The 230,686-nt window shown below is 72.3% G+C and carries 160 protein-coding genes and 7 pseudogenes (2 of these 167 cut by a window edge); 82 read left to right on the top strand and 85 right to left on the bottom strand.

All coding sequences use genetic code 11. From position 1 onward, the window contains the following. The 4 genes in view from ACFY9I_RS19610 to ACFY9I_RS19595 are tightly spaced (at most 57 nt apart) and all read right to left on the bottom strand, a layout consistent with a single transcriptional unit that may run on beyond the window. Nucleotides 1-8,078: the 5' portion of a type I polyketide synthase gene (locus ACFY9I_RS19610; RefSeq protein ID WP_391003172.1), read on the bottom strand. 4,819 nt of this gene lie to the left of the window's left edge; the window shows 8,078 of its 12,897 coding nt (coding positions 1-8,078); its start codon is at nt 8,076-8,078; its stop codon lies off the left edge, out of view. Between the two features lie 36 nt (nt 8,079-8,114). Further along, a complete protein-coding gene (locus ACFY9I_RS19605) occupies nt 8,115-19,769 on the bottom strand; it encodes an SDR family NAD(P)-dependent oxidoreductase (RefSeq protein WP_391003218.1) in 11,655 nt (3,884 codons plus the stop codon). A gap of 29 nt (nt 19,770-19,798) precedes the next feature. Beyond that, nucleotides 19,799-29,287 (bottom strand): SDR family NAD(P)-dependent oxidoreductase, encoded by a 9,489-nt coding sequence (locus tag ACFY9I_RS19600; protein WP_391003170.1) that lies wholly within the window; start codon nt 29,285-29,287, stop codon nt 19,799-19,801. A gap of 57 nt (nt 29,288-29,344) precedes the next feature. Next, nucleotides 29,345-29,770 carry an NlmOI gene (locus ACFY9I_RS19595; protein ID WP_391003168.1) on the bottom strand — a complete coding sequence of 142 codons (426 nt, stop codon included), beginning with the start codon at nt 29,768-29,770 and terminating at the stop codon, nt 29,345-29,347. 321 nt (nt 29,771-30,091) lie between these two features. Between ACFY9I_RS19595 and ACFY9I_RS19590 the strand changes: the two genes are divergently transcribed. Beyond that, nucleotides 30,092-31,309: a cytochrome P450 gene (locus ACFY9I_RS19590; protein WP_391003166.1), complete on the top strand. Its 1,218-nt coding sequence runs from the start codon at nt 30,092-30,094 to the stop codon at nt 31,307-31,309. Nucleotides 31,310-31,434: 125 nt separating this feature from the next. Here ACFY9I_RS19590 and ACFY9I_RS19585 read toward each other — a convergent pair whose 3' ends face one another. From ACFY9I_RS19585 to ACFY9I_RS19555, 7 genes are all read right to left on the bottom strand, one after another. Then, nucleotides 31,435-32,646, bottom strand: a complete 1,212-nt coding sequence (locus ACFY9I_RS19585; RefSeq protein WP_391003164.1) for a cytochrome P450 — start codon at nt 32,644-32,646, stop codon at nt 31,435-31,437. Between the two features lie 45 nt (nt 32,647-32,691). Continuing rightward, the gene (locus ACFY9I_RS19580) at nt 32,692-33,684 is read right to left on the bottom strand and encodes a beta-ketoacyl-ACP synthase 3 (protein ID WP_391003162.1); all 993 of its coding nucleotides are present in this window, start codon (nt 33,682-33,684) and stop codon (nt 32,692-32,694) included. Beyond that, on the bottom strand, nt 33,681-35,048 hold the full coding sequence (gene ccrA, locus ACFY9I_RS19575) for a crotonyl-CoA carboxylase/reductase (RefSeq protein ID WP_391003160.1): 1,368 nt from the start codon (nt 35,046-35,048) through the stop codon (nt 33,681-33,683). The genes ACFY9I_RS19580 and ccrA overlap by 4 nt, the downstream gene beginning before the upstream one ends. 14 nt (nt 35,049-35,062) lie before the next feature. Further along, the gene (locus tag ACFY9I_RS19570) at nt 35,063-35,272 is read right to left on the bottom strand and encodes a DUF5988 family protein (RefSeq protein ID WP_391003158.1); all 210 of its coding nucleotides are present in this window, start codon (nt 35,270-35,272) and stop codon (nt 35,063-35,065) included. A 94-nt stretch (nt 35,273-35,366) separates the two neighbouring features. Beyond that, nucleotides 35,367-38,090 carry a LuxR C-terminal-related transcriptional regulator gene (locus ACFY9I_RS19565; RefSeq protein ID WP_391003156.1) on the bottom strand — a complete coding sequence of 908 codons (2,724 nt, stop codon included), beginning with the start codon at nt 38,088-38,090 and terminating at the stop codon, nt 35,367-35,369. Nucleotides 38,091-38,317: 227 nt separating this feature from the next. Further along, on the bottom strand, nt 38,318-45,274 hold the full coding sequence (locus ACFY9I_RS19560) for an SDR family NAD(P)-dependent oxidoreductase (protein WP_391003154.1): 6,957 nt from the start codon (nt 45,272-45,274) through the stop codon (nt 38,318-38,320). Nucleotides 45,275-45,356: 82 nt separating this feature from the next. Further along, nucleotides 45,357-52,031 (bottom strand): beta-ketoacyl synthase N-terminal-like domain-containing protein, encoded by a 6,675-nt coding sequence (locus tag ACFY9I_RS19555; RefSeq protein ID WP_391003152.1) that lies wholly within the window; start codon nt 52,029-52,031, stop codon nt 45,357-45,359. 248 nt (nt 52,032-52,279) lie between these two features. On the opposite strand from ACFY9I_RS19555, the gene ACFY9I_RS19550 reads away from it, so the two are divergent. Further along, nucleotides 52,280-53,038 (top strand): alpha/beta fold hydrolase, encoded by a 759-nt coding sequence (locus ACFY9I_RS19550; RefSeq protein WP_391003150.1) that lies wholly within the window; start codon nt 52,280-52,282, stop codon nt 53,036-53,038. A gap of 112 nt (nt 53,039-53,150) precedes the next feature. Here the strand turns inward: ACFY9I_RS19550 and ACFY9I_RS19545 are convergent, their stop codons facing one another. The 4 genes from ACFY9I_RS19545 to ACFY9I_RS19530 all read right to left on the bottom strand — a co-directional run bounded on the left by ACFY9I_RS19545 (nt 53,151) and on the right by ACFY9I_RS19530 (nt 56,223). Further along, complete coding sequence (locus ACFY9I_RS19545) at nt 53,151-54,323, bottom strand: restriction endonuclease (RefSeq protein ID WP_391003149.1); 1,173 nt, start codon at nt 54,321-54,323, stop codon at nt 53,151-53,153. Nucleotides 54,324-54,487: 164 nt separating this feature from the next. Further along, nucleotides 54,488-55,327: a methyltransferase domain-containing protein gene (locus ACFY9I_RS19540; protein ID WP_391003147.1), complete on the bottom strand. Its 840-nt coding sequence runs from the start codon at nt 55,325-55,327 to the stop codon at nt 54,488-54,490. A gap of 126 nt (nt 55,328-55,453) precedes the next feature. Continuing rightward, nucleotides 55,454-55,966, bottom strand: coding sequence for a hypothetical protein (locus ACFY9I_RS19535; RefSeq protein WP_391003145.1), 513 nt, complete (start codon nt 55,964-55,966; stop codon nt 55,454-55,456). 38 nt (nt 55,967-56,004) lie between these two features. Next, nucleotides 56,005-56,223 carry a hypothetical protein gene (locus tag ACFY9I_RS19530; RefSeq protein ID WP_391003143.1) on the bottom strand — a complete coding sequence of 73 codons (219 nt, stop codon included), beginning with the start codon at nt 56,221-56,223 and terminating at the stop codon, nt 56,005-56,007. Nucleotides 56,224-56,559: 336 nt separating this feature from the next. On the opposite strand from ACFY9I_RS19530, the gene ACFY9I_RS19525 reads away from it, so the two are divergent. The 3 genes from ACFY9I_RS19525 (at nt 56,560) to ACFY9I_RS19515 (ending at nt 61,263) form a co-directional block, all read left to right on the top strand. Beyond that, complete coding sequence (locus tag ACFY9I_RS19525) at nt 56,560-57,375, top strand: SAM-dependent methyltransferase (RefSeq protein WP_391003142.1); 816 nt, start codon at nt 56,560-56,562, stop codon at nt 57,373-57,375. A gap of 178 nt (nt 57,376-57,553) precedes the next feature. Continuing rightward, nucleotides 57,554-58,813, top strand: a complete 1,260-nt coding sequence (locus ACFY9I_RS19520; protein WP_391003140.1) for a hypothetical protein — start codon at nt 57,554-57,556, stop codon at nt 58,811-58,813. A 170-nt stretch (nt 58,814-58,983) separates the two neighbouring features. Continuing rightward, nucleotides 58,984-61,263, top strand: a complete 2,280-nt coding sequence (locus ACFY9I_RS19515; protein WP_391003139.1) for a M4 family metallopeptidase — start codon at nt 58,984-58,986, stop codon at nt 61,261-61,263. A gap of 32 nt (nt 61,264-61,295) precedes the next feature. Here the strand turns inward: ACFY9I_RS19515 and ACFY9I_RS19510 are convergent, their stop codons facing one another. Both ACFY9I_RS19510 and ACFY9I_RS19505 read right to left on the bottom strand, forming a co-directional pair. Continuing rightward, on the bottom strand, nt 61,296-61,430 hold the full coding sequence (locus ACFY9I_RS19510; protein ID WP_391003137.1) for a hypothetical protein: 135 nt from the start codon (nt 61,428-61,430) through the stop codon (nt 61,296-61,298). A 23-nt stretch (nt 61,431-61,453) separates the two neighbouring features. Beyond that, nucleotides 61,454-61,756 (bottom strand): annotated as a pseudogene (locus tag ACFY9I_RS19505) (MMPL family transporter); the annotation flags it as partial. A 146-nt stretch (nt 61,757-61,902) separates the two neighbouring features. Between ACFY9I_RS19505 and ACFY9I_RS19500 the strand changes: the two are divergent. Beyond that, nucleotides 61,903-62,268 carry a cupin domain-containing protein gene (locus tag ACFY9I_RS19500; protein WP_391003135.1) on the top strand — a complete coding sequence of 122 codons (366 nt, stop codon included), beginning with the start codon at nt 61,903-61,905 and terminating at the stop codon, nt 62,266-62,268. A 114-nt stretch (nt 62,269-62,382) separates the two neighbouring features. Here the strand turns inward: ACFY9I_RS19500 and ACFY9I_RS19495 are convergent, their stop codons facing one another. Then, nucleotides 62,383-63,396 (bottom strand): hypothetical protein, encoded by a 1,014-nt coding sequence (locus ACFY9I_RS19495; RefSeq protein ID WP_391003133.1) that lies wholly within the window; start codon nt 63,394-63,396, stop codon nt 62,383-62,385. A 321-nt stretch (nt 63,397-63,717) separates the two neighbouring features. On the opposite strand from ACFY9I_RS19495, the gene ACFY9I_RS19490 reads away from it, so the two are divergent. Further along, entirely contained in the window at nt 63,718-64,182 is a 465-nt protein-coding gene (locus tag ACFY9I_RS19490; RefSeq protein WP_391003131.1) for an SRPBCC family protein, read from the top strand. A gap of 41 nt (nt 64,183-64,223) precedes the next feature. Here the strand turns inward: ACFY9I_RS19490 and ACFY9I_RS19485 are convergent, their stop codons facing one another. Next, a complete protein-coding gene (locus ACFY9I_RS19485; RefSeq protein ID WP_391003216.1) occupies nt 64,224-65,738 on the bottom strand; it encodes a hypothetical protein in 1,515 nt (504 codons plus the stop codon). 650 nt (nt 65,739-66,388) lie between these two features. Between ACFY9I_RS19485 and ACFY9I_RS19480 the strand changes: the two genes are divergently transcribed. The 3 genes from ACFY9I_RS19480 to ACFY9I_RS19470 all read left to right on the top strand — a co-directional run bounded on the left by ACFY9I_RS19480 (nt 66,389) and on the right by ACFY9I_RS19470 (nt 71,020). Continuing rightward, on the top strand, nt 66,389-69,166 hold the full coding sequence (locus tag ACFY9I_RS19480) for a SpoIIE family protein phosphatase (RefSeq protein ID WP_391003129.1): 2,778 nt from the start codon (nt 66,389-66,391) through the stop codon (nt 69,164-69,166). Between the two features lie 67 nt (nt 69,167-69,233). Next, nucleotides 69,234-70,121 (top strand): Gfo/Idh/MocA family oxidoreductase, encoded by an 888-nt coding sequence (locus tag ACFY9I_RS19475; RefSeq protein WP_391003128.1) that lies wholly within the window; start codon nt 69,234-69,236, stop codon nt 70,119-70,121. A 107-nt stretch (nt 70,122-70,228) separates the two neighbouring features. Then, nucleotides 70,229-71,020, top strand: a complete 792-nt coding sequence (locus ACFY9I_RS19470; RefSeq protein ID WP_391003127.1) for a hypothetical protein — start codon at nt 70,229-70,231, stop codon at nt 71,018-71,020. Nucleotides 71,021-71,097: 77 nt separating this feature from the next. Here the strand turns inward: ACFY9I_RS19470 and ACFY9I_RS19465 are convergent, their stop codons facing one another. Then, entirely contained in the window at nt 71,098-71,886 is a 789-nt protein-coding gene (locus ACFY9I_RS19465; protein WP_391003125.1) for an alpha/beta fold hydrolase, read from the bottom strand. A gap of 166 nt (nt 71,887-72,052) precedes the next feature. On the opposite strand from ACFY9I_RS19465, the gene ACFY9I_RS19460 reads away from it, so the two are divergent. Next, nucleotides 72,053-73,018 carry a DUF1152 domain-containing protein gene (locus ACFY9I_RS19460; protein ID WP_391003123.1) on the top strand — a complete coding sequence of 322 codons (966 nt, stop codon included), beginning with the start codon at nt 72,053-72,055 and terminating at the stop codon, nt 73,016-73,018. A gap of 41 nt (nt 73,019-73,059) precedes the next feature. After that, nucleotides 73,060-74,043, top strand: coding sequence for an aldo/keto reductase (locus ACFY9I_RS19455; RefSeq protein ID WP_391003121.1), 984 nt, complete (start codon nt 73,060-73,062; stop codon nt 74,041-74,043). 69 nt (nt 74,044-74,112) lie between these two features. Here the strand turns inward: ACFY9I_RS19455 and ACFY9I_RS19450 are convergent, their stop codons facing one another. After that, complete coding sequence (locus ACFY9I_RS19450; RefSeq protein WP_391003214.1) at nt 74,113-74,598, bottom strand: hypothetical protein; 486 nt, start codon at nt 74,596-74,598, stop codon at nt 74,113-74,115. Between the two features lie 179 nt (nt 74,599-74,777). On the opposite strand from ACFY9I_RS19450, the gene ACFY9I_RS19445 reads away from it, so the two are divergent. Both ACFY9I_RS19445 and ACFY9I_RS19440 read left to right on the top strand, forming a co-directional pair. Continuing rightward, nucleotides 74,778-76,154, top strand: a complete 1,377-nt coding sequence (locus ACFY9I_RS19445) for an FAD-dependent oxidoreductase (RefSeq protein ID WP_391003119.1) — start codon at nt 74,778-74,780, stop codon at nt 76,152-76,154. Nucleotides 76,155-76,292: 138 nt separating this feature from the next. Continuing rightward, nucleotides 76,293-76,913, top strand: a complete 621-nt coding sequence (locus ACFY9I_RS19440; protein WP_391003117.1) for an L-threonylcarbamoyladenylate synthase — start codon at nt 76,293-76,295, stop codon at nt 76,911-76,913. Nucleotides 76,914-76,943: 30 nt separating this feature from the next. Here ACFY9I_RS19440 and ACFY9I_RS19435 read toward each other — a convergent pair whose 3' ends face one another. Both ACFY9I_RS19435 and ACFY9I_RS19430 read right to left on the bottom strand, forming a co-directional pair. After that, entirely contained in the window at nt 76,944-77,981 is a 1,038-nt protein-coding gene (locus tag ACFY9I_RS19435) for a DUF6745 domain-containing protein (RefSeq protein WP_391003115.1), read from the bottom strand. Between the two features lie 48 nt (nt 77,982-78,029). After that, entirely contained in the window at nt 78,030-78,356 is a 327-nt protein-coding gene (locus ACFY9I_RS19430) for a hypothetical protein (RefSeq protein WP_391003113.1), read from the bottom strand. Between the two features lie 237 nt (nt 78,357-78,593). On the opposite strand from ACFY9I_RS19430, the gene ACFY9I_RS19425 reads away from it, so the two are divergent. The 5 genes from ACFY9I_RS19425 (at nt 78,594) to ACFY9I_RS19405 (ending at nt 84,046) form a co-directional block, all read left to right on the top strand. Continuing rightward, a complete protein-coding gene (locus tag ACFY9I_RS19425) occupies nt 78,594-79,562 on the top strand; it encodes an STM4015 family protein (RefSeq protein WP_391003111.1) in 969 nt (322 codons plus the stop codon). A 42-nt stretch (nt 79,563-79,604) separates the two neighbouring features. After that, nucleotides 79,605-80,783, top strand: coding sequence for an STM4014 family protein (locus ACFY9I_RS19420; RefSeq protein ID WP_391003109.1), 1,179 nt, complete (start codon nt 79,605-79,607; stop codon nt 80,781-80,783). Between the two features lie 211 nt (nt 80,784-80,994). Then, the gene (locus ACFY9I_RS19415; RefSeq protein WP_391003212.1) at nt 80,995-81,801 is read left to right on the top strand and encodes an STM4013/SEN3800 family hydrolase; all 807 of its coding nucleotides are present in this window, start codon (nt 80,995-80,997) and stop codon (nt 81,799-81,801) included. Beyond that, entirely contained in the window at nt 81,798-83,159 is a 1,362-nt protein-coding gene (locus ACFY9I_RS19410) for an STM4012 family radical SAM protein (RefSeq protein ID WP_391003107.1), read from the top strand. The genes ACFY9I_RS19415 and ACFY9I_RS19410 overlap by 4 nt, the downstream gene beginning before the upstream one ends. Nucleotides 83,160-83,167: 8 nt before the next feature. Then, nucleotides 83,168-84,046, top strand: coding sequence for an STM4011 family radical SAM protein (locus tag ACFY9I_RS19405; RefSeq protein WP_391003105.1), 879 nt, complete (start codon nt 83,168-83,170; stop codon nt 84,044-84,046). A gap of 18 nt (nt 84,047-84,064) precedes the next feature. Here ACFY9I_RS19405 and ACFY9I_RS19400 read toward each other — a convergent pair whose 3' ends face one another. Both ACFY9I_RS19400 and ACFY9I_RS19395 read right to left on the bottom strand, forming a co-directional pair. After that, nucleotides 84,065-84,787: a response regulator gene (locus ACFY9I_RS19400; RefSeq protein WP_391003103.1), complete on the bottom strand. Its 723-nt coding sequence runs from the start codon at nt 84,785-84,787 to the stop codon at nt 84,065-84,067. Beyond that, entirely contained in the window at nt 84,784-86,430 is a 1,647-nt protein-coding gene (locus ACFY9I_RS19395) for an ATP-binding protein (protein ID WP_391003101.1), read from the bottom strand. The genes ACFY9I_RS19400 and ACFY9I_RS19395 overlap by 4 nt, the downstream gene beginning before the upstream one ends. A 300-nt stretch (nt 86,431-86,730) precedes the next feature. Between ACFY9I_RS19395 and ACFY9I_RS19390 the strand changes: the two genes are divergently transcribed. The 3 genes from ACFY9I_RS19390 to ACFY9I_RS19380 are packed head-to-tail and all read left to right on the top strand — an operon-like array spanning nt 86,731 to nt 89,766. Then, nucleotides 86,731-87,714 carry a tripartite tricarboxylate transporter substrate-binding protein gene (locus ACFY9I_RS19390; RefSeq protein ID WP_391003100.1) on the top strand — a complete coding sequence of 328 codons (984 nt, stop codon included), beginning with the start codon at nt 86,731-86,733 and terminating at the stop codon, nt 87,712-87,714. After that, complete coding sequence (locus ACFY9I_RS19385) at nt 87,711-88,256, top strand: tripartite tricarboxylate transporter TctB family protein (RefSeq protein WP_391003098.1); 546 nt, start codon at nt 87,711-87,713, stop codon at nt 88,254-88,256. The genes ACFY9I_RS19390 and ACFY9I_RS19385 overlap by 4 nt, the downstream gene beginning before the upstream one ends. A 1-nt stretch (nt 88,257) precedes the next feature. Continuing rightward, nucleotides 88,258-89,766, top strand: coding sequence for a tripartite tricarboxylate transporter permease (locus ACFY9I_RS19380; RefSeq protein WP_391003096.1), 1,509 nt, complete (start codon nt 88,258-88,260; stop codon nt 89,764-89,766). Between the two features lie 94 nt (nt 89,767-89,860). On the opposite strand, the gene ACFY9I_RS19375 is transcribed toward ACFY9I_RS19380, so the two are convergent. Then, complete coding sequence (locus tag ACFY9I_RS19375; protein ID WP_391003095.1) at nt 89,861-90,388, bottom strand: hypothetical protein; 528 nt, start codon at nt 90,386-90,388, stop codon at nt 89,861-89,863. Between the two features lie 364 nt (nt 90,389-90,752). Here ACFY9I_RS19375 and ACFY9I_RS19370 point away from each other — a divergent pair, with 364 nt between their 5' ends. The 3 genes from ACFY9I_RS19370 (at nt 90,753) to ACFY9I_RS19360 (ending at nt 94,648) form a co-directional block, all read left to right on the top strand. Beyond that, nucleotides 90,753-92,675: an AMP-binding protein gene (locus tag ACFY9I_RS19370; RefSeq protein WP_391003093.1), complete on the top strand. Its 1,923-nt coding sequence runs from the start codon at nt 90,753-90,755 to the stop codon at nt 92,673-92,675. An 87-nt stretch (nt 92,676-92,762) separates the two neighbouring features. Continuing rightward, a complete protein-coding gene (locus tag ACFY9I_RS19365; protein WP_391003091.1) occupies nt 92,763-93,188 on the top strand; it encodes a hypothetical protein in 426 nt (141 codons plus the stop codon). Nucleotides 93,189-93,361: 173 nt separating this feature from the next. Further along, nucleotides 93,362-94,648 carry a DUF4032 domain-containing protein gene (locus ACFY9I_RS19360; RefSeq protein ID WP_391003089.1) on the top strand — a complete coding sequence of 429 codons (1,287 nt, stop codon included), beginning with the start codon at nt 93,362-93,364 and terminating at the stop codon, nt 94,646-94,648. A 15-nt stretch (nt 94,649-94,663) separates the two neighbouring features. Here the strand turns inward: ACFY9I_RS19360 and ACFY9I_RS19355 are convergent, their stop codons facing one another. Further along, the gene (locus ACFY9I_RS19355; protein WP_391003087.1) at nt 94,664-95,536 is read right to left on the bottom strand and encodes a universal stress protein; all 873 of its coding nucleotides are present in this window, start codon (nt 95,534-95,536) and stop codon (nt 94,664-94,666) included. A 58-nt stretch (nt 95,537-95,594) separates the two neighbouring features. Here ACFY9I_RS19355 and ACFY9I_RS19350 point away from each other — a divergent pair, with 58 nt between their 5' ends. After that, nucleotides 95,595-95,948, top strand: coding sequence for a VOC family protein (locus tag ACFY9I_RS19350; RefSeq protein WP_391003085.1), 354 nt, complete (start codon nt 95,595-95,597; stop codon nt 95,946-95,948). Nucleotides 95,949-95,998: 50 nt separating this feature from the next. Here ACFY9I_RS19350 and ACFY9I_RS19345 read toward each other — a convergent pair whose 3' ends face one another. Further along, on the bottom strand, nt 95,999-97,216 hold the full coding sequence (locus ACFY9I_RS19345; protein ID WP_391003083.1) for a GntR family transcriptional regulator: 1,218 nt from the start codon (nt 97,214-97,216) through the stop codon (nt 95,999-96,001). Between the two features lie 175 nt (nt 97,217-97,391). On the opposite strand from ACFY9I_RS19345, the gene ACFY9I_RS19340 reads away from it, so the two are divergent. From ACFY9I_RS19340 to ACFY9I_RS19330, 3 genes are all read left to right on the top strand, one after another. Beyond that, a complete protein-coding gene (locus tag ACFY9I_RS19340) occupies nt 97,392-97,538 on the top strand; it encodes a hypothetical protein (protein ID WP_391003081.1) in 147 nt (48 codons plus the stop codon). A gap of 144 nt (nt 97,539-97,682) precedes the next feature. Beyond that, nucleotides 97,683-98,651, top strand: a complete 969-nt coding sequence (locus tag ACFY9I_RS19335) for a pyridoxal-phosphate dependent enzyme (protein WP_391003210.1) — start codon at nt 97,683-97,685, stop codon at nt 98,649-98,651. 133 nt (nt 98,652-98,784) lie between these two features. Further along, the gene (locus ACFY9I_RS19330; RefSeq protein WP_391003079.1) at nt 98,785-100,008 is read left to right on the top strand and encodes a 4-hydroxybenzoate 3-monooxygenase; all 1,224 of its coding nucleotides are present in this window, start codon (nt 98,785-98,787) and stop codon (nt 100,006-100,008) included. 22 nt (nt 100,009-100,030) lie between these two features. Here ACFY9I_RS19330 and ACFY9I_RS19325 read toward each other — a convergent pair whose 3' ends face one another. The 4 genes from ACFY9I_RS19325 to ACFY9I_RS19310 all read right to left on the bottom strand — a co-directional run bounded on the left by ACFY9I_RS19325 (nt 100,031) and on the right by ACFY9I_RS19310 (nt 105,228). Then, the gene (locus tag ACFY9I_RS19325) at nt 100,031-103,252 is read right to left on the bottom strand and encodes an amidohydrolase family protein (protein ID WP_391003077.1); all 3,222 of its coding nucleotides are present in this window, start codon (nt 103,250-103,252) and stop codon (nt 100,031-100,033) included. 92 nt (nt 103,253-103,344) lie between these two features. Further along, a complete protein-coding gene (locus ACFY9I_RS19320) occupies nt 103,345-103,836 on the bottom strand; it encodes a DUF6328 family protein (protein WP_391003075.1) in 492 nt (163 codons plus the stop codon). A gap of 175 nt (nt 103,837-104,011) precedes the next feature. Then, nucleotides 104,012-104,842 carry a DUF1206 domain-containing protein gene (locus ACFY9I_RS19315; RefSeq protein ID WP_391003073.1) on the bottom strand — a complete coding sequence of 277 codons (831 nt, stop codon included), beginning with the start codon at nt 104,840-104,842 and terminating at the stop codon, nt 104,012-104,014. Next, on the bottom strand, nt 104,839-105,228 hold the full coding sequence (locus ACFY9I_RS19310; protein WP_391003071.1) for a hypothetical protein: 390 nt from the start codon (nt 105,226-105,228) through the stop codon (nt 104,839-104,841). The genes ACFY9I_RS19315 and ACFY9I_RS19310 overlap by 4 nt, the downstream gene beginning before the upstream one ends. Before the next feature lie 211 nt (nt 105,229-105,439). Between ACFY9I_RS19310 and ACFY9I_RS19305 the strand changes: the two genes are divergently transcribed. From ACFY9I_RS19305 to ACFY9I_RS19285, 5 genes are all read left to right on the top strand, one after another. Continuing rightward, nucleotides 105,440-106,363, top strand: coding sequence for an SIS domain-containing protein (locus ACFY9I_RS19305; RefSeq protein WP_391003070.1), 924 nt, complete (start codon nt 105,440-105,442; stop codon nt 106,361-106,363). A gap of 276 nt (nt 106,364-106,639) precedes the next feature. Then, a complete protein-coding gene (locus ACFY9I_RS19300; protein ID WP_391003068.1) occupies nt 106,640-107,023 on the top strand; it encodes a hypothetical protein in 384 nt (127 codons plus the stop codon). A 106-nt stretch (nt 107,024-107,129) separates the two neighbouring features. Further along, a complete protein-coding gene (locus ACFY9I_RS19295) occupies nt 107,130-107,447 on the top strand; it encodes a DUF1232 domain-containing protein (protein WP_391003066.1) in 318 nt (105 codons plus the stop codon). A gap of 40 nt (nt 107,448-107,487) precedes the next feature. After that, complete coding sequence (locus ACFY9I_RS19290; RefSeq protein ID WP_391003065.1) at nt 107,488-108,858, top strand: CAP domain-containing protein; 1,371 nt, start codon at nt 107,488-107,490, stop codon at nt 108,856-108,858. 128 nt (nt 108,859-108,986) lie between these two features. Further along, the gene (locus ACFY9I_RS19285; protein ID WP_391003063.1) at nt 108,987-110,102 is read left to right on the top strand and encodes a serine hydrolase; all 1,116 of its coding nucleotides are present in this window, start codon (nt 108,987-108,989) and stop codon (nt 110,100-110,102) included. Between the two features lie 8 nt (nt 110,103-110,110). Here ACFY9I_RS19285 and ACFY9I_RS19280 read toward each other — a convergent pair whose 3' ends face one another. Then, a complete protein-coding gene (locus ACFY9I_RS19280; RefSeq protein WP_391003208.1) occupies nt 110,111-110,383 on the bottom strand; it encodes a glycosyl hydrolase family 65 protein in 273 nt (90 codons plus the stop codon). Next, nucleotides 110,380-110,610 carry a hypothetical protein gene (locus tag ACFY9I_RS19275; protein WP_391003219.1) on the bottom strand — a complete coding sequence of 77 codons (231 nt, stop codon included), beginning with the start codon at nt 110,608-110,610 and terminating at the stop codon, nt 110,380-110,382. Before ACFY9I_RS19275 ends, ACFY9I_RS19280 begins: the two co-directional genes overlap by 4 nt. 147 nt (nt 110,611-110,757) lie before the next feature. Here ACFY9I_RS19275 and ACFY9I_RS19270 point away from each other — a divergent pair, with 147 nt between their 5' ends. Next, nucleotides 110,758-111,417: a nucleoside/nucleotide kinase family protein gene (locus ACFY9I_RS19270; protein WP_391003061.1), complete on the top strand. Its 660-nt coding sequence runs from the start codon at nt 110,758-110,760 to the stop codon at nt 111,415-111,417. Nucleotides 111,418-111,599: 182 nt separating this feature from the next. On the opposite strand, the gene ACFY9I_RS19265 is transcribed toward ACFY9I_RS19270, so the two are convergent. From ACFY9I_RS19265 to ACFY9I_RS19245, 5 genes are all read right to left on the bottom strand, one after another. Further along, a complete protein-coding gene (locus tag ACFY9I_RS19265; protein WP_391003060.1) occupies nt 111,600-113,318 on the bottom strand; it encodes a hypothetical protein in 1,719 nt (572 codons plus the stop codon). Nucleotides 113,319-113,320: 2 nt separating this feature from the next. After that, nucleotides 113,321-114,223 (bottom strand): ABC transporter permease subunit, encoded by a 903-nt coding sequence (locus ACFY9I_RS19260; RefSeq protein WP_391003059.1) that lies wholly within the window; start codon nt 114,221-114,223, stop codon nt 113,321-113,323. Beyond that, the gene (locus ACFY9I_RS19255; protein WP_391003057.1) at nt 114,220-115,140 is read right to left on the bottom strand and encodes an ABC transporter permease subunit; all 921 of its coding nucleotides are present in this window, start codon (nt 115,138-115,140) and stop codon (nt 114,220-114,222) included. Before ACFY9I_RS19255 ends, ACFY9I_RS19260 begins: the two co-directional genes overlap by 4 nt. 127 nt (nt 115,141-115,267) lie before the next feature. Beyond that, nucleotides 115,268-116,590, bottom strand: a complete 1,323-nt coding sequence (locus ACFY9I_RS19250; protein ID WP_391003055.1) for an extracellular solute-binding protein — start codon at nt 116,588-116,590, stop codon at nt 115,268-115,270. A gap of 275 nt (nt 116,591-116,865) precedes the next feature. Then, nucleotides 116,866-117,981, bottom strand: coding sequence for an ROK family protein (locus ACFY9I_RS19245; RefSeq protein ID WP_391003053.1), 1,116 nt, complete (start codon nt 117,979-117,981; stop codon nt 116,866-116,868). A gap of 241 nt (nt 117,982-118,222) precedes the next feature. Between ACFY9I_RS19245 and ACFY9I_RS19240 the strand changes: the two genes are divergently transcribed. Both ACFY9I_RS19240 and ACFY9I_RS19235 read left to right on the top strand, forming a co-directional pair. Next, nucleotides 118,223-119,137, top strand: a complete 915-nt coding sequence (locus tag ACFY9I_RS19240) for a BadF/BadG/BcrA/BcrD ATPase family protein (RefSeq protein ID WP_391003051.1) — start codon at nt 118,223-118,225, stop codon at nt 119,135-119,137. Between the two features lie 95 nt (nt 119,138-119,232). Next, a complete protein-coding gene (locus tag ACFY9I_RS19235; RefSeq protein WP_391003049.1) occupies nt 119,233-121,143 on the top strand; it encodes a phosphatase PAP2 family protein in 1,911 nt (636 codons plus the stop codon). A 93-nt stretch (nt 121,144-121,236) separates the two neighbouring features. Here ACFY9I_RS19235 and ACFY9I_RS19230 read toward each other — a convergent pair whose 3' ends face one another. From ACFY9I_RS19230 to ACFY9I_RS19220, 3 genes are all read right to left on the bottom strand, one after another. Then, the gene (locus ACFY9I_RS19230) at nt 121,237-123,627 is read right to left on the bottom strand and encodes a SpoIIE family protein phosphatase (protein WP_391003047.1); all 2,391 of its coding nucleotides are present in this window, start codon (nt 123,625-123,627) and stop codon (nt 121,237-121,239) included. A 75-nt stretch (nt 123,628-123,702) separates the two neighbouring features. Then, complete coding sequence (locus ACFY9I_RS19225) at nt 123,703-124,530, bottom strand: peptidoglycan-binding protein (protein ID WP_391003045.1); 828 nt, start codon at nt 124,528-124,530, stop codon at nt 123,703-123,705. Nucleotides 124,531-124,606: 76 nt separating this feature from the next. Continuing rightward, nucleotides 124,607-125,896, bottom strand: a complete 1,290-nt coding sequence (locus ACFY9I_RS19220) for a histidine kinase (protein WP_391003043.1) — start codon at nt 125,894-125,896, stop codon at nt 124,607-124,609. A 160-nt stretch (nt 125,897-126,056) separates the two neighbouring features. Between ACFY9I_RS19220 and ACFY9I_RS19215 the strand changes: the two genes are divergently transcribed. From ACFY9I_RS19215 to ACFY9I_RS19200, 4 genes are all read left to right on the top strand, one after another. Further along, the gene (locus ACFY9I_RS19215; protein WP_391003041.1) at nt 126,057-126,425 is read left to right on the top strand and encodes a hypothetical protein; all 369 of its coding nucleotides are present in this window, start codon (nt 126,057-126,059) and stop codon (nt 126,423-126,425) included. Nucleotides 126,426-126,445: 20 nt separating this feature from the next. Beyond that, nucleotides 126,446-127,129 carry an ATP-binding cassette domain-containing protein gene (locus tag ACFY9I_RS19210; protein ID WP_391003039.1) on the top strand — a complete coding sequence of 228 codons (684 nt, stop codon included), beginning with the start codon at nt 126,446-126,448 and terminating at the stop codon, nt 127,127-127,129. 131 nt (nt 127,130-127,260) lie between these two features. Continuing rightward, nucleotides 127,261-129,264 carry an FtsX-like permease family protein gene (locus ACFY9I_RS19205; RefSeq protein WP_391003037.1) on the top strand — a complete coding sequence of 668 codons (2,004 nt, stop codon included), beginning with the start codon at nt 127,261-127,263 and terminating at the stop codon, nt 129,262-129,264. Between the two features lie 76 nt (nt 129,265-129,340). Beyond that, nucleotides 129,341-130,033: a response regulator gene (locus ACFY9I_RS19200; RefSeq protein WP_391003036.1), complete on the top strand. Its 693-nt coding sequence runs from the start codon at nt 129,341-129,343 to the stop codon at nt 130,031-130,033. A 7-nt stretch (nt 130,034-130,040) separates the two neighbouring features. Here ACFY9I_RS19200 and ACFY9I_RS19195 read toward each other — a convergent pair whose 3' ends face one another. Continuing rightward, nucleotides 130,041-130,430: a PPOX class F420-dependent oxidoreductase gene (locus tag ACFY9I_RS19195; RefSeq protein ID WP_391003034.1), complete on the bottom strand. Its 390-nt coding sequence runs from the start codon at nt 130,428-130,430 to the stop codon at nt 130,041-130,043. A gap of 139 nt (nt 130,431-130,569) precedes the next feature. Further along, the gene (locus tag ACFY9I_RS19190) at nt 130,570-131,205 is read right to left on the bottom strand and encodes an HAD family acid phosphatase (RefSeq protein ID WP_391003032.1); all 636 of its coding nucleotides are present in this window, start codon (nt 131,203-131,205) and stop codon (nt 130,570-130,572) included. A 230-nt stretch (nt 131,206-131,435) separates the two neighbouring features. Between ACFY9I_RS19190 and ACFY9I_RS19185 the strand changes: the two genes are divergently transcribed. Next, complete coding sequence (locus ACFY9I_RS19185; protein WP_391003030.1) at nt 131,436-132,278, top strand: SAM-dependent methyltransferase; 843 nt, start codon at nt 131,436-131,438, stop codon at nt 132,276-132,278. 351 nt (nt 132,279-132,629) lie between these two features. Then, nucleotides 132,630-134,009 carry an alpha-lytic protease prodomain-containing protein gene (locus tag ACFY9I_RS19180; RefSeq protein ID WP_391003029.1) on the top strand — a complete coding sequence of 460 codons (1,380 nt, stop codon included), beginning with the start codon at nt 132,630-132,632 and terminating at the stop codon, nt 134,007-134,009. A gap of 68 nt (nt 134,010-134,077) precedes the next feature. On the opposite strand, the gene ACFY9I_RS19175 is transcribed toward ACFY9I_RS19180, so the two are convergent. Both ACFY9I_RS19175 and ACFY9I_RS19170 read right to left on the bottom strand, forming a co-directional pair. Further along, nucleotides 134,078-134,266 (bottom strand): hypothetical protein, encoded by a 189-nt coding sequence (locus ACFY9I_RS19175; protein ID WP_391003028.1) that lies wholly within the window; start codon nt 134,264-134,266, stop codon nt 134,078-134,080. A gap of 78 nt (nt 134,267-134,344) precedes the next feature. Continuing rightward, complete coding sequence (locus ACFY9I_RS19170) at nt 134,345-135,505, bottom strand: ROK family protein (RefSeq protein WP_391003027.1); 1,161 nt, start codon at nt 135,503-135,505, stop codon at nt 134,345-134,347. A gap of 171 nt (nt 135,506-135,676) precedes the next feature. Between ACFY9I_RS19170 and ACFY9I_RS19165 the strand changes: the two genes are divergently transcribed. The 4 genes from ACFY9I_RS19165 to ACFY9I_RS19150 are packed head-to-tail and all read left to right on the top strand — an operon-like array spanning nt 135,677 to nt 140,125. Then, a complete protein-coding gene (locus tag ACFY9I_RS19165; RefSeq protein WP_391003025.1) occupies nt 135,677-136,576 on the top strand; it encodes an ABC transporter permease subunit in 900 nt (299 codons plus the stop codon). Nucleotides 136,577-136,594: 18 nt separating this feature from the next. Beyond that, entirely contained in the window at nt 136,595-137,542 is a 948-nt protein-coding gene (locus ACFY9I_RS19160; RefSeq protein ID WP_391003024.1) for an ABC transporter permease subunit, read from the top strand. 10 nt (nt 137,543-137,552) lie between these two features. Beyond that, nucleotides 137,553-138,896 (top strand): extracellular solute-binding protein, encoded by a 1,344-nt coding sequence (locus tag ACFY9I_RS19155; protein ID WP_391003022.1) that lies wholly within the window; start codon nt 137,553-137,555, stop codon nt 138,894-138,896. Nucleotides 138,897-138,925: 29 nt separating this feature from the next. Next, nucleotides 138,926-140,125: a Gfo/Idh/MocA family oxidoreductase gene (locus ACFY9I_RS19150; RefSeq protein WP_391003206.1), complete on the top strand. Its 1,200-nt coding sequence runs from the start codon at nt 138,926-138,928 to the stop codon at nt 140,123-140,125. Between the two features lie 27 nt (nt 140,126-140,152). On the opposite strand, the gene ACFY9I_RS19145 is transcribed toward ACFY9I_RS19150, so the two are convergent. After that, the gene (locus tag ACFY9I_RS19145) at nt 140,153-140,848 is read right to left on the bottom strand and encodes a L,D-transpeptidase family protein (RefSeq protein WP_391003020.1); all 696 of its coding nucleotides are present in this window, start codon (nt 140,846-140,848) and stop codon (nt 140,153-140,155) included. A gap of 135 nt (nt 140,849-140,983) precedes the next feature. Here ACFY9I_RS19145 and ACFY9I_RS19140 point away from each other — a divergent pair, with 135 nt between their 5' ends. Continuing rightward, on the top strand, nt 140,984-141,469 hold the full coding sequence (locus ACFY9I_RS19140) for a carboxymuconolactone decarboxylase family protein (RefSeq protein ID WP_391003019.1): 486 nt from the start codon (nt 140,984-140,986) through the stop codon (nt 141,467-141,469). 109 nt (nt 141,470-141,578) lie between these two features. Here ACFY9I_RS19140 and ACFY9I_RS19135 read toward each other — a convergent pair whose 3' ends face one another. The 9 genes from ACFY9I_RS19135 to ACFY9I_RS19095 all read right to left on the bottom strand — a co-directional run bounded on the left by ACFY9I_RS19135 (nt 141,579) and on the right by ACFY9I_RS19095 (nt 152,917). Then, entirely contained in the window at nt 141,579-142,373 is a 795-nt protein-coding gene (locus ACFY9I_RS19135) for an aminotransferase class IV (RefSeq protein ID WP_391003017.1), read from the bottom strand. A gap of 25 nt (nt 142,374-142,398) precedes the next feature. Beyond that, nucleotides 142,399-143,580, bottom strand: a complete 1,182-nt coding sequence (locus tag ACFY9I_RS19130) for an FAD-dependent monooxygenase (RefSeq protein ID WP_391003015.1) — start codon at nt 143,578-143,580, stop codon at nt 142,399-142,401. Continuing rightward, nucleotides 143,577-145,160, bottom strand: a complete 1,584-nt coding sequence (locus tag ACFY9I_RS19125; protein WP_391003014.1) for an AMP-binding protein — start codon at nt 145,158-145,160, stop codon at nt 143,577-143,579. The genes ACFY9I_RS19130 and ACFY9I_RS19125 overlap by 4 nt, the downstream gene beginning before the upstream one ends. A 39-nt stretch (nt 145,161-145,199) precedes the next feature. Continuing rightward, the gene (locus tag ACFY9I_RS19120) at nt 145,200-146,831 is read right to left on the bottom strand and encodes a benzoate-CoA ligase family protein (RefSeq protein ID WP_391003012.1); all 1,632 of its coding nucleotides are present in this window, start codon (nt 146,829-146,831) and stop codon (nt 145,200-145,202) included. Continuing rightward, nucleotides 146,828-149,014, bottom strand: coding sequence for an aminodeoxychorismate synthase component I (gene pabB, locus ACFY9I_RS19115; RefSeq protein ID WP_391003010.1), 2,187 nt, complete (start codon nt 149,012-149,014; stop codon nt 146,828-146,830). The genes ACFY9I_RS19120 and pabB overlap by 4 nt, the downstream gene beginning before the upstream one ends. Before the next feature lie 30 nt (nt 149,015-149,044). Beyond that, nucleotides 149,045-149,671, bottom strand: a complete 627-nt coding sequence (locus tag ACFY9I_RS19110; RefSeq protein ID WP_391003008.1) for an antibiotic biosynthesis monooxygenase — start codon at nt 149,669-149,671, stop codon at nt 149,045-149,047. Nucleotides 149,672-150,022: 351 nt separating this feature from the next. Then, nucleotides 150,023-150,955, bottom strand: a complete 933-nt coding sequence (locus ACFY9I_RS19105) for an SDR family oxidoreductase (protein WP_391003006.1) — start codon at nt 150,953-150,955, stop codon at nt 150,023-150,025. Nucleotides 150,956-151,199: 244 nt separating this feature from the next. Continuing rightward, on the bottom strand, nt 151,200-151,829 hold the full coding sequence (locus ACFY9I_RS19100; protein ID WP_391003004.1) for an MBL fold metallo-hydrolase: 630 nt from the start codon (nt 151,827-151,829) through the stop codon (nt 151,200-151,202). Next, nucleotides 151,829-152,917 (bottom strand): S-(hydroxymethyl)mycothiol dehydrogenase, encoded by a 1,089-nt coding sequence (locus tag ACFY9I_RS19095; RefSeq protein ID WP_391003002.1) that lies wholly within the window; start codon nt 152,915-152,917, stop codon nt 151,829-151,831. The genes ACFY9I_RS19100 and ACFY9I_RS19095 overlap by 1 nt, the downstream gene beginning before the upstream one ends. A gap of 116 nt (nt 152,918-153,033) precedes the next feature. Between ACFY9I_RS19095 and ACFY9I_RS19090 the strand changes: the two are divergent. Then, a pseudogene (locus tag ACFY9I_RS19090) lies at nt 153,034-153,174 on the top strand (MBL fold metallo-hydrolase); the annotation flags it as partial. Nucleotides 153,175-153,350: 176 nt separating this feature from the next. Next, a pseudogene (locus tag ACFY9I_RS19085) lies at nt 153,351-153,527 on the top strand (sulfite exporter TauE/SafE family protein); the annotation flags it as partial. A gap of 217 nt (nt 153,528-153,744) precedes the next feature. Here ACFY9I_RS19085 and ACFY9I_RS19080 read toward each other — a convergent pair. After that, on the bottom strand, nt 153,745-155,205 hold the full coding sequence (locus ACFY9I_RS19080; RefSeq protein WP_391003000.1) for an aldehyde dehydrogenase family protein: 1,461 nt from the start codon (nt 155,203-155,205) through the stop codon (nt 153,745-153,747). Nucleotides 155,206-155,390: 185 nt separating this feature from the next. Then, on the bottom strand, nt 155,391-155,690 hold the full coding sequence (locus ACFY9I_RS19075) for a hypothetical protein (RefSeq protein WP_391002998.1): 300 nt from the start codon (nt 155,688-155,690) through the stop codon (nt 155,391-155,393). A gap of 162 nt (nt 155,691-155,852) precedes the next feature. Here ACFY9I_RS19075 and ACFY9I_RS19070 point away from each other — a divergent pair, with 162 nt between their 5' ends. Beyond that, nucleotides 155,853-156,227 (top strand): nuclear transport factor 2 family protein, encoded by a 375-nt coding sequence (locus ACFY9I_RS19070; RefSeq protein WP_391002996.1) that lies wholly within the window; start codon nt 155,853-155,855, stop codon nt 156,225-156,227. Between the two features lie 116 nt (nt 156,228-156,343). Here ACFY9I_RS19070 and ACFY9I_RS19065 read toward each other — a convergent pair whose 3' ends face one another. Further along, complete coding sequence (locus tag ACFY9I_RS19065; protein ID WP_391002994.1) at nt 156,344-157,732, bottom strand: hypothetical protein; 1,389 nt, start codon at nt 157,730-157,732, stop codon at nt 156,344-156,346. A gap of 203 nt (nt 157,733-157,935) precedes the next feature. On the opposite strand from ACFY9I_RS19065, the gene ACFY9I_RS19060 reads away from it, so the two are divergent. Further along, the gene (locus ACFY9I_RS19060; RefSeq protein WP_391002993.1) at nt 157,936-159,180 is read left to right on the top strand and encodes a nucleotide disphospho-sugar-binding domain-containing protein; all 1,245 of its coding nucleotides are present in this window, start codon (nt 157,936-157,938) and stop codon (nt 159,178-159,180) included. Between the two features lie 419 nt (nt 159,181-159,599). Here ACFY9I_RS19060 and ACFY9I_RS19055 read toward each other — a convergent pair whose 3' ends face one another. Next, nucleotides 159,600-160,277, bottom strand: coding sequence for a TetR family transcriptional regulator (locus tag ACFY9I_RS19055; protein ID WP_391002991.1), 678 nt, complete (start codon nt 160,275-160,277; stop codon nt 159,600-159,602). A gap of 163 nt (nt 160,278-160,440) precedes the next feature. Between ACFY9I_RS19055 and ACFY9I_RS19050 the strand changes: the two genes are divergently transcribed. Next, entirely contained in the window at nt 160,441-161,706 is a 1,266-nt protein-coding gene (locus ACFY9I_RS19050; protein WP_391002989.1) for a YncE family protein, read from the top strand. On the opposite strand, the gene ACFY9I_RS19045 is transcribed toward ACFY9I_RS19050, so the two are convergent. Continuing rightward, nucleotides 161,699-163,564: a cellulase family glycosylhydrolase gene (locus tag ACFY9I_RS19045; protein WP_391002987.1), complete on the bottom strand. Its 1,866-nt coding sequence runs from the start codon at nt 163,562-163,564 to the stop codon at nt 161,699-161,701. The two genes, ACFY9I_RS19050 and ACFY9I_RS19045, sit on opposite strands and share 8 nt — an antisense overlap. 784 nt (nt 163,565-164,348) lie before the next feature. Here ACFY9I_RS19045 and ACFY9I_RS19040 point away from each other — a divergent pair. Further along, nucleotides 164,349-164,825 (top strand): hypothetical protein, encoded by a 477-nt coding sequence (locus tag ACFY9I_RS19040; RefSeq protein ID WP_391002985.1) that lies wholly within the window; start codon nt 164,349-164,351, stop codon nt 164,823-164,825. Nucleotides 164,826-164,891: 66 nt separating this feature from the next. On the opposite strand, the gene ACFY9I_RS19035 is transcribed toward ACFY9I_RS19040, so the two are convergent. Both ACFY9I_RS19035 and ACFY9I_RS19030 read right to left on the bottom strand, forming a co-directional pair. After that, a complete protein-coding gene (locus ACFY9I_RS19035) occupies nt 164,892-165,392 on the bottom strand; it encodes a hypothetical protein (protein ID WP_391002983.1) in 501 nt (166 codons plus the stop codon). Nucleotides 165,393-165,464: 72 nt separating this feature from the next. After that, complete coding sequence (locus tag ACFY9I_RS19030; protein WP_391002981.1) at nt 165,465-165,938, bottom strand: hypothetical protein; 474 nt, start codon at nt 165,936-165,938, stop codon at nt 165,465-165,467. Nucleotides 165,939-166,258: 320 nt separating this feature from the next. Between ACFY9I_RS19030 and ACFY9I_RS19025 the strand changes: the two are divergent. Together ACFY9I_RS19025 and ACFY9I_RS19020 are read left to right on the top strand one after the other, a co-directional pair. Continuing rightward, nucleotides 166,259-166,480: pseudogene (locus tag ACFY9I_RS19025) on the top strand (XdhC family protein); the annotation flags it as partial. A gap of 642 nt (nt 166,481-167,122) precedes the next feature. Further along, nucleotides 167,123-167,794 (top strand): annotated as a pseudogene (locus ACFY9I_RS19020) (XdhC family protein); the annotation flags it as partial. 5 nt (nt 167,795-167,799) lie between these two features. Here the strand turns inward: ACFY9I_RS19020 and ACFY9I_RS19015 are convergent. Both ACFY9I_RS19015 and ACFY9I_RS19010 read right to left on the bottom strand, forming a co-directional pair. Further along, nucleotides 167,800-168,303 carry a YfcE family phosphodiesterase gene (locus tag ACFY9I_RS19015; protein WP_391002979.1) on the bottom strand — a complete coding sequence of 168 codons (504 nt, stop codon included), beginning with the start codon at nt 168,301-168,303 and terminating at the stop codon, nt 167,800-167,802. Nucleotides 168,304-168,684: 381 nt separating this feature from the next. Next, nucleotides 168,685-171,114 (bottom strand): SpoIIE family protein phosphatase, encoded by a 2,430-nt coding sequence (locus ACFY9I_RS19010; protein WP_391002977.1) that lies wholly within the window; start codon nt 171,112-171,114, stop codon nt 168,685-168,687. Nucleotides 171,115-171,368: 254 nt separating this feature from the next. On the opposite strand from ACFY9I_RS19010, the gene lanKC reads away from it, so the two are divergent. The 4 genes from lanKC to ACFY9I_RS18990 all read left to right on the top strand — a co-directional run bounded on the left by lanKC (nt 171,369) and on the right by ACFY9I_RS18990 (nt 178,819). Further along, nucleotides 171,369-174,104, top strand: coding sequence for a class III lanthionine synthetase LanKC (gene lanKC / locus ACFY9I_RS19005; protein ID WP_391002975.1), 2,736 nt, complete (start codon nt 171,369-171,371; stop codon nt 174,102-174,104). Nucleotides 174,105-174,190: 86 nt separating this feature from the next. Further along, entirely contained in the window at nt 174,191-174,307 is a 117-nt protein-coding gene (locus ACFY9I_RS19000; protein WP_391002973.1) for a SapB/AmfS family lanthipeptide, read from the top strand. A 154-nt stretch (nt 174,308-174,461) separates the two neighbouring features. Continuing rightward, complete coding sequence (locus ACFY9I_RS18995; RefSeq protein ID WP_391002971.1) at nt 174,462-176,756, top strand: ATP-binding cassette domain-containing protein; 2,295 nt, start codon at nt 174,462-174,464, stop codon at nt 176,754-176,756. After that, nucleotides 176,753-178,819 carry an ATP-binding cassette domain-containing protein gene (locus tag ACFY9I_RS18990; protein WP_391002969.1) on the top strand — a complete coding sequence of 689 codons (2,067 nt, stop codon included), beginning with the start codon at nt 176,753-176,755 and terminating at the stop codon, nt 178,817-178,819. The genes ACFY9I_RS18995 and ACFY9I_RS18990 overlap by 4 nt, the downstream gene beginning before the upstream one ends. On the opposite strand, the pseudogene ACFY9I_RS18985 reads toward ACFY9I_RS18990, so the two are convergent. Continuing rightward, a pseudogene (locus ACFY9I_RS18985) lies at nt 178,742-179,215 on the bottom strand (LuxR C-terminal-related transcriptional regulator); the annotation flags it as partial. The gene ACFY9I_RS18990 and the pseudogene ACFY9I_RS18985 overlap by 78 nt on opposite strands. A gap of 328 nt (nt 179,216-179,543) precedes the next feature. Here ACFY9I_RS18985 and ACFY9I_RS18980 point away from each other — a divergent pair. Then, the gene (locus ACFY9I_RS18980) at nt 179,544-181,685 is read left to right on the top strand and encodes a SpoIIE family protein phosphatase (protein WP_391002967.1); all 2,142 of its coding nucleotides are present in this window, start codon (nt 179,544-179,546) and stop codon (nt 181,683-181,685) included. 383 nt (nt 181,686-182,068) lie between these two features. Here ACFY9I_RS18980 and ACFY9I_RS18975 read toward each other — a convergent pair whose 3' ends face one another. Further along, nucleotides 182,069-183,475, bottom strand: coding sequence for an alpha-lytic protease prodomain-containing protein (locus ACFY9I_RS18975; protein ID WP_391003204.1), 1,407 nt, complete (start codon nt 183,473-183,475; stop codon nt 182,069-182,071). 292 nt (nt 183,476-183,767) lie between these two features. Between ACFY9I_RS18975 and ACFY9I_RS18970 the strand changes: the two genes are divergently transcribed. From ACFY9I_RS18970 to ACFY9I_RS18950, 5 genes are all read left to right on the top strand, one after another. Next, nucleotides 183,768-184,184 (top strand): hotdog domain-containing protein, encoded by a 417-nt coding sequence (locus tag ACFY9I_RS18970; RefSeq protein WP_391002965.1) that lies wholly within the window; start codon nt 183,768-183,770, stop codon nt 184,182-184,184. A 500-nt stretch (nt 184,185-184,684) separates the two neighbouring features. After that, entirely contained in the window at nt 184,685-184,900 is a 216-nt protein-coding gene (locus ACFY9I_RS18965; RefSeq protein WP_391002963.1) for a type A2 lantipeptide, read from the top strand. 116 nt (nt 184,901-185,016) lie between these two features. Continuing rightward, the gene (locus ACFY9I_RS18960; protein ID WP_391002961.1) at nt 185,017-185,823 is read left to right on the top strand and encodes an HlyD family efflux transporter periplasmic adaptor subunit; all 807 of its coding nucleotides are present in this window, start codon (nt 185,017-185,019) and stop codon (nt 185,821-185,823) included. 25 nt (nt 185,824-185,848) lie between these two features. Further along, the gene (locus ACFY9I_RS18955; RefSeq protein WP_391002960.1) at nt 185,849-188,086 is read left to right on the top strand and encodes an NHLP family bacteriocin export ABC transporter peptidase/permease/ATPase subunit; all 2,238 of its coding nucleotides are present in this window, start codon (nt 185,849-185,851) and stop codon (nt 188,084-188,086) included. Between the two features lies 1 nt (nt 188,087). Continuing rightward, nucleotides 188,088-190,910 carry an NHLP bacteriocin export ABC transporter permease/ATPase subunit gene (locus tag ACFY9I_RS18950; RefSeq protein ID WP_391002958.1) on the top strand — a complete coding sequence of 941 codons (2,823 nt, stop codon included), beginning with the start codon at nt 188,088-188,090 and terminating at the stop codon, nt 190,908-190,910. Here ACFY9I_RS18950 and ACFY9I_RS18945 read toward each other — a convergent pair. Next, nucleotides 190,907-191,698 carry a MerR family DNA-binding transcriptional regulator gene (locus tag ACFY9I_RS18945; RefSeq protein WP_391002956.1) on the bottom strand — a complete coding sequence of 264 codons (792 nt, stop codon included), beginning with the start codon at nt 191,696-191,698 and terminating at the stop codon, nt 190,907-190,909. The two genes, ACFY9I_RS18950 and ACFY9I_RS18945, sit on opposite strands and share 4 nt — an antisense overlap. A 58-nt stretch (nt 191,699-191,756) precedes the next feature. On the opposite strand from ACFY9I_RS18945, the gene ACFY9I_RS18940 reads away from it, so the two are divergent. Next, nucleotides 191,757-192,974, top strand: a complete 1,218-nt coding sequence (locus ACFY9I_RS18940) for an erythromycin esterase family protein (RefSeq protein ID WP_391002954.1) — start codon at nt 191,757-191,759, stop codon at nt 192,972-192,974. 81 nt (nt 192,975-193,055) lie between these two features. Here ACFY9I_RS18940 and ACFY9I_RS18935 read toward each other — a convergent pair whose 3' ends face one another. The 4 genes from ACFY9I_RS18935 to ACFY9I_RS18920 form a co-directional block, all read right to left on the bottom strand. Beyond that, nucleotides 193,056-194,300 (bottom strand): MFS transporter, encoded by a 1,245-nt coding sequence (locus tag ACFY9I_RS18935; RefSeq protein ID WP_391003202.1) that lies wholly within the window; start codon nt 194,298-194,300, stop codon nt 193,056-193,058. A gap of 225 nt (nt 194,301-194,525) precedes the next feature. Further along, nucleotides 194,526-195,995, bottom strand: coding sequence for an ABC transporter permease subunit (locus ACFY9I_RS18930; RefSeq protein ID WP_391003200.1), 1,470 nt, complete (start codon nt 195,993-195,995; stop codon nt 194,526-194,528). A 299-nt stretch (nt 195,996-196,294) separates the two neighbouring features. Then, a complete protein-coding gene (locus ACFY9I_RS18925) occupies nt 196,295-197,788 on the bottom strand; it encodes an ABC transporter substrate-binding protein (protein ID WP_391002953.1) in 1,494 nt (497 codons plus the stop codon). A gap of 132 nt (nt 197,789-197,920) precedes the next feature. Then, nucleotides 197,921-198,472: a GNAT family N-acetyltransferase gene (locus tag ACFY9I_RS18920; RefSeq protein ID WP_391002951.1), complete on the bottom strand. Its 552-nt coding sequence runs from the start codon at nt 198,470-198,472 to the stop codon at nt 197,921-197,923. Nucleotides 198,473-198,635: 163 nt separating this feature from the next. On the opposite strand from ACFY9I_RS18920, the gene ACFY9I_RS18915 reads away from it, so the two are divergent. From ACFY9I_RS18915 to ACFY9I_RS18900, 4 genes are all read left to right on the top strand, one after another. Next, entirely contained in the window at nt 198,636-199,658 is a 1,023-nt protein-coding gene (locus tag ACFY9I_RS18915; RefSeq protein WP_391002949.1) for a Ppx/GppA family phosphatase, read from the top strand. Between the two features lie 20 nt (nt 199,659-199,678). Further along, nucleotides 199,679-199,873 (top strand): hypothetical protein, encoded by a 195-nt coding sequence (locus ACFY9I_RS18910; RefSeq protein ID WP_391002947.1) that lies wholly within the window; start codon nt 199,679-199,681, stop codon nt 199,871-199,873. A gap of 279 nt (nt 199,874-200,152) precedes the next feature. Then, nucleotides 200,153-200,641 carry an anti-sigma factor antagonist gene (locus tag ACFY9I_RS18905; RefSeq protein ID WP_391002945.1) on the top strand — a complete coding sequence of 163 codons (489 nt, stop codon included), beginning with the start codon at nt 200,153-200,155 and terminating at the stop codon, nt 200,639-200,641. A gap of 98 nt (nt 200,642-200,739) precedes the next feature. Next, complete coding sequence (locus ACFY9I_RS18900) at nt 200,740-200,931, top strand: hypothetical protein (protein ID WP_391002943.1); 192 nt, start codon at nt 200,740-200,742, stop codon at nt 200,929-200,931. A gap of 200 nt (nt 200,932-201,131) precedes the next feature. Here the strand turns inward: ACFY9I_RS18900 and ACFY9I_RS18895 are convergent, their stop codons facing one another. Next, nucleotides 201,132-201,566, bottom strand: coding sequence for a protease inhibitor (locus ACFY9I_RS18895; RefSeq protein WP_391002942.1), 435 nt, complete (start codon nt 201,564-201,566; stop codon nt 201,132-201,134). Nucleotides 201,567-201,971: 405 nt separating this feature from the next. Between ACFY9I_RS18895 and ACFY9I_RS18890 the strand changes: the two genes are divergently transcribed. After that, nucleotides 201,972-203,141 carry an alpha-hydroxy-acid oxidizing protein gene (locus ACFY9I_RS18890; protein WP_391003198.1) on the top strand — a complete coding sequence of 390 codons (1,170 nt, stop codon included), beginning with the start codon at nt 201,972-201,974 and terminating at the stop codon, nt 203,139-203,141. A 209-nt stretch (nt 203,142-203,350) separates the two neighbouring features. Here the strand turns inward: ACFY9I_RS18890 and ACFY9I_RS18885 are convergent, their stop codons facing one another. From ACFY9I_RS18885 to ACFY9I_RS18865, 5 genes are all read right to left on the bottom strand, one after another. Continuing rightward, nucleotides 203,351-205,207: a ricin-type beta-trefoil lectin domain protein gene (locus ACFY9I_RS18885; protein WP_391002941.1), complete on the bottom strand. Its 1,857-nt coding sequence runs from the start codon at nt 205,205-205,207 to the stop codon at nt 203,351-203,353. Between the two features lie 550 nt (nt 205,208-205,757). Beyond that, the gene (locus ACFY9I_RS18880; protein ID WP_391002940.1) at nt 205,758-206,135 is read right to left on the bottom strand and encodes a toxin Doc; all 378 of its coding nucleotides are present in this window, start codon (nt 206,133-206,135) and stop codon (nt 205,758-205,760) included. A gap of 3 nt (nt 206,136-206,138) precedes the next feature. Next, a complete protein-coding gene (locus tag ACFY9I_RS18875) occupies nt 206,139-206,384 on the bottom strand; it encodes a hypothetical protein (RefSeq protein WP_391002939.1) in 246 nt (81 codons plus the stop codon). 144 nt (nt 206,385-206,528) lie between these two features. Then, nucleotides 206,529-208,772 carry a glycoside hydrolase family 9 protein gene (locus ACFY9I_RS18870; RefSeq protein ID WP_391002938.1) on the bottom strand — a complete coding sequence of 748 codons (2,244 nt, stop codon included), beginning with the start codon at nt 208,770-208,772 and terminating at the stop codon, nt 206,529-206,531. 186 nt (nt 208,773-208,958) lie between these two features. Next, nucleotides 208,959-212,048, bottom strand: coding sequence for a glycoside hydrolase family 2 TIM barrel-domain containing protein (locus ACFY9I_RS18865; RefSeq protein WP_391002937.1), 3,090 nt, complete (start codon nt 212,046-212,048; stop codon nt 208,959-208,961). Between the two features lie 262 nt (nt 212,049-212,310). Here ACFY9I_RS18865 and ACFY9I_RS18860 point away from each other — a divergent pair, with 262 nt between their 5' ends. Next, complete coding sequence (locus ACFY9I_RS18860) at nt 212,311-214,725, top strand: SpoIIE family protein phosphatase (protein ID WP_391002935.1); 2,415 nt, start codon at nt 212,311-212,313, stop codon at nt 214,723-214,725. Nucleotides 214,726-214,860: 135 nt separating this feature from the next. Next, nucleotides 214,861-216,129 carry an SLC13 family permease gene (locus ACFY9I_RS18855; protein WP_391002933.1) on the top strand — a complete coding sequence of 423 codons (1,269 nt, stop codon included), beginning with the start codon at nt 214,861-214,863 and terminating at the stop codon, nt 216,127-216,129. A 116-nt stretch (nt 216,130-216,245) separates the two neighbouring features. Here the strand turns inward: ACFY9I_RS18855 and ACFY9I_RS18850 are convergent, their stop codons facing one another. Next, on the bottom strand, nt 216,246-217,256 hold the full coding sequence (locus tag ACFY9I_RS18850) for a helix-turn-helix domain-containing protein (protein WP_391002931.1): 1,011 nt from the start codon (nt 217,254-217,256) through the stop codon (nt 216,246-216,248). Nucleotides 217,257-217,329: 73 nt separating this feature from the next. Here ACFY9I_RS18850 and ACFY9I_RS18845 point away from each other — a divergent pair, with 73 nt between their 5' ends. Further along, nucleotides 217,330-218,124: a phytanoyl-CoA dioxygenase family protein gene (locus tag ACFY9I_RS18845; protein WP_391002929.1), complete on the top strand. Its 795-nt coding sequence runs from the start codon at nt 217,330-217,332 to the stop codon at nt 218,122-218,124. Nucleotides 218,125-218,135: 11 nt separating this feature from the next. Here the strand turns inward: ACFY9I_RS18845 and ACFY9I_RS18840 are convergent, their stop codons facing one another. From ACFY9I_RS18840 to ACFY9I_RS18820, 5 genes and pseudogenes are all read right to left on the bottom strand, one after another. After that, nucleotides 218,136-218,801, bottom strand: a complete 666-nt coding sequence (locus ACFY9I_RS18840; protein ID WP_391002927.1) for a response regulator — start codon at nt 218,799-218,801, stop codon at nt 218,136-218,138. Continuing rightward, the gene (locus tag ACFY9I_RS18835; RefSeq protein ID WP_391003196.1) at nt 218,798-219,415 is read right to left on the bottom strand and encodes an ATP-binding protein; all 618 of its coding nucleotides are present in this window, start codon (nt 219,413-219,415) and stop codon (nt 218,798-218,800) included. Before ACFY9I_RS18835 ends, ACFY9I_RS18840 begins: the two co-directional genes overlap by 4 nt. A gap of 64 nt (nt 219,416-219,479) precedes the next feature. Continuing rightward, nucleotides 219,480-220,091, bottom strand: a pseudogene (locus ACFY9I_RS18830) (ABC transporter substrate-binding protein); the annotation flags it as partial. 261 nt (nt 220,092-220,352) lie between these two features. After that, the gene (locus ACFY9I_RS18825; RefSeq protein WP_391002925.1) at nt 220,353-220,919 is read right to left on the bottom strand and encodes a flavoprotein; all 567 of its coding nucleotides are present in this window, start codon (nt 220,917-220,919) and stop codon (nt 220,353-220,355) included. A 214-nt stretch (nt 220,920-221,133) separates the two neighbouring features. Then, nucleotides 221,134-222,162, bottom strand: coding sequence for a LuxR C-terminal-related transcriptional regulator (locus ACFY9I_RS18820; RefSeq protein ID WP_391002923.1), 1,029 nt, complete (start codon nt 222,160-222,162; stop codon nt 221,134-221,136). 270 nt (nt 222,163-222,432) lie between these two features. On the opposite strand from ACFY9I_RS18820, the gene ACFY9I_RS18815 reads away from it, so the two are divergent. From ACFY9I_RS18815 to ACFY9I_RS18785, 7 genes are all read left to right on the top strand, one after another. Continuing rightward, nucleotides 222,433-223,470 carry a substrate-binding domain-containing protein gene (locus ACFY9I_RS18815; RefSeq protein WP_391002921.1) on the top strand — a complete coding sequence of 346 codons (1,038 nt, stop codon included), beginning with the start codon at nt 222,433-222,435 and terminating at the stop codon, nt 223,468-223,470. A 9-nt stretch (nt 223,471-223,479) separates the two neighbouring features. Beyond that, the gene (locus ACFY9I_RS18810) at nt 223,480-225,543 is read left to right on the top strand and encodes an ATP-binding cassette domain-containing protein (RefSeq protein ID WP_391002919.1); all 2,064 of its coding nucleotides are present in this window, start codon (nt 223,480-223,482) and stop codon (nt 225,541-225,543) included. Continuing rightward, nucleotides 225,540-226,532: an ABC transporter permease gene (locus ACFY9I_RS18805; RefSeq protein WP_391002917.1), complete on the top strand. Its 993-nt coding sequence runs from the start codon at nt 225,540-225,542 to the stop codon at nt 226,530-226,532. The genes ACFY9I_RS18810 and ACFY9I_RS18805 overlap by 4 nt, the downstream gene beginning before the upstream one ends. Nucleotides 226,533-226,653: 121 nt before the next feature. Continuing rightward, nucleotides 226,654-228,351, top strand: a complete 1,698-nt coding sequence (locus tag ACFY9I_RS18800) for an amidohydrolase family protein (protein ID WP_391002915.1) — start codon at nt 226,654-226,656, stop codon at nt 228,349-228,351. 178 nt (nt 228,352-228,529) lie between these two features. Beyond that, nucleotides 228,530-229,102, top strand: coding sequence for a MarR family transcriptional regulator (locus tag ACFY9I_RS18795; protein WP_391003194.1), 573 nt, complete (start codon nt 228,530-228,532; stop codon nt 229,100-229,102). 180 nt (nt 229,103-229,282) lie between these two features. Beyond that, nucleotides 229,283-229,936 carry a LysE family transporter gene (locus ACFY9I_RS18790; protein ID WP_391003192.1) on the top strand — a complete coding sequence of 218 codons (654 nt, stop codon included), beginning with the start codon at nt 229,283-229,285 and terminating at the stop codon, nt 229,934-229,936. A gap of 101 nt (nt 229,937-230,037) precedes the next feature. After that, a complete protein-coding gene (locus tag ACFY9I_RS18785; protein ID WP_391002913.1) occupies nt 230,038-230,484 on the top strand; it encodes a nitroreductase/quinone reductase family protein in 447 nt (148 codons plus the stop codon). A 120-nt stretch (nt 230,485-230,604) separates the two neighbouring features. Here the strand turns inward: ACFY9I_RS18785 and ACFY9I_RS18780 are convergent, their stop codons facing one another. Continuing rightward, nucleotides 230,605-230,686, bottom strand: the end of a protein-coding gene (locus ACFY9I_RS18780; RefSeq protein ID WP_391002911.1) for a cation diffusion facilitator family transporter. Its footprint extends 944 nt past the window's final position; only the last 82 of its 1,026 coding nucleotides appear in the window; the start codon falls outside the window, past its right edge; it ends in the stop codon at nt 230,605-230,607.

The raw sequence follows: 230,686 nt of genomic DNA, 5'->3' as shown, positions 1-230,686 counted from the left end.
CCGGGGAAGCGGCAGCCCATGGCGACGACGGCGACGGTGTCGTCGCGGTCTGCGGCTGTCCTGGCCACCACGGGCGCGGGGCGTTCCCGGCCGCCGAAGAGCTTCTCGCCGAGGAAGACCGCGAGTGCGGTGACGGTGGGGTGGTCGAAGACGAGGGTGCTGGGCAGCCGTACGCCGGTGGCGGCGGCCAGGCGGTTGCGCAGGTCGACGGCGGTGAGGGAGTCGAAGCCCAGTTCCTTCAGAGCCCGTCGCGGGTCCACGGCGTCGGGGTCGGGGTGGCCGAGGACGGCGGCGGCGTGCTCGCGCACCAGGTCGCGCAGGGCGCGGGTGCGGGCGGCTCCGTCGAGGTCGGCGAGGCGGCGGGCGAGGTCCGAGGCCGGGGCGGCGCCGCCGGCCGGTTCCTCGGGGGCGGCGGGCCGGGCCTCGGGGATGTCGTCCAGGAGGTGGCTGGGGCGGCCGGTGGTGAAGACCTCCGCGAACCGCTGCCAGTCGACGTCGGCCAGCACGACCGAGGTCTCGCCGTCGGCGAGGACGGTGCGCAGTGCGGTGATCGCCGTCTCGGGGTCGATGACGGGCAGGCCGGTGGCGCGGAGCTGGTCGTAGATGGTGTCGGAGACCATGCCGCCGCCGGACCAGGGCCCCCAGGCGACGGACAGGGTGGGGACACCGTCAGCGCTGCGCCGCTCGGCGCGCGCGTCGAGCACCGCGTTGCCCGCGGCGTAGACGGCGTGGTCGCCGGCTCCCCAGACGGCGGTGATGGAGGAGAAGTACACGACCGCCTCCAACTGGTCCGGATCCAGTACGGCTTCGAGGTTTGCGATGCCCGTGACCTTGGCGCCGAGGACGGTCACCAGGTCGTCGAACAAGGCCTCGGCGACGGGCCCGAGCACGCCCACGCCGGCGGCGTGCACGACGGCCCGGATCAGGTCGCCGTCGTGCTGGACGTCGGCGAGGGCGGCGGCCAGCGCGGCGCGGTCCTGCGTGTCGCAGGCCAGCACCGTGACCCGCACTCCCGCCTCCTCCAGTTCGGTCCGCAGTTCCTCGGCTCCGGGCGCGGCGGCGCCCCGCCTGCTGAGCAGGACGAGGTGCTCGGCTCCGTCACGTGCGAGCCAGCGGGCGACATGCGCGCCGAGAGCGCCGGTGCCGCCGGTGATCAGCACCGTGCCGCGCGGTGTCCAGCCGGTGTGGCCATGCGCCGAGGGGGCGGCGTGGACGAGTCGGCGGGCGAGGACTCCGGTGGGCCGCACCGCGATCTGGTCCTCGCCCTCGGTCCCCGCGAGCACGGCGAGGAGACGGTCGGTGGCGGCGCTGTCGACGGTGGCCGGGAGGTCGACCGTGCCGCCCCAGTGGTGCGGCAGTTCGACGGCCGCCGACCGGCCCAGCGCCCATACGGCGGCCTGGGCGGGGTCGGTGGGCCCGGCGTCGTCGGCGGTGCCCACGGCACCCCGGGTGAGGCACCACAGCGGGGCGGTCGTGCCCGTCGCGACGAGTGCCTGGAGGAGGGTGAGGGTCGTGGCGAGACCGGTCGGTACGACGGGACCGGACGGGTGTGGTGTGGTGTCGGCGCCGGTGAGGGTCACCGCGCCGGTCGGCTCGATCTCGCGGATCCTCGCCGCGAGGGTGTCGATGTCGTCCTGTGGCGTCACGGTCAGGGTCACGGCGTGCTCGGCACGTGCCCGTACCGCCTCGGCAGCCGCGACGAGAGCCGGATCGTCCCTCAGGGCCTCCGGGAGGGCGATCAGCCAGGTGCCCGGGAGGACGGCGGGCGCCGTCGGCAGGTCGAGCGGGCGCCAGTCGACGGCGTACCGCCAGGCGTCGACGGTGGTGCGCTCGCGCCGGTCGCGGCGCCAGGAGGAGAGCGCGGGCAGCACCGTGCGCAGCGCCGGTTCGTCGGCGGGCAGGTCCAGGGTGGCGGCGAGGGCGGTGAGATCCTGCTCCTCCACGGCCTGCCAGAACTCCTGGTGCGACGGGTCCGCGAGAGGCATTCGGGGGAGCGCCTGCGGCCAGTGCCTCCGGCGCTGGAAGGCGTAGGTCGGCAGCTCGACCGGGGCGACGGCGGAAGCCGGCCGATGAGTCCGTGCGGGTTCGTGAGCCGACGGGGGGTGGGGGGGCGATGCGGGCCCATGAGCCGACGGGGGCGCGTGATCGGCGTAGGCCGGTGCCCAGTCCACGCGTACGCCGGTGACGGCGACTTCGGCGAGCGAGGCGAACATGCGGGCGAGGCCACCCTCACCACGGCGCAACGTGCCCACGACCAGCGGCTCGGCCTCCGCCTGCTCGGCCGTCTCCGCGATGGGGGCGGTGAGCACCGGATGGGGGCTGATCTCGACGAAGACGGGGTGCCCTGACTCGACCAGGCCCCGCACCACGGGTTCGAGACGGACCGTGGAGCGCAGGTTGCGGTACCAGTACTCCGCGTCCAGCCCGGTCGTGTCGAGCCGGTCGGCGGTGACCGTGGAGAAGAACGGGAGGGTGGACTCCACGGGGCTCAAGTCGCTCAAGGAGGTGCGGAGTTCGTCGTGAAGTCGCTCGACGTGGATGGTGTGCGAAGCGTAGTCGACGTCGATACGCCGGGCGCGCGCTCCCCGCGCCTCCGCCTCGGCGACGACCTGGTCCAGACCGTCCGGAGTACCGGCGACCACGACGGAGGACGGCCCGTTGACCGCCGCCACCTCAACCCGGCCGTCGACCAACGGGGACAGGGTGCGTACCTCGTCGACCGGGAGCCGCACGGACGCCATGCCGCCACGGCCGGAGAGGGCGAGGATCGCCTTCGACCGGAGCGCCACCACCCGCGCCCCGTCCTCCAACGACAACGCCCCCGCCACCACAGCCGCCGCGATCTCACCCTGCGAATGCCCGACAACCGCCGCAGGCTCCACCCCGTACGACCGCCACACCTCCGCCAACGACACCATCACCGCCCACAACACCGGCTGCACCACATCCACCTGCACCAACTCGCCGCCCCCACGCAGCACTTCGACCAGCGACCAGTCGACGAACGACGACAACGCCTCCTCACACTCCGCCATCCGAGCCGCGAACACCGACGAGGACTCCAGCAGTTCCACCGCCATCCCCGCCCACTGCGACCCCTGCCCCGGAAACACGAACACCGGGCCGCGACCGACCGTGCGGGCTGCTCCGGTGATCACCGTGGGGGCGGTGGCCGTCCCGTCGGCGAGGGACCGTACGCCGGTCAGCAGGTCGGTGCGGTCGGCTCCGATGACGATCGCGCGGTGTTCGAAGAGGGACCGGTTGTGGAGCAGCGCGCTGCCTACGGCGGCCGGTGAGGCGTCGGTGTGGTGGTCGAGGTGAGCGGCGAGGCGAGCGGCCTGGGCGCGCAGGGCGTCGGGCGTACGTGCGGAGAGCAGCCAGGGCCGGACGACGGTGCCCTGGCTGCCGTCGCCCGCGGGAACCGGCTCGGCCGGGTCGTGTTCGAGTATGACGTGGGCGTTGGTGCCGCTCATGCCGAACGAGGACACGCCGGCTCGGCGCGGGCGGCCCGTCCGGGGCCAGGGCCGGTGGTCCGTCAGGAGCCGTACGGTGTCGGCGGACCAGTCGACCTGCCGTGTCGGTTCGTCCACGTGCAGGGTCTTGGGCAGCACGCCGTGGCGCAGCGCCAGCACCGTCTTGATCACACCGCCGACACCGGCGGCCGCCATGCTGTGACCGATGTTGGACTTCAACGAGCCCAGCCAGAGGGGGTGTTCGCGTTCCTGCCCGTATGTCGCCAGCACGGCCTGGGCCTCGATGGGGTCGCCCAGCCGGGTCCCGGTCCCATGGGCCTCCACCGCGTCCACGTCCGAAGGCGTCAGCCCCGCCCCGGCCAACGCGTCGCGGATGACACGCTGTTGGGACGGTCCGTTCGGGGCGGTGAGACCGTTCGAGGCACCGTCCTGGTTCACCGCCGAACCTCGCACCACGGCCAGGACCCGGCGTCCGTTGCGGCGGGCGTCCGACAGCCGCTCCAGGACCAGGACACCCACGCCCTCGGCCCAGCCCGTGCCGTCCGCCGACTCCGCGAACGCCTTGCAGCGACCGTCCCCGGCGAGACCGCCCTGACGGGCGAACTCCAGGAATCCGCCGACGGTGTTCATGACGGTGACACCGCCCGCGAGGGCGAGGTCGCATTCCCCCGCCCTCAGCGCCTGGCCGGCGAGGTGCAGCGCGACGAGGGAGGACGAGCAGGCCGTGTCGACGGTGACCGCGGGGCCCTCCAGACCGAGGACGTAGGACACCCGTCCGGAGACGACGCTGCCCGCCGTGCCCGTCATGATGTGGCCCTCGGTCTCGGGTGTGGCGGCGAGGACGTCTGCGTAGTCGGAGCCTGCGATGCCGGCGAAGACGCCGGTGCGGGTGCCGCGCAGCGAGAGGGGGTCGACACCGGCCCGTTCGATCGCCTCCCAGGAGGTCTCGAGGAGCAGACGCTGCTGCGGGTCCATCGCCAGCGCCTCGCGCGGTGAGATGCCGAAGAAGTCGGCGTCGAACTCGGCTGCGTCGTGCAGGAATCCGCCGGTGGTGGGGGTGGCGCCGCCGGTGCGGCGGAGCGCGGTCAGGTCCCAGCCCCGGTCCCGGGGGAAGGCGGTGACGGCGTCGCGGCCCTCGGCTACGAGCCGCCACAGCTCCTCGGGGGTGGTGACCCCGCCGGGGTAGCGGCAGGCCATGCCGACGACGGCGAGGGGTTCGTCCCTGGCACGCGTGCGGACGGCGGCGCGGTGGTCCGCGTGCTCGCCGTTGAGGAGGGCGGCGACCGCTTCCGGTGTCGGGTGGTCGAAGACCAGGGTCGCGGGCAGCGGCAGTCCGGTCTCCTCGGCGAGGCGGTCGCGGAACCGTACGGCGGACAGCGAGTCGAAGCCCAGATCCTTGAAGGGACGGTCCGGTGGGACGGCGTCGCAGGCGGAGTGGCCGAGCACGGCGGCGGCGACGGCACGGACCAGATCCACGTCGAAGCCGCGGCCCGGCGCGTCGGGGGCGGTCGCCGTGACGGCGGCCGGCGGGGCGGTCAGCAGCGGGGTGCCGGTTCCGGCGGTGGCCGGCAGCCAGAAGCGCGTGCGCTGGAAGGGGTACGTCGGCAGGTCCGCCGCGTGCATGGCGGCTCCGTCGGACGTCCCTAGGACGGCGGTCCAGTCGACGGTGACGCCTCGGACGTACAGGTCACCGAGGGCGGTCAGCAGGGCGGTGGGCTCGTGGTGGCCGTGCGGGAGGGAGGGGACGAAGGCCGGGGCGCCGTCGGGCAGGCAGTCGCGGGCGAGGACGCTCAGGGCGCCGCCGGGGCCGAGTTCCAGGCAGGCGGCGGTGCCGAGTTCACCGAGCAGGCGGACACCGTCGTGGAAACGGACGGCCTCACGGACGTGCCGCACCCAGTACTCGGGCGAACGGAGTTGCTCCTCCGTGGCCGGACGGCCCGTGACGTTGGAGATGACCGGGATGCGCGGGGCGTGGAAGGTGAGCCCTTCGGCGACCGTACGGAACCGGTCCAGCATGGGTTCCATCAGCGGGGAGTGGAAGGCGTGGCTGACCTTCAGGCGACGGGTACGCAGTCCGCGTTCGGCGCAGAGCGCGGCGGCGGTGTCCACCGCTTCGGCGGGGCCCGACAGCACGGTGGCGCGCGGGCCGTTGACGGCGGCGATGGCGAGGCGGCCCGCCGTGCCCGTCGCGTCCACCGCGTCGAGGAGCGCTGGGACGTCGTCCTCGGCGGCCTCGACGGCGAGCATGGCGCCGCCCTCGGGGATCGCCTGCATCAGGGTGGCGCGGGCCGCCACCAGGGTGCACGCGTCGTCGAGGGACAGCACTCCTGCGGCGTGCGCGGCGGCGAGTTCACCGATGGAGTGGCCGAGCAGGTGGTCGGGGGTCAGCCCCCAGTGTTCGAGGAGCCGGAAGAGGGCGGTCTCCACGGCGAACAGGGCGGTCTGGGTGTAGACGGTCTGCCCGAGCAGTTCCTCGGAGGCGAGGGCGTCGGTGAGCGGCCGGTCCAGATGCGGATCGAGCCGGGCGCGCACGGCGTCGAAGGCCTCGGCGAACACCGGGTGCGTGGCGTGGAGTTCGCGTCCCATGCCGACGCGTTGGGCGCCCTGGCCGGTGAAGAGGAAGGCCAGTGGTCCGGGTGCGGCAACGGTGCCGCGTACCACGCGGGCGTCCGGTAGACCGTGAGCCAGGGCGTCGAGCGCGGCGGGCACGTCGGTGCGGTCGGTGCCGACGACGACGGCGCGGTGCGTGAACCGGGTACGGCGGCCGGCCAGCACCCGGGCCAGCGCGCGCGGTGCGAGCGCGTCGCCGCGGGCGGTGTGGTCGATGCCGTCGGTGTGGTCGATGCCGTCGGTGTTCTCGGTGTCCCTGGGGCCATCGGTGCGCTCGGTGTCCCCGGGGCGAGCGGTTCCGTCGGAGCGAGGGGCAAGATCGGTGCGTCGGGCGTCGCCGAGGTGGCCCGTACGGCCGGTGTGGCCGAGGTGACGATTGCCCTGGCCCTTGTCGTGGCCATCGCCGTTGCCGTGGCCCTCGCCGTTGCCGTTGCCGTTGCCGTTGCCGTTGCCGTTGCCGTTGCCGTTGCCGTTGCCGTTGCCGTTGCCGTTGCCGCTGATGTGATCGCGTAGGCGTGCGGCCTGTGACCGCAGGGCGTCGGGCGTGCGCGCGGAGAGCAGCAGCGCCACGGGGGCGTCCTCGCCGGGTTCCCCGGCTCGGCCGCCCTCGTCGGTCGGCAGCTCCACAGGCGTCTCGGTGGGTGCCTGTTCCAGGACGACATGGGCATTGGTGCCGCTGATCCCGAACGAGGACACGGCGGCCCGGCGCGGCCGGCCGGTCCGCGGCCACGGCCTCGCCTCCGTCAGCAGTTCCACCGCGCCCGCCGACCAGTCCACCTCGGCCGTGGGCTCGTCCACGTGGAGGGTGCGCGGCAGCACGCCGTGCCGCAGCGCCAGCACCGTCTTGATGACTCCGCCGACGCCCGCCGCCGCCTGCGCGTGCCCGATGTTCGACTTCAACGAGCCGAGGTGGAGGGGCCGTTCGCGGTCCTGACCGTACGTCTCCAGCAGTGCCTGTGCCTCCACGGGGTCACCGAGGCGGGTGCCTGTGCCGTGGGCCTCGACGGCGTCGACCTGGGCGGGGCCGAGGCCGGCGTCGGCGAGGGCCGCGCGGATGACCCGCTGCTGGGAGGGGCCGTTGGGAGCGGTGAGGCCGTTGGAGGCACCGTCCTGGTTCACCGCCGAGCCCCGTACGACCGCCAGGACGCGGTGCCCGGCACGGCGGGCGTCCGACAGGCGCTCCAGGACCAGGACGCCCACGCCCTCGGCCCAGCCCGTGCCGTCCGCCGCACCGGAGAACGCCTTGCACCGGCCGTCCCCTGCGAGGCCCCCTTGCAGCAGGAACTCCTCGTACAGTCCGGGCCTGGCCATCACGGCGGCGCCGCCGACCAGGGCGAAGGAGCACTCGCCGGCGCGGAGGGCGCGTACCGCCAGGTGGAGGGCCACCAGGGAGGAGGAGCAGGCGGTGTCGACGGTGAGCGCGGGGCCCTCCAGTCCGTAGAAGTAGGCGAGGCGGCCGGAAGCGATGCTGCTGGTGGTGCCGGTGAGGATGTGGCCCTGGACCTCGCGGAGCGCTTCGTCGTCCTCGGGGCCGTACTTCTGGTCGGTCATGCCGACGAACACGCCCCCGTCGGTGCCCTTGAGGTCGGCGGGGTCGAGTCCGGAGCGTTCGACGGCCTCCCAGGAGGTCTCCAGGAGCAGCCGTTGCTGCGGGTCCATCGCCAGGGCCTCGCGAGGCGAGACACCGAAGAACTCCGCGTCGAAGTCGCCGGCTCCGTAGAGGAATCCGCCTTCGAGGCGGGCCCCGGCGTCGGTTAGGCCGTCGGTGCGCCAGCCCCGGTCGGCGGGGAAGGCGCCGATGGCGTCCCGGCCCTCGTGGACCAGGTCCCACAGTTTCTCGGGGGTGTCGGCCCCGCCGGGGAAGCGGCAGGCCATCGACACGATCGCCACGGGTTCCCGTCGGCCCTCCTCCAGTTCGCGGAGCCTGCCGCGGGTGCGCTGGAGGTCGGCGGTCACCCGCTTGAGGTAGTCAACAACCTTGTCGTCGTTCGCCACGGGTACTCCGATTCGGCCGTACGTACGGGAAGGGGGTCAGGTGAGGTCGCCGAACTCGCTGTCGATGAAGGCCAGCACCTCGTCGGCGGTGGCCGCGCGGAGTGCCTCGTCGGTCGTGGCCGCGCGTGGTGTCCCGTCGCCGTCGGGGGGACCGGCCGGGGCGGTCGTGGGGGCTTCCAGCCGGTGCAGGATCCGGCGGAGCCGTTCGGTCACCTCGGCACGGGCCGGAGCGTCGTCGGTCAGGGCCTCGGCGGTGGTCTCCAGCCGGTCGAGATCCCGGCGCAGCCGCTCCTTCGGGCTCGGCCCGGTCGGCACGAGCCGCCCCAGGAGGTGGTCGGCGAGCGCTGTGGGCGAGGGGTGGTCGAAGACGAGGGTGGCGGGGACGTCCAGGCCGGTGGCGGCCTTGAGCTGGTTACGCAGTTCGACACCGGTCAGGGAGTCGAAGCCCTGGTCCTTGAACGCCTGGTCGGGGTCGACCTCGTCGGAGCAGGTGTGTCCGAGGACCTGGGCGGTGCGCTCCACCACGAGGGCGAGGACGCGTGCGTGGCGTTCCTCGTCGGGCAGTGCGGTGAGCGTGGTCGTGAAGTCGTTGCCGGTCGCGGCCGGTCGGCGTGCGGCGGCGCGGCGCGAAGTCGGGCCCAGCAGGGTGGACAGCAGGGCGGGGGCGGGCCGGTCCCGGTGGGCGGCGCGCAGCCTGGCCAGGTCGAGCGGGGCCGCGGTCACGACCGGGACCGGGACGGCGAGCGCGGTGTCGTACAGGGCGAGCGCCCGTTCGGTGGGGAGTGTGGTGGTGCCGGTGCGCAGGAGCCGTTCGCGGTCCCGCCCGGCCAGTGCGGCCGTCATACCGCTGGACTCGGCCCACAGTCCCCAGGCGATGCAGGTGACCGGGAGCCCGTCGGCGGCGCGGCGCTCGGCGAGGGCGTCGAGGCAGGCGTTGGCAGCGCAGTAGTTGGCCTGGCCGGCGCTGCCGAAGGTGGCGGAGGCGGAGGAGAACAGGACGAAGGAGGACAGGTCCAGGTCGCGGGTGAGCTCGTGCAGATGGCGGGCGCCATGGGCCTTGGCGTGCAGGACGCGGGCGGTCCGCTCCGGGGTGAGGGAGGTCAGGACCCCGTCGTCGACGGTGCCGGCGCAGTGCACGACGCCGGTGAGGCGGTGGCCTTCGGCGGCGAGCCGGTCGAGGAGCGCGGCCACGTCCGCCCGGTCGCCGACGTCGCAGGCGGCGATGTGTGTCTCGGCTCCCAGCGCTTCGAGTTCGGCGCTCAGGACGGGCGCGCCGGGGGCCCGGTCACCCGAGCGCGAGGTGAGCACCAGGCGGCGCACGCCGTGCCGGGCGGCCAGGTGGCGGGCCACCCGCGCGCCCAGGGTGCCGGTGCCGCCGGTGACGAGGTACGTCCCCTCGGACGCGGGCACGGTGGGCACGGCGGGCACGGTGAGGACCGCCTTTCCGACGATCCGGGCCTGGGCGACGGCCCGGAACGCCTCGGGGGCCCGGTGGACGTCCCAGGCCGTCGCGGGCGGCGGGACGAGGGATCCGTCGGTGAAGAGCGCGGACAGTTCGGTGAGGATCTCCTGAATACGGTCGGGGCCCGCGTCGCCGAGGTCGAAGGCGCGGTAACGGACACCGGCGTGGTCGGCGGCGATCCGGTGGGGATCGCGGGGGTCGGTCTTGCCGATCTCCACGAACACACCGCCGCGCGGCAGCAGTTCGAGGGAGGCGTCGGTGAACTCACCGGCAAGGCAGTTCAGTACGACGTCCACACCGGCCCCGGCGGTGTGCGCGAGGAACCGCTCGCGGAAACCGGTGTCACGGGAGTCGGCGATGTGCGCGTCGTCGAGTCCGGCGGCGCGCAGCGCCTGCCACTTGGGGCGGGAGGCCGTCGCGTACACCTCGGCCCCCAGATGGCGGGCGAGCCGTACGGCGGCGGAACCCACTCCTCCCGCTCCCGCGTGCACGAGCACCCGGCTGCCGGGCCCCACCCCGGCGAGGTCGCGCAGCCCGTACCAGGCGGTCAGATACGCCACGGGCGCGGCGGCGGCTCGCAGGAACGTCCATCCGTCGGGCACGGGCGCGAGCAGCCGCTGGTCGGTGACGGCGACGGGTGCGAACGCGGCGTCGAGCATGCCCGCCACCCGGTCGCCGGGCGCGAACCGGGTGACCTCGGGGCCGGTCGCCAGCACCACGCCGGCGCCCTCGATGCCCAGGTCGGCCTCTCCGGGATACATGTCGAGAGCGATCATCGCGTCCCGGAAGTTCACCCCGGCGGCCCTTACGGCGACCCTCACCTCGCCCGGGGCCAACTCCCGCTCGGCGTCCGGGTGAGGCACCAGCGCCAGTCCGCTGATCGAGCCGCGGCGAACCGCGTCCAGCCGCCATGGACCCACCGGTGCCCGCAGCGACGCCCCGGTCTCCACCCGGACCAGCCGTCGGCCGTACACACGTCCGGCACGGACGGCCAGGTCGGGTTCGCCGCAGGCCAGAACCTCGGCGAGCGGCAGACCGGTCACGCCCCCGCCGCCCTGGGCCGTGACAGCGGCCGAGGCGCGATCCATCCCGCCGACCGCGACCGCCTCGCCGACCGCGACCGCCTCGCCGTCCGCGCCGTCCGCGTCGCCCTCGCCGACAGGACCGACGGGACCGACAGGGCCGACAGGGCCCACAGCGGCCGATTGGCCATCCGCACCGGCGAGCACCGCCGGGACCGGCTCGTCATCCGTGTCCACCAGTACGACGCGGCCCGGATGTTCGGCCTGGGCGGCGCGGATCAGGCCGGCGGCGGCGGCTTGGCCGAGGGTGGCGTCCATCGCCTCGTCGTGCCGGGAGGCCGACACCCGGGTGCCCGGCTCCGCCACGACGGCGGCCCGCCTGGTCACGACCACCAGCGGGACGGCCGTGTACCGCTCATCGGCCAGCCACTCCTGAAGCAGCCGCAGGACGCGGGCGGTGACGTCGTCGACGCCGCCGGACGGGCAGTGCGCCACCACGGCGTCCGGGAGGCCGTCGATCCGGGCGAGGTCGACGCTCCCCCCGTCGGTCATCGGCAGCACGACCGGCTCGACGGGGGTCACGTCCACCGGCACGGGCAGAGCCGTCCACTCGATACGGAACAGGGCGTCGCGGGCATCGCGGTCGGATGCCGGGCCACCCGGCAGCCGGTCGGCCGCCGCTTCCCGCAGCACGAGACCCTCGACGGTGACCACGGGGGCGCCGTCGACGTCCACCGCCGTCAGGGTCACGGCCCCGTCCGTGTCCCGGACCAGGCGCGCCCGCAGGGCATCGGCACCGGTCGCGTGGACGCGTACGCCGTTCCAGGCGAACGGCAGCCGGGCCGGGGCGTCGGGCGGCAGGTCCACACCCAGGGCGTGCAGGGCCGCGTCGAGCAGGGCGGGGTGCACGGCGAAGCGTGCGGCGGCGTCGCGGTCGTCCTCGGCCAGTTCGACCTCGGCGTACAGCGTGCCGTCGTCGGTCCGCAGCACCGAGCGCAGGCCCTGGAAGGAGGGCCCGTAGTCGAACCCGGCCTCGATCAGCCCCGGGTAGAAGTGGTCGAGCGCCACCGGTACGGCGGAGTCCGGGGGCCAGGAGAAACCGGTCGTGGCGGCGGTAGCGATGCCTCCGGCCGGGGCGACGGTGCCCTCGGCGTGCCGGGTCCAGGGCGGGTCGTCGCCGTCGCCGTCGGGGGCGGCCGGCCGGGAGTGGACGGCGACCGTACGACGGCCCTCCTCGTCCGGGGCGCCGACGACGAGTTGCAGATCGGCCGCCTCCTCGTCGGAGAGGGCCAGCGGGGTGGAGAGGGCCAGCTCGGACAACTCCGGGCAGCCGAGGCGCCGGCCGGCCCAGCACACCATGTCCACGAAGGCGGTTCCGGGCAGCAGGACGGTCCCGAGCACCCGGTGGTCCGCGAGCCAGGGCTGTGTCCGGGGCGTGATCCTTCCGGTGGCGACCACGCTTCCGTCGGAGGCCCGGACCAGCCAGGTGCGCAGCAGCGGATGGTCGGCCGTGCCCAGGCCGGCGGCCCGGAGTGCCTCGGCCGGGGCCGCGCCCACGGCGGTGTCGGGCCAGTAGCGGCGGTGCTGGAAGGCGTACGTCGGCAGGTCCACCCGTCGCGCCCCGGTCCCGGCGAACACCGCCGGCCAGTCCACGGCCGTACCGCGCACGTGCAGTTCGGTCAGCGCGGACAGCAGAGCCACGGCCTCGTCCCGGTCCCGGCGCAGCGCGGCGACTGCGGCCGTCCCGGGTGCGGTCTCCTCGACGAGGGCGACGAGCGAGCCGTCCGGGCCGACCTCCAGGACGGTGCCCACGTCCTGGGTGCGCAGCGCGCGCACGCCGTCGGCGAACCGTACGGTCGCCCGCACATGCCGCACCCAGTACTCCGGGGTGCACAGCTCTCCTCCCGCCACCTCGCCGGTCACGTTCGACACGACCGGGAGGGTCGGGCGGTGGAACGTCACCGAGGCCAGCACCTCGGCGAAGTCGTCCAACATGGGCTCCATCAGGGCGGAGTGGAAGGCGTGGCCGACCGCCAGCCGCTTGACCCGCCGCCCGTTCGCGGCGAAGCTGTCGGCGACCTCCCGCACCGCGTCCTCGGCACCCGAGATCACCAGCGAGGAGGGTCCGTTGAGCGCCGCCACGCAGACGTCTTGCGGCACCTCGGGCTCCCGCGCCTCCACGGCCCACATCGCGCCCCCCGTCGGCAGCGCCCGCATCAGCCGGCCACGCGCCGCGACCACCCGGCAGGCGTCCTCCAGCGACCACACCCCCGCCGCATGAGCCGCGACGAGTTCGCCCAGCGAGTGCCCCATCAGGACGTCCGGCCGCACGCCCCATGACTCCACCTGCCGCAGCAGCGCCAGTTCCAGCGCGAACAGGGCGGGTTGCGCCCATTCCGTGGACTCCAGCACCTCACCGGGGCCGTCGAGGACGACCTCCTTCAGCGACCCCGGCACCATTGCGTCGAAGGCCGCGCACACCTCGTCGAAGGCTCCCGCGAAGACGGGGAACGCCTCGTACAGCCCACGGCCCATCCCGACCCGTTGTGCTCCCTGGCCCGAGAAGACCACCGCGAGACCGCCGTTCGAGGCGCCACCCGTCCCCCGGACGAGGCCGGGGTGGGGGCGGTCCTCGGCCAGCGCGTCGAGCGCGGCGCGCAGGGTCTTCTCGTCGGTGGCCGGTACGGCGGCGCGCTGGTCGAGGGCGGCGCGGTGCGCGGCGAGGGTGAGGCAGACGTCGTGCGGGGCGGGCTTGTCCGTCCCGTCGTGCAGGAAGTCGCGCAGACGGGCGGCCTGGGCGCGGAGGGCGCCGGTTCCACGGGCCGAGAGCAGCAGGGGCAGGGCGGGAAGTGGGCGGCCTGGGACGCGGCCAAGGTCGGCGTCGGCCCCCGGCACTTCCTCGTCAGCGTGTTCGAGGATGAGGTGGGCGTTGGTGCCGCTGACACCGAAGGACGAGACGCCGGCACGACGGGGGCGGCCCGTGTCCGGCCAGGGCCTGTTCTCCGTGAGCAGTTCCACCGTTCCCGCCGACCAGTCGACCTGTCGGGTCGGCCGGTCCACGTGCAGGGTGCGCGGCAGCACTCCGTGCCTGAGCGCCATGACCGTCTTGATCACCCCCGCCACGCCGGCCGCCGCCTGGGCGTGTCCGATGTTCGACTTCAACGACCCGAGGTAGAGAGGCCGTTCACGGTCCTGGCCGTACGCCGCCAGCAGGGCCTGTGCCTCGATCGGGTCGCCGAGCCGGGTGCCGGTACCGTGCGCCTCGACCACGTCCACGTCCGACGGCGACAGCCGGGCACTCGCCAACGCGTCCCGGATCACCCGCTGCTGCGACGGCCCGTTCGGCGCCGTCAGACCGTTCGAGGCACCGTCCTGGTTCACCGCCGAACCCCGCACCACCGCCAGCACCGGATGACCGTTGCGCCGCGCGTCCGACAACCGCTCCACCACCAAAACCCCCACACCCTCCGACCATCCCGTTCCGTCGGCCGCGTCCGCGAACGCCTTGCAGCGGCCGTCGGCGGCGAGGCCGCCCTGACGGGCGAAGGCCTCGTAGGCGGCGGTGGTGGCCATGACGGCGGCGCCGCCGACGAGAGCGAGACGGCACTCGTCGTCGCGCAGGGCCCGCACGGCGTTGTGCAGGGCGACGAGGGAGGAGGAACAGGCCGTGTCGACGGTGACCGCCGGGCCCTCCAGGCCGAGGGTGTAGGCGATCCGGCCGGAGAGCACGCTGCCGGCCGAGCCCGTGAGGGCGTAGTCCCTGCCCTCCTCCGTGGTGAGGGCGAGGGTCGCGTAGTCGAAGTGCCCGGCTCCCACGAAGACGCCGGTGCGGCTGCCGCGCAGCGACAGCGGATCGATGCCGGCCCGTTCGACCGCCTCCCACGAGACCTCCAGCAGCAGCCGCTGCTGCGGGTCCATCGCCAGGGCCTCACGAGGCGAGATGCCGAAGAACGCGGCGTCGAAGCCGGCGAGGTCGTCCAGGAAACCGCCCTCGCCGGGGAGAGGGCGCCCGTCGCCGAGGCCCGCGGTGTGCCAGCCCCGGTCGGCCGGGAAGGCGGTGATGCCGTCGCGGCCTTCGACGACCAGTCGCCACAGGTCCTCGGGCGAGGCGACACCGCCGGGCAGTCGGCAGGACATGGCGACCACGGCGACGGGGTCGTCGACGGGTGCCGGGGCGGGGGGCGAAGGAGGTGTTCGGGTTGTTACGGCGCTTGCCGTGGGATCCGTCTCGTGACCTGTCTCGTGATCCGTCTCGTGATGCTGCGTGCGGCTCGCCGCGGGTTCGTGTGCCGGGTCCGCCTCGGCGGTGAGCAGGGTGCGGAGCCGGGCGGCCACGGCGGTGGGGGTGGGGTGGTCGAAGACCAGGGTGCCGGGCAGGGTCAGGCCCGTGGCGGTGGCGAGCCGGTTGCGCAGATCCACGGCGGTCACCGAGTCGAGGCCGAGGTCACGGAAGGTGGCGGTGGGGCCGATCTCGGTCGCGTCGGCGTGGCCGAGTGCCGTCGCGGCGGAGGTACGCACGAGGTCCAGGAGGCGCCGGTCGCGTTCGCGGTCGGTGAGACGGGTCAGGGCGTCCGCCAGGGCGGATGCCTCGGCCGTGCGTGGTCCGACGTGCGCGTCGGGTTCGGCGGACGGTGGTGTGTCGGCGGCCTCGGGGATGTCGTCGAGGAGCGTGCGGCGCCGGGAGAGACGGAAGCCGGTGGCGAAGGCCCGCCAGTCCATGTCGGTGACCGTCAGCCGGGTCTCGTCGTGGGCGACGGCGTCGAAGAGCGCGTCGACAGCGGTGTCCGGGTTCATGGCCCGTACGCCGATCCGCTCGAACACACGCTGGATCCGGGCGTCGACCATGCCGCCACCGCCCCAACTGCCCCACGCCACACAGGTGGCGGTCAGGCCACGGGCACGGCGGCGGGCCGCGAGGGCGTCGAGGTGGGCGTTGGCCGCGGCGTAGGCCGCCTGACGGGCGCCGCCCCATACGGCGGCGCCGGAGGAGAAGAGGACGAAGGCGTCGAGTTCGCGGTCGGCGAGGAGGTCGTCCAGGTGGACGGCGCCGCTCACCTTGCCGGCCGCCATCGTGGCGAGATCGGCGGGGGTGGCGGTGTCGAGCCGACCGAGCGCGCTGACACCGGCGGTGTGCACGACGGCGGTGAGGGGGTGCTCGGCGGGGATCGCGTCGAGCACGGCGGACAGCGCGTCGCGGTCGGCGGCGTCGCAGGCGGTGAGCGTCACCCGGGTGCCGAGCGCGCGGAGTTCCTCGGCCAGTTCGGCGGCTCCCGGCGCCTCGGCTCCCCGGCGGCCGGTCAGGACGAGGTGGTCCGCGCCTTCCCGGGCCAGCCGGCGGGCGACATGGCCGCCCAGGGCGCCCGTGCCGCCGGTGATCAGGACCGTGCCACGAGGCTTCCAGTCGCGGGCGGGGCCCGGGGGGGTCCGTGGCGCGCGGACGAGGCGGCGGACGCGGGGGCCCGTGGCGCGCAGCGCCCATTCCTGCTCGTCGCCGGGGGCGGCGAGGACCGCGCCGAGCACTCGGGCCGCGGAGTCGTCGAGCCGGACCGGCAGATCGACGAGCCCTCCCCAGACACCGGGCGTCTCCAGCCCCACTGCCCTGCCGAGCCCCCAGATCCGGGCCTGCTCGGCATCGGGCCCCTCGACGGCGTCACCGGCCTCGACGGCCGGGGGTCCGCCGTCCGCACCGGTGGTGACCGCGCCGTGGGTGAGGCACCACAGCGGACCGGCGACATCGGCGTCCAGGAGCGCCTGAACCGCCGTCAGGGTGGCCGCGGTACCGACCGGCACGGCCGGGTGGTCGGGATGAGGACGTACGTCGGTGCCGAGCAGTGATACGACACCGGCCGCGGAGGTGTGGGCGCGCAGCAGCCCGGCGAGCTCCTCACGCCCGGTCGCGGCGCCGACGGCGATCCGTTCGACCCGGGCGGCCCCGTGAGCGAGCAGCGCGCCGGCCGTCCAGTCGACCAGGGCGGGACCGCCCACCGAGCCGGTGGCGCCGATCGAGCCGGTGGCGCCGATCGAGCCGGTGCCGTCGGCCAGGGTCGAGCGATCGGCGAGGGGGGTGCCGTTCGTCGAGTCGGCACCGCCGTCCGGGTCGACGGCGTCCGGGAAGCCGGTGCGACCGGCCGCAGCGGTGTCCTGCGCGACGGACGCGGGATCGACCGGGGACGTGCCGTCGGCCGCACCGGTACCGGGCGAGCCCTCGAGCGAACCGATGACGGACGAGCCCTCGGCGGGGGTCAGCAGCACCCAGGTGCCGGTGAGCCGGCTGGTGCTCTCCGGGGCGGGGACGGGCTTCCAGGCGACCCGGTAGCGGCAGCGGTCGATCGCGGTGGTCCGACGGGAGTCGGCCCGCCAAGTGGCCAGCGCTCGCACGGTGTTCGCGAGGGCCTCGTCGGGCGGTACGCGCAACTGCCCGGCCACTCCGGGCACGTCGTCCCGGTCCACGGCCTCCCACAGCGCGGCCGTCGCGGGGTCGTCCGGGCCGGCCGTCGTGGGCCTGCTCAGCCAGTGCCGGGAGCGCTGGAAGGGGTAGGTGGGCAGGTCGACGCGGCGGGCGCCGGTGCCGGTGAGCAGTGCCGTCCAGTCGACGGCCGCTCCGTGCGCGTACGCCTCGGCGAGGGCCTGCACGAACCGCTCGGGCCGGCCGCCGGGCCCCCGGCGCAGGGTGCCGAAGACGGCGGCGGCCCTCTCGTCGGTGTCGAGGGTGCCCTGGACGGCGCCGACGAGGACGGGGTGTGGGCTGACCTCGATGAACACGGTGTGGCCGTCGTCGAGTGCGGCCCGGGTGGCCTCCTCGAACCGGACCGTGTGACGCAGGCTGCGGTACCAGTAGCCGGCGTCGAGCCCGGTGGTGTCCAGACGGCCGCCGGTGAGCGTGGAGTAGTAGGTGATACGGCCGGGGCGGGGGCGTACGGGGGCGAGGAGGCCGGTGATCCGGTCCTCCAGGGCGGCGATCCGTGAAGAGTGGGACGCGTAGTCGACGTTGACGCGGTGGGCGCGTACGCCGTCGCGGGCGCAGGTGGCCGCGAGGGCGTCCAGGTCCGTCTCGTCGCCGGTGACGACGGTCGACGACGGGCCGTTGACGGCGCCGATGTCCAGACGGCCGGAGAAGGGGGCCAGACGGGCGCGTACGGCCTCGGCCGGCTCGGTCACGGCGAGCATGCCGCCGCGGTCCGGCAGTTCGGTCAGGGCCCGGGAGCGCAGGGCGACGACGCGGGCGCCGTCGTCGAGGGTGAGCGCGCCGGCGACGACCGCGGCGGCGATCTCCCCCTGGGAGTGGCCGACGACCGCGTCGGGCCGTACCCCGCAGGCGGTCCACAGGTCGGCGAGGGACACGACGACCGCCCACAGCGCGGGCTGCACCACGTCCACACGGGTCAGCAGCCGGGCGGCGTCCGGGGCGCGCAGGACGTCGGTGAGCCGCCAGTCGGTGTGCGGGGCGAGGGCGGCCTCGCACTCCGCCATACGGCGGGCGAACAGCGGTGAGGCGTCCAGCAGTTCCACCGCCATTCCCGCCCACTGGGAGCCCTGGCCGGGGAAGACGAACACGGTGCGGACGGGTTCCGGGGCCGGATGCCGGCCGTGCACGAGGCCCTGCGGGGCGGCGCCCTCGGCGGCCCGCGCGAGCAGGGCGAGCAGACCGTCACGGTCGTGCGCGAGCGCGACCGTACGGTGCTCCATGGACGCCCGGGTGGTCGCCAGTGACCAGGCGACATCGGCCGCGGACGTGTCGGCGTCGTCCACCAGGCGCCGGTGCAGGGTGCGGGCCCGGTCCCGCAGCGCGGCCCGCGAGCGGGCGGTGAGCGGCCAGGGCAGCAGGGGTGGTGTGGCGAAGGGGGCGGCCTCCGTGGGTTCCGGGGCGGCTGCGGAGTCGGCGTCGTCGGGGGCCTGTTCGAGGATGACATGGGCGTTGGTGCCGCTGATCCCGAACGACGACACGCCCGCCCGGCGCGGCCGCCCCGTCCTCGGCCACGGCCGTGCCTCGCTCAGCAGGCGTACCGTTCCGTCGGACCAGTCCACCTCTCGGGTGGGCTCGTCGGCGTGCAAGGTGGGCGGCAGGAGGCCGTGCCGCATCGCCAGCAGGGTCTTGAGGACGCCTGCCGCTCCGGCGGCCGCCTGGGTGTGCCCGATGTTCGACTTCAGCGAACCCAGCCACAGCGGCCGGTCGGTGGGGCGCCCGGCGCCGTACACGGCGAGCAGCGCTTCGGCCTCGATGGGGTCGCCGAGCCGGGTTCCGGTGCCGTGCGCCTCGACGGCATCGATGTCGGCGGCGGTCAGTCCGGCGTCGGCGAGCGCGGCCCGGATGACGCGTTCCTGCGCGGGTCCGCTGGGCGCGGTGAGACCGTTGGAGGCGCCGTCCTGGTTCACCGCCGTTCCCCGGACGACCGCGAGGACCGGGTGGCCGTTGCGGCGGGCGTCGGAGAGTCGCTCGACGAGGAGCAGCACGGCGCCCTCGGACCAGCCGGTGCCGTCGGCGTCCGCGCCGAACGCCTTGCAGCGGCCGTCCGCCGCTAGGCCGCCCTGCCGTTCGAAGTTCAGGAACGTACCGGGTGTGGGCTGCACGCAGACGCCGCCGGCCAGGGCCAGGTCGCAGTCGCCGCGCCGCAGCGCCTGGGCGGCCAGGTGCAGGGCGACCAGGGAGGAGGAGCAGGCGGTGTCGACGGTGACCGCCGGGCCGTCGAAGTCGAAGGTGTAGGCGATCCGGCCGGAGGCGACGCTCGCGGTGGTGCCGGTCAGCACATGTCCGCCGGTGTCGTCGGACGCCTCGTCCAGGCGCGGGCCGTACTCCTGGGCGACCAGCCCGGCGAAGACTCCCGTCCGCCGGGACGCGGGCGAGCGGGGGGCGATCCCGGCGCGTTCGAAGGCCTCCCAGGCGGTCTCCAGCAGCAGGCGCTGCTGGGGGTCCATGGCAGCGGCCTCGCGCGGGGAGATACCGAAGAAGCCCGCGTCGAATCCGGCGACGTCCGGCAGGAAGCCGCCCGGGTACGCCACGTCCCAGCCCCGGTCGGCAGGGACCTCGCCGATGGCGTCCCGGCCCGCCGCCACCAACTCCCACAGCCGCTGCGGCGAGTCGGCCCCGCCCGGCAGTCGGCAGCCCACGCCGACGATCGCGAGCGGCTCGTGCGCGCTGTCCTCGGCCCTGCGCAACCGGCCCCGCGTCTCGTGCAGTTCGGCCGTGACACGCCTGAGGTACGCGACCAGCTTCTCGGATTCCGCTGCCGCCATGTCCGTCATTCGCCGCGCTCCTGCCGGTCAGTGCCGAGTTCCCGGTCGGTGCCGAGTTCCCGGTCGATGAAGGAGAAGATCTCGTCGACGCTGGCCGTGCCGAGTGCGGCCCGGATGCCCCCACCGTCGTCGCCACCGCCGCCCCCGTCGCCACCGTCGGCGGGTGCCGCCTCGTTCGGGCCGAGACGTGTACCGTTCGCGCCGGGACGGGCGCCGTTCTCCACGAGGTGCGCGCCGTTCCCGCCGTGACGGCGGCCGTCGCCGTCCGCCGGTGGTGTTCCGTCCGCAGGTGTTCCTCCGGTTTCGGCGGACCGGTCCGGCGGGGCGAGGCGGGTGCGCAGATAGCGGGCCACGGCGAGCGGGGTGGGCTGGTTGAACAGCAGCCCGGCGGGCATGCGGTGGCCGCTCGCGGCGGTCAGCCGGTTGCGCAGTTCGACGCCCATCAGGGAGTCGAAGCCCAGTTCCTTGAAGGTGCGGGCCGCGTCCACCCGTCGTCCGTCGCGATGGCCGAGCACCACCGCCGCATGTGCCCGGACCTGTTCGAGGAGGACGGCCTCCTGTTCCGGGGCGGAGCGCCCGGCCACGGTCGGGAGCCGTACCGGCGTGGCACCGGCGTGCGCGTCCTCGCCGGGCCGGGGGCGGGCCCCGGCGGGGTCGCGCCAGGCGCTGCCCGCCAGTTCACGGTAGAGCGGCAGCGCCTCGCCCTCGTGCGCCGCCCGTCGTACGACCGCCGAGGACAGGGCCAGCGGCAGCCGCAGCGCGGGGCCCGGCCGGCCCAGTGCGGCGTCGAGGAGGGCGAGAGCGTGCTCCGGTTCGAGCGGCAGCAGGCCGCTGCGGCGCATCCGGCGCAGATCGGTCTCGGTGAGTCCGCCGGTCATGCCGCCGGGGGAAGCCCATGGCCCCCACGCGAGGGAGACGGCGGGCAGCCCCCGCGCGCGGCGTGACTGGGCCAGCGCGTCCAGGAAGGCGTTTCCGGCCGCGTAACTGCCCTGCCCCGCCGCCCCGTTGATGCCGGAGACGGAGGAGAACAGCACGAACGCGGACAGGTCGGCCTCGGCGGTCAGCTCGTGCAGATGGCACGCCGCGTCGACCTTGGGCCGCAGTACACGGTCGAGATCGCCGGGGTCGATCGCCTCGACGACGGAGTCGTGGAGTACGCCCGCCGTGTGCACAACGCCGGTCAGCGGGTGCGCGTCCGGGATCCGTGCGAGCACGGCGGCGAGCGCGTCGCGGTCCGCCACGTCACAGGCGGCGACGGTGACCCGTACGTCCGCGACCGCGCCGAGCGCCGCGAGGGCTTCGCCGGCATCCGGGGCGTCGGCGCCCCGCCGGCTGACCAGCAGGAGGTTGCGGACGCCGTGCCGGGCGACCAGGTGCCGGGCGACGAGACGTCCCAGGGCGCCCGTGCCGCCGGTGACGAGGACGGTGCCGACGGGGTCGAAGACGGTCGGCGTCGCGCTCGGGTGGGGGGCGGCTCGACCGGAGGCGGAGGCGGCCGGGTGCGGGGCCGGGGCGGCGGCATGCGAGTCGGGGGCGGCGCGATGTGGTTCGGCGGTGGCTGCACGCGGTGTGGGGATGGCCCGCTGAGGGGCCACGGTGACCCCATCAGGTACGGCGATGGCCCGCTCCGGATCCACGGTGACCCCATCAGGTACGGCGATGGCCCGCTGCGGGTCCTGCACGGCCCCGTCGAATGCGGAGGCGTCCTGATGCGGGTCCAGAGTGCCGCCATCGCGTTCGAGGTCGGCCGGGAGCGCGTCCTGGGTGGCCCGCTTGTGGTGGGGGGTCGCCCTGTTCCGGCGCGGGGCAGGTGCGGGGGAGGCAGCGGGCCTGACGACGCGGGGGGCGTGCGGTCGGCCGGCACGTACCGCGATCTGGGGTTCACCGCAGGCAACCGCTGCGGGGAGGGCCGCGGAGGATGCCGGGTCGTCGTCCAGGTCCACCAGGAGGAAGCGCCCGGGATGCTCGGTCTGCGCCGTGCGCAACAGGCCCCAGACCGGAGCCTCGTCCGGCTCGCACGGCCCGTCGTCCACCGCGACCGCCCGTCGCGTGACGACGACCAGCCGGGTGTCGGCGAGACGGTCCTCGGCGAGCCAGGCTTGAACCAGCCGGATGGCCCGGTGCGCGGCGGCACGCGCGGCTGACGCCAGGCCGTCGGCGGGGGCGTCTGCCTCCACGTCACCGACAGGCTCGGCCACCGCCGCACCCCCGGCGGAGACGGCTGCCCCCGAGCCATCGACAGGCTCAACCGCCGCCGGGCCCCCGGCGGGAGCGGCTGCCGTCACTCCGCCCCGGGCACTCACGACGCTCCCCGACGCCATCACCTCCGACCCGCTCCGGCCGGTGCCGCCGTGGGTGACGACGACATCCGGGAGGGTTCCCGCGGCGGTGAGGGAGGCGAGGTCGGGATGCCGTTGCGCGCCCGGCAGCGCCGCCGCGAGGGCGCGGCGCGGCTCGCCGAGCAGTGCCCAGCGGGTGGGTGGCGCGCCGAGAGGCTGGTCGACGGGGCGCCAGGCCAGCTCGTACGGCGTGGCGTCGTCGTAGTACCCGGCAGCCTCGGTGGGGAGGGGCGGAGGACTGGGGGTAAGCGTGCCGACGGATGCCACCGCCCGTCCGGCGAGGTCGGTGATCCGGACGGTGAAGCCGTCGTCGGCAGCCGGGGTGATCCGGGCCCGCAGCCGTCCGGCCGCCGTGCCCGGCACGCTGACATCTCGGTACGTCGCCCCGTACCACCCCCCGTCACCGCCCGGCCGGACCAGCCGCAGGACGCGCGACACTCCCTCCAACAGCCCGGGGTGCAGCCCGAAGTCCCCGGCCGCGACGAGGTCGGCGTGCGGAGCCTCCAGTTCGACCCAGAGCTCCCTGCCGCGCCGCCACACCGCGTGCACACCGCCGAGGCCGGGACCGTACGCGACGCCGGCCCCCTGGTCGTACCCGTCCGCGAGCAGCCGCGCGTCCACGGCCTCGGTGCCGTCGGGCGGCCACTCCCCCGCTTCGGCGGCGGGGGCAGCCACGGGCGCCGCGGCGGCCAGCGCGCCCTCCGCGAGGCGGACCCACCCGAAGTCGCCGTGCTCGGGGCGGGCGTGCACGGTCACGGGGCGGTGTCCGTGCACGCCGTCCTGGGGGCCGACCGTGACCTGTAGCTCCAGCGCCCCGTGCGGGGGCGGCACCAGCGGTGCCGTGGGCCGCAGTTCGGCGACCTGTCCGGCACCGGTCTCGCGGGCGGCGGTGACGGCGAGGTCCAGAAGGACCGTGTCAGGGACGGAGACCCTGCCGTGGACCGTGCGGTCGGTGAGCCACGGCTGGTCGCTCGGAGAGACCCGGCCTGTCAGCAGGGTGTGCCCGAAATCCGCGAGGGTGACGGCCGAGGAGAGCAGGGGGTGGCCGAGCGGCGTCGCGCCCGGTGGGGTGGCGGCCGGGGACTTCGTGGGGGCCAGCCAGTAGCGGCGGCGCCGGAAGGCGTAGGTCGGCAGGGCCTCGGGAGGAGCGGGCGGGTGTCCCTCGAACACAGCACCCCAGTCGGGCGAGTGGCCGCTCACCTGCAACCGGGCCACGGCGGCCACCGCGCTGGACGCCTCCGGCCGGTCCCGGCGCAGCACGGGCACGACGAGCGGTTCGACCCGCCGCCCGGCCACACGGAACCCCTCACCCGTCGCGCCCGCGCCGGCGCCCGACATCTCGCCCTTCGCGTCCGCGCCCGGCCCCTCGCTCCCCGTACCCACACCCGTCCCCGGCCGGTCACCCCGCGCCGCCGCGCCGGCCCTTGCGCCCCTCTCTCCCGCGTCGCGCTCCTCCTCGGCCAGGGACTCCCTGACCAGGGCGCTGAGCACACCGTCGGGGCCCAGCTCCACGTACCGGGTCGTACCCAGGGCCCGCAGTCGGCGGACGCCGTCGTGGAAGCGGACGGTCTCGCGGACATGGCGGACCCAGTAACCGGGCGAGCACAGCTCGTCGTCCGTCGCGGGCTCGCCCGTGAGGTCGCTGATCATGGAGAGGGCCGGCCGGTGGAAGGTGACCGAGCGGGCGACCTCCGCGAAGTCGGTGAGCATCGCGTCCATGTGGGGCGAGTGGAACGCGTGCGAGACCCGCAGCAGCCGGGTACGGCGCCCACGGCGCTCCCAGTCGCTTGCGGTGCGGGCCACGGCCCCCGCGTCGCCGGAGACCACCACGGCTGTGGGGCCGTTGACGGCGGCGAGGCCGATCTCGTGTGCGTGTCCGTCGAGTTCGGCCAGGATCTCCGCCTCGGTCGCCTCCACCGCCGCCATGGCACCGGTCTCGGGCAGCGCCTGCATCAGCCGGCCACGGGCCGCGACGAGCCGGCAGGCGTCGGGCAGCGACAGCACCCCGGCGACCTGGGCCGCCGCGAGCGCGCCGACGGAGTGGCCGAGCAGGTGGTCCGGGGTGATCCCCCAGTGCTCCAACTGCCGGAAAAGGGCCACTTCGAGGGCGAACAGCGCGGGCTGGGCGAACTCGGTACGGTCGAGGAGACCGGTCTCCGCGACCAGCACCTTGGCCAGGGGATGCGCTAGATGGGTGTCGAGGTGGGCGGCCACGTCGTCGACAGCCCGCCGGAACACGGGCAGCGCGGTGTACAACTCCAGTCCCATACGTGCCCGTTGGCTCCCCTGGCCCGTGAAGAGGAACGCGGTCCGGCCCTCGGCGGCCACCGCGCGGAACGCCACGGGTGACTCGCTCCCCGCGGCCAACGCGTCCAGACCGGCCAATGCCTCCTCCCGGTCGGTGGCGAGGACGACGGCACGGTACGGCAGCGCGGCACGTGTCACCGCCAACGCGTGGCCGATCCCCCCGAGCACCTCGCGTCCCTCTGCGCCGGCAGAGGCAACCCGCGCCGAGGCGTCAGCAAGCCGTGTGCGCAGCCGCCCCGCCTGGGCCCGCAGCGCCTCCTCGGTCGCGGCGGACAGGACGAGCGGTACGGGGGCCGCGCCGGGCGAGGAGCCGGCGGGCCGGTCCGGCCCGGTGTCCGGTCGGGTGCCGACGTCCAGATCGGCGTCGGGGCCCAGGGCGGCACCGTTGTCGGCGGTGGCAGTGGCAGTGGCAGTGGCGGCCGTAGCGGCTGCGGAGTTCGAGGCGACGGCGACCGGGGCCTGTTCCAGGACGACATGGGCGTTCGTCCCGCTGATCCCGAACGACGACACCCCCGCCCGGCGCGGACGGCCCGTCTCCGGCCAGTCCCGGGCCTCCGTCAGCAACTCCACCGCCCCCGCCGACCAGTCCACCTCCGGCGACGGCTGGTCCACGTGCAGGGTGCGCGGCAGCACCCCGTGCCGCAGCGCCATGACCGTCTTGATGACACCGGCCACCCCGGCGGCGGCCTGGGCATGGCCGATGTTCGACTTCAACGAGCCGACGAGCAGGGGCCGTTCACGGTCCTGCCCATACGTGGCCAGCAGCGCGTGCGCCTCGATCGGGTCGCCGAGCCGCGTCCCGGTCCCGTGTGCCTCGACGGCGTCCACGTCCGCCGTGGACAGTCCGGCACCCGCGAGCGCGTCGCGGATCACCCCTTGCTGGGAGGGGCCGTTGGGGGCGGTGAGGCCGTTGGAGGCGCCGTCCTGGTTGACCGCCGAGCCCCGCAGGACGGCGAGGACGGGATGGCCGTCGCGTCGGGCGTCGGAGAGCCGCTCGACGAGGAGCACGCCCACGCCCTCCGACCAGCCGGTGCCGTCGGCCCCCGCCGCGAACGCCTTGCACCGCCCGTCCCCCGCCAGCCCGCCCTGGCGCGCGAACTCCGCGAACAGGCCGGGCGTGGCCATCACCGCCACCCCCGCGGCGAGCGCCATCGAGCACTCGCCGCGCCGCAGGGACTCGGCGGCCAGGTGCAGGGCGACCAACGAGGACGAACAGGCGGTGTCCACCGTGACGGCCGGGCCCTCGCAGCCGAAGACGTAGGAGAGCCGGCCGGACAGGACACCGGCCGTGTTACCGGTCAGGAGGTGGCCGCGCAGGTCGTCGGGGGCCTCGTGGAGGCGGGGGCCGTACTCCTGCGACATGGCGCCGACGTAGACGCCGGTCCGGGTGCCGCGCAGGGAGGAGGGGGCGATACCCGCCCGCTCCAGCGCCTCCCACGCGGTCTCCAGGAGCAGCCGCTGCTGGGGGTCCATCGCCAGGGCCTCGCGCGGCGCGATGCCGAAGAGGTCGGCGTCGAAGTCGGCGGCGTCGGCGAGGAAGCCGCCCCGACGGCCCTCGTCGTCCCAGCCGCGCTCGGCGGGCGGCGCGGAGATCGCGTCGATTCCGTCCAGGAGGCCCTGCCACAGCCCCTCGGGGTCGCGGATCCCACCGGGCAGTCGACAGGCCATGCCGACGATGGCGATCGGCTCGGCGACCGGCGCGGCTGCGAACCCGGACCAGGCCCCGGGCACCGGGGGTGTCCGCTCCGCCCCGGCCTCTTCACCGAGGTGCCGGGCGACCGCCGTGGGCGTGGGGTGGTCGAACAGCAGGGTGGTGGGCAGTCGCCGACCCGTCGCGGCGTTCAACCGGGTACGCAGTTCGAGCGCCAGATGGGAGTCGAAGCCGAGATCCTTGAAGGTCAGCCCCGGGTCGACGTCCGCCACCGCGTCATGCCCGAGGACGGCGGCGGCTTCGGCGCGGACGAGGTCGAGGAGTTCACGGGGGCCGCCGCGCGGGTACGACGCCTGTGCGTCGGCCGTGCCGGTCGCACGAGTCGCGCCAGTCACCCCGGCCGGATGTGTCACGTCGGGCGCCCCGGCGGTGGGCGTCACGCCAACCGCCCCACCCGCCCCAGCCGTCCCCCTCACCGCAGCCCCGTCGAGGGGTCCGAGACAGTGACGTCGTCGCTGGAAGGGGTAGGTCGGCAGTTCCAGGGGCGGGCCCGGGCGGTGTCCGGCGAGGGCGGCCGTCCAGTCCACCTCCGTTCCCGCGACGAAGGCCTGGGCCAGGCCGGCCGCGAACTGGGCGGGGCCTCCGTGGTTGCGGCGCAGCGTCGGGACGACCACCGGCGCGGCGCCGGTGTGTTCGACGGTCGCGGCCACGGCGGTGGTGAGCACCGGATGCGGGCTGATCTCGATGAACGTGTGGTGTCCAGCCTCGGCCAGGGCGACGACGGCGGAGGCGAAGGAGACCGGCTCGCGCAGGTTCCGGTACCAGTAGGCGCCGTCCAGCCGGGGCCCGCTGTCCCCGAGGACCACCTGCCCCCGGTCCACGGTGGAGTGCAGGGGCACACGGGCGGGCAGCGGGGTGATCTCCGCGAGGGTGTCGAGGAGTTCGGCCCGGATGACCTCCACGTGGGAGGAGTGGGAGGCGTAGTCCACGGCGACGCGGCGGGCACGGACGTCGTCGGCTCGGCAGGAGGCCAGCAGGTCCTCCAGCGCGTCGGTGGCGCCGGCCACCACGACCGCGCCCGGGCCGTTGACGGCGGAGAGCTCGACGCGTCCGCCGAGGGCCGTCAGCCGGGCGCGGGCGCACTCCTCGGACTCGGGTACGGCCACCATGCCGCCCCCGCCCGAGAGGCGACGCCCGATCAACTCGGCCCGGCGTACTGCGATCCGCGCGCCGTCCGCGAGGGTGAGCACGCCGGCCACGCAGGCGGCGGCGACCTCCCCCTGCGAGTGCCCGACGACCGCCGCGGGCTCGACACCGTGGGCACGCCACACCTCGGCGAGGCTGACCATGACGGCCCACAGGACCGGCTGGAGCACCTCGACGCGGTCGAGGGCGGGGGCGTCGTGTGCTGCCCGCAGCACGCCGGTCGGGGACCAGTCGACCTCGGCGGTGAGCGCCTGTTCGCAGCGGTCCCAGGCGGCGGCGAACGCGGGTTCGCCGTCGAGGAGTTCCACGGCCATGCCGGCCCACTGGGAGCCCTGGCCGGGGAACACGAAGACGGGGCCGGGCCCGGTCCGGGCGGGTTCCCGACCGGGTGAGGTGATGACGGTGGGCGTCCGTTCGCCCGCCGCGAGCGCGGCGAGGCCGCGAAGCCTGGCACCGTGGTCGGCGCCGAGCACCACCGCCCGGTGCGGGAAGAGAGTGCGGGTGGTCAGCAGGGCGTGACCGGTGTCGGCTGCGTCCGAGGCCTCGGGTGCGGCCTGGAGAAGCCTCCGCGCCTGGTCGGCCAGCGCCCGGGGGGTGCGCGCGGACAGTACCCAGGGCACCACGCCGGGCGCGTGCCCCTCCGTGGCCGGGACCGCGGCGGTCCGCGGGCCCCCGGCGGCGGAACCCGTGCCTCCGCTCGGGCCCGCGCCCGCGTTCTCCGTCCAACTCGTCATCACGACGTGGCAGTTGGTACCGCCCAAGCCGAAGGAGCTGACACCGGCGACCCGCTCCCCGTCGCCCTCCGGCCAGGGCTCGGCCGTGCGCTGGACGGTGAGCCCCAGGTCGGGCAGCGGTATGCGGGGGTGCGGGATCTCGTGGTGGAGGGTCGGCACGAGGCGGGCGTCGCGCAGGCAGAGCACCGTCTTCAGGAGTCCGGCGATTCCGGCGGCGCCCTCCAGGTGGCCGATGTTGGTCTTGACCGAGCCGACGCGCAGGGGCCGGTCGGCGGGGCGGTCGGCGCCGAGGGCGCGGCCGAGCGCGGTGGCCTCGGCGGGGTCGCCCTCCGGGGTGCCGGTGCCGTGGAGTTCGACGTACTGGAGATCGGCGGGGTCGGTGTCCGCCCGCTCGCAGGCGAGGAGGAGTACTTCGCGCTGTGCCTCGGGGTCGGGGACGGTCAGCGCGCTGCCGCCGCCGTCGTTGTTGACGGCGCTGCCACGGATCAGGCAGTGGACGCGGTCGCCGTCCGCGAGCGCCCGGGAGAGCGGCTTGAGGACGACGAGGCCACCGCCCTCGCCCCGGACGTATCCGTTGGCACGGGCGTCGAAGGTGTGGCAGCGGCCGTCCGGTGAGAGAGCGCCGAGGCGGGCGACGGCGAGGGTGCTCTCGGGCGACAGGATCAGGTGGACGCCGCCGGCGAGGGCGAGCGTGCACTCGCCGCTGCGCAGGCTCTCCACGGCCAGGTGGACGGCGACGAGGGAGGAGGACTGGCCGGTGTCGACCGTCAGGCTCGGACCGCGCAGACCGAGGGTGTACGAGACACGGTTGGCGAGCAGGGAACGCTGCGCCCCGGTGAAGGTGTGCGGGGTGAGGGCGTCGGGGCCGTGGTGTTGCAGGAGCCGGGCGTGGTCGTCGGCGAGGGCGCCGACGAAGACACCGGTGCGGGTGCCGGCGAGTCCGGCGGGGACGGTGCCGGCGTGTTCCAGCGCCTCCCAGCCGAGTTCCAGCAGCAGCCGCTGCTGCGGGTCCATGGCGGCGGCCTCGCGCGGGGAGACACCGAAGAAGGCGGCGTCGAACTCGTCCACGCGGGCCAGGAATCCGCCGCGGGCGGGGAGCCCGGGGAGGTCGGGGACGACGGAGCGGCGTTCGGCGGGTACCTCGGCGACGGCGTCGCCGCCTCGGGCGAGCAGTTCCGCGAACTCCGCCGGGTCGCCGGCCCCGGGCAGTCGGCATGCCATGCCGACGACGGCGATGGCCTCGGACGCACCCGTCATCCGTTTCCCTCCCTGTGGTCCAGAACGTACGGAGACGGCACGCTCGCCGTGGGCCGGTCAGACGCGGTGGAAGTGCAGGATGTCGCCGGGGACGAGGTCGTCGCCGACGACGACATAGCCGTGTTTGACGACGTGGTCGTCGTCGATCACCTCGAAGTCCTCGACGAACCCGTGGCGGGCGCCGAAGACGGCACTGTCGCCCGTGAGCCTGAAGTGGCCGTCGACCCAGCCGGGGCCGGCGAACACGCCGTGGTGGCCCCAGTCGTCGTAGTAGAAGCTGGCGAACGCCTTGTCCACGTCGCTCCAGCCGATGAGCCAGGTGGCGATGATGCCGGGCACGGGGATGCGCTGCGTCAGTTCGTAGAACCGGCCGTCGGCGAGCGGGCGGGTGGAGCAGGTCGCCTCACCGGTGGTGACATTTTCCGTGGTCAGGTTCGTGTATTCGATACGGAAATTCCCCAGCAGGAAATCAAGTTGCCGCATTTCTGGCGCCGGCTCACCGCGGCCGGGAAAGACGACTTCACCACTGTCGGCGGGAACGGAATCCCGAAGAGCGTCGTCCGAGGACTGAATGGGCTGTGCACTCATTGCCAACTCCGGGAGCTCGGGTGACCGTTGATACCGAGGGAATTTATGGACCCGGCATTGCGGCGCACAAGCCCGGACGGAACGGTTAGGGGGGTCGTCGTGAGGGTTCCGGGGGCGGGTCGGAGCGGCTAGGGGTGTTCGGTATTACGGGAGGTCATTAGGCTCCGCCGGACGGGACCGGCTCACCGTCCGGTTCCCTCCCGAAGGAGCGAGACGATGACCACCGATCAGCAGTCTCCGATGCCCGAAACACAGGACGACTTCCCGTCGCTGCTCGCCTGGTTGACGAAGAACAGGCGGGAGAGTCCGGTTCTTCCCGATGCCTTCCCGGGCCTCTGGCATGTTTTCCGCCATGCCGACGTCTCCCGGGTGCTGTCCGACACGGCGACATATTCCAGTGACATGTCCGCTGTCATTCCGACCCACCCGGACACGGGCTGGATCGCGAAAGGGAACGTCGTCGGAATGGATCCGCCGATGCACCGCAGGCTGCGTTCGCTGGTCAGCAAGGCGTTCACGCCACGGCTGGTGGCCGGTCTGGAGCCCAGGATCACCGAGCTGGCCTCCGGTCTGCTGGACGCGGTCGCCGGCCGCGACCGGTTCGATCTGGTGGAGGCGGTCACCCATCCCCTGCCGGTGTTCGTGATCGCGGAGATGCTCGGCATCCCCCTGACGGACCGGCCGCTCTTCGAGAAGTGGGGGCTCGCCTTCATCTCGGCGAACGGCGGTGGTGAGAGCGCCCTGCCGAGTGAGGAGAACATCCTCTCCTTCGTGCGGACGGCCACGGAGATGCGGGCGTACATGCTGGAGCAGATCGCCGTGCGCCGTGCGGCGCCCGGGGACGATCTGATCAGCCAGCTCGTCACGGCCCGTACGGAGGACGGCCGGTTGGAGGACGACGAGATCGTCGGCTTCGTCGGCACGCTGCTGCTGGCCGGTCACATCACCACGACGGCGGTGCTGGGCAGCACGGTGCTGTGCCTGGACGAGAACCCGAAGGCCCTGGCGGAGGTGCGCGAGGACCGGTCACTGGTGCCGGCGGCGGTCGAGGAGGCGGTGCGGCTGCGCCCGGCGTTCTCCCGGCTGGTGCGGATGACCACGAAGGAGTCGCTGGTGGGTGGTGTGTCCGTCCCCGCTGGTCAGGTGCTGACCCTGTGGACGGTGGCGGCCAACCGCGACCCGGAGCGGTTCGACGACCCGGACGCCTTCGATCTCCACCGCGACCAGGGCGGTCGTCACCTCGGCTTCGGCCAGGGCGTCCACTTCTGCATGGGCGCCCCGCTGGCCCGTCTGGAGGGGCGGATCGTGCTGAACCTGCTGCTCGACCGGTTCCCGCACCTGTCCGTGGTGGCGGAGGACGACGCGGTGGCGTACCACCACCCGAAGAACGTCGTCGGCCCGCGCCGGTTGCTGGTCGACGTGTCGGCGTCCTGACCGTCCTTCCCGTGCACGCGGGGTACCGAAGTGGCCGTCGATCCCGTGAAGGGTCGGCGGCCACTTCGTCGTACCGTGGCGGACCTCCGGTCACCCGGTGAGAGGCAGGCGCGCGGCGCCCTCGGTCACCAGGCGACCGGCAGGTGCGGGATGTCCGGGTGCCAGCTCGGCAGGGTGTAGGCCTCGTCGAGCGAGGTGGTGAGCCGCAGTTCCGGCAGGCGGCGGAAGAGAGTTCCGTACGCGACTTCGAGGGCGACACTCGTCAGGTTGGCGCCGAGGCAGTGGTGGATGCCGGAACCGAACGCGAGGTGCCCCCGGGCCGCACGGCGCACGTCGAACCGGTCGGGGACGGGGAACTCGGCCGGGTCCCGGTTGGCTCCGCCGCCCGCGACGATGACGCCCTCACCCGCGCGGATCAGTTGTCCGCCCACCTCGACGTCCTCCCGTGCGAACCGGGGCATCAGGTCCAGCGGGCTGACCATCCGTATCGTCTCGTCGACGGCGGCCGGCAGGACCTCCGGGTCCTGTCGGACAACGGCCAGTTGCTCGGGTCGTTCGAGGAGCAGCGCGACCCCGACGGTCAGCATCGTCTGGACCGGTTTCTGGCCCGCCGTGAAGATCACGAAGCAGAGGTTGGCGAGTTCGGCCTTGCTCAGTGCTCCGGTGACGACGTGCCGGCTGATCACACGGCTGATCGGATCGTCGCCGGGATCCTCGTCCTTGGCGTCGACGAAACGGGTGAAGTACTCCTGCAGCGCGAGGATCGCCTTGCCCGCCTCGGCGGCGGCCTCCTCGGGGTCCTTGGGCGGACCGCCGCCGGAGTCGGTGCTCGCGAGCCAGGCGCGCATGTCGGCGTACTCCATGCCGAGCGCCCAGCACGTGATGCTCGCCGAGAACGGTTCGGCGAACTGCCCGACCAGGTCGCCGGATTCGCCTCCGGCGACCATGGCGTCGATCAGTTCGTCGGCCTTGGCCCGCATCCGGGGGCGCAGGTCCTCCGCCCGTCGCAGCGTGAACTCCCGTACGAGGGCCTTGCGGTGCACGGTGTGCAGGGGCGGGTCGATCGTGTTGAGCAGGGGGAACGCCCTGAAGCCCTCGAACGCCCCGGCGTAGACGGGATAACCGGGGTGGGTGATGTCGGAGCTGAAGCGCTCGTCGTGGAGTACGGCGCGCGCCTGGTCGTAGCGGGTGACGAGCCAGACCCGTCGGCCGTTGTAGAGCCGTCCCGGGGTGGGGGCTTCACCGGCCCGGAAGGTGACGTACTGCTCGGGCGGCGCGTAGGGGCACTGGCGCGCCAGGGGGAGGTCGACGTCCTCGGGGGCGGGGGCTTCGGTCACTGCACGCGTTCCTTCTGTGAGGGGGTACGGGTTTGCCGGGGGTGGTCAGGCGGACCAGCGCAGCAGACAGAGTCCGGCCGCCATGCCCGCGCCGAACCCGGCGAGCAGCAGCAGGTCGCCGTCGCCCAGCAGCCGGGCGCGGGAGGCCTCGTCGAGGGCGACGGGCACCGAGGCGGCGCCCATGTTCCCGTACTTGACGAGCGGGGTGTGGGTGCGGGCGCCGGTGAGGCCGCAGCGTTCGACCAGTTCACCGAGGAGGACTCCGTTGGCCTGGTGGGGTACGAAGTGCGCGATCTCGCCCAGTGCGGTGCCCGTGCGCTCCAGCAGGGGCCGGATCATCGGGGGCACGTTCGTCATGACGAAGTCGGCGACACCGCGTCCGATCATCCGCAGGTGGTGGCCGCCGTTCGCGACGGTCTCCGCGGAGGCCGGGACGCGGCTGCCGCCTCCCTCGATCCAGATCAGTTCGTGGGCGTCGCCCCGGCCCGACAGTTCGACGTCGAGGATGCCGTACGGCTCGGGCACGGCGCCCACCACGGCGGCGCCGGCGGCGTCGCCGAGGAGGACCGCGGTGCCCCGGTCGGTGTAGTCGAGGAACCGTGAGTACAGGTCGGCGCCGATGACGAGGGCGAGGGTGCCGGGGCGCTGGGCGACCAGGGCGCGGGCGACATCGAGTGCGTAGACGAAGCCGGCACAGGCGATGTTGAGGTCGAAGCAGGCCGCGCGGTGGGCGCCGAGCGCGCTCTGCACCAGGGAGGAGGTGGGCGGCAGGGGTGCGTCGCCGGTGGAGGTGGCGACGATGAGGTGGTCGATCCGGTCCGCGGTGACGCCCGCGTCGCCGAGGGCTGCGGTGGCGGCGTGCCGGGCGAGGTCGGAGGTGGCCTCGTCCGGTGCGGCGTAGCGGCGTCCCGTGATCAGGGTGCGGCGGCCGATCCACTCGGCGGTGATACCGGGGACCCTGCGGGCGATCTCCTCGTTGGTGATCTCCTCCTTGGGCAGGTAGGAGCCGGTGCCGAGGATGCCGATGCGGGTGGTCATCGCGCCACCGCCAGGGCGCCGGGTGCGTCGGCGGCGAAGGGGCGCAGGGGGTTGAGGCGGTCCTCGCCGATGCGGGCGCGCCGTTCGGGGTCGGTGACGCCGAGTCCGGGTTCGGGGGCCAGGCACAGTACACCCACTTTGCCGATGTGATCGTTGCGCTGGACGAGCCGGGTTGCCTCGCCCACCTCGCTCAGGGGGAAGAGGGAGGACATCACGGGCATGATCCGGCCCTGGCCGAACAGCCGGGCGCACTCCCACTGTTCGTGGAGGTTGGCCACGTGGCTGCCGATGACCCGTTTCAGTTTCATCCACAGGTAGCGGTTGTCGTAGCGATGCCGGTATCCGGTGCTGGAGCCGCAGGTGACGACTGTTCCGCCGCGCCGCACCACGAACAGGGACATCCCGAAGGTGGCCTGCCCCACGTGCTCGAAGACGATGTGCGGGTCCTCGCCGGTCTCGCGGCGGATGGCCGAGCCGAGGCGTTTGCCGTCGGCGATGGCCTGTTCGAAGTCGTCGCCCTCGTGCTCGCCGAGACCGAGCTCGGAGCGGTCGATGACGATGTCGCAGCCCAGGGCGCGCAGGGCCCGCGCCTTGCGCGGTGAGCCGACGACACCGACCGGGATGCCGCCGCCGTTCTTGACGAACTGCACCGCGTAGGCGCCGACCCCGCCGGTGGCGCCCCAGATCAGCACGACGTCGCCCTGCTTCATCCGGGCTCCCCGGTCCGAGACCAGCATCCGGTAGGAGGTGCCGGCACACGCGGGTACGCACGCGGCCTCCTCCCAGGTGAGGTGGGCGGGCTTGGGGATGAGTTGGCTCGCGCGGGCCAGGCAGTAGTGGGCGAGGCCGCCGAAGTTGGTCTCGTAGCCCCAGGCGAGCTGGTGCTCACCGAGCATGCCGTCGCCCTGGGTGACGGCCTCCTGCTCGTCGACGCAGGCCGCGTTCACCAGCACGTGGTCTCCCACCCGCCAGCGCCGGACCGCCGAGCCGACCCGCACGATGACGCCGGCCGCGTCCGATCCGAGGACGTGGAAGGGCTGGTCGTGGCGGGCGGCCCAGCCCCCCTGCCGGCCGTAGGAGGCGAGGAAGCGGAAGGTCGGCAGGGGCTCGAAGGTGGCGGACCAGACGGTGTTGTAGTTGATGGAGCTGGCCATGACGGCGATCAGCACCTCGTCGGGGGCCGGCTCCGGCATCGGCACGGGACCGACCCGGAGCGTCTTGCGTACGTCCTTGTCGGCGACGCCCCGGAAGACGTCCACGTCCTCGATCCGCAGGTGTGCGGCGGTGAACTCCTCGGGCAGAGCCGCGTGTTCCAGCTCCTCGGGGGCCGCCTGCGCGAGCACCGCGTCAGTCACAGAACCCATGTCGGCCGTGCCCCTCATTCCGCGATGGCGGTCCGGGTCGTCCAGCGAAAGACGGCGACCTCTTCGCCGTCGATCGTGGTGAATTCCCCCTTGTGGACGAAGTGCTCGTATCCCGCGCCGAATCGATGCTTGATCTTCTCCGTGAGCGAAGTGGTGAACTGGACCCTTTCCTCATCCGGAAAGGAGGAGGGGCCGTCGGTCAGCAACACCTTGAAATTGACCATGCCGAAAACCTCTTATTCGTGGGTTCACCGTCTGAGGGAAATCTGGCATTGTCCGTTGCTCCCGACAACCCCTATCCGACCCCGGAACATCGGTTCAGGCGGTTTCCGGCAACCCCAGTTCTATGTGCAGCGGGAGTTCCTGTCGGGATGTGATGTCGAGTTTCTTGTAGACGCGGGTGAGGTGCTGCTCGACGGTGCTGACGGTGATGAAGAGTTCCGTGGAGATCTCCCGGTTGGTCATGCCCCGGGCCGCGAGCACGGCGACGCGCCTTTCCGATTCGCTGAGTTTCGCGGCGGGGTCCGGGACACGGACGGGCCCACGCGCGGACCGTAGGGCCTGCCGCTCGTCCGCGAGCCCGAGGAAGGCGATCCGCTCCCTCAGCGGGGCGGCCCCGCACTCCTCGGCGAGTTGCTGCGCCTTGCGGAGCGTCAGATCTGCGCGGGCGGACTGGTCGAGGTCCTGGTAGGCCTCCGCCAAGTCCACGAGGACACGTGCCAGTTCCCAGGAGCTGCCGGATGCCTGCAGTTGCTCGGCGGCCAGGGTGAGCAGTCCGGGCCGCTCGCACGCCTCTGCGACCTGGGCCCGGACCCGTAACCACAGCCCGGTGACCAGGGCGTCGTCGGCCCCGGCTTCGGCCTCGTGGGCGCAGAGCAGTTGTTCGGCCTCGCGGAGGTTGCCGAGCGCCAGCCAGGCCTCGGCCGCGTCGATCCGCCAGGTCGATTGGTGCCGCAGGGACAGCTCCCAGCGCTCGGTGTACCGGCCGACGGCCAGGAAGTCCGACAGCGCGAGATGCGGCCGGCCGACGGCGAGCAGGAACTGGCCTCGTGCCCTGAGGTAGTCCAGCCCGTAGACGCTGCGGAAGAAGCCGTCGGGGACGGGCCGGTCGAGCAGCCGTACGGCCTCCTCGTACTGGCCGGACGCGGTGCAGGCGGTGATCAGCGCCGTGAGGACCCCGCCGCACAGCCAGTGGCTCGCCGCGTCTCCGCCCAGTTCCATGACCTCCCGGGCGTATGTCTCCGCCTCCGTCAGCCTGCCCCGGGCGAGGGCGCTCTCGGCGCGCAGTGCCGTGAAGAGCTGACGCCAGCCCTCGACGCCGCGCTCGGCCGCCACGCGTCGGAAGTGCTCGCACCACGCGTCGGCCAGGTCGGGCCGGCCGGCGGCCGTGAGATGGCGCAGTTCGGGCACGATCAGCGCGAGGGTGGTGTCACCGAGGGTCCAGGCGCCCAGGTGCTCCTCGATCTCGTGCACGGCACGCGCCCGGACGTGGTGGCGGTTGACGCAGACGGTGAGCGTGACGCCGTCGGCCGAGATCCGGCCGCCGATGTCGTGCCCCTCTCCGCAGGCGGTCCGCTCGGACGACATCCGCAGGGACCAGGCGTCCGGTATGCCGGGGGTGAGACAGAAGAACCAGGGCCAGCCCTCGTGGAAGTGATCCCGCCGCGGCCCCTCCTCGCCCAGGTCCGAGACGGGCGGAGCCACGCCGCGCAGCAACGCCCGGCCGTCCTCCAGCCTGCCGCACCCGATCTGCAGCAGCGCGGTCAGCACCACCTGCGCGGGGCAGGCGCCCGCTCCGTGGTCGCAGTCCGGCCACCCCGACTTCTCCAGATACTGCTGCTCGACCCGCCACGGCTCGGTCCGCAGCAGTACCACGGAACGTTTCAGCGCGAGCCTGGCCCGTTCCCAGCAGTCGGTGGTGGAGTCGTGGGCGAGTTCCACGCAGGCCAGGGCGAAGGGGGTGTCGTCGGCTGCCAGGGCCTCGTCGGCGGCCCGTTGGAGGGTCGCCGCCTGCCACGACTCGGTGGCCTCGCCGATCTCCAGCAGGTAGCGAGCGGTCACCCGGGCGCCCGCGCCGCGCTCCCGCAGCCGTTCCGCGGCCCGCAGCAGGACCTCGGCCCGCCGGTCGGCCCCCGCCTGCTCCAGGACGGCGGCCTCCATCACCGGGTGCCGCAGCCGCCAGCCGTCGACGAGACCGGCCTCGCGCAGCAGGTTCACACCGCGCACGATCTCCGCGCTGTCCAGAGGCAGGACGGCCACCAGGCCGGGAAGGTCGGAGAACTCGCGCAGCACGGCCATCCCCAAGGCGACGGAGTCGGCCAACGGCCCGCTGCCCCGTACGCAGTCCACGGCCACCTGGGCGTACAGACCGCGGGGGTAGGGCCAGGGCGCTCCGGGCCCGGAGCGTGCCCGCATGTGCAGCTCCTCTGCGAGGGCGTGCACGAGCAGGGGGCTGCCGCCGCTGACCGCGTGCAGCTCCTCGCGGGCCTCGTCGTCCAGCGGGCCGCCGTGGAGTTTCTCGCAGAGTTCCACGGTCTTCTCCCGGTCCAGCATGCCGAGCCGGATCCGGTGGAGGTTGGGCTGTCGGAGCAGGTCGCAGTGCACGCCGCCCTCGCAGCCGCCGAACGGCAGGAGGGTGAGCACCAGCATGACGGGGCGTTTGCGCAGCCGGCGCCGGGTCGCTTCCAGCAGTCGGCGCCAGTGCGGCGCCTCGCGATCCTGTGGCTTGTCGAAGCAGACGACCACGGGGGAACTCTCGGCCAAGGTCGCTATCAGGTCGTCCAGGTCCGGCGCTTCCTTGCCCTCCGCCGCGCCCCCCGGGCCCGTGCACTCCGCCCATGCGGCGGTGAGACAGTCGATGTCGGCCGCGGCGAGAACGGTGGCTCCGGTTTCCGCGGCGTGGTGCGCGAAGCCGTCCATGAGGGCGGTTTTCCCGCTGCCGGCGCCGCCCTCTAATACCACGGTGGTGGCCGAGCCACGTTCACATTCTGCGAGGAGGGACTTCATGAGTTGCAGTTTGTCGTCTCTGCCAGAAAACAACATGTACCTAACCCCAATCACACCCCACCGTGTCCTGCGTGTTCTGTGGACCCAACCCAGAACGATCGCAGAGCGCGCCGGACGGTCTGTAGAACTGCCCGATACCTTCAGTGGCCCCCGTCAAAACGCGTCGGTAACGGACTCGGCAACCAACATAGCCAAGGCACAGCAGCCATGGAAGTGAGCATTCCGAAAACGCTCCTGATGCGACGTGTAAAGATTCTCAGAGTTCACTGAGAAGTATGATTACGCGTCAGTTCTCCGTCCACATCGCTTCCTGTGGAAAGGGATCTGGCCATTTCCACCAGAGCGGCCGCGTCCATGGATCGAATCTCGTCGCTCTGGTCGGGTGCCGCCCGTACGGCCGCTTGCGGCGGTGCCGTCCCGCCGCCGGCGAGGGCGAGCAACGGGTCCAGCAGGCCGCTCTCGCGCAGTCGCGCCAACGGTACGGACATGATGAGGCTGCGGATCTCCGCCTCCTGCTCGACGCCGGCCGTCGCGGTGGCCGTAGGGGTCCCGCCGGGTGCGAGTTCCGCCGACACATGGGCGGCGAGCGCGTCGAGTCGAGGGTGGTCGAAGACCAGGGTGGCCGGAAGTCGTAGCCCCGTGGCGGCGTTCAGCCGGTTCCGGAGTTCGACGGCCGTGAGGGAGTCGAAGCCCATCTCACGGAACGAACGGTCCGTGTCCACCAGTCCAGCGCCGGCGTGCCCGAGCACGGCGGCGACCTCGCCGCGCACCATGGCGAGCAGGGTGCTCGTGCGCCGTTCCTCCGGCATGGCGGCCAGGCGCCTGCGCAGCACCGCCCCCGGCTCGTGCGTCTCCTGGGCGGCGGTCCGGCGCCGGGTTCGGGTGGCGGACGGGCCGAGGAGGGGCTGGAACAGCGCCGGCAGCGGTTCGCGGGCGTGCCGCGCCCGCAGGGCGGCGCCGTCCACCGGCGCGGCCACCACAGCGGGGTCCGGGGTCCTGCCCGACAGCGTCTCGTCGAACAGGGCGAGCGCTTCTTCGGTGGGCAGGGCCCGGAAGCCGCCGGACCGCAGCCGCCGGTGATCGGTGGCGTCGAGATGGGCGGTGAGGGCGCTGCCGCGCTCCCACAGGCCCCACCCGATGGAGAGGGCGGGCAGGCCTCGCGCCCGCCGGTGGTGGGCGAGGGCGTCGAGGAAGGCGTTGGCGGCCGCGTAGTTCGCCTGGCCCGGTGAGCCGACGGTGGCGGCGGCCGAGGAGAACAGCACGAACTGCCTGATCTCAGGGTGGAGTTCGGTGAGCCGGTGCAGATTCCAGGCCCCGTGCGTCTTGGGCCGGAGCACCGGGGTGAGCCGGTCCGCCGTCAGGGAGCCGAGGGCACCGTCGTCGGTGGTGCCCGCGCAGTGCACGATGCCGCCCAGCCGTACCCGGAGGCGAGCGAGGACGTCGTGGAGCCGCTGCACCGCGTCGTCGTCCGCGATGTCACCGGCCACGATCTCGACGCGGGCGCCCGCCGTCACCAGTTCGTCGCGCAATGCCTGTGCCTCGGGCGTCCGGGGTCCCGAGCGGGACAGCAGGAGGAGGTGGCGGGCCGCGTGGTGGGTGACGAGGCGCCGGGCGACCAGGGCGCCCAGGGTGCCGGTGCCACCGGTGACGAGCACGGTCTCGTCCGGGGCGAACCCGGCGGGCGGCAGGGTCAGTACGGCCTTGCCGACGAGTGTGGCCTGCGCCAGCGCCCGGAAGGCGCGTGGGGCGTGGTGGACGTCCCAGGTGGTCGCCGGGGGCGGGGTGAGCGTGCCGTCGGCGAACAGGGTCGCCAGTTCGCGCAGGATCTCCTGGATCCGCTCCGGCCCCGCGTCGGCCAGGTCGAACGGCCGGTAACCGACCCCGGGATGTTCGGCGGCGACCCGCCGTGGGTCCCGTGGATCGGTCTTGCCCATCTCGACGAACCGTCCACCACGCGGCAGCAGGTGGAGGGAGGCGTCGGTGAACTCGCCCGCCAGACAGTTGAGGACGACGTCCATGCCCCGGCCGTCGGTGGCGGTGAGGAACGCGTCACGGAACTCCAGGGTCCGCGAGTCCGCGAGGTGCGCGTCGTCGAGTCCGGCCGCGCGCAGCGCGTCCCACTTGGGCCGGGAGGCCGTCGCGTACACCTCGGCCCCCAGCCGGCGGGCGAGCTGGACCGCGGCGGAGCCCACGCCGCCCGCCGCCGCGTGGATCAGGACCCGTTGGCCGGCGCGCAGCCCGCCCAGGTCCACCAGGCCGTAGTACGCGGTGAGGAAGGCGACGGTGGCCGACGCGCCCTGCGCGTCGGTCCATCCGACGGGCACCGGCGCGAGCAGCCGGGCGTCGGCCACGGACAGCGGCGCGAACGGGGTGTCGAGCGTGCCCATCACCCGATCACCGGGAGCGGGCCAGGTCACGCCCGGACCCACCTCGGTCACCACCCCGCACCCCTCGCTCCCCAGTCGGGCCCGGTCCGGATACATACCGAGCGCGATGAGGGTGTCCCGGAAATTCAGCCCGGCCGCCCGCACGGCCACCCGCACCTGCCCCTCGCCGAGTTCGGCGCTGCCGGCCTCGTCGGGCACGAGCGCGAGGTTCCCGAACGACCCGGGCTCGGTGACGTCCAGCCGCCACCCCGCGCCCCCGGCGGGCGGACGCAGCCCGTCGGACTCACCACCGCCCCGCACCAGCCGCCGCCCGTACACCCTGTCCCCACGCACCGCCACTTCGGCCTCTCCGGAGGCAAGGACCGCGTCGAGCCTGGCAGAGGTGAGGGCACAGCCGATGACCGACACCGGAACGGGAACGCCTCCGGCGGAAGAGACCGGGACGGATGCGCCCCCGGCCGACGCAACCGGGACGGCGACACCCCGAACCGACGGAACCGGAACGGATTCACCTCCGCTCGACGCAACCGGGACGGCGACACCCCCAGCCGACGGAACCGGAACGAAATCACCTCCGCTCGACGCAACCGGGACGGCGACACCCTCAACCGACGAGACCGCGGCGGGAGGGCCATCGGCCGACCGGACCGGGACGGGAAGACCCCCAACGGACTGCACCGGCACGGGAACGCCGTCAGTCGACGTAAGCGGAACGGTGAGGACCCCGGAGAGCGGGGATGGGGCGGGCCGGTCGTCCGGGGCCTCGTCCACGAGGATGATCCGGCCCGGCTCCTCCGTCTGGGCCGACCGTAGGAGGCCGACGAGGGCGGCGTGGGCGGTCCCCGTGGCGGTGGGAGGAGTGCCGGGCAGGGGTGCGGCGCCCCGGGTGACGATCACCAGGGGCGGCTCGGTGGGCCTGTCGGCGGCCAGCCAGTCCCGCAGGAGGTCCAGGCCCCAGATGGTGGCGCGTCCGGCGGCTTCGGCCGGCGCGTCGGCGGCGGTGACGGGGCAGCGGGCGACCACGGCCGACGGTTTCGGTCCATCCCCGGCGAGCGCGGCGTCCAACTCGGCCACATCGCCGAACCCCTGGTCCCCGAGTTGGACGTACGTCCCCGCGCTCGTGACGCGCACCGGCAGTTCCGGCCACTCGACACGCAACAGCCCGTCCGGCCTCGCGGGGGCCGCCGCTGCCAACCGGTCGGGGGAGACCGGGCGGAAGGCGAGTTCGTCCACGGCGAGGACGGGCGCGCCTAACGCGTCCACGGCGTACAGGGACAGCCCGTCGCCCCCGGTCGGCGCCAGCCGGACCCGCAGCGACGCGGCACCGGCCGCGTACGCCGTCACACCCGACCAGGAGAACGGCAGCCGGGCGCCACCGTCGAGCGTGCCCGAAAGCAGACTGACACCGTGCAGAGCCGCGTCCAGCAGCGCGGGGTGCGCCACGAACCCGTCGCCCCGGGTGTCCACGGGGTCCGTCCCGACCTCGGTGAACACCTCGTCGCCGCGCCGCCACGCGGCCCGCAGCCCTCGGAAGGCCGGCCCGTACCCGAACCCTGCGGTCGCCATCTTTTCGTAGAGACCGTCCAGTTCGACCGGTTCGGCCCCGGCCGGTGGCCACACGCCCAGCTCGAACTCCGGCTGCGGAGACCCGCCCAGGACGGCGCTGCCGTGCCGGGTCCACTCCTCGCCGCCCGACTCCGTACGGGAGAAGAAGCGCACCGCGTGCCGGCCGTCCTCGTCCGCGTCGTCCACGACGATCTGCAACCGCACCGGCTCCGACTCGCTGAGCAACAGCGGTGCCGCGAGGACGAGTTCGTCGACCCGGGGCGTCCCCATCCGCTCGCCCACCCACAACGCCAGCTCCAGGAAGGCCGTACCGGGCAGCATGACGGTGCCGTGCACCACGTGGTCGGCCGTCCAGGGATGCTCCCTCGGCGAGAGCCGCCCGGTGAACACCGTGCGGTCCCCGTCGGCCGGTTCCACGACGGCACCGAGCAAGGGGTGGTCGACCCGGCCCAGCCCGGCGAGGGCCGCGTCGCCGAACCGCGCCGCCGGCATCTCCGTCCAGTAGCGCCGGTGCTGGAAGGCGTACGTGGGCAGGTCCACCCGTCGCGCTCCGGTACCGGCGAAGCAGGCCTGCCAGTCCACCGGCGCCCCGTGTACGTACGCCTCCCCCAGCGACAGCAGCAACCGCTCCCGCCCGCCCTCGCCCCGCCGCAACGTGCCGGTCACCGCGACCTCACGCCCGACCTCCTCCGCCGTCTCCCGCACCGCTCCCGTCAGGACGGCGTGCGGGCTCACCTCCACGAACAGCCCGTGCCCCTGCTCCAGCAGGGCACGCGTCACCTGCTCGAACAGCACCGGCTGCCGCAGGTTCCGGAACCAGTACGCGCCGTCCAGCCCGGCCGTGTCGACAGGGCCGCCGGTGACGCATGAGTGGAAAGCCACCCGTGACGCGGCCGGCTCCACCGGCCTCAGCAGCCCGGCCAACTCATCCCGAATCTCCTCCACCTGAGCGGAGTGAGAGGCGTAGTCCACCGCGATACGCCGGGCGCGCGCTCCCCGCGCCTCCGCCTCGGCGACGACCTGGTCCAGACCGTCCGGAGTACCGGCGACCACGACGGAGGACGGCCCGTTGACCGCCGCCACCTCCACCCGGCCGTCGACCAACGGGGACAGGGTGCGTACCTCGTCGACCGGGAGCCGCACGGACGCCATGCCGCCACGGCCGGAGAGGGCGAGGATCGCCTTCGACCGGAGCGCCACCACCCGCGCCCCGTCCTCCAACGACAACGCCCCCGCCACCACAGCCGCCGCGATCTCACCCTGCGAATGCCCGACAACCGCCGCAGGCTCCACCCCGTACGACCGCCACACCTCCGCCAACGACACCATCACCGCCCACAACACCGGCTGCACCACATCCACCTGCACCAACTCGCCGCCCCCACACAGGACTTCGGCCAGCGACCAGTCGACGAACGAGGACAACGCCTCCTCACACTCCGCCATCCGAGCCGCGAACACCGGCGAGGACTCCAGCAGTTCCACCGCCATCCCCGCCCACTGCGACCCCTGCCCCGGAAACACGAACACCGGCCCCGGACCGCCGCCCGCACGCCCCCGCACCACCCCCGCGTCCGACCGCCCCGCCGCGACCGCGGCCACACCCCGCAGCAGTTCCTCACGGTCCGAACCCACCACCACGGCCCGGTGCTCCAGTGCCGCACGGGAGACCGCCGACGAGAAACCGACGTCCTGCGGGCGTACGTCGGGGTGGTTCTCCAGGCCGATGAGCAGCTTCGCCGCCTGGGACCGCAGCGCGGTCTCTCCGCGTGCGGAGAGCAGCCAGGGCACGGGCCCGGTGCTCTGGCTCCCGTCCGCGGTCGTGTCCACGGACGTGCCCACGGTCGTGCCCGGTGTCCCGTCGCCCTGTTCGAGGACGATGTGGGCGTTGGTGCCGCTGATCCCGAACGACGAGACGCCGGCGCGACGGGGACGCCCCGTCTCCGGCCACTGCCGGGCCTCCGTCAGCACCTCCACCGCGCCCGCCGACCAGTCCACCTGCCGCGTCGGCTTGGCCACGTGCAGGGTCCTGGGCAGCACCCCGTGCCGCAGCGCCATCACTGTCTTGATCACGCCGCCCACACCGGCGGCCGCCACGGTGTGGCCGATGTTGGACTTGACGGAGCCGACCCACAACGGCCTGTCCTGCGGCCTGCCCTGCCCGTACGTCGCCAGCAGTGCCTGCGCCTCGATGGGATCTCCCAGTTGGGTCCCGGTGCCGTGCGCCTCCACCGCGTCCACGTCCGTGGGCGACAGGCCCGCGTTCACCAGGGCGTCGCGGATCACCCGCTGCTGGGACGGACCGTTCGGCGCGGTCAGCCCGTTGGAGGCGCCGTCCTGGTTGACCGCCGAACCACGGATCACGGCCAGCACCGGCCGGCCGTGCCGGCGGGCGTCGGACAGACGCTCCACCATCAGCACACCCACACCCTCCCCCCAGCCGGTGCCGTCGGCCGAGTCGGCGAAGGCCTTGCAGCGGCCGTCGGAGGCGAGGCCGCCCTGACGGGCGAACTCGGGGAAGATGCCGGGGGTGGACATGACGGCCACACCACCCGCGAGTGCCAGGTCGCACTCCCCCGTCCGCAGCGCCTGCACGGCGAGGTGCAGGGTGACGAGGGAGGAGGAGCAGGCCGTGTCAACGGTCAGGGCCGGGCCCTCGAGACCGAGCGTGTAGGCCACCCGGCCGGACATCACGCTGCTGGTCGTGCCGGTCAGCGACGAGGTCTCCTCTGCGTCACGGCTCCTCGCGATCAGACCGGCGAAGTCCTCGGTTCCGCCGCCGAGGAAGACGCCGGTCCGGCTGCCGCGCAGCGAGTGGGGGTCGATTCCCGCCCGTTCCACGGCCTCCCAGGACACCTCCAGCAGCAGCCGCTGCTGCGGATCCATCGTCAGCGCCTCGCGCGGGGAGATCCCGAAGAACTCCGCGTCGAAGCCCGCGGGGTCATCGAGGAAGCCCCCCTCAAGGGTCACCGAGGAGGAGGCGCCGCCGGCCGCTTCGTACAGGTCCTCCAGCGGCCAGCCCCGGTCGCGGGGGAAGGGACCGATCGCGTCGACACCGTCGGCCACCATGCGCCACAGGTCGTCGGGGGTGGCGACCCCGCCGGGGAACCTGCAGGCCATGCCGGTGACGGCGATCGGCTCCCGTACCCGGTCCTCCGTCCGCCGCAGGCGCTCGCGGAGGTCACGGGCGTCGGCGATGGCCCGCCTGAGGTACTCGCGGAGCTTGTTCTCGGTGGCGCTGCCGGGTTCGGCGGATGTGCTGGGCATGCGTGCGTCACTTTCCTCGAGGTGGGGGTGTGGTGCCTGCTCCCGGCGGGGTGGGGGCCGTCGGGAGCGGATTCCGGCCGGGTCAGGCCGGCCGGGCTCCGTCGTCGACCATGGCGAAGAGGTCGTCGTCGGAGGCCGTGTCGAGGTCGTGGTCGTGGTCGTGGTCGGTGGGGGTACCGTCCGGTCGGCTCCAGGTCTCCAGTGCCCGGCGCAGCCGTTCGTCGAGGTGCCTGCGGTCCGGGTCGTCGTCGGAGACGTTCTCCAGGTGCCTGACGAGGCCGTCGAGGAGGGCCAGCGCCTCCTGCGCCGGTGACGCCTGGGGAGGGGCGAGTTCGGTGCGCAGCAGCTCCGCCAGCGCCTGGGGGGTCGGGTGGTCGAAGACGAGGGTCGCGGGCAGCCGCAGTCCGGTCGCCGCGCCGAGGCTGTTGCGCAGCTCCACGGCGGTCAGGGAGTCGAAGCCGAGTTCGCGGAAGGTCCGCTGGGAGCCCAGCGAGTCGGGTGAGCCGTGGCCGAGGACGGTGGCGGTGTGGGTGGTGATGAGGTCCAGCAGCAGCCGCTCGCGCTCGCGGTCGGAGAGTCCGGCCAGTCGTTCGGCCAGGTCGGGTTCCTTGGTGCCCGCGACGGCGGCGCGCCTGAGGACGGGGGCCTGGACCAGGGCGCGGAAGACGGCGGGCAGGGTGCCCGCCTCGGCCTGTCCGCGCAGGGCCGCGGTGTCCAGTGCCAGGGGTGCCACGGCGTCGGCGTCCACCCCCAGGGCGGCGTCGAACAGGGCGAGCCCCTGGTCGGGGGCGAGGGCGCGGAGCCCGGAGCGTGCCATACGCCGCTGGTCGGTGTCGCCGAGCTTGGCGGTCATACCGTCGCCGGCCTGCTCCCAGGCGCCCCAGAGCAGGGAGACACCCGCGAGTCCTCGGGCCCTGCGCTGTGCGGCGAGGGCGTCCAGGCAGACGTTGGCCGCCGCGTAGTTGGCCTGGCCGGGGTTGCCGGTGAAGCCGGAGGCGGAGGAGAACACGGCGAACACGGCCGGGTCGTGGCCGAGTTCACGGGTGACGGCGTCCAGGTGGGCGGCGGCGTCGGCCTTGGGCCGCAGGACGCGGTGGAGTTGCTCGTCGGTGAGTCCGGCGGCGATGCCGTCGTCGAGGACGCCGGCGGTGTGCACGATCGCCGTCGGCGGCCGGTCGGCCGGCAGCCCGGCCAGTGCGGTGTGCAGGGCGTCGCGGTCGGCCGTGTCGCAGGCCAGGGTCGTGACGTCGACAGCGCCGGCCGCCCGCAGCTCGGCCTCGGTCTCGGCGGCCCCGGGGGCGTCGGGGCCCCGGCGGCTGAGCAGCAGCAGATGCCGGGCGCCGTGGCGGTCGACCAGATGCCGGGCGACGAGACCGCCGAGGTGACCACCGGCGCCGGTGACGACGAAGGTGCCCGAGGGGTCGGTCCGGCGGGGCACGGTGAGGACGGCCTTGCCGACCAGTTTGGCCTGGCTGAGCGCGCGGAAGGCGTCGCGGGCCCGGCGGATGTCCCAGACCGTCAGCGGCGGCGCGGTGAGCGCTCCTGCGGCGAAGAGGTCGAGGACCGCCCGGAGCATCTCACGCATCCGGTCGGGGGCCGCCTCCTGGAGGTCGTACGCCTGGTAGGCGACGCCGGGGTGGGCGGCGGCCACGGCCCGCGGGTCGCGGATGTCGGTCTTGCCCATCTCCAGGAAGTGGCCGCCGCGCGGCAGCAGGCCGAGGCCCGCGTCGACGAACTCCCCGGCGAGGCAGTCCAGGACGACGTCCATGCCCTGCCCGCCGGTGCTCTCGCGGAAGTGGTCGGCGAAGTCGAGGCTGCGCGAGTCGGCGGTGTGGGCGTCGTCGAGCCCGGCGGCCCGGAGCACCTGCCGTTTTCCGGCGCTGCTGGTGGCGAACACCTCGGCGCCCAGGTGGCGGGCGAGCTGGACGGCGGCTGTGCCGACGCCTCCGGCGCCCGCGTGGACGAGGACCCGCTGTCCCGGGCGGACACCGGCGAGGTCCACCAGGCCGTAGTAGGCGGTGAGATAGGCGATCGGTACGGCGGCGGCCTGTTCGAAGGTCCAGCCGTCGGGCATCGGGGCCAGCCAGCGGTGGTCGGTGACGGCGACCGGCCCGAAGGTGGCGGGGCCCAGGCCGAGCACGCGGTCGCCGGGTCGGATGCCGGGCACGTCCGGGCCCACGGCGCTGACCACGCCGGCGAGTTCTCCGCCGAGGCCGCGCAGCCCGGGGACGAGGCCGAGGGCGACGACGACGTCCCGGAAGTTCACCCCGGAGGCGCGGACCTCCACCCGTACCCGGCCGGGTGCGAGCGGTGCGCCGAGGTCGTCGGGGGCCGGTACGAGCGCCAGGTCGTCGATGGTGGCGCCCTCGCCCGCCCGGTCCAGGACCCAGGGCGCGGGCCCGGACGGCGGCAGCAGCGCGGTGTCACGGGAGAGGGGCAGCAGCCGGGGCGCGTGGACGGTGCCCGCGCGCACGGCTAGCCGGGGTTCCGGGAACGCCACGGCGCGGGTGAGGACGGCGGCCGAGGCCTGGTCGCCGTCCCAGTCGACGACGCCGATCCGGTCGGGGTTCTCGTGCGCGGCGGAACTCAGCAGCCCCCACACGGCGGCGGCCACCGGATCGGGGGCGCCCTCTTCGGCGCCGACGCGTACGGCGCCGCGCAGCAGCACGGTCAGCCGGGCGGCGCCGTCGTCGGCGGGGTCGGCCAGCCACCCCCGCACGGTGTCGAGGGCCCGCGCGGTCGCGGTGTGGACGGCCGCCACGGCCGCGAGGTCGCCGGGTTCCGTGTCGGCGGGGAGGGCGGCGTCGAGCGCGAGGAGGACCTGGTCGGCCTTCCGCGCGGCGGTGCCGGCGTCGGGGTGGTGGACGGCCGCGTCCAGGGCGGGCAGTCGGCCCGGGTCTCCGACGAGGGCCCAGCGGTCGGCCGGGGCGGCGGGCTCGGCCGGCAGCGGCACCTCTTCCCAGCCGGGCAGGTGGAGGTCGTCCGTCGACGCGGTGGGTGCCGGGGCGGCGAGGTCGGGGGCGGCGCGGACGGTCAGCGAGCGGATCGTCGCCACGGGGGTGCCCGTCGGGTCCGCGAGCGCGAGGGCGAAGCCGTCCGGTCCGGTGGGGGTGATCCGGACGCGCAGCGCGGTGGCGCCGGTGGCGTGCAGGGTGACCCCGTCCCAGACGAACGGCAACCTGGCCTCGCCGGCCGCCTCGGCGAACGGGCCGCCCGCGAAGACGGCGGCGTGCAGGGCGGCGTCGGCGAGCGCGGGGTGGAGCGCGAAGTCGGCGGCGCCCGCGACCGATTCGGGCAGGGCGACCTCGGCGTACACCTCGTCGCCGTGCCGCCAGGCGCGCCGGACGCCCTGGAAGGCCGGGCCGTAGTCGAAGCCGCCGGCCGCGAAGTGGGCGTAGAGGGCGGTCGTGTCCACGGGGGTGGCGTCCGCCGGGGGCCAGGGGGTCGCCGTGCCCGGGTCGGTTTCCGGCTGTTCGGTGCCGAGGACGCCGTCGGCGTGGGTGGTCCAGTCGTCTCCGTCGGCGGTCTCCGGCTGGGAGACGACCCGGAAGGCGCGTCGTCCGTCCGCGTCGGGTTCGCGGACGACCACCTGGACGCGGACACCGCCGGTCGCGGGCAGGACCAGGGGGGCCTGGAGGACGAGTTCGCCGACGGCCAGGGCCGTACGGGTGGTGGCCTCCAGGCGTGCGGCGGCGTGCAGGGCGAGCTCCAGCAGGGCGGTGCCGGGGACGAGGACCGAGCCGCCCACCGCGTGGTCGGCGAGCCAGGGATGGGTGTCCAGGCCCAGGCGGCCGGTCAGCAGCAGGGTGCCGGTACCCGCGACGGTGACGGCGGCGCCCAGCAGGGGGTGCCCGGCGGTGGGCAGCCCGGCCGCGCCCGTGGTGGCGGACGCGCCCGGCTTGGGCCGCAGCCAGTAGTGCCGTCGCTGGAAGGCGTACGTCGGCAGCGGCACCCGTCGTGCGCCCCGGCCCGCGAAGAGGGCCGCCCAGTCGACAGGGACGCCACGGACGTGCAACTGGGCGAGCGCGGTGACGAGGGCGCGGGCCTCGGGCTGGTCGCGGCGCTGCGCCGCCACGGGTCGCGCCGTGTCCTCGTCGCCGTCCGCCATGGCGGTGAGCGCCGCGTCCGGGCCCAGTTCGAACAGGGTGGTGACACCCGCGTCCCGCAGCGCGCGGGTCACGTCGTGGAAGCGCACGGTGTCCCGGACCTGGCGGGCCCAGTACTCCGGCGAACTCCACTCGTCGTCGTCCTGGAGGGCGCCGGTGACGCTGGAGACGACGGGAACGACCGGCGGACGGAACTCAAGCTTCCGTACGACGTCACGGAAGTCGTCGAGCATGGGATCCATCAGCGGCGAGTGGAAGGCGTGGGAGACACGCAGGCGCCGGGTGCGGCGGCCGAGGCCGGCGAAGTGCGCGGCGATCGAGGCGACCGCCGCGGCCGTGCCGGAGGCCACCACGGAGCGCTCACCATTGACGGCGGCCAGCGCGACGGCGTCCTCCTGGCCCGCGAGCAGCGGAGCGACCTCCCCTTCGGTGGCCTCCAACGCCACCATGGCGCCGCCCTCCGGCAGGGCCTGCATGAGCCGGCCCCGGGCGGCGACCAGGACGCAGGCGTCGGGCAACGTCAGCATGCCGGAGACGTGGGCGGCGGCCAGTTCGCCGATGGAGTGCCCGGCCAGGTGGCGGGGCGTCACCCCGCAGCTCTCCACCAGACGGAAGAGCGCCACCTCCATCGCGAACGTCGCCGCCTGGGTGTACCGCGTCTCGTCCAGCAGCGCGGCCTCGTCGGTGCCGGGCTCGGCGAACATGAGGTCCCGCAAGGGCTGTTCGAGATGGTCGTCGAGTTCCGCGCAGACGGAGTCGAGGGTCTCGGCGTAGACCGGGAAGACGGCGTACAACTCCCGGCCCATGCCGGGGCGTTGGGCCCCCTGTCCCGTGAACAGGAAGGCACAGACCTGTTCGTCGGCCAGTCCCGTCACCAGGCCGGGGGCGGGTTCCCCGTTCGCCAGCCCGGTCAGGCCCCGGGCGAGGTCGTCGCCGTCCGCCACGACGACCACGGCCCGGTGTTCCAGCGCGGCACGGGTGGTGGCGGTGGCATGGCCAAGGTCCAGCGGACGGGGGCCGTCGGCGTCGGCGGCACGGGCCACGTACTCGTGCAACCTGGCGGCCTGCGCCCGCAGCGCTCCGGCGTCCCGGGCGGAGACGAGGACGGGTACGGCGGGGAGGGGCCGGGTGGCGGGGGTGGGGGTGGGGGTGGTGGGAGTGGTGGCGGGGGTGGCTCGCGGGGCCGCAGCGTCGACCGCTCCTCCGCCGTCTTCCGCACGGGACCGATCCGGCTCCCCCGGGGCGGTGACGTCCGACTCGCCGTCCGGCGGGGCCTGTTCGAGGATCACGTGGGCGTTGGTGCCGCCCACGCCGAACGAGGAGACGGCGGCCCGCCGGGGGCGGCCGAGGTCGGGCCAGTCGCGCGACTCCGTCAGCAGCTCGACGGCTCCGGCCGTCCAGTCCACCTGCGGTGTCGGCCGGTCGACGTGGAGCGTGCGCGGCAGCCGCCCGTGCCGCATCGCCATCACCATCTTGATGACACCGGCGGCTCCGGCGGCGGCCTGGGGGTGCGCCAGGTTGGACTTCACCGACCCCAGCCACAGCGGTTGTCCCTCGGGCCGCTCCGCGCCGTAGGTGGCCAGCAGTGCCTGTGCCTCCACGGGGTCGCCGAGCCGGGTGCCGGTGCCGTGCCCCTCGACGACGTCGACGTCGGCGGCGGTCAGCCGGGCGTTGGCCAACGCCTGGCGGATGACGCGCTGTTGGGAGGGGCCGTTGGGTGCGGTCAGCCCGTTGGACGCGCCGTCCTGGTTGACGGCGGTGCCCCGGATCACGGCGAGGACCTGATGCCCGTGGCGCCGCGCGTCCGACAGCCGCTCCACGACGAGTACGGCCGCGCCCTCGCCCCACGCGGTGCCGTCGGCGGCGTCCGCGAACGAACGGCAACGTCCGTAGGGGGCGACGTTCCCCTGCCGGGTGCTCTCGACGAAGGTGAAGGGGCTGGACATCACGGTGACACCGCCGGCCAGCGCCAGCTCGCACTCGCCGGTCCGTAGCGCCTGGGCCGCCAGGTGCAGGGTGACCAGGGAGGAGGAACAGGCCGTGTCGACGGTGAGGGCCGGGCCCTCAAGGCCGAGGGTGTAGGCGACCCGGCCGGAGACCACGCTGCCGGCGATTCCGGTGGACAGCAGTCCCTGCGCCTCGTCGGGGAGCGTGGACAACTCGCCGCCGTAGTCGTGGTACATGATCCCGGCGTAGACGCCGGTGCGGCTGCCGCCGAGGGTGGCGGGCACGATCTGGGCGTGCTCCAGCGCTTCCCAGCAGACCTCCAGCAGCAACCGTTGCTGCGGATCCATCGCGAGCGCCTCGCGCGGGGAGATCCCGAAGAACCCGGCGTCGAACTCGCCCGCGTCGTACAGGAAGGCGCCCTCCCGGGCGCGGCTGGTGCCGAGCCGGTCGTCACCGGGGGCGAACAGGGCGTCGAAGTCCCAGCCCCGGTCCCCGGGCATGGCCCCCACGGCGTCCCGGCCTTCCTCCACCAGCCGCCACAGCTCGTCGGGGCCGTTGACGCCGCCGGGGAAACGGCATCCGATACCGACGACGGCTATGGGTTCGCTGTCGGCGTCCTCCAGCCGTTTGAGCCGTCTGTGCGCCTTGCGGAGATCGCCCGTCATGGTACGGATGTACTCGACGAGCCGTGCTTCGTCCGTCACTGGAACCCCCTGGGGTCGGAGCCGTGCGGATGTTCACCAGGGAGCGGGCAGCGGCAGCCGCAGGACGGCGGGCCGAGCGGTCCTGGATATTTATAGATTCAAGTAGAGACGGTCACGGGTGCCCGGCAACACCCCTGACCTCCACCCCGGAGGTTAGGGGTGGGGTCAGGGGGCCGACCCGAGCCGACGGGTCGCCGGTGACTGTTAGCGTCCGAGGACCGCCAGCCCCGAACCCCCGGAGCCACCAGGTGACCGTGCAGACCGACGACAGGGATCTGTGGATCCGCCGCTACCACCCCGCTCCGGACAGTGCCGTGCGGCTGCTGTGCCTGCCGCACGCCGGAGGATCGGCGAGCTTCTACTTCCCCGTGTCCCAGGCCCTCTCCCCACGGATCGACGTGCTTGCGGTGCAGTACCCGGGACGTCAGGACCGCCGCCTGGAAGCCTGCGTCGAGACGATCCCCGAACTCGCCGACCGGCTGCTGCCGTTGGTCCTCCAGGAAGCGGACCGCCCGCTCGCCCTCTTCGGTCACAGCATGGGCGCCTCACTCGCCTTCGAACTCGCCGGCCTCCTGGAGCGACAGGCCGGCGTCGTACCCGCGATGCTGTTCGCCTCGGGCCGACGCGCCCCCTCCCGCTTCCGCGCCGAGGACGATGTGCACCGCCGTGGGGACGACGCCCTCCTCACCGAGATCAAACGGCTGGCCGGCACCGACACCCGCATCCTCGGCGACGACGAGATGCTCCGCATGATCCTCCCCGCTCTTCGCAGCGACTACCGCGCCGCCGAGCTGTACCGCCCCGACCGCTTCCACCGACTGTCGTGCCCGATCACGGCGTTGACCGGCGACACCGACCCCAAGGCACCCTCGGACGATGTGAGCGCCTGGCAGGACCACACGACCGGCCCCTTCGCCCTGCACACCTTCCCGGGCGGCCACTTCTACCTGGTCGACCAGGCCCCCCAGGTCATCAAGCTGATCACCGAAACGCTGACCTACCGCTGACGGACCGCTGACGGACCACCGGCAGTCCACCCGCGGACTGCCGACCGGCCACCGACCACCTACCGACGCGGCCACCTACCGACCCGACCCGACCGCCTACAGACCCGGCCACTTACCGACCCGCCTCCCGACCGCCTCGGGCATCGGCCTCGGCCAGGAGGTCGTGAGCGACGGAGTTGACCGCTTCCACCCCGCCCTGGCGGTCGAAGCGGAACAGGAGCGTCCCGCTGGTCCCGGCCCAGGTGCGGGCCTGGGGTGTGTAGCCCGCGGCGGAGAAGAAGACGCCCGTCTTTCCCTCGTGGGCGGCGACACCGTGCAGTTGCTGCACGGTCGGGCGACCCGTGGGCTTGCCCTCCAGCTTGACCTGGGCGACGGCACGGGCGCTGACGACGTCGATACCGCTGTCCGCACCGACGGGTGTCGCGACCGCGTCGGCGAAGCCCAGGTAGCGCATCCACTCGGCGGCGATGAGCTCGGCGTCGCGGGCCTCCCGGATCAACCGCTCGGGTGGCCTGCCGGAAGGGACGGTGGCCGTACGGCGGGACGAGGCGGCGAGTTCACGGGCGGCGACGGCCGTCTCCAGGCCGTGGTTGGTGGAGAAGGGGAAGGTGCGCGCGCCGGAGGCCAGGAAACCGTGGGCACCGGGCTGGATCTCCGGGGCGTCGTCGCGGTAGACGACGTCACGGTCCTTCACCACCAGCGCCCGGTCGGTGACGATCGCCAAGGACCGGCCGCTGTCGGAGGCATCCTGCCCCGGGCCGATGGCCAGGCCGAGGATCCATTCGTCTGCGGCGACATGGGCCCGGGCCAGTTTGGTGAACCGCACCGTGAGCGGCTGCGGGTCGAACGGGCCGAGCCGGGCCATACAGGCGGCGACGGCGTCCTCCACGGTCGAGCCGAACGGCGGCAACTCCTCCAACAGCCGCTCGGCGTCCTCCCCGACGTCCCGTACGGGCGGGGTCGCGTGCGCCGACGCGGCCCCATCGGCGACCACCCGGACCGCGTCCCTGTCCGCGGCGGCCACCCTGGCGGTGGTGCTGAAGTTCGCCCTCCAGACCACCACTCCCAGCGAGGCGAGCAGCCCCACCCACAGCACCGCCCACGACCCGGACACGACCGCCGCCACCACACTGGCGGCCACCGCGCCGCAGCCAAGAACGGGGGCACTGATCGCGCCACCGCCGTCCGGCGGACACGACGCACCGTCCGGCCGCTGATGCCGGGCCATCCCCTGCCGGGTCGCCGCCACCTGCTGACCACACAGCGGACACACCAGTCTGCTCATCCGCCCGCCCCCAGCGCCGCGCCTGTCGATCTCTCCCGGGCCGGAGACTAACAGCGGTCACCGACAGCACCGCTACCCACTGCCGCTCCGGCTGTCGTCGGCGTCGCCCTGGGCATCGACACGGGCACGGGCACAGGCTTTGACGGCGTCCAGGCAGGCATCGCTCAAGCGGGTGGCTTCCGCCAGATCCTGATCTCGGTCGCCGGAGGGCGTTCCGCGAACCGGTTGTCGGGTGCGGCCCGCCCCAGCACAACACGCAGATCCCGCTCGAAGTCCTCCAGCCGGTCGCCGAACAGGTGCGGCGCGGAGTCGGACCGGGAGAACGCCCACGCGACGATGTCGTCCGTGGTGCGGGTGACCACCTCACCTGCGGGTACGACATGCCGCTCGTACTCCTCGAACCCGGCACGCGCGATGACGAGGTCCTCGCCGCTCGGTGTGCCGTTGACGAGCTGTCCCTGCCCCGCCCGGCGCACCGGGCCCAGATACCGGCGTACGAGGTCTCCGACACGGTCGTACGGCGGCGCGGGCAACGGCAGGGGCGTCGGGTCGGGCGGCGGGTCCTTGAGTTCACTGATGTGGACGAACGCGCCGCCCGGCTCCAGCATCTCCCGCACGGTCGCCGCGACCCGGTCACGATCCGTCCAGTGGAAGGACTGGGCGAACACCACGGCCCGGAACTCGCCCAGTCCCGCGGGCAGATCCTCGGCGCGGGCGGCCACCCAGCGCACGTTGGTCACCCCGCGACGGGCGGCCCGTCGCTCGGCCTCGGCGAGCATGTCCTCGTCCGGGTCGACGCCGACCGCCTCCGAGAAGAACCTCGCCATCGGGAGCAGCACGACGCCTGGCCCGCAGCCGACGTCGAGGAGTCTGCCCCGGCCGTCCAGGGCGAGTGCGTCGGCGAGCGTCTCGGCGAAGCCCACCGCGTACGGGAGCCGGCCGCGTTCGTAGTAGGCGGCACTCCCCTGGAACAGCGTGCCGTCCCATTCCCATCCGTCAGGCATGTGTGTTCCACTCCACGGGTCGGCGAGGCGGTCGGCGGATGCGGACCCTCGGCGGTGTCGCGGTCATGCATACCAGCCGAACTCCGCAACGCGCTTCTCCATGAAACGGTCACCCGCGCCGGGCGATCAACCCGAGGGAGGCGGGACCGAGGCCGAGGGACGTACGGTGCTCGACCGGCTCGGCAGCCGGAGGGTCGCCGCGTTCCGCACGCGGCGGGTGCGTCCGTGTTCGGCGAGCAGGGTGAGGGCCTCGGGTAAGGCGGCGGCCCGTTCGGTCACCGCCGTGCGCTGGAACCAGTCGGACGCCGTGGTGATGTCCTCGGGAGCCCACGGTTCGCCCCGTGCGATCGCGCCGAGCAGGGCCCATTCCCGCAGCCGGCGGACGAGGAAGGCCCGCTCGGCCACCACACCGGTCATCGTGTGGACCCATGCCGTGAACCGGGAGTCGGGCAGCAGTCGGGCGGCCCGGCGGTCGAGATGGCGGACCACCGCGCTCTGGGCCATCGCCGCGTCCTCGTCGCGCAGGACGGCCGCCACCAGTTCGGCCTCGTCCGCCTCCGCGACGGCCTCCAGTGCCGTGAGATACCGGCGGAAGCGCAGGTGTTCGGCCGGTTCCTCCTCGATGCGAGGGTCGGTCACAGGGCCCGCCCTCCCGGTCGGTCGACGATCAGCGTGCCCTAGGCGCCCAGGCCGAGCAGGGCCACCTCCAGCGGAAGCACGGGGCGCTCGGGGAGTGCGGGGGGCTCCTCACCCCGGCCCGTGTGCGTGGGCGGGACTGGCTGGAGGGCCTTGATTCCGGCGGCGGCCCATCCCGCGTCCGTCGGAGGCAGCGACAGGGTCATACGTCGTCCGTCGGCCAGGGTGGTCTCGAGCTTGCCCGAGTCGTTCGTCGTCATGGCAACCCACTTCCGTCGCACACCAGATGTGTACAGCCTCCACCGGAAGGACGCCTGTTCGAGCCGAGAAGTTCCGCCCCGAGGGATCCTCCTCAGGCAACTCGCCTTCGTCACCGAGGCCCTGGCGTGAGATCGAGCCCGCAGCTCGGCCCTACGCCCCCCTCGCCCCGCGCCTCGCGCCCCGCGCCCCACACCGCTCGCCCTCTCCCCTCGCGCGGCCGCGCGACCTCCCCGACATCGACCCACCGGAAACGGGAACTGACGTACGGAACAAGGGCGTCGGGACGTAGGTTGTGTCTGGAACTCCTCGCTTCGGCTGAAAGACGAACGGTAGACATGACCGACCACGCGACCACGCCCGGACCGGCGGCGCATCAGAAGATCGACACCTCGGTGCCCCACTCGGCCCGTATCTGGAACTACTGGCTGGGCGGGAAGGACAACTACCCCGTCGACGAGCAGGCCGGCGACGCGTACACCGCCGTGTTCCCCGGCATCGTGACCATCGCCCGCAGCAGCCGCGCGTTCCTGCGGCGCAACATCACGTACCTGGTCGCCGAGGCGGGCATCCGGCAGTTCCTGGACGTCGGGACGGGCCTGCCGACCGCCGACAACACCCATGAGGTCGCCCAGCGGATCGCTCCCGAGACCCGGATCGTGTACGTCGACAACGACCCGATGGTCCTGGCGCACGCCCGCGCCCTGCTCTACTCCACGCCGGAGGGGGCGACCGCGTACGTCGACTCCAACGTCCACACCCCGGACCGCATCCTCGAGGCCGCCGCCGACACACTCGACCTCAGCCGGCCCACCGCTCTGATCCTCAGCAACATCCTGGGGCACATCGGCACCTACGACGAGGCACGCTCCATCGTGACCCGGTTGATGGGGGCGCTGCCGTCCGGCAGCTACCTTTCCATCAACGACGGTTCGCGCGGCGTCGACCCCGTTTTCGAAGCGGCCCAGGACGCGTACAACGAGAGCGGCGCGGTCCCGTACAACCTGCGCACCGCCGACGAGATCACCTCGTTCTTCGACGGCCTGGAACTCCTGGATCCCGGCGTGGTCTCCGTCCCCCTCTGGCGCCCCGACCCCACTGCCCCGGCCCCCCAGGTCATCGCCGAACACGGCGGCCTCGCCCGCAAGCCGTGACGCCGTCGCCCCGTGACGCCGTGATGTGAGCCGGTGCGTGGGCGTGGGGCGCCACCATCCCCCACGCCCACGCCCCTACTTGGCACCCGCCGTCGCCGGGGCGCCGGGCGGGCGAGTCAGCGAACCCGACGGAAAACGGCTGGCCGCCGGTGGGGCGTCTCGGGCAGGCTTCGCGGTGATGAGTGACCTCTCCACGGACGACCGGACCTATGCCTCCCCACGCTCGCTGGAGGGTCTGCTGCAACGAGGGCGAGGGCTGGGCGCGCTGCGAGCTCCGGGTGAGCTCGGGACTTCGGCCGAGCCCGTGGCCGAGGTCGTGCGGCAGGACTGGCGGTGGGACATGACCGTGGACGACCGCGACCTCTATCTCGCCCGGCTGGTACGGGAGTCGGGGCTCGGCCTTGAGCCGGTGTTCGCCCTCCTGGCGGGTGACGACGACGAGTGTGAGCGGGCCACCGGCATTCTGGAGCTGCTGGCACTGTCGGGGTCGGTCGAGGCTCGGGAAGGGCTGCGGAGGTATGTCCGTGAGGGCGAGCACTGGGCCGATGTGCTGGAGTCGGTGGCGCATGCCTGGCCCGTCGAGTGGTGGGACGACCTGGCCGGCGTCGCACGGGAGCGACTGGGTGGGGACCGGCCTCGGCTGTGGCGCTCCGAGCCCTGGGTGCGCTGGCGGGCGGGAGCCGGAGCGAACGCGCCGGTACCGGCGCACCGGACGCACACGATCGACATCGGGCCGAGCAGGAGCCGGCTGCTGGCCGTCCTCGCCGACGGTGGTTCGCCCCGGGGTGCCAAGAGGCAGGCGTTGTGGGCCCTGGCCGGGCGTCCGCCGGAGCCGGCGCTGATCCCGCTGGTACCCGACCTTGCGGAGGCGAACGGTGAACTGCCCCTGCCCGGGCTCGGGGCGGCGGTGCTGCGGCTCGGTCCGCTCGCCGTGCCCGAGGCACGGGCGTGGGCGGTGGACGGGCGGCCGACGCTGTCGTGGATCGGAGTACGGGTGCTGGCGCAGCACGGCACGGTCCAGGATCTGCCCGCGCTGATGGCGGAGCTGTCGGCGCACGAAGAGGCACGCCAGTGGTGCGGGCCCGACCAACTGGCCACGGGGATCGCCCGTTTCGGACCGGCGGGCGCGGAGGCCGCCCCGGTGCTGCGCCGGCTCTGGCTGCGTACCCCCCACTCGTACGAGCGTCCCGCCTATCTGAAGGCGCTGGCGGCCGTCGCACCCGCCGGACTCGACTTCGCGTTCACCGAGTCGCTGTGGGACTGCGAAGCGAACGCCCGTCTGCTGGGAATCGCGCACGCACCCGATCTCCCGCACGTGCGGGAGCGACTGACATGGCTGCGGGACGACCCTATGGAGGACGCCGAGGTGCGGGCCGCCGCCGGAAACCGCCTGGTCACCGGCGTTCGGCAGGCGCGCACTTTCCGGCCAAACACTTGATATGCCCCTGACATAGTGGGCTCAGTCTGTCACTCTGTGCTCATCCCGTCTCACGACGGCGCACGCGCACCCGCATCGCAGCACTCCCTGCTCCACCCGGTGCCTCGACCCGTGCACCGGGTCCTTCGTACGGCCGCTCGTCCAACGTCGGCCGCAGCAAAGGAGTTCGCGTGAGATCCACCCCCCACAGACGTACCTCGGCCATGGCCGCGCTCGTTGTCGCGGCGGCGGTAGTCGCCGTCGCCGCCCCGGGCGCCCCGGCGAACGCACGCGGTGACGGAGGAGAAGGCACCGTCCGTCCCGCCGCCGCGAAGCCGGACCGCGGGGCACTGCCCGCGCAGCTCACTCCCACTCAGCGCGAGAGCCTCATCCGCAAGGCCGAGAAGGCCACGGACCGGACCGCCGACCGCCTCGGGCTGGGCGGCAAGGAGGAGTTGCGCGTCCGCGATGTCGTCAAGGACGCCGACGGCTCCGTGCACACCCGCTACGAGCGCACCTACGCCGGTCTTCCCGTGCTCGGCGGCGACCTGGTCGTCCACGCCTCCAAGTCCGGTGCGGTGCGCGGCGTCACCCGGGCCCACAAGGCCGAACTGAAGGTTTCCGACCTCAGCGCCGAGGTCAGCAGGGCCGCCGCCGAGAAGCAGGCGCTGGCGGCGGCGAAGGAAGAGGGCTCCACCAAGACCGAGCCGGACAGCAGCCGCAAGGTCGTCTGGGCCGCGAAAGGCACCCCGACGCTCGCCTACGAGACCGTCGTGAGCGGTTTCCAGCACGACGACACCCCCAGCGAGTTGCATGTCATCACCGACGCGCAGACCGGGAAGAAGCTGTTCGAGTACGAGGCGGTGCACACCGGCACGGGCAACACCCGCTACAGCGGCACGGTCACGCTCGGCACGAGCCAGTCCGGCTCGTCGTACACGCTGACCGACGCCGACCGGGGCAACCACCGCACGTACAACCTGAACCGGGGCTCGTCCGGCACCGGCACCCTGTTCAGCGGCTCCGACGACATCTGGGGCGACGGGACCACCGCCAACCTGGAGACCGCCGGGGCGGACGCGCACTACGGGGCCGCGCTGACCTGGGACTACTACAAGAACGTGCACGGGCGCAACGGGCTGCGCAACGACGGTGTCGCCCCGTACAGCCGCGTCCACTACGGCAACAACTACGTCAACGCGTTCTGGCAGGACTCCTGCTTCTGCATGACGTACGGCGACGGGTCGGGCAACGCCAACCCGCTGACCTCGATCGACGTGGCCGCCCACGAGATGACCCACGGGCTCACCTCGGTCACCGCCAACCTCAACTACAGCGGTGAGTCGGGCGGGTTGAACGAGGCGACCTCCGACATCTTCGCCGCCGCCGTGGAGTTCGCCGCGGGCAACCCCGAGGACGTCGGGGACTACCTGGTCGGCGAGAAGATCGACATCAATGGCGACGGCACGCCGCTGCGCTACATGGACAAGCCCAGCAAGGACGGCTCGTCGCGAGACTACTGGTCCTCCTCGCTCGGCTCCGTCGACGTGCACTACTCCTCCGGTCCGGCCAACCACTGGTACTACCTGGCCTCCGAGGGCAGCGGCGCCAAGGTCGTCAACGGGGTCTCCTACGACTCCCCCACGTACGACGGGCTGCCGGTGACGCCGATAGGCCGGGAGGCGGCCGAGAAGATCTGGTTCCGGGCGCTCACCACGTACATGACGTCCACGACCAACTACGCGGGCGCCCGCACCGCCACCCTGCAGGCCGCCGCCGACCTGTACGGGCTCGGCTCGGTGACCTACAACAACACCGCCAACGCCTGGGCCGCGATCAACGTCGGCCCCAGGATCCTCGACGGGGTGACGGTGGTCCCGCCGGCCGCCCAGTACTCCCTGGTCGGCCAGACGGTCACGCTGGACGTCCAGGCGTCCTCCACCAACGCCGGCGCCCTGTCTTACGCGGCCACCGGTCTGCCGGACGGTCTGTCCATCGACGCCGCCACGGGCCGCGTCTCGGGTACGCCGACCACGGCCGGGAACTGGACGCCGACGGTCACCGTGACGGACGCGGCCGACGAGACCGGGACGGCGAGCTTCGCCTGGCGGGTGGACGAGGAGGGCAACCAGTCGGTCTTCGAGAACACAGCCGACTACCAGATCCCCGACAACTCCACCGTGGAGTCCCCGATCAACGTCAACCGGGCCGGAGCGGCGTCCAGCACGCTCTCGGTGGATGTGAACATCGTCCACACCTGGCGCGGTGACCTGGTCGTCGACCTCGTGGCCCCCGACGGCACGGCGTACCGGCTCAAGAACTCCTCGTCGTCCGACTCGGCCGACAACGTGGAGGCGACATACACGGTGGACGCCTCCTCCGAGACCGCCGCGGGCACCTGGAAGCTGCGGGTCCAGGACGTGGCCAGCCTGGACACCGGCTACGTCAACAGTTGGAAGCTGACCTTCTGACGTACCGTCGATCACCTGTGCGGTGAGGCGAGTCAGTCGCTGAGCGGTCGGTCCCGCCCTGTCGGGACCGACCGCTCGGTCGTGTCCCCCTCCGCGTCGATGTGCGGCAGTACGCGGTCCAGCCAGTGCGGGGTCCACCAGCCGTGACGGCCGAGGAGGGTCATCACCGCCGGGACGAGGAGCAGCCGTACGAGCCGAGGGAGGTCAGGGCCTTGTCCCCGTCGTGCAGGACGATTCGACTGCTGTAGCCGCCGACCGCCGGATCGTGCTTCTTCAGCACGTCCAGACCCTCCGGGGACTGCACACCGGGGAGGGAGAAGTCGTCGGAGTAGTCCCCGCCGTGGAGGTGGTTCAGCACCTGCAGGGCCGCGAGCGCCACCAGCCAGGCGATTATGACGACCACGAAATGCCGGGCGCACCACCGGCCGATCCGCCGCAGCCGTCCCCCCGCGGCCTTCTCCCCACGCTTCCCACCGGAACGACTCGCTCGCATCGCCTCTCCAGCGGGAGCGATCTCCCGCCTCCCCATTACACGACGCTCCCCCCACCCCGGCACCTCCGGCGACGCCGCTCCCCGGTTGGCGGCCCCGGCTTGACAGGCGGACGATGGTGGGGTGGGACGGAACGGAAGGAGCCGTCATGCTGGAGATCAAGACGGTCGAGAAACCGGACGAGCGGCGCGATTTCCCACGGGGTCACCTCGAGGCCGTCCATCTGACGGGGCTCGACTTCGCCGTGGCCACCTTCGAACCGGGCTGGCGCTGGACCGAGTCCGTCGCCCCCATCGCGGGCACGGAGAGCTGCCAGGTCCACCACAACGGCTATGTCGTCCGGGGACGCATGCACATCCGCATGGACGACGGCGGTGAGGGCGAGGTCGGACCCGGCGACGCCTTCGTGTGCCCGCCGGGGCACGACGCGTGGGTCGTGGGCGACGAGCAGGTCCTGCTGTACGACTTCGCCGGCCAGATGGCCAAGGACTACGCCAAGGCGAAGGGCGAGTGAGCTGACACGGGTGCGAGAGGGGCTGGAGGCGGTGGCGTTCACGGACGCCCCGCCTCCAGCCGTGCCGTGCCCGTGCGCGGCCAGGTGCCGCGGCAGGCAACGTTCGCCGCGGCGCTAGATGCCGTTCGACTCCCGCAGGTTGTCCAGGGTCGCGCTCGTGTCGTTCTTGAGCCACTCCACGACCTCGTCGACCTCGGGCATCGCCACGTCGTCGTAGGAGGAGCCGTAGGCGCTCCAGCGCATCTCGTACGTCATCCAGCCGTCGCGCACCGCGAGGGTGGCCGACCGGCTGCCGCTGGTGTCGTCGCCGGAGGTGGTGTCCTCGGTGACCAGATACGCCTCGTCGCCGAAGCCGGTGACCTCGTCCACGTCGTAGTCGTCGTAACGCTGGTCGTACTCGGACCACAGGGCGGTGAACTCGGGGCCGGGGTCGGTCTTCTTGTGGAGGTCCATCTGGACCGAGAAGTAGGCGTCGGAGAGGGTGGAGGACGAGGAGGTCTTCAGGGAGATGCTGCAGTAGTTCTGGTCGAGGGCCTCGTGCTCCAGGGAGTTGTTCACGGGAGACGTGTCCTCCTCCGGGTACTCGTTCTTGAACGACGAGTAGTCGACCGAGGAGCAGAGGTTGGATTTGGCCTCATAGCCGCGCAGGTCCGCCTCCGTGTCGTCCTTGCCGAGGAGGAAGACGCCGCCGGCCCACGCCGCGGAGGCCACGGCCGCGCCCACCACGGCCCACAGCACGGCACGTCCGCCGGCCCCCTGCGCGGGCGGGGCGCCGAGAGGCGGATAGCCGCCCGGCGGCTGGCCGTACGGGTTGGTCTGGACGGGTACGGGGGCGACCGGGGGGCCGTAACCGCCCGGCGACTGGGGGTTCGGGTAGGGGTAGGCGCTCGGAGTGGCTGCCTGCGCCGGTATGTGGGCCTGGGTGGGCGCCTGTGCCAGAGTCGGGGTCGGTGTCTGCGGCTGGGCCTGCCCCGGGGGTGGCGCCGGCTGCGGCTGGGGCGCGACCGGCGGGGGCTGCTGCGCGGGGCCCTCCGGGCCGGCCTGCGCCGGTGGCGGCCAGGCCGGTGACGCGGACGGCTGGTCCTGCGGCTGTGGTCGCGCCGGCGCGCCCTCGGGGCGTTCGGTCATCGCGTTCTCCTCTGGTCGTGGTGGATGGGGCGCGTCGGCGGAGGCGGAACCGGCCCAACAGGGCCGCCGGGCAAGGCGGCAGGGTGTCGTGTGCGCTCGCGTGGAGGAGGAATACCCGTGGCCGGATCCCTTCCATGCGGCCTCGGCGGCGTCGGCGGTCTCGGCGGCACCTGAAGATCCCAGCCTGTTGCAGCGGCTCCCTCGCGGTCGCCCGTAGAACTACGCGCCCCGTCTACGCGACCCGGCCCGTCGGCCGGGGCGTGCCCCGGGGCGGCGGTCGTCGTGGGGCGGGTGTCGGTACCCGGTGGTTTCATGGGAGTCATGACCAGCAGAAGTGTCGTCGTCGAGCGGCGGGTCGCCGCTTCCCAGGGGCGGGTGTGGGAGGCCCTCACGGACCTCGGCGGTATGGAGCGGATGATCGGCGGTGTCACGAGGGTCGAGGTCCTCACGGACGGGGTCTTCGGAGTGGGCACCCGGTGGCGGGAGACCCGGCGCATGTTCGGCAAGGAGGCCACCGAGGAGATGTGGGTGACCGTCAGCGAGCCGCCCGAGCGCTATGTGGTGGAGGCCGAGTCGCACGGCTCCCGCTATGTCTCACAGTGGGTGCTGCGGGCCGACGGCCCCGCGGCCACGACGATCGTGATGACGTTCTCGGCCGAACCGACCGGTGGCGTCGCGGGTCTGCTCGCCAAGCTCATGGGATCCGTCGGTGCCCGCGCGGTGCGCAAGGCCGTCGCCAAGGACCTCGACGACGTCGCCGCGTGGGTGGAGGGCCGCAGGAGCTGAGCCGCCCGTGCGGCCCTCCGGTCACCGTGGTCCCGTGTCCGTCAGGAGTTCAGGCCGTAGCCGGTGGTCACATAGGCGCACTCCGTGTAGATGTAGCCCGACTCCAGCTTGGCGGTGTCCGAGGCGGGGCTGGAGGAACTGTCGCCCTTCGGCTTGTGCAGGAAGTACGTGGTGCCGACCGGCAGGCTGATCGTGCGCTGGGGGTAGTTGTCGTTGCCGTTGCACGGCTTGAAGCCGGCGCTCAGGGTGCTGCTCCAGTCGTAGCTGGTGCAGGTGCCGCAGCCCTTCAGGGTGAAGGTGCCGGTCACGGGGCCGGTGTACATGACCTGGATCTCGTCGGGGCTGTCGTTCTTGACCGTGACGGAGATGCTGCCGCCGGTACGTGTGGTGGGGAGCTTCTTGCCCGCCTCAGGGACCTGCTGGGCGATCTCGGCGGCGATCGCTATCTTCTTCGCGCGCGGCGCGTTCTTGTGGTTCTTGTTGGCGTCGACGAAGTCGTTCATCGAGGTGACCGCCTCGGCGAAGTCACCGTCCTCGTACTGGTCCACTCCGCAGGTGTAGACGCCCGCGGAAGCGGAGTTCTCGGCCCGCCCCGCGTCGGCGGCGAGGGCGTCGGCGACGCCCGCCTTCTCGCCGGGCAGCGCCTTGACCTGGGTGCCGAGGTTCTCCAACTGGTCCACGGCGGTGCACGGGTCGTCGCCGCCCACGGCCTTGATCGCCTTGTCCACGGCCGCCTTGACGTCGGGCGCGACCTTCGCCGCCTGGTCCGAGTCGGGGAACGTGGTGAGGAGGTCACCGAACTGGTCCTGCCAGCCGGCCGTGCCCCCGGCCAGGCTGTCGGAGGCGCACTCGTACAGCGAGGTGGCGAGCCGGTCGTCGGGCCAGCCGGCCAACGAGCCGAGGTCCCGCTCGCTCACGGTCTGCGGGACCGTCCGCAGGTATTCGAGGGGCGCGACCGCGTCGCAGTACTCCTGCTGCTCGTAGGGGGCACCGACCGTCGTGTAGAAGGTCTTCAGCCGGCCCGGGACCTTCCCTGCCGCGCGCGAGTCGGGGTGGTCGGTGCTCAGGTCGTCATAGGCGGTCAGGGCCCTGCGGTACTCGGACTGGGTCGTGGCGAACGACTCGCCGGAGGCCTTCTCCACCAGGTCGTCCGCCTTCTCCAGACGGTCCAGGAGCATCTCCTCGACGGCTTCCTTGCGCGCGGTCTCGTAGAGCAGACCGCCCACGACCGGTACACCGAGCAGGAGGACGCCGAGCGCGATGGCCAGCGGGGACTTCGCGGGCCAGGCGAGGCGGTTGCGCAGACCCAGGAAGGCGCCGTGGACGGCCGCGAGGACGAGGAACAGGCCGTAGACGACGAGGGTTCCGCCCGAGATGCCGTCAGGGTCGGCCGGGAGCACGGTGAAGAGCAGGAGGCCGGTGGCCGCCCAGCACAGCAGCGTCGGGAGCGGGCGGCGCATCAGTGCGTAGCCGAGGCCGAGACCGCTGAGGTTCAGGAGCCCCACTCCCACGGCCCGCCAGCCGTCCACCGGACCGGGCGGCGGTCCCGCCGGCATGGGCGGCACGACATAACTGTGACTCCAGCCGTCCTGGTCTCTTACACCGTACTGATCCCCGGACATGTCGGATCCCCCCGTCAACTCCACCCGCATGCTTACGAATTGTCAGTGTACGGCCGAAACTCACTGCTCGAACAGGTGATTCTCGGGCGCGAACGGTGATCGATCTTCATTCGTGACCATGGCCCGAGCCACACCGCGGAGCGGATCGGGCGGTGGGGCGGCCCCGGCTGTGCTGCCGGTGCTCACCCCGCGGCGGGTAAATCCCCGGCCCGGACGTACGGCCCGGGGACCTACCCGCCGCACTCGGCACGCTCGCGCCGCTGATCGGTACGCTCGCGCCGCTGATCGGCCCGGTCGCGGCACAGGTCGCACGCCGTACTCCAGTCGGACGTCCTCGGCCGGCGGCACGTGCCCCGGAAGGCTCCTGCGGCGTCGCGGCCGGGTCGGACGCGGGGAGCGCCCGCTCAATTCCCCCGGTGTGTGTCCGGCGTATCCCGAATGCGGGGCGCCCCCTGGGAAGAGGCACGTCACAGGTCGTCGAAGCGGCGACGGACGTTCTCCCGGCCTCTCGACCGACGGCCCCTGCGGTAACCATGTGTGACCCCCTCTCGCCTCCGGGCGCGGGGCAGTGTAGACATGGGCACATGGTCCGTCTCCTGGGTCGATCTCGTTCTCAGTCGGCCCGCCGTCCCCGAGATCAGCGCGCGCAGGGCCGGGAGGACCGTGCCCGGCGCGCGAAGCACGGATCCGACGGCGGCGCCAGCCGGGAGCGAGGCGGCCGGTGGGGCGCGCTCGCGGGGCTGCGGTCGGCGCTGAACGGGCGCAGCGTCGCCGGGCAGGTGTTCCTGCTGCAGGTCGTGATCGTCCTGGTACTGGTCGTGTCGGCGGTGGTCGCGCTGGTGCTGCAGGTCCGGCACGACAGCACCAAGGAAGCGCACAACCGTTCGCTCGCCGTGGCGGAGACCTTCGCCAACGCGCCGGGCACCCGTGAGGCGCTGAGCGCGGACGATCCGACGGCGGTGCTCCAGCCGAGGGCCGAGGCCGCCCGGATCCAGTCCAAGGTGGACTTCATCGTCGTCATGAACACCGACGGGATCCGCTACACCCATCCCAAGACGGACCGCATCGGCAAGCAGTTCGTCGGCACGCTCGGACCCGCGCTCGAAGGCAAGTCCTTCACCGAGGACATCGACGGGACGCTCGGCCCGCTCGTCCAGGCCGTGGTGCCGGTCAAGGCGCCCGACGGCACGGTGGTGGGCCTCGTCTCGGCCGGAATCACCACCGAGAACGTGGGCGGCGTGGCGGAACAGCAGTTGCCCCTGGTGCTGGCCGCCGCCGCGGCGGCCCTGGCCCTGGCCCTGGCGGGCACCGCACTCGTCAGCAAGCGGCTGCTGCGCCAGACCCACGGCCTCGGCCCGTCCGAGATGACCCGCATGTACGAGCACCACGACGCCGTGCTGCACGCGGTACGAGAGGGCGTGGTCATCATCGGCGGCGGGGGCCGGCTGCTGCTCGCCAACGACGAGGCGCACCGTCTGCTCGACCTGCCCACGGACGCCGAGGGTCAGGACGTCCTCGCCCTGGGCCTCGAATCGCACATGGCGGACCTGCTGGCCTCGGGCCGTGTCGCCAACGACGAGGTGCACCTGGTCGGCGACCGGCTCCTCGCGGTCAACCAGCGGCCCACCGATCTCCAGGGCGAGCCCTCCGGCAGCGTCGCCACGCTCCGCGACTCCACGGAGCTGCGTGCCCTCTCCGGCCGGGCCGAGGCCGCGCGGGAGCGTCTGAAGCTGCTCTACGACGCCGGAGTGGGCGTCGGCACCGGCCTGGACGTGACCCGTACCGCCGAGGAGCTGGCGGAGGTGGCCGTTCCCCGGTTCGCGGACTTCGTGACCGTGGACCTGGCCCCGGCGGCCCTGAGCGGCGACGAGCCGGAGACGGTCACCACGCTGCGCCGAACCGCGTTCAGCGGCATCCGCGAGGACGCGCCGCTGTACACGGTGGGCGAGAAGATCGACCTCGTACCCTCCTCGCCGCAGGCCCGCGCCATCGACAGCGGCAGTTCCACCCTGGTGGTCGACCTCGGCCGGGCGCCCGGCTGGCAGGCGCAGGACTTCGAGCGGTCCGCGCAGGTCGTCGAGTACGGCATCCACTCGCTGATCACCGTGCCGTTGCGGGTGGGCCAGTTGGTGATGGGGGTCGCCAACTTCTGGCGTTCTCAGAAGCCGGAGCCGTTCGACCAGGAGGAACTGGCGCTCGCCGAGGAACTGGTCGCCCGGGCGGCGGTCTCCATCGACAACGCGCGCCGCTTCACGCGCGAGCACACCATGGCCGTGACCCTGCAGCGCAGCCTGCTGCCGCGCACCCTTCCCGAGCAGAGTGCCCTGGACGTGGCCTACCGCTATCTGCCCGCGCAGGCCGGGGTCGGCGGGGACTGGTTCGACGTACTGCCCCTGTCCGGCACCCGCGTCGCGGTCGTCGTGGGTGACGTGGTGGGGCACGGACTGCACGCGGCGGCCACGATGGGGCGGCTGCGCACCGCGGTCCACAACTTCACCGCGCTGGACCTGCCGCCGGACGAGATCCTGGGGCTGCTGGACGAGATGGTCAGCCGCATCGACCAGGACGAGTCGGTGCTCGACGGCACCGCGCCGATCACGGGGGCGACCTGTCTGTACGCGATCTACGATCCGGTCTCGCGGCGCTGCACCGTCGCCAGGGCCGGACATCCGCCGCTCGCGGTCGCACGGCCCGACGGCACGGTCGAGTTCCCCGACATACCGGCCGGTCCGCCGCTCGGGCTCGGCGGTCTGCCGTTCGAGACGGCCGAGCTGACCCTCGACGAGGGCAGTCGGCTGGTGCTGTACACCGACGGGCTCGTCGAGGACCGGGAGCGCGACATCGACGACGGTCTCGAACTGCTGCGCACCGCGCTGGCCGGGTCCGACGCCTCTCCGCAGGGCACCTGCCGGGCCGTGCTCGACGCGCTGCCGCCGAGCCGGGCGAGCGACGACATCGCGCTGATCGTCGCCCGTACCCGGGCGCTGGACGCGGGCCGCGTCGTCGAGTGGGAGGTGCCCGGCGACCCGGCGGCCGTGGCCCGCGCCCGCTCCGACGCCACCCGGCAGCTCACCGCCTGGGGCCTGGAGGAACTGGAGTTCACCACCGAACTGATCCTGAGCGAACTCGTCACCAACGCCATCCGGTACGGCGGCGGCCCCATCCGGGTCCGGCTCATCCATGACCGCAACCTGATCTGCGAGGTCACGGACAGCAGTCACACCTCCCCCCATCTGCGGTACGCCGCCACGACCGACGAGGGCGGCCGAGGCCTGTATCTCATCGCCCAGCTCACCCAGCGCTGGGGCACCCGCTACTCCCCCACGGGCAAGACCATCTGGACCGAACAGGCCCTGCCCTGACGGTCATCGCACAGGCCGTTTCCCGAGGGAGGGGCACGGCCCACGACGCGCAAGGAGTAACCGCAGCATGCGTATCGGACTGCTCGGAACAGGACCGTGGGCCGAGATGGCCTACGCCCCCGCGCTGAGCGCGCACCAGGAGCTGGACTTCGCGGGGGTGTGGGGCAGGCGGCCGGAGGCTGCCAAGCAACTGGCCGACCGGCACGGCGGACTGCCCGTGTACGAGGACGTCGACGCGCTGTTCGCCGATGTGGACGCGGTCGCCGTGGCCCTGCCGCCGTCCGTGCAGGCGCCGCTCGCGGTGCGTGCCGCGCGGGCGGGCTGCCATCTGCTGCTCGACAAGCCGCTCGCGACGGACGTCGAGCAGGGGCGGGCCGTCGTCGAGGCGGTCGAGGAGGCCGGTGTCGCCTCCGTCGTGTTCTTCACCGCCCGTTTCCAGCCTCCGATCGAGGCGTGGATAACCGAACACTCCGCCGGTGAGGGCTGGTTCACCGCCCGCGCGGAGTGGTTCGGGTCGCTGTTCGACGACGAGAGCGACAGCCCCTTCGCCCACTCACCGTGGCGGCGGGAGAAGGGCGGTCTGTGGGATGTGGGCCCGCACGCCCTGTCCGTCCTGCTGCCGGTCCTCGGGGACGTCGAGGAGGTCGCCGCCGCCGTGCGCGGGCCCGGGGACACGGTCCATCTGGTGCTCCTGCACACCGGTGGAGCGTCCAGCACGGTCGCCCTCAGCCTCACCGCCCCGCTCGCGGCCTCCGGCGCGACGGTCGAGCTGCGCGGCCGGGCCGGGACGACCGTGCTGCCCGCCTCCGACGAAGGTGCCGTACCCGCTCTCGTGCGGGCGGGGGACGCGCTGTTGGCGGCCGCCCGGGAGGGGCGCCGGCATCCGTGCGACGCGGCGTTCGCGCTGCGGGTGACGGAGCTGCTGGCCGCGGCGGAAAGGCGGTTGACCGGCTGACCCGTCCGGCTCACGGGCCGCGTTCGGGTTTGCGTTCGAGCATGACCGGACATCGACCGGTGGCGGGCATGCCTTCGCCTCGCGCGCTCTTCGGTGAGGAGGTGCCCGTGAGCGAAGCGGACGGGGCCGCCGCCGTGCCCCCGGGGGACAAGGCGACGGCCGGGCAGAGGGATCAGGACGCGTGGACGGTCATGCGGCTGCGGATGGGGGTCGGGGTCATCGGTGTCCTGCTGCCCCTGGCGCTGCCGGCCGGCAACTGGATCGCCGCGAGGCTCGACGGCCGCACCGGGGAGGGCGCCTGGCCCGGTTCGATGAGCGGCTCGTACTACACCAGCACCCGTGACGTCTTCGTCGGCGCGTTGTGCGCCCTCGGGATCTTCCTGATCGTCTACCGCTACAACAAGGTGAACGACGTCATGGGCACGATCGCCGGGGTCTGTGCCCTCGGCGTCGCCCTCTTCCCGACCGCTCCGGGGTCCGGGGGCGACGCCGGCCGGCAGGCGATCTCCGTGTTGCACCAGGTCTTCGCCGTCGCGCTGTTGACATCGATGGCGGCCTTCTGCCTGCTCATGTACCGGGCGCCGGGCGTCAGGGAACGGTCGTACGTACGGCGTCCCTACCTCGTCGCCGGGGTGCTGATCCTCGCCTTCATGGCGCTCGCCGGCGCGGCTGCGGCCACCGAGGTGGGCGATGACTGGCTGATCACTCCCCTCTACCTGTGCGAGTGGCTCTCCGTCTGGTCGTTCGGCTTCGCCTGGACGGGGGCGGCCCTGTCCCTCGCCGAGGACATCGACCGTCTGCCGAGGACCCGCGCGGTCGTCGGCGCGGTCCTTGGCTGGTTCCGCCCGGTCGGGGGCCTCGGCGGCCGGGGCGAGCCCCGGTCGCGCGAAGCCCTGTGACCGCTCGTCGGCGGCTCCGACGCACCGGGCCGCCGTCCGATCGGCGGGAGTGTCCGGCACTCACGCCGACACCGACTTCAGCCTCGGACGCGCGGGCCGGTGAGGAAACGGTCGAGCGTGGCCGTCAGTTCGGCCGGCTTCTCCACCGGGAGTTCGTGGCCCGCGTCCAGGATGCGCACCTCGGCGTCCGGGCAGGCCTTGGCCATGCGGAGCATCTGGGCGACGGGCAGTTGGATGTCGTGGTAGCCGTGGACGAGCAGGACGGGAGTGCGGATCTCGCCGAGACGGTCCAGGACGTCGAAGGCGCGCATGGCGCCGTAGAGGGTCATGACGACCTCGCGCGGGGTGGCCGCCGAGGCGCGGATGTACTCGCGGATCCGCTCACGGGGGTAGCCGGGGGCGAAGGCGCGCTGGATGTTGGCGGCGACGAACAGCTTGAAGGGCACGCGGGTGGAGGCGGCCATGAGCAGGCCCCGGCCCCGGTTGTAGGTCATGCGGCCGATGGAGTTGACCAGCACCAGTCGCTCCACCCGGTCGGGGTGGGCGAGGGTGACGGTCTGGGAGATCATGCCGCCCATGGAATGACCGACGAGGACGAACCGCTCGACGCCCAGATGGTCGAGGAGCGCGAGAACGTCTCTCGCCAGCTCCTCGATCGTGCGCACCCCGCCCCCGCCGCTCTCGCCGTGCCCACGCAGATCGAGCCGGATCACGCGCCGCCTCTCGGAGAAGTACGCCACCTGATGGTCCCAGCGGTGCCGGTTCGCGGTCCAGCCGTGCACGAAGACCAGGGGCACCTCCCCACCGTCCCGGGGGCCCACGTCGTCGTACGTCAGTGCGGCGCCGTCGACTTCGAGCTGCGGCATGGGGGCCTCCTGCGGTGCGTCCGGTTACTGGCCGGTACGTTAACGGTCACCCCGGCTCCGCGTCACCGCTGTTCACCGGGGAAGCGCCGGCCACGACCACACGCGCCATGACCGGAGGTCCGGGAAATCGCGGGCGCCCCACGCGCCGTCCTGTTACCTTCCCCCGGTGTTCTCCCTCCGACGACCCGCGTTCTTCTCACGGCTGGACGACTCGCGGCGCGTGCTCATCGCCGGCGCCGGTGGCGGTTTCGACGTCTACGCCGGACTTCCGCTGGCCCTCGCCCTGCGCTCGGCGGGCAAGGAGGTCCATCTGGCCAACCTCTCCTTCGCCGATCTGTACGGCCTGAGCCTGGACGTGTGGCTGGAGCAGGACGTCGCGGCCATCGGTCCGGACACCGCCTTCCGGGGTGACTACTTCCCGGAGCGCACCCTCGCCCAGTGGCTGGCCATGCAGCAACTGCCCAGCACCGTGTACGCGCTCTCCCGTACGGGGGTCGCGCCGCTGCGGGCCGCCTATCGCGCGCTCCTCGGCCATCTCGGCGGAGTGGACGCCGTGGTCCTGGTGGACGGCGGCACCGACATCCTGATGCGCGGGGACGAGCACGGGCTCGGCACTCCGGAGGAGGACATGGCGAGCCTGGGTGCCGTCGCCGGTCTCGACGAGGTCCCGGACCGGCTGGTGGCCTGCCTCGGCTTCGGCGTGGACGCCTACCACGGGGTCAACCACGCGCTGGTCCTGGAGAACCTGGCCGCGCTGGAGCGGGACGGCGCCTACCTCGGCGCGTTCTCGCTGCCGCGCGACAGCGACGAGGGCGCCCTGTACCTGGACGCGGTGGCCCACGCCCAGCGGTCCACACCGACCCACCCGAGCATCGTCAACGGTTCGATCGCGGCGGCGGTGCGCGGCGGGTTCGGGGACGTCCGGTTCACCGAACGGACCCGGAACAGCGAACTGTTCATCAACCCGTTGATGGCGCTGTACTTCTGTGTGGACGCGGTCGGCCTCGCGCGCCGCAACCTCTACCTCGACCGACTGGAGAAGACGGAACTCACCCGGCAGATCAGCTCGGTCGTCGCCGAGTTCCGGGACGAACTCCCCCGGCAGCGCCCACCGCGGGCGTTCCCGCACTGACCATGCGAAACAGGCGTCGGAACAGATGACAGACTGACGCCATGGAAGAACGCGCATTCGGTAGGTCGGGTCAGCACGCGTCCGTGGTCGGTCTCGGCACGTGGCAGTTGGGCGCCGACTGGGGAGACGTCGACGACAAGGAAGCCCTGGCGGTGCTGGAGGCGGCGGCCGAGTCGGGGGTGACCTTCTTCGACACGGCCGACGTCTACGGTGACGGGCGCAGCGAGGAGACCATCGCCACGTTCCTGCGGAGCAGGCCCGATCTCCATGTGTTCGTCGCGACGAAGATGGGCCGTCGCATGGACCAGATCCCCGAGAACTACGTCCTCGACAACTTCCGGGCCTGGAACGACCGGTCCCGCCGCAACCTCGGCGTGGACCGCCTCGACCTGGTCCAGCTTCACTGCCCACCCACGCCCGTCTACTCCTCGGACGAGGTGTACGACGCGCTGGACACCCTCGTCGAGGAGGAGCGGATCGCCACGTACGGCGTCAGCGTGGAGACCTGCGCAGAGGCGCTGACGGCGATCGCCCGGCCGAACGTGGCGAGCGTGCAGATCATCCTCAACCCGTTCCGTATGAAGCCGCTGCTCGACGTCCTGCCGGCGGCCGAGGCGGCGGGGGTCGGGATCATCGCCCGGGTGCCGCTGGCCTCCGGGCTGCTGTCGGGCAAGTACACCAAGGACACGGTCTTCGCGGCGAACGACCACCGCACGTACAACCGGCACGGTGAGTCCTTCGACCAGGGCGAGACCTTCTCCGGCGTCGACTACGGCACGGGCGTCGAGGCGGCCGTCGAGTTCGCCGCCCTCGCCCCGGAGGGCTTCACCCCGGCCCAGCTCGCCCTGCGCTGGATCATCCAGCAGCCGGGCGTCACGACGGTGATCCCGGGCGCCCGTACCCCGGAGCAGGCCCGCGCCAACGCGGCCGCCGCCGCGCTGCCGGAGCTGTCCGGGGAGACGCTCACAGCGATCCGGGAGCTGTACGACCGCCGGATCAAGAAGCAGGTGGAAGGCCGCTGGTAGCTGTCCCGCACGCGTGGGAAGGCGGCCCCGGCCGGGGCCGCCTTCCCACGCGTGTCGGCTGTGGGCGGGTCAGATACGGCCGCCCGTGAGGCGGGTGAGCGGCCCGTGCAGATGGCGTTCGGAGCGGCGGCCGGCCGCGTAGGAGGCGGCGGTCAGGACGGTCAGGCCCGCGCCCACACCGGCCGCGACCAGCTTGCGGTGGGCGATGACGGTCATGGCCGTCTTCGCGGTGGCGGCGACCTGGCCGGAGGCCTGGACGACCGCCTGGCGGCCCGCCTCGACGCCCTTGACCGCGCTGTGCACGGCGCTGTTCGTGCTGTCGACCGCGCGCTTGGTCGTGTCGGCCGCGCGTCCGGCACCGGTCTTGGCGGACGAGGTCACGTCGTCCATCGTGATCGCGGCCGTCTTCGCGGACCGACTGGCAGGGGCCGTCGCCTTGGTGGTCGTCCGGCGCGCCTTGGCCGCGGCCGTCTCGGCGGACGCGGAGTTCTCGTGGGAGTCCTTGTTCGGTCGAGTCATGGAAACCGCGTTGCCGTTCGGCGCCCTCGCAAACACATCCGCGTCGTGGGCCGTCCTGAGGGCCGCCCGCACCGCTCCCCTGCCGTCCACCCATTCCCACCCATGGCATAAGATCGCTTTATGAGGTCATAGACCCGACCCGCGTACCTGGTAAGGGTTGCCTTAGTTTAGGGTTGCCGACGAGTCGCCTGTCACCGCTCGAAGGGAACCTGAACATGCCCCGCCCTCTGCGGGTAGCCATTGTCGGAGCCGGACCCGCCGGGATCTACGCCGCCGACGCGCTGCTGAAGTCCGACGTGGCCACCGAGCCCGGTGTGTCCATCGACCTCTACGAGCGGATGCCGGCCCCGTTCGGACTGATCCGTTACGGCGTGGCCCCCGACCACCCCCGCATCAAGGGCATCATCACCGCCCTGCACCAGGTGCTCGACAAGCCGCAGATCCGTCTCTTCGGCAACGTCGACTACCCGACGGACATCAACCTGGACGATCTGCGCGCCTTCTACGACGCCGTGATCTTCTCCACGGGCGCCACGGCCGACCGCGCGCTCGACATCCCCGGCATCGGCCTCGAAGGCTCCTACGGCGCGGCCGACTTCGTCTCCTGGTACGACGGCCACCCGGACGTCCCGCGCACCTGGCCCCTGGAGGCCGAGAAGGTCGCCGTGCTCGGTGTCGGCAACGTGGCGCTCGACGTGGCCCGCGTCCTCGCCAAGACGGCCGACGAACTGCTGCCGACCGAGATCCCGGCGAACGTCTACGAGGGCCTGAAGGCCAACAAGGCGCTGGAGATCCACGTTTTCGGCCGCCGTGGCCCGGCGCAGGCGAAGTTCTCCCCGATGGAGCTGCGGGAGCTGGACCACTCCCCCACCATCGAGGTCATCGTCGACCCCGAGGACATCGACTACGACGAGGGCTCCATCGCGACCCGGCGGGGCAACAAGCAGGCCGACATGGTCGCCAAGACCCTGGAGAACTGGGCGATCCGCGACGTCGGCGACCGCCCGCACAAACTGTTCCTGCACTTCTTCGAGTCGCCCACCGAGATCCTCGGCGAGGACGGCAAGGTCGTCGGCCTGCGCACCGAGCGCACCGCCCTGGACGGCACCGGCAACGTCAAGGGCACCGGCGAGTTCAAGGACTGGGACGTCACCGGCGTCTACCGCGCGGTCGGCTACCTCTCGGACAAGCTGCCCAAGCTGCCCTGGGACGTCGAGTCGGGCACCGTCCCGGACAAGGGCGGCCGGGTCATCGAGGAGACCGGCGCGCACCTGCAGTCGACGTATGTCACCGGATGGATCCGGCGAGGTCCCGTGGGCCTCATCGGGCACACCAAGGGCGACGCCAACGAGACCGTCGCCAACCTGCTGGACGACTTCGCGAACGGGCGGCTGCACGAGCCCTCCGCGCCCGCCCCGGAGGCCGTAGACGCCTTCCTCGCGGAGCGGGAGGTGCGCTTCACGACGTGGGAGGGCTGGTACAAGCTCGACGCCGCGGAGAAGGCGCTGGGTGAGCCGCAGGGTCGTGAGCGCGTGAAGATCGTCGAGCGTGAGGACATGCTGCGGGCCAGCGGAAGCGCTCCGCTGGGTTAGGCGGCCGGGGAGCGGGGACTGCCGGCCGTCCCGAGCCGCGGCTTTCGTCGTGGCTGGTCGCGCAGTTCCCCGCGCCCCTTCGGGGGGCCTGCGGCCCCATCACAGGAGTCCGGCCCCTCCAAGGCATAGGCTCGGGCAATGGCCAAGTACTACGACGTCCACCCCGACAATCCCCAGCCGCGTGCCATCGGTCAGGTGGCCGACAGCATCCGTCAGGGTGGGCTCATCGCGTATCCGACGGACTCCTGTTTCGCGCTGGGGTGCCAGCTGGGCAGTCGTGACGGCATCGAACGGATCCGTTCGATCCGGCGGCTCGACGACCGTCACCACTTCACCCTCGTGTGCGAGAACTTCGCGCAGCTGGGCCAGTTCGTGCACGTCGACAACGACGTGTTCCGCGCCGTGAAGGCGTCGACGCCCGGCAGTTACACCTTCATCCTCCCCGCGACGAGGGAGGTGCCCCGCAAGCTCCTCCACCCCAAGAAGAAGACCGTCGGTGTGCGCATCCCCGACCACCGGGTGACCCAGGCCCTGCTCGCCGAGCTGGGCGAGCCACTCGTCTCCAGCACGCTGCTGCTGCCCGACGAGGAGGAGCCGCTGACCCAGGGCTGGGAGATCAAGGAGCGCCTGGACTACCTGGTCGACGCGGTGGTGGACTCCGGGGACTGCGGGACCGAGCCGACGACGGTCATCGACTTCTCCAGCGGCGAGGCCGAGATCATCCGCAAGGGCGCCGGGGACACCGCACGGTTCGAGTGACGCGGGGGCGTCGGTGGCGTCGGTGGTCGCTCAGGTCTGCCGCAGCGGCTCGTAGGCCTCGGCGCTCAGACCGAACGTCCAGGCCACTCCCTCGCGGGCCGTGGTGGTCGTGGGCGGTACCCGCAGCCAGTAGGTACGGCTCGTGCCGTCCGGCTCCGGCGTGGAGTTGACGACCTCCACCATGACCACGTCCTCGTCGCCCGGCAGGGATATCCGCCAGAGCACACCCGTCTCGTCGCGGTGCACCGGCCGCGCCCCGGACTCCTCCAGGTAGCGGTCGTAGCCGTAGTACTCGAGCATCACACGGCGCAGCTCGGCGTTCTCCTCCTGCCGGATCTCCGCGGGCGTCAACGTGCCCAGCCGGTCGAGGAACGCGCCGGGGACGGGCAGCCCGCGCCAGGCGTGCAGGGCGAAGCCGTCGGCGTAGGCGAGCGCCGGGCCGTCACCCCGGTCCAGGCGGCCCGCCTCGTCGCGGTGCAGTTCCTGGGGCCGTTCGACGACGACCGCGACGTGTTCGTACGGCCACCACCAGCCGGCCGTGCGGGCCACCTCGGTCAGTCCGTCCAGGCACGAGGCGGTGTCCGACGCCGTGTCGAGGGCGGCCAGCCAGGCCGCGTCGTGCTGGCCGAGGACGGCGTCCAGCAGGAGGAGCCGGACGCGGGTCTCCTCCTTGCGGTCGGCGGGCGCCAGGGCCTCGACGATGCCGGTGCGGACGCGGTCGACGAGCGGCCGGGTCGTCTCCCAGAGGTCGGCGCCCGTGGCCCGCCAGCGGTCGCTCCAGCCGGTGGGGCCCAGCCGGGTGTGCAGCCGGTCGCGTTCGGCTGCGACGGGTCTGGTGCGGACCGTGTCGCGGACGCTCGCGCCGGGCGCCGGCAGTACCTCGCCGTCCTGCGTCGGTGCTCCCGACAGCAGCCGTACGGCTTCGAGGGGCGAGCGGGCCCACACGATCCGCTCGGGCTCCCGCAGCCCCGCCCGCCGGTAGGCGAGCCGGACACCCGCCTCGGCGCGCGTCCGGTCGACCGCTCCGGTGGCCGCCGCCACCGCCCTCCAACTCGCCTGCTCCGTCACGCTGTTCCTCCTTGTCGTCGTACCCGTTGCCGCCCGTCCGCCGCCGTGTCAGTCCGCGACGATCCGGACCGAGCCCGGTACGTACTCCCGCTGCCGTACGACCCGGTACCAGCCCTTGGGCAGGGAGATGGCCGCGTGCTCCTCGTGGACGACGCGGGCGCCCTCCGGAACGTGCAGCAGCATCGGGCCGAAGGCGCCCGCCTCGCGGACGAGGCGGCCGGGGCCGACCACGGCGTGCGCGTGGCCGGTGACCTCGCCGAGGGCGAGGACGAGCCGGCCGCGTCCGTCGCGCGGCTCCGACGTGGCGTCGAGCGCGCCGCCGGGCACGGCGCTCTCGGCCAACGGCACGATGAGGACGTCTCCTTGCCGGTACATGGGTCTCCCTCCGGTCGGGCACTCGCTGTGCCACGAGAAGACCGTAGGGGCGGCCACTGACAATCGGCCGCGCACGACTGTTCGTCCACAGGACAGGGGTCCGCCTCACGCGTTGTCAGTGGGACTTGGTAGAACTCCCCTACCGGCGGCGCTGTGGGCGCTCCCGGTGCGCAACGGGCGGGCCGTGCGGGGACTCGGCCGTCGCCCACGGACATGGAGCGAAGGGGCGGGGCACATATGACCATCGGGAGCCATCTGGAGGAGTTCCACGACCTGCCGGTGCACGAGTTCCCCCCCGGTGTGGAGGGGCCGGAGGACGCCGGGGACCTGCCCGCTCCCGAGTCGGTGGCCTGGCGGGTCGCGGTGGACGCGTACGACAGCGAGGAGCCGTGGGAGGACGCGTTCGCCCGGTTCGTCGCCTCCGTCGACACCACGAAGGTGCGGGCGCTCATCGTCGGGGCCTGGCGCGATGTCTTCGAGACCGGCCCCGCGAAGATCGTCGAGGCCCTGGTCGCGGCCAAGGACCGGCTGCCGGCGCTGCGTGCCCTGTTCCTCGGCGACATCGTGATGGAGCAGTGCGAGATCTCCTGGATCAACCAGGGCGATGTGAGCCCCCTGCTGAAGACCTTCACCGAGCTGGAGGAGTTCGGCGTGCGCGGCGGTAGCTACCTCGTCTTCCCCGCCGTCCGGCACGAGAAGTTGCGGACGCTGACTGTCGAGACCGGTGGTATGCCCGCCGAGGCGGTCAGGGGCGTGGCGGCCAGTGACCTGCCGGCTCTCGTGCATTTGGACTTGTGGCTGGGTACCTCCGAGTACGGCGGCACCGCCGAGGTGGCCGACCTGGCGCCGATCCTCGCGGGCACCCGGCTGCCGGCGCTCAGACATCTGGCGCTGCGCAACAGCGAGATGCAGGACGACATCTGTGCGGCGCTGGCCTCCGCCCCGGTGGTGGCTCGTCTCGACGTCCTCGACGTGTCGATGGGCGTCCTCACCGACGACGGCGCGACCGCGCTGCTCACGGGCCAGCCGCTCACCCACCTCACCACGCTGGACCTGCACCACAACTACCTCAGCGCGGCGATACGCGACCGCCTCCGGGACTCCCTGGAGGCCGAGGGCGTCCAGGTCGACGTGGACGCCGACGACGCCGAGTCGGACGAGGAGGAGGACGGCACGGTGTGGCGCTTCGTCGCGGTCGGCGAGTGAGCGCGTAGGCACGGTACGGGGGTTCGAGTGAGGGGGGTCGGTATGCCCGGTTGGACCGGTGCGGTGGGTGCGGGGCCCGGACCGCACAGGTGGGTGGTCGTCGGGAACGGGGAGAACCGGCGGGTCGGGCTGTTCGTCGCGGCGGCCGAGGCGGCCGGCCTCGGCACGCCCCGGGTCGTGGAGTGGCGGGACGTGCTGCGCGACGGCGGCCACGATTTCGCCGACGACGAGGTCGTACGGCTGGACTCGCCGGGCGAGAACGCCGAGGTGGACCGGCTGCTGCGGGACGTCGACGACCCGACGCGGGTGGAGGGGTCGGGAACCTGGTACGCCCGTCTCCTGGACGCTGTGGGGTCGTTGCGGGGCGGGGTGCGGCTGGACGATCCGGCTGATCTGGCGGTGCTGTTCGACAAGCGTCTGTGCCATGCCCGGCTCGATGCGGCGGGGGTCCCCGTGCCGCCGTCACCCACCTCGGGCCGGGTGCGCCCGGTGCGCGGCTGGGTCGACGTACGGGCGGCGATGCGGGACCACGGCATGCCGCGTGTCTTCGTGAAGCCGGCCCACGGGTCCTCAGCGTCCGGTGTGCTGGCCGTCGAGACGTCGACGGGCGGGCGGATCAGGGCCACCACCTCGGTGGAGGTGGCCGCCGACGGCCGGCTGCGCACCCCGCCGCGGCTGCACAACTCCCTGCGGGTCCGGCGCTACACGGACGAGCGGGAGATCGCCTGCATCGTCGACGCCCTCGCCGTCGACGGTCTGCACATCGAGCGCTGGCTGCCGAAGGCGTCCGCGCACGGCAGATCCGCCGATCTGCGGGTCCTGGTCGTGGCGGGCCGGGCCACGCACGCGGTCGTGCGCACCAGCCGTTTCCCCCTGACCAATCTCCATCTCGGCGGGGTGCGGGGCGACCTGGGGGCGGTCGTGGACGCGGCGGGCGTCGACCGCTGGCGGCAGGCGCTAGACATCTGCGAGCGGGCCGCCGCCTGCTTCCCGGGCACGCTCTGTGTCGGAGTGGACCTGCTGCCGGCGATCGGCTGGCGCCGGTTCGCCGTCGGTGAGGTCAACGCGTTCGGCGATCTGCTGCCCCGGCTGACCGGTCTGCCGGGCGGCCCGGCGGAGGGCCTGGACACCTACGCGGCGCAGCTCGCGGCGGCACGGAGCGCACTGCTCCGGACCCCCTCGCACCGCCCCTCGGCAAGGAAAGACCATGCACCCTTCTGACCCCACCGAACCGACGGCCCCGGCCGCCCCGGACGCCCCGGACGCCCGTGCCGACCCGGGCGACCCGACCGACCCGGACGACCCGGCCATTCCGACCGACCCAGGCGGCCCGACCGACCCGACCGACCCGGCCGATCCGGCCGACCCAGGCGACCGTGCCGACCCGACCGACGCGGCCCGGCGGTCTTCGTCGGGAGGCCTGGAGCCCGACATGAACGAGGTCGTGGGCCGTGACGACCTGTTGCTGCTCACCCTCGACACCCTGCGGTACGACGTGGCCGTGCGGCTCGCGGCGGAGGGCCGGCTGCCGAACCTGACCGCCCGTCTGCCGGGCGGCACCTGGGAGAAGCGGCACGCACCGGGGAGCTTCACCTACGCCTCGCACCAGGCGATGTTCGCGGGCTTCCTGCCGACCCCGGCGGCCCCGGGACCGCACCCCCGGCTCTTCGCCGGCCGGTTCGCCGGCAGTGAGACCACCGCCGGGCGCACCTTCGTCTTCGACAGCCCCGACCTGGTGTCAGCGCTCGCGGAACGCGGCTATCGCACGGTGTGCGTCGGCGGCGTCGGGTTCTTCAACAGACAGGGCGCGCTCGGCAGCGTCCTTCCGGGCCTGTTCCAGGAGAGCCACTGGGAGCCGGAGTTCTCCGTGGCGTCACCGACCTCCTTCGAGTCCCAGGTGGCCCGCGCCGAGCAGATCGTGGCCGAACTGCCCGCCCAGCAGCGGCTGTTCCTGTTCCTCAATGCCTCGGCGCTGCACCAGCCCAACTGGTTCCACCTGCCGGGCGCCACCCGCGAGGCCGGCGACAGCCTGATCACGCACGCGGCGGCCCTGGAGTACATCGACCGGCACGTCGGACGGCTCTTCACCGCGATGAGCTCGCGCCGCCGCTGCTTCGCCGTCGTCTGCTCCGACCACGGGACCACGTACGGCGAGGACGGGTACACCGGGCACCGTCTCGGCCACGAAGCCGTGTGGACCGTCCCCTACAGCCACTTCTTCCTGGAGCCGTCCGTATGACCACCGCAGCCGCCACCGCCGGCACCGCTCACCCGCCGCCGCGGCCCTACCAGCACTACGTCTACGCCTACCCGCACAAGACGGCCTACCGGAAGCTGCCCGACAGCCCGCTCCTGGGGGACCTGTGGGCCGGGGAGTCCAGGCAGGCACTCTCGCTGTACGCGCACATACCGTTCTGTGAGGTCCGCTGCGGCTTCTGCAACCTCTTCACCCGGATCGGCGCGCCCGACGGGCTGACCGGCCGCTATCTCGACGCTCTCGAACGGCAGGCGGTCGCCGTGCGGGAGGCGCTCGGGGACGCCGAGCCGGTGCGGTTCGCGAACGCCGCGTTCGGCGGGGGGACGCCCACCTATCTGGAGGCCGCCGAACTGGAGCGGCTGTGCGACATCGCCGAGCGGCACATGGGCGCCGACCTGCGGGTCATCCCGTTGTCGGTGGAGGCCTCGCCCGCCACGGCGACGGCCGACCGGCTGACCGTCCTGGCCGAGCGGGGCACCACACGGCTGAGCCTGGGCGTGCAGAGCTTCGTGGAGGCGGAGGCACGTGCGGCGGTACGACCGCAGCGGCGGTCCGACGTGGAGGCGGCGCTGTCACGCGTCCGCGACACCGGTGTACCGGTCCTCAACATCGACCTGATCTACGGCATCGACGGCCAGACGGCGGCGACCTGGCGGCTGTCCCTGGACGCGGCCCTCGCCTGGCGGCCCGAGGAGATCTACCTCTATCCGCTGTACGTACGGCCGTTGACGGGGCTGGGCCGCCACGCCGACCCGGCGGTCGCGGACCGTGACTGGGACGAGGCACGGCTGCGTCGCTACCGCGAGGGCCGGGACCATCTGCTGGCGCGGGGCTACGAGCAGGTGTCCATGCGGATGTTCCGCCGCGCGGACGCTCCGCCGCAGGGCCCCGACGACTACGCCTGCCAGACCGACGGCATGATCGGGCTCGGCTGCGGCGCCCGTTCGTACACCTCGACGTTGCACTACTCCTTCGACTACGCGGTCGACATGCGGGAGATCCGGGGCATCATCGACGACTACACCGCCACGGAGGACTTCGGCCGGGCCGTGCACGGCCGCGAGGTCGACGAGGACGAGGCGCGACGCCGCCATCTGCTGCAGTCGCTGCTCCAGGCGCGGGGGCTGCCGGTGGCGGACTACCGGCGGCGGTTCGGGTCGGACCCGTACGCGGACTTCCCCGAGGAACTGGAGCGGTTGGCCTCGCGCGGCTGGCTGGTGGAGTCGGGCGACGGGCTGCTGAGGCTGTCCGCCGAGGGGCTGGCCCACTCGGACGCCATCGGTCCCTGCTTCTTCTCCCCCGCCGTGCGGGCCGCGATGGCCGCCTACGAGGCGAAGTGACGGCACCCATGGACCTGACGCTCCTCTACCGGGGCCCGCTCGCCTCCTGTGACTACGACTGCCCCTACTGCCCGTTCGCCAAGCGCCGCGACTCGACGGAGCAGTTGCGGGCCGACCGCGCGGCCCTGGACCGTTTCACCACGTGGGCGCGGGCGGGGACCGAGGACCGGCTCTCGGTGCTCTTCACACCGTGGGGCGAGGGGCTGGTGCGCTCCTGGTACCGGCGGGCTCTGGTCGACCTCTCGCACGAGCCGCACATCGACCGGGTGGCGATCCAGACGAACCTGAGCTGCCGCACGGAGTGGCTGGCGCAGGCGGATCCCGACACGCTGGCGCTGTGGTGCACGTACCACCCCGGACAGACCCCGTACGAACGGTTCCTGGGCAAGACGCGACGGCTGGCCGCGATGGGGATCCGCTTCAGTGTGGGGATCGTCGGGCTTCCCGAGCATCTGGAGCACGCCCGCCGGCTGCGCGGGGCGCTTCCGGAGCAGGTGTACCTGTGGGTGAACGCGGCCGACGGGCACACGTACACCGACGAGGAGGCGGCGGTGTGGAGCGAGGTGGACCCGCTGTTCCCCTTCAGCCGGCATCCGCACCGCTCGGCGGGCCGCGCGTGCCGGACCGGTTCGACGGTCGTGTCGGTGGACGGCGAGGGCACGGTACGGCGCTGCCACTTCGTCAGGGCCGAACTCGGCAACCTCTACGACGGTTCCTTCCGCGCGGCGCTCGCTCCGCGCCCCTGCCCGCTGGCCGTCTGCGACTGCCACATCGGCTACGTCCACCTGGAGACGCTCCCGCTGTACGACGTCTTCGCCGGAGGCGTCCTGGAACGCGTACCGACCGAGCGGGCACGACGCGGTCTTCCCCCCACCCGCCGGCCGTAGCGGCCCTCCTCGCCCTCCTCACACCCGCCAGCTGTAGCGGCGCTCGGGCCGCCCCGCCACCCCGTAGCGCAGGGACACGTCCGCGCTGCCGGTGCTGTGGAAGTACTCCAGGTAGCGGCGGGCGCTGACCCGGGAGATGCCGGTGAGGGTGGCGCACTCGGTGGCGGAGAGGGTGCCGTCGGCGCCGCGGAGAGTGCCCTCGATCAGCTCGGCGGTCTCGACGCTCATGCCCTTGGGCAGGGCCCCGGCCGTGGAGGCGGGCGCGGCGGCTCCGGCGAGGACGCGGTCGACGTCGGCCTGGCCGCGTACGACGGTGGTGAGCAGCCGGCCGCGCTGGGCGGCGTACCGCTGCAGCCGGGATTGCAGCTCCTCGAACTCGAAGGGCTTGAGGAGGTAGTCGACGACACCGTGGCGGACCGCGCCGCGCACGCTGTCAGCCTCCCGCGCCGCGCTGATGACCATGACGTCGCAGTCATGGCCGGCGGTGCGCAGCCGGGGTATGACGTCGAGGCCGAAGCCGTCGGGAAGGTAGAGGTCCAGCAGGACCAGGTCGGGGCGCAGCTCGTCGACCGCCGCGACCGCCTGTTCGCCGGTGCTGGCGACCCCGACGACGCGGAACGGCTCGACGCGTTCGACGAAGGTGCGGTGGACCCGGGCCACCATGAAGTCGTCGTCGACCACGAGCACGTCGATCGTGCCGGGCGGGCTGCAGGTACCGGACGGTCTGCTCGTGCCGGTCATGGTGTCGCTCCTTCCGCCACCGCGTCGGCGAGGTGGCTGACGGTCATGCGGGCGGTGAACATGGCCCCGTCGGGGGTGTTGGTCACCGAGATCTCACCGCCGTGCCGTTCGCAGACGAGGCGGGTGAGGGCCAGGCCGATCCCGCGTTCGCCTTCCCGCGCGGCCTTGGTGGTGAAACCGTGGGAGAAGACCTCACGGGCGAGTTCGGGGGCCACTCCGGGGCCCGAGTCACGCACGACGATCTCCACGCTGGAGGCGTCCTGGCGCAGTTCCACCTCGACCCAGGCCTCCCGGCCGGCGGCGGGGCTCCAGGGCTCGTTGCCGTCGGGCGCGGTCGTGGTGGCGGCCGCGTCCACCGCGTTGTCGACGAGGTTGCCGACCACGGTCGCCACGTCGGCGGCGTCCTCCGGGGCGAGCCGGTCGAGCGCGGTGTCGTCCGAGATCCGCAGGGTGACCCGGCGTTCGGCGGCCAGGGACGTCTTCGCCGTCAGCAGGGCGGCCACGGCGGTGTCGCGGACGCGGCGGCTGAGGGTGACGTCGAGGGAGTGGCGGTGCCGGCTCAGCGCGCGGATGTAGTGGACGACCTCGTCCTGCTCGCCGATCTGGATGAGACCGGAGATGGTGTGCAGCTGGTTGGCGAACTCGTGGGCCTGGGCGCGCAGCAGTTCGGAGGAGCTGCGGAAGGAGCCGATCTCGCGTTCCAGGCGGGACAGCTCGGTGCGGTCCCGCAGGGTGGTGACCGAACCGAGGTGGCGGCCGTCCTTGGTGACGGTCATCCGGTTCATGACCAGGACCCGGCCCCGGCGTATGACGACCTCGTCGCGCTTGTCGGACCCCTCTTCCTGCGCCGCTCCCACCAGGACGTCCCGCAGCCGTCCCTCGATGCCGAGGTCGGCGAGGCTCTTGCCGACGCAGTCCTCGGGGAGGTCGAGCAGGCGTCGCCCCATCTCGTTGACGAGGGTGAGCCGGTGGTGCGGGTCCAGGGCGATCACGCCCTCGGCGATGCCGTACAGCATGGCCTCGCGGTGTTCGGCGAGGCCGGCGATCTCCTGGGGCTCCAGGCCGAGGGTCTGCCGTTTGACGCGCCGGGCCAGCAGCCAGGAGCCGACGAGGCCGAGGCCGCTGGCGATGCCGAGGTAGGCGAGGAGGTAGGAGGAGGCTCCGCTGAGGCGCTGCCACACGGTCGGGGAGGCCTCGCCGATCATCACCGTGCCCAGGAGGCGGCCGAGGTTGTCGTCGGTCGTGGCGCCGAGCACGGGGACCTGGGCAACGAGTTCGCGGTTGCCGTCCAGGGTGAGCGCGCCGGACCAGCCGCGTCCCGCCTCGGCGCCCTCGCCCCTCGGCAGCGCGTCGCCGATCGCGGTGGGGTCGGTGGAGCTGACGATCCGGCCGTCGGCGTCGGCGACCGTGACCGAGGTCACTCCCGACTGGGTCTGGGTGGAGTTCACCAGGGGTGCCAGCGCTTCGGGCGCCACGGGCCGGGCGAGCCGGTCGCGGATGAGGGGATTGGCGGCGAGCTGCTCGGCGAGCGCGGTGACCCGGCGGCCCTCGACCCGGTTGAAGGTCGCGGCGGACTGGGTGAGCGAGACCGCAGCGACCGCCAGCAGCACCACCACGACGATGGCGAGCTGGAGGACCAGCATCTCGCCTGCGAGGGTATGGCGACGGAACACCACGACGGACTCTTCTCTCGTGCCGACACTACGTCGGGCGGCTCAGGCGCCGGCTTGTGCGGTGGGTCGCACAATCATGGCGCCCGGGTCCGGTCAGGAAAAGAGACGTGTGGGGGACGTGCCCATAAGGTGACAGGGCCCGTGACCACAACGACCACAACCTCCGTTGCTTCCGCAAGTGCGGCAGGCCCGCCCCTCGTGGGCACGATGTGTCCCAGGTCACCCTTCCCCCCTCGAACCCCTCGACCCGACCGACAGGTGGTGGCATTCGTGCGACTGCGCACTCCCCTCGCCCTGCTCGGGGCCGCCGTGCTGCTGCTGGTGGGACCGCCGCTGCTGACCACCGGCAGCGGCACCGGGGCGGGCACCCAGATCCCGGGCCTGCGCTTCATGGTGCCGAACACGCCCGGTGGCGGTTACGACATCACGGCCCGGACGGCCGCGAAGAACGCCGAGGACGCCGGGCTCACCCACAACATCGAGGTCTTCAACCTGCCGGGCGCCGGCGGCACGGTCGGTCTGAGCCGGCTGGTGAGCGAGCACGGCAACGGCAAGCTCGCGATGTCGATGGGGCTCGGCGTCGTGGGCGCCGTCCGCTCCAACGACGCGCCGAAGACCCTGGCCGACACCACGCCGATCGCCCGCCTCACCGAGGAGCAGGACGTCGTGGTGGTCGCCAAGGACTCGCCGTACAAGACGATCGACCAGCTCGTCGGGGCGTGGAAGGAGGACCCGGGCAAACTGCCGGTGGGCGGTGGGTCGGCGCCGGGCGGGCCCGACCATCTGGCGCCGATGCTGATGGCCGAGGCCGCGGGGATCTCGCCGAAGGACGTCAACTACATCCCCTTCGACGGCGGCGGTGAGCTGCTCGCCTCGATCCTGGGCGACAAGGTCGCCTTCGGGGTCTCCGGGGTCGGCGAGTACCTGGACCAGATCAGGGCGGGCGAGCTGCGGCTGCTCGCGGTGACCGGCCCGGAGCGGGTCGACGGGCTGGACGCGCCGACCCTCCAGGAGGCGGGTTACGACGTGAACTTCACCAACTGGCGCGGCATCGTCGCGCCCCCCGGGCTCACCGAGGCCGAGCGGGACAAGCTCACCCGGCTGATCGAGGAGCTGCACGGCTCGAAGGAGTGGCAGCAGTCGATGAAGCAGAACGGCTGGGACGACGCCTTCCTCACCGGCGACGAGTTCGGCGCGTTCCTGGACGCCCAGGACCGGCGCGTGGTGTCGGTGCTGAAGGAGCTGGGCCTGTGACGACGGACACGGACACCACCGGCACTCCCCCGGCGCCCTCCGCCGAGCGCCGCTCCTGGTTGCGCGACCACTCCGAGCTCGGCGTCTGCGTGCTGCTGATGGCGCTCGGCGTCCTGGTCCTGACCGACGCGCTCACGATGGACGTCGACATCGCTCAGCGTGGTCCCGTGAGCCCGAGGACGGTGCCGATCGTGGTCGGCGCCGGCCTGCTGCTGGTCGCCGCCCTGCTCGCCGTGGACGTGCTGCGCGGCGGCCGGGGCCAGGCGGAGACCGGGGAGGACATCGACCTGTCCGAGCCCGCCGACTGGCGCACGGTGCTCCTGCTCACCGGGGTGTTCCTGGGCGCGGCCGTCCTGATCGAACCGCTCGGCTTCCCCATAGCGGGGGCCCTGCTCTTCTGGGGTGCGGCCTTCGCGCTCGGCAGTCGTCGCCTCGACCGTGATCCGCTCATCGCCGCCGTCATCTCCCTGGTCACCTACGCGGTCTTCAACAACCTGCTCGGGGTGCCGCTGCCCGGCGGTCCGCTGATGGAGGTGCTGTGACATGGACGCCCTCACCTCACTCCTCGACGGTTTCGGTACGGCCCTGACCCCGATCAACATGCTGTGGGCCGCGATAGGCGTCCTGCTGGGCACGGCGATCGGTGTGCTGCCCGGTATCGGCCCGGCGATGGCGGTCGCGCTGCTGCTGCCGGTGACGTACGGGCTGAACCCCGTCGGCGCGTTCATCATGTTCGCGGGCATCTACTACGGCGCGATGTTCGGCGGTTCCACCACCTCGATCCTCCTCAACACCCCCGGTGAGAGCGCCGCCGTGGTCGCGGCCATGGAGGGCAACCCGATGGCGAAGTCGGGGCGCGGCGCGCAGGCCCTGGCGGCCGCCGCCATCGGGCACTTCGCAGGCGGCATGGTCGGCACGATCCTGCTGGTGGCGCTCGCCCCGACGGTCGCGGAGCTGGCCGTGGACATCGGCGCCCCGGACTACTTCGCGATCATGGTCCTGGCGTTCATCGCCGTGACGTCCGTCCTCGGCTCGTCCCGCGTCCGAGGGCTCGCCTCCCTGCTGATCGGTCTGACGATCGGCCTGGTGGGCCTGGACCAGATGACGGGCCAGCAGCGCCTGACCTTCGGGTCCCTCCAGCTCGCCGACGGCGTCGACGTGGTGATCGTCGCGGTCGGTCTCTTCGCCATCGGCGAGGCCCTGTGGGTCGCCGCCCATCTGCGGCGCCGGCCGGCGGAGCCGATCCCGGTGGGCAGGCCGTGGCTCGGGCGCAGCGATGTGAAGCGGACCTGGAAGTCATGGGTGCGGGGCCCGTTCATCGGCTTCCCGTTCGGAGCGATCCCGGCGGGCGGCGCCGAGATCCCCACGTTCCTGTCGTACGTCACCGAGAAGCGGCTGTCGAAGCACAAGGAGGAGTGGGGCAAGGGCGCCATCGAGGGCGTCGCGGGCCCGGAATCGGCGGCATCGGCCTCGGCGGCGGGCACCCTCGTCTCCATGCTCACCCTCGGCCTGCCCACCACTGCGGTCGCGGCGGTCATGCTGGCCGCCTTCCAGCAGTACGGCATCCAGCCGGGCCCCCTGCTCTTCGAACGCGAGCCCGACCTGGTGTGGGGCCTGATCGCCTCGCTCTTCGTCGGCATGGTGCTGCTGCTGGCGCTCAACCTGCCCCTGGCCCCGCTGTGGGCGAAGTTGCTGCGCATCCCGAGGCCGTATCTCTACGCGGGGATCCTCTTCTTCGCGGCGTTCGGCGCGTACGCGGTCGGCGGCGAGGTGATCGACCTGGTGATCCTGCTGGTCATCGGCTTGATCGGGTTCGGTATGCGCCGCTACGGCCTGCCGGTGCTGCCCGCCGTCATCGGCGTCATCCTCGGCCCCAACGCCGAGCGACAACTGCGACGGGCCCTGCAGATCAGCGACGGCAGTGTCTCGGGTCTGGTGAACACGCCGTTCGCGGTGACGGTGTACGTGATCGTCGCGGTGCTGCTGGCCTGGCCGCTGCTGAAGCGGCTGGTGACCCGCGACCGCGACCGCACACCCGCCGGGACCGGGTGAGCCGCACCTCGCTGCTCGGCCCGCTGTGGTCCGGGGGCGCCTACCGCTCCGCGCTCAGCCCGGCGCGGCAGGCGTGGAGCGCACCTCGGCACGCTCAGCCCGCCGCGCCCCGCTCCGCCTCCTCGTGCAGGAACGCGCTGATCTGCCCGGCGATGCCCTCCCGGCCCGCGCCGCCCGCCGGGTCGAGGAGGTCCTCGTCGACGTCGATGCCGCCGGACCACAGATACCGCTCGGTCCACTCCTCGTCGGCGCGGAGCTGCACCTGGATGTCCAACTGGGTGAGGTGGGCCTCGGGCGCGGCGGCGTACAGGACGGCGGTGGCGCGGCGCAGGGGGTAGAGGTCGAAGCCCTCGATGAACCGGGAGTTGCGCCAGTCGAGGAAGGCGCTCTCCCCGTCGGGCCCGGTGCGGATGTCGAGCTGGCCGTCCTCCAGATGGAGGCCGACCTGTTCGGCGCCCCGGTTCTCCACCGTCACCCGGAACCGAAAGTAGGTCAGGCCCTCGGCGGCGTCGTCGCGTCCCCGTGGGGGTTCCGCGCACTCCACGCCGTGGACGCGCACGCGCAGGCCGGCCAGCTCGCCGTCGTACTCCTGCCAGTCCCCGATCACGTTGGGCTCGCGCACCGTCCACCTCTCCACATCGGCGGGACACCTCCCGCGTTCGCGCGCACCACAGTGCCACACCCGTCGGACGTACCGGGTCGAAGGCATTACCGCCGGTCAGAGGTGATCAAGCCGTGTGCAGCGACGATTCCCACGAGAGGCTCACGAAAGGGGTCCCCCACGTGCCGCACATCACGTCCACCGCTCACTGAGCGGATATGTACCGGCGGCTCGCCGGTTCCCGCGAGGGTCGAGGTGCGGATTCCGCTCGGGCGTCGACTTGCGGATTCCCCGCGCGGGCGTCGGCGCCGTACGCTACGTTCGATCACCCGCCGGTTACCGCACCATCGGCGAGGTCGCGTGCAGGGAAGGTTCTGAGCGTCGCATGAGCAACTTCGGCATCGCTCCACCGACGAACCCGTTCATGGCCGGAGGGCTGGCCGATTCGCTCTTCGAAACGGCGCACCGGGATCCCGCGCTGCCGCAACTGGCGCGCCGCGACGCCGCCTCCCCCGGCACCTGGACGCGGGTGAGCGCGGCCGAGTCACGGGACGAAGTGGTCGCACTGGCCAAGGGGTTGATCGCCTCCGGGATCCAGCCGGGCAACCGGGTGGCCGTGATGGCGCGGACCCGTTACGAGTGGACGGTGCTCGCCGTCGCCCTGTGGACCGTGGGCGCCGAGATCGTGCCGGTCTGTCCGACGTCGTCGCGCGACCAGATCGAGTGGATCCTGCGGGACGCGGTCTGTGTGGGCGTCGTGGTCGAGAACGAGATGGGCGTGATGACGGTCGGTTCGGTGTGCGCCAAGCTCCCCCGGCTGCGGCACGTCTGGCAGTTGGACGCCGAGTCGCTGCCCCGCCTCGTCGAGGCGGGGCAGGACGTGCCCGACGCGACGGTGGACTCGCTGCGCCGTATCGTCATGCCGGACTCGACCGCGGTGATCGCGTACACGTCCGGCACGACCGGCAGGCCCCGGGGCTGCGCGCTCTCCCACCGCAGCCTCGCCAGCCCGTGCGACGTCCTGCTCACGGGCTGGCGGCACACCGCCGCCGCGCCCGGTGAACAGCCGGCGATCCTCGCGTTCCTGCCGTTCTCGCACGTCTACGGCCTCATGATCCAGGGCATGTGTCTGCGCGGCGGGCTGCTCCTCGCACACGAGCCGGAGCCGACGGAGGAGGCCCTGTCCGCCGCGCTGCTGTCGTTCCGGCCGACCTACCTCTTCGGCGTCCCCTATGTCTTCGAGAAGATCTACAAGAACTTCCTGCGCAAGGCCCAACAGGCCGGGCGGGGCCCGTTGTTCGAGCGCGCGGTGCGCACCGCCCAGGACTACGCCCTCGCCGTCGAGCGGCAGCGGCTGAACACGGGCTCCGGCCCGGCCATGGACCTGAAGCTCCAACACGCCTTCTACGAGAAGACGGTGTACCGCAAGCTGCGCGCGGCCCTCGGCGGCCGGGTGCGCGGCGGCTGTTCCGGCGGCTCCCCCCTCAACCGCGACCTGACGCTCTTCTACGCCGGCATCGGCATCCTCATCCACGACGGGTACGGCCTCACCGAGACCGCCGGGGGCATCACCGCCCAGCCGGTGGGCCGGGAGAAGTTCGGCACCGTGGGCCGTCCGCTGCCGGGCACGGAGATCCGGGTGGCGCGGGACGGGGAGATCCTGGTCAACGGGCCCTCGGTGTTCCAGGGCTATGTCAACGACGAGGCGGGCACCCGGGCCGCGCTCCAGGACGGCTGGCTGGCCACGGGAGACATCGGGCGGCTGGACTCCGAGGGGTATCTGTCGATCACCGGGCGCAAGAAGGAGATCATCATCACCAGCGGCGGCAAGGGCGTGGCCCCGGCGCCGCTGGAGGAGCAGTTGCGGACGCATCCGTTGATCCATCAGGCGGTGGTCGTGGGCGACAACCGGCCGTGTGTGGGTGCCCTGATCACGCTCGACCCGGAGTTCCTCGCGCACTGGCGGGGCTCGTTGTCCGCGCCGGGCGAGCTGCTGGGCCGGGAGGCCCGGGAGGAGAACGCGCTGAGGCAGGAGGTGCTGCGCGCTATCGCCGGGGCCAACAGCACGGTGTCGCGGGCGGAGTCCATCCGCGTCTACCGCATTCTGCCCGAGCCGTTCGACCTCGCCAACGGGATGCTGACACCGTCGATGAAGCTGCGTCGGGACACCATCGTGCAGCGGTACGAGGCCGAGATCGAGGCCATGTACGCGACCTCCGCGCGGGCCGCCCGCCGCGCGCCGTCGGAGGAGATGGCGAACTGGGACGACGTGGACTCCGACGACGTCTTCCGCCGCATCCGGCGCTGACGCCGAATTCCCTCACCTCTCGTGCGCTGATCCACTACGCTGCCCCGGACTTCGAACAATCGAACAGGGGGACTGTCAGTGGGGCGTATGGGGCCGAGAAAGCTGCTGACCACGGTGGTGGCGCTGGGCGGCGGGGCGTTTCTGCTCGGAGCGGGGGTGCTCCGGCTGGAGACGCAACTGACGGGGGTGCCGGGGCAGTTCGTCGTCGGGCGGTGCGAGGTGTCCGAGTCCCGGGGCGACGACGAGTGGAAGTGCAGCGGGTCCTTCCGGGCCGACGACGACGCGTTCCGCATCCCCGAGGTCGAGGTGGACACCACGTTCGCGACGAAGCCCACCGAGCCGGTGCCCGTCCATGTGGACGACGCGTCGTCGACCACGGCCGTCGAACGGGACAACGGCGTGTGGCTGTACCCGGGTGCGACCGGGCTGCTGTGCCTGGGTGTGGGAGCGTGGAACGTGCGGTCCGCGCTCAAGCGGCCTAAGGAGGAGCCGGCGGCACCGGTTCCTGCCTGAACCACGAGCGCGCCCGCCCGACGGCGGACGGATCCGCCGGCCTCGGGTCCGACCACAGGTCGGGCGGCCGGTTGACGAAACGGTCCTCCGGATGCGGAGATGCTCCAGGCAGCGGCGGGGGACCGCCCGCCCTCGAGCACTCCGCACCACCGTGAGACGAAGGCAGAGGACCCATGGCACTGCAGATCAGCGCCACCAACCCGGAACACCCCGCGCTGCTGCTGGAACTGCCGTGGCATGTGCCGCTGGAGGAGTGGCCCGAGCACCACCTCGTGCCGCTCCCCCGGGGCATCTCCCGCCACGTCGTGCGCTACGCCCGTGCCGGCGACGAGGTCGTCGCCGTGAAGGAACTCGCCGAGCGGCCCGCCCTGCGCGAGTACGAACTGCTGCGCGACCTCGACCGGCTCGGCATCCCCGCCGTGGACGCCCTCGGTGTGGTCACCGGCCGCCTCGACGACTCCGGTGAACCGCTGGAGTCCGTACTGATCACCCGTCATCTGGGCGGCTCGATGCCGTACCGCTCGATGTTCGAGACGACCATGCGTCCGGCCACCATGCACCGTCTGATGGACGCCCTCGCCGTCCTTCTGGTGCGGCTGCATCTGGCCGGCTTCGCGTGGGGCGACTGCTCGCTGTCCAACACGCTGTTCCGACGGGACGCGGGCGCCTACGCCGCGTATCTGGTGGACGCCGAGACGGGTGATCTGCACCCTCAACTCAGCGGCGGGCAACGCGACTACGACCTCGATCTCGCCCGCGTGAACATCAGTGGCGAGTTGCTGGACCTGGAGGCGTCCGGGGCGCTGCACCCCTCGGTGGACCCGATCGACTTCGGCAACGAGATCTGTTCGCGCTACCACGGGCTGTGGGACGAGCTGACACGCCGGTCGGTGTACCCGGCCGGGAAGTACCACTACATCGAGCGCCGGATCCGGCGTCTCAACGACCTCGGTTTCGACGTCGCCGAGATGCAGATCGAGCACGCCGACAACGGCGACTCGGTGACGTTCGTGCCCAAGGTCGTGGACGCCGGGCACCACCAGCGGCAGTTGCTGCGGCTGACCGGTCTGGACACCGAGGAGAACCAGGCCCGGCGGCTCCTGAACGACCTGGAGAGCTGGATGGCCACCCAGGACGACTACGCCCCGGGCGACCCTCCCCCAGGCTCTCGGCTCCGCTCGAGCTGGGGGGACCCCCATGGCGCCCGCCCCGAGGTGCTGGCCCACCGCTGGGTGCGGGAGGTGTTCCGGCCGACCGTACGGACCGTCCCGCTCGCACTGCGCGGCTCGATGGACCCGGCGGAGATCTACCACCAGCTCCTCGAACACCGCTGGTACCTGTCCGAGCGGGCGCAGCACGACATCGGCCTGGACACGGCGGTGCGGGACTACATCGACAACGTCCTGCCCAAGGCGCTGGCGCTGCTGCCGACTCCGGCCGACGACGTCACCCCGATGTGAGCCCCCGGCTTCCGCTCATGCGTGCGGGACCACGGCCACCGGGCAGTGCGCGTGGTGCAGGACGCCATGGGCCACCGAGCCGATCCGGGCGCCGACGGCCGTACGGCGGGCGCGGCGCCCGACGACCATCAGCTGCGCCCGCTCGGCCACGGACAGCAGCACCTGCCCCGCGCTGCCGATCTCCACGTGCGGGGTCACCGACACCTCGGGGAACCGCCGCCGCCACGGCTCCAGCGCGGCGGCCAGCGCCTTCTCCTCGAACGGCTCCATGCCGCCGGCCTCGTCGAGGAGCTTGAGCGAGCCGGGGCTGTAGGCGTACAGCGGCGGCAGCGTCCAGGCCCGGACCGCGCGCAGGGACGCCCCACGGGCCGCCGCCGTCTCGAACGCGAACCGCAGCACGTCGGCGCTGTCCTCCGGCGCGCCCTCCTGCCCCACGACGATCTCGCGTCCGGCGGCCTCACCGGACGGGCTGTCCCCGGCGCGGACCAGCACGACGGGACGCGGCGACTCGACGATCACCTGCTGTCCGACGGAGCCCAGCAGGAAGCCGACGACCGCGCCGTGTCCACGCGAGCCGAGCACCAGTGCCTCGGCGTCACCGGCGGCGCCGACCAGCGACTCGACCGGCGAACCCTCCACCGGCTCCGTCGTGATCTCCAGCTCCGGGTGGCGTTCCGCCACGCCGCGTGCCGCTTCGGCGAGCGTTTCCCGGGCCCACCGCTCCTGCCCGTCCCGGTCCACGGTGACCGCCTCGTGCGGCTCCCACCGCCAGGCGTGCACCACCCGTAGCGCCAGGCCCCGGCGTACGGCCTCCCGGCCGGCCCACGCCAGCGCGGCGAGGCTCTCGGGCGTGCCGTCCACTGCGGCGGTGATCGGGCGCGTCGTCATCGTCCACCTCTCTGTGTCACTCACGGCTTGCAGGGCAAGTCTTCCCTACCCTCGCCGCATGACCCTGGAGTGGGAACAGATCGTGGTGGACTCGGCTCAGCCCGAGGTCCTGGGCCGTTGGTGGGCGAAGGCCCTCGACTGGGTCGTCGTCGACGACTCGTCCGAGGAGTACGAGATCCGGCCGGCCCCGGACCGTCTTCCGGGGCTGCTCTTCGTACGGGTCCCCGAGGCCAAAACCGTCAAGAACCGTCTCCACCTGGACTTCCGCCCCGACGACCAGGGGGCGGAGGTCGCCCGGCTCCTGGCGCTCGGCGCCCGCCACGCGGACGTGGGCCAGGGTGACGAGCCGTGGGCAGTGCTGATGGATCCGGAGGGCAACGAGTTCTGCGTACTCGCCGCGCACGAGGGCTGACTCCGCCGGTCCGAGTCGGTAGCAGCCGTCGTCGCCGGTCGCAGCACGGCTCAGTGGGTATCGGGGCGGGCGAGCCGCTGCCAGACGGATTCGAACCATCGCCGCGCGTGCTCCACGAACCTCGATCCCGGCGAGTCGGGGTCGTCGTCCTTGACGTGGTGCGTGAGCGCGGCCCCCGAGCTCAGCACGTCCGTGACGTTGATCATCTCTCCGTTCAGGGCGAGGGGGCGCTGGACGACCTCGTAGAAGCCGTGCAGGGCTGCCACGTCGTTGATCAGGTACAGCTTGAACGACGGCACCAAAGAGACCCGATGGAAGGTGAAGCGCACGGAGGGAACGAGCCTGGAAGTGAACAGATCACTCAGCGTGCTGTGCAGCTGAGTGAGGTGGCGCCGTGTGATGTCGAGGCCACGTTCCTTCAAAGCGGCGTCGTCCGCCGCGTCCGTCGAGCGCCAGTAGGGAAAGTCGAGCGACTCACTGGGCACCAGCACCCGCAGGGTGATGCTCTGGGGGGCTATCTGCCCGGCGTAGATGCGCTCCGCCTGCAACCGGATGTGTGCGGACAGGGACTCCGACGTCAGGGTGAAGACATCGAGGGTCACTTTCCGTTGTTCGAAGGCCTCGACGATGACGGGGCCCAGTGCGACCGGACCGCGCCCCTGCTCGACGCCCGTCGGCGAGTGGCTCCGGACACCCCTGATCACGCGAGATCCGCTGCCCTGCCGCAGATCGATCCATCCCTCGTCCCGGAGCTCCCGGAGCGCCCGCCCCAGAGTGTCGCGTGAGACTTCGAGCTCGCCGGCCAAGAGGCGCTGGGGCGGGAGCAGGGAGCCCAGCGGGTAGCCGCCGTCGGTGATACGCCTTCGCAGTTCGGCCGTGACACGCTCCAGCCGGGCGCCGCCACCATGTCTGTCCGGCTGAGCCGTCGGCCCGCTCGTCTCGTTCGCGTCGGTGCTCTCGGAGCGGGGATCCCCGTACGCGCGGTCGTACAGCTCCTTGAAGTGCTCCACGGTGTCGGTGGGGCGGCGTCGCGCGCCGGCGAGCTTCGTCAGCTCCTCCACCAGGAGCTCGACCACTCCCCAGCGTGGGAGAACCGGCTTGGTCAGGGCCTGATGGATCGTCGTGTAACTGACGACGCCCTGCCCTCCGACGGCCTTCTGCAGGTCCCGGGAGGACGGCCACCCGGCGCGGCCGTGGAGCGCGTGGAGGGCCCGGTTCAGTTCACGCAGGGGGCCTTCAGGCAGCTCGGGAGCCTTCCAGCGTGACATGGGCGACTCCCCCGCGCTGTCAGAAACTGTCAGACGTCATCCGCCTCTCATGATGCGGGTCTTGCCTTGTTCTGTCAGCACCTGTGCGAAGTTGTGGATGTTCATCAGGATTCGTTGGTGCGGGAGCGACACGGTCGACGCTGATCAGCAGGACACGTCACCGTCGGAGGCCGTGATGAACGAGATCAGTACCCGCATGCTCGTACTGCTGGTGGTGGGCGCGCTCACCGCCTACGTCGCCCATCGCGATCCCGGCGTCGGGGCGGCGATCGCCGTGGGGGTGATCGTCATGGCTCTCTTCCATGACCTGCTCGGCAAGTAGCGCGCCCGGGGTCGCCCGGCGCGGCGAAGGCGAGGGAAGTCCGCTTGACCTCAGGGGCGGCGGTCGATCAAGGTCGAGGGGGAGGCGTCCGGGATTCGGGCGTCATCGAGAATCGTGCGGAGCGGGGTGGATGCGTTGATCCAGATGGCCGAGATCCGGGAGGCGGCCGAGAAGATCGCCGGGCATGTCGTGCGGACGCCCACGGTCCCGAGCCCGGGGCTGTCCGCGCTGCTGGGTGTGCCGGTCGTCGCGAAGTTGGAGTTGTTGCAGCGGACCGGTTCGTTCAAGGCCCGTGGTGCGGTGGCGAAGTTGCTGACGTTGACGGACGGCGAGCGGGCGGCCGGGGTCGTGGCGGTCAGCGGCGGGAATCACGGCATCGCGCTGGCGCACATGGCGGCCGCGCTGCACATCAAGGCGACGGTCGTGATGTCCCGGACCGCGCCCAGGCGCGCCGCCGACCTCGTCGAGGCGGCCGGTGCGACGCTGCGCCTCACCGACGGCATGGCCGAGGCGTTCGCCCTCACCGACCGGCTGCGCTCGGAGGGTCTCACCCTCGTCCACCCGTTCGACGACCCGGTGGTGATCGCCGGTCAGGGCACGGTCGGCCTGGAGTTCGCCGAAGACACCCGGGACAGTGAGGGCGGCGGTGCTCTCACCGACGTGCTGGTGAGTATCGGTGGTGGCGGGCTCGTCTCCGGTGTCGCGACCGCGTTCAAGACCCTGCGCCCGGACATCCGTGTCTGGGGCGTGGAGACCGTCGGCGCCACGGCCATGGCGCAGGCACTGGCGGCTGGCGGTCCCGTGACGGTCCCGCTCTCCTCGATCGTCACCACGCTCAGCGCCCCCTCCGCGTCCCGGCTCACCTACGACCATGTCTCCGCGCTCGTCGAGGACGTCCTCGTGGTGCCGGACGCCGAGGCGGTCCAGGGTGTCCTCGACCTCGCCGAGCACGCCAAGGTGTGGACGGAGCCCGCCGCCGGGTGCCTGCTGCCCGCGGCCCGTCAGGTGCTGGAGCGGGTGGGCGAGGGCGCGCGACTGGGTCTCGTCGTGTGCGGCGGCAACGCGACCGCGGCCGACGTCACGGACTGGGCGCGACGGTTCGGACTGCTGTGACCCCGGCCCGCCTCACCCGGCGGCGGCGGCCGGGTTCACCCCGTCATCGTCACCCCGGTCACCGGCTCCCCTCAACACCCTTGCGGTGCACCGTACTTGAAGCCGCTCGCACCGCACCCGGCATAATGCACGAGTGACCACCCCCACCGCTCTCTCGGACGCCGGCCCTGCCCGGCGCACCCCGGTCGTCATCGTCGGCGCCGGACCCGCCGGGCTGACCGTCGGCAACCTCCTGCGGGCCGCCGCCGTGGACTGTGTGGTGCTGGAGACCGAGAGCCGGGAGTTCGTCGAGCGGCGGCCGAGGGCCGGGTTCCTCGAGGAGTGGGCGGTACGGGCGCTGGAGCGGCGCGGGCTGGCCGACGGGATCGTGGAACGGGCGCCGGTGCACACGGAGTTCGAGTTCCGCTTCGATGGTGGGCGACAGCGGTTCCCGTACACGGAGATCACCGGGCACCACCACTACGTGTATCCGCAGCCGCTGCTCGTGACGGATCTGGTGCGGGAGTACGCGGACGTCCGGGGCGGCGACATCCGCTTCGGGGTGCGCGACGTCGAACTGCACGACCTCGACGGCGACCGGCCCTCGGTGTCGTACACGGATGCCGAGACCGGTGAACGCCACCTTCTCCCCTGCGAGTTCGTCGCCGGCTGCGACGGCGCGCGGGGCGTCACGCGGACCGCGATCCCCGCGGAGCACGCCACCGTCGCCCGGCACGACCACGGTGTCGGCTGGCTGGCGCTGCTCGCGGAGGCGCCCCCGTCGTCCGACTGCGTCGTCCTCGGCGTGCACCCCCGCGGCTTCGCCGGGCACATGGCGCGCAGCCCCGAGGTCACCCGCTACTACCTGGAGGTCCCGGTCGGCGACGATCCGGCGAACTGGCCCGACGAGCGGGTCTGGTCCGAGCTGCACACCCGCCTCGCGGCGCCCGGCTCCCGGCCGCTCACCGAGGGTCCGCTGATCGAGAAGCGTGTGCTCGACATGCACAGCTACGTCACCGAGCCGATGACGTACGGCCGTCTCCATCTCGCCGGTGACGCCGCGCACCTCGTCGCGCCCATCGCCGCGAAGGGCATGAATCTCGCCCTGCACGACTCCCTGCTCCTCGCCGACGCCCTCATCGCCTACCTCGACAAGGGCGACGACCGCGGACTGCGCGGGTACTCGGACGCCTGTCTGCGCCGTGTCTGGCACTACCAGGAGTTCTCACAGTGGCTGGCGGAACTGCTGCACGGGCCGTCGTCCGGCGACGCCTTCCGGGCGGGCGCGGCCACCGCCCGGCTGCGCCGCGTCCTGGGCTCCCCCGCCGCCGCGTCGACCTTCGCGGAACTGTTCATCGGCAAGGGCACCGACCACTAGGCCAGAGCGGGCGTCCGGGCTCTCAGTGGCCGTGGTGGCAGCAGCCGTCCTGTCGCATCAGCCGCCCGACCTCCAGCCAGCCCTCCTCGGGCTCCGCCTCCATCGCGCGCCGCGCCGTGGGCCGGTACGCGGCCACCAACTCCTCGGCGGCGTGAGGGACTCCGCCCCTGAGGACGGACACCGTACGGACCAGGTCGGCGAAGTCGGTGAAGGGGTCGCCGTCGACGACGGTCAGGTCGGCGAGCCTGCCCGTCTCGACCGTGCCCAGGTGGTCGTCGAGGCCGAAGAGGCGGGCCGGGAGGACGGTCGCGGTGCGCAGGGTCTCGGCGGGGGTGAGTCCGCCTTCGTGCAGGGCCCGCAGGGCGATGTGGAGGAAGAGGCCCACGGGGCCGAGCGGCTGGTCGGTGCCGAGGGCGACGGTGCCGCCGGCCGCGAGGATCCGCCGGTAGACGTCGGTCTCGGTGCGCAACGCGGTCAGTTGGGCCGGTGTCGGCGCGACCCCCGCGGCCCGGCGTACGAAGGCGGCGTCCCAGGGGGGCATCACGACGGTCACACGGGGGTCGTCGGCGAGGGACGGGTCCGCGCCGATGAGGGGCGCTGCCGTGAAGGGCGTGGCGATGAGGGAGAAGTCCATGCCCGGCGCGGTGTAGATCTCCTCCACGTCCTGGAGCGCTCGCCCGGTCGTGGTGATGGCATGACCGAACTCGGCGCGCTGGGTCGCCTGCAGATGGGTCGTCAGGTCCTGTCCGAGCTGCACTCCCGGCGAGAGGAGGTGGCCGCCGGTGCGTACGCCGAGGCGTTCGTGGGCGAAGCGAACGGCCTCGCTCATCACCCAACCGGGCGCCCTCACATATGTCTTGACGAAGTCCCAGTCGAGCGCCGCGCCGCGCTCCAGGGAGCGGCGCAGTCCGGCCTTCGTCCGGTGGGCGCGTCCCATGCTGTACGCGACACGTGCGCCGTCGAGGAGTTCGCCGGTGGTGAGCAGCCTGGGTCCGGCGAGTCGGCCGGCGTTCACCTCCTCGCGGATGCGGACCTGCTCGTAGGCGAAGCCGCCGAGGGAGACGGCCGTGGTGACGCCGTAGGTCAGCTGTCCGGCGGCCTGGCGGCTGCCGTAGGTGCTGTGCCAGGGGTGGGTGTGGGTGTCCCACAGGCCGGGGATCACGGTCTGCGCGGAGGCGTCGACGCGGCGCAGGGCGGCCCGGCGGCCGCCCCGGTGCGGTTCCACGGCGGTGACGCGGCCGCCGCGTACGACGATGTCGACGTCGTCGCGGACACTCTCACCGGTGCCGTCCCACAGGCGCCCGGCGTGGACGACGGTGTCTGCGGGTGTGGGCCGGGTGCGGTCGAGCGGCACACGGACGGTCCGGGGTTCGCCTCCGGTCGCGCCGATGAGGCGGAGCCGGGTGCCGGACTGGTAGAGCAGGGTGGTGGAGTCGCCGGACCAGGTGGGGTGGTCGGCGGGTTCGGTGGTGAGGGTGCGCAGTTCGCCGCGCGGGGTGCCGTCGGGGGTGACGGGGAGCAGGCACAGCGCGGACTCCACGATCACGGCCAGCGAGCGCCCGTCGGGTGACCAGACGGGCCCGGAGTCGTAGCGGTCGGCGATCGAGGTGTGGGGCGCGACCGCGTGCAGCCGGTCGGCGCCGGTCGTGCTGTCCACGACTCGGATCAGGTTGTAGCCCTCGCGGAAGCGGGCACCCAGACGGTTGCGATCGCACAGGGCGAGGTACCGGCCGTCGGGCGACCAGCTCGGCCTGCCGGGGAGGCCTCCGCCGCCCAGCGGGGCCGCGAGGACGCGTTCCTCGCCGCTGTCCAGGTCGCGTACGACGAGTTGTCCCGTCAGGTCGAGGGCGGCCAGTCGCCGTCCGTCGGGGGACAGGGCGGGCATGACCCGGCCGCCGGTCGCCAGCGCGGTCTCGTCACCGGTGGCGAGGTCGTGCCGGTACACGCCGAGAAGTCCGTCGCGGTCGTCGGCGTAGACGAGGGACCTTCCGTCAGGTGCCCAGGAGGGTGCGAGCAGGTAGCGGGTCGGCGGCGACTTCCGCAGCCGCTTCGGCGGGCGCCCGCCCGAAGTACCGCCCAGCCACAGGGAGTTGAGGGCGGCGAAGGCGACGCTGCGGCCGTCCGGCGACAGTGCGGGCAGATGGATGCCGCGCACGGGCCGTACACGGGCCTCCCCGAGGTCGTACTCCTTGACCCGGTAGCGCGGCCGGTCCACCGGGAGCACGCCCTCGAAGGGGATCGCTTGCGGACGCGTCGGTGCTTCGGGGCGTACGAGGGTGAACCTGCCGTCCAGGGTCAGCAGCAGTTCGCCTCGCGCCGTCCAGCGTGGCGGCACGGGTGCGATGTCACCGTGGACCGGGAGGGGCTTCCCGTCGACGACGAGGGTGCAGGAGCCGCTCGGGGAGGCGGTGGTGCGCAGGTACGCGAGGCGGCCGTCGGGGGCGAGGGCCGGGGTCATGATCTGGGCCGCGGCGGTTTCGGTGTGTTCCACGACGACCGTACCGGTGCCGTCGGCGGCGACCGCGGCGACGGTGCGGGACTCCACGGACGGCGTGGTGCCCGAGGTGACGACCTCGGCACGCACGAACAGCAGCCGGGTGCCGTCCGGTGACCAGGTGGGGTCGAAGTCCTCCCACCTGCCGTCCTGGAGGGGCCCGTCCTGGCCGGGGAGGCCGGTGACGGGGGTGATGTCGCCGCTGTTCAGGTCGAGGATGTGGATGCGGTACGGGCTGCCGCCCAGGGGGCTGCCGGGGTCACCGCCCCGTTCGGAGCCGAAGGCGAGCCGGGTGCCGTCGGGCGACCAGGCAGGCGCCCGGTCGTCCCAGGGGCCGTCGGTGCGTTGCCGCAGGTCGGAGCCGTCCGGGCGCATGGTCCACAGATGGAAGCCGCCGCCCTGGTAGGCACAGAACGCGACGAGGGTACCGTCCGGGGAGTACGTGGGCCGGTTGGGTTCGAGGCCGGCCGGGGTGAGGGGGACCGCTGTGCCGCCGGTGCGCGGCAGGGACCACAGGCCGCTCTGGATCTCGGCGATCAGTGTGTCGCCTGCGGGCGCTAGGGTCGCCGAGCCGTTGGTGGCGCGGGTGAAGGTGAGGGAGAGGCCGGAGCCGGGTGTACGGGGCATGGCGGTGGCGGGTGTGCTCGATCCGACGGTGCCGGCGGTGCCGAGGACTGCTACGGCCCCGGTGGCGGCCAGGAGTTGACGGCGGGTCAGGGGCGGGGCGGAACGACTCTGGTCTCGGTCCATGGCACCGAACGCTCGCGCACCACCCGGAACGGAGGCAACACCACGCTTCACGCCATCGGAGGGCCTCGCTCCCCGGGCGACGGCGCCCGGTGTCACTTGCGGGTCGCGGCGACCCGGATCCACGCCGGCAACGCGAACCAGCACAACAGGTACCAGAGGACCACGCACGCCACGAGCCAGGGCACGTACGCGTCGTGGGTGGCCACCCGGAGGATCAGCAGCAGCGCCGCGGTCATCGTCGCGAGGAGCAGGATCAGGCCGACGACGGTCAACCGGGCCGCCCAGCGCACCGCGTCCGGTTTGATGCGTCTGCCGGCGACGATCCGGTGGAAGGAGACGGGTCCGATGAGGGCGCCGGTGGCGGCCGCGCCGAGGACCACGGTCGCGATGTAGATGTCCTTCTCCGTCCGTGGCAGGTCCGCGTAGCGCGGGGTGAACACGACGGTCAGCAGGAAGCCGAAGAGGATCTGCACCCCGGTCTGGGCGACCCGCACCTCCTGGATGAGCTCGCCCCAACGACGGTCGGCCCGCTCGTCCTCGGTCTCGTCGCGGCCTCGGCCCTGGTTGCCGTACACCTCGGTCACGCGTCCTCCCGGTCGGGTCGGTGTCCCCTTCCCTGGATGGCGCCCTGACCTCGATGCGCAAGCACACACCCGCACCACTTCACTCACACGAGTGAATCCAGGTGGCGGATCGGTCACGTGTGTCAGTACCGGCCCAGCGTGACTGCGGTTGCCCCGAGCCTCCCCGGAGGGCGGCTCACACCCGGCGCCAGCGCGCCATGGCGAAGGAGAACAGGCCGAACAGCACGAGGCCCGCCGCGACACACGCCAGCAGGGCCGGGCCCGCCGGTGCTTCGGCGAAGGAGCGAAGGGTGTCGTCGAGGCCCTTGGCCCGGTCCGGCTCGTACGCGACGGCGGCGTGAACGGCGAAGCCGCCGGCCACCGCGAACACCAGCCCGCGCGCGGCCCCGCCGACCATCCCGGTCAGATCGACGGCCCGCCGCGTGCGGCGGGACATCTCACCGAGCCGAAGATGCTTGTGGTACGAGCGCATCAGGGCGCGTACCGCGATCCACACGCCCGCCACGATCACGCCGACGCCCGCCGCGCCCACGAGCCACTGCCCGCCGGGGAGTTCGAGGGCTCGCGCCGTCACGTCCCGCGACTGCTCGTCGCTGGAACCGCCGCCGCTGCCGCCACCGCTGTTGTCACCGGCCGCGAAGGTCAGCACCGAGTAGGCGACGAAGGCGTAGAAGACGAAGCGCGCCGCGGACGCGAGCCGCTTCGTCGTCTTGCGGCCGTCCGGGCCGACCGCGCCGAACACGGCCTCCGACAGCCGCCACAGTGCCATGCCCACGAGGCCGATCCCCAGCGCCCACAGCATGACGGAGCCCAGCGGCTTCTCCGAGATCTCCGCGAGCGCACCCTGGCGGTCGGCCTGCTCCGAGCTCCCGCCGAAGGCGATCTGCAGGGCCAGCGCCCCGACCAGCAGATAGATGACGCCGCGTGCGGTCAGCCCCGCCCGCGCCGCCCCCTCTGTCACCGAACCGCGCGCCGCGCGGCCCCGCCCCACCCCCAAGGTCGTCATCGGCCGCGCCCCTGCCTTCCCTCGACCCGAAGCTGCAACTGGACCTCCTGGTCACCGGCGTCCACGCCCACCTGGTGCACGGTGTACTCCTCCTCGAGGGCAGCCCGCAGCAGCCGTACGGCGGGCGGGCTGCCCTGGACCTCGACCGTGACGGACTCGGACGGCGCTTCGGGACGGTCCTCGGCGTCGGCGGGAACGGCGGACGTGTCGTACATGCCGGTCCACATCGTCGGCCGGTCGGTGCCGGTCTCGTGCGGCGGATCGTCGGGGCGCCGGTCGGACTCGAAATGGGCGCGCAGACAGGCGAAGACGCGTTCGGCGTCCTGGGCGGAGCAGTCGCAGAGCACGACCTCCACCTGGGACACGGGCAGACTGGGCAGGGTCACGAGCGTTTCTCCCTGGTGTGGACGACAGGGTGCGGGTACCCCCATGGTGTGCCCGAAACAGGGTTCCCGCAGGTCGCGCGCGAGGGCGCCCGGCGGGGGCGGGACCGACCCGGTGGACCGTCCGCCGCCCCTGGGCATCGCCCGATTCCCGCGGGCCCTCCCGGGCCGTGGGCTATGTTGAGTGGTCGTGGGAGACGAAGGAGGCGCGCGGGTGCCATCGCCGCAGCAGGCACGTGCGCAGGCATCAGCGATCACGTCCGGGCGGACCGCGCCGGACACCGAGCAGTCGCCCACGTCCCGGCTCAGGGAGCTGTTCGACGGGCCCCGGCTGTCCCCCGGGCAGCGGCGGATCGCCCAGTACCTGATCGAGCACATCACCGAGGCGGCGTTCCTGTCGATCACCGATCTCGCGGAGCGGGTGGGCGTGAGCCAGCCCTCGGTGACCCGGTTCGCGGCGGCCGTCGGCTTCAGCGGCTACCCCGCCCTGCGGGAGCGGCTCCAGACCATCGCCCTCGCCACGCTGGGCAGCGCCCCGGGCCTCTCCGCGGCGGACCGCAGCAACGAACTGCAGGCGGCCGTGGACGCCGAGATCGAGAACCTGGAAAACCTGCGGCGCGACTTCGCCGACCCCGACCAGGTCATCGAGATCGGTCGCGCGCTGTCCCGCTCGGCACCGCTGACCGTCCTGGGCCTGAGGATCTCCGGCGCACTCGCCGAGTACTTCGCGTACGCCGCCCGCCGCATCCACCCCGACGTACGGCTGGTGACGAAGGGCGGCACGGTCGCCTACGACACCCTGCTGCAGTCCCGGGAGGCCGGCGGCACCTGGGTGCTGGCGTTCTCCATGCCCCGGCACGCGCAGGAGACCCTGACCGCGCTGCGGGTGGCCCACGGCGCCGGGCTGAGGGTGGCCCTGGTCACCGACCTGGCGCTGGGGCCGCTCGCGGACGAGGCCGACGCCGTCTTCGCCACCGGGACCGGATCACGGCTGGTCTTCGACTCCTACGCGGCCCCCGTGATGATGTCCTCCGCCCTGCTCCAGGCCATGACGGACGCCGACCCGGAGCGGACCCAGGCCCGTCTGGAGGCGTACGAGCAGGTCTCGGAGCAGCACCAGTTCTTCCTCAGGGAGTGATCCCCTTCGTCCCACATGAGAGGACAGCAGGGGATTATTCACAACTTCTCCGGCATGAATTTTTTCATGCCCTTGCAAACTCATCGGTATATATAAATACTGCTCGCGGATCGTGACCCGGTGCAACGCCGGGTCACCCAGTCCGCCCGGGTCCGTCCGCTCCTACCCGCCACGGCGCCCGGGGTGAGGCGGCCCCGGCCATCCCCTAGACCGGGGCCGCCCGGACTCCACCCGAGTCGGACCCACTGGCGTCGATGCAAGACCGGAGCGTTGAACATGGCCCTCACCTCCTCACCGATCCGTACTGACTGGCCGTGTCAGGTCAAGACACCCGGCAGTTACGACTGGGAGAGGTCCGCGGCCAAGTGGTTGCGCGAGCTGGTGCCGGCCCGTTACGGCAGCTACCCGGCGATGCTGCGCCATCCGGTCCTGCTCGCCCGCCACGCCCAGATCCAGGTCGAGCACGAGATCCGCGTCGCCCGCACCGCGCTGCAGACCGCCCGCTCCGAACTGCCGCGCCTCGGCATGTCCGAGTCGGTCATCGAGCACACCATCAAGATGTACGCCGCCGAGGTCATGCAGCTCAACCACATCGCCCGCTCCATCCGGGCCGTCAGCCAGGCCCTCGTGGACCACAACCTGGCCCGCGCCGCGCACTGACCCGCCCGCGCCCCCGCGTGCCGCGATACACGGCGCCCGCGCAGGGAAGACGATGGACAGGGCACCAGCCGGGCACGACGCCCGGCGCTAGCGAGGGGCGGGACCGATGGATTCCTGGACATGGGGTGTGATCATCGCGATCGCGCTGGTCGCGGCCGCCGTCCTGGGCGTGGCCGTGTGGCTGCTCCTGCGGCTCGTCCGCACCCGACGCGAACTTCGCCGGGCCGGCCTCCCCACGGGCCCCAAGTGGGTCTTCTGGGGCGCCGTGCTCTACCTCGTCCTCCCCACGGACCTCGTGCCCGACCCGGTCTACCTGGACGACATCGGCGTCCTGCTGCTGGCCCTGAGGTCGATGCGCACCGGCCGCCAGGACGCCCTGGCCGGCGAGCCGCGGGAGGGCACGGGAACCGCCCTGCGGGGGTGAGACGTTGTCGGGCTGACGGTCACTGCGACGGACGGCACCGATGAGCGAGCTGGTACCCGGGGGCAATCTCCCCCTGCCGGGCGGCACCCTGACGATCAGGGTCGCGGGCCCCTTCGACGTGTCGGCGCTCATCACCGACGACACCGGCAGGGTCCGGGGCGACGCCGACTTCGTGTTCTACAACCAGCCGAGCGCACCGGGCGCCCGCCTGACCGGCGAGACCTTGACGGTGGACCCCCTCGGCCTCCGCCCCGGCGCGACCCGCCTCACCGTCGCCGTCAGCCCCGCCGACCCGGGCACACCGTTGGGCCATCTGCCCGCCCCGACCCTGCTCGTCACAGGGACCGGCGGCCGGACCCTCGCCCGCTTCACACCGCCGAGGCCCCAGCGGGAGACCGTACTGCTCCTGGCGGAGCTGTACCACAAGGAGACGGGCTGGAAGGTCCGGGCACTCGGGCAGGGTTACGCGGACGGACTGGCGGGAGTCGCGAGGGACTTCGGCGTGGACGTGATCGAGGAAGCGTCCGCACCGGGCCCCCGGAGCGGGCGCGGGGCTGCGCCACGGTCGGCTCCACCGCGCGAGCGCGATCAGCCCCCACGCGCACGCGCCGTACCCACATCCACACCGACCCACGACTCGGACGGCTTCCTCGCCCTGGTCAACTCCATCCGGGCCACGGCGGGTTCCCCGCCCGTATCACTGAACCGCCGACTCACCACGGCGGCCCGAGCCCACGCCACCGCGATGGCCGCACAGGGCAGACTCGCGTCCGAGGGCACCGACGGCCTCTCCGTCCACCAACGTGTCACCGCAGGCGGTTACGCGTACCTCACCATCGGCGAACACCTGGTCTCCGGCCCCCGCACCCCCGCCGAGTTCGTGGACTACTGCCTCTCCGACCCACGCACCAGGCAGACCCTGTGCGAACCGGCCTGCGTCGAAACCGGCTTCGGCCACGCGCCCGACCCCCGCTCGGGAACCGTGTTCTGGACGGCACTGTGGGCCCGCCCGTTCTCCCCCCTCGGGCTTCGGCAGACCGCCGCCGAGGTCATCGCCCTCACCAACGCCGAGCGCGCCACGGCCGGCCTGCCCCCGCTCTCCCCCGACCCGCACCTCACCGCCGCAGCCCAGGCGCACAGCGCCGACATGGTGGCGCGGGCCTTCTACGCGCACACCTCCCCCGACGGCGGCGAACCGTGGCACCGCGCGGCGGCGGCCGGCTCCGCCCTGCGGTCCATCGGAGAGAACATCGCCTGCGGTCAGCGCTCCGCCGCCGAGGTCGTGCGCGGCTGGATGGACAGCCCCGGGCACCGCGCGAACATCCTGAAACCCGGCTTCACCCGTATCGGTGTCGGCTTCGTCGGCGGCGGCGCGGCCGGTACGTACTGGACCCAGTTGTTCGGCGGCTGAAACCGACCCGCCGAACCGTCCCTCTTTCGAGTCGGGTAACTCACCTTCCCACCTGGCTACTTGACTGTCCGTGACCACTCGACTCCAATGCACCTGTCGATGACAACGGGTGACGGGAGACGGATCAGATGGTTTCGAGAACGGCCGCCACGGGCGTGGCGACGCTGGGCGCGGTCATGTTGTCCCTCATGACGGCCCCCGCCCAGGCGGCCCCGCTCACGGGGCCCGACACGCCCGCGCTGCGGAAGGCGCTGCGCACGGCGCTGAAGCAGGGTGCGCCGGGCGCGTTCGCCAGGGTCGACGACAACGGCACGGTGCACCATCTGGCCGAGGGTGTCGCGGACCGGACCACCAAGCGGGTCCTCGGCACCGGGGACCGCATCCGCGTCGGCAGCGTCACCAAGACGTTCACGGCGGTGGTCCTGCTGCAACTGGTCGACGAGGGCAGGGTCAAGCTCGACGCCCCGGTCAACACGTATCTGCCGGGCCTGCTGCCCGACAAGCGGATCACCGTGCGTCATGTACTCAGCCACCGCAGCGGTCTGTACGAGTACACCAACACGCTGTTCTCCCCCTCCGTGGCGGGGTTCGAGAAGGTGCGCAACAAGGTCTTCACCTATCGCCGGCTGATGGACCTGTCGCTCGCCAAGCCCCTCACCAACAAGCCGGGCTCGGCCTACTCGTACTCGAACGCCAACTTCGTCGTCGCCGGCATGCTCATCGAGAAGGTCACGAAGAAGCCGGTGGGGACGGCGTACCAGGACCGGATCATCAAGCCGCTGAAGCTGGCCGACACCTTCTACGTCCATCCGAAGAACACCATCCCGGGACGGCACTCCCGCGGCTACATGACCGCCGACTCGACCGGCCGGAAGATCGACTCGACCCAGCAGACGGCGTCGTGGGCGCAGAGCGCGGGAGCGATGGTGTCCAGCGCCAAGGACCTGAACAAGTTCATGTCCGCGCTGGTGAAGGGCAAGCTCACCTCGGCCGCCCAGCTCAAACAGATGCTGAGGTGGACACCGGTGAGCAGCACCCAGGCGTACGGGCTGGGGCTGCGCCGGCGTGATCTGTCGTGCGGGGTCTCGGTGTACGGGCACACGGGGACCGTGCAGGGCTACTACACCTGGGCGTTCACCTCGAAGAACGGCAAGCGCGGTGTCACCTCGTTCGCCAACACGTCCAACAACGGCACGGTGTACGCGACCATGAACAGCACGCTGGAGTCCACCTTCTGCGGCTGATCCGCCGGTCACCGGGAGACGAGGCCGGCTGCGGTCTCGGTCCGTCCGCCGACGGGGGTGGCCGGGGCGCCGGGGCGGTGGCTGCCGCGGTACCGGGCCGGGTGGCTTCGGTGCGGGATGTCCAGCCGTCGGGGTTCGTCGCCGTCGAGGGTGACCGGCTCGCCGTGGTGGTGGATCGTCAGCGAGTCACCGGAGAGCAGTTCGCAGGTGGCGTACCGGGGCCTGATCTCCACGCGCAGACAGGTGTCGAGCAGCACGACTCCGAAGGCGAGCGGGCTCAGGCGCTCGGGGAGGCAGGGTGCGAAGCCGGCGGTCGTGCCGTGGTGACGCAGCCCGCCGACGCTCGCGACGAGCGCCGTCCGAGCGCCGTCCGAGTGCCGGCGAGGGAGGCCATGTGGAGGCCGTCGCGGGTGTTGTGCTCCAGGTCCTCCAGATCCATCAGCGCCGTCTCGGTCAGACAGCCGTAGTGCTCGTGGACGCCGAGTTCGTGGTCGTGAGGGACGTACATGACCTGGGCGGCGTCGCGCCGGGCGGCGCTCTCCCGCGTGAGGCGGCGACCACACGTACTGCTGTGCGGCGCGCTGGAGCAGCGCGAGCGCGGTCGTCGGGCACGACCAGGTGTCCGAGTACGCCGGTCCGGTCTACCGTCGTGCGCATGTCCCTGACCTTCGACTTTCTGCTGGAGCGGGCCGCCTGCCTCGTCCGCCCCGGCCGCCGGGCCCTGCTGGGCATCACCGGGAGCCCCGGCGCGGGCAAGACCACCCTGGCCGAGCGGCTGACTTGTACGTTGAACGGCGACGGCGAGCCCTGGGTCGCCCATGTCCCGATGGACGGCTTCCACCTCGCCGACGCCGAACTCGACCGCCTGGGCCGCCGACACCGCAAGGGGGCACCGGACACCTTCGACGCGGCGGGCTACGCGGCGCTGCTGGAGAGGCTGCGCGGCGACGAGGACGGGATCGTCTACGCCCCGAGCTTCGAACGCACGCTGGAACAGCCCGTAGCCGGCTCGATCCCGGTGCCGCCCGGCGCCCGTCTGGTCGTCACCGAGGGGAACTACCTCCTCCTGGACCGCGGAACCTGGCCATGTGTCCGCTCGCACCTGGACGAGGTGTGGTTCTGCGATCTCGACGAGCCCGAGCGGGTACGCCGGCTGGTCGCCCGTCACGAGGAGTTCGGCAAGGCGCACGAAGAGGCGGTCACCTGGGTCCTGGGCACGGACCAGCGCAACGCCGATCTGGTGGCGGCGACCAGGCGCCACGCGGACCTCGTGGTGCCGCAGGCGGCGATGCCGAGACCGGAGGCGCGACCGTAGCGACGGCGGAGGTCCGGGAAAGGCCGGAGATCCTTCGGCGAGGCCCGGTCCAGGCCTGTTGCGAAAGCGGCGTCGTACGCCCCCGGAGTGCCGGCTGGACGTGCAGCGAACCGAGCCGGCGTGGGAGGTGCACGGGGTTCAGCACTTACTGTCCGGGGTGGCCATGGCGTGGTTCGGCGGCGTCACACGCCGGGTGCGGGCCGGCGTGCGCGCAGGGCGAGGGTCAGTGTGTGGGGGCCGAGTCCACCGAGGTAGACACGGTTCCCGGTCGTCGCGTCGGTGCCGCCCACCACGGAGTAGTCCTGACCGGGGTCGTACCGCAGTACCTCGCTCCGGTCCGGCCCGGCGAGCGGTTCGCCCGCCTCCACGCCGGCCTCGACCCGGATCTCGTCGTCGCCGACCCGGTAGGTCATCGGCCCGGTGGTCAGGCACCAGCGTCCGTCGCCGATCGGTACGGCGCCCTCCGGTACGCCCCCGGGCCGGAAGGTCAGTTCGAGTGCCCAGGGCACCCGGGGTCCGCTGATGTCGATCCGCAGGTCGGCACCGTCCTCCCGCAGGTCCACCTCGACGCGGGTCGTGTGGGAGACCTCGTCCCGGGGCCGGTCCGGGAAGGCCATCGCGGCCGAGAAGCGTCCCTCGTCCCCCAGTTGGTAGACGCCTTCGTCCAGCCTCCGGTCCTTCGGGAGCGGCTGGTAATAGGCGGCGGTGTGGGTCTGGGTGAGCCGGTACCGGTTCTCGGCGGTCTGTCGCATGTCGGCGGCGCGGAACGGGCCCAGGTCGAAGAACCCCCGTGTCAGGCGGACCGCGTCGAGGACTGCGTCACCGGCGAACAGGCGCAGGAACGTGGGGTTGCAGGCGAGGCCCGAGCGGATGCGCCGGTGCTCGGGCACATCGGAGCCGCCGTAGACCACGGTGTGCGCGGTGGCCGTGGCGCGGGCGGCTAGGCGTGCGGTGGTGAGGTACCGGTCGCGCGGCAGTGTCTCCGCTGCCGGGGCCGGCAGGGCGCGGCACAGGTCCGGGGTGAGGAGGGTCTGGGCGAGCAGGTCGGGGTCGTCGATGCCGGCGGCGGCCGCCAGCCGTGCCGTCCGGGCGAAGTCGCCCCGGCCGGTGCGGATCGCGAGCAGCCGGTAGTGCGGCAGGTAGGGCGTCAGCGGGAAGGGTTGGTGCTGGTCCTGGCGGCGCGAGTGAACGGTCTCCACCGTGCCGTCCGGCCTGATCAGGTCCAGGGTGGTGGCGAGGTTGCGTTCGACGGCGTCCAGCAGGTCGGTGCGGCCGAGCACCTCGGCCAGGAGCAGCAGCGATGGGTTGGACACATGGGCCGCGTAGTTGGCGCTGCGTTCCGAGTACAGGCCCTCCGCGTCGATGTCGACGCCCTCGGCGAGCCACTCCTCGACGCGGTCGAGCAGCCGGTGGTCCGGGAAGGACCGGTGCAGACGGGCCAGTGCCGCGCACAGCTCCCAGCGGTGGTTCGGGGTGTGCACCCCGCCGGTCAGGAGGCTGTCGGTGGCGGCGCCGGCGATGTCGGCGAGCGCGGCGGTGACCTCGCGCAGTGCCGGTCCGGCGTCGGCGGCGAGGAGGTGCGCGTCGCAGACGTCGTTGACGGTGAACGCGGAGTCCGGGGGTGACTGCACGTTGTCGCCGCCGGCGAAGAGGCCGGTGGTGGTCTGTGTGGCCCGCAGTGCGCGCAGGTGGGTCGTCGCGGCGGCGACGGCCCGCGCGCTGCCGTGCAGGGCCGAGTCCGGGGAGCGGTATGCCGCGACCAGGGTCTTCACCCGCAGCGCCAGACCACGGTGCGGCACACCGGCGGGTTCCTCGTCGGGGTCGGCCGCCAGCGGGGTGGCCAGCCGGTCGGCGGCGCGGGCTGCCGCGCGGACGAACTCGTGGTCGAGCGGGGTGGGCAAGGTCAGTCCTTCAGTCCGGCGTTGATGTCGGCGTTCATGACGTACTTCTGGAACACCAGGAATACGACGATCAGCGGGACCATGGAGATGACCGATCCGCCGAGCAGCACCGACCAGTTGATGTTCTGCGCGCCGACGAGGCTCTGGATGCCGATCTGCACCGTGAACTTCTCGGGGTCGTTCAGCATCAGCAGCGGCCAGATGTAGTCGTTCCACCTCCACTGGAACGACAGGATGGCGAGCGTCAGCATGATGGGCCGGGAGAGCGGCACCATGATCCGCAGGAAGATCGACAGCTCCTTCGCGCCGTCGATGCGGGCGGCCTCGATGAGTTCGTCGGGGACCGTCAGGAAGAACTGGCGGAACATGAAGCAGCCGGTCGCGGTGAGCAGGGCCGGGAGGATGATGCCGGAGAGCGAGTTGTAGAAGCCGAGGTCGCGGACCACCAGGAACAGCGGGGCGAGCATGACCTCGGCCGGCAGCATCGTGGTGGCCAGGATGCAGAGGAAGAAGGCCTTGAGCCATTTGTTGTCGTACTTGGCCAGCGCGTACCCGGTGCAGCAGCTGACCCCCACCGTGAGGATCGTCGCGATCACGCACACGATGGTCGTGTTGATGAAGTACTCGGAGAAGTTGGAGCTCGCCCACGCTTCCTTGTAACCCGACACGGTCGGGTCGTCGGGGAACACCGTCAGCGGAAGGGAGAACAGGTCTCCCGCCGGTTTGAGGGAGCTGAGGACGAACCACAGCACCGGCACCCCGTAGAGGGCCGCGAGCACCCACAGCAGAGTCGTCGCGGGAATCGCGCGCCGAAGCCCGCCGCTCGCCGCGCCGCGGCGCCGCTTCCTGGGGACGGCCGGCACGGAGTCGGCGTCGACCTTGCGCACTGTGTCTGTGGTTGTCATCGGTTCTCCACCCGCCGGTTGACCAACATCTGGATGATCGCGACGGCCATCAGGATGAGCATGAGCACGAACGACGCGGCGCTCGCGTAGCCGATCTGGCCCGACTTGAACCCCGTCTGGTAGATGTACTGGACCAGCAGGTTGTTCGACGTTCCGGGTCCACCGTTGTTGAGGGAGGCGAACACCGCGTATTCCTTCATCGCGTGGATCGTGTTGAGCAGGATCACGATGAAGGACGTGGGGGCGATGCTCGGCAGTGTGATGCTGAAGAACTGGCGCCACGGACCGGCGCCGTCGAGCGCGGCAGCCTCGTAGTACGACGTCGGGACGTTCTTGATCGCCGCGATGAACAGCAGCATGGAGAAGCCCGTCCAGGCCCAGGCCGCCGCCACCACGACCACGAGCAGTGACAGGTCCGCGTTCGACTGCCAGGGAACGGCGCTTCCGCCGACCTTCTCGATGAAGTAGTTGACCAGTCCGAAGTTCTCACCGAACAGCCACCGCCACAGGACACCCACGATGATGGGCGACAGCAGCCACGGGATGAAGAAGAAGATGCGGGCGACCGACGCGCCCTTGGCGTTCTTGCTCACCAGCACGTTGGCGATGAGCAGCGACAACACGAAGTTCAGCGGAACGAAGAGCACGGTGTACAGCAGCGTGCGGGTCGTCGCGGCGTAGAAGGTCGAGTCCCCGATCAGCCTCTGGTAGTTGTCCAGTCCGACGAACTGGAACGCGCCCACGCCCGTGTAGTTCGTGAAGGAGTAGACGAGCCCGATCACCGCCGGCCAGAGGAAGAACAGCGCGAAGAGCACGACGTTGCCCGAGATGAGGACGAGCGGGGCGAGGGTGTACTTGCTTCGTCTCCTGGGCGGGCTCACGGACACGTCCGAAGCGTCCGGGGCGCGTTTGGTCATCTTCCTGACTCCGTGCTGGTGGAATGGGTTCCTGGAGGCTCAGGCCATGAGCCCGGCATCACGTGGGCGGTGTCCGCGGGCCGGACGGCGGGGTCTCGGCCCCGCCGTCCGGCCCGTCGGCCTATGGTCAGCCGCCGACCTGCTGGTTGTAGCCGTCCACGATGTTCTGCAGGGCCTTGTCGGCCGACTGCTCGCCGTTGATCGCCTTGCCGAGCTCCGCCTTGGTCGGGTCGTCTGCGAGGCTCTTGCCCTTCAGCACCCAGTTCGTCTGCGCGCTGTTGAAGTAGCCGGAGATCGGGTCGTAGAGCGGGATCGACTCGTTGTAGAGCTTGAACGCCGCCTGCGCCGCCTCGGACTTGAAGGGGTACTTCGGGTTCAGACCGCTCTCGACCGGCAGGAAGCCGGAGGCCTCGCACAGCGCCTTGTAGTGGTCGGGCTCGTACAGCCAGGACAGGAACTTCTTCGCGGCGGCGGCCGCGTCGGCGTTGTTGTTGAAGCCCACCGTCATGCCGCCGCTGTTGACGTCACTGGCCTGCACCGGCTGGGCGGGGGTCGGGACGCTCGCCCACTCGAACTTCGTGATGCTCTCCGCGTAGGCGGCGACCTGCCACACGCCGGACCAGTAGGCGACGACGTCACCGCTCTGGAACATGGCCGACGGGTCGGCGCCGCTGGTCCACACCGACTTCGGCATGGTCTTGTCGTCGTTCCATCCGACGAAGGTGTTCACGGCCTTCTTGGTCGCCTCGTCCACCGAGAACTTGCCGGAGTCGTCGGCGTGGACGTACTTCCCGCCCATCTCGTACACCATGGCGCGCAGCCGGGACGGCGACTGGTCGAACGTCAGGGAGTACTTGGCCTTGGTCTTCTCCCGGACCTCGTTCGCCGCCTTGATGAACTCGGTCCAGGTCCAGGTCTTGTCGGGCGAGGTCGGGTAGTCGACGCCGGCCTTCTCGAAGAGCGACTTGTTGATGAACATGCCGGACGCGGTGACGTCCGAGGGGATGGACAGCACCTTCCCGGACGAGTCCTTGGCGACGAAGTTGGCGTTGATCTTGTTCGTCTTGTTGTTGGCGATGTCGCCGAGGTCGATCAGCTTGTTCGACCAGATCGGGTCGAGCGCCGGCACGGCCGCCACGTCGGGCAGCGAGTTCGCCTGCGCGGAGTTGCGCAGCTTCGTCGCGTAGCCGTCGTAGGGGATGTTGACGAGCTTGACCTTGACGCCGGTTTCCTTCTCGTACTGCGCCACCATCTTCTTCCAGCCGGCGTCCTGACCCGGAACCGTGGAGATCCAGAACGTCAGCGACTTGGAGGTACCGCCCGAGTCGGATTCCCCTCCGCAGGCGGAGAGCAGCAGGGCGGCCGCCGAGACACCGGCAGCGAGGGGAACCAGGCGGCGCCTACCGCCGCGGCCGAGTCGGCGGGAGCGCCGCACACCCACAGTGGTCATCTTCGATCCCTTTTTTCGTCGGATGGGGACAGAGCACGGCGCCGACCGAGGCGGCACGGGTGCAGTGTGCAGGAAACTCGCTTTCCGGGCGCAGCCTCGCCCGGCCGCGTCGTCCACGCGGGGCGGGATCCCCAGCCGTTCTGGCTGTCACCGCACGGGCACGCCCTCGTGCGGTTGCCGTACGTCGAGTACAGGCGGGAGGCTCGCCCCAAGCCGGCGTCCCGGCCGACTTAGAAAGCGCTTGTCCGGACATTGGCAGACCGAGTCCGAAACCGTCAATCCTTCATCCGCCCCGCCTCGGTCACGGTTTGGACTCCTCTGGCGACCGCGAGCCGTGCCGCGCCCACCACGGTACCGAGATCACCGACCTGGCTGCTGACCACTTCGGTCGGCCAGCTCAGCCGCTGCAGCTCGGCCCGCACACCGGGCAGGAGCTGCGGAAACGCACCGGTGCTGCCGCCCAGGACGAGCAGCCCGGGGTCCAGTACCGCAGTCACCGCGGCGGCGATCCGGCCCACATCCACCGCGTGCCGGTCGACGATCGCGCGGGCGGTGCCGCCCTGTCCGGCCAGCGAAAACAACTGGTCGACGGTACGAGGGCATGAACCGGCGGGCTCCGGCCAGGCCTCGGCGGCCCGGCGCAGCAGGGAGCGGGCGCCGATGTACTCCTCCAGGGCCTCGTGACGGGGCTCCAGGTCGTCGTCCCAGGGGTAGGGCAGCCGGGCGAGCTCTCCGGCGGCCCCGTTGGCCCCGGCCAGTACCTGGCCCCCCACGACGATGCCGAGACCGATACCGACACCGATCCGCAGATAGCCGAAGGTGTGCCGGCCGCGAGCCGCGCCCTCGTGCAGTTCGGCGAGCGCGGCGCAGTTGACGTTGTTCTCGAGGTGGACGGGCACCCCGGGCGGCAGGGCCACGGCCACCGCGTCGAAGACGGGTCTCGCCTTGGCGGTCGCCGGACGGACGGTGCCTTCCTCGGCGCGCGCGGTGACGTCACCGACGGCCACGACGATGGTGCGCAGCGGAGCGCCGACGGGGAGCGCGGACAGCGCTTCGCGCACCACGTCGGCGGCCTCCTCGCGGGAGCCGGTGCCCTCGGCGAGCAGGGTGCCGTCCAGGGCGCAGAGCCGCGCCCGGGTGACGGCGGGGCCGAGGTCGACGGCGAGGACTCCCCCGGCGGCGCGCCCGAGGTCGTACACGGCCGCCGACCTGCCCGTACCGCCGTTGAGGGTGCCCGAGCGTGCGGCGAGTCCGGCGGCCTCCAGCTCGGCCACGGCGGAGGAGACGGTCGGCTTGGACAGGCGTGCCCCGGTGGCCAGTTGAGGGCGGGTGGCGGTGCTCGACGCGGCCAGTACGGCGAACACAGCGCGGGCGCTCTCGCTCAGTTGCATGCTCTCCCCAGTCCCTGCCGCGATCATCCGGCCGCACGGTCGTGCGGGCATCCGGTCCGAACCCTTGACGCACCCTAATTCGTTAGTTAATTTCCTAACGAAGTCAAGCGGTACTCGCCTGCCGCACCAGCAGAGGCCCGTCCCGGGGCTTCCCGAGCACCCCCACAGACCCAGTGTGTCCAGGCACGGTTTCGCCCAGCCGTCGCTGCGCCATCGCAACGCAACGACGAAAGAGGCCTCCGTGCAGGACTCCAGACCCGTCGCGGTCGGTATCGACGTGGGCGGCACCAAGACCCATCTCCGTGCTGTCACGGGGACGGACCTCGTCGCCGATCACATCCGTACGAGCCGCGGCTGGTGGCCGCACGACCCGGTGACCGCCGCCGACTGGCTGGCCACGCTGGTGGGAGAGGTGCTGCCGTCGCACACCCTCCCGTCCGCCGTGGCCGTCGGTGCCCACGCCTGCGAGACGCCCAGGCAGTGCGAGGGAATACGTCTGGCTCTCCAGGAACGGCTTCAGGTGCCGTGCCTGGTGGTGGGGGACGCCGAGTTGCTGGTCCCCGCCGCCGGATTCGACCGGGGGGTGGGTCTGGTCGCCGGCACCGGTTCGGTGGCCGTCGGCCGGTCCGCCGACGGCACCTCGCTGCAGGTCGGTGGCTGGGGCGCGCTCCTCGGCGACGAGGGCGGCGCCGCCGGGCTGGTCCGTGAGGCGGCCCGTGCCGTCTGGGCGGCGCACGACGGGGGCGAGGCGCCCGACGCGCTCGGCGACCGGCTCCTCGCCGCCTTCGGCGTGAGTGAAGTCCCGGCTCTCGGTGGGGCGTTGGAAGCCACCACGGCCCCGTCCGCCGACTGGGGCCGACATGCTCCCGTGGTGTTCGAGGCCGCCGAGGAGGGGTCCCTTCCCGCCCGCCGGGTGATCGCCGACGGGGGCCGTGCGCTCGCCTCACTCGTGGCGCGACTCGCCTCCCGCGGGGCCTTCGTGGACGACGTGGTGGTGGCCGGCGGAACGATCCTGTCCCGGCCCGCCCTGTACTCCGCATTCGCCGAAGCGCTGTTCGACGCTGTACCGTCCGCGCGACCGCATGTGCTCCAAGTGCCTCCGGTCGATGGGGCGTTGACGCTCGCGCAGACTCTCCTTCGACCGGTCGACCGCTGATCACCGTCCGGTCGCCGACCGGACATCCACCGGTCACACGTCAACCTCACGCTCAGCCCGCACGATCATCACACCGCGAAAGGAGCGGCGCCTCCATGCCGTCATCTGCCGGGCACCACACGCTCAACCGCCGCGTCTTCCTCAGGAACTCCCTCGGCGTGTCGGCCGGCCTGGTCGCCGCTCCGACTCTCGCGAACCTGTGGCAGGCCCCCGAGGCCAAGGCCGCCACCGCGTTCGCCGCGTTCGTCGACGACTACACCACCAACACCACGGCGAACCTCACCCCCGAGACCAACGCCGTGGTCCGCGCCCTCGGCGGCTTCGCCGAGATCTGGAAGACCGGGGACGCCTGGAACACGGGCGTTCCGCTCATGCCGGAGGTGTCGCGTGCCAACCTCCGCTACAGCGCCCGTATCACCTCCCGGCGCACCGAGGCGCAGGCACGCGAGGCGTTCATCACCGACCGGCAGCACCAGAGCTACTCGGTGATCAGCGGCCTCGGCCCGCTCGCGGAGCTGTACCGGACGGGCGCCAAGGCGGTCACCGCGATCACCTCCGCCCCGGACGGCACGCCGCCGGGCAAGATCAGCGACTCCGTCCCCGCCGACGCTCCCGCCGGCTCGGCGAACGGCGCCGGCTCGACCACCTCCGAGCTCGGGAAGGTGGCCGAACTCGTCAACGCCGTACGCGGGCCGTTCGCGTCGAGCAACCCCGCCAAGTTCTCGTACCAGTACCCCCGCCCCTGGCGCATGAACGAGAACAGCGAGGTCGTCGACACCGGCCGGATCGACGAGTTCGGGTTCCCGGTGTACGAGTCCGACGTCGTCGTGGTCCCCCAGCTCCTGCGGCAGCGCGGCGAGGACGCGGCCACGGACGGCGGCTTCCCCAGCGGACACACCAACGCCCTGCACCTGGCGGCCCTGGCCTACGCGTACGCCGTACCGGAGCGGTTCCAGGAGATGGTGACCCGCGCTTTCGAAGCGAGCCACGACCGGATCGTCTCGGGCATGCACTCCGCGCTCGACGTCGTCGGCGGTCGCGTGATGGCCACGGCCCTGGCCGCCGCCGCGCTCGCCGACCCCGGGAACGCGGAGCTGAAGGCCGCCGCGCGCAAGCAGGCCGCCGAGTACTTCCAGGCGAAGACGGGCACCACCGCCGACACCCTGTTCGCCTACGCGCACTCGGCGGGCACCGACACCGACCCGTACGCCGACCGCGGGGCCAACGCCCGCATGGTCGAGCCGAAGCTGACGTACGTGCTGACCCGGCGCGGGCGTTCCCAGGACCTGACCGTGCCGAAGGGCGCCGAGGTCCTGCTGGAGACACGGCTGCCGTACCTCGACGCGGCACAGCGGCGCGAGGTGCTGCGCACCACCGCGCTGCCGTCCGGGTACGTGCTGCTGGACGGCTGGGAGCAGTGGGGCCGGCTCAACCTGTTCCAGGCGGCCGACGGATACGGCGCCTTCGACGCGGACGTCACCGTCACACTGGACGCGGCGCTCGGCGGCTTCCACGGAGCCGACACCTGGCGCAACGACATCTGTGGCCCGGGCGGGCTGGTCAAGCGGGGCAGCGGTGCGCTGACGCTGGCCGGTGCCAACCGGTACACGGGCGGCACCGTCGTGGAGGGCGGTGTCCTCGCCGCGGGCTCCAAGGAGGCGTTCGGGCGGGGTGACGTCCGGGTGAAGGGCGGCACGCTGAGCACGGGCGACCACTCCGTCCGGGTGCGCGGCGGCTACGCGCAGTCCGGTGTCCTCGACGTGACGCTGGACCGAGGCGCGGCGCCCGCCCTGGTGGTGGACGGGCACGCCGTCCTGGAGCGGGGCAGCGCGCTGGTGATCCGCTTCGACGCCGAGCAGGCGCCGCGATCCGGCAGCACGGTCGCGGTCGTCGGGGCACGCTCCCTGCGGGGCCGGTTCGCCCGGGTCTCCGTGGCCGTCGAGGGCTGGACGGCCGAGCAGGTCCACACGGCGCACGGGGTGTCGGTGCGCCTGCGCAGGAAGTGACTCTCCTGCGCCGATGAGGCTGTCGGGGGTGGCGTGAGCCGCCCCCGACGGTAGTTCACGGGCTCGGCGGTGGCGTGGGCCGCGCCCAGCCGTTCACAGGCTCGGCGGCAGGGCCTGCTCGGCCCAGATGGTCTTGCCCGCGCCGCTCGGCCTGCTGCCCCAGCGGTCGGTGAGCTGGGCGACCAGGAGCAGGCCCCGGCCACCCTCGTCGAAGCTGCGGGCCCGTCGCAGATGGGGCGAGGTGCTGCTGGCGTCGGACACCTCGCAGATCAGGGTGCGGTCACGGATGAGCCGGAGCTGGATGGGAGCGCCGCCGTAGCGGATGGCGTTGGTGACGAGTTCGCTGACGACCAGTTCGGTGACGAAGACGGACTCCTCCAGGCCCCAGCGGGTGAGCTGGTCGGTGGCGAGCTTGCGCGCGTTGGAGACCAGGGCCGGGTCGTCGGAGAGGTCCCAGACGGCCACCTGCTCGGCGTCGAGGGCCCGGGTGCGGGCGACCAGCAGGGCCACGTCGTCGGCCGGGGTGTCGGGCAGCAGCGCCTTCAGCACCGTGTCGCAGGCCTTCTCCAGACTGCCCACCGATCCTGCCAGCGCGTCGCACAGGGCGGCGGTGCCCGTGTCGACGTCACGGTCCCGGGCCTCTACCAGGCCGTCCGTGTAGAGGGCGAGGACCGAGCCCTCGGGTACCGCCAGCTCCGTCGCCTCGAAGGGGAGTCCGCCGACGCCGAGCATCGGGCCCGCGACCACCTCGACGACCTCGACGCCGCCGTCCGGGCGCACCACCACGGGGGGCACATGGCCGGCCGAGGCGATCGAACAGCTGCGGTCCACCGGGTCGTACACCGCGTACAGGCAGGTGGCGCCGATCTCCGCCTCGCCCGTGTCGTCGCCGGCCGCGAGGTGTTCGACGAGGTCGTCGAGATGGGTGAGGAGTTCGTCGGGCGGCAGGTCGACGTCGGCGAGCGCCCACACGGCCGTGCGCAGACGCCCCATGGTCACGGAGGCGTGGATGCCGTGGCCGACGACGTCCCCGACGACCAGCGCCACCCGGGTCCCGGACAGCGGGATCACATCGAACCAGTCGCCGCCCACTCCGGCCTGTGACAGCGCGGGGAGGTACCGGGAGGCGAACTCGACGGCCGCCTGTCCGGCGACCGCCTTCGGCAGCAGGCTCCGTTGGAGCGCCAGCGCCGTCGTGCGTTCCCGGGTGTAGCGGCGGGCGTTGTCGACGCAGACGGCCGCCCGGCTGGAGAGTTCCTCGGCGAGCGAGACGTCGTCCTGGTCGAAGGCGTCGGGGTGCTCGGGGGTCAGCGACCGGACGAGGACCGCCACGCCGAGAGTCGTGCCGCGCGCCACGAGCGGTACGGCCATCAGGGACAGATCGTGGTCCGTGGCCTCCTGGAGCTTGGCGGAGCGGGTTCCGTGGTCGGCGAACCAGGAGTCGAGGGAGTCGTCGCCGGTGCGGGTGAGCACGGGAGCGCCGGAGAGGAGGGCCCGTGCGGGTGGGGAGAAGGGCGGGTAGACGTCGGCGGCGCCCAGCTCGATGGCCGCCTCCGGGACACCGGGGGTGACGGAGTGGTGGGCGGCCCGACGCAGTTCCACCCCTCCGTCCAGGGGGCCCATCTCGGGTTCCTCGCCCTGGAGCACCGATTCCAGCAGGTCGACGCTGGCGAAGTCGGCGAGCCGGGGCACGACCAGCCCGGCGAGTTCGCGGGCGGTCTGGACGACGTCGAGCCTGGTGCCGATGGACCCGGCGGCCTCGTTCAGCAGGGCCAGGCGCTGGCGGGCCCAGTACTGCTCGCTGCTGTCGAACGCGGCCAGTGCGGTGCCGATCAGCTCGCCGGTGTCGTCGCGCACCGGCCACATCTCGGAGGTCCAGGCGTGCATACGGCGGCCCGACGGCGAGCGGGTCCAGCTCTCGTAGCGGACCGGCTGCCCCGTCTCCGCCACGATCTCCAGATGGCGCAGGAAGCCCCGGCTGTGCTCGGCGTCCTCCACTGTGTCGAGGAAGTACTGGTGGCGGAACTCTGCCTCGGGCTGCCCCATGACCTGGCACGCCCAGTCGTTCATCCGCAGATAGCGCTGTCCGGTGTCGAAGACCGACATGGACATCGACGCCTGCTTGAAGGCAAGCTCGCCGAGGCCCCGCTCGGTGGGGTCGGGGGCCGCCTGCACGACGAACCGCCGCCCCTCGCCCGCCCCGCCACGCAGTGGGCACATCCGCAGCGCCACCGCCTGCCGCCGCCCGTCCCGGTAGCGCAGGCCGGCCACCGCGTCACCGTGGGTCAGCAGCGCCCGCCACACGGCCGCCGCGTCACCGTCGACGAGGTCGGCCGCCGCTCGCCCGGTGACTTCCTCGGCTGCGTACCCGGTGAGGCGGCGGGCCCCCTCGCTCCACCCCGCGACGAGGCCGCGCGCGTCGACCACCGCCATCGCCTCACCGGCCGTGGCAGCCCGCGACGCGCCGGACGCCTTCGTCACCATATGGCCAGGATGGTCCGTTCGGGGCGGGGCAACAACCCGGATACGCCGGTCCCGGCCGGCGTCGGCAGGTCGTGATCAATACACCTCGAGCGTGGTGCGGGATTCGAGGTCCTGGCGGGTGTCGTTGCCGTACACGCCCGTCTCGTCGCCCCGGATGCCGTACCAGAGCTGGAAGCGCGCCACCGCCTCCTTCAGTACGGCGTCGTACCTACCCGCGGTGGAGCCGTCGTCGTACACGTTGGGGATACGCCGCAGCCGTTGCTGGAGTTCGGCGACCTCGGGGCCGCTGTCGCCCTCGCGCAGGGTGCCGGGGCCGTCCGGGTCGACGCCGTCGTCCTGGGCCGGGGCCGAGGACGCGGGGGCGGACGGGGCGGGGGGCGGGGTGGTGGCCCGTGCCTCCTTCTCCGTGTCACCGCCGGGCAGCAGGAGCGCCGCGCCGAAGCCGATGAGGGCCGCCGCGCCGACACCGACGACCACCGCCGCGCGCTTCAGGCCCGATCCACCGCCGGGTGCCGGGCGCCGCCGCTGCCGCCGCTCACCGCGCGGGACGGCACCGGAGCCGAAGTCCTCGCCGACCATGACCGGGGGCAGTTCCTCGGTCTCGTACTCCGTCCGGGGCAGGATCCGCTCGGGAGCCGGCTTCGACCCCGGTGCGGGGGTCCGCTTCCGTTCCGGTTCGCGGGCCCGCTTCCGTTCCGGTGCGGGGGTCCGCTTCCGTTCCGGTGCGGGGGTCGGTGGTACGGCGACGGTCTCGTACTCGTCGTTCGGGGCGGTCGTCCCCTTGTAGAGCTCGAACTCGCGCAGCAGTTCGGCCAGGGCCTCGGTCCTGCGCCGGCGCATGACGTAGGTGGGCTCGATCGTGGGACGCTTCGTCGTCCGGCCCGGTTCGGGCGGTATCGACACGCTGTTCTCCTTCCGTGCACGCGGTCTCCCGCCATCCCCGTGAGGAGATACGGGAAGTCCGGCCCGGAGGTTCAGCTCACCCGGCGGCCACGCGGCCGGTCGGGAGCACCGCGACCACCTCCCAGCCGGGTCCGTCCTCGCGCGGCCGGGCCCGAATGCGGCCGCCGAGCGCGGTGACGCGTTCGGTGAGGCCGACGAGCCCGAAGCCGCCGCCCCGGGCCGCCTCCGGCAGGCGGGCCCCGCCGCGACCGTCGTCGCGCACCGAGACCTCCAGGTCCCCGTCGGCGCAGCGCAGGGCCACGGCGACCTCGGTGGCGTCGGCGGCGTGCCGACGGACGTTGGTCAGGGCCTCCTGCACCACGCGGAAGGCGGCGGCCTGCACCTCGGGCGGCACGTCGTCGTGGAGGGAGGGATCACGGCGCAGGACGGCCGTACGGCCGTCGACACCGCCGACCCCGTCGAAGCCGCCCACCAGCTCGGCGATGCCCGCCAGATCGCCGGCCGGGCGGCGGTCGGCGGTGCCGGGCTCGTCCTCGTGGTCGCGCAGCACACCGACCGTGCGGCGCATCGAGGCCAGCGCCTCGGTCGCGGCCCGCTCGATGCCCGCGAGGACGGGATCGAGGCTCCCCCAGACTTCGTCCGGGGCTACCCCCATCTCGCTTCGCTCGGGTGCGGTGGCGGCCATCATCCGGGCGACCTGGGTCTGCACCAGGATCCCGGTGACGTGGTGGGCGACGAAGTCGTGCAGATCGGCGGCCATGGCGAGCCGCTCCGATCGACGGGCCTCGGTGACGACCTGCTTCCGGCGGTGGTCGAGGGTGCGCAGATAGACGCCGACGGCGGCCGTGACACCTCCGATCAGCAGGGTCAGCGCGGTCAAGCCGAGGAGGCTCGGGTTCGGGTCGACGACGTAGTACGGCAGCGGCAACGCGAGCAGCACGACACCGTCGAGCAGTCCGCAGGCCAGCGCCCAGCCGGGCGGGCAGGTGCGGACGGCGATCACCAGCAGGCAGAGCAGCACGGCCGCCTGGCCGAGGCCGAATCCGCCCTGCTCCTGGGTCACCAGCAGGGTCATCACGTTCGCGGCGGCGGCGAGGGCGGGGCCTCCCGTCCGCACCTGCGGGGTCAGCCAGAGGGGGCGGCGTCGCTCGGGCCACAGCAGCGCGGCCAGGCCGACCGCCACCACGAGCATGTGCAGCCAGAGGTAGCCGGTCATGTCGTCCGCCCCGAGGACGAGCGGGTCGGTCAGACACAGCAGGACCAGGGCCACGACACCGCCGACGCGTACACAGCCCGTCCTGGCGGGGCGGGCCGGCCGGCCGCTGTCGCCGCCCGCGGGTTCCTTGGTGCCGAGCGCGAGGTTCACGCGGATCACAGTAGGCAGCCCCGACGACCGCCGTATCGGCCGTACGGCTGAGGGGGTTCGTCCGGCGGGCCGTGAAGCCTGGCCGTTCGGCCGAGGTGCGGACCCCAGCCGCCGGGAGAGGTTGGGTCCCGCACCCCACCCCTCTCCACCAGGAGCACTCATGGAACGCAGACCCATGCTCATCACCGGTGCCGCCGTGGCGGCCGTGGCCGTCGGCGGCGGAGCCCTCACCTACGCGATGAGCGGCACGGAGTCCACGACCGGACTCGACAAGTTCGCCACCGTCACCGTGGACGGCCAGAAGGCGCTCAGCGGGAACATCGTCGCCGGTCGCACATCGGCGAAGTACAGCCCGCTGCCCTGGATCGGCGGTGACACGTCCGTCGTGAAGTGCCCCGACCTCAAGGCGGTGGCCGGCACCAGGGTGACGTGCACCGCGAAGGACGGCGACGGCAAGGACCTGTCCATCCCCGTCACCGTCGTCAAGGCCGACGCCTCCAGCGTCACCTGGAAGTTCGAGCGCAAGTAGAAGGGGCCGTACCGCACCTCATGAGCACCGTCCTGGCCGGCAGCGGCCTCATCAAGAAGTACGGCCCCGCCACCGCTCTGGCGGGCGTGGACGTGGCGGTCGCCGAGCGCGAGTCCCTCGCCATCATGGGCCCGTCCGGGTCCGGCAAGTCGACCCTCCTCCACACGCTCGCCGGCATCATCCGCCCCGACGAGGGCCAGGTACTGCTGCGCGGCGAACGCATCGACCAATGGGGCGAGAACAAGCTGAGCGCGCTGCGCCGGGGGCGGTTCGGGTTCGTCTTCCAGTTCGGCCAGTTGCTGCCCGAGCTGCCCGCCGAGGAGAACGTCGCCCTCCCGCTGATGCTGGAGGGCGTACCCCGGCGCCAGGCCGTGCAGCGGGCCCGCCGCTGGTTCGCCCCGCTCGGTCTCGCGGGACTGGAACACCGCCGGCCCGGGCAGCTCTCCGGCGGCCAGGCCCAGCGGGTCGCCATCGCCCGGGCCCTGGCCGTGGAGCCCGACGTCGTCTTCGCCGACGAGCCCACCGGCGCCCTCGACCAGGCCACGGGCGAGGAGGTCATCCGCCTCCTCACCTCGGTCACCCGCGACCAGGGCGCCTCCCTCGTCATGGTCACCCACGACTCCGAGGTGGCCGCCCACTGCGACCGCGTCCTCCGGGTGAGGGACGGCCGGATCGCCGGCTACAGCCAGTACACGGTCGTGTGAGCGCACTCGAGGGACGCGGGGAACCGCGTGACAAGCCACGAACGGCCCCGCACCCGCCCTCGAACCGATCCGACCGAGCTCTCGGGCAGCCCGCCCCCTCGCCCTCGCCCCCGATCCCCCGGAGACAACGAATGCGCTCCCCCGTCCTCCCCCTCACCTGGCACCTGGCCCGCGCCTCCGGACGGCGCGGCCTGCAGAGCCACCTCCTCTCCGCCGCCGCGGCAGGCACCGGCGCCCTCGTCCTCCTGATCCTCCTCACCGCCTACCTGGGCTCCGGTACCCGAGCCGACCGCACGGCCTGGCGCACCCCCGACGCCGTGGCGGCGAAGCAGGCGACCGCCGTACAGACACTGGGCACGACGTACGTGGACCACCGGCCGGTCAGCGTCGTCTCCCTGGCCCAGCTGCCGAACCGGGCCGCGACACCCGCCCCACCCGGTCTGGCCCACTTCCCCGCACCGGGGCGCACGTATCTGTCCCCCGCCCTGGCGGAGCTGATGCGCGAGCTGCCGGCGACACGTCTCGCCGGCCGCTTCCCGACCACGACCGACTACGGCACGATCGGCGAAGCCGGACTCGCCTCTCCCCGGGAACTCGTGGCCGTCATCGGCCGCACCCCCACCGACCCCGCGATCACCCGGGCCGCCGAAGACGTCACGCTGGCCACCCTCGCCTCCCGCGCCCGCGTGAACGGCTTCACCGGCACCGCGCCGAGCGTGTTCACCGCCTTCGACCAGCAGGCTGCGGCGCTCGGCGGCGCCCTCCTCGTCGTCCCCGTGATCGTGCTGGCCTCGGCCGCCGGACGCCTGGGGGCCGCGCGCCGTGAGCAGCGGCTCGCCGCCCTGCGGCTGGCCGGAGCGACACCCCGGCAGATCCTGTCGATGACGGGCGTCGAGTCGGCGGCGGTGGGCCTGGCCGGCGGTCTCCTCGGCGCGGTCGTGTACACCCTTCTGGTGCCGCTCCTCGCGCGGGTGCCGTACGGCATCGGGACCTGGTACACGGACGAGTTGTGGGTCGGGGTGCCGTGGCTGCTCACGGTGGTGACGGCCGTGGCCGCGCTCACCTGCGTGAGCGCGATGACGACGCTGCGCGGGGTGGCGCGTTCCCCGCTGGGCGTGGCCCAGCAGGCCGATCCGCGCCGGACGAAGCTGATCCGGCTGGTGCTGTTCGTCGCCATCGGGCTGTACGTGACGGTCACCGCGCACAGCGGCCGGCTGAGCACCGGACAGATACTCGCGCTGATCGTCCTGGTGTACGGGGCGTTCTGGACGCTGGGCCCCTGGGTCGTCGACATGCTGGGCCGGCTGCTGAGCCGCTTGGCGCGCCGTCCCGCGACGCTGCTGGCCGCGCGTCGGCTCAGCGACGATCCCCGCGGCGCCTGGCGCACGGTCAGCGGTCTGGTCCTCGCGGGTCTGGTGGCCGGGTTCTTCACCGTCGGGCAGGTCGGCCTCGCGGGCTACGACTACCGGGGCCAGGTCGCGGTGCGGACGGATCACGGAGAGGTACGTGAACTCGCCGTGAAAGCGGGAGAGTTGCTCGCCGACGCAGGGGTGAGGGCGAGCGTGGAGACGGCGGACCCCGACGCCTGGAACGAGATGCTGAACGGCGAGGAGGGCATCGTGGCCCATGTGCGCGGCGGTCAGCAGCAGATGGACATCGCGTCTACCGCGTTGTCCTCCCTCTCCCCCGGAAACCTGCCGTACACCCAGGAGTACGTCAACGCCGAGGTCGACACCGCGACCCGGCTCATCGGCGAGATGGGGCTCGCGGTGCTGGCCCTGGGCTTCCTCGTCGCCGCCGCCTCCGCCGGACTCACCGCGGCGGCCACGGTCCTGGACCGGCGCCGGGTGTACGCCCTGCTGCGGCTGGCCGGTACACCGCTGAAGGTGCTGGACCGGGCGCGGATACGGGAGACGGCGCTGCCGCTGGTGGTCCTCGCCGGTGGTACGACGGCGACCGGGATCTACGGCGGGATGAAGGTGAACGAGATGTTGCACCTGGAGCCGGACGCGTCGGGGGCCGTGCGCCTCGCCCTCTGTGTCGCCCTCGGCACGGCCACCATGTTCGCGGGGCTGGCCGGGAGCCGACCGCTGCTGCGGAAGGTGACGGCGGAGCGGGCCCAGGAAGCCGACTGACGCCTCCTCGTCGAGCCGTCCCCTTCACCCTTCAGGCTCTCCGCTCCCGGGCTTCTTCTTCAGGCATGATGCGCCCATGAACGACCGCAGCCCGATCCGGGTCCTGATCGCCGACGACCAGGACATGGTCCGCACCGGCTTCCGCTTCTTCCTCGACGCGCAGCCCGACATCACCGTGGTCGCCGAGGCCGCCGACGGCGAGACGGCGGTGCGGCTGGCCCGTGAGGTGCGGCCGGATGTGTGTCTGCTGGACATCCGGATGCCGAAGCTGGACGGTCTGGAGGCGACCCGGCTGCTGGCCGGTCCGGGTGTGGCCGATCCGCTGCGGGTGGTGGTGGTGACCACGTTCGACCTCGACGAGTACGTCTACGGGGCGTTGCGCGGCGGCGCCTGCGGATTTCTGCTCAAGGACTCGGGGCCGACCCTGCTGGCCGAGGCCGTGAGGGCGGCGGCGGTGGGCGACTCGCTGGTGTCGCCGTCGGTCACGGTCCGGCTCCTGAAGCACGTCACGGCGGAGACGGAGGCGGACCCGGTCCCCGCCGGCCCCGAGGCCCCGCGTCCGCGGGAGCCGTTGACCGATCGGGAACTCGACGTCGTACGTCTGGTGGCGCTCGGGCACACCAACGCCGAGATCGCCGCCTCGATGTTCGTCTCCCTCTCCACGGTCAAGACCCACCTCGGCAACATCCAGCTCAAGCTCGCCGCCCGGAACCGGGTGGAGATCGCGGCGTGGGCGTGGCGCACCGGACACACGGGCGACCGCCCGTGACGGAGGCTCACTCCGTCAGGGTGATCCTGATGCCGATCGTCCCGTCGGCGCCCCGGCGGAGCCTGCTGCCGAGGAGGGTGAGGCGGCCGAGGGGACCGTACTTGCGGGCGATGAGCCGGCGACAGGCGGCGGAACCGGCCGCGTCGAGGATCTCGGCACGGGCTGGGACGGAACCGCCGGTCGGGTTGCCCCGCACATCGCAGGGGCCGACGAGTACGTCGGCGCGGTTGCGGATGCGCTTGACCTTCCAGGAGTCCGCGACCGTCCAGATGGCGAGCGCGTCACCGTCCCGCACCACCCAGACCGGAGTCGGCACGCCGGTGCCGTTCTTACGGTAGGTGGTGATCAGCAGGTACTTGCCCGTGCCTAGCGCGTCGAGTGAGGTGTCCTCCGCCATGGCGGGAGTCTAGGGCTGTCGCGAAAGGGGCGCCTGCCGCGCGACACCGCGTTCGCGACGGGCCGGGGGTGTACGGCCGTCGGCGGTGGACCGGCGGCCGTACCCGTGGAGCGAACGGTGAACGAGAGGCATGGCACTGTCAGTCGAGCAGCCCGTCGTAGTCGGGCAGCTTGTAGGTGCGCTCGGCGTGGCCGCCGACGAGGTCGGTGGTGTTGTTGCCGACGTTGGCGATGATCGTGTAGCCGTCCGACTCGATGTCGGCGCGCGACGCGGTCTTGTAGGCGGAGACCTCGGCGAACAGGTCGGGCAGGTCTCGTACGTAGAGGCCGTCGACGGGGTAGCCGACGCTCTCGAGGTTCCACTCGGTGACGCTCTCGATGATGCCCGGACGGGCGGTGACGAAGAAGACGGCGACCCCACGGGACTTGGCGTACTTGGCCAGCGCCAGTGAGGGCTTCAGGGCCGGGGTGGGCAGCTTGTACCAGGGGGTGTAGTGCGTCTCCAGCGTCGTGTTGTCGATGTCGAAGACGATGGCGAGCTTCTGCCCCGAGGAGTTCGTGGTGCGCTGCTGTACGTAGGGGGTGGCCGTGTCGATGACGGCCTTCACGTCCGACTGCCAGGTCGCGTAGTCGACCTCGGCGGCCGCGACCGCACCGGCCGCGGCCCGGCTGGGCGCCGCGGTCGCCGGAACCGCGGCGGTCACCGAAGCTCCCAGACCCAGTACGGCCGCCGCGGCGACCGTGGTGATGCGGCGTCCCGCACCGCTTGCTCTCATGTTCGTCTCCTTCTCATGTCAAAGCGGCGAGGTTGATCGAACCTTCGCCGCACTCGTCATGGTCATGCCCAACGGTGGCCGGGAGACTACACAAGGGTTACTGATTAGTAGAAGGGGTCCGACGGCTCTTCCCCGGTTGAAGATCGAGGAAGTGAGGGCGCGAGCCGGCCGACGGGGTCTACATTGCCCGTTGGATGGAGCACCTTCACAGCAGATCCAGGAGTTGATCCGTGACGGACGACCCGGCAGCCTCGGGCTTCCCCTCCTCGTCGCTGCACAGCCGCATCGTCACCACGCGGCCGGCGGCGGCGCGGATCTGGAACTACTGGCTCGGCGGCGGGGACTACTACGAGGTCGACCGGGCGGCCGGGGACGAGATACGCCGACTGCATCCGCGCATCGGCGACTACGCCCGCGCGGACCGGCAGTTCCTCGGGCGGGCCGTACGGCACCTGGTCGAGGACGTGGGCATCCGGCAGTTCCTGGACATCGGCACCGGCCTGCCGACCGCGGAGAACACCCACGAGGTGGCGCAGCGGATCGCGCCGGAGTCACGCGTCGTCTACGTCGACAACGACCCCCTGGTCCTGGCGCACGCCCGCGCCCTGCTGACGAGCACACCCGAGGGGCGCACGGACCACGTCGACGAGGACCTGCGCAACGTCGACGCGATCCTCGAACACGCGGCCAGGACCCTGGACCTGGCCCGGCCCGTCGCGCTGATGCTGCTCAGCGTGGTGATCTTCATCGGGGACGAGGAGGATCCGTACGGCATCGTGCGCCGGCTCGTCGACGCCCTGCCTGTCGGCAGTCACCTGGCGCTCTCGCACACCATCACCGGTCCCGGCCTGCCCGATGTGGACGCCGCCGTCGCCTGGTGGAACGCGCACGGCACACCGCCGATCACCCAACGCACCCCGGAGGCGGTCGCCCGGTTCTTCGACGGGCTGGAACTGCTCGATCCCGGTGTCGTCTCGTGCTCGCGCTGGCGCCCGGACCCGGCCGTCGGGTGCCCCTCGCGGGAACCGGAGGAAGTGGCCATGTACTGCGGAGTGGGAGGCAAGCGCCCTTGACGATCGGCCGGGTGAGGCTCCACCCGGACGTCAGCGACTCCTACCTGGCACGTTTCCAGCCGTACGTCGACAGGTGCCGGACGTCCGGCATCCGGCCGACGACGCTCTCCGAGCTCGGTGACACCCCGGAGCACCGCCAGATGTTGTATGGACTCAACAAGGAATCAGCACCGCCCGTACGCCGCATCATCCCGCCGGCACACGGGCGATCGCCATGAGCCGGACGCCGGGGTTCGTCGACGCCGACCGGTGAACACCCGACCACCACCGTACGTATGGAAGGAGGGCGCTCAAGGACCGGACGCCCTGGCGGTGTTGACACCGTGTCGGACGGGGTTCGGGAGCCAGGTAATGAGGCACGCACGACGACGAGTCGTGAAGCGGGTGGCGCGGCTGACGGCCGTCGGTGGACTGCTCTGCGGAGCCCTGATGGTCACGCAGGCGGCGATGGCGACCGAGCCCGCCACCTCTCCGCCCGCGGCCCGGAGTTCGGTGCTGGCCGCGTCCGGCACCGGCAACGGCCTGGTGGACGAACTCGGCTCCTCCCGTACGGCGGGGACCTGGATCGCCGAGGACGGCAGCCCGGTCGTCGCCGTCACGGACGAGAAGGCAGCGGCCGAGGTCGAGCAGGCGGGCGCCCGCCCCAAGATGGTCGAGTACAGCGCCGAGGACCTGAAGTCCGCCACGGAGGCACTGCGTTCGGCTCCCCGCGTGTCGGGCACCTCCTGGGCCGTGGACCCCGCCTCCAACGAGGTCGTGGTGCGGGCCGACAGCACGGTCTCCGCCGAGGACTGGAAGAAGCTGACGGGCCTGGCCGAGGAGATCGGCGGGTCCGTGCGGATGGAGCGCACCAAGGGCGCGTACACGATGCGCCTCAACGGCGCCCAGCCCATCTTCGGCACGGGCGGGCGCTGTTCGATCGGCTTCAACGTGACCGACGGCGAGAACGAGTTCATGCTGACCGCCGGGCACTGCGGTCCCACCGGTTCCGTCTGGTTCTCTGACAACCAGGGCCGGCAGGAGATCGGCCGGACGACCCGATCCGACTTCCCCGGCGGCGACTACTCGCTCGTCCAGTACCTCCAGGACGCGCCGAGCAACTCGACCAACGTCGTCGCCGTCGGTGACGGCCAGGGGGTGCGCATCACCTCCGTGGGTGACGCGGCGGTCGGTCAGCGGGTCTTCCGCAGCGGCAGCACCAGCGGCTTCCGCAACGGCGAGGTCACCGGCCTGGACGCCACGGTGAACTACCCCGAGGGCACGGTCACCGGACTCATCGAGACCACGGTCTGCGCCGAGCCGGGTGACAGCGGTGGTCCGCTCTTCTCCGAGGGCGTCGCCCTGGGTGTGACCTCGGGTGGCAACGGCGACTGCGCGCGGGGCGGCACGACGTTCTTCCAGCCGCTCTCCGACGCCCTGGAGGAGCTCGGCGTCCAGCTCACGGGCCTGCCCCAGTCCGCCGTCCAGCCGTCGGCGGCGGCCGACGGCTCCTCGGACGACGACTCCCAGGGCGCCGCTGCCCCCGGCGCCGCCGAACCGGGCGCCGTGGAACAGGTCGAGTCCATCCAGGCCGCCTCCGACCTCCTCGACCGCCTCGCCGATCCCCGCACCGTGGGCCCCGGTCTGCTGGTCGTCGCCGGCAGCCTGGTGGCCCTGGCGGCAACCCGCTTCATCCGCACGGAACAGGACAGGCAGGCATACCGCCGCCAGTACTCACAGAGCTGGGGCTGAGTGCCACACTCGGGCGCGCCCACCGGGTGCGCCCCCGAGGGGCGGGGAAGGACCGGCCCCGCGCGGGCTCATCCGGCGGAGCGCGCCGCCCATTCGAGGACAAGCCGCTCGTACTCGCTCCGCTGCTCCCTGTTCAACGTGCCGCCGCTCCGGAACCAGAGCGCCCGGATCTCCTCATTGACCTCGGCGGCCGTTCTTGCCGGTTTATCCGATCTTTCCAGGACGACATCAGGGGTGGTGGACATGGTGTAAACCATATGTCCTCGAACGTGAAGTCGATGTGAGTAAAGGTCCCACTTCAGACATTACGGACCGTGAAGCTGATCACGCTGCGTTTATGCCTCCGCCGTCCCGAGCACGAGCACCTGAATGGCCAGCACGGCCGCTCCCCGCGCCCAGTCGTGGAAGTCGGACACCTTGGTCTCCAGCGGGACCGGCACGGCCAGCGGATGACGATGGGCGCGGACGGCCTCGTCCACGGCCTTCCCCGCGACCTCCACCAGCCCGACGCCTTCCCCGGCGAGCAGGATCTTCTGAGGCATCACGAAGTTGGAGATCTGCGCCAGCAGCGTGCCGAGCGCCCGCCCCGCCTCCCCGATGACCCGCGCGCACATCGGCTCCCCCTCGGCGGCTCCGGCCAGGATCTCCTCGTACGTCACCTCGCGCCCGGTCGCCGCCCGGACCTGGTACCGGATGCTGGGGATGCTCAGCATCGAGACGGCGCTGCCCCGCTCCCCGTCGGGGGTGAGCGGTCCGGCGGGGTCCACGATCCAGTGGCGGCCGAAGCCGCGGTCCTCCTCGGCGTTGACCACCCGCTCGCCTCCGAGCACGAGCCCGTAACCGATCCCCGCGCCGATGGTGAGCACGACGAACCGGTCGAGGCCGCGCCCCGCACCGAACCAGGTCTCGGCCTCGACGAGCGCGGCCACGTCGTTCTCGACGACCGCCGGCAGCCCGGTGCGCTCCTCGACGAGTTCCGCCAGCGGGACGTCACGCCACGACAGGAAGGGTGACTCACCGACGATCGCGCGCCGCCGCACGAGACCGCCGACCCCGATGCCGATGCCGGAGAGCGAGGGGACGGTGCGGGCGAGTTCGCCGGCCATCTCGGCGAGCAGGTCGGCGACCCGCTCCGGCTCATGGGTGGTGAGCGGGCGGTCGTGGCGGGTGACGATCTCACTCCTGAGCGTGGTGACCACGCCGTACACCATGTCGTCGGTGATCTTGAAGCCGATGAAGGAGCGGGATTCGGCGACGATGTCCAGCGGCTGCGAGGGGCGCCCCTGACGGACCTCGGGGAGCGCGGCGCCGTCGACGGTCTCCACCAGCAGCCCCGACTCGATCAGGGGTTTGGTCAGCCGGGTGAGACTGCCCGCGGACAGGCCGAGCCGACGAGCCAGCTCGGTGCGCGAGAGCGGGCCGTGCACGAGCACCTCGATCGCCACCGCGCGTTCCCCGGGGCTGAGTGGCGGCCAACTGGCAGCGAGTGCGGTCATGAGGGTCAGACTCCCACACCATGTTTCTTCCGTCATGGAAATAACAAGGCCAAAGCAAGCCTAGGAAACCACCCCCGAAAGATCTGCGACCGCCCCTCTTGACGCCACAATTCTTTCGCCACGAAAGTAAGTGGCCGGAGCCTGAGTACCGCCGCCGATGAGGGAGCACCGATGACCATCGCCTCCAGCAGTCCACCGATCCGTCGGCGAGGTGACGGCGCCCTGGCCGCCGTCTTCATCACCCCGGCGATGCTCGGCTTCCTGGTGTTCCTGCTGTGGCCGACGCTGCGCGGGATCTACCTGAGCTTCACCCGCTTCAACCTGCTCACCCCGGCGGAGTGGGTGGGCCTCGACAACTACGTACGGATGGTCAACGACCCCATTTTCTGGGACTCGTTGACGGTCACGGTCGAGTACGTGGTCCTCAACATCGGTGTGCAGACGGTCGCCGCGCTCGCCATCGCCGTACTCCTCCAGCGGCTGACGCGGTCGGCCCTGCTGCGGGGCATCGTGCTCACGCCGTATCTGATGTCCAACGTGGTCGCCGGCCTGGTCTGGTTGTGGATCCTCGACACCCAGCTCGGCATCGGCAACGAGATCATCAGCGCCGTCGGCATGGACCGCGTCCCCTTCCTCGCCGACGAGACCTGGGCGATCCCCACCATCGCCCTGATCAACGTGTGGCGACACGTCGGCTACACCGCGCTGCTCCTCTTCGCCGGGCTCCAGGCGATCCCGAACGACGTGTACGAGGCGGCCAGGGTGGACGGCGCGAGCGAGTGGCGGATGTTCTGGCGCGTCACCATGCCGCTGCTGCGTCCGGTGCTGGCGGTGGTGCTGATCATGACGGTGATCGGTTCGTTCCAGGTGTTCGACACCGTGGCGGTGACCACGGCGGGCGGTCCCGCGAACGCGACCAACGTCCTGCAGTTCTACATCTACGGATCCGCCTTCGGACGCTTCCAGTTCGGCTACGCCTCGGCGATGTCCGTCGCCCTGCTGATCGTGCTCAGCGCGATCACCGTCCTGCAGTACCGGCTCACCCGGGCCGGCCGGAGCGACCTCGGCTGACGGAAGGCAGACACCCACATGGCCACCATGACCACACCGGCGGAGCCCGCCGCACCCCCCACCACGGAGCCGGCCGTACGGCCGACGCACCGCCGCCTCTCCCTCGGGCGGGCCACCGCCTGGACCGTGCTGTGGCTGATCGTCCTCGTCACCCTGTTGCCGTTCTACTGGATCCTGCGGACCGCGCTCTCCACCAACGCCGGGCTCAACGCGGACCCCGCGAACCCGCTGCCGGTCGATCTCACCGGCAGCGGGTTCGCGCGGGCCTTCGGGCTCCAGTCCACCGAGGAGGCGGTCGCGCAGGGCGGAGCGGGCGGCGGGCTCGACTTCTGGCGGTATCTGCTCAACTCGGTGATCGTCTCTACGCTGATCACCGGCTGTCAGATCTTCTTCTCCGCGATGGCCGCGTACGCCTTCGCCCGGCTGCGCTGGCGGGGCCGGGACCAGGTGTTCGGGCTGTTCCTGGCCGGCTTGATGGTGCCGACCATCTTCACCCTGCTGCCGAACTTCGTGCTCATCAAACAGCTCCACCTGGTGGACTCGCTGCTCGGCATCGCCCTGCCCAGCCTCTTCATGACCCCGTTCGCGGTGTTCTTCCTGCGGCAGTTCTTCCTGAACATCCCCCACGAGGTGGAGGAGGCCGCGTTGCTGGACGGGGCCGGGAAGGTCAGGATCTTCTTCCGGGTCGTCCTGCCGATGGCGTCCACCCCGATCATCACCCTGTCCGTGCTGACCTACATCACCTCCTGGAACGACTACTTCTGGCCCCTGATGGTCAGTTACAGCGACGACTCCCGGGTGCTGACGGTGGCGCTGGCGGTCTTCCGGGCGCAGACCCCGGCGACCGGCGTGGACTGGTCGGGGCTCACGGCGGCGACGCTGATCGCCGCGCTCCCGATGCTGGTGCTCTTCGCCTGCTTCGCCCGCCGCATCGTCAGCTCCATCGGCTTCACCGGGATCAAGTGAGGGACCACTGATGCGACTTCGTACGCTGACCGCATGGGCCGGAGCGCTGGCGCTGTCCCTGGTGACCGGCTGCGCCCAGGGCGACGGCACCGGCACGTCCTCGGACACCGTGACGTACTGGCTGTGGGACGCCAACCAGTTGCCCGCCTACCAGGCCTGCGCCAAGGGGTTCGAGAAGGAGAACCCCGGACTGCGGGTGAGCATCACCCAGTTGGGCTGGAGCGACTACTGGACCAAGCTCACCGCCGGGTTCATCGCGGGCACCCAGCCGGACGTGTTCACCGACCACATCCAGAACTTCGGCCAGTTCGTGGATCTGAAGGTGCTGGAGCCGCTCGACGACCTCGGCATCGAGGACTCCGACTACCAGCCGGGGCTCGCCGCCAACTGGATCGGCAAGGACGGCCACCGGTACGGCGCCCCCAAGGACTGGGACACCGTCGCGCTCTTCTACGACGAGAAGCTGACCAAGGACGCCGGCCTCACCGCCGAGCAGATGAACAGCCTCTCCTGGAACCCCGAGGACGGCGGCACCTTCGAGAAGGCCGTCGCCCGCCTCACCGTCGACAGGAACGGCAGGCGGGGCGACGAGCCGGGCTTCGACAAGGACAACGTGAAGGTGTACGGCCTGGCCAGCAACGGCGGCGGCTACGGCGACGGCCAGACCCAGTGGAGCAACTTCGCGGCCTCCGCCGGATGGAGCTACCTCGACAAGCCGCGCTGGGGCACGAAGTACCAGTACGACAGCAGGACCTTCCAGTCCGTCATCCAGTGGTACTTCGGGCTGGCGAAGAAGGGGTACATGCCGCCCCTGTCCGACTACAACGTCCAGTCCAACCAGGCGAACACCCAGGTCGCGGCGGGCAAGGCCGCCACCGCGTTCGACGGCGCCTGGATGATCACGACATACGCGGGCTTCAAGGGCCGCGACATCAGGACCGCTCTCACTCCGGTCGGGCCGACCGGCAGGCGCGCCACGATGATGAACGGCCTCGCCGACTCCATCACCAAGGCCTCCGAGAACAAGGAGGGCGCCCGTGAGTGGGTGGCCTACCTGGCCTCGGACAAGTGCCAGAAGATCGTCGGCCGCTACGGCGTCGTCTTCCCCGCCACCCCCGCCGGGACCGAGGCCGCCGTCGCCGCCTACCGGAAGAAGGGCATCGACGTGTCGTCCTTCACCGAACCCGTGGCCGACAGGCAGCACTCCAGGACCTTCTCGTACCCGATCGCCAGCTACTCGGCCGACATGACGGCCCTCATGAAGCCCGCGATGGAGGACATCTACGGCAACGGCAAGCCGGTGAGCAGCCTCGACGAGACCAACGACCAGATCAACCTGATCCTTTCGCAATGATCCCCCTACCGATGAAGGGCAACCCCTCCATGACGTTCTCCCTCGGCATCGTCGGCGCCGGCCAGTTCTCGGGCCAGTTCGCCACACTGTTCCAGGCCCACCCCGGCGTCGGCGACGTCTACGTCACCGACCTGCTGCCCGAGCGGGCCGGGCAACTCGCCGCCGCGCAGGGCCTCGCGGGCACCTTTCCGTCGTACCAGGCCATGCTGGAGTCGGAGAAGGTCGACGCGGTCGCGATCTTCACCCAGCGCTGGACGCACGGGCCGCTCGTGCTGCAGGGACTCACCGCGGGCAAGCACGTGTACTCGGCGGTCCCCATGGCGATCAGCGCGGAGGAGATCGCGGCGATCATCGACACGGTCAAGGCCACCGGGCTGACCTACATGATGGGCGAGACCAGCGAGTACAACCCGGCCACGGTCCACGCCCGCAACCAGATCGCCGATGGCGCCTTCGGCCGGCTGTTCTACGCCGAGGGCGACTACGTGCACGACATGGACCTCGGCTTCTACGAGGCGTACCGGTACAGCGGCGGCGACAACTGGAAGGCGACGGCCAGCTATCCCCCGCTGCTCTACCCGACCCACGCGATCGGCGGGGTGCTGGGTGCCTGGAGGACGCACGCGGTCAGCGTGTCGGCGATCGGTGTCGTGGACGACCGGGGCGACGGCGTCTTCGACACGGGGATCAGCCAGTTCGGCAACGACTTCTCCAACGCCACCGCGCTGTTCGAGGTGGCGGGCGGCGGCTCGTTCCGGACGAACGAGTTCCGGCGGGTCGGCTATCCCTCGCACATACGGGAGTCGCGTTTCCGCTTCTTCGGTACCGAGGCGAGCATGGAGCAGCTCGCCACGGTCGCCCTGTGGCAGGACAAGCAGGGGGTGAAGGACATCAGTGAACTGCTGGAGCCCAAGCCCACCCTGTCCCCTGACGACCCGTCACTGCGGCACATCGCACCGGAACTGCGGGCCGCCTTCACCTCGGGGTCGGCCCCCGTGCACGACCGTGCGCGGCTGCCCCGGGAGTTCGACCATCTGCACAACGGGCACGAGGGCAGCCACCACTTCCTGGTGGACGACTTCGTGACCGCGGTCAACAGCCGCACCTTGCCGTCGGTGAACGCGTGGGTGGCCGCCCGCTACACCCTGCCGGGCATCGTCGCGCACGAGTCGGCGCGGCAGGGAGGCGTGCGGCTGGAGATCCCGGACTTCGGGGACGCGCCCGAGTAGGGCCGCGCGTCGGCCGGGTGCCTGGGATCAGGTGCCCGGCTTGCGGCCGTACACATAGACGTCGTCGCCGTTCTTCAGCAGCGACCAGTACTTCTTGGCGTCGGTCTTGGTCATGTTGACGCAGCCCCGGGAGCCCGGCGGGTTCCACATGCTGACGCCGGCCTGGTGGAAGGCCTGACCGCCGTCGAAGAACTGGGCGTAGGGCATGGGCACATCGTAGATCGACGACACGTGGTCGATGTTCCGCCAGTAGATCTTCTTCAGACCGGTGCGGGTCTCGTCACCGTTGCGGCCGGTGCGGACCGGGACGGGCCCGTACACGAGCTTCTTGCCGTCCTGGATCCAGCTCAGCTGGAGGGTGAGGTTCACGCAGGCGATCCGGCCCTTGTTGGTCGGGCACTTGCCGGCCTTGTTGGGGTTCTTGCCGACGGCCTTCTGCTTGTTCATGAGGTCCATCACGCCCCAGGTGACGGACCCCGCGTAGCCGATGTTCGGTGTGATGCCGTGCTTGGTCTGGAAGGCCTTGATGGCCTTGCAGTCGGCGGCGGACTGCTTGCCGTCGACCGGCCGGCCGAGGAACTTCTCGACCTGCTTCTGGTAGGGCCCCTTCGACGTCGTACAGCTCGCCGCCTGCGCCGGCGCGGCGCCCAAGGCGAGTGTGAGCGGCGTCAGCAGGCCGGTGACGGCGAGTGCGACGGCGCTTCTTCTTCCTATGTCCCCCATGGCGGTCCTTTCCCCCTTCGCGCGTTTCGCTGCTTGTGTCTCCCTAGACATCCGTCGGGCGACGACGGTTGTGGTCCTGCCCACGTCGAGACGAAACAGTTACACAGCGAGTTATGCAGATATAGAGTTCTCCCCATGAGCAACAGCGATTCCCTATCTCGCGTGGCCCTCAAGAAAATCACCCCCGATGTGTCCGGGGCGATGGGCTCCCTGCACGGCGCCGCCGTTTCCGCGGCGCGGGACGCGAAGGTCGAGCCGGAGATCCTCGAACTGATCAGAATTCGTGCCTCACAGATCAACGGCTGCGCGTTCTGTCTGGACATGCACACCAAGGACGCCCGCGCGCAGGGCGAGACCGAGCAGCGGATCTACGCGCTCAGTGCCTGGCGCGAGACCCCCTTCTTCACCGCCCGCGAGCGCGCTGCCCTGGCGTTGACCGAGGCAGTGACGCTGGTGCACGACGGCCATGTGCCCGACGAGGTCTACGCGGACGCCGCGGAGGTGTTCGACGAGGAGCAGGTCGCGGCGTTGATCTGGGCGGCCACCGTGATCAACGCGTACAACCGGATCGCCATAGCGACCCGCATGGCGCCGGGGGCCTACCAGCCCGCCCAGAAGTAGTCCGGAAATCGCCGGGAACACATTTCCCATCAATTCAAAAACGCCTTCGAGCGCCGGGCCGAATTTCCTTCGGCCCGGCGCTTCTCCACGCCCGTCGGGGGCTGTGAATTCAGTGGTCCGGCAGGGGCTCCATGAGGCCGTCCAGCCATGTCCGCCATTCCTGGGCGTACACGGCCGGGCCCGGGGTCATCGGGCGCCCGGTCCAGGCGGCGACCGGGCGGATGCCGTGGAGGGCGTTGACGAGCCACACCTCACGGCCGTCCAGCTCGGCCAGGGAACGCTCGCGGTGGCAGACCCGGACGCCGGTGCGGGCGGCCCGTTCCTGGATGAGGGTCTTGGTCACCCCGGCGAGGAGCGGCAGCCGGGGCGGGGGCAGACAGAGGGCGTCGTCCTCCCACCACAGCAGACTGGAGCTCGCGCCCTCCAGCACCAGGCCGGAGGGCGCGATGAGCACGGCCTCGTCGGCCTGCGCACCGGACGCCCGTCTGCGGACGCGGGCCAGGACGTCGAGGTCCGGGCCCTTGCGGCGGGGCACGGTGCGCGGGTCGGGCTGGCCGGCCGCCCACACCCGGACATCGGCCGTGAGGGGCGGTGCATGCCGCAGCAGAAGCCGCAACTCCAGGGAACCCGCGCAGAGTTCGACGCGGGGGAACCACTCCCCCGTGCGCGGTAGCGCGCGGGTCATGTCCTGCCAGAAGTCGACGACCCGCCCCGGAGGGGGTGCGCCGCACTCGCCGCAGGACCGCAGGAACCGTTCGCGGTGCCGGTCGAAGCCACGCATCCGTCCGTCGCGCAGCAGCCACGAGTCCGCGACGAGGAGGCGTCCACCCTGTGCCTGGCCGGGGACGAAGCCGTGTTCGGGTGACCAGGTCAGCAGACTTTGCGCGAGGGCGGGTTGTGTCACTCGGTGCTCCTGGGGTCTTTCCGGTTCAGTACTTGCGGCCCGCGACGGCCGGAGAGCCGTGCCGGGGCCCGTAGGGCGCGTGTTCCAGCCAGGCGCCGCATCGGGGCACCACGGGGGCGAGGGCCGCCGCGGCCCGCTGTTTGACGCGGACGATACGCCGCCGGGGCCTCAGATGGTCCAGGGCCGTGCCGGCGGCAGCGCTGTTGAACAGAGCCGCCGACCGGCGGACCTCCGCGAAGGCGGCGACCGCGGCGGGTGTGCCGTCGGCGATCGCGCGGGCCGCGGCGGCCGCGTCCGCGATGCCGCTGTTCATGCCGCGCGCCCCGAACGGCGGGAAGAGGTGCGCCGCCTCGCCGGCCAGCAGGACCCGGTGGTGGGGGTCGGTGAAGGCCGCGGCGACCTTGCGCAGGAACCGGTAGGTGGACACCCACAGGACGCGCTCGTCGTATCCGTCGCCGACGACCTCGGGAAGCCAGCGCCTTACGGCTTCGCGGGTGCCGTACTCCCGCGTCGCGTCGTCGTCGCGGCACTGGAGGTCGAGCTGGAAGCCGCCGGTGAACGGCACCCGCATGACACTGCGGCCACCGAGCGCCGGGTGCTCGTAGTGGAAGACCCGCTCCAGGGGCAGTGCCGCGCCGGGGATGTCGGCGACGTCCACGACGACGTGGAATCCCTCGCCGTGGGTGCCCTCCAGCGGAATGCCCAGTTCGCGGCGTACGGCCGAGCGGGCGCCGTCGGCGGCCACCGCGTGACTGCCCGTCCAGGTGCGGCCGTCCTCGCCGGTGAGGGTCGCTCCCGCCGGGTCGGTCCGTACGCCGGTGATGCGCGCGCCCCACACGAACTCCACGCCCGCGTCCCGGCACGCGGTGAGCAGGAAGCGCTCGGTGTCGATCTGACGGAGGCTGGTGAAGGGCGGGGTGCCGGTGGGCGGCGGGAAGGTACGGGCGTAGACCTCGCGGCCCCGGTAGAGGGTGCGCCTGGTGTGCCAGGTCCGCCCGTAGGCGGCGATCTCGTCGGCGAGTCCCGGACGCATCCCCTCCAGCAGTTCCAGGGTTTCGCGGTGCACGAACAGGGCACGGCTGCCGGGGCGTTCGCGGCCCTCCGCGTCGGCTTCGAGCAGCGTGACGGGAAGGTCGTGGGCGCGCAGGGCGAGGGCGGCGGAGAGGCCCACGGGGCCGGCGCCCACGACGAGGACCCGGGTCGTCATACGCGGGTGCTCTCGGTGAGCATGCGGGTGAGCTCGACCCGCTTGACCTTCCAGGTGGAGGTCATCGGCAGCTCCTCGAACCGCCACTGCCGGGGCTCGGCCATGGCCGGCAGGTCGACCGTGGCCTCGTGCCAGCGCCGCAGGTCCAGGGGGCGTTCGCCGCGCACGCACACCACCGGTACGGGTTCACGGTCGGCGCCGGGCACGATGACGACCTCACGCAGTTCCTCAAGACGGGACATCAGCGTGTCCTCGACCTCCAGGTTGCTGTGCACGGAGTCGATCTGGTCGATCTCGCGGTCGATGAGGTAGAGCGCGCCCCAGCGGCTCTGGTACCCCATGTCGCCCATCTGCCACCAGCCGCCGTCGAGTTGGCGCTGATAGCGCTCGCGGGCGCCGAGGTAGGTGAGGATGCGGCCCCGGGTGCGGGCCTCGATACGGCCGGGGGTGCCGGGGGCGACCCGTCGCCCGGCGTCGTCGGCGACGCGGACGCGGGTGAAGCCGGGGATACCGATGCCGACCCGTCGGCCGTCGGCGCGGGCGGCGCTGCGGCGGGTGAACCACTGGAAGGCGACAGGGCCCGTCTCGCTCTGCCCGTACAACTGGACGAGCCAGGGCGAGCGCCTCTGGGACGCGTCCAGGAGCCGCCGCACGGTGCGCGGGTGAATGGCGTCGAAGGTGGAGCCGTACGAGCGGACGCGGGACAGCGGGGCGCCGGGCGCGTCGGCCAACTCCTCCCACAGGACGAAGGTGTTGGGGTGGGTCTCGACGATGCCGGGACGGTGGCGGGCCAGCAGTGGGCCCACGTTCGAGGGCTCGGGATCGATGATCAGGACCAGTGGGCTGCCGAAGTGCAGCAGGACGCCGAGCAGGTGGTAGAAGCGCGAGTGCACGAACGACATGTGCAGGGCGGCGGTCTCGCCCCGGGTGGGCCAGCCCATGGCCTTCTGCGGGACGAGCCGGTTCCACATGGTGTTCGGGCAGTGCACGGCCAGCTTGGGGACGCCGGTGGTGCCGGAGCTGTGGGTGATGAGGGAGGGTTCGCGGGGGTGCAGGCGCACGGCTGCCGGGGTCGGGGCGCCCCCGTACTTCCCCAGCGATTCGGCGCCGGGGGCCTCGTCGACGCAGAGCGTGCGCCGTACCAGGCCGGTGAGTTCGACGTCCCCCAGGGTGCCTTCGAGTGTGGCCCGGTCGGTGAGCAGCCAGGGCCGGTGGAGGCGTTCGAGGAGTTGTCCGGCCACGGGGCCCGCGAGGCCGGGCGAGAGCAGCACGGGGACGGCGCCGATACGGGAGACCGCGCAGGTCAGCAGCACGATGTCGACGTTGTCGGTCTTGTGGACGACCACCTCTTCGGAGGGGCGGACACCCGCTTCCCACAGACGGCCGGAGAGGGCGTCGACCAGATCGGCGAGGGCGGTGTAGGAGAGGTCGGTGCCGAGGTCCGGGTCGACGTCCAGGGGCCGGTCCAGGGTGACGAAGACGGGGCCGTGGCGGTCGGCGGCCTCCCTGAGCATCGAGCCGAGGTAGAAGCCACGGCCGACAAGTGCGGGGGATCGGTCGGCCTGATGCTGGTCGCGCATGGAACCTGACCTTTCTGTGGGGGTGGTGACGGCCATGGCTCACCACGCCCCTTGGCGGACGAGGTGCCGGCGGAGCTTGCCGGTCGCGGTACGGGGCAGCGTGGGCACGAAGCTGACGCTGCGGGGGACCTTGAAGGCGGCGAGGTTGTCGCGGGCCATGCAGATCAGTTCGGCCTCCAGGCCCACCCCGATGGGCGGGACGGGGATGACGAAGGCCCGCAGCCTGCTGGCGCCGCGTTCGTCGGTGACGGCCGCCACGGCGACGTCCCGGACGCCGGGGTGGGTGCGCAGCAGGGCCTCCACCTCCAGCGGGGAGACGGTGATGCCCCCGACCATCTCCATGTCGTCCGCCCGGCCGAGGTGGCGGTAGGTACCGTCCGGTTCACGGCGGGCCCGGTCCCTGGTGTTGAGCCAGCCGCCGACGAGTGTGCGCTCGGTCTCCTCGGGCCGGTTGAGGTAGCCGGGGGTGACCGTCGGGCCCCGCACCCAGAGTTCGCCCGTCCCGCCCTCCGGCACCGGGCCGCCCGCGCGGTCGCGGAGTTCGACCTCGAAGCCGGGGACGGGGCGGCCGACCGTGCCGGGGTGGTTGTGGTCGAAGCCGTTGGCGCAGAAGGCGTGCCCGGCCTCGGTGGAGCCGATCTGCTCCAGGACGGGAGCGCCGAGCAGTTCGGTGACCTGCTTGCCGAGTCCGGCGGGCATGCCCTCACCGGCCGACACCGCCGCGCGCACCGAGGCGAAGCAGCCCTCGTGGCCGCCGCCGGCCCGGTCGGCGACGAGGGCGGCGTACGCCGAGGGCACCGAGTAGAGGAGGGTCACGCGGTGCCGGGCGACGAGTTCGTCCACGGCGGCCGGGGTGGGACGACGGTCGGAGAGGACGGCGGAGGAGCCGGAGAAGAGCGGGAAGACCAGGGCGTTGCCGAAGCCGTAGGCGAAGTACAGCCGGGAGACGGAGAGGGTGACGTCGTCCGGGGTGATGCGAAGCAGTCGGCGGCCGATGAGGTCGTGGTACGTCTTGGGGTCGCCGTGGACGTGGACGACGCCCTTCGGGTGGCCGGTCGTGCCGGAGGTGTACTGGATGTAGAGGGGGGTGTGGGCGTCGACGGGGTGGGCGGTGGTCCGGGGGGTGGCTGTGGCGCTCAGTGCGGTCAGTTGGTCGGAACCCAGGCGTGGCGTCGGTCCGGCCGGTTTCCCGGCGCGGGCCGTTCGTGGCTGGTCGCACGGGCTGGGCGGAGCCGCGTGCGTCGTGGCCCCGCGTCCCTTGCGGGGCGCCGGGATGTAGCTGTCCAGCCCTGGCCCGGTCACCCAGAGGACCGCCTCCGTGTCCTCTGCCATGAACTGGAGATCCAGTGGGGTGAGTTCGGGGTTGACCAGGACCGCCACCGCGCCGAGGCGGGCGAGGGCGAGGAAGGTGGTGACCCAGGTGACGGAGTCCGGGAGGGCGAGCAGAACGCGGTCGCCGGGGCGGACGCCGTGATCGGCGAGGACGGTGGCGGCGCGGGCGGCGAGGTCGTGGATCTCGCCGTGGGAGTGGGCCCGGTGGCCCTGGTGGAAGGCGGGGCGGTCGGCCCAGCCGCGTCGGTCGGCCAGGGCGGCGAGATGGGCCGCGAGGTTGCCGGGAGCGCCGGCGTCGGCCGGGAGCCGGGTGGGCTGGGACGTCGTGGTGATCGTCATCGCGTGGGCTCCTCGGTGACGGCCGGAGCGGAGGCGTGTTCCCGGTGGGCCCGCATCAGTGCCGCGGTCTTCAGCAGCATCTCGTCGTACTCGGCGGCCGGATCGGAGTCGAGGACGATGGCACCGCCCGCGCCCAGATGCATCCGGCCGCCCTGGAACACGGCGGTCCGGATGACGATGTCGAGGTCCGCCCCGCCGCTGCACCCGAGGTAGCCGAGCGCCCCGGAGTACACGCCCCGTGCCTCGGTCTCCAGCGAGTCGATGATCTCCATCGTGCGCAGCTTGGGCGCGCCGGTCATCGATCCGCCCGGGAAGCAGGCCCGGACGCAGTCGACGGCGTCGGTGCCGTCGCGCAGTCTGCCCTCCACGGTGGAGACCAGTTGGTGCACGGTGGCGTACGTCTCGGTGGCCATCAGCCGCGTGACCTGCACGGAGCCGGTGCGCGAGACCCGGCCGAGGTCGTTGCGGAGAAGGTCCACGATCATCAGGTTCTCGGCGCGGGTCTTGGCGTCCGCGGCCAGTGCGTCACGCAGCCGGTCGTCCTCCTCGGGGGTGGCGCCCCGGGGTGCGGTGCCCTTGATGGGTTTGGCCTCGGCGACGCCGTCCCGGGTGATGCGCAGGAAGCGTTCGGGGGAGGAGCCCGCGATGTCGAGGTCGCCGAACCTGAGGAAGGCGGCGTACGGGGCCGGGTTGAGCCTGCGCAGCGCCCGGTAGAAGTCGTAGGGGTCATACGGCGCGGGTAACCGGACGGCGTCGGTCAGACAGACCTCGTAGCTCGTGCCCGCGTGCAGTTCCGCCTTGCAGGCCTCGATGTCGGCGAGGTAGGTGGCACGGTCGCGGACGAGCCAGGGCTCGGCGGCACGCGGGTAGGGCGGTGTGCCCGGCCGGAGGGGGACGGTGGCGGCGGAGGAGACGAAGGTGAGCTGGGCCAGTGCGGTGTCGAGCCAGTCGCCGGCCTCGCGGGATGCCGCCGGGGTGTCCTCGGCCAGGCAGACGGCGTAGGTGAAGCCCTCCTCGTGGTCCACGGCGATCAGCCGGTCCGCGAACAGCCAGCAGGCGTCCGGGGTTTCGGCCTTGTGCCGGTTCTCGGAACCGCAGTCGGCCTTGAGTTCATAGCCGAAGTAGCCGACGTAGCCGCCGGTGAAGTCGAAGGGCAGGCCGGTCGCGTCGACCTTGCGGCTCGCCAGCTGCCGCTTCAGATAGTCGAAGACGCTCGCCTGGACCTTGCGGGTGGGCCGCCCGTCCCGCTCGATCTCGCAGAGGCCGCTGTCGACGTCGTAGCGGACGAACTCCGCGAGCGGACCGCTGCCGTCGCCGAAGAACGAGAAGCGCGCCAGCCCCGGCTCGACGCGGGAGCTGTCCAGCCAGAAGGCGTGTCGCGCGTCGGCGTACATGCGGGTGAAGGCGGCCTCGGGGTCGACGGCGCCGGCGACACGGCGGGTGTGCAGCCGGTAGGCCGGTCCAGGGGCCCGCCGGGGACGGGGTATCGCGCCGGAGAGAGGGGTGACCGCGGTGTCCTTCGTACGTGCGGCGGAAGTGACCGCGGTGTCCTCCGCATGGGGGCCGGAGGTGACCGCGGTGGTCGTCGTACGCGGGCTGCCCGAGCGTTCCGCCGTGAGGTCGCGGAAGTTGGCCAGCAGTCGGTGGCCGTGGTCCGTGAGGATGGACTCGGGGTGGAACTGGACGCCCCACAGCGGCCGTTCACGGTGGCGCAGGCCCATGAGGACACCGTCCTCGGACCACGCGGTGGCCTCCAGGGTCGGCGGCAGCGGCTCGCGCACGGACAGCGAGTGGTAGCGGACGACGGTGAAGTTCTGGGGCAGCCCCCGGAACAGGTCGCGGCCGTCGTGTCGGACCGTGGAGAGATGACCGTGGCGGGGCCACGGGGCGGCCTCGACCTCGGCCCGCTCGCCCGCCGCGATGCCCTGGTGACCGAGGCAGACGCCCAGCACGGGGATCGTGGCCCCGGCGATCACCTGGGCGGCGATGCCGAAGTCGCGCGACTCGCAGGGGTGGCCCGGTCCGGGCGACACCACCACATTGTCGAATTCCCGCAGCTCCGGAATGCCGTCGGCCGGGGCGTCATTGAGCACGACAACAGGCTCCTCGCCGTTGACCTCGGCGATCAACTGGAACAGGTTGTACGTGTAGGAGTCATAATTGTCGATGAGCAAGGTTTTCACCCGCCCACCCCCCTCTGATCGTTCTCGGACCTAGGCGGTCCGTCGTTTGTGCCGGCCGCGCAGCGCCTGAAGCGGCGGATACAGCCATTTCTTCAGGAATCGCTGGAGTCTCGGCATGAGAATCCAGGTGACGATGGCCGTCACGGACAGACACAGCAGAAGTGTACGAAAAAGCGGATTCAGGTCGTTGAGATAGGGAAGTATCGCCAGGTTGAACAGGAGCACGGGCGGGAAGACCGCGCTCATATTCACTAACCACAGTTTCCATTTCGGGGGTGGCCCCGGAGGTGCGGCCGGCGTCGGCGCCCGGGAGGTCTGGGAGTCGAACCAGGCCTTGGAACCCGTGATGCTATGGCGGCCCGTCTCCTGGGCCAGTCCATCGGCACGGGCCGACCACTGCGCCCAGACCACGGAGTTCTCCCAGGTCCGGGCCGAATCTTCGCTGTCGAAACGGTAGACCACATGCCATTCCGCCTCTCCGTCGACGAGTACGCCGCCCCCCAGAAAGCCCGGCTGCTGCGCACTCGTACGCAGCACGGCCCACCCCCATGAGTGGAAGTCGGCCTCGCGCCCCGGCACCACGTGGTACGCGACGGTGACGGTAACGGGATTCCTGCTCACGCCGACGAATACGCGAAGATCCGGCGCCACGTTCAAATGTCAACGAAGTTTTTCAAGGTGTCCGTATCATACGGCTATGACGGCTTCACCCGGCTTGGCGCCTTCTGTCGAGCGCGACGACCGGGTGACCACCGGTAATTCCCGGAAGTACATGCGCGAGCGAGGCATAAAGGCGCATCATCGCCTTCGGTGATCGTGTTCATGACGGAGCGAGTATTCACTCTCCTCCGCCCCTCTCATTCCACATCCCCTCCATGGTGCCGGGGCCACCGGATGCGGCAGGGCCCGCACAAGCAGCGGAACGCGCCGGCCAGGATGACGTTGGCGGCTGCCGGTGACGGCGATCACGATCCCACCGCCCACCGGCGAACCGCCCATGAGCACGGGTCAGCGGTAACCGGTCGTGTCCGCCGGCTTGCCCGCGTCCTGGACCTCGACGATGTAGCGCCAGGCGTCCGGCCGGGTGCCGTCGAGGTCGGTGAAGCCGTAGGTGCGGGCGAGGGAACCGCTGGAGAGGGAGTCGCCGTTGAAACGGGCGACTTCGGGGTCGGCGGCGAGGGCGGCGACCGCCCGGCCGACATAGCGGGGGGTCTCCGAGATGGCGAAGTGGGGGACGCGGTCGAGGGCGTCGCGCCAGTTGTCCTCGGTGACTCCGTACCCGTCGAGCATCATCTCCGAGCGGAGCCAGCCGGGGGTGAGAGCGACGGCCGTGGCACCGCGCGGGCCGAGTTCATGGGCGAGGGCGAACGCCATCCGCAGGACGGACGCCTTGGCGAGGTCGTAGAAGAAGGTGCTCCGGTAGTGGGCCCCGTTGTACTCGGCCGTGCCGTCGGTCATCTCCACCACCAGGCCGCCGGGGTGCCGCAGCAGCAGGGGCAGCGCGAAGTGGTTGGTGATCGCGTGGGTCTCCACGGCGAGGCGGAGCAGCCGCAGACCGTTGTCGAGGTCGTGCTCCCATACCGGGGACTCCCACTCGAAGAGCTTCTCGCCACCCCAGATGTCGTTGACCAGCACGTCGAGCCGGCCCTGCTCCTCGGCGATCCGGTCCACCAGGGCGCGGACCTGTGCCGCTTCGAGATGGTCGGTGGGTACGGCGATGCCCTCGCCGCCCGCCTCCGTGACCAGGTCGGCGGTGTCCTCCAGGGTCTCCGGGCGGTCGTACTCGGAGCGGCGCTCGCGCGTACTTCGGCCGGTCACATAGACCGTGGCTCCGGCCGCCCCCAGTTCTACGGCGATCCCGCGGCCCGCTCCGCGCGTTGCTCCCGCGACCAGGGCGATCTTTCCGTGCAGCGGCGGGGTGGTGTGCTGGGGGTGTGTCATGTCCGACCTCCTGTGCGTGGGGTGCCACCTTGGCGGGCGCCGGGTGTGTGTCGGCGCCCGCGACACGAGGCTTTCGTGGAAGCCGGACATCCTGTGTCGCCTTTTTCAGGGGGCTCCTCATTTCTTTCGTCTGCGGGTCGGGTGTGGTTGCTCGCGCAGTTCCACGTGCCCCTTACGAGCGCGGATGCCGGGGCCCGGCTGCCATGCCTTCTCGGCAGCCGGGCCCCGGGGTGGCCGTCCGTGGTCAGTGACCGCGCGCGATCCACTCCTGAAGGTGCGGGGCCTCGGCTCCGATCGTCGTGCTGTCGCCGTGACCCGTGCGGACGACCGTGTCCGGGGGGAGCGCCAGGAGGCGGTCGCGAATGGAGTCGATGATGGTCGGGAAGTGGGAGAAGGAGCGGCCGGTGGCGCCCGGGCCGCCGGCGAAGAGGGTGTCACCGGTGAAGACGGTGCCGAGACCCGGGCCGTACAGGCACACGGCGCCCGGCGCGTGCCCGGGGGTGTGCAGGACTCGCAGGTCGGCGCCGGCGGCCTCGATGATCTGCCCGTCGGCCAGCCAGTGGTCGGGCAGCCGGTCCGGGTGGGTCTGCTTCCACAGGGGCAGGTCGTCCGGGTGCAGCCAGATCGGCGCGCCGGAGCGCTCGGCCAGTGCGGGCGCGGCGTCGATGTGGTCGTTGTGGGCGTGCGTGCACACGATGGCGGACAGTCGGCGGTCGCCGACGGCCTCGGCGATGGCGTCGGCGTCGTGGGCGGCGTCGATGACGACGACCTCGTGGTCGTCGCCGACGAGCCAGACGTTGTTGTCGACGTCCCAGGTGCCGCCGTCCAGGGTGAACTGGCCGGAGGTGACGAGGTGTTCGATGCGGGCCGCCATCAGAGGACCACCACCGAGCGCAGGACGTCGCCGCCGTGCATCCGCTCGAAGGCCTTCTCCACGTCGTTCAGTGCGATGGTCTCGGTGACGAAGGCCTCCAGGTCCAGGCGGCCCTGGAGGTAGAGGTTGATCAGCATGGGGAAGTCGCGGTCGGGCAGGCAGTCGCCGTACCAGGAGGACTTCAGTGCGCCGCCTCGGCCGAAGACGTCGAGGAGCGGGAGTTCCAGTGTCATCTCCGGGGTGGGGACGCCGACGAGGACGACCGTCCCGGCCAGATCACGGGCGTAGAACGCCTGCTTGTACGTCTCGGGGCGGCCGACCGCCTCGATGACGACGTCGGCGCCGAAGCCGCCCGTCAGCTCACGGATCGCCTCGACGGGGTCGGTGTCCTTGGAGTTGACGGTGTGCGTGGCGCCGATGCTCTTGGCGGTGGTCAGCTTCCGGTCGTCGATGTCCACGGCGATGATCTTCTCGGCGCCGGCCAGCCGGGACCCTGCGATGGCCGCGTCCCCTACGCCGCCGCAGCCGATGACCGCGACGCTGTCGCCCCGGCCCACGTTGCCGGTGTTGATCGCGGCGCCGATGCCCGCCATCACACCGCAACCCAGCAGTCCGGCGACCGCGGGGGCGGCGGCCGGGTCGACCTTGGTGCACTGGCCGGCGGCGACGAGCGTCTTGTCCGCGAAGGCGCCGATGCCGAGCGCGGGCGACAGCTCCTGACCGGTGGAGGCGAGTGTCATCTTCTGGCCGGCGTTGTGCGTGGCGAAGCAGTACCAGGGGCGGCCGCGTCGACAGGCCCGACAGTTTCCGCACACGGCACGCCAGTTGAGGATGACGAAGTCACCTGGGGCGATGTCCGTGACACCCGCGCCGACCGACTCCACCACACCGGCGGCCTCATGTCCGAGCAGGAAGGGGAAGTCGTCGTTGATGCCGCCCTGCTTGTAGTGCAGATCGGTGTGGCACACCCCGCACGCCTGCACCTGCACCACGGCCTCCCCCGGCCCCGGATCCGGTACGACGATGGTCTCGATCCGCACCGGTTCGTTCTTGCCCGGTGCGATCACACCGCGTACTTCCTGCGCCATGGTGAACCTTTCCGTCGATCCGAGAGGGCGGTCGCCCGCCCAGGGTCACCCTACGGACCGACCAGCGGGTAGGGCCTTTGATGCGGGCGGAGCCGTGTCCGAAAAGATCGCCGGCGGTCGTCGAGACTCATGTCGACAACGACTACCTCACCGGCGGCCTCGAGCTCGCCCGGTTGACCGGCGCCGCCTATCTGGTACCCGCTGGGGCACGGGTCGCCTACCAGCGGGTTCCGGTGCACGACGGCGACACCGTGGAGACCTTCACAGACGCCGGCGCCGGGCCGCAGGCCGAGGCAGCACTACCCCGCGTCGAATCGGCAGCGGCGTCGCCTGCGGGCCCCTCCGCCCCGGCGGCCGGGTCGCCCGGGTCTCTCTCCCCCCTGACGTGGCACCCGACCCTCGCGCACCCCGCGCCCACCGGTGCTCCCGCCACATGACCGCTCTCGTTCTCGCCCTGCTCGCCGGGGGCGTGGTCGAGCTGTCGCTCGGGGCGTTGGGCGGCGGGGGGAGTGTCCTCGCGGTGCCGGCGTTGGTCCATCTGCTCGGTTTCGGTCCAGGAGCGGCGGCCACCGCGAGTCTGGTGATCATCACGCTGACCTCGGCGACGGCGGGACCGGCGGGACGCCGACCGTGCTCGCCGGGGGCCCGGAACCGGAGGGCGCCCGCCGGGTCCGCGCGGTCGGCACCCATCGCGAACCGGTGGCCGCCGACCCGCTCTACGCGGCGTTGGCGGCCACCCGGTTCCTCGCGACGGCCGGTCAGCCGGGGCCATGGACCCCGGGGGTCCCGGCCGAACGGGGGCTCGGACGGGACTCTGGCCGGTGTCGTCAGAAGGGGAAGTGCGCCTGCCGGCCGGCGACGGTCACCCAGCGGGTGTTGGAGAAGGCCTCGATGCCCCAGCGGCCACCGAAGCGCCCGTAGCCGGAGGCCTTCACTCCGCCGAAGGGAGCCATCGGTTCATCGGCCACCGACTGGTCGTTGACGTGCACGATGCCGGTGCGGATCCGGCGGGCGACGGCCAGTCCGTGCGTGGCGTTCTCGGTGATGATGCCGCAGCTCAGGCCGTTGTCGGTGTCGTTGGCGACGGCCACGGCGGTGTCGTCGGAGGCGAAGGTCTCCAGCACGCAGAGCGGGCCGAAGGACTCCGTGTAGTAGAGGTCGGCGTCCTTGGGGACGTCGGTCAGCACGGTCGCCGGGTGCACCGCGCCCTCCGGCTGTCCGCCCCCGGTGAGCACCGTGGCGCCCTTGGCGACGGCGTCCTTGACGAGCGCCGCGATCCGCTGGGCGGAGTCGGCGCTGACGAGCGGACCGACCACGGTGTGCGGGTGGTTGGGGTCACCGGCCTGGAGGCCGGCGACCTTGGCGGTGAACTTCTGCGCGAACTCCTCGGCCAGCGACTCGTGCACGAGGATGCGGTCACCGGACATGCAGATCTGCCCGGCGTTCATGAAGACACTGAAGGTGACGGCGTCGACCGCGTAGTCCAGGTCGGCGTCGTCGAGCACGATGACGGAGTTCTTGCCGCCCAACTCCAGTACGGCGGGCTTGAGATGACGGGCCGCCAGCTCACCGATGATGCGGCCGACGCCGGTGGAGCCGGTGAAGTTCACCGCGCGCACCCGCTCGTCGGAGATCAGCGCATCGGCGATCTCGGCCGCGTCCTGGGGGGCGTTGGTGACCACGTTGAGGACGCCGTCGGGCAGCCCCGCCTCCCGGAACACGTCCGCGACCAGCAGCCCGCAGGCGATCGGCGCGTCCTCGCTGGGCTTGACCACGACGGTGTTGCCGGCCGCCAGCGGTGCGGCGACGGCCCGTACGCCGAGGATGACCGGCGCGTTCCACGGCGCGAACGCGGCGACCACGCCCAGGGGTTCACGCACCGCGAGGCTCAGCGCACCCTCCTTCTGGCTGCTGAGGACCTCGCCGCGCGGCGCGGTGATGGCCGCCGCCGCCTCGCGCAGGATGTTCGCCGCGAGCGCCACGTTGAAGTACGCCCACGGGCGGGTGCCGCCCGCCTCCCGGGCCATGATGTCGGCGACCTGGTCACCCCGCCCCTCCAGCAGGTCGGCGGCCTTGAAGAAGATCGCGCGCCGGGCGAAGGGAGCCAGCGCCGCCCACTCGTCGAATGCGGCGTCGGCGGCGTCCACGGCCCGCCGGACGTCCTCCGGTCCCGCCGCGGCGACCGTCGCGTACACCTCCCCCGTGTACGGGTCGAGGTCCTCGGCGGTGCGGCCGGACGTGGCGGGCACGTCCTTGCCGCCTATCAGCAGGTCACGGATTATGGCCATGGTGCGGCTTCCTCGGGGTACGTATTGACGACGGTACGTGATCGAGAATGATCGCTCAGGTTTCGTTCGTAGTGTGAAATTCCATTCACGTTACCGTTCCGTGATGCTCTGCCCAGCCGCCCGAGAATGTCAAGAGCCCCACCGCGCTGCTCGCGCGACGGGGCTCTCGGTCCGGACGGCCGACGTCACCGGTCGATGGCGCCCAGCAGGCCGACGGCGGGCGCCGCCATGTCGGTGATCTGGTGCAGCTCGCTCAGCCGGTTCAACTCGCGGACCTGGCTGAGGCTCTTCAACTGCTGCGAGGGGCGCGGGACGGCGGCCCTGTGCTCCTCGGGGAGGTCGCCGACCGTGAGTGAGTCGAGCGTGGCCATCGGGCTGAGCTTGGTCGCCTCCGCCGTGGCGTCCGCGTTCGCCATCGGTGCGGCCAGACCGGTGACGCCGACGGCGAGACCCACGGCGGCGACGATACGTCGAGTTGAGATCATGCCTTCAGCAACGGTCGCCGGTCCCGGACGGTCACGGCCGCTCACCCGTGAGGCGCACACCCCGGCCGCACTTGCCGGGGTCCCGGGGGCGGAGGAGCCTCGGAGGAAAGACCTTGCGCGGCCCGTCCCTCGCCGGGCCGCGATCTGCGAAGGAGGTCCCCCATGGGCACCACGGCGAGCCCCGCCTTCGACACCGAAGCGCTGCGCCGGGGCACGGAGGAAGCGAACGCGGCGACACTGCTGTCGCTCTACGCGGACGACGCCGAGATGCGCGTCGTGGACCGCAACAGCCAGCCCAGCCACCCCAAGGTCATGCACGGCCGGGCCGAGATCGCCGCGATGCTGGAGGACGTCTGCGGCCGGGACATGACCCACAAGGTCGAGCAGTGCGTCCTCCAGGGCGACCAGGTCGCCCTCACCGAGTCCTGCGAGTACCCCGACGGCGTACGGGTCCTGGCGAGCTCGATGATCTCCTTGCGCGACGGCAAGATCGTCGACCAGACGACGGTCCAGGCCTGGGACGAGCAGGACGCATAGCACGTGCAGGACAAGCCGGACGAGCAGCACCTGTAGGACGAGTAGCGCGTAGGACGAGTAGCACCTGTGGACGCGGGGTGGCCGGGCCCTATCGCCCTCGGCCGTTCACCCGACGCTCAGGCGGGGACGCCCAGTTCGTCCAGGAGCCGGTGCATCTCCGCCGTGGGGAGCGCGGGGTTGGAGGCCGCCGGCCAGGCCATGACCGGGTCCCGCAGCAGCTCGTCGATCCTGGTGTACGGGAGGCGGGGATCCACCGCGGCCGCCATCCGCGCCCCTACCGCCTCGTCGTGACTGAGGCGTTCGACGACTTCCGGTGAGGCGTCGGGGTCGTGCACCGCGAGCCGACGAAGGAACGGCTCGGAGTGGTGTGCGTAACGGACGAGGCCCTTCCTGGGGAACTGCGGCAACCGCAGCATGTCGTGGCAGGAGCGGCCGTCCCACTCCAGGACTGTCCGCAGCAGTGCGCCCGCCGGTGCGCCGGGCTGGTGTTCGCAGATCATCAGCCGGACCACGAAATCCTCGTCGTCCGCGAGCAGTTCGACCAGGTCGGCCGGGAGCGCGGGGTGCGTGGCGGCACTGCGGCGCAACCACCGGTGCGCGGAGGTCGCACAGGTCCGAAGGGTGTCAGAGGCGCCGTCGAGTGCCAGGACCCAGCCGAGCGGCCGCACCGCGTCCGAGCCCCTGACCTCGTAGTCCACCTCCGCCCGCTGTGCCTCGGTCAGTTCGGGGCGTGCCGAGACCGCCCGCCGTACATCGTGGGCGGGGTCCGTGGCGAGCCGTGCCACCAGGTCGGGCGGCAGCGACGGGTTCCCCGCCAGCGCCTCTCTCTCGTCCGGGTCGTCGAGATCCATGAGGCGTTCGGCGATGGCGCGGGGCAGCCGGGCCTCCGCGAGGACGTCCAGGCGTTCGCGGCGCTCGACGGTTGCGAACACCTCGCCGGTGAACGCCGCGTCGGTGCGGCAGGCCCGGCGCGCCGCCGCCCGGCGCACCTCGGCATCGGGATCGGCGAGCAGGGCCTCGCGGGCCGCCGGCGCCAGGGTGTCCCAGGCCCGGCACACCGCCGCGCGCACCCGGGGATCCTCGTGACCGGGGTACCCGGCCAGGATCCGGTCGGGGATGTTCGGCGAGCGGGCGGCCGTCTCGCGCACGACCCGGTCAGGGGTGGACAGCAGCCGTGCGTACGTCTCGTCCGGCAGGGGGTCGGTCATCCGCCGGTACGGCTGTGGACCGCGGGCCAGTTCCAGGCGCACCTCGCGCACCGGGTCGTCCACGAGCCGTGCCCGGTCGGCCGGTGCGGCCGCCTGGCTCCGGGCGAACTCCGCCCGCATCCGCCAGTCGGGGTGCGTGACCAGCGCGTCGACGACGACGACGGGCAGCGCGGACCGGAAAAACAGCCACTTCCAGGCATCCGCGGCCTTTGGGTGCAGCAGCCGCAACAGGACGTCATGCGTCGTCGCCTTGTTGTGGGCCAGCCCCTCAAGGATCTCTTTCCGCGCGTACGCCACCGCTCCGCTCCCCCGCCGCACCGGCCGGCCATCCTACGCGCCGCTGTCGACGACGGGTCGTGACCGGAGCCGAGGTGGCCCACCTCCGCCGCGTCGAAGCCGCGTGGGCGGTTTCGGACAGCGACCTTCGAACAGGGGCTCATTCGGGTCATCACCGTCCGGTCCCCCAGTGAGGGTGCGCTCGCGACGCCATACTGACGGGCGTGCGGGTAGCGATCATAACGGCGGGTTCCCGGGGCGACGTGGCCCCGTACACCGGACTGGGACACGGGCTGGTGCGGGCCGGGCACGAGGTCACCCTGGTGACGCACGCCCGGTTCGAGCCTCTGGTGGGGGGTTCCGGGGTCGCCTTCCACTCCATGCCCGTGGACCCGCGGGAGGAACTGGAGTCGGAGCGCGGCCAGGGGCTGCACCGGAGCGCCACCGGGGCCGGGAAGCTGTACCGGGCCGTGGAGATGGCCCGGCGTCTGGTGGGACGGATGGCCGGCGACATGGTGTCCGCCGCCCGCGCCAGTGACGTCCTGCTCGTGGCCGGCACCCTCGCACCGCTCGGCCACACCATCGGCCAGGGACTGTCGCTCCCCAGCCTCGGAGTGAACCTCCAACCCCTGGCGCCCACAAGGGAGTTCGCGCCGCCGATGACAGGGGCCCGCTCCTGGGGTCCGGCCGTCAACCGGGCGACGGGCCACGCGGTGAACCTGGCCGTCGAGTGGATCTTCACGGAGGAGGTGCGGAGGCTGCGCGCCGAGTACGGGCTGCCGCGCACCGGCCGGGTGAGGGCCCGCCGCACCCGTGAGCGGCTGGGCTGGCCGGTGTTCCACGGTTTCAGTCCTCGGGTGGTGCCCCGCCCCCGGGACTGGCGGGCGGGGCTGGACATCACCGGTTACTGGTGGCCATACGACCGCGAGGGCCGGCTGCCCGCCCCGCTGCTGGACTTCCTCGACGCCGGGCCGCCCCCGGTCTTCGTGGGTCTGGGCAGCGCGACCGTGCCCGACCCCGAGCGGATGAGCGCCGAGGTCGTACGGGCCCTGCGGGCGGCAGGGCTGCGTGGGGTCATCCAGCGCGGCTGGGGCGAACTGCGCGGCGAGGGCGACGACATGGTCACGATCGGCGAGGTGCCGCACTCCCTGCTCTTCCCGAGGATGGCGGCCGTCGTCCACCACGCGGGCGCGGGCACCACGGCGGCCGGACTGCGCGCCGGCGTCCCGGCCGTACCGGTCCCCGTCCAGTTCGACGAGGCCTTCTGGGCCGCCCGCCTCGCGGCCCTCGGGGTGTCTCCGGGGGCCGTACCGCTGCGTGGCTTCAAGGCCGAGGCGTTGACGACCGCGCTGCGCCGGGCGACCGACGACCCGTCGTACGGCCGTCGCGCACGGGCCCTGGCCGAGGAACTGCGCACGGAGGACGGGGTGAAGCCGGTGTTGACGGCGGTGGACCGGCTGGCGGGCTGAGACCACGGCCGAGTCGCCGGGCCGACATCGGGACGGGTCCGGCGGCCGGTCGAGGCGCCGGCGCACCTGACGCGCGTCGGGCGTCGGGCGTCAGGCGTCAGGCATCGGGCGTCAGGCATCGGGCGTGGCGCGCGAGGCCGAACACGGTTCGGCCCGCCCCGCCCCGGGCAACCGACCACGACATCCGCCCCCGTCCAGCCACCGCACGCGACAGCCACGAGGACAGCCGAACGCAAGCCGTCCCCTCACTCAGGCGACCAGCCACGACGGCTGCCGCAGCAGCCTCTCCCGGCACCACCCACAACCCACAGCGGCCGGACACGAAACGCCCCCGCCCCTGCGGGTGCCCGACAGGGCGGGCGACACGGGGCGGTGTCCGAGGCACACAGGTTGCCGGGTCGGGTCGGGTTCGCGGGGCGCTATCGAACCGTCCCTCCCTGCCCCTCCGGTCGCCAACCCGGCGGTCGCAGTATCCCGAGCAGCAGTCCGACCAGTTCGTCGACGACCTCGTCGAGGGGGGCGTCGACCCAGCCGGCCTGCCAGTCGTGGAGGAGGCCGTTGACGCTGCCGATGAAGGCGGTGGCGGCGATGCGGTAGTCGCGGTCGACGGCCTCGCCGCGGTCGGCGGCAGCGGCGGCCTCGGCGCAGATGAAGTCGATCCAGCGGGCGCGGCGTTCGAGGCGCTGGCGCTCCAGCCGAGGGCTGACGCCGACGATCTCGGTGAAGGTGATCCGCAGTCGGCGCGGGTCACCGGTGACATCGGCGGCGTAGGCGCGGAACGCGGCGGTGGCACGCTCGGCGATCGGCTGTCCCTCGGCCGCGGCGAGGCCGGTCAGCGCGGCCTCCTCCGCCCAGTCGTTGACCTGGAGGTGGAGGGCGGCGAGCACCTCCTCCAGGCTGTGGAACTCCTCGTAGAACTGACGGGTCGACAGTCCGGCGGCCTCGCTCAGCGCCGCGATCGTGGTCCCCCGGAAGCCGGGGCTGTCGCCGAAGAGCCGGAGGCCCGCGTCGAGGAAGCGGGCACGGCGCTCGGCCCGGCGCTCCAGCGCGGTTCTGCCCCCGTAACGGCCGGTGGGCTGTCTCATCCTGCCCGCCACGCTTCTCCTCCCACCAAATCCACGCATCACGACGACCGGGTTCGGCCGTCGGTCGATTTTGTCGTGTCCCTGCTCTTGTGGAGAAGCACGCCAGTTCCTTACTTTCCAGTAAGTCTGCTCTGAACACTGCCGTGTTCAGACTCCCCCCGCAGGAGGAACCGACATGCCCCTCTCCCCCGCCCCCCGCCGTCGCAGAGGCCGGCACCTGGGTGCCGTCGCCGCCGCGCTCGCGCTGACCGCGTCCGCCGCCGCGACCGCCACCCCGGCGACCGCGGCGGCCGACCTCCGGGAGGTGATGTTCGTGGGAAACAACTGGGAGGGCACCGCGGACGTCATCAGGTCCTCCGGCGACTTCGCCAAGATCGGCCGGATCAACGTCATCCCGGACAAGGACCAGCGGATGGCGGAGATCAACGCCGATCCGATCCGGTGGATCGCGTTCATGACGATCCGCAACAGCGTGGGTGAGGGCCACGACCAGTTCGTGGACGACATGTACTCCACCCCGGACGGGTCCTCGATGGTGGTCTCCCGGCCGAGCTTCGCCGACGTGGTCTCCATCAACGTCAGGACCGGTGCCATCAACTGGCGTTTCCCCGTGTCGGGTTACCGCTCCGACCACATGGCCGTCTCCCCCGACGGCAAGCGCGTCGCCGTGTCCGCGTCGACCGGCAACACCGTGCATGTCCTGGACATCGTCACCGGCAAGCAGCTCGGTTCGTTCAAGACCGGCGACAAGCCGCACGAGAACATCTTCACCAGTGACGGCAAGTACATCTGGAACATGGCGATCGGCGACGTGAACACCCAGACCGACGCGCCCTGGCTGGACTGGACGAAGGGCGACCGGAGGATCACGGTCGCCGACGCGAACACCTTCCAGCAGGTCAAGGTGATCGACATGCGGGACCGGCTCAACGCGATCGGCCTCGGCGACTACTCGGACGCGGTCCGACCGGCGGCGTTCTCGCCCGACGAGACCAAGCTGTACTTCCAGGTGTCGTTCTTCAACGGCTTCTTCGAGTACGACATCGCCACCGACAAGATCACCCGCACCAAGGCCCTGCCGAAGTCCCCGGGGGTCAGTGACGACCGCACCACCTTCGTCAACGACTCGCGCCACCACGGCCTGACGATGAAGCCCGACGGCAGCAAGCTGTGCATCGCGGGCACGATGGACGACTACGCGACCGTCGTGGACCGCGCGACCCTCCAGGAGGGTCCGCTGGTCCCCGTCTCCAAGCCGTACTGGTCGACCGTCAGCGGTGACGGCAAGTCCTGCGTGGTCTCCGAGAGCGGCGCCGACCAGGTCACGGCGATCGACTTCGCCACCGGAAAGAAGACCGTGTCCGTGCCGGTCGGCGACCACCCCCAGCGGGTGCGTCTGGCGAAGGTGCCCGCCGACTGGACCGGACCTTCCGCTAACTGAACTCAGCGGCCAGCCACCCCGACAGCTCCGTCCGTGCCGCGCTCAGTCGCGCGGCGGGCGGGGCTGTCGCGCCGTTGGTGACCAGGGCGTAGTGGAGCTTGCCCGAGTCGGGGGCGGTGAGCAGCAGCCGCCGGCTGCCGGTGCCGCCCGGTTCCTTCGCGGCGGCGATCGGCGTGGACGTGGTGTACGCCGGCGGCGTCGCCGTCACCCCGAGGTCGGACACCACCGTGGTGGAGGCCGTGGGAAAGGACGCCGGGAGGTGCAGCTCGGTCGGTTCGGTGCTGCCGTCCGAGCGCCAGACCAACAGGGCGTACTGGCCCGAGCCGACGAGCGCGGAGACGTTCGGCAGTGAGCTGGGCACCGGGTTCCACGTCAGCGTGGTGGAGCCGTCGCGCGAGCGGTCCTCGTAGGTGAAGGCGACCGCGCTGCCCGCCGTGGCGCTGGGGTAGATCCGGTCCAGCATCCTGGCGTCCTGACGGAGCACGGCCGTACCGGAGTCGTCGAGGCGCACGGCCGACAGGTCCTCGTCGTTCCAGCCGTCGCCCTCTTCCTGCACCTTGTCGGGGTTGTCGTTCATGAGCTCGTGATGGCGGCCGTTGTAGATGTCCCACTGCCACTGGGAGCCGGAGAGAACCGGACCGGAGCCGGCAGGGTTCGTCCACCAGTCGACACCCTTCACCCGGGAGTCGAGCGCCTGGTACATGGCCTTGTAGACAGTGGGTGCCTTGTCGGAGACCGAACCGGCGAGCGGGTGGCCGAACTCACTGATGATCGCCGTCGTCCCGCCCGCCGTGGCGCGGTCACGCACGGTCCCGAAGTCGGCCGAGTACCGGCCGTTCTCCGCCTTGCCCCACATGAAGACGCCGGAGATCGCCTTCTGGTCGTAGAAGTGGGTGTTGAAGACGTAGCGCGGTCCGATCGTGCCCGCGTCGAGGAGTCCGCCCTCCTGCCGCTGGAAGTCGAGGTTGGCGTTCCAGAAGAGGTTCGGCTCGACGAAGGCCGGCTTGGACTGCCAGCCCGCCGCGTCCATCCGGGCGCGGAACTTGACGTAGAACGGCCACAGGAGGTCCTTCTCCCAGGCCCTGGAGGTCTGGCCGGAGTCGAGGACGCCGGGATGCGGCTCGTTCCACGGGTCGAAGCCGACGACGCCCTGGAACTGGGCGGCGGTGAGGTTGGACTTCACGTACGCCATCGTCTTCTGCGCCGTGGCCAGGAAGGAGTCCTGGAGCCCGTGAGCGTTGTGCCAGAAGTCGTACGTCGACTTCGTCACGGCCGCGTTGGAGGTGATGTTCTGGCCCCAGAACGGGCAGATCCCGCAGTACTCGTCGGGGTAGTCGCCGAGGTCGACGGCCCACTTGGGGGCACCGTCACCGGTGTACCAACTGTCCGAGTCGAACAGCCAGCGGGAGTAGAGGTCCTGGTGGAAGTCGGGGTAGACGCGGATCCCGGCGTCCAGGAAGGCGCCCATCTGTGCGGTGGCCGCAGCGAGGTAGGTGGTGTCCACCTGCCCGCGTACCGGTTCCGCGTACGCCCAGGACAGCAGGAAGCGGACGGAGTTGCCGCCGCCGAGCGCCCTCAGCGCGGTCGCCGACTTCTTCGCGTCGGCGACCGAGGCGAAGGGCAGGCCGTTGTTCTCCTTGAGCTTCGTCTCGCCCGAGACGTTGTAGCCGCGCAGGACGACCTCGCGGCCGAGTCCGTCCTTGAAGCGGCCGCCCTCGACGGTGAGGGTGGCCGCGGCCTGCGAGTCGAACCAGAGTTCGTCAGTGAGAGCGGAGGCGGGCTGGGTGGGGCCCGCCGTGGTCAGGAAGCCGGTGACGAGTACCAGGACACCGAGCAGACGAGTGCGCAATCTTGACATGTCCGCCACATTCGACATGTGCACTACCGTCCCAATGGGCAGGCGGACCGTCAATAGCATCTGACGCACGAGTAAGTACCCGTTTTCTCACCACAGTTCACCCGTCACGTCCGATTTCTTGCCCTGGCGCGACCGTACGGGGCCTTGCGTCGTCGAGCGCGGGACCCATGGGCCGTTCGGGCACGGTGGTGGCGAGGGGCCCGCCGCCGTGCCCCGGCCCGCCGACGACGGAGTCAGCCGCCGGTGCTCGGCGGGGTATTGGTCGATGTTCACCCGAACGTCACCACGAAGGGCCCTGCCGACGGAACCGGCCTATGGTTGAGCGCAGTTTCAGCCTCGTTGTTCCAGTGCGCCGTCCGGTGTACATGAAAGGTGGTACGAGCGGTGGACAGCTCTCTTCACGGACTTCGCGAACAAGAACCAGGCACTCGTGATTTCGACCCGAAAAGCGCCCTGACCCGTCTCGATCGCCTCAAGGTCCCGGAAGCGGAGACCCGGTCGGATTCCCGGAACGAGCGCTGCGCGTCGCTGTACGACGCGATACGGGACATGGGCAGGTACGAGGCGGCGATAGAGGCGGAAAGACGCAGGAAGGGCGGTGACGACCTCCTGCCCGGCCCGTGACGAAGTGATGCGACAGAGGCTGAGCCGCAGGTGAAGGGCTCGGCGAGACTGACCACCAGCGGGTGGGGCTTGCATGAGCACAGAACCGCGGACAGACATCGACTTGTCCCCTGAGGAGCCCGCGGGGCGTACCACAGGGAACAAGTACTTCAAGGAGTTCATGAGGCTCGTGCACGTGAGCCTGAGGAGCTGGTGGTGGGGGGAACCGCTGGCGGCGACGTTCGGCGGACTCGGGGGCGCCTGGATCGGTCATGACGACGACCTGCCGATGGACGAGGTGCTGGGCGTCGCGGTCTCCATGGTGGGTGTCATCATCGGGTCCGTCTTCGCCGTCCTGGCGATGATCACCCGCGCCTGCGACAACACCTTCCTGCGCAAGGCGAGAAATGCCCGGCTCCTGCCCGTCGTCAACTACCTGTGGCCCTTCTTCACCATCATCGCCATGGGGATCCTGTCCATCGTCTTTCTCCTGGTGATGGCCGGGATCTCCGAGGACGCGCCGCCCCTGCTGCTCATGACGGTCAGTGCGACGGCGGGCTTCTGTGTGCTGTGGACGCTGGCCGGCCTGCTGCCCGCTCTCGGGGCACTCATCGTCTTCACCCGGCTCATCGAGAAGACCTCCGGCGTGAACGACTGAGGACAGCCGAAGCGACACCGGTGCGGGGGACGCGCACGACGTGCCCCGCACCGGTGTCGCCCCGCGTCACTCGTCCACGTTGAGCACGAAGTGTGTGCGGTGGCCGTCCAGGGTGATGTAGCCGTCTCCATAGGCGGAGCGGTAGTGACCGGTGCCGCCGATGATGGCGGTCTTGGCCGTCACGGGCACGAAAGGACGGTAGTTGATCATGTCGCTGAGGGTCAGGGTCCCCTTCTTCAGGCGCAGCGTCCGAGTGCACTGCGCCGTCACCTCGCGGCCCTCCGCCCTGACGACGGCGCACTCCGACTCACCGTCACCGGCGTGACGCAGCACCGACCTGCCGTACTTGGACGGGTGCTTGGTGTAGAGATCCAGTGGGGTCGTCCAGTTGTCCCTGTGCACGCCGTGCGAGGACGGCCAGGTGGCGACTCGGTTGAAGCCGACGAGTTCGACCTTCTCGATGTCGTTGTCCTGGTCCTTCTGCTCGGCTTGCGCCAGCGTCGGAATCAGGGCGAACGTGGTGGCGAGGGCGGTGACGACCACCCCGCGGACAGCCGATGTGATCACGGAACCTCCAGGTCGAACAGGGTGCACTCGGGCGGCGGAACGGCCGACGCGGCGTCGGCGGCTGTGTGCCGATCAGTCATCGACGTGGAGGTCGAAGACGACCCGGTGCTTTTCCTGGGTGATGTAGCCCTCCCCCTCGGCATCGTTGTAGATGCCCGTCCCGCCCGAGATGGAGGTCTTGGCCGTGACCGGCCGGTGGCCCTCACGGCTGATCATGTCGTGGAGGGTGATCTCCCCACCCTTCAGGCGCAGCACTCGCGTGCACTGCGCGGTCAGCCGGTGCCGGTCGGCTTCGACGGCTGTGCACCGCACGCCGCCGTCGCCCACGAACTTGTGCTTGGCGTCGTACAGGTGCAGGTAGGTGGTCCAGCTGTCACCCGGCACGGGGTAGTCGGGGGCGGTATCCGATGTGGGGACGCCGATGAGCTTGATCCGCACGATGTCCTCGTCGCCGACGTCGGCCACGGCCGACGCGGAGAACGACAGGGTGAAAGCGGCGGCCAGCACGCCGAGGGTGGCGGCGCTGCGGGCAGTGGCAGAGGGCATGCATCCTCCCAGATGTGACAGTGGGTGCTCGGACTCGCTCGGACTCAGGAGCACTGAGGGGCCATTCCACTACCGAGGCCGTGTCTGGCAGGGCACCTTGCGCGGAAGGACGGCGGAGACCACCCGAACGGGGCCCCGATCATCATTTCAGTGGGTGTTCACGTACCGGGTCGGCCACCTGCGCGGTCTGATTGTCGGTGTGCCGGGCGCCGACCCTCGTACTTGGATGGACGGGGCGGTGCGGGGTGCGCGGCCGGGCTGGTCAGCGGCACAGAGCGCCGCCCCGGAGCGTCCGGCGGTGGTGACGAGAGGAGCGGGCCATGCGTGAGATCCTCCCGACGCTCGGCGAGTGGTATGCGGTCGGCTCCCCCTTCGGTCTCGCCACGGTCGTCGCGGTGAGCCGGAGCGCACCGCGGGGACCGGGGGCGGCCATGGCGGTCGGACCCGGCGACGAGGTCGTGGGCAGTGTGTCCGGCGGCTGTGTGGAGGGCGCGGTGTTCGAGCTGGCCCAGGAGGTCGTGGAGTCCGGCGAGGCCCGGCTGGCGACCTTCGGTTACAGCGACGAGGACGCGTTCGCGGTGGGGCTCACCTGCGGTGGTGAGATCACCCTGCTGGTGCGGCGCGTGACGGCGGCCGAGGACCCGTCGTTCGGGCCGGTCGCGGAGGCGGTCGCCGCCGGGCACCCGGTGACGGTGGCGACCGTCCTAGACGGCCCGGCCCCGCGCGGCGCCACACTCGCCGTGTGGCCGGACGCGGCGTCCGGCACGCGCGGTGCGCACGGCACACACGCCAAGCGGCACCGTGCGCACCATACGCACGGCGCGCGGGAGGCGCACGAGGCACCTGGCAGGGACGGGACACGGCCCCCGTCAGGCGCGGTCGGCACGACCGGCGGGCCGGACACGGTCGGCAGCATCGGCGGGCACGGCTCGCCCGACGGACGGAACACACCGGGCGCACACCGGACACCGGGCGGGAACGGGAATGCGAGCGGGTCGGCCACGTCCCGCGGGCGCGACACCCAGGTCGGCCACAGCACGTCCGCCGAGCACGGCCCATCCGGCGGCCCCGCCGGGCACTCCGAGCCCGCGGCACACGCCGAACACGACCCGCCCGCCGACTCCGCCACGTCCGGCGAACACGGCCCACCGGGCGAACACGGCCGGCCCGTCGGCCACGGCACGGTCGGGTCGCTCGGGTCGCCGGGGCTGGACGCGGCGGTCGCGGCCGATGCACGTGGGGAGCTGGCTCAGGGCATCACCGGGCAGCGGCACTACGGGCCCGGCGGCGAGCGGCGCGAGGACGCGGTCACCGTCTTTCTGCACTCCTTCGCGCCGCCGCCCCGCATGCTGGTGTTCGGCGCGATCGACTACGCGGCCGCGGTCGCCCGCATCGGCGACTTCCTCGGCTATCGCGTCACCGTCTGCGACGCCCGTGCGGTCTTCGCCACCCCGAAACGCTTCCCCGCCGCCGTCGAGGTGATCGTCGACTGGCCGCACCGCTATCTGCGCGACACCACCACCGACGACCGCACGGTGATCTGTGTCCTCACCCATGATCCCAAGTTCGACGTGCCGCTCCTGGAGGAGGCGTTGCGCCGTCCGGCCGCGTACATCGGGGCGATGGGCAGCCGTCGTACGCACGAGGACCGGACGCGGCGGCTGCGGGCGGCCGGGCTCGACGCGGCCGAACTGTCCCGGCTGCGCTCCCCGGTCGGCCTGGACCTGGGCGCCCGTACGCCGGAGGAGGTGGCCGTGTCCGTGGCGGCGGAGATCGTCGCGCTCAGGTGGGGTGGCAGCGGGGCGCCGCTCATGGAGACGAGCGGGCTGATCCACCCGCCGCACCTGATGTCCTGAGGCGGTCAGGCGCGGGGCGGCAGGCGGTGCAGGTGGACGTCCGTCAGCTCGCCCCGCGTCACCGTCGCCGTCATGTAGGTGCAGTGGGGCTGTCGCCGGCGGTCCGTCGGGGAGCCGGGGTTGAGGAGGCGCAGCCCGGTGGCCGTGGTGGTGTCCCAGGGAATGTGGCTGTGGCCGAAGACGAGGACGTCGGCGTCGGGGAAGCGGGCGGCGCAGCGGGCCTCACGGCCCTGGGCGGGTCCCGTCTCGTGGACGACGGCCAGGCTCAGGCCGGCCAGATCCGCGTGGGCCACCTCGGGCAGGCGGGCGCGCAGGGCGGGGCCGTCGTTGTTGCCGTACACGGCGATCAGACGGCGGGAGCGGGACCCGAGAAGGTCGAGGGTGGCCTCGTCGACCCAGTCCCCGGCGTGGACGACCACATCGGCGCCCGGTAGCTCGGCGAGGAGCGGGCCGGGCAGCGCTTTCGCGCGTGTGGGCAGGTGGGTGTCACTCATCAGCAGCAGGCGCACGCCAGCCAGGGTGTCATCCGCTGGCCGGTCGGGGACGGACGTGGCCGGTCGAGGGCGGACGTGCCGGTCGAGGGACGTGGCCGGTCGAGGGCGGACGTGCCTTTGTCGCCCATGCGGGCTCGCAGGCGGCCGCGGGGCCACCTACTACCGGCCGCTCCTGGCGGTCACGGTGCACGCGGCCGCCCGCGGCCGTCGAACAGGGGCCCTCGGGGTGCGGCCCGCGGGCTGCGGGCTGCTGGGTGCGGCCCGCGGGCGGGGCTGCGGGGCTGCGGGGCTGGGGGCCGACCCGACGACGCGTCCGCACCGGTCCTCAAGGACCGAGGCGAGACGGAGGCCCGCCTTCATCGCCGCGGTGGCATGCGGTCGGGGAGCGCCGAGGTCTCATCCGATGGGGATCTCCGCCCACACCTGTTTGCCGCCGCTGACCGGGACGGTGCCCCAGGCGGTGGACATGGCCTCGACGAGGAGGATGCCGCGGCCGCCGGTGGCCTCCCAGCCGATGATCGTGGGCTTCATCGGCGTACGGGGGGAGGCGTCGGCGACGGCGACACGGAGGCGGTCGCCCAGGAGGGTGAGGTCGAGACGGACCCGGCCGTCGGTGTGGACGAGGGCGTTGGTGACGAGTTCGGAGACGACGAGCAGCACCGTGTCGGCCTCGGCCTCGACGCCCCAGGCGCGCAGGACGCGCCGGGTGTAGCGGCGGGCCTGGCGGACCGCCTGGGGGACGCGCCACACGGTCCAGTTCTCCCGCTGCGGGCGCAGCGCCATGCCGTCGTAGCGCATGAGGAGCAGGGCGACGTCGTCGTCGCGGTTGGCGCCGGTCAGCAGCGTGTCGGCGACGGCGCCGAGCTGGGCGGGGTCGGAGGCGGACAGTCCGTCGGCCAGTTGGTCGAGTCCGTCCTCGACGTCGACGTCGGCGGATTCCACGAGGCCGTCTGTGGTGAGGGCGAGCACGGTGCCGGGGGCCAGGCGCAGCGGGCTCATCGGGAAGTCGGCCCGCATGACGACGCCGAGCGGCGGCCCGCCCTCCCCCTCGCTGATCTCGGTGGTGCCGTCCGGGTGACGCAACACCGGTGGGAGGTGTCCGGCGCGGACGTACCACGCGGAGCCCTCCTCCATGTCGATGTCGACGTAGCAGCAGGTGGCGAAGAGGTCGGTCTCCATGTCCATGAGGAGCCGGTTGGCGTGCGAGACGACGACGTCCGGGGGGTGTCCTTCGACGGCGTAGGCGCGCAGGGCGGTGCGCATCTGGCCCATGAGGGTGGCGGCGCCCGCGTTGTGGCCCTGGACGTCGCCGATGACCAGGGCCACGTGGTTGTCGGGCAGCGGGATCACGTCGTACCAGTCGCCGCCGACCTCGAGACCGGCGGTGGTGGGCAGATAGCGGGCGACGGCGACCGCGCCGGGCAGTTGGGGCAGGCGGCGTGGGAGGAGGGTGCGCTGGAGCATGCCGACGAGTTCGTGCTCGGCGTCGAAGGCGTGGGCGCGCATCAGGGCCTGCCCGGCGAGGCCCGCCGCGGCGGTGAGCAGCGCGCGTTCCTCGGGGCCGAAGTCGTGGGGGGCGTCCCAGCCGATCAGACAGGCCCCCGCCATACGGCCGCCCGCGGGCAGCGGGAGGACGGCCAGGCCGCCGGGTCCGACTTCGGCCAGGGCGGGTTCCAGGGCCGTTCCGGCAGGCCAGATCGCGGCGCGGCCCTCGCGCAGGGCGGCGGCGAGGGTCGGCATGGTGCGCACCGGCGCGTCCGGCCATTCGTAGCGCCATTCGGAGCGCCACACCTCGGGCCAGTCCTCCGGCCGCGGCGGGTCGAGGACGGTGACGACCAGACGGTCGCCCTCCAGCTCGGCGAGGGCGATCCGGTCTGCGTGCAGCGGTTTGCGCAGGGCGGTGACCACGGCCTGGCTGACGTCGCGGACGGTCCCCGCGGTGGCCAGGGCGGCGGCGAGGCGCTGGATCCGGGCCACGTCGCCGCGGCCGGTGCGCAAGATGGAGGCGTCGGTGACGGTGCCCACGAGGCGGGCGGGGCGGACGGGGTCGCCGGCAGTGCCGGGGAGCATACGGCCGCGCAGCCGCAGCCACTTCTGCTCGCCGGAGGGGAGCAGGACGCGGAACTCCAGCTCCCGGTCGCCGATGGACATGTGGTCCGCCTCCACGACGGACATCAGCGCGGGCAGGTCCTCGGGCACGGTCAGCGCGAGCAGGGTCTCGACCCGGCCGTCGAAGTCGTCCGGGCCCAGGCCGAACAGCTCCAGCAGCGCACCGCTCACCTTGATCCACCCGGTGTCCATGGCCAGGTCGAACGAGGCGCCGGGCCCGGCCGGCGGGACGGGAGCGGCGCTGGTGACCGCCTCGGCGAGCAGGTCGAGGCACTGCCGGTCCTCGGCGTCGAAGCCCTCCCCGCCGTCACCGACGGCCACCAGGCAGCCGTGCTCGCGCAGCGGCAGCACACCCAGCGAGAAGTCCCCGGCCGGCGCGACGCGGGCGTCGACGTCCTCGGGCAGGTCGCCGGAGCCGAGCCAGGCCGGCCGGCCCGAGCGGCACGCCTCGGCGACCGGGGTGTGTCCCGACACCGGATAGCTGTCACGGAGTCCGTACAGCGCCTTCGGCACACCGGCCGAACCGGCAAGGGAGAGCAGGTCTCCCTCACCGTTCGGGAGGTACACGGCGGCGACGGTCGCACGGGTGAAGACGAGCACCTGTTCGAGGATGGCGTGGAGTCGCTCCTGTGGATCGAGATCGCCGGTGAGCGTCCCGAGGGCAAGTTCGGCCCGCGACGACCTCGTTCCGCGTTCGGCGGTGCCCTCACTGCCCACGTCCGCAATTACAACGCGTCCCGCCCGCGCGCGCAGCCCCTGCGACCGTTCCTCGGCACTCGGGCCGCCTCTTCCGCCCGCCCGGGATCGAAAGGCACCGAACAAGTCTTTACGCATGCGTTCCGCACGGTGAGCGCGTGACAGGCGTGACGGGTCACTGGTGACAGCCGTGACTGTCGGGCGCTCCGGCGGGCTGGAAGGCTCGTCCTCACCCGGCCCAGGGGGCGACGGCACACGACCCGGGGGGACTGGCAATGGACAAGCGGTACGAGGCGTACGCGCTCGCCGACAGACACTTCTACGAGACACCCGACCGGCTGTCGGCCGGTGAGCGCGCCGGTACGGCGGCACCGGGTTACGAGACGGCCCGGCGGGCGGTGCCCGAGGGCTGGCGGGCCGCCCGGATCGGGGACTGGCTGACGCTGACCCCGGTCGGCGACGGCGGGCGGCCCCGTCCCGGACCCACCCAGGGATGGAAGGTGCACGCCTCCGCCACCCGGGCGAACGCGGACCGGATCGCGGCGATCGTGTGGGACTACTGCGTGCCCCGGCTGATCCCGTTCAAGTTCGTGCCGGGCCCGCATCTGCTGCACCTGCGCAATGCCAAGTACGCGGCGCGCGACACCAGCGGCAAGTTCGTGACGATCTACCCGGCCGACGAGGAGCAGTTGCGTCTCGTCCTGAGTGAGCTGGGTGCGCTCCTCGACGGGCTCGACGGCCCGTACATCCTGACCGATCTGCGGTGGAACGACGGGCCCCTGTACGTCCGCTACGGTGCCTTCGCCCGCTCCTTCGTGGTCGACGAGCGCGGCACGCTCGTGCCGGCCGTCCGCGACGGCGAGGGCACCCTCGTGCCGGACCAGCGGAAGCCGACCTTCCATGTCCCCGAGTGGGTGACCCTGCCGGCCTTCCTGGAACCGCAGCTCGCGGCGCGCAACACGACGACGGTCGGCGATCTGCCGTACCGCATCGAAAAGGCGCTGCACTTCTCCAACGGTGGCGGGGTGTACGTCGGCACCGACACCCGCGACGGCCGCAAGGTCGTCCTGAAGGAGGGGCGCCCGCACGCCGGGCTGGCCGCCGACGGGGCCGACGCGGTCACCCGGCTGGAGCGGGAGAAGGCCGCGCTGGAGCGGTTGGCGGGGCTGGGGGTCGTGCCCGAGGTGCGGGACTGGTTCACGCTCGGCGACCACCGCTTTCTCGTCATGGACTTCGTCGAGGGACGCCCGCTCAACTCGTACGTCGCCGAACGGCACCCGTTGCTCGCGTCGGATCCCGAGCCGGGCGCGGTCGCCGCGTACACGGCCTGGGCGTTACGCGTCCACCGGGCCGTAGAGGAGGCGGTCGAGGCGGTGCACGCGCGCGGGATCGTCTTCAACGACCTGCATGTCTTCAACATCATGGTCGCCCCCGACGAGCGGTCGGTGTCCCTGCTGGACTTCGAGGCGGCGGCACCGGCCGAGGAGAACGGCCGCCAGATCGTCGCCCACCCCGGTTTCCTGGCACCCCCGGACCGCACCGGCCCGGCCGTCGACCGCTACGCCCTGGCCTGCCTGCGTCTCGCGCTGTTCCTGCCGGTCACCTCGCTGTTCGTGGTGGACCGGGGGAAGGCCGCGCATCTGGCCGAGGTGATCGCGGAGCAGTTCCCGGCGGTACCGCGCGCCTTCCTGGGCGAGGCGGTCGCGGAGATCACCCGGGGGAGCGCCGGGAGGGCCGGCGGGGAACGGGCCTCGGCCGTCGGCAAGGACGTCGCCGACGCCTCGGCCGGTGAGGAAGACGGGTCCGCCGGTGAGGAGGGGACGCGCGGCGGGCCGTCCGCCTCCTCCCCCGCCCACCCCGGTGACTGGCCCCTCGCCGAACCCGGTGACTGGCCGTACAGCCGTGACTCCATGGTGAAGGCGATCCTGGCGTCGGCCACCCCGGAACGTGACGACCGGCTCTTCCCCGGGGACGTGGCGCAGTTCTCCGACGGCGGCGGACTCGGACTCGCCCACGGCGCGGCCGGCGTGCTGTACGCGCTCGCGCAGACCGGTGCCGAGCGGTACGAGGAGGGCGAACGCTGGCTGCTCGACCACACCGACCCGGTGCCGATCGGAACCCCGCTCGGCCTGTACGACGGACTCGCGGGCGTCGCCTACGTCCTGGACCGGCTGGGCCACCGGCAGCGGGCCCTCGACCTGGTCGAGCAGGTGCTCGCCGAGAAGTGGCACAAGCTCTCGTCCGACCTGCGCGGCGGCCTGGCCGGGCTCGGTCTGGTCCTTGACCGACTGGCGCGCACGACCGGCGAGTCCGCACTGGACGCACACGCGGCGGAGGCCGCAGACCTCCTCGTACGCCGTCTCGCCGAGCCCCGCCCGGCACCGCCCCGCCGACGGGCGGGCCTGTTGCGCGGCGCGAGCGGACCTGCGCTCTTCCTGCTGCGCCGGTACGAGGCGACGGGCGACCACGGGTTGCTCGACGCGGCGGGCGAGGCGCTGCGACAGGACCTGGAGTGTCTGGTCGAACAGAAGAACGGCGGGCTGGCCGTCGACGAGGGATGGCGGACGATGCCGTATCTCGGTGACGGGAGCGTGGGCATCGGGATGGTGCTCGACGACTACCTGACGGCCTGCAGCGGAGCGGGAGCCGGATCCGGCTCGGACGAGTTCACGCGGGCGCGCACGGGCGTCCTCGCCGCGGCCGGTTACCGCTTCTACGCGCAGCCGGGCCTGTTCGAGGGCCGGGCCGGGATGATCCTCCATCTCGCCCGGACCGGTGCCCCGCGGGAGCGGCTGTCGGAACAGATCGCCGCACTCGGCTGGCACTCGATGCCGTACCAGGGGCAACTGGCCTTCCCCGGAAGCCATCTGATGCGGCTCTCCATGGACCTCGGTACCGGAACGGCGGGGTGCCTGCTGGCACTCGGCGCGGCGCTCGCCGACGGCGGCGCCGACGACGAGGCCACGGCACACCTGCCGTTCCTGCCGCCGCTGCGACGGCGGCCCCTATGACGCGGTTCCGCCGCCCGGTGGAGTCGTGACGCAACACCCCCGTCCCCGACGGCCCTGTGCGGGCCATCGAATCGAAAGGAATCGACATGGCACTTCTCGACCTGCAGACGATGGAAGCCGACGAGACCACCGGCACCGGCGGCACCAGCTCCCTGAGCGTGCTGTCGTGTGTGAGCGCGGCCAGCATCACGCTCTGCCTCTGACCCGAACAGGGCGCCCGGAGCCAGAGTTTCCGGGGCGTCCGTCGGGCCGGCGCGGCGTCTGAGTCGCGCCGACCGCTCCGGACGGTTCCTCTCCCCTGTAGCGGGAGGGGCCGTCCGGGGCTCACTCAACCGGTCACCCCACGTCAGGACGGGTATGCCGACCCTCTTCGAAGCCGGTGCCCCCGGCCCTGCCGCCGCGTCCGTCCCGCTGCTGCGCTCGACCGTCCGGCGTTCCGGCCCCCGTTGCACGGTCCTGGCCCTCGTGGCCGTGGCCGCCACGGGGGCGAACCTGTTGCTGCCGGTCGCGCTGGGCCGGGCCCTCGACCTGCTGCTCGCCGGCGACCCGGACGGTTCGCGCTGGGTGCTGTGGTGCACCGCGCTGGTGCTCGCCCTCGCCGTGCTGGACGCGGTCGAGACCGTGGTCGGCGGCACCACGACGGCCCTGGCCACCGGATGGCTGCGCCACCGGCTCGTCGGCCATGTGCTGGCCGTGGGGCCACGAGCCGTCGGCCGGTTCGGGCCGGGGGACCTGGTGGCCCGGCTCGTGGGGAACGCGGCCCAGGCGGGGACCGGGCCCACCACGGTGGCCGCGCTGCTCGCCGGGCTCGCCGCGCCGGTGGGCGCGGTGGTGGCGCTGGGGCTGATCAGCCCCTGGCTCGCGGTGGTGTTCCTGGTCGGCGCCCCGCTGCTCGTCCTCCTTCTGCGCGCGCTCGCCCGGGACTCCTCCGTGTGCGTGACCCGTTACCAGCGGGCCCAGGGCCGTATCGCGGGCGGCCTGGCCGAGGCTGTCGCCGGCTTCCGCACGATCGCCGCCGCCGGAACCGCCGACCGGACCGTCGCCCGCGTCCTGCGCCCCCTGCCCGAACTGTCCCGTGAGGGCCACCGCATGTGGCGGGTCCAAGGCCGCGCCGCCGCACGCGCCGCCGCCGTGGCCCCCCTGCTGCAACTCGGCGTCGTGGCCACCGCAGGCCTCCTCCTGGCCCGACACCACCTGACCGTGGGCGAGTTGCTGGCCGCCTCCCGCTACGCCGTCCTGGCCGCCGGCGTCGGCGTCCTCGTGGGCCAGCTCTCGGGACTGGTCCGCGCACGAGCGTCCGCCCACCGACTCGACGAGGTACTGGCGGAGCCGGCCATCGCCTACGGCGACCGCGCGCTGCCACCGTGGGGGCCGGGCCAGGCGGAGCCCCACGGGCCCTCCGGGCCAAGGGCTCCGGAAAAGCCGGGCCCCCTGTCCGGCCGGGTACATCCGGAGAAGCCAGGCACGTCCGATGGGGGAAAGGCGGAGTCGTCCGAGCCCGCCCAGCCGGGAGAGCCGGGATCGAGCGAGCCCGCCGAGCCGGGGGAACCGGAGTCCAGCGAGCCCGCCGAGCCGGCGGAGCCGAAACCGAGAAAGCGCGCCACGTCGGCAGAGCTGAAACCGAGAAAGCGCGCCACGTCGGCAGAGCCGAAGCCCGGCAAGCCCGCCCAGCCGGAGGAGCACGAATCCGCCGGGCGGGAGTGCCAGTGGCTGGGGAGCACATCCGAAGAGGACCGACCACACCCCGACGTGCCACACGGGCCGGGGTGGGCGGGACCGCGCGGCACCCCCCGGCCGGGGCGGCTGGAGCTGTGTTCCGTGACCGTGCGTCGGGGTGGGCGCACGCTGCTGGACGGGGTCGATCTCGTCGTACCGGCCGGGAGCACGCTCGCCGTGGTCGGACGGTCGGGTGCGGGCAAGTCGCTGCTCGCGGCCGTCGCCGGGCGGCTGGCGGACCCGGACGAGGGAGAGGTACGGCTCGACGGCGTACCCCTGCGCGTGCTGACCCGCCGGGAGCTGCGCCGAGCGATCACCTATGCCTTCGAGCGCCCGGCCCTGCTGGGTGACACCGTCGAGGACACGATCGCCTTCGGCGTACCGCGCCCCTCTCCGGCCCGCGTCCGGGAGGCCGCCCGCGCGGCCCACGCCGACGTGTTCGTACGCCGCCTGCCCGACGGCTACGCCACCCCCTGCTCCGAGGCCCCTCTGTCGGGCGGTGAGGCCCAACGCCTGGGTCTCGCACGGGCGTTCGCCCGCGACAGTCGTCTCCTCGTCCTCGACGACGCCCTCTCCAGCCTCGACACCGTCACCGAACACCACATCACCGAAGCCCTTCTGCACCCCACGACCAGCGCCGGCCGCCTGGTCATCGCCCACCGCGCCGCCACGGCCGCCCGCGCGGACACGGTGGCGTGGCTGGAGGAGGGGAGGGTGCGAGCGGTCGGCGCGCACACGGAGTTGTGGCGGGTGGCTGAGTACCGGGAGCTGTTCGGGGCGGGGGGTGGGACCGGGCCGGAGGGTCGTGCCCGGGCAGCGACGGGCAGTCGGCTCCCGACGGAGGACGGCGCCCGCGTATCCAGCGGCGAAGGGCGTGCGGAGATCGCTCACGAGGGCACCTCGCCGCACGACCCGACGGGCGGAGGCGGGCGATGAAGGGCGGCCGGGAGCGGCGTCGTCCGGCCGGTCGGCCGGAGCCCGGCCCGTCGGCCGGACGCGCCGGACCGGCACAGGCCGGCCCCACCGGCGAGCCTGGGGTCTCCCCATCCCTCACCCGGAGTCGAGGCGGCACCGCGACGGCGCGACGAGCGGCCCCCGCGCCCGGCCTCGCGCGTCGCGGGCTCCGCTTCCTCCGGCACCGCACCCGAGTCGTCGTACGCCTGGCCCTGTGGTCGGTGTTGGAGACGGGCCAGACGTTTCTCATGGGGTACGCCCTCGCGCGCGCCCTCGACGACGGGTTCCTGGCCGGACGGGTGGGCGTCGGGCTGGGGTGGCTCGGCGTCGGGGCGGGGGCCGTCGTGATCGGGGCGTTCGGGACCGGACGGGTGTACGGGTGTGTGGCGGCCCTGGTGGAGCCGTTGCGGGACGGATTGGTGCGGGGGGTGGTCGAGCGGGGGGTGCGGGAGGCGGACGGCGGGGCCTTGTCCGGGCTGACCCAGCAGGTGGAGATCGCCCGGGACACCTTCGCCGGCCTGGTGATGGTGTCGCGCTCGTTCCTGTTCACCACCGCCGGAGCGCTCATCGGGCTGTTCTCGCTGGCCCCGCCGCTGCTGCTCGTCGTGGGACCGCCGCTCGTCGTCGGCGTGGGCCTCTTCCTCGCGACGCTCGGGCCGCTGGCCCGCAGGCAGGAGACGTTCCTGGTCGCCGACGAGGCGCTCGCCGACCGGCTCGGCGCCGTCTGCCCGGGGTTGCGGGACATCACGGCAGCCGGGGCCGAGGACCTCGTCGCCACCGACGCCGGTCGACTCGTCGAAGCCGAGTGCCGCGCCGCGCGCTCGCTGGCCCGCTGGGGCGTCGTACGCGTCGCGTCCCTCGCGATCGGCGGCCAACTGCCCGTCGTCCTTCTCCTGGCCGCCACCCCCTGGCTCCTCGCTCACGGAGTCACCGCGGGCGCCCTGATCGGCGCCCTCGCCTACGTCACCCAGTCCCTCCTCCCCGCCCTGCAGAACCTGGTCCACGGCCTGGGCACGAGCGGTTCCCGGCTCGTGGTGGTGCTGCGCAGGCTGGCCCCGCCGAACGAGCGGCCGCAGCCGACGAACCCGCCGCACCACCAACCACGACCGACGAAGCCGCCGCACAGCCCGCCCGCCGACGCCCTCGCCCTCTCCCGGGTCACCTTCGCCTACGGTTCCTCCGGCACCCCCGTCATCGACGACCTCAGCCTCCGCGTTTCCCATGGCACACACCTGGCCGTCGTCGGTCCCAGCGGTATCGGCAAGTCCACCCTCACCGGCGTCGTCGCCGGTCTCCTGCGCCCCCGGCGCGGCACCGTCCACTTGTGTGGGCACCCGGTACCCGGTGTCACATCACACGCACACCGGGTTCTCATTCCGCAGGAGGCGTACGTCTTCAGGGGATCCCTCGCAGAAAACCTCGGTGAGCTACGGCCGAAACCCGTGCCCGAGCAGGAGCTGTGGGCCGCCGCGGAGGCGGTGGGACTCTCCGAGGTGATGGTCCGACTGGGCGGACCGGCGGCCGAGGTCGAGCCGGGCGCGCTGTCGGCCGGAGAGCGGCAGCTGGTCGCGCTGGCGCGGGCGTACCTGTCGTACGCCTCGGTCGTGATCCTCGACGAGGCGACCTGTCACCTGGACGCGGAGGCGGAGGAGCGCGCGGAGCGGGCCTTCACCCGGCGGCCGGGTACGACACTCGTGGTGGTCGCCCACCGCGTCAGCTCGGCCCGGCGCGCCGAGCGAGTGCTGGTCATGGACGGACGGCGCGTAGCGTACGGGGAGCACGACGAGTTGCTTGCGCGCTCCCCGCTCTACCGGGACCTCGTCGGCGCCTGGTCACCCGTACCGGAGCCGTGCCCGCCCGCACGCCCACCCGGTGGGCGTGCCTCAGAGCCAGCCCTCCCCCTGCGAGATCCGGATGGCGTCGATCCTGTTGCGCGCCCCGGTTTTGCGGGTGATGGCAGCCATGTAGTTGCGCACCGTCCCGTGGGAAAGGTGCAGACTGCCCGCGATCTCGGCGACGGAGGCCCCCTCGGCGGCCAGGGATAACACGCTCAGCTCGCGCCGTGTCAGCGGCATTTCGGCGGCCTTGAGGAAGCCGAAGCCGAGGGAGTCGTCGACAAAACGTTTCCCTCGGGCGACCTCGCGGATCGCGGCGACCAGCCGCTCCGGAGAACCCTCCTTGTCGACATAGCCGAGGGCCCCGGCCTCCGCCGCCCGCTTCAGCAGTCCGGGTCTGCTCGCCTGGGCGAGCACCAGGAGCGCGGGGGCCGGCCCGCCCGCCCCCCGCAGGTCCGCGAGGGGCGGGATGCCGACCGCGTCCGCGCAGTCCAGGTCCGCCGCGCAGACGTCTGGCCGCAGGGAGCGGACGCGCCCCGGCGCCGAGCGCCAGGACGCGTCCTCCACCACCAGGTCGGGTTCCTGGCGGAGCCACTCCGCCAGCACCGATCTGACCAGACACTCGTCGTGCACGAGAAGTACCCGGATCACGTTCGCCCCTCCGCCTGTCGGCTGCCGTTTCCCTCCGCTTCAGCGCGTGCCCATTGTTTGCGTCCCCGACCGCGCCAGGGCGCGAAGAACCAGCCAACGGGGTGCGAGGGGGCGCACTCGCGGCGCCTGTGCGCGAGTGCGCGCATCACCGAGGGGGCATGCCCGGGGCGAGAAGGGGTATAGCGGTTCGTCCCCCCGCAGGGTGCTCGCCGTGCGAGGGCGGCCTCCGAGGAGGAGCCTGGACCCTGGGGCCGTCACTCGGCCGTGCGAGGAGGTGGTCGGCATGCCCGTCCGTGCGTCCCGGGGGCGGACAACCGTGGAGACCACCCGCGGCGGCCATCCGCTGCTGTCGCTGGCGCTGGCCGCGATGATGGACGACGTCCAGGCCCACTCCGGCGCCGTCTATCTGCTGACGCCCGACGAGCCGGTCCTGGAGATGGCGGTCATGGCGGGACTGCCGAGATCGTTCGCCGCGCCGTGGGAACGGGTGGCACTCAGCGCGCCGATCCCGGTCTCCGAGGCCGTACGGGGGCGCCGGCTGGTGTGGGTCAACGGCGAGGAGCAGATGGCCCGCCGCTATCCCCGCATCGCCATGGTCCTGCCCTATCCCTTCGCCCTGGCCGCGCTTCCGGTGGCCACCCACGACACCACCTACGGCGCCGTCTTCCTGACCTGGCCCGGCTCGCACCCGCCGGAGCTCAGTGATCGCGAGCGGGACCAGTTGACCTCGGCCTGCGACCGGCTCGCGATGCGGATGCGGCGCGCGGAGGACGAGGGCCGGCCCGTGCTCCCCGAGCCGGACCTGTCGGCGCCCTCCACGACCACGGTCGCCGGGACGCTCGGCACGGTGGAGGCGGCGCGCATGGTGGCACGGCTGCCGTACGGGATGTGCGCGCTCGACCTGCACGGACGGATCACCTTCGCCAACGCGGCGACGGCCGAGCTGCTGGGCATCCCGGTGAGCGGTCTGCTGGGCACCCAGTTGTGGGCGTCCGTGCCGTGGCTCAACGACCCCGCCTACGAGGACCGGTACCGGGCCGCGCTGATGAGCCAGCACGTGACGTCGTTCGTGGCGCTGAAACCACCGAGCGACTGGCTGTCGTTCCGGCTGTACCCGGGGTCGAACGGGTTGAGCGTACGGATCTCGCGGGCTCGCGCGGTCGCCGAGGCCGAACACGCCGCGCGACTGGAGGGCGACGGTACGGGCCGCCTGGTGACCATCAACCACGTACTGGCGCTGGCGAGCGCGTTCACCGAGGCTGCTGATGTGCGGGACGTGGTGGAGCTGGTCGCCGACGAGATCGGCCCGGCCATCGGCAGCCAGGCCCTGGTGATGCTCGGTTCACGCGCCGGGAGGCTGCATGTGCTCGGGCACCGCGGCTACGCGGACCCGCACCTCGTGGAACGCTTCGACGGCATGCCGCTCACCGCCCCCACGCCCGGGGCCCACGCCCTGAGCACCGGTGTGCCCGCCTTCTTCGAGTCGCGGCAGCAGTTGGAGCACCTCTATCCGGTCCGGCGGGAGCCCCGGGACGGGCTGAGCGCCTGGGCGTACCTCCCGTTGATCGCCTCGGGACGGCCGGTGGGCACCTGGGTGCTCGGGTACGCGCAGCCGCATCCTTTCCCGGCCGACGAGCGCGCGGTGCTGACCAGCCTGAGCGGTCTCATCGCGCAGGCGCTGGAGCGGGCCCAGTTGTACGACGCGAAGCTGCAGGTGGCGCACGGGCTGCAGGACGCCCTGCTGCCGCACTCGCTGCCGTCCATCCCCGGTATCGAGGCGGCCTCGCGCTATCTGCCGGCCACCCGGGGCATGGACATCGGCGGTGACTTCTTCGACCTGGTGCTCTCGCACGGACGGGCCTCGGCCGTGATCGGCGATGTGCAGGGGCACAATGTGACGGCGGCCGGCCTGATGGGGCAGATCCGCACGGCGGTACGCGCCTACACCACCGTCGGACAGGCACCCGAGGACGTGATGAGCAGCACCAACCGGCTGCTGATCGACCTCGGTTCGGAACTGTTCGCCAGTTGTCTGTACCTGCGGCTCGACCCGGTGCACGGGACGGCCGTCATGGCGCGGGCGGGACATCCGCCGCCGTTGCTGCGGCGGCCGGACGGGAAGGTGAAGGTCCTGGACCTCGCCGGAGGTCCGCTGCTGGGCATCGACGCGGCGGCGGCCTATCCGACGACCGAGGTGGCGCTGACCGGGGGTTCCGTACTTGCCCTCTACACCGACGGACTGATCGAGTCGCCCGGTGTCGACATCGAGGACGCGCTGGCCGGTCTCGGGGAGCGGCTCGCGGCGGCCGGGGAGGGGCCGTTGGAGGAGCTGGCCGACAGTCTCGTGCGGGAGATCGGGGCGGCGGAGGAGCGGGCCGATGATGTGGCGCTGCTTCTGCTGCGGGCGGCTGACGCCAGCGGCTGACGCCGGGTGACACCGCGCTGCGTGGGGTCGTTCGTCGGCTGTTGGTCTCGTCGGGGCTGATCCGCGCTGATCACGGCAGGTCGCGGACGGTCGCGGACGGTCGGCATGGTCAGCCGGACGGACGGACGCGGCCGGTCGCGCCGACGCGGTGGAGCCGCAGGTCGACACGGTCCCAGGCCCGTCGGAAAGCTTCGCCATCTCGCGGTTCGTGCCTTGGACTCTCCGGACGCGAATCGGTCCGGCCCTCCCGCCGGAGGGCCGGACCGGTCCACCTGTCGGCCGCAACCGCTGTGGTGCGGCCTCGGGTGGGTCGTGGGGCGACGGCCCGGGGGTCAGTGGCCGCTGAGCTCGGGGCCGTCGTCCACGTCTTCGGTGGCGTCCACCTACCGCTCGACGCCCTGCTCGTCGACGCCCTGGTCGTCGACACCCTGCTCGTGCTCCTGGCCCGCACCGGCCGCGGCACCCGCGTCGCCCGCACCGGCCGCGTCGCCCGCACCGCCGGCGGCGGCCTCTTCCTCACCGGCACCGGCTGCGGCGGCACCTTCCTCACCGGCACCGGCACCGGCTGCGGCGGCACCTTCCTCGCCCGCGCCCGCCGCGGCGGCACCTTCCTCACCGGCACCGGCGGCGGCACCGCCGTCGGCCTCCTCGCCGGCGCCCGCGGCGTCACCGGCACCGCCGGCCGCCTGCTCGCCGGCGCCCGCGCCGCCTTCGCCGAGGGTCGCGCCGACCGCCGCGAGGGCGGTGGTGACCGGCTGGAAGAAGGTCTCGCCACCGACGGTGCAGTCGCCGCTGCCGCCGGAGGTCAGACCGATGGCCTGACCGTCCTCGGTGAACAGCGAGCCGCCGCTGTCGCCGGGCTCGGCGCAGACGTTGGTCTGGATGAGGCCGGTGACGGTGCCCTCGGGGTAGTTCACCGTGGCGTCGAGGCCGGTGACCTGGCCGTCGGCGAGACCTGTGGTGCTGCCCATGCGGAAGACCTGGAGGCCGACCGTGGCCTCGCCGGCCGCGTTGATGTCGACCGTCTGACCGTTGCCGAGGTCGACCGTGCTGGCCGCCTGGGTCGCCGGGTCGTTGTAGTTGACCAGGGCGAAGTCACCGGCGCCGGGGAAAGTGGCGGTCGCGGCGTCGACGGTTCCGATCGGGGCGCCGCCCTCCTCCTCGGACCACTCGGCCTCGGCGACTCCGCAGTGACCGGCGGTCAGGAAGGCGGGGGCGCCTTCGGCGTTGAGGACGTTGAAGCCGGCCGAGCAGCGCGCTCCGCCGCCGAAGATGGCGTCGCCGCCCTCCAGGAAGGTCTTGAACGTGCCGGCGGACTTCTTGATGGTCGCCATGCCCGAGCCGAGGGACTTGACGGTCGACTCGATGGTGTCCCAGTTCTCACCCGTGACCGTGGAGTCTGCGGTGACCTGGATCTTGTTGGTGCGGGGGTCGATCGCCCAGGCGGTGCCCGGAACGGTGGCCTCCTTCTTCAGCGTCGCCGCGCCCTTCTGGAGCTCGGACCAGCTGTTGTCGACCTCGCGGACCTCCGCGCCGGCCTGCTTGGCCTGGATGATCACGTTGTTGTCGTCGCCGTCGATCTGCAGGCCGTCGATGACGTTGATGATGAGCTGCTGCTCGCCCGAGTCGTAGTACGCGCCTGCGAACGCGTCACCGAGCAACTCCTGGAGCTGGGAGGCGAGGTCCGAGGCGTCGCTAGCGGCGAGCGTCTTCGGGGCCGTCTTGTTCGACTCCGTCTGCGACGCCATCGCGTTCGGCAGGATGAGGGCCGCCGCTCCGAGTGCCGCCACACCGCCTGCGGCTATGAAGGCCTTGCGCTTGGTGGCTCGTTTGTGACTCAACTCTTGACCTCCTGGGGACGGGGTCCGTGCCGCCGTCCGGCGGGTGAACTGGGGGCGCCTGGTTGCCAGTTGGTACGGACGGTTCCGGTGGGGTGTTCAACGCTCCACGAAAAGATTCCGACCTTCCGTTTCGCAAAGCGCGCTACGCCCGCAGTTCGCGTGCCATTTCACGACTTCCCGCCCGCGCGGGCCCGCGAAGGGCTCGCGTTCCCCCGCGCGGAGTCAGGGGAACGATGCCGGCATGACTCTCACACCCTCCGAAGCCGACCAGATCCTCACCGCCCACTTCGCCCCCTGGGTGCTCGATCTGGGCCTCACCACCGTGGAGTCGGACGAGGGCCGCGCGGTGCTGCGGCTGCCGTGGTCCGACCGGCTCGCGCGCGAGGGCGGCGCCCTGTCGGGTCAGGCGCTGATGGCGGCGGCCGACACGGCGACGGTCATCGCGGTGTCGGCGGCGCGTGGCTCCTTCGTACCGATGACGACGGTTCAGCAGTCGACGAGCTTTCAGCGGGCGGCGGTCATGGGTGAGGACGTACTCGTCGAGGCGGTGCTCACCCGACTCGGGCGCCGGATGGCCTTCGCCGACATCTCGATGACGACGGCCGGTTCCGGAGAGCTGGCGGCACGAGCGAGCACGGTTTACGCGCTCTTGGAGTGACAAGGCCGTATTCCTGGGGGCGAATGGACGCAACTCGACGGACGCTCAATACGTGCAGCCATCGGCCGGTAGCGATCTGTTGGTGTCTCCGGCGCGAAAACCGGCTTCAGGGAATCTCCACACCGAATGCCCAGCGAAGTCACGGCGGGTGAGGGATCTGCACACCGGTTCCCGGCCTGTCGCGCCTTTGAGGCGGACTGTCCATTTCGTTTCCCGGCAGGCAATGAATGGCGTATGACGATGCCGGGATCCGTGTGAAGAAGCTGCCCCCAAGGCGTGCCCGATCCTGCACGGATGAGCCCTCATCGTCACCAAGTGCGCTGGTGGGAGCCCCGGTTGATTGGAAGTGGGCGTCGGCGATCTGCTTTGATCCATCGCACCGCAGGGGCTTCCGGGCTCTCGGAAACGAGAACTGGGCACCCGCGTGCGCGGCCGTCGTTCTGTCCCCAGAAGGGGGCCGCTCCCCCCTTATGAATAGCTATACGAAGGGAAGTTCCAACATGAACTCCACCCCCCAGGTCGAGACCGCCGAGATCTCCGACGCCGCCCTCGACGCCGTCTCCGGTGGCCTGTCGGTCAACGCCGTCGGCACCGTCACGGGCCTGGTGGACGGCGTTGCCCCGGTTTCCGGTCTGGCCGGCACGGTCGTCGAGACCGTCGAGGGTGCGACCGGTCTGAACACCGCCCCGGTCACGAGCCTGGTCGCCGGTCTCTGATCGACTCGTTGATCGAGCCCTAGCGCCGCTGAGTCCCGGAACCGCCTGACCGGTTCCGGGACTCTCGGGTGCCCCGAACGTCCTCCGTCTCCACCCGCGCAGGTGAGGGAAGTCCCGTGCAGTTCCGCCAGCAGGCCCTCGCCAAGCTCCAGTCACCGGAGGAACTCGACCTGCCGGTGCGCTTCGCCCGCCCCCAGGGCTGGCTGGTGCTGTCCGTTACGGTCGTCGCCATGGCCGCCGCGTCCGTGTGGGCCGTCACCGGCTCCGTCACGTCCACGGTCAGCGCACCCGCCGTCCTCACCCACGGCCAGGGCAGTTACATCTTGCAGAGCCCGGTCGCCGGCCAGGTCACCGCCGTCCTCGCGAAGCAGGGCGAGCGGCTGCCCGCCAGGTCCCCCGTGCTCAAGGTCGCCACCGCCGACGGCGAGACCGTCGTACGGTCCGTCGCGGCCGGCCGGGTCTCCGCGCTCGCCGCCACGATCGGCCAGATCATCCGGAGCGGCGCCGATGTCGCGGCCGTCGAGAAGGTCTCCGGCGCCGACGACCCGTTGTACGCGACGGTGTACGTCCCCGCCGAGAACGCCGCCTCGATCCCGGAGAACGCCCGGGTGGACCTGACCGTCCAGTCGGCGCCCACCGAGCGGTACGGCGTGCTGCGCGGCCACGTGCGAAGCGTGGACCGCACCGCGCAGACCCCCCAGTCGATCGGCGCGTTCCTCGGTGACAGCCAGCTCGGCGAGCAGTTCACCAAGAAGGGCCGGCCGGTGGCCGTCACCGTACGGCTGGACCGTGAGGCGTCGACCGAGTCGGGCTACAAGTGGTCCTCCAAGGACGGGCCGCCGTTCGAGCTGACCTCCATGACCATGGCCACCGGTTCGATCAGGATGGCCGACGAACGCCCGATCGATTGGCTGCTCCCGTGACCTCCTCCATCGATCGGCTGCTCCCATGACCGCACCCCAGGGCACCGCGCGGCCACCCGCGCGCGGCAGACGCAAGGCCGCCCCGCGGAGACGCCCCGTGCCCAAGGGCAGGCACAGGACCGTCCGCACACCGACCGTGCTGCAGATGGAGGCCGTCGAGTGCGGCGCCGCCTCACTCGCCATGGTCCTCGGCCACTACGGGCGGCACATCCCGCTGGAGGAGCTGCGGATCGCCTGCGGCGTCTCCCGGGACGGCTCGCGCGCGAGCAACCTCCTGAAGGCGGCCCGCGGTTACGGCCTGACCGCCAAGGGCATGCAGATGGACGTGGCCGCCCTCGCCGAGGTGAGGGCACCGGCCATCCTCTTCTGGGAGTTCAACCACTACGTCGTCTACGACGGCATGGGGCGCCACCTAGGCCGGCGTGGCGTCCACATCAACGACCCCGGCAAGGGGCGCCGGTTCGTGCCGATGGAGGACTTCGACTCCAGCTTCACCGGAGTCGTCCTCGTCATGGAACCGGGCGACGGCTTCCAGAAGGGCGGCCGCAGGCCCGGTGTGCTCGGCGCCATGCCCGCCCGGATGCGCGGCACCGCCGGCACGCTGCCGGCCGCGGTTCTGGCGAGCCTGCTCCTCGTGGCGGTCGGCGCGGCGGTCCCCGCGCTGAGCCGCACCTACATCGACATGTTCCTGATCGGCGGCCAAACCTCCCTGCTGGGTGTGCTGTTCGCGTCGATGGGCGCGTGCGTACTGCTCACGATCCTGCTGACCTGGCTGCAGCAGGCCAACCTGCTGCGCGGCCGTCTGATCTCCTCGACCCTGTCCAGCGCCCGCTTCCTGCGGCACCTCCTGCGGCTCCCGGTCACCTTCTTCTCCCAGCGCAGCCCCGCCGACCTGGTCCAGCGGCTCCAGTCCAACGACGCGGTCGCCGAGACCCTGGCCCGCGATCTCGCCGCCGCCGGTGTGGACGCGGTCGTGGTCGTCCTCTACGCCGTCCTCCTCTACACCTACGACCCACAGCTCACCTTCGTGGGCATCGCGGTGGCGCTGCTGAACGTGGTGGCGATGCGGGTGGTGATCCGGCTGCGCGCGACCCGGACGGCCAAGCTGCGGGCCGACAACGCCCGGCTGACCAACACGGCGTACACGGGCCTGCAGCTCATCGAGACGATGAAGGCGACCGGCGGCGAGGAGGGCTACTTCCGCAAGTGGGCGGGGCAGCACGCCACCACGCTGGAGGAGCAGCAGCGGCTCGGGGTGCCGAGCGCCTGGCTGGGTGTCGTCGCCCCGACCCTCGCGACGCTCAACAGCGCGCTGATCCTCTGGATCGGTGGGATGCGCGCGGTCGAGGGCCATATATCCGTTGGCCTGCTGGTCGCCTTCCAGGCCCTGGTCACCCGGTTCACCGCGCCGATCACCCGCCTCAACGGCGTCGCGGGCCGCATCCAGGACTTCGCGGCCGACGTGGCCCGGCTCAAGGACGTCGAGAACTTCCAGGCCGACCCGCTGTACGCCCGCCCGGACGCCGCCGAGTCCACTCGTCGGCTGCACGGCCACGTCGAACTGGAGAACATCACCTTCGGTTACAGCCCCCTGGACAAGCCCCTGCTCACCGGCTTCGACCTCACGGTGGGCCCCGGCCGGCAGGTGGCACTGGTCGGCGGTTCCGGCAGCGGCAAGTCGACCGTGTCCCGGCTGATCTCGGGGCTGTACGCCCCCTGGGAAGGCGTGATCCGTATCGACGGGCAGCGGCTGGAGGACATCCCCAGGGGAGCACTGGCCGCCTCGGTCTCCTTCGTCGACCAGGAGGTCTTCCTCTTCGAGGGCACGGTCCGCGACAACGTGGCCCTGTGGGACCCGTCCATCCCGGACGAGGCCGTGGTGGAGGCGCTGCGGGACGCCGCCCTGTACGACGTGGTGACGCGCCGGCCCGGCGGTATCGACAGCAGGGTCGAGCAGGACGGACGGAACTTCTCCGGCGGTCAGCGCCAACGCCTGGAGATCGCGCGGGCGTTGGTACGCAGGCCCAGCATCCTCGTCCTCGACGAGGTGACCAGCGCGCTCGACGCGGAGACCGAGCTGGTCGTCATGGACAACCTGCGCAAGCGCGGCTGCGCCTGTGTGGTGATCGCCCACCGGCTCAGCACGGTCCGCGACAGCGACGAGATCGTCGTCCTGGAGCACGGCACGATCGTGGAGCGCGGCCGGCACGAGGAGCTGGTGGCACACGGGGGCGTGTACGCCCGGCTGGTCAGGGAGCGTTGAGATGACGTCGGTACCCGTGGAGGGCGACCTCGTCCTCGGTGCGCTCGGTGCCATGGGCACGCCCCTCGACTGCTCCGGCCACACCCGTCTCGACCTCGAAGGCCCGCAGACCCTGTGGCTGGTGGCCTCCGGCGCCCTGGACCTGTTCGCGGTGGACGCCGTCCAGCAGGGTCACTGGCACCATCTGGGCCGTCTCGAAGCGGGCTCGCTCCTGCTCGGGCCGGTCGCCGGGCCCCAGCACACCCTGGTGGCGCGTCCGCTGCGCGACTGCGTGGTCCGGCGCATCGGGCTGCGTGAGCTGTACCAGCGGGTGGACACCGAGACCTGGTCGTACGACGCCTGGGGCAACCCCCAACTGGTTCCGCCGCGGACGAGCCCGCTGGAGTACGCCCTCGCGCTGGGCGTGGGGCGTGGACTGTCCATCCTCTTCCAGGCGCCGATGGCCGACGAGCAGGCCGCCGCGCCCACCGACGACGACGTGTTCTGGATGCAGGTGCCGCCCGGCAGTGTCCAGTACGGCTCGTTGTACGGCGCGGAGGCGGCGGCCGACCTGCTGATGGACCCGGGGGTCTGGCAGAGCATGGTCGACCAGCAGTACCGGCTGCTCGCCACGCTGGACCGCTGGATCGAGCAGCTCGAGCGCACCCACGAGGACCGTACGGCCGCCGGGATCAAGGCCGGCGAGGCCGTTCGTGCCCAGGCCGACCGCACGCTCCTCGCCTCCATCGGCAAGTCCTCCGCGAACCGGCGTACGACGGCCGCCGACGCGGACGCCACGTACGCGGCCTGCCGGCTCGTCGCCCGGGCGGCCGGGATCGCCCTGTCCGAACCCGCGCAGAGCGGCACCGAGAGCGACCGGCTCGACCCGGTGGAGCGCGTCGCGCTCGCCTCCCGGGTCCGCGTGCGCGCCGTACGCCTCACCGGGAGCTGGTGGCGGGAGAACGTGGGCCCGCTGCTCGGGCACCGGGCCCTGTCGGGCGCGCCGGTGGCGTTGCTGTGGCGGCGCGGCGGTTATGTGGCCGTGCAGCCGTCGTCCGGTCGGGAGACGCCGATCGAGAAGGCGAACGCGGCGGAGTTCGAGCCGCGTGCCGTGATGTTCTACCGGCCCCTGCCCGAACGGGTGCTCACCCCGGTGCGCCTGATGCGCTTCAGCCTCCACGGCACCGGCGGCGACATGACGGGTCTGCTGCTCAGCGGCCTGGTGACGGTCGTGCTGGGCTCTCTCGTGCCCATCGCGACGGGCAAGATCCTCGGCGAGTACGTGCCGAAGGCGCAGGAGGACCTGATCGTGCGGGTCTGTCTTGCGATCATGCTCGCGAGCGTGGTGTCGGCGGCGTTCCTGCTGCTGCAGAACCTGACGATCCTCCGTCTGGAGGGCCGTATCGAGGCCACCCTCCAACCGGCGGTCTGGGACCGTCTGTTGCGGCTGCCCACCAAGTTCTTCGCCTCCCGCTCGACCGGTGAACTGGCCAGCGCGGCCATGGGCATCAGCGCGATCCGCCGCACCCTGGCGGGCGTCGGCCCGGTGGTCGTCCAGTCGGTGACCGTCGGTGCGGTGAACCTGGCGCTGCTGCTCTGGTACAGCGTGCCGATGGCCCTGGCGGCGATCGGCATGCTGGTGGTCGTCGCCGCCGTCTTCCTCGGCCTCGGCCTGTGGCAGGTCCGCTGGCAGCGTCGTCTGGTCGTCCTGAGTAACAAGCTGAACAACCAGGCCTTCCAGACCCTGCGGGGCCTGCCGAAGCTCCGGGTGGCGGCCGCCGAGAACTACGCGTACGCGGCCTGGGCGGGCGAGTTCGCGCGCAGTCGGGAGCTGCAGCGGAAGGTCGGCGGCATCAAGAACCTCAACACGGTGCTGGGCGCGGTGTATCTGCCCCTGTGCACCCTGCTGATGTTCATGCTGCTGGCCGGCCCGGCACGCGGCTCGATGTCGGCGGCGGAGTTCCTGACCTTCAACACGTCGGTGACGATGCTCCTGACCTCGGTCACCCAGCTGACGGGCGCGTTCGTCTCGGCGGTGGCGGTGCTGCCGTTGTTCGAGGAGATCAAACCGGTGCTGGAGGCGACCCCGGAGGTCCGCACGGCGAGCACGCGCCCGGGAGTGCTGTCGGGGGCGATCGAGGCGCGCCGCCTCTCCTTCCGTTACGCGGACGACGGCCCGCTGGTGCTGGACGACGTGTCGTTCTCCGTCGAGCCGGGTGAGTTCGTGGCGATCGTGGGGCCCAGCGGCTGCGGTAAGTCGACGCTGCTGCGTCTGCTCATCGGCTTCGACAAGCCGGTCTCCGGGAGCGTCCTGTACGACGGTCAGGACCTGGGCGCCCTGGACCGGTCCGCCGTACGCCGGCAGTGCGGTGTCGTCCTCCAGCACGCCCAGCCGTTCACCGGCTCCATCCTGGACGTCATCTGCGGCACCGAGCCGTTCACGCCCGAGGAGGCGATGGCGGCGGCCGAGATGGCGGGCCTCGCCGAGGACATCAAGCGCATGCCGATGGGCCTGCACACCATCGTCCAGGGCAACGGAGCGATCTCGGGCGGCCAGCGCCAACGCCTGATGATCGCCCAGGCCCTGATCCGCCGCCCCCGGATCCTCTTCTTCGACGAGGCCACCAGCGCGCTCGACAACGAGACCCAGCGCACGGTCATCGAGAGCACCCGCGCCCTCAACGCCACGCGCGTCGTCATCGCCCACCGCCTGTCCACGGTCATGGACGCCGACCGGGTGGTGGTCATGGAGGACGGCAAGGTCGCGGAGGCGGGGCCGCCGGAGCAGCTCCTGGCGAACACCGGCGGCCGCCTGCACGAACTGGTCCGCCGTCAGATGGCCTAGGGAACCCTCGTGGTTTCGTCGGCGGGCGGCTCCCCTGCCTGTCCGCGTTCGCGCAGGTACCCCTCCAGTTCGGCGGCCCCGGTCAGCATCGCCCGCCCTCGGGCGGACAGTCGGCCGTGCCAGTCGCGCAGTACGGTCTCCAGCGGCTCCAGCCCGCCGGCCTCCCGCACCTGGGCGATCAGTGGTGCGATCCGCTCCAGCAGGTACCCTCCGCGCCTGAGTTGGTGGGTCAGCCGAGCGTCCCGTACGGCGGCCTCGTCGTAGACGCGGTAGCCGGTCAGCGGGTCGCGGAGGGGACGCACCAGGCCGGCCCGCTCCCATTTACGCAGGGTCGCGGGCCGGATGCCGAGCTTGCCCGCCAGCGGCCCGATGAACGTGCCGCCGGGCGCGGACCCCACGGCCGGCTCGTGCCGCGTTCCGGGCTCGGACGCCTCGATCGGCCCGAGGTCCCGCAGGGCGCTCTCCACGGCCTGGAGGGTGCGGCGGTCGTCGAGGAGTTGGGCGTGGCTCTCGTCGATGAGGCGGAACGCCTCGTCGGTCGCACCCTCGTTCACCGCCCGCATGATCGATGTCGCCGTCCGGTGACCGTGGCCGGGCACCAGGGCGAGGAACGCGCGCAGGGCCACCGTGTGCAGCGAGGTGTAGACGCGGTAGCCATGAGGCGTGCGCTCGGCCACCGGAAGGATGCCGGCCTCCTCGTAGTTCCTGACCGCCTGCGCGGACAGACCGTGCCCGCGCGCCAGGTCGACCGGCCTGAGTCGCTGACCGCTTTGAAGGTTCTTCCTCATGGTCCTGCCGATATCGCGCCGAAGTTTCAACGGAAAGTTCAACGATACCGTTGAGGCCATGGCTACCGACATCAAGGAAACCATCCATGCCGTGGACGCCGCCGCCCTCATGGGGCTGCTCGGCGACCGGCCCCGACTGCTCGCCCTGGGCGAGCCCACCCACGGCGAGGACACGTTGCTCGAGCTGCGCAACGAGCTCTTCCGGCAGCTCGTGGAGCGGGAGGGCTACCGGACGATCGCGATCGAGAGCGACTGTCTGATGGGCCTGGTCGTGGACGACCACGTCTCCTCGGGCACGGGCACCCTCGACGAGGTCATGGAGCGCGGGTTCAGTCACGGGTGGGGCGCGTCCGCCGCCAACCGCGAACTCGTGCGCTGGATGCGGGCGTACAACGACGGCCGGCCCGTGTCAGAGCGGGTTCGCTTCGCCGGTTTCGACGGGCCGCTGGAGATCACCGGCGCCGCGAGCCCCCGACAGGCCCTCACCGCGCTCCACGGCTACCTCTCGGCCCAGGTGGACGCGCGCCTCCTCCCCTGCACCGCCGAAACGCTGGACCGTCTGCTCGGCGCCGACGACCGGTGGACCGACGAGGCCGCGATGACGGACCCGGCCCGGTCCGTGGGGCGGTCGCCCGAGGCCTCCCGGCTGCGACTGCTCGCCGACGATCTCGTGGCCCTGCTCGACGAACAGATGCCGCACCTGATCACGGCGACCACGCCGGACGACTGGGACCGGGCGCGCCTGTACGGGCGCACCGCCACCGGTCTGCTGCGCTACCACCACTGGATGGCCGATACGTCACCGGCCCGCATGACCCGGCTGCTGGGTGTGCGGGACCGGATGATGGCCCACAATCTCCTCGCCGTCGCCTCCCGGGGGCCGGCGCTGGTCCACGCCCACAACGCCCATCTCCAGCGGGAGAAGAGCTCGATGCGGACGTGGGAGGGGCCGGTGGAGTGGTGGAGCGCCGGCGCGCTGGTGAGCGCCCGCCTCGGCGAGCGGTACGCCTTCGTGGCCACGGCCCTCGGCACGATCCGGCACCACGGGGTGACCACACCGCCGCCGGACACCGTCGAAGGACTCCTGTACGCGCTCCCGGAGGACCGCTGCCTCATCGACGCCCCCCGACTGGCCGCGGCCCTCGACGACACACACCGCGAACCACGCGTGTCCCCCTGGTTCGGCTACTCCCCACTCGACCCGACCCACCTGGCGGGCAGCGACGCCCTGCTGTTCCTCAAGGACGTCCCACCGCCCCGGGACTACGAAGGATGACGCGAACCGTTGGGGCGTGTCCCGGTGCGGCGAGGGTGCGTGGCAGGCCTCGGGCGGCAGACGGGACTATCGCGAGACACCCTAGTGGCGGGCCCGATCGTCGGTGCGGGGGATCAGGGGGATCGACGCGAGCGGGATCGCGGCGAGGACGAGCCACGGCACGGCCGCCGGCAACCCGGCGTCCATGAGGGAACCGGTGCCGGCGCTCCCGAGAAGGACGATCAGCCCGGAGACGGAGGACAACGCCCCGGTGTAGAGCCCGAGCCGCCCCTCGGCGGCGAGATCGGGCACCCAGGCGCGGGCGGCCGGGGCGACGAGCATCTGCCCCAGGGTCAGGAGCACGACGAAACCGGCGGCGGGCAGCAACCCTGCGTACCCCGTCCACGCGGCCGGCCGCGCCACGGCCACCACCAGGAACCCGGCGGCGATCAGCGACAACCCGCCCGCCATGGACCCACGCGGGTCGAGCCGGCCCGCGGCCCAGCGTGTCACCGGCAGCTGCGCGGTGACGACGAGCAGCGAGGACAGCCCGAACAGCCAGGCCAGCGCGGTCTGTGAGCCCGTGGCGCGCTCCACCTCGTCGGGAAGCAGGAGGTAGAGCTGGTTGTAGGCCAGGAGATACGCCCCGTACGCGCAGCACAGCGCCAGGAACCGGCGGTTGCGCAGCAGGCCGCCGGCGCCGCCCTTCATCTCGACGCGCCGACGTCCCGGGATGTGCTGCGGCAGCAGCCAGACGTGCCCGGCGAGGACGAGCACGAAGACGCCGGCGCCCGCGAGGCACACCACCCGGAAGTCGGCGGCGAGCAACAGCGCCCCGATGAGCGGTCCGACGAACGCCCCGGCCTGGCCCGCCACCGTGAACAGGGCGAGGATGCTCGTACGGGGTCCGTTGCCCGACTCCTCCCAGGCCACCGCCTGCCGGGCCACTTCGGACTCGACGGCCGGGGAGAACAGCGCGGCGGCGAAACCGATCAGGAGCACCGAGCCGATGACCGACCAGTCCGCGTCCGCGTGCCCGAGCCACGCGAAGCCTGCGATCCGCAGCACGCACCCCGCCAGCACCACCGGCCGCACACCGTAGCGGTCGGCCAGCGCACCGCCCACCACGAACAGGCCCTGCTGGCTGAAGGTCCGCAGCCCGAGCACGAAGCCGATCATCCAGCCGGCCATGCCCATGGCCGTACCGAGGTGCTCGGCGAGGAACGGCAGCACGGCGAAGAAGCCGACGTTGAAGGCGAGTTGGGTGAGGATCAGCAGCCGGAGCAGGGGGTTGAGCCTCGCCCAGGTGCCGCGACGGGAGGCCTTGTCCCCGGAGCCTTGGCCCACGCCCACTCCGGATGCGTCACCCGAGGCCCGCTCCCCGGGCACCACTGGCTTCTCCGACGTCCCGTTCGCCCACCGCTGTTCGGCCACCTCGCCCACCGTCTGCCTCTCCGACACGTCACTCACCACTTGTCCCTTCGCCGCCGCGCTCGCCGCCCGCCTCCCGTTCGCGGCGCATGTCGCCCCCTCCGACGAGGGCGCCCGCTCGGTCGCTGCCGAGGTGCTCGGTCATCCGGTGTCTCCGACGGTCGTGGCAGCGGCCGGCTTCGGCCCGCGTACCGCCCCGGCGAACGGGCGGCGCGGCAACCGCACCCCGCCGGCCGCCGTGACCGCCAGCGCGCCCAGCAGGGCGAGTGCGGTGGCGGGGGCGAGGACGGTCCAGGGTGCGCGTTCCGCGTACGGCTGGTTCTCGGCGAGGAGGAGGCCCCATTCGGGGCCCGGGGGCTGTGCGCCGAGGCCGAGGAAGCCCAGAGAGGTCAGGGCGAGGGCCACACCGGGCAGCCGGAGGAGGGCATGGCGGGCGACGGGCGGCAGGACGGCCGGGAGCAGTTCGCTGCGGAGCAGGTACACGCCGCCCGCGCCCAGCCCCTTGGTCGCCGTGATGTGCGTCGTGGCCCGCTCCTGTTCGAGGAGGGCAGTGGTGTGCGCCGCGAGCGGCACCCAGGCGACGGCGGCGACGGCCAGCGCGGGCGTCGCCGCTCCGCTCCCGGCGACCCCGGCGACCAGCAGGCCCGCGAGGACAGCCGGTACGGCGTTGACGGTGTCGACGAGGGGTCCCGAGAGGCGGGGCAGCAGCCCGAGCAGCACGCCGGTCAGCAGCGCGGCCACGCTGATCGCGACAGCCAGGGCGAGGGTGGTGAACGCGCCGTGGCCGATCCGGGCGAGGAGGTCGCGGCCGAGCGCGTCGGTTCCCAACGGATGCCCCAAGGAAGGGGGTTGGAGCCGTGCGCCGGTGTCCAGGGCGAGCGGGTCGCGGGTCAGGCCGACCACGACGACGCCGATGAGCAGGGTGCCGTAGAGCAGAGGGGTACGGCGTGGTGCGGGCGGCCCGGGGCGGTGCAGGGAGTGGAGCGCGCCGTCGCGGAGGGCCGGGCCGATGAGGAGGGGGGCGGCGAGGCGGGCGAGGGCGCCGACGACGGCGGCAAGGAGGACGAGCGCGAGGGTGCCGGCCTGGAGGACGGGGAGATCCTGGGCGACGGCGGCCTGGAGGGTGGTGCGGCCGAGGCCGGGTATGTCGAAGACCTGCTCGACGGTGACGGCGCCGCCGGTGAGGCCGACCACGAACAGTCCGATGTTGGGCAGCAGTCCGGGTACGCACCGGCGGACGGCCTGGCGGGCTGTGGCCCGCCCGGGTATGCCGCGTGCGGCGGCGGCCAGGGCCCAGGGTTCGGCGAAGGCGCCGGGCAGCAGGTCGTCGAGCATCCGGCCGAGGAGCGCGCCGGCGGGCAGACCGAGGGCGAGGGCGGGCAGCACCATCCACTGCGGCCCGTACCAGCCGAGCGCGGGCAGCCAGCCGAGGTGCACGCCGACGACGACGGCGAGCACCGAGGCGGTGAGGAACTCCGGCAGCGCGGCGAGCATCGCGGCCGCGCTGCCCCCGCCGCGCCGTTCGTCGAGGCGGCGGTGCGCGCCGAGCCACAGGGTGCGGGCGCAGACCGCGGCGGCCGTCGTCGCGGCGACGACGAGCGCGGCGGCCATCAGCAGCAGGGACACACCGAGGGCCTGGACGACGGACGGGGTGACCTCGGCGCCGGAGATCCACGAGCGGCCCGCGTCACCGTGCGCCAGCCCGCCGAACCACTCCCCCAGGATCCTGAACGGGCCCGTGTCGAGGCGGAGTTCGTCCCTTACGGCCGCCAGCACCTCCGGCGTCGGGTCGCGTTCGGCGGAGCGTGCCTTGAGGACCGTGAGCGCCGGGTCGGTGCGTGACAGCCAGGGCAGCAGGCCGATGCCGCACAGCAGGACGGCGGCGAGCAGGGCGCGCCAGAGTACCCGTATCAGCGCCGGGTCCCCGTTCCGACCAGGGTGCGCTCGTACGGGTCGAGGATCACGCCCCGCACCGAGCCGCCGACGCCGGTGATGATCCGCTGGTGGACGAGCGGCACGGCGGCGTCGGTGGCGAGGATCGCCGCCTCGGCCTTCATGGCCGCCTGCTGCCGCTCGGCCGTGTCGGACTCCTTCGCGGCGGCGGTGACGGCCCGGTCGACCTTCTTGTCGCACAGCAGGGCGAGGTTGTAGCTGCCGTCGCAGGTGAAGTCGCTGGCGAGGATGGAGACGGGGTCGCCCGTGTCGAGCAGGGAGTTACGGGCGCCGACGAACGCGTCGAACTTGCCGGCGAGGGCGTCGCTCTCAAGGCGGGAGTACTCGCGGACTTCCAGCTTCACCTTGAATCCGGCCTTCTGGAGCTGCTGTTGGAGCACCTGGGCGACCTCGGGCAGTTCGGGCCGGTTGTCGTAGGTGGCGATGGTCACCGAGGTGCCGTCGGGGTCGGCGGCCTTCGCGCGCCCGGACGGTTCGACACGCCTTCCGGCGGCCCAGGTGACGGCGGGCCCGAAGACGCCGGCGCCGGCGTCGGCGTGCCCCTCGTACACGTCCTCGGCGAGGACGGAGCCGTCGACGGCCTCGCGGGCGGCGGCCCTGAGCTTCGGATCCTCGAAGGCGCCGCTCCTGGTGTTGAGGAGGAGGCTGGTGGTGCGGGTGGTGGCCGTCTCCCGCCGGGTGGCCTTGTCCAGGGTGGACGCCTGGGACACGGGGACGGCCTCGGCGATGTCGACCTGGTCGGTGCGCAGGGCGTTGGTGCGGGCGGCGCCGTCGGCTATGAACCTGGCGTCGACGCCGCTCGCCTGTGCGCGACCGCCCCAGTAGTCGTCGAAGCGGTCCAGGGTGGCCGCGGTGGTGCCGCTGACCTCGGTGACCTCGAAGGGGCCGGTGGCGGTGCCGACCGGGTTCACGCGCTTGCCGCCGTAGGCCTTGGCGGAGAGGATCGCGAGGCCGGGACTGGTGAGCCGGAGGGGCAGGACGGGGTCCGGGTCCTTCGTGGTGACGCGCACCTGACGGTCCCCGCTCGCCTTCGCGGTGAGGGTGATGCCGGACAGGGCGGCGGTGACCGGTTCGGCCTCGGTGGCATGGGTGAGGGCTGCGGCGACGGTGGCCGGGGTGACCTCGGTGCCGTCCTGGAAGCCGGCCTCCCGCAAGGTGAAGAGCCAGTTCCGGTCGTTCTCGCGCGTCCAGGACTCGGCGAGCGCGGGGGCGGCGGCGCCGTTGGCGTCCAGCCTGGTGAGGCCCTCGGTGACACCGAGGCGGCTGAGGAGGGTGGCGTCGGCGCCGTAGGGGGAGAAGTTCTCGGCGGGCGGGAAGGCGAGCGCCACGCGCAGCCGGGGGCCGTCGGCGGAGTCGTCGTCGGCGGCACCGCCGCCGGAGGCGAAGCAGCCGGTCAGCACGGGGGCGAGGAGCAGGCCGGCGACGACGCGGCGGCGGCGGGGAGAGCGCATGGTCCTTGGTTCCTTGTGGGGGCGGGTGCACGACCGGTGGGGCAATCGGTTCGGGACGGCCGGCAGGGCAGGACGGGACAGGACGGGGACGGGACAGGACGGGGACGCAGCCTACATGACAATCATTTCCATCTAGCTGACCAGGTCGCCGGTGAGCGCGGGCACCGGGATCTCGAAGTGCACGACCCGCTCCCCCGTCTCCTCGCGCTCGTCACACACCACGACGGCCCGGGAGAGCCAGAAGGCCTCGGCGCCGGGCACCGCGGGGTCGGTGTGCAGATAGACGGAGCGATAGCCGCCGTCAGCCACCGCGAAGTCGAGCAGCGCGGCGACCAGCCGCCGGGCCAGTCCGCGCCTGCGGTGCTCGGTGCTGACATACACACGGCGCAACTGGGCGGTCGTGCCGGACGGGTAACGCTCCGCCAGCCACAGAGGGTTGGGCGGATGGGCGGGACCTCGGGAGTCCAGGGCCCCGGTGGCGACGACCGCGCCGTCCCGGCTGTCGACCGCCACCAGGAGCACATGCCGCTCGGACGCGAGGTACGCGCCCCGCAGATCGATGATGTCGCCGTGCCAGCGTGGCACGTAGCCGCTGCCGAAGTCGCGGTAGACGGTGTCGAGCATCACCGCGCGGGCGCCGTCGAGGTCGCCGGGCCCTGCCACCCTGATGTCATAGCCATGCACCTGCACATCATATGCAATAACTCTGATCATTGTGATCAGGGGTGATCGGTCGCCCTCGGCCGGCGGGTGAGCGGATCGCCCGGGCGGCCGGTACATGACCGTGCGCCACCAGCCGCCGTACGGGACACGCGTGTTGAGGCCGTTACCGGGTACTCCGTCGGTCATGCGGATGAGCGTGGTGGATGTGGGATCGAACACCGTACGGCTCGTGGTGGCGGACGCCGAGGGCGGTGTACCCCTGCCGGTGCACACCGCCAAGTGGCGTCTGCGGCTGTCGGAGCAGGTGACCCACGGCGGCGAGGTGCCCGACGATGCGGTACGGCGGTTGTGCGACGCGGTCGCGGCGGCGGCGCGCACGGCGGAGCGCTGGGGGGCGTCGACCCCGCTGGCCTTCGCGACCGCCGTGGTGCGCTCCGCGCCGAACTGCCGGGACGTGCTGCGTGCCGTACGCGCCCAGACGGGGATACCGATCTGCACCCTGCCCGGTGAGGTGGAGGCGGAGCTCACCTTCCTCGCGGCGCGGCGCTGGATGGGCTGGCGGTCGGGTCCACTCGCGATGCTGGACATCGGGGGCGGTTCGCTGGAGGTGGCCTTCGGGCGGGGCCGGCTGCCGGACTTCGTGGCCTCACTGCCGCTGGGCGCCAACCGGCTGACGCACGAGTTCTTCCACGAGCAGGACCCTCCGTCGCCGGAGAGCATCAAGGCACTGCGGCGCAAGGTGCGCCATCAGCTACGGGACGCCTCCGCGCGCATCCGCTGGGAGGGGCCGCGAACCGCCGTCGCCACCTCGCGCACCTTCCAGCAGCTCTCCAGGCTGTGCGGATCCGCGCCGGGCCGCCGCGGGCCCTTCGCCGACCGGGAGTTGAGGCGCGAGGAGCTGGGGCGTGCGATCACCCGTCTCGCCGCCCTCCCGGCGGCCGAGCGGTCCACCCTGCCGGGCATCTCCGCGCCCCGTGCCAGGCAGAGCCTCGCCGGGGCGCTGGTCGGGCACACCACGATGAAGCTCGCCGGCCTGAAAGCCGTGACGATCTGCCCCTGGGCCATCCGCGAAGGTGTGCTGCTGCGGCACATCGAGGACGGCCCCGCGTGGTGGTCGAAGGTGACCCAGGAGATCGAGGACACCGGGCCGGGCGGTTCGGGCGCGGCGGGCGCCGTACCGCTGCGCCTCGCCGCGCCCGCGAGCTGACTTACAGGAAGGAGCACCCGTTGACCCACCGTGACAAGAGGAACCAGCACGGCGGAAAGGACAGGCCCGACACGGCCCTGGACGAGGTCCTGCGCGAGGCGGAGGAGGCCGAGACCCGCGTCACCGATTCCGAGAAGCAGCGCCGCCGCCGGGGCGAGGCGGGCGACGCGATCACACCCAACGAGCAGGCACAGGAGGAGTCACACCACGACTAGGGGGTGTGCCCCGCACCCCTGTGCGTACGCAGGCGCCGGCGCCGGTCATGGAGATGGCCGGCGCCGGCCGAGGTGGATCCGTTGCGGAAGGCGACCCGGTCGGCCACCCGATGCGTGAAGTGAGCCCCTCCACCGCCTGGCAATGTCAATACCCAGCACGAGAATTCACCTTTTCGAGTGCTGTAGATCTTGCGCGCGCTGGGATAAGGGATGGCCCGGCCCGTGCCGGGGTAGCTACCGGGATCGAACGCGCCCTACCCCTGACAAGGTGGAGCCGCCATGCCTCCGGAAGGTCATGACCGTACCGCCCCTCCGCCCGAGGGCGCGGCCACCGGCCCCGGGCTCGCGGCGGAGAACCCGTACGCCCGCACCCGTCGGATCGGCCCGTTCACCGTGGTCGAAGTCTCGGGAGAGATCGACATGGCGTCGGCGGGCTTCGTGGCCGAGCATCTGACGGCCGCCGCCACCGGGGGCGCCGAGCCGGACGTGCTGGTCGACCTGCGCCGTGTCACCTTCTTCGACTGCTCGGGCCTGCGCGTGCTGTGCCGGGCGGAGGCGACGGCCAGGGCGCGCGGCGGTCGGCTCCGTCTCGTCTCCGACCAGCTCCGGATGCGTCAACTCCTGCGCGCCGCCCGACTGCTGCGCCGTTTTCCGCCGCTGCCGCGCCTCCCTCCCGCGCCGCCCGCGTCGCCCTCGCCGCCCCCACGACTTCCGTCGTCACCGCCGCCCCGGTCGCCCCCACCACCGCAACGGCCAAGCGCCGAGTAGCAGTTCAATGAAACGATTGAAGAACCCGCGGCAGGCACACACCGTTCCGGACGACACCGGCACGGCATCCGAGCGACACGGAAGTGGAGACGCGCGAAGTGAAGTTCCTTCTCGAGGTCGACCTGGACGGCACAGACTGGGACGAGGGCAAGACCGTCCAGGAGTTGGAGCGCATTCTGCGGTACTGGGGCGGCAACCTCCGGCACTGCGAGATCCGCCCCGGGGACGGCCAGCCCCTGTACGACTCCGGCCACCAGGAGGTCGGCCGCTGGACCGTCACCCCCGAGTGACGGGCCGAGAACGACCGGCAGGTGATGCCGGGGGACGGCCGGCGGCCCCACTCCGCTCGGCCGACCCCCGGACGGGGATCGCGTGACACTCCGCGACAGGGCTCGCGCTCCCCAGCCACGGGCCCTCGCTCATCACTCGCGGGGCCACGCAACCCCGGTCTCACGGCCGCGATGCGGCCTCGTCCCGTGCGGCGCGACGACTAGAAGGCGTACAGGACGCTCGCGGCGGAGTCCTTCAGACACTGGTTGGCGAAGGTCCGTTCGTACGCGACGCGCTTGCCCTGCCACACGCCCTGGACGGTGACGACCACGGGGTCGTACTGCTTGCTGCACATCGCCCCGGCACTGCCGGCCAGGGCGTCGAAGTCCCCGCCGCTCCCGCGCAGTTCGGCACAGGCGTCCACGGGCGCCGGATGCGTGCCGGCGGGCCTCGGCGAGCAGGTCAGGGTGACCGCGCGCTCGGGGGTGACGGCGGCCGCGGTCTCCCCGTGGCCCACGGTCAGAACCAGGGCCGAGGGGGCGTACAGCCCGGACGCGGTGGGCTCGGGGGCGGCGAGGGCGGAGCCCGTGAGGGGACCGCAGACGGCGGTGGCCGTCAGGGTGAGAGTCGCTGCCCAGCGCGCGGTCTTCGGCATGGTGTGCATCCTTCCGCTCTGCAGGAGTGCCCGGACGGCCCCGCCACATGTGTCGTGTGTACGAAGCCTGCCCGGACGGTGCCGGATCGGCGAGCGCGAGTCTGCCGGGTCGAACGCCGGAACACACATCGACCCCACAGGTTTCGGTAACTTTGAGTGTTGAATCAGTGGCTCGAAGTCACGGAAGTCGACCATGCGAACCCCGATTCTGAGCGGTTCTCGATCGTCTTGCGATCATGATTGGCCGGATCTCCACGGCTGAGCAATCGGCCTGAAACATTCCGCTTCGACCCCCGGCAGGTTCGTGCGGCTGTCGTCCGTGCACGACGGTGGACGCCGTCCTGTCGGCTCGCCAGGATCGTCGGCGACGTGGGCGTTCTCGACGACGAGGGACGGGACGGGCCGATGGCGAAGCACTGGGCGGACTTCCAGTACGAGATCTATCTGGGCGGGATGGGCGGGGCCGTGCCACGGCTGCCCACGGATCTGACCCGTTTGGAGGAGCTGGCCGAGCATCGGCTCGGGGCCGGTCCGGTCGGGTATGTGGCGGGCGGCGCCGGCGACGGCAGCACCGTCCGCGCCAACCGGGCGGCCCTGGAGCGTCACCGGATCGTGCCGCGGCTGCTGCGGGACGTGAGTGAACGCGATCTGTCGGTCGAGGTGTTGGGCCGGACGCTGCCCGCGCCCGTGACCCTCGCGCCGGTGGGTGTGCTGTCGATCGTGCACCCGGAGGCGGAATCCGCCGCCGCGCGGGCCGCCGCCGCGCAGGGCGTGCCGTACATCCTGTCCTCGGCCTCCAGCACGCCCATGGAGCGGATCGCGGAGGTGCTGGGCGACGGGGAGCGCTGGTTCCAGCTCTACTGGGCGAAGGACCGCGAGGTCACCCGGAGCTTCCTGCGACGGGCCGCGGCCTCCGGCTACTCGGTGCTCGTCGTCACCCTCGACACCCCGTTGCTCGGCTGGCGGCCACGCGACCTGGAGCGGGCGTATCTGCCGTTCCTGCACGGTGTCGGCACCGCCAACTACTTCACCGACCCGGCGTTCCAGGCCGGTCTCGCCAAGCCGGTGCACGAGGATCCGAACGCCGCCGTGCTGCACTTCGCAGGCATGTTCGGGGATCCCGGCAAGACATGGCCCGACCTGGCGTTCCTGCGCGAACACTGGGACGGGCCGATCGTGCTCAAGGGTGTCCTGCACCCCGACGACGCCCGGCTCGCCGCGGACGCCGGGATGGACGGCGTGATCGTGTCCAACCACGGGGGCCGGCAGGTGGCCGGCGGTGTCGGAGCCGCCGACGCGCTGCCCCGTGTCGCCCGCGCGGTCGGCGACCGGCTGACCGTCCTCTTCGACAGCGGCATCCGCACCGGGGACGACGTCTTCAAGGCCCTCGCGCTCGGCGCCCGCGCCGTCCTCGTCGGTCGGCCGTACGTCTACGGCCTCGCCCTCGACGGCGGACCGGGCGTCGAGCACGTCATCCGCTGCCTGCTGGCCGAGTTCGACCTCACACTCGCCCTCTCGGGCCACCGCACGCCCACCACGATCACCCCCGACGCCCTCGCGCCCGTCCCGGAGTGAGGCCGACTCCCGTCACCCGCCACGCGGGAGAGCTCGTCGGGCGCGAGTGCGTCGGCGGGCGCGTCGGCGGGTGCGGGTGGTGGGTGGTGGGTGGTTGTTCGCGCGGTTCCCCCCGCCCCTGAAAAAGCAGGAGTTGCGCCCCGTGCCTTGCGGCCCGCGGCCCGGTGGTTCAGGGGCCCGGGGAACCGGGGCGCGGCTCCGGGGATTCCCTACAGACCGAGTCTCGGCAGGATCTCCGGGAGTTGGGCCGTCGTCAGGGGCAGCAGGGCCCCGGCGTCGGCACCGGCGTCGCCACCGGCACCGGTTTCCGATCCGGTGCCCGCGGCTGTCCCCTCGTCCCTGACCGAGAGAACCGAGCCTCCTTGTTCCGCCTCGGGCGAGGCCCCCGGCTCCGGAGAGCCGGCCTTCTCCTCCCCGGGCCCCGGGGAGGCCGCGTCCGGTTCCTGTGAGACCGCCTCGGTCTCGGGCGTGGGCGCTTGCGAGCCGGACACGGACAGGGACTCCGGACTGGCGGCCGTCCCGTCGGTCAGCCAGCGCTGCACATCGGAGTTGTCGCGGGCCTTGACGACGATGTCCGCCTCGGGCTCCGTGGTGACGGGAGCGAACGCGAGCCCCTCACCCCAACGGGGCAGCACCTCTCCCTGCACGGTGAAGTCGTACCGGACGTCGTCTCCACGCCCGGTGTCCTCGTCCGCACAGGTGCCCAGGACGACGACACCGGCGTCTACCTGCGAGTCCAGGCACAGCTCGGGGTTGGCGACACTGCGCAGCAGACCGTCCTTCTCGTAGGACCACTTCTGGGTCCAGTCGGAGTTGCACACCGCGAGTTCGGCCGAGGCGCCCTTCTCCGCCTTGCCGCCATGGATGTCCAGGCACAGATCGGCGGCCTGGTTGCGCAGCCGGGTCTGCTGGGGTGCCGTGGGCCGCCCGGCCGCGGTGGGCGGGGTGGGCGAGGCGGCGTCACCGGCGCTCTCGTTCCCGGTGTCCGGCGCGGTGGCGACGCCGCCGGTGGCGCTGGTGGAGGCCGCGGGGTCGGCACCGCTGCCGTCGTCGGACAGGAACACGGCACCCAGGACGGCCGCGATCAGTGCTCCGGAGGAGACGCCGACGGTGATGAGGGCTCTGGGGTTGCGCGCTCCGGGCGCGATCCGGCGGCGCGGCGCGGGGATCTGGGAGAGCAGGCGGTGGCGGCCGCCGCTCCCCGGGCGTCTCGAGTTCCCCTTCTGCGGCATCCGCCCGGGCCGGGAGTCGAGGTAGCGCCGGGCTCCCCAGCCGAGTACGGCCTCGGCGATGACCCCGCCCAGTCCGCCCTCGAAATGGCTGAGTTGCTCGGCGGCGTAACGGCAGTAACGGCACTCCAGCAGATGCTGCTGGACATCCGGGAGCAGGGCGCCGCCGCGGCGAATCGGCACGTCAAGCAGCCGGTTGTAGAAGCGGCAATCCTTGGACGGCGCGAGTTCCCTGTGGGCGCGGACACAGCCCTCCCGGAATTTGTCCCGTGCCTGTTCCAGCGTGGCCACAGCGCTGTCGAAGTCCAGCCCCAGCAGACCAGTGGGTATGGTTATCGTTTCGGCTTCGACTTCGGTGTGCCACAGCAGGCACTGGCCGACCGCCGGGAGCGCCTGGAAAGAGCGCTCGATCAGCTTGCGATTTTCCGGCGTCATGGACTTCGCCGCCCGCATGCCGCGCCCACCCGCCGGCTTGCGCAGGTCAGGCAGCGCTCCGGAGACGCCCCCTTCCGCGGACCACTCCTTGACGGTGTCACGCGCGGCCACCAGCAGCCGGGGCCGCAGGGCGACACCAGACTCCCCTCGCATCAGCCCGTCGAGCACCCGGTGGAAGGCGGTGGCGGTCACCATCGAGGCGACACCGGACCCGGTGGCGAGGCAGATGACCGCATAGTCGTACGTCGGCTGCCAGTGCCGCGCCATCAGCAGCGCGACAGGATCGCCGGTGCCACCTTCCGGCCAGCCTCTCAACCGGGCGGCGAGAGTCTCGTCGGACTCCCCGGGGACCGGGCCGGGAGCGGGCGCGTAAGTGGGGCGGGGAGGGTGGGGGGTGTGCACAGAGCGGGTTCCTTCCAAGGCACAAGATGGCACACGGAGTTCTGGCCGCCGAAAAGGGCCCTGGATTGGTGCGTACCTTTTTGGCGGGCGCCGGGAAAGCGGCCGGGGACCGAGCCGCACGATGACCGTCGCCCTTGAGCCTTTTGGGCTCTTCGGCGGCCGGAAAAAACCAAGTGACCTTTTCCGGCCGGGCCATTGCCCCTGCGCGAGTAGTTCACCCTTGCACAAGTTACTCATGGCTAACAAGGCACTTGCGCAACATCCGTATCACTAAAAGCAGGTCAGATGACCGGTACGAATGATTCCGCTTCGCAGAACGAAGCCTTCCGGTTTCTGAATATTCAAGTGTTCAAGCTCCCCGTGTGAACGGTGCGCACACCCCGAGGGCCCGCGCACGCTCCCGGTGCGCGGATGGTTCGTTGTTCACTGGGAACGGCCGCCCCGAGAGGCCCCGCGCGGAACGGCGGCTCTCCCGCGCGAAACGGCCGCCGACCTCGTTCCTCCCGCCCTTGGTCGGCGGCCCCGGGGGCTCCGGCCCCTCACGCCCCGTTCAGATCTGCCAGGACCGCAACCGGTCCGCCGCCCCGTAGACGTCCGTCTTCCCGGAGATCAGGTCGCGGGCGAGGTCCACGAGCGCCCCGTAGGGCGGGTCGATGCCGGCCCCGCTGACGAACATGTAGGCCACGGCCGTCGCGCAGGCGAAACGGGCGTTGGCGGCCGGCAGGGGCTTGAGTACCGCGAGGGTGTGCAGCAGCGCGGCTGCGCGCCAGGCCGGGTCGGAGTCGACACCGAGGCGCGGCGGGTCGACCCGGTGCCGGGCGACGGCCGCGACGAGCGCCGAGAAGTCGTTGATGGTGGGCTGCTCGGGCATGACCTCTTCGTGTCGCTGGAGCAGCCAGGGCACGTCGATGTGGATGACGGGTGCCATCGGTCAGACGGCCCGTCCTTCCGCCTTGGCGGCGGGTTCGTCGTCCGGGAAGGCGGCGGCGAACTCGTCGGCGTGCGCGGTGAAGAACTGACGGAAGGCCTCCGCGCCCTCCTTGAGCGCCCGGTGGCGCACTATGTCGGCCGCGGCCGCCTCACGTACGAGGGCCTTCATCGACGTACCGCGCTCCTTGGCTATCTGCCGCAGGTCCTCTAGCTCGCGGTCGCTGAACTCCACATTCAGAGCTGGCATGGGCCAACGTTACCGCGCGGGTACTTACTCGTAAATAGCCCCAGGTCAAGAGCCATTGCGTGCGGTACCGAACCGGTGTGGCCGACGCCCGGAGGACGTCGGCCACACTCGGTCGCGCGGAAGCCACGCAAGGATACGGAGCGATCAGATCTGGTCCGCGACGAATGACGCCATGCGTACCAGCGCCGCGTTCCAGTTGATCGTGTGTTCGTTGGTCGACCAGGACTGGATGTCGTCGATGTAGCAGAACTGGCCGACGCATCCCTGGAGTTTGCTCTGCGCGTAGGGGTCCTGGATGCTCGAGTTGGGGCCTCCGGCCAGAGTTCCGGCCGGCGGGTTGGGCAGGTTCGGGTCGAGTTGACGGGCGTACCAGCGGCTGTGCTGGTTGCGGGCGTCGACCTCGCCGTAGCCCGTGACGTAGGAGATGTTCAGGGCGTTGCGGCCGAAGAGGTAGTCCATGCTCTGGAGTGCGCCGTCGCGGTACTTCGACGCCCCGCTGATGTCGTACGCCGTGGCGATGACGACCGCGTTGTTGAGGATCTGGTGGTTGGAGCCCCAGTCGTAGAGGTTGTTGTCGGGCGCGTACGGCATGCCGTACGGGTGCGCCTTCAAGGTGGCCAGATAGCGGTCGGCACCCTTGATCACGGACTGACGGACCTTGTCGCGACCGGGGAGCCTGTTGGGCACGATCGCCAGGTCGAGGCGGCCCGCCGAGGCCGTGCGGGCCCAGTCGAAGCCGACGGGCGCGAAGATGTCGGCGGTGTGCACCGGGGAGGTGAGGACGTACTCCTGGAACCTCTTCTCACCGGTGGTCAGGTACAACTGGGCGGCCGCCCAGTAGAACTCGTCGGTGACGTTGTTGTCGGAGTAGGAGCCGCCGCCGATGCCGTCGCTCTCGGAGGCGTACATCGCGGGGTGTTCCAGGGCCGCCGCCCAGGCCGTGCGGGCCGCGCCGAGTGCCTTGGCGGCGAAGGCGCGGTCGTACGGGCGGTACAGACGGGCCGCCTGGGCGGCGGTGGCGGCCAGGTTCAGGGTGGCCGCGGTGCTCGGCGGGTGCAGTTCACGCTTCTGCGGGTCGGCGGCGGGCATCAGGGGCAGGCCGGTCCACTGCTCGTCGTGGATCTTGTGGTGGGCCATGCCGGCGAGCGGCTTCCCCTGCGGCACCTGCATCTTCAGCATGAAGTCCAGTTGCCAGCGGACCTCGTCCAGCAGGTCGGGGATCCTGTTGCCGCTCTCCGGGATGTTCAGTGAGCCGTCACCGAGCTTCCCGGTCTTCCCCGTGCGGGCGTGCAGGGCGCGCTCGTAGGTGCTCAGCACCTCCCAGGTGGAGATACCGCCGTTGACGACGTACTTGCCGTGGTCACCGGCGTCGTACCAGCCGCCGGTGACGTCCAGCCGGTAGTCGCAGACGCCGGGCTGGCACGGGACGTTCCCATCGCCCTGGTTGGGTGCCACGTCGACGTGGCCGGCCGCTCGGCCGTAGCCGGGGCGCAGTTCGTCGCTGATCGGGGTGCCGCTGCGCTGGGTGTAGTAGTACTTCAGCGAGTCGTGCCGCAGCCGTTCGTAGGCGCTCGGATCGATGTCGAACGGGCGGCTGGTCTCGCCGTCGACGACCAGGGTGAGGCCGGTCCCGCGCTTGCGGTAGGCGCCGAAGTCGATCGAGTGGACGTTCTGCCCGGAGGAGGCGTCGAGGCCGCGCGGGGTGGTCCGCCCGTGGGCGACCACGGCACCCGAGGCGTTCTTCACCTGCCAGGGCAGCTTCGACGTGGCGTCGGTGACCAGGGTCGCGTTCTTCGGCCCGGCGGGCAGATAGGCGACCTGGTTGACGCGCACCCGGGGCCCGGTGTCGGGCTCGTACACCTCCGGCGGCACCCCGCCGAGCAGCGACACGTCGTCCATGCAGAAGGTGAACGGGGCGGCGTTGCCGCCCACTTGGAAGCCGACCTGGCCCTGTGTGGTGTCGACGGGCGAGGTGAAGGTGTACGAGTAGGAGTCGCCCGAGACGTTCAGCTGCGGGCTCACTTCGAAGTACGTGTCGTACGGCGCGACCGACAGGCCGACGATGGCCCGCAGGACGTTGCCCTGGGGGGTGCCGGAGGCGGCGAAGCTGAAACGGTACGACTCGCCCTTGACGAGGGTGATGTCGTTCTGGCCGACGGCGGCGTCCCAGCGGTTGGTGGTGCCGCCGGGGATCTCGGCGCACAGGCGGCCGTCGGTGAGGGCGGCGGTGACGTTGGCCGTCGTCCACCAAGGGTCGGTGGTGGTGTCGAAGGCGCCGTTCCTGACCTGTTCGACCTCCTCGGCCTGGGCCGAGCCCGTGGGCAGCGCGGTGAGCGCCGCCGCGAGGAGGGCCGTAAGGGCGAGCAGGGTGGTTCTGCGTCGTTTCACGTCTGGGCTCCTCGGGGAGGTGGGGTGCGCTCCGGCGAGGGATGGTGACGGTGGCGCATGGGTGGACAGCCGTGGGAGCGCTCCCAGTTGTGGATGTGGGCCATGCTGTTAGAGACATGACAACTCGTCAACGGGCCGGACGGGACTGCTTTCCCGTCCGGACCGACGTGACGCCATCCCCCGTGGTCAGAGGGCGAGAACGTCCAGCCTGCTGATCCGCATCGCACCGCGCGCCTCGCCCGGATGGCGGCTGGTCATCGTGAGCCGGACCCGCGATCCGCGCACCGGGGTGAAGGTGATCACCGTCGGAGCGTCGGAGGCCGTGGCCCAGTCGACCCTCGTCCCCTCGGCCGGGAGGTACCGTCTGCCGTTCCACACCTCGACCGCGACGGCCTCGGGGAGCGTGTGACCCGCGTCGACGGTGAAGGAGACCTCGACCCGGTCGACTTTGCCGGGCCTTCCCCAGTCCACGGACACCCAGTCCTCGGGTCGCGCCCCGCTGAACGCGGGCAGCAGGGCCGTGGCCGCCTTCAGGAAGCCGTTGGACCAGCCGGTCGCGGGGTCACCGTCGAGCACGGCGGCGGGCAGCGTGTCCGGGCGACCGGAGTAACTGGCGTCGGCGAAGGGATACCGGACGGGAGCCGGACGGTCGGACTCGTATGTGGCGGCCGGTGTCGTCGCCCTGCCGCTCGCCGGGGTGGCGCGGACGCTCACCCTGCCGGTCCGCAGGCCCTCCGCCCGGGCGGTGACCTTCACCGCTCCGGGCTCGACCCCGGCCCGCACGATCGCGAGGGCCTTGCCGCCGAAGGCGGTCCGGGTGTCGGCCTGGTAGCGCTCAGCGCTTTCCTGGCGGCCGTTGTCGAGCCCGGCGAGGGAGCCGCCCCGTACCTCGAAGGTGATCAGGTGCTCGGCGTCGGGCACCACCACGCCCCGGGCGTCGACGATCTCGGCGGTGAGGAAGGCGAGTGAACGTCCGTCCGCCGCCACAGCCTTCCGGTCGGCCGTCAGCCGCACGGCGTGCGGCTCACCCGCCGTGCGCAGCGCGTCGGTGGCGACGACCCTGCCGTTGCGGCGCGCCACCGCCTTCAACTCGCCCCGTCTGTACGGCACTTGCCAGGTGAGGTGGAGCTTGCCCGCGCTGCCGTTGGGGCTGGTGTAGCTGCCGGGGTAGGGGCCGTCGGTGAAGGTCTTGTCGTCGCCGGTGGCCTCGGTGGTCTCCAGGTAGGCGCGCCCGTCGACGGTCTTCTTCTTGTCGAACCTCCGAGTCCCGAGCGACTTTCCGTTGAGGAACAGCTCGACGGTGTCGACGTTGGAGTACGCCCACACCTCGACGGTATCGCCCTCGGCGTGGTTCCAGCTCATCGGCAGCAGATGGACCATGGGCTCGTCCGTCCACTGGCTGCGGAACAGGTGGTACATGTCCTTCGGGAACCCGGCCGTGTCGACCGCGCCGAAGAAGGAGGCCTTCACCGGGAAGACGTCGTACGGCGTGGGCTCGCCGATGTAGTCGATGCCGGACCAGAGGAACTGCCCGGCGAACCACTTCCGGTCACGGTCCTTCTTGTGACCGTACTCGCCGCTCATGGTCCAGGAGGCGAGGTTGTTGTCGTACGAGGAGACGCCCCGCTTGCCGGGGGTGTGGTTCTCGCCGGTGTTGAGGCGTTCCGGCTCCTGGTAGACGCCCCGGGTGGAGGTCTCCGAGGACGACTCCGACTCGAAGAGGAACAGGTGGGGATAGCGGGCGTGCAGCGCGTCCACGGACTTGGCCGTGTTGTAGTTGAGGCCGAGGCCGTCGAGCTTGGCCAGGATCAGGTCGCCGGGGGTGCCGGGGGCGGGGACACTGCGGTGCCGGTGGGAGCCGATGACGACGGGGCGGGTGTCGTCGGAGGCCTTGACGGCGGCGATGAGCCGGTCCGCCATGGCGAGGCCGGCGGTGGAGGTGAACTCGGAGACCTCGTTGCCGATGGACCACATGAGGACGGCCGGCGAGTTGCGGGCAGCCAGCACCATCTCGGTGACGTCCCGGTCGGCCCACTCGTCGAAGAAACGGCCGTAGTCATAGCGGGTCTTGGGGCTCTTCCAGCAGTCGAAGGCCTCCACGATCATCACGATGCCCAGTTCCTCGCAGATCCGGATCATCTCCGGCGAGGGCGGGTTGTGCGAGGTACGGAAGGCGTTGACACCCATCGACTTCATGATCGTCATCTGTCGGCGGATCGCGTCGACGCTGACGGCGGCGCCGAGCGCGCCGAGGTCGTGGTGGAGATCGACGCCCTTGATCTTGTGATAGGTGCCGTTGAGGTGGAAGCCCTCGTCCGGGTCGAAGCGGAAGGTGCGGATGCCGAAGGTCGTGCGCAGGGTGTCGGTGGTTCTGCCGCCGACGCGCAGCTCGGTCCTCAACGTGTAGCGGTGCGGGGCCGCGAAGTCCCACAACCTCGGCTCGGGGACGGTGAGTTCATGGGTCGCGGTCGCCGTGTCGGTGACGGCGACCATGGAGGTCGTACGGGCCACGGTGCGGCCTTTGGGGTCGACGACCCGGGAGACGACCTCGACGTCCGTGGCCGCGCCGGAGGCGTTCACCACGGACGTCCGTACGCGGACCAGGGCGCGCTCCTCGGAGATGTCCGGTGTGGTGACGTGGGTGCCCCAACGGGCCACGTGCACCGGCTCGGTGACGACCAGCCGGGCTTCGCGGTAGATGCCGCTGCCGGAGTACCAGCGGCTGCTGGGGAGCCGGTTCTGGACCTTGACCGCGATGACGTTCTCGGTGGTGCCGTCGGTGTGCAGCAGGTCGGTGAGGTCGAAGGCGAAGCCGGTGTAGCCGTAGGGGTGACGGCCCACCTCGGTGCCGTTGCAGTAGACGTACGAGTCCATGTAGACGCCGTCGAACTCGACGGAGATCCGCTTCCCCGCGAGGGCGGGCGGCAGAGTGAAGGTGTTGCGGTACCAGCCGAGGCCACCGGGGAAGAAGCCGGTGCCGCTGGTCGTGCCGTGCTCGGTGGTGGGGGCGAGTTCGATGCTCCAGTCGTGCGGAACGGCGACCCGGCGCCAGGCCGAGTCGTCGTGGCCGGGATTCGCCGCGTCGGCGTACTCGCCCGCCGGGTCGGTGATGCCGCCCGGGTTGACGAGGACGAAGCGCCAGCCGTCACGGAGCGGTACGACACGGCCGGCGGAGGAGGGTCTCGTCCCGGGGACGGCGGCCGCGGTGCCCGCCAGCGCTCCCACCACCGGGGCGGAGGCGCCCGCGACGAGTAAGGACCTGCGTGTGACGGTCATGGTGTTCCCTTCGTCGAACGTGCGGATGGACGTTCCGGGGAGCCGCGAAGCACAAGACTCCACAAGCAATCACAATTGATCGTGACCAAACAGAATCTGACGATGAGCCTCAGTGACGTCAAGAGTCCCTCGCACCACTGGACGAACACCGATGCGAGAAAGTCCGCGAGGGGTGCCGTTTCCCGTCCGCTTTCCCGGTGGAGCACATAGGCTTGAAATCACCCGTAAGCCCGTTCGGTCCGGCGGAATGGAACTCGCGACGATGAGGAGCCGCAAGGTAACGCATGGTGATGCACCTGCGTATGCCCTGGACGGTGCCGCCACGGCGCGGGCGGTCATGGACGGCGACGGCACGGTCATCGAGTGGAACGAAGGCGCCAGACGTCTGCTGGGCTGGCCCGCGACGGAGATCGTGGGACGTCCCGCCGAACAACTGATCGCGCCGGGGGCCTCCTTCCTGCCGCCCCGGCCGGGCAGCCTCAACTGGAGCGGCACGCTCACCCTGCGTCACCGCGAAGGGCGCAAGGTGTCGGCGTGGCTGCTGGCCCACCGCCGCAGGCCGCAGGACGGTGACGGCAACGGCGGCTGGCTGGTTCTCTGCCCGCTGGACGACCCCGGCCCGCTGGGGCGTGACGATCCGCTGGCGGCGGCGGTCATGGTCCAGTCGCCGTGCGCCATGGCGGTCTTCGACGACCGGCTCAGGCTGCGCGGCATCAACGACGTGATGGCCGACGCGGTGGGGATGCCCGAGGAGAACCTCCGGGGACTGCACATGTCCGAGATCGTGGGCGGCCGGCGGGGCGAACGGCTGGAGCAGCAGCTGCGCGAGGTACTCGCCCAGGGCCGCCGCAAGGACGTGCAGACCTTCCTGCGGGCCGCCGACGAGAACCGCGCCCACGCCTGGTCCGCGGCCATCGCTCCGCTCACCGACGAATCCGGGGTGCCGATCGGGGTCTGTGTCACCGGGCACGACATCACCGAGCAGTATCTGGCCCGGCAGCGGCTGCAACTGGTGAACGAGGCGAGCATCCGCATCGGCACCACCCTCGACGTCCGGCGCACCGCCCAGGAGCTGGCCGACGTGTGCGTCCCGGTTCTCGCCGACTTCGTCAGCGTCGACCTCATGCAGTCCCTCGATCACGGGGACGAACCGCACGAGGGCCCGCTCTCCCCGCCCTTCACCCTGCGCCGCGCCGCCCAGCAGTCGGTCACCCCCGGCTGCCCCGAGGCCGTCGTCGAGGTGGGCCGGACGGACGTCTACCCGGCGACCTCCCCGCAGGCCGCGTCCCTGTCCGTCGGACACACGATCGTGGCGACCGACCCCGCCAACACGCTCGTCGACTGGCTCGCCTGGGACCCGATACGCGGCGCGCGCGTCAAGGAGCTGGGCATTCACACCACCATGTCGGTGCCCATCCGGGCCCGGGGCACCACCCTCGGCGTGGCCGTCCTGACCCGTTTCAAGCGGCTCGACCCGTTCACCGCGGACGACGAGCTGCTCGCCGAGGAGGTCACGGCCCGGGCCGCCGTCTGCATCGACAACGCCCGCCGCTACTCCCGCGAACGCGAGACCGCCCTCGCCCTCCAGCGCAGCCTCCTCCCGCGGACCCTCCCCCGCATGCCCGCCCTGGAGGCCGCCTCCCGCTACCTCCCGGCGGCCCAGGCCGGAGTCGGCGGCGACTGGTTCGACGTCATCCCGCTCTCCGGGATGCGTGTCGCCATGGTCGTCGGCGATGTCGTCGGGCACGGCGTCCAGGCCTCGGCCACCATGGGCCGTCTGCGGACCGCCGTCCGCACCCTCGCCGACGTCGACCTCGCCCCGGACGAATTGCTCACCCACCTCGACGACCTGGTCGTCCGGCTGTCCGCCGAGGCCGGCAGCGAGGGCGTCACCGGTGAGGTGGGCGCCACCTGTCTGTACGCCGTGTACGACCCGGTGACCCGCCGATGCACCTTCGCCCGTGCCGGGCATCCGCCGCCGGTCGTGCTGGACCCGGACGGGCAGCCGATGGAGGTGGAGGTCCCCTCGGGACAGCCGCTGGGACTCGGCGGACTGCCCTTCGAATCCGCCGAACTGGAACTGGCCGAGGGCACGGTCATCGCCCTCTACACCGACGGGCTCATCGAGACCCGGGACCGGGACATCGACGCCGGCCAGGAGCTGCTGGCCATGGCCCTGTCGGGACGAAAGGGGCCCCTGGACGACATCTGCCAGGACGTCGTGCGGTCCCTGCTGCCCGCGAACGGCGCGCCCGACGACGTGGCGCTGCTGCTCGCCCGTACCCGCGGGCTGCAGGCGGCACAGGTGGCGACCTGGTCGATACCGGCCGACCCCGCGTTCGTGGCCCGGACCCGCCAGTACGTGCTGACGCAGATGGCGCTGTGGGGCATCAGCGAGTCGGCGTTCACGGCGGAGCTGGTGGTGAGCGAGCTGGTCACCAACGCGATCCGGCATGGTGCCCCACCGATCCAGCTCCGGCTGATCCACGACGACACCACCTTGATCTGCGAGGTGTCGGACGGCAGCGGCACCGCCCCGCACCTGCGCCGCGCCAAGACCTTCGACGAGGGCGGCCGAGGACTGCTGCTGGTGGCCCAGCTCACCCAGCGGTGGGGCAGCCGGCACACCGAGGACGGCAAGACGATCTGGGCGGAGATGACGCTCTCGGAGGAGTGAGACGGGGACGGCGGAAGCGCGACGGGGAAAGTGGGACGGGTCTCACCGTGGGACCGTGGGCGTGTGCGTCGTGCGGTGCCGGGCAGTTGTAGGGTGCACCAGTCCCCGCGCACCGCACGTCCTGAAAGCTCCACCTTGAACACCGCTCCAGCCGAGGCCCTGTCCGTCTTCCTGCTCGTCGTGGTCCTCGGTTGGGCGGTCGCCCGGCCCTTCGGACTGCCCGAGGCGGTGGTCGCCGTACCGGCCGCCGGGATCGCCGTCGCCGCCGGTGCCGTCTCCCTCGAGCACGCGCGCGCCGAGACCGAACTGCTGGGCCCGGTGCTCGGGTTCCTCGCCGCCATCCTCTTGCTGGCCAAGCTCTGCGACGACGAGGGGCTGTTCCAGGCGTGCGGAGCGTGGATGGCCAGCGCGTCGGCGGGACGCCCCCGGCGACTGCTGGGCTCGACGTTCGCGCTGGCCTCCGGCATCACGGCGGTACTGAGCCTGGACGCCACGGTCGTGCTGCTCACGCCGGTGGTGTTCGCGACCGTGGCCCGACTGGGCGCCCGGCCCAAGCCGCATGTGTACGCCACCGCCCATCTGTCGAACACGGCCTCGCTGCTGCTGCCCGTCTCCAACCTGACCAACCTGCTGGCGTTCACGGCGAGCGGGCTGACCTTCACCCGGTTCGCGGCGTTGATGGCGGCGCCCTGGGCGGCGGCCGTGGCCGCCGAGTACCTCGTGTTCCGGCGGTTCTTCGCGGCCGATCTGGACGCCGGGGCGCCGCCCGCCGAGGAGGCCGAGGAGGCCGTCGAGCCGCCCGCTCCGCCCATGTTCGCGCTGGTCACGGTCGTGTGCACGCTGGCCGGCTTCGTGGTGACGTCGGTGCTCGGCGTGGAGCCCGTGTGGGCGGCGCTGGCCGGGGCCATGGTGCTGTCGCTGCGCGCGCTCGTCCGCCGCACCGCCACCCCGGTCGCGCTGATCCGGTCCCTCTCGCTGCCCTTCCTCGCGTTCGTGGCGGCGTTGGGCGTCGTGGTGCGCGCGGTGGTCGACAACGGCCTGGCCGACGCACTCGGCCGGGTGATGCCGTCCGGCTCCGGCCTGCTCGCCCTCCTCGGCGTCGCCGCCCTCGCGGCCCTCCTCTCCAACGTCATCAACAACCTGCCCGCGGTCCTCGTCCTGGTGCCGCTCGCCGCCCCTCTGGGTGCGGGCGCCGTCCTCGCCGTCCTCCTCGGCGTCAACATCGGCCCGAACCTCACCTACGCCGGTTCCCTGGCCACCCTGCTCTGGCGCCGCATCGTCCACCAGCACGAACACGACGTGGACCTGGGTGAGTTCACCCGCCTCGGTCTGCTCACCGTCCCGGCGGCGCTGCTCTCGTCCGTGGTCGCGCTGTGGCTGTCGCTCCTCGTCCTCGGCGGCTGAGACACGAGGACGTCCCGGGCGTCGCTCCGCTTCTCCGAGTGGCTGCCTCGGGGCAGATCATGGACAGGATGTCGCCGGGGGCGCCCGGTCCGACGCGGCGCCGAGGAAGTGACCGGTCAGTCACCGCCCCTGAGCCCCTGCCGGTACTCCCCCGGCGGCACCCCGTAACGCTCGCGGAACACCCGGCTGAAGTGGAACGGACTGCCGAACCCGGAGGCGGCGGCCACGCGTTCCACGGGCAGTTCGGTGGCCTCCAGGAGGCGCGCGGCATGGAGCAGGCGGGCGTGGCGCAGGGCGCGCATCGGGGAGTGTCCGAGCTGGTCGGTGAAGAGGTGGGCGAAGCGGGACGGGGAGAGGGCGACGCGCTCGGCGAGGGAATGGACGGTGTGCGGGGCGGCGGGATCGGCGGTGAGCAGGTCCTGCGCGCGGCTGATCCTCGGGTCCACCCCCGAGCGGTGGGGCTCGGCACGAGCGGCGGCGAGCAGGACGACCTCCTCCAGGGAGCACAGGGCGAGTTCGCGGGCCGACGCGCCGTGCGCCACGGCGACCTCACCGGTCGACGGGGCGGCTTCCGGTGCCGGGGCCGACGAGAGGGGCCCTGGTACCGCCGATGTGTCCTCGGCCCTCGGTGGACCGAGACCGGGCTCCGGTTTCGGCTCGGGCGGTGTGCCCTCCCCCGTCCAGCGGGCGTCGGCGAGCATCCGGCGGAAGGCGGTGTCCACGCGGGCGCGGATGCCGTCGGGGGTCGCGCGTCGGGCCGACGGCAGGGCGTAGAGCCGGTCGCCGGTCTCGTACGGGCGCAGCCATGCCGTCCAGGAGGCCCGCGCCTGGCAGTGCACCCACCAGAACGCCCAGTGCCCGGCGCCGGGCCGGACGGTGTACTGCTGCGGTACACCCGGCCCGAGGACCACCAGGTCGCCCGGGCCCGCCGCCGTCTGCGTCGCGCCCTGCCGCAGCAGTCCGCCGCCGCCCGTCGTCCAGGTGAACAGCCAGCTGTCGGAGCCGCGCGGCCGGTGCACGGCGTAGGGCGGCCGCTGGTCGAAGCGCCCGATGATCACCTGGCCGAGCGGTGGCGAGGAATCGGCGGGGGCAGCAGTCGCAGGCAGGTCGTCAGCATGCACAGGCATCCTCCATCAGGGCCGTCCAACCTAGCGTGGAGCGCGGTCAACGAGAGTGGACGGCATGCGAAAGGCCGCGCGGATGACAGTCACGGACAAGGTCGAATTCGAGGAGAACGGCTATCTGGTGGCGCGGGGACTGTTCTCGCCCGCCGAGATCGAGGAGCTGTGCGAGCGGTTCGAGGCGCTCCGGGCGGGCGGCCCGATCCCGGGGCACTTCCAGCCCCGCCCGCCCACGGAGGACGGCCCGGCCGACCCGTTGCACCTCTACCCGCGGGTGATGCACCCGCACCGCATCGACGAGCTGTCGCTGCGGGTGCTCCTCGACACACGGCTGCGGGACATCCTCGAATGGCTGCTCGGGGAGGAGGTCCTGGCCGCGCAGAGCATGTTCTACTTCAAGCCGCCGGGCGCGCGGGGGCAGGCGCTGCACCAGGACAACTTCTATCTGCGGGTCGAGCCGGGCACCTGTGTGGCCGCGTGGATCGCCTGCGATGTGATCGACCCGGCCAACGGGGGCTTGGAGGTCGTGCCGGGTACGCACCGGATGGACCTGTTCTGTCCGGAGGAGGCGGACGAGGAGTTGTCCTTCGTCCGCGAGTACGTGCCGCCGCCGCCCGGCCTGTCCCCGGTGCCCGTCGGCATGGCCCCGGGCGACGTCCTCTTCTTCAACGGCAGCCTCGTGCACGGCTCCCAGCCCAACCGCACCGCCGACCGCTTCCGCCGCTCGTTCATCGGCCACTACGTGGGCCGCTCCACGGAACGCATCGGCCGCTACTACGACGTGCTCACGATGACCGGCGACTCGGTGCCCCTGCCGGAGAGCGAGGGGGCGGGCCCCTGCGGCACGGAGTTCGGGCCGGCCGCCGCCCACTGACCGGGGCCGCCTCAGCCCAGTTCGAGCAGCCCCCGTCGGACGGCCTCGGCGACGGTGCTCGCCCGGTTCTCGGTGCCGAGCTTGCGGTAGACACGGACCAGATGGGTCTTGACGGTGGCCTCGGTGAGGAAGAGGCGGGCGGCGATGGAGCGATTGCTGTCGCCCAGCGCCAGCAGGCGCACGACCTCGATCTCCCGGTCGCTCAGGGCGGTCCCCGGATCCGACAGGTGCCCGGCCAGGTGTCCGGCGGCCTCCGGGGCCAGCCCCGTGCCACCGGCCGCGGCGGCGCGCACGGCACGGAACAGTTCCTCCGGCGGTCCGGCCTTGAGGACGTAGCCGCGGGCGCCCGCCTCCATCGCCCGTACGACATCGCCCCGGGTCCCGGCGCTGGTCAGGACGACGACCCGGATGCCGGGGGTCCCGGCGGCGATCCGCCGGGTGGCGTCGAGACCGCCCACCCGGGTGCCGGGAGCCGTGTCGTCGGTCAGCCGGAGGTCCATCAGCACCACGTCCGGGCGCAGTCGCGCGGCCAGGCGGACGGCCTCCCCGCCGTCGCCGGTCTCACCGACCACGTCGAAGCCGGGTTCGCCGGTGAGCAGGGCGCGCAGTCCGGCGCGTACGACCACGTGGTCGTCGACCATCAGGAGGCGCAGCGCGCTGTCGCCCGGGCCGGTCACCGGCTGCCCACCGGGCCCGCAAGGGCGAGGGCGTCCACGGGGAGGCTGGCGCGGGCCAGGGTGCCGCGGCCGGGTGCGCTGCGGACGGTGAGCGAGCCGCCGAGGGCGCCGAGACGCTCCCGGCCGGCGGTCAGGCCGAGGCCACGCTCGCCCGGCCCGGCCGTCGCCACCGCCGCGTCGAAGCCCACGCCGTCGTCCTGTACCTCGACGGTGACGGTCCTGTCGTCGCGGTGGTCGAGGGTGACCAAGACGTGCCGGGCGCGGGCGTGTTCGCAGGCGTTGGCCAGCAGCCCCTGGGCGACACGGAGCAGGGCCGCCGCCCGGTCGCGGGGCAGGTCACCCGGTTCGCCCTCGGTGCGGAACACCACCCGCGAGGGCGCGGCGGTGTCACGGGCGCAGAGGGTGCGCAAGGCGGTGGCGAGGTCGTCGTGCTCCAGGGCGGGCGGGGTGAGGTCGCTGATGATGGTGCGGGTCTCGGCCAGGTTGGCGCCGAGCGCGTCGACGACCGTACGGACCTGGGTCCTGGCGAGGTCCGGGCGGCGGTCCCAGTCACGGTCGGCTGCCTGGAGGAGCATCCGGCTGCCGGCGAGTTCCTGGGCGAGCGTGTCGTGCAGGTCGCGGGCGATCCGGGCGCGCTCGGCGAGACGGCCGGCCTCGCGCTGTCTGCTCGCAACTCGGGGCGTCGTCGTCGTGCGGGTAGGAGGAGGCGATGGCGTTCTTCCAGCGCGGGTCGACCAGTTCCTTCGGGGACCTGGGCGCGTTCCCGGCGACGGCGTCGACGCCGTACATGTAGCTGAAGGCGGTGACCCGGACGGCGGTCCAGGTGCCCTGCGGGTCGCGGAAGTCCTGGTACAGCTTGGAGAAACCGGCCGGCTTGTAGGGCAGCAGCTTGCCCTGCCTCTTCCAGCGGGTGAAGTCCTGGAGCGTCTGGAGCTGGACGCCGTCGGGGACCAGGGTGTCGGTGGCGAGCTGGTTGTCGACGCGGACGTCGTGGTACTTGCTGTAGTCCACGACCATCGTCAGGTCGATGTCGGGGAAGCGGGCGCGGAACGCCTGGACCGTGAGGTCCTGCTGGGTGGCGGTGTCGCCGCCCGCGTAGATGACGAGCTTGCCGCCCTCGGCGACGGCGTCCCGGTACAGCTCGTCGAGAGTGCGGGTCTCCTCGGCGCCCGTCGCCGCCGTACGAGGGGCCGACTCGGCGGCCCGGGAGGTGCCGGTGGCGACGAGGCCACCGAGTGCGGCGCCCGCTCCCGTGCTCAGGATGCGTCGCCTGCTGAAATTGCCGGCCATGTGGGGTCCTTCCCTGGGTTTGACTCGTACGGCGGTGCCGCCGGCGGCGGCCCCGTCAGTCTGTGAGCGGCGGGGCCCGCCGCGCGTCGCCCATGAGCCGCCGACCCGTTCAACCGTTCGGTTGAACGGGCCCGGCAGGCCTGCACGGAAGGGCACGGGAAGTGCTTGTGCTCCGTAACATCCCCGCCTGTGCGGGCCGGCGCGCTGCTACGCCTGCCCCCGCCCATCCGGTGGCCGACGAGGTGGGGGCGGGGCCCGGCGTCAGCGTGTGAGCGGTGTGCCGCCCTCTCTGTCGCCCGCTTCCAGCAGGTCCAGCGCCCGTTCCCAGTGGAACTCCTCGCGCACGCCGTCCTCGCCGGCCTCACCGGCGTACGGGTCGCCGAAGCGGACGCCCATGCCGCGCAGCCGCTCCAGGCTCGCGCGGTACGCCGGGTGGGCCGCGAGGGCGCCGGCCACACAGGGCAGGACGGCGACGGGGACGCCGAGTCCGTACGCCTCGCACAGGGTGCCCACGGCCAGGGTGTCGGCCATCCCGCCGGCCCACTTGTTGACGGTGTTGAAGGTGGCGGGCGCCACCACGACGGCGTCCGGCGGCGGGAAGGGGCGTGGGTCGCTCGGTGACCGCCACGCGGAACGGATCGGCCGGCCGGTCTGTGCCTCGACCGCCGCCGCGTCGAAGAAACCGCCGTGCAGGGCCACGGGCGTCGCGATGACCCCGACCTCCCAGTCACGCTCCCGGGCCGCGGTGATCAGCTTGGGGACCTCAACTGCGATCCCCGCAGCGCAGACGACGACGTAGAGGAAGGGTTTCCCTCCCGGCCCGGACACGGCTCCGGCCGACGTCGTCGTCGCGGCCCCGGTATCCGCCCTCCTCCCGGTCGCCGCCCCCGCTCCGGCCGCCGCCCCTGTCGCGGCCTTAATCCCCGTCCCGGCCGCCGTCCCTGTCGCGGACTCCGTCCCCGGTTCCGGTTCCGGTTGCGTTTCCGGTTCCGGTTGCGTTTCCGTCCGAGTCTCAGTCACCCGCCGACCCTACTGAACGGGCTCATCCTCCGGGTGTTCTCTCGATGAAGCGTTCGACGTCCTCGGCGGTCGGCCGGAGCAGTCCGTCCCGTACGGCAAGGGCCGTGGCCTCGGCGCGGGAGGAGGCACCGGTCTTGCGCAGCAGGTGTTCCACGTGGGTGTGGACGGTGCGTGGGGAGAGGAACAGCGCCTGGGCGATGGCCTGGTTGGTCTGGCCGGTGGCCGCCCGGGTGAGCACCTCGAGTTCGCGCGGACTGAGTCCGTACGGCAGGGGCGCGGGCGCCTGGTGCACCAGCACCGCCCGGCGTACGACGGCCGTACCGAGGGTGTGGCGGCGGAGGGTGATGCGGCACCAGTCCTGTCCGACGGGCCAGAGGAGGCGCAGCCGTGTGCCGTGGGAGTCGGCGAAGGAGTGCAGGAGCCGGCGGAACTCGGGGTCCTGGAGGACCGTTGCGGGGTCCCGGCCCGGGAGTTCGACGGTTTCCCCGGCGACCACCAGGCCGGCCCCGCCCTCCGCGGGAAGGTCGTGGAGGTCGCCCGCGTGTGCGGTGGTGTCCGCGAGGACGCCCAGGGCCGGCAGGAGGGAGGCGAGCAGGCGGCGGGTTCCGGTGTCGTAGGCGTCCGGGGTCGCGGTGGAGAGAGTGATCAGGCCGACCAGCCGGCCGTGGTGGCGCAGGGCGCCCGTCACCGCGTCACGGACGCCCGCCGGGCGCATCCGCTCGGCGTAGAACCACCCGTCGCGGTAGCGCACCCCCGGGTCCTCGGTGTCCTCGGAGATGGAGGGCGGGATCTCGCTGCGCAGCACGTTGGTGTACCAGGGGGTCGAGACGAACTCGGCGGCCAGGGCTTCGGAGACGTCGGCGTCGTAGTTGACGCCCGCGATCTGGACGTACGTGCCGGTGACGGGGTCGATCTCCAGGAGGGTGGCCGCGTCGAGCGGCAGGGCGCGGCCAAGTTCGTGCAGGGCCTCGGCGCAGGCGGAGGCGGTGTCGCGTGCGCGGGTGAGCATGCCGATGCGGGTGGCGGCCGCGATCTGGTGGTGGGTGAGCATGCGCGCCTCCCGGGCCGAGACCGGACAGGTCTTTTGGGCCCTAACGATAGGCGGGTCCGCGATCCGTGGACAAGGCATTCACCGATCCGTGACCGGGCGACACCCTCCTCCGACGTGGTGCACAAGTCCGTCCATCGCCCGTCGCCGCCGTGCCACTCCGTACGCACTCGGTATTTGTACGGATGGTGGTGCGGGGCGCCGGGGTCTTTTCTGTTCGGCACAGCAGGACGCCCGCCGCCGGCGGGCCCCGTCCCCTTGGAGATCCCCGCCATGACCAGACGCCCCCTCTCCGTCTCCCCTGCCTCACGCAGGCAGTTCCTCGCGTGGTCCGCCGGAGCCCTCGCCACGACCGGACTCGCCGCCACGGGCTGCAGCGCCCCGGAGAGCGGCTCCGGATCGGCGAAGGCGGCGGGCGCGTCCCCCTCGGCGCGGACGCTCACACAGATCGGCTTCGACTACCCCTTCACCCAACTCCCCATTTACGCCTCCCTGGTGAAGCTTTCCACGGCCGCCGCGAAGAAGCACGACCTCAAGCTGCTGACGACGAGTGACGCGAGCAACCCCGACACCCAGGCCAGCAACCTCAACACGTGGGTCACACAGAAGATGCCTGCGATCGTGTCGTTCCCGATGGTCTTCGAGGCCGCCGAGTCGATCGCCAAGGCGGCGCTGGACGCTGGGCTGATCTGGGTGACGTACGGCGGGACGCTGGAGAACCAGAGCGCCGACATCCAGTTCAGCTTCCGCGAGAGCGGCACGCTGCTGGGCGAGGCGGCCGCGAAGTGGGCCAACGACGAGCTGGGCGGCAAGGGCAAGGTGGCGTTCCTGGTCGACAACACGATCGATCTGGGCCGGGAGCGCACGAAGGGCATGATCGACGCCTTCACCAAGCTCGCGCCCGGGGTCGACGTAGTGGCGCAGGAGCAGGCCATCGACCCGGACACGGGGCTGTCGAAGTCCAACGCGATCCTCGCCAAGCACCCCGACCTCAACATCGTGCTCGGTATCACGGACGCGGCGGCCTACGGCGGGTTCAAGGCGTTGCAGCAGGCCGGACGGAAGAAGGGTGACACGAAGACCTTCGTGGGCGGCCAGGACGGTTCGACCCCCTCCCTCCTCGCCATCAAGCAGGACACCTTCTACCGCGCCTCCGTCGCGCTCGCCCCGCAGGACATCGCCGACGCGGTCGTCGACGTGCCGCTCGCGGTCGCCGCCGGGAAGGCGAACCCCAGCGCCCAGGTGCCGGTCAAGCTGGTGCAGCGCGGCGACACCGCCGAGATCGACTCGCTGCTCGCCCAGAACGGGTAGGGCCGCGCGATGGCCGACACGAGCGGTACGACCGGGGCGGCGGCCACGTCGCCCAATCTGCGGATCACCTCGCTGAGCAAGTCCTTCGGCGGTGTGCGGGCGCTGGACGGGGTGGACCTCACCGTGCCGGCGGGGCAGGTCCACGCCCTGCTCGGGCACAACGGGGCCGGGAAGTCCACGCTGATCAAGTGTCTCGGCGGCGCGTTCCCGCCGGACGCCGGGACTATCGAGGTGGGCGGTGTCCCGTACGCCCGGCTCAACCCGCGCGAGTCGATCGCGGCCGGGGTGGCGATCATCTTCCAGACACTGAGCGTCGTGGACTCCCTGACCGTGGCGGAGAACATCTTCCTAGGCCAGGAGTGGACCCGGTACGGCCGGATCGACCGCCGGGCCCAGGAGAAGGTGGCCGCCGAACTCCTCGACCGTGTCGCCGCGAGCTGCTCGCCCCGTGACCGGGTGGGTGAACTGTCCATGGGCCAGAAGCAGTTGGTCGAGATCGCCAAGGCGCTCAGCCGCAGCGCCTCCGTTCTGGTCCTGGACGAGCCCACGGCCGCGCTCTCCGGCACCGAGAGCGACGCCCTCGCCGCCCGCGTGGAGGACCTCCGTGCACAGGGCCTCGCCATCGTCTACGTCACCCACCTCCTGGCCGAGGTCGAACGCCTGGCGGACGCGGTGACCGTCCTGCGAGACGGGCGGGTCGCCCATCATTCGGCGACGGGTGGCCACAACCGCCGGACCCTGGTGGAGGCGATCACGGGCGGCCGGAGAGAGGAGACGCCGGGCGCCGCCCGGAGCGGACGCCCTGCGGGAGGCGGCACGAAGGCCGACGGCACAGGGACCGGGACCGGGACCGGGACCGGGACCGGAGCGGGGACCGAAGCCGGTGCAGGTGCAGGTGGCGGTGCCGGTGCCGGAACAGAAGCCGGTACCCGTGCCGGGGCCGGAGCCGAAACCATGACCGGGGCCGGAATTAGAACTGAAGCCGGGGTCGGAGCCGGTGCCGGAACAGAAGCCAGAGCCGAAGCCGGAGTCGGAGTCGGTGCCGAAGCCGAAGCCGGAGTCGGTGCGAACGACTCGGACAGGGATGCGGCCCGGCAAGGGGAGCCCGGCGGCGGGCCGGCGGCGGGTCGGACCGCGGCCACCTACACCGCCCTGCCCCTGTCCCCGCCTGCCCTGTCCCCGCCTGCCCTATCTCCCTCCGGCTCCCCCTCCTCCCCCTCCCCCTCCCCGGCCGTCCCCGCCTGCCTCACCGTGCGCGGGCTGCGCGGCCCCGGCTTCGGGCCGGTCGACATCCTCGTCGGTGAGGGCGAGATCGTAGGGCTGTACGGGCTGATCGGGTCCGGGCGGACGCGGGTGCTGGAGACGCTGTTCGGCAGGCGGCCCGCCACGGGCGGCACCGTGTGTGTCGGCGGCCGTCCCGTGTCGCCGGCCCGGCCCGCCGACGCGCTGGCCGCCGGCGTCGCCCTCGTACCGGCGGACCGGCGGTCGCAGGGGCTCTTCGCGGGCCTGAGCGCGCTGGACAACGTGGTGCTGCCCAGCATGCGGGGGCTCGCCCGGCGCGGAGTGCGCGCGCTCGGTACGGAGCGGCGGGTGTTCGGCTCGCTGGCCGAGGCGGTCGGACTGCGTCCGGCGCGGCCGGAGCTGCCCGCCTCGGCGTTCTCCGGCGGCAACCAGCAGAAGCTGCTGCTGGGCCGGTGGATCAACGAGGCCCGTGCCGTCGACGTACTGCTCCTGGACGAGCCGACCCAGGGCGTGGACGTCGGCGCCCGTCAGGAGATCTACGACGTCGTCGCCACACTCGCCCGGGAGCGCGGCACCGCCGTGCTGTTCGCCTCCAGCGATCCGGAGGAGGCGGCCACCCTCGCGCAGCGCTGTCTGATCGTCGACCGGGGCCGGATCGTCGGCGAACTCTCCGGTGCCGGCCTCACCGAGGAGGCCCTGCTCGCGGCCGTCCATGACGCGGGACCGGCGGCCCGACAGCCCTCGCACGCGCCGGACCACGATCCGGCGCCACCACGCGGATCCTCCGCCCCGGCGGCCCCGCACAACCCGCCCCACGAAGGAGCAGCATGACCACCGCGACCGCCGCCGAACGCGTCGTCCCCGGCCCGCGCGCCCTGGCCGCGCAGGCGCTGACGACGGTGCGGCGCAACCCTCTCATCCTCGTCCTCACCCTGCTGGTGCTGGTGTTCCAGTCGTCCACCGGCAGCTTCCTCGACCCGGGCAACCTGCGCGGGATCGCCACCGACGCGGCGGCCCTCGCGATCGTCGCCGTACCGCTGGCGCTGCTGGTCATCAGCGGGTACCTCGATCTGTCGGTCGGTTCGACGCTCGCGCTGGGCGCGCTGGTGGCCGGCTGGCTCGCGGGCGAGCAGGCCCAGTCACCGGTCGTCGCGGTGCTCGGGGCGTTGGCCGTCGGCGCGGCCGTGGGTGCCGTGAACGGGGTGCTCTGCTGCTACCTGGGGCTGTCACCGTTCATCGTGACGCTGGGCATGCTGGCGGCCGTACGCGGTCTGGCGCAGCAGCTCTTCCCGTTGCCGCTGAGCGGGTTCGGCGACGGGTTCGCATGGCTGGGCGGGGCGCGGATCGCCGGGATCGCGGCACCGGTGGTGATCGCGGCGGCCGTCCTCGTCGCCGGGGCGCTGTTCCTGGCGTACACGCCGGCCGGACGGCACGTGTTCGCGATCGGGGTCAACCGGGAGGCCGCGTACCTGTCCGGCATCGACGTCCGCCGTACGCCCTTGGCGCTGTTCGTGGTCACGGGTACGGCCGCCGCGCTGGCCGGGGCGATCAAGGCGTCCGTGCTGGACAGCGTGGTCGCGGGCACCTCGGGTGCGGGATTCGAGCTGACGGTGCTCACGGCGGTGCTGCTGGGCGGGGTCGCGCTGAGCGGAGGCTCCGGTTCGGTTCTCGGTGTCCTGCTCGGCGTGCTGTTCCTGGGATGTCTGCAGAACGGGCTGACACTGCTGAGCGTGCCGACGTTCTGGCAGCAGATGGCGCAGGGCGTGGCCCTGGTGGCGGGCGCCGCGCTCGCGTACTTCGGCCCGCGAACGCCCCGATGACCGCCGACCCGCTGCCTCCACCATCGGTTCCCTCTCCGTCCCCCGCCCCCTCCCCGTCCCCACCGTCCACACCGTCCCCCGCTCCCTCCCCCACCCGATCAGACACCCCAGAGAGGTCCTCGTGAGCGACACTTCCCCCACCCTCGTCCTGACCGGCGGTCAGGTCCTCACCGTCGACGCCGGTTTCACCGTCGCCGAGGGTGTGGCCGTGCGCGGCCGGGAGATCGTCGCGGTCGGCACGGACGCCGAGATGCGCGCCCTGGCCGGACCGGCGACGCGGATCGTCGAACTCGCCGGGCGGACCGTACTGCCGGGCATCAACGACTCGCATCTGCACGGCGCGGCGTACGGGCTGTCCAAGCCGCCGTTCGCCCTCGACGTCGGCCATCCCGCGGTCGGTTCGATCGCCGACATCGCGGCGGCCGTGGGTGCGGCGGCACGAACCGCCGCACCCGGAGAGTGGATCGTCGGGCTGGGCTGGGACCCCGGCTATCTCGCCGAGTGCCTGGCCGAGCCGGGCCGCCTCCCGCACCGCGGGGACCTGGACGCGGTGGCACCCGACCACCCTGTCTGTCTGACCGACTTCTCCCAGCACATGGTGTGGGCCAACAGCGAGGCCCTGCGCCGGTGCGGGATCGACGCCGGCACCGAGGCACCGGACGGCGGTGTGGTCGACCGCGACGCCGACGGCCGGCCCACCGGCATCCTGCGCGAGGCCGCCGGGGTACTGCTGCAGGCCGCCCTGCCCTCCCCCACCGTCGCCCAGCGCCGCGAGGCCATCCGCAACGTCGTCGCCGAACTCCACGCACGCGGCATCACCAGCTACACCGAGCCGGGCCTCGGCCCCGGCGGCTCCGAGACCCTGTTCGGCGGGCTGAGCACCGACAACTGGACCGCCTACGCCGACCTGGTCGCGGCCGGCGGTCTGCACGCCCGGGTCAGCGTCCTTCTCCTGCCCGCGCCCATGGGCGGCTCCGCCGACGACGTCCGCAAGGGCCTCGGCCAACTGCACCGCCCCGAGTCCGCCGACCCCCGGCGGCTGAACGCCATCGGAGTGAAGATCTTCGCCGACGGGGTGCCCCCGAACCGTACGGCCTGGATGAACGAGCCCTATCTCGACGGTGGACACGGCTCCCTGTGCGTGCACGGCCGCACACCCGAGCTCCAGGTGGACGAGCTGTTCGACATGATCCGTGTCGCCCACGAGGCGGGCTACCAACTGGGCGTCCATGTGACCGGGGACCGGGCCATCGACATCGTGGTGGACGCGTTCCTGGCCGCGCAGGAGGCCGTGCCACGGCCGGACGCCCGGCACTACGTCATCCACGGCGACTTCATCGGCGCCGACAGCCTCGCCCGGCTGGCGGCTCAGGGCTACGGCGTCAACATGAACCCGGCCATCAAGTGGACGATCTCCGACCTGATGGAGGAGGTGGTGGGCCCGGAGCGGTCGGCGTACGAGTGGCCCGTCCGCTCGGCCTTCGAGGCGGGCGTAGCGGTCTGCGCCAGCTCGGACGCGCCGATCACCGAGCCCGACTGGCGGCAGGGGGTCGCCGGGATGCTGCTGCGCGAGTCGAAGGCCAGCGGCCGGGTCAGCGGCCCGGAACAGCGCGTGGGCCTCGCCGAGGCGTTGCGGGCGTACACGATCAATCCGGCCCGGCAGGACTTCGCCGAGGACTGGAAGGGTTCCGTGGAGGTGGGCAAGGTGGCCGACCTGTGCGTCCTGGACCGACCGCTGCTGGACATCGACCCGCGTGAGATCACCAAGGTCCAGGTCGACATGACGGTGTTCGACGGCGGGGTCGTCTTCGAACGCTGAACCGCGGGCAGTCGTGTGGTGGGCGGTCGGCCTTGGGCGCCGGTGAAGTGGGTTCCCTCCCCTCCGTACAATTTACTCCCGAATGACCGAACGACCGAATGTCCGCACGCATGACGAGCCGGGACCGGAGGGGCCGTACGCGGCCGTCCGGTCCGGCCGTGAGACCGAAGGAGCGCCCGTGCCCGGTCAGCGATCCATCACCGAAGCCGAGAAGCTCGCCGCGGCGAAACTGGGTGACTTCACGATCCGCCGGGACCAGATGGCGGCGGTGGCGAACATCTACCGGGCCGCCTCGGCGGTGCGCCAGCACCTGGAGAACTCCGTGCTGCGCGGTTCCGACCTCACCTGGACGGCCTTCGTGGTGCTGTGGGTCGTGTGGGTGTGGGGCGAGTCCGAGACACGGCACGTGGCGGAGGAGGCGGGCATCTCCAAGGGCACGCTCACGGGGGTCGCGCGCACGCTGGAGTCGCGCGGCCTGGTACGGCGGGCGGACCATCCGACGGACGGTCGGCTGGTGCTGCTGGCGCTCACCGACGAGGGCGAGGAGTTGATGCGGCGGGTCTTCCCGGCGTTCAACGAGGAGGAGGCCTTCGTCACCGGGCAGCTCAGCGACACGGAGTGCCGCAGCCTCGCGGAGGGGCTGCGCAGTGTCGTGCTCCAGGTCGAGGAGCATGGCGAGGAGCGCCGCCGCACCTTGCTGAACGGAGCCGAGCCCGCGCCCCGCCGCAGCGGTCGCCGCCCCAAGGCGTGACGCCCTCGCGGATGGCGCGCTGGGGACTCCGGTAATTCGATTGCGGTGGCCCGGTGCTCACCCCCAGGATCTGCGCATGCTCATCACCGACGCCTTCCTGCCGCTGACCCTCGCCGCCGTGTCACCGGTGCGGGGACAGCAGCAGTCCGGCCGACCGTGGGGACCGACACCGCCCCGGTCGTGACGGCCGCGCTCGTCGCGGGGCTCCTCGCCGGCTATGGCATCGCCATCCCCGTCGGAGCGGTCGCGACCTACCTCGTCTCCCTCACCGCCCGTACGTCCCTGCGGACCGGAGCCTGCGCCGCGCTCGGCGTGGCGACGGCCGACGGGCTGTACGCCCTGCTCGCCGTGCTCGGCGGCACGGCCCTCGCCGCCGTGTTGCAGCCGGTGCTGGTGCCCCTGCGCTGGGCGTCCGCCCTGGTGCTCCTCGCCCTGGCCGCGCGTGGCGCGACCACGGCACTGAGCCAGTACCGGGCCCGGCGACTCACCACCCGACCGCGTCAGGACCCGGTCGGCCCGGCTCGCGCGTACGTCGCCCTGCTGGGGATCACCCTCCTGAACCCCACCACGGTCGTCTACTTCACCGCCCTGGTGCTCGGCAGCCGGGCCACCGACACCGTGGAGCCCCTGGAACAGGCGGTGTTCGTGCTGGCCGCGTTCCTCGCCTCCGCGAGCTGGCAACTCCTCCTCGCCGGCGGCGGGGCCCTGCTCGGCCGGTCCCTCACCGGCCACCGGGGACGGCTGCTGACCGGCCTGCTGTCGAGCGCCGTGATCGCGGTGCTGGCGGTGCTGATGCTGGAGCCGTCACAGCTCCTGTCCGGGCTCCGCCAGTGAGGCGACCCGCGTGCCGACGGTTCGTTGCGGATGGTTCCGGACGGGGCAGGTGTTGTATGCGGGGGACAGCCTCTGTACGTGACGAACAAGGGACGGTTGCCATGCCTCTTGAGGGCGAGTACGTGCCCAGCCCCACTCAGTGGGTGCGCGAGCAGGTCGAGTTGTACGAGAGCTCGGGCGGCACGAAGGGGACCACGTTGCTGGACACCGGCCTGCCGGTGGTCGTGCTCACGTCGCGCGGCGCGAAGAGCGGGAAGATCCGCAAGACTCCGCTGATGCGGGTGGAGCACGACGGGCGGTACGCGGTGGTCGCCTCGCAGGGCGGCGCGCCCAAGCACCCGGTCTGGTACCACAACCTCAAGTCCGACCCGCGCGTGGAGCTGCAGGACGGGCCCGAGCGCCGGGAGTTGACCGCGCGGGAGGTCACCGGCGACGAGAAGGCCGAGTGGTGGGAGCGGGCGGTCGCCGCGTATCCGCCGTACGCGGAGTACCAGGAGAAGACCGACCGGGAGATTCCGGTCTTCGTGCTGGAGCCGACGAACGGTTGACGGCGCGGCTCTCCGTACGGATGTCGATGCGGTGTCCGTGCGGAGAGTGGGCGCGGGGAAGTGCGCGAAAAAAGTTTCGGCGCGTCGCGCATGATCCCCCGCGCACCGGGCACCCGAGTCTCAGGCCCCGCCGCGTTCCCCCGTCGCGGCGGGGCTTTTCGCCGCCCGCTCCCCGTGGCGCCGCCACTCCGACTTGTCCGTC

The organism is Streptomyces sp. NPDC012510, from assembly GCF_042955065.1.
In the GTDB taxonomy this organism is placed as follows: domain Bacteria; phylum Actinomycetota; class Actinomycetes; order Streptomycetales; family Streptomycetaceae; genus Streptomyces.
This window is presented reverse-complemented; position numbering and strand designations above follow the sequence as displayed.

Coding starts and splice junctions, on each gene's coding strand:
- ACFY9I_RS19600 (WP_391003170.1), bottom strand. CDS start 29,287: ATGACGGGTGCGTCCGAGGCCATCGCCGTCGTCGGCATGGCATGCCGA.
- ACFY9I_RS19595 (WP_391003168.1), bottom strand. CDS start 29,770: ATGCGGCAACTTGATTTCCTGCTGGGGAATTTCCGTATCGAATACACG.
- ACFY9I_RS19590 (WP_391003166.1), top strand. CDS start 30,092: ATGACCACCGATCAGCAGTCTCCGATGCCCGAAACACAGGACGACTTC.
- ACFY9I_RS19580 (WP_391003162.1), bottom strand. CDS start 33,684: ATGACCACCCGCATCGGCATCCTCGGCACCGGCTCCTACCTGCCCAAG.
- ccrA (WP_391003160.1), bottom strand. CDS start 35,048: ATGGGTTCTGTGACTGACGCGGTGCTCGCGCAGGCGGCCCCCGAGGAG.
- ACFY9I_RS19570 (WP_391003158.1), bottom strand. CDS start 35,272: ATGGTCAATTTCAAGGTGTTGCTGACCGACGGCCCCTCCTCCTTTCCG.
- ACFY9I_RS19565 (WP_391003156.1), bottom strand. CDS start 38,090: ATGTTGTTTTCTGGCAGAGACGACAAACTGCAACTCATGAAGTCCCTC.
- ACFY9I_RS19560 (WP_391003154.1), bottom strand. CDS start 45,274: ATGCCCAGCACATCCGCCGAACCCGGCAGCGCCACCGAGAACAAGCTC.
- ACFY9I_RS19545 (WP_391003149.1), bottom strand. CDS start 54,323: ATGAGCAGACTGGTGTGTCCGCTGTGTGGTCAGCAGGTGGCGGCGACC.
- ACFY9I_RS19540 (WP_391003147.1), bottom strand. CDS start 55,327: ATGCCTGACGGATGGGAATGGGACGGCACGCTGTTCCAGGGGAGTGCC.
- ACFY9I_RS19530 (WP_391003143.1), bottom strand. CDS start 56,223: ATGACGACGAACGACTCGGGCAAGCTCGAGACCACCCTGGCCGACGGA.
- ACFY9I_RS19525 (WP_391003142.1), top strand. CDS start 56,560: ATGACCGACCACGCGACCACGCCCGGACCGGCGGCGCATCAGAAGATC.
- ACFY9I_RS19520 (WP_391003140.1), top strand. CDS start 57,554: ATGAGTGACCTCTCCACGGACGACCGGACCTATGCCTCCCCACGCTCG.
- ACFY9I_RS19500 (WP_391003135.1), top strand. CDS start 61,903: ATGCTGGAGATCAAGACGGTCGAGAAACCGGACGAGCGGCGCGATTTC.
- ACFY9I_RS19495 (WP_391003133.1), bottom strand. CDS start 63,396: ATGACCGAACGCCCCGAGGGCGCGCCGGCGCGACCACAGCCGCAGGAC.
- ACFY9I_RS19490 (WP_391003131.1), top strand. CDS start 63,718: ATGACCAGCAGAAGTGTCGTCGTCGAGCGGCGGGTCGCCGCTTCCCAG.
- ACFY9I_RS19485 (WP_391003216.1), bottom strand. CDS start 65,738: ATGCCGGCGGGACCGCCGCCCGGTCCGGTGGACGGCTGGCGGGCCGTG.
- ACFY9I_RS19480 (WP_391003129.1), top strand. CDS start 66,389: ATGGTCCGTCTCCTGGGTCGATCTCGTTCTCAGTCGGCCCGCCGTCCC.
- ACFY9I_RS19475 (WP_391003128.1), top strand. CDS start 69,234: ATGCGTATCGGACTGCTCGGAACAGGACCGTGGGCCGAGATGGCCTAC.
- ACFY9I_RS19465 (WP_391003125.1), bottom strand. CDS start 71,886: ATGCCGCAGCTCGAAGTCGACGGCGCCGCACTGACGTACGACGACGTG.
- ACFY9I_RS19455 (WP_391003121.1), top strand. CDS start 73,060: ATGGAAGAACGCGCATTCGGTAGGTCGGGTCAGCACGCGTCCGTGGTC.
- ACFY9I_RS19445 (WP_391003119.1), top strand. CDS start 74,778: ATGCCCCGCCCTCTGCGGGTAGCCATTGTCGGAGCCGGACCCGCCGGG.
- ACFY9I_RS19440 (WP_391003117.1), top strand. CDS start 76,293: ATGGCCAAGTACTACGACGTCCACCCCGACAATCCCCAGCCGCGTGCC.
- ACFY9I_RS19430 (WP_391003113.1), bottom strand. CDS start 78,356: ATGTACCGGCAAGGAGACGTCCTCATCGTGCCGTTGGCCGAGAGCGCC.
- ACFY9I_RS19425 (WP_391003111.1), top strand. CDS start 78,594: ATGACCATCGGGAGCCATCTGGAGGAGTTCCACGACCTGCCGGTGCAC.
- ACFY9I_RS19420 (WP_391003109.1), top strand. CDS start 79,605: ATGCCCGGTTGGACCGGTGCGGTGGGTGCGGGGCCCGGACCGCACAGG.
- ACFY9I_RS19415 (WP_391003212.1), top strand. CDS start 80,995: ATGAACGAGGTCGTGGGCCGTGACGACCTGTTGCTGCTCACCCTCGAC.
- ACFY9I_RS19410 (WP_391003107.1), top strand. CDS start 81,798: ATGACCACCGCAGCCGCCACCGCCGGCACCGCTCACCCGCCGCCGCGG.
- ACFY9I_RS19405 (WP_391003105.1), top strand. CDS start 83,168: ATGGACCTGACGCTCCTCTACCGGGGCCCGCTCGCCTCCTGTGACTAC.
- ACFY9I_RS19400 (WP_391003103.1), bottom strand. CDS start 84,787: ATGACCGGCACGAGCAGACCGTCCGGTACCTGCAGCCCGCCCGGCACG.
- ACFY9I_RS19395 (WP_391003101.1), bottom strand. CDS start 86,430: ATGCTGGTCCTCCAGCTCGCCATCGTCGTGGTGGTGCTGCTGGCGGTC.
- ACFY9I_RS19380 (WP_391003096.1), top strand. CDS start 88,258: ATGGACGCCCTCACCTCACTCCTCGACGGTTTCGGTACGGCCCTGACC.
- ACFY9I_RS19370 (WP_391003093.1), top strand. CDS start 90,753: ATGAGCAACTTCGGCATCGCTCCACCGACGAACCCGTTCATGGCCGGA.
- ACFY9I_RS19365 (WP_391003091.1), top strand. CDS start 92,763: ATGGGGCCGAGAAAGCTGCTGACCACGGTGGTGGCGCTGGGCGGCGGG.
- ACFY9I_RS19360 (WP_391003089.1), top strand. CDS start 93,362: ATGGCACTGCAGATCAGCGCCACCAACCCGGAACACCCCGCGCTGCTG.
- ACFY9I_RS19355 (WP_391003087.1), bottom strand. CDS start 95,536: ATGACGACGCGCCCGATCACCGCCGCAGTGGACGGCACGCCCGAGAGC.
- ACFY9I_RS19350 (WP_391003085.1), top strand. CDS start 95,595: ATGACCCTGGAGTGGGAACAGATCGTGGTGGACTCGGCTCAGCCCGAG.
- ACFY9I_RS19345 (WP_391003083.1), bottom strand. CDS start 97,216: ATGTCACGCTGGAAGGCTCCCGAGCTGCCTGAAGGCCCCCTGCGTGAA.
- ACFY9I_RS19340 (WP_391003081.1), top strand. CDS start 97,392: ATGAACGAGATCAGTACCCGCATGCTCGTACTGCTGGTGGTGGGCGCG.
- ACFY9I_RS19335 (WP_391003210.1), top strand. CDS start 97,683: ATGGCCGAGATCCGGGAGGCGGCCGAGAAGATCGCCGGGCATGTCGTG.
- ACFY9I_RS19325 (WP_391003077.1), bottom strand. CDS start 103,252: ATGGACCGAGACCAGAGTCGTTCCGCCCCGCCCCTGACCCGCCGTCAA.
- ACFY9I_RS19315 (WP_391003073.1), bottom strand. CDS start 104,842: ATGACGACCTTGGGGGTGGGGCGGGGCCGCGCGGCGCGCGGTTCGGTG.
- ACFY9I_RS19300 (WP_391003068.1), top strand. CDS start 106,640: ATGGCCCTCACCTCCTCACCGATCCGTACTGACTGGCCGTGTCAGGTC.
- ACFY9I_RS19295 (WP_391003066.1), top strand. CDS start 107,130: ATGGATTCCTGGACATGGGGTGTGATCATCGCGATCGCGCTGGTCGCG.
- ACFY9I_RS19290 (WP_391003065.1), top strand. CDS start 107,488: ATGAGCGAGCTGGTACCCGGGGGCAATCTCCCCCTGCCGGGCGGCACC.
- ACFY9I_RS19285 (WP_391003063.1), top strand. CDS start 108,987: ATGGTTTCGAGAACGGCCGCCACGGGCGTGGCGACGCTGGGCGCGGTC.
- ACFY9I_RS19275 (WP_391003219.1), bottom strand. CDS start 110,610: ATGTACGTCCCTCACGACCACGAACTCGGCGTCCACGAGCACTACGGC.
- ACFY9I_RS19270 (WP_391003061.1), top strand. CDS start 110,758: ATGTCCCTGACCTTCGACTTTCTGCTGGAGCGGGCCGCCTGCCTCGTC.
- ACFY9I_RS19260 (WP_391003059.1), bottom strand. CDS start 114,223: ATGACAACCACAGACACAGTGCGCAAGGTCGACGCCGACTCCGTGCCG.
- ACFY9I_RS19255 (WP_391003057.1), bottom strand. CDS start 115,140: ATGACCAAACGCGCCCCGGACGCTTCGGACGTGTCCGTGAGCCCGCCC.
- ACFY9I_RS19250 (WP_391003055.1), bottom strand. CDS start 116,590: ATGACCACTGTGGGTGTGCGGCGCTCCCGCCGACTCGGCCGCGGCGGT.
- ACFY9I_RS19245 (WP_391003053.1), bottom strand. CDS start 117,981: ATGCAACTGAGCGAGAGCGCCCGCGCTGTGTTCGCCGTACTGGCCGCG.
- ACFY9I_RS19235 (WP_391003049.1), top strand. CDS start 119,233: ATGCCGTCATCTGCCGGGCACCACACGCTCAACCGCCGCGTCTTCCTC.
- ACFY9I_RS19230 (WP_391003047.1), bottom strand. CDS start 123,627: ATGGTGACGAAGGCGTCCGGCGCGTCGCGGGCTGCCACGGCCGGTGAG.
- ACFY9I_RS19215 (WP_391003041.1), top strand. CDS start 126,057: ATGGAACGCAGACCCATGCTCATCACCGGTGCCGCCGTGGCGGCCGTG.
- ACFY9I_RS19210 (WP_391003039.1), top strand. CDS start 126,446: ATGAGCACCGTCCTGGCCGGCAGCGGCCTCATCAAGAAGTACGGCCCC.
- ACFY9I_RS19205 (WP_391003037.1), top strand. CDS start 127,261: ATGCGCTCCCCCGTCCTCCCCCTCACCTGGCACCTGGCCCGCGCCTCC.
- ACFY9I_RS19200 (WP_391003036.1), top strand. CDS start 129,341: ATGAACGACCGCAGCCCGATCCGGGTCCTGATCGCCGACGACCAGGAC.
- ACFY9I_RS19195 (WP_391003034.1), bottom strand. CDS start 130,430: ATGGCGGAGGACACCTCACTCGACGCGCTAGGCACGGGCAAGTACCTG.
- ACFY9I_RS19190 (WP_391003032.1), bottom strand. CDS start 131,205: ATGAGAGCAAGCGGTGCGGGACGCCGCATCACCACGGTCGCCGCGGCG.
- ACFY9I_RS19180 (WP_391003029.1), top strand. CDS start 132,630: ATGAGGCACGCACGACGACGAGTCGTGAAGCGGGTGGCGCGGCTGACG.
- ACFY9I_RS19175 (WP_391003028.1), bottom strand. CDS start 134,266: ATGGTTTACACCATGTCCACCACCCCTGATGTCGTCCTGGAAAGATCG.
- ACFY9I_RS19170 (WP_391003027.1), bottom strand. CDS start 135,505: ATGACCGCACTCGCTGCCAGTTGGCCGCCACTCAGCCCCGGGGAACGC.
- ACFY9I_RS19165 (WP_391003025.1), top strand. CDS start 135,677: ATGACCATCGCCTCCAGCAGTCCACCGATCCGTCGGCGAGGTGACGGC.
- ACFY9I_RS19160 (WP_391003024.1), top strand. CDS start 136,595: ATGGCCACCATGACCACACCGGCGGAGCCCGCCGCACCCCCCACCACG.
- ACFY9I_RS19155 (WP_391003022.1), top strand. CDS start 137,553: ATGCGACTTCGTACGCTGACCGCATGGGCCGGAGCGCTGGCGCTGTCC.
- ACFY9I_RS19150 (WP_391003206.1), top strand. CDS start 138,926: ATGACGTTCTCCCTCGGCATCGTCGGCGCCGGCCAGTTCTCGGGCCAG.
- ACFY9I_RS19145 (WP_391003020.1), bottom strand. CDS start 140,848: ATGGGGGACATAGGAAGAAGAAGCGCCGTCGCACTCGCCGTCACCGGC.
- ACFY9I_RS19140 (WP_391003019.1), top strand. CDS start 140,984: ATGAGCAACAGCGATTCCCTATCTCGCGTGGCCCTCAAGAAAATCACC.
- ACFY9I_RS19130 (WP_391003015.1), bottom strand. CDS start 143,580: ATGACGACCCGGGTCCTCGTCGTGGGCGCCGGCCCCGTGGGCCTCTCC.
- ACFY9I_RS19125 (WP_391003014.1), bottom strand. CDS start 145,160: ATGCGCGACCAGCATCAGGCCGACCGATCCCCCGCACTTGTCGGCCGT.
- ACFY9I_RS19120 (WP_391003012.1), bottom strand. CDS start 146,831: ATGACGATCACCACGACGTCCCAGCCCACCCGGCTCCCGGCCGACGCC.
- ACFY9I_RS19105 (WP_391003006.1), bottom strand. CDS start 150,955: ATGACACACCCCCAGCACACCACCCCGCCGCTGCACGGAAAGATCGCC.
- ACFY9I_RS19100 (WP_391003004.1), bottom strand. CDS start 151,829: ATGGCGGCCCGCATCGAACACCTCGTCACCTCCGGCCAGTTCACCCTG.
- ACFY9I_RS19095 (WP_391003002.1), bottom strand. CDS start 152,917: ATGGCGCAGGAAGTACGCGGTGTGATCGCACCGGGCAAGAACGAACCG.
- ACFY9I_RS19080 (WP_391003000.1), bottom strand. CDS start 155,205: ATGGCCATAATCCGTGACCTGCTGATAGGCGGCAAGGACGTGCCCGCC.
- ACFY9I_RS19075 (WP_391002998.1), bottom strand. CDS start 155,690: ATGATCTCAACTCGACGTATCGTCGCCGCCGTGGGTCTCGCCGTCGGC.
- ACFY9I_RS19070 (WP_391002996.1), top strand. CDS start 155,853: ATGGGCACCACGGCGAGCCCCGCCTTCGACACCGAAGCGCTGCGCCGG.
- ACFY9I_RS19050 (WP_391002989.1), top strand. CDS start 160,441: ATGCCCCTCTCCCCCGCCCCCCGCCGTCGCAGAGGCCGGCACCTGGGT.
- ACFY9I_RS19045 (WP_391002987.1), bottom strand. CDS start 163,564: ATGTCAAGATTGCGCACTCGTCTGCTCGGTGTCCTGGTACTCGTCACC.
- ACFY9I_RS19040 (WP_391002985.1), top strand. CDS start 164,349: ATGAGGCTCGTGCACGTGAGCCTGAGGAGCTGGTGGTGGGGGGAACCG.
- ACFY9I_RS19030 (WP_391002981.1), bottom strand. CDS start 165,938: ATGCCCTCTGCCACTGCCCGCAGCGCCGCCACCCTCGGCGTGCTGGCC.
- lanKC (WP_391002975.1), top strand. CDS start 171,369: ATGGACAAGCGGTACGAGGCGTACGCGCTCGCCGACAGACACTTCTAC.
- ACFY9I_RS19000 (WP_391002973.1), top strand. CDS start 174,191: ATGGCACTTCTCGACCTGCAGACGATGGAAGCCGACGAGACCACCGGC.
- ACFY9I_RS18995 (WP_391002971.1), top strand. CDS start 174,462: ATGCCGACCCTCTTCGAAGCCGGTGCCCCCGGCCCTGCCGCCGCGTCC.
- ACFY9I_RS18990 (WP_391002969.1), top strand. CDS start 176,753: ATGAAGGGCGGCCGGGAGCGGCGTCGTCCGGCCGGTCGGCCGGAGCCC.
- ACFY9I_RS18980 (WP_391002967.1), top strand. CDS start 179,544: ATGCCCGTCCGTGCGTCCCGGGGGCGGACAACCGTGGAGACCACCCGC.
- ACFY9I_RS18970 (WP_391002965.1), top strand. CDS start 183,768: ATGACTCTCACACCCTCCGAAGCCGACCAGATCCTCACCGCCCACTTC.
- ACFY9I_RS18965 (WP_391002963.1), top strand. CDS start 184,685: ATGAACTCCACCCCCCAGGTCGAGACCGCCGAGATCTCCGACGCCGCC.
- ACFY9I_RS18955 (WP_391002960.1), top strand. CDS start 185,849: ATGACCGCACCCCAGGGCACCGCGCGGCCACCCGCGCGCGGCAGACGC.
- ACFY9I_RS18950 (WP_391002958.1), top strand. CDS start 188,088: ATGACGTCGGTACCCGTGGAGGGCGACCTCGTCCTCGGTGCGCTCGGT.
- ACFY9I_RS18945 (WP_391002956.1), bottom strand. CDS start 191,698: ATGAGGAAGAACCTTCAAAGCGGTCAGCGACTCAGGCCGGTCGACCTG.
- ACFY9I_RS18940 (WP_391002954.1), top strand. CDS start 191,757: ATGGCTACCGACATCAAGGAAACCATCCATGCCGTGGACGCCGCCGCC.
- ACFY9I_RS18930 (WP_391003200.1), bottom strand. CDS start 195,995: ATGGCCGCCGCGCTCGTCGTCGCCGCGACGACGGCCGCCGCGGTCTGC.
- ACFY9I_RS18925 (WP_391002953.1), bottom strand. CDS start 197,788: ATGCGCTCTCCCCGCCGCCGCCGCGTCGTCGCCGGCCTGCTCCTCGCC.
- ACFY9I_RS18915 (WP_391002949.1), top strand. CDS start 198,636: ATGCGGATGAGCGTGGTGGATGTGGGATCGAACACCGTACGGCTCGTG.
- ACFY9I_RS18905 (WP_391002945.1), top strand. CDS start 200,153: ATGCCTCCGGAAGGTCATGACCGTACCGCCCCTCCGCCCGAGGGCGCG.
- ACFY9I_RS18895 (WP_391002942.1), bottom strand. CDS start 201,566: ATGCCGAAGACCGCGCGCTGGGCAGCGACTCTCACCCTGACGGCCACC.
- ACFY9I_RS18890 (WP_391003198.1), top strand. CDS start 201,972: ATGGCGAAGCACTGGGCGGACTTCCAGTACGAGATCTATCTGGGCGGG.
- ACFY9I_RS18880 (WP_391002940.1), bottom strand. CDS start 206,135: ATGGCACCCGTCATCCACATCGACGTGCCCTGGCTGCTCCAGCGACAC.
- ACFY9I_RS18875 (WP_391002939.1), bottom strand. CDS start 206,384: ATGCCAGCTCTGAATGTGGAGTTCAGCGACCGCGAGCTAGAGGACCTG.
- ACFY9I_RS18865 (WP_391002937.1), bottom strand. CDS start 212,048: ATGACCGTCACACGCAGGTCCTTACTCGTCGCGGGCGCCTCCGCCCCG.
- ACFY9I_RS18860 (WP_391002935.1), top strand. CDS start 212,311: ATGAGGAGCCGCAAGGTAACGCATGGTGATGCACCTGCGTATGCCCTG.
- ACFY9I_RS18850 (WP_391002931.1), bottom strand. CDS start 217,256: ATGCCTGTGCATGCTGACGACCTGCCTGCGACTGCTGCCCCCGCCGAT.
- ACFY9I_RS18845 (WP_391002929.1), top strand. CDS start 217,330: ATGACAGTCACGGACAAGGTCGAATTCGAGGAGAACGGCTATCTGGTG.
- ACFY9I_RS18820 (WP_391002923.1), bottom strand. CDS start 222,162: ATGCTCACCCACCACCAGATCGCGGCCGCCACCCGCATCGGCATGCTC.
- ACFY9I_RS18815 (WP_391002921.1), top strand. CDS start 222,433: ATGACCAGACGCCCCCTCTCCGTCTCCCCTGCCTCACGCAGGCAGTTC.
- ACFY9I_RS18810 (WP_391002919.1), top strand. CDS start 223,480: ATGGCCGACACGAGCGGTACGACCGGGGCGGCGGCCACGTCGCCCAAT.
- ACFY9I_RS18805 (WP_391002917.1), top strand. CDS start 225,540: ATGACCACCGCGACCGCCGCCGAACGCGTCGTCCCCGGCCCGCGCGCC.
- ACFY9I_RS18785 (WP_391002913.1), top strand. CDS start 230,038: ATGCCTCTTGAGGGCGAGTACGTGCCCAGCCCCACTCAGTGGGTGCGC.